The organism is Paenibacillus sp. LC231 (assembly GCF_001860525.1).
In the GTDB taxonomy this organism is placed as follows: Bacteria; Bacillota; Bacilli; order Paenibacillales; family Paenibacillaceae; genus Paenibacillus_AQ.
In genome coordinates this window covers 1-167,772 of record NZ_JFOM01000012.1, presented here as the reverse complement: position 1 = coordinate 167,772, position 167,772 = coordinate 1, and the positions used below count along the sequence as shown (strand labels likewise).

The following is a 167,772-nucleotide window of genomic DNA, read 5'->3' as shown; positions in this document are numbered from 1 at the left end:
GGCTTAAACAAAGCAGCGGTATCCATGAGAGAAGCGTCTGATTGAGCCATATGATTGAGTACGTCCAGTTTAAAGCTTGCCGGATAATTTGTATAGCCGTTAGTAAAGGCAGTCTCACCATGCATCTTATAGAGCTTCAACCAATATTGGAATTGAGACTTGGTAACGCCCATTTGATTTGCGTATTCTGTCTGAGATAGAAGATCAGAGTCATACCCTTGAATTAATGCCAATTTGCTATCCTTCGTAAATTTAGTCATAAAAAAACTGCACCTCCAACTGTTAGATGTGTCTAACAATTGGGGTGCAGTTCAAAGGAGACTGGCTTGTTTTCAAATTCTATTCGATTTTACCCATTACTCTACCATTAACCTCTTTATGTCTTCTAACATCGAAAGATCTCCAGACTTTTTAAGTAAATCCAAAATAATTTCCATTCGATCATACAAAATACTCACGTAATCTCGATTATAATGGCACCTTCCATAGGTGCATCAGGAAAGTTAAACTCTTTACAAAATTAATACCCAATACAGTTGGTGACAGTCCAATAATTTAGGATAAGAGCAGTTGTTGCTCGTATCATAATAAAATTATCAAAAATTCAGTTAGTCAGAATGGCAAATCATCATCAGTAATATTAATTTTAATACCACCTAAACGAGTTTGAATATTATCAAGCACAATTTTTTGCTTGTATGGATCTAATCTTACCAATAATTGATAGAAATTTTTCACATGTTGGACTTCTATATCACACTTATTATTATATGCATAGCTTCCTTTAATGAAACATCTGATAAGCTGAGAGTTATCTTGTATAAACGTTTCAAGTGAACTACTACGGATTAGAGTCCCTAATTTATTGAGTATACTATCAATATCATTTATTGTCTCGTATTTATCGTTATAGTAAGAAATGTGACTAACTAACGCATCAGCAAATTTTTTATACGTATCCTTCTCAGTTCCTGAGAAATTAATCTCACTTATCACTCCTTCAGAAATGGCTTGGGAAATATCGTTAAACGAAGCGTAACGTTCGTATTGTTCTAATTTAGTCATCTTATCTAAAATATGATTAAACTTAAACCTCTCTACCTCTCCTTTAGCTCTAAGGATGTTCTGAAACAATTTCCCAATAAAATAAATCTCAGATTGATGGTTATATATGCCTTCTAATTGAGTCTCATTAGGCCATTGAGTGACTGGCCAATTAAGAAATACACTTTCTCCCCCAGTCTCTTCAAACTCCAATCTTTTACCGAACCCAAAATCTATAATCTTCACACTTTCATTCTTATCTATAAGTATATTTGCAGGACGTATGTCTCTGTGTAATATGTTCTTTTCTTCTAAGTATTCAAACGCATATATAACTTCTTTAAAGATGTCTTCCCAATCTTTCCAAAAACTCGGCTCAAACTCATGAATAGCTATTCCTTCCACATACTCCATTTGTAAATAGCCAGTCTTGGCTTCGGAATACAAATAATAATTAAAAACCCTTACAATATTATTGTGAGATATGTTAAATAGAATTTTTATCTCGTCAACAAAACGTCTATAGGTATCATCTGAGTTGTTCCCATCTTTAGGAGCATATTTTTTAAACGCAAACAGCATATCAGTTGTCTCATCCTTAAAAAGGTGAGCATCTCCAGTTCCACCAGATCCCAATGGAGAAATATACCTGAAATTTTTCATGCTATCAAATTTCACAAGTTCTCCTGACACCAACATAGTAATCCCCCTTGTATCAACTTGAAAAATATGGTCTCACAACTTATTTGAGGTTGTCAATACAGAAATATCTTATGCACTCCACTAGGATTCATTGTCAACTCTCCGCCTGTGACGAACAGAAGAAGACAAGCAGTCTGGTCTGAGGGAAAGCATTTTTAGGACGTTGCTAGAGTAACAACTGCTACGTACAGAGGTACCGCCACGTCCATTATCAGAAATATATCGTATTCGAAGGTAGCGAAGCCGGAAAGCCTAGAGCCAGAGCGGTTTACGGTTTACCCCTTTCGATTCCGAACAAGCAAAAAAGTGGCCTCACAAGGTCGCTTTTATGTATTGAGGCGAGGGGAGTCGAAGCCCTGTCCGAAGATAACGAAAACACAAGCTTCTACGGGTGTACCCGAAATACTAAACACTATATGAACTATGGTGAAAAATCGGTAACACCTTCTTATATGCATACTTCAGAGTATATGTTTTTTCCTTTCCATAAGGCATGGTAGCGATTTTCACACGTGCATAATCAAGCTAGCTCTCTCTTAGTACTTTCTTCACCAAGGCAATACTCCGTTTTTTTCCTTAACTACACAAATATATTAAGGGCATACTTTTACGGGTTGGAAATAGATTTCCCATATCAGAGCCACATAAGCTTCTGTGGATGTAATGAAAGTTTTGATGTCGGCTCAGCAAGCTCCTATGAGTTGCTTCTATTAATTAGCCAATAAAAATTTAAATTACATACCGACAAAAATGATATACTTGTGAAAAAGAAAGGGGTTCTTGAAGAATATGGATATGAGGCAACGTAAAAAGTTTAAGAGTTTAACAAAAAAAAGACCTGATGGAACAAGACTATGTGATGGAAAAATGGCATCTGATGACCCAGAATTAATATTGGCCTTATTAGATGTATCTCAAGATTATTCTGGCTTTGTGCGTGACTTCAATATGCATGATGCTATTAACATAGTACTAGGGTTAGATCTATACAATAAGGATAAACAAGCCAGAATGTATCCAGAGTTTTCCGCATTTACAAAGCTGAATTTTAACAAAGAGATAGGAAGGGTTGTAACAGTCGATTTCTTTGGACATTTCGGTACGGAGTTAGCGTACGAACACCCTGCAATTGTAGTAGGATCTGAAGGTTCTTCTGTGTTAGTAGCCCCTCTTTCAACTCCTGCTTATGGAAAAGCACGTGCTTCTCATGTTGATTTGGATGTAGCTTCAGGTGTTGTTACACTTAACTGTGCGATACTCTTAGAGAAGGTCAGATCAATTAGCAAAAATAGAATTATTGCTAAACATCGAAAATTATCTGGGCATACAAATACACCAACAAATCCAAACTACGGGAAAGAAAAATTACAAGAGATTGATGAGAAATTGGCAAGATTATTAGTGCCACATCACTATACCCGTTATAAAGAAGCAAAGCTGGAATTAGATAATTTGCAAGAACAATACAATAAAGATAAGGAACAATTACAATCAGCTATAGATAAAATAAAAATACAAGAAGAAGAAATCTTATATTTAAAACAACAGTTGAAAGCTGAAATTACCAGTGCATAAGTTTTTATTCGAAGAAGTGGACGTTTCACAATAAACTTGAAAAGAAGACCGAACTGGTTTATAATGAAGTTACAAATTATCTCAGGTCATGGACCAGCGTATTTATACGCAACATTTAAGTCGGCTTTAGGCCAACCGAAACCTTGATGGACTCATAATCCACAAGGTTTTTATCTTTTACAGAGATAACTGAAGCTGTTTTTTAGTTAATCTTCTTTCTGAGTTACTCTAATCAATCAGCTTGCTGAATAGTCTCAACTTGTGCCCGAATGGACAGTTCCTTCTCTGGCTTCACAAATCTGAAGATACACAAGCATAAAGCACCTACGCTTTAATGGCCTGCACTTCAAGATGGATGCAAGAAATCCGAAAATTTTACAGTGGATATGGTTAACCATTAATTCGCTCGTCAACAAACGGCTGCGATCATTGAAGCTCACTGCACCACGATTCCCAAATCATAAATCTAAGCCTTTACTCAAGTGTCCCTTTTTTCATTTGACGATGTCTGTATTTAGCTAGAAAGATACGCCAGCAAAGCTTCATAAGATTTGGAACAGAGTGTGCGTTTTCTTTGAGATAGGACAATGCAGAACGGTTTCCTCGTTTCGTATTGCATTCGCTGCATGAAGCGATCAGGTTTTGCGGAAGATCCGAGCCGCCTTTGCTTGAGGGGATAATATGGTCCACTGTCGTGGCGTGTCGTCCGCACCACAAACAAGTGTGATGATCTCGTTTCAGTGCAGCTTTTCGATAGTCCCGAAATAAGAACGGATTATAAAGCAATTGGATCGTCTGCTCATCAATCCAAACAGCTCGCGATCGCTCAACTTCCCGCCAAGCCCGATGGGGTAAACATGGTGTTAGTTGTTGACCATCCATATTGAGTACCGTGATCAATGGTTCCTCTCCATCATGACTATGATTCATCGATTTCACTCCATCTGTACGACATGTTCTACCCTATAGTATTAATATAAAACAAAAACACCATCCTCATGCGGATGGTGTTCATTATGATGGAACCGAGGGGAGTCGAACCCCTGTCCGAAGATAAGCCTCTACGGGTGTAGTCAGAGTTTTGGTGTCACCTGAGTATCACCCGTTTGACAACGAATTAACCACAATGATATATTGGCGTAATACCCATTTATATATGGGTCCTATCTTTAAGGAGTGCATAGCATGATGTTACCCGTTCACGAACGCTTCATTAAGCAGGCAAAAAAGAAAATCAGTCGAGATAATCGACTTACTGGCCTCCTTGCAGGTGGCTCCATGATCCACGGAGCCATGGACGAGTATAGCGATCTAGATTTAGTCATCGTGTACGATAACGCGTATCGCAATGAAATTATGGAGCAACGCATTCAGCTCGCAGAAGAGCTCGGGCAATTACTGTCGGCATTCACAGGTGAGCATGTCGGCGAACCACGTCTGGTTATTTGCCTATACGGCCCACCGTTGCTTCACGTGGATCTAAAGTTCATTTCGAAATCAGAGCTTAGGATACGAACAGAGAATCCGATTGTGCTTTGGGAGAGAGACGAGGAGATCAGAACGATCCTTGCCGAGACATCCCCTGCCTATCCATCGCCCTCTATGCAATGGATGGAGGATCGGTTCTGGGTTTGGGTGCATTACGGTGCGGCGAAATTAGGAAGAGGCGAGTTGTTCGAGCTCATCCAACATATTACGTTTATTCGCAATGCAGTATTAGGACCGTTGATACTCATGCGTAACGGCCATCTTCCAGCGGGAGTCCGACGGCTAGAGCAATTTGCTGAAATAGAGATGGCTGAGCTTCGGGACACGATTCCACTCCACAGCTACGAAAGTTGTTACCGTGCGTTAAAGGCCACTATCAAGCTATATCAACGTTTACGCCAGGCTTCTGATGGTTGGATACGCAAAGAAGAAGCCGAACGCAATTCAATTGCTTATCTTGAAACCGTATATTCCACTATCCATAAATAAAAACATCTACAAGTCAGTGAAATTTATTATTCACACTTATCAGCTATTCTACAGCAAAAACCACAACCTATGCGGTTGTGGTTTTTATGTATGGAGGCGAGGGGAGTCGAACCCCTGTCCGAAGATAACGACAACACAAGCTTCTACGGGTGTAGTGACAGATTTGATGTCACCCTAGGAACTCCCTGTCACCGGATTCCCTTCAGGTCAGCCTGATTGTCTTCTTCAGCTAGCCCCAGGCGGAGACTAGACAGCGTATCCCACTAAAGTTGAGCCCTCATCCCGGTACATGGGCGATACAGAGCGAGAGCACGCTCACAGGTTATTAAGCTGCGAAAGCGTAGTTGTTTTGTTGTTTGCCGTTTAATTGGCTTTAGCGTTGATGAAGTGGACGCGTCCCCACTACCCGCTACTCATGCCCGAACTATCCCCGTCGAATCCAAAAACGCCCCCTTAAGTTGGAGAAATGCCGGTGCTTGGCACCTTGGCGTTCCTGCCAAAAAGGGCTATCGGATTAAATCAAAGAATATTCAGCCATAGCAGTCGATTGATGCCGCACACTCTTTCCCTCCAAGAAAGAAGAATGCGCCAACTGTATGCTGATTGTCAAAGATCTTATTGATCTCTCTTACATCACTTAGTATATCACATTTTACATCAAAATGATATATACAATGCAGGTAACACAGCTAAAAGCTGCCAGCCTGGCTAGTTGCTCCATCATTTCTAGGCAAATATCTCATACGGAGATCAAACTTAGCTTTCATCACCTACATGAGAATTACCCAATACCATTACCTTGCAATCTTCTGCTTCTCGCGCAGCGCACGCTGGATATCGCGTTGTGCATCTTTCTTAGCGGCATCGGCACGCTTGTCGTACTGACGCTTACCTTTACCGAGGCCCAGCAATAACTTGGCATAGCCGTTGCGAACGTAAATCTTCAGCGGTACAATCGCGTAACCGTCCTGCTTGGACAGGCCCAGCAGCTTGCGGATCTGCTCCTTATGCAGCAGCAGCTTCCGTGTCCGCGTAGGATCCGTTGGGTTGTTGCGGTTTCCCTGCTCGAACGGACTGATATGCATGTTATGGATATGAATCTCGCCATTCCGAATGGTAGCGAATGCATCTCCGATATTGACGCGGCCGTTCCGTATGGATTTGATCTCCGTTCCGGTCAGCACCATTCCGGCTTCATACGTATCCTCGATGAAGTAATCATGGGAAGCTTTTTTGTTCTGGGCCAGAACCTTCCCGTCACTTTTCTTACCCATGGTCTCACCCCTTGTCATCAACAATGATAATGGAAAAAGGACTTCCGGCAGACCGCCAATGCAATCTCACCAGAAGTCCATTGTATCAAACGTCAGCCTCCAAAAGCAAGGTGGGGCAAGCGCCTCCGGCGATAGATCAGGAGGAGAATGTTACTTTTTCTTCTTGCGGACAAAAGCGGCCGTGCCGTTTCCGCCCTTGCTCTTCCGTTTGCGGCCACCGCCGCCGCCGGAGTTGCCACCAGCATTGCCGCCTGGTGTTGGACCTTCGCCGATGAAAATGCCGCTGCCCGCCGTCTTCTTGCGTCGACCCTTGCCGCCGGCACCACCGGAGCGCGCGTTGCGGTCAAATCCCAGGGCGCCGCCGCTGGCGGAGCTGTATCCGCCTTTGCCGGAGCCAAAGGCGAAATTCGACGCCTGCTGCTCGCCAGCTCCAGCAGCTGCTTCACCGCCACCGCGCGCACCACGCCCGCTCGGCGGGGCATCGCCGCGGCCACCCTGGCCGCCGGCGCTGTCCTTGCGGCGCCCGCCTGGCGCGCCGCCTTCAGTCGCGCCGCGCTTACCGCCGCGGCCCTTACCCCCGCGGGCTGCGCCATCGCGGGCACCGAACCCGCGGCCGCCATTGCCGCCGCGGTCGCCTTCGCCGCGCCCTTGACGGCGCGGCTTCATATCCACCATCTCAAAATCGATGGTGTGATCGTCCATGTTCACCTTCGCCACGCGAACCTTCACATCATCACCGATGCGGTATACCTTCGAGGTCCGCTCCCCGATCAGTGCCATATGGCCCTCATCGAAATGATAATAGTCGTCGGTCATCGCACTGAGACGAATCAAGCCTTCCACCGTGTTCTCCAGCTCAATGAACATACCGAAGCTGGTCACGCTGCTGATAATGCCTTCGAACTCTTCGCCGACCTTATCCAGCATGAACTCGGCTTTCTTGAGCGCTTCCGTATCGCGCTCCGCATCCACGGCCACACGCTCGCGCTCCGAGGATTGCTGAGCGATGTCAGCCATCCGGCCCGCCAGCACCTCATGACGCTTCTCATCCAGCGCACCGCCGTTCTCCAGCACTTCCCGGATGACCCGGTGAATGACCAGATCGGGGTAACGCCGAATCGGAGACGTAAAGTGAGAATAATATTCCGCAGCAAGGCCGAAGTGACCCGTGCTCTCCGCGTCATATTTCGCCTGCTTCATCGAACGGAGCATCATCGTGCTGAGCACCGTTTGCTCCTTCGTGCCTTGAATGGCTTCCAGCAGGTTTTGCAGCGCACGCGGATGGATCGAGTTGCCCCGTCCCTTCACCTGATGCCCGAAATTGGCCGCGAACGCCATAAAGTTCTGCAGCTTCTCCTGATCCGGGTCCTCATGGATCCGGTAGATGAACGGTACTTTCAGCCAGTGGAAATGCTCAGCCACGGTTTCGTTGGCCGCCAGCATGAATTCCTCAATGATCTGCTCCGCGATGGAGCGTTCTCTTTTGACGATATCCACGGGTTTGCCGTTCTCATCCACGATGACTTTGGATTCCACAAAATCAAAATCCACCGCCCCCCGGCGCATCCGGCGGTTCCGCAGCTTCAGGGCCAGCTCGCGCATCAAGCGGAAATCCTCCACGAGGTCACTGTAACGCTCGATCAGCTCCGGATCCTCGTCCACCAGGATTTTACGTACATTGTTATACGTCATCCGTTCTTTTGTACGAATAACACTCGTGAAAATATCGTGCTTCACAACTTTCATCTGCTCGTTGAATTCCATCTCACAGGACATCGTCAGACGATCCACCTGCGGATTCAAACTACATATGCCGTTGGACAGACGGTGCGGGAGCATCGGAATAACCCGATCCACCAAATACACACTGCAGCCGCGATTGTAAGCTTCCTTATCCAGCTCGGAGCGGTCACGGACGTAATAACTGACATCGGCAATGTGAACGCCCAGACGGTAGTTCCCGTTCGGTAAACGTTCCACATTCACCGCATCATCCAGATCCTTGGCATCTTCGCCGTCAATCGTCACAATGTTTAAGCCACGCAGATCCCGGCGTCCCTGCTGTACAATCTCTTCTTCCGTAATGGCATCCGGCGCTGCATCCGCCTCAGCCAGTACTTCCTCCGGAAAGCCTTCCGGCAACTGATGCTTGCGGATAATGGACAGGATATCGACGCCCGGATCGTCCTTGTGACCCAGAATCTCCACCACTTCGCCCTCGGCCGCCGCTCTTCCTTCCGGATAGCTGACCAGCTTCACCACGACCTTCACGCCATCAACGGCTCCGTTAATCGCATGCTTCGGAATAAAAATATCCCGGTTGATCCGCTTGTCATCCGGCAGCACGAAGCCATAGGCTTCATGGTTCTGGAATACACCCACGACCTGGGTGACGGCGCGCGTCACGATACGGACCACTTCGCCTTCCATTTTGCCGCCGTCGCTGCTTTGGGAACTGATCCGGATAAGCACGATATCTCCATTCATCGCACTCTTCAAGTCATTGGCATGAATGTACACATCCGGGTGCTCGCGATCATCGGGAATCAGAAAGGCAAAACCCTTCGCATGAGCCTGCAGTCGTCCGCGCAGCAAATTCATCCGTTCCGGCACGCCATATCGCTGGGTGCTGGTCAGAATGATTTTTCCGGATTGCTCAAGCTCATTCAGCAGCTTCAAGAATTCCCTGAATTCATGGGCATCCTTAATGGCAAAATGCTGCTCCAATTCCTGGTACGTCATCGGCTTGTATGCAGTTTCCCGCATAAAATTCAGTAATATTTCTTCAGTTATCATCATTATCACCTCGGGGAACCTGCAATTTCATCGTTCCGCTATCCATTCTTTACCTTCATATACTCATACCCTAGTATACACGAATTTAATCCTCGGTATCCTTCCGAACACCGTCTTAACCTATGTATTCCGAAATTCAGGCAATAAAAAACCCCCGCTCTTCCAAGAGTGAAAAAGCGAGGGTAACGTAAATTGTTATTTCAACATAGCAACAACGATGGCCAAAATCATAAATCCTGCTGCAAGACCTACCGTTGTACGCTGCAGTACGAGATCCATACCGCGAGCCTTTGTTTTACCAAAAAGATGTTCCGCACCGCCGGAGATGGCACCGGCAAGACCTGCGCTTTTCCCTTTTTGGAGAAGAACGACAGTAATCAACCCGATGGAGAAAATAACAAGCAACACTTCAAAAAATACAACCATGACTTCCACCTCCTACGTATGTAAACATCTAAATTTATTATCTGAAGAGACATTCTAGATTCTACATGAAAAACAGCATTTTTATTGTACCACAGCTTTATCGAGCTGACAAGGAGTACGGATGAATCACCCCAACCAGAATCATGTCATTGATTCACCTTTTTCTTCTGTATTCCCTTTGAAGTAGCTGCAGCTCACCCAAAAATAAATGGCCTGCCCCTCCAGCGTTGGCAGACCACCTGTTTCATAGCAGCCAAGGCTGCTTTATTTCACTCGAAAGGATCCTGTGCTGATCGCCACAAGCTCGCCCTTCTCGTTCGTAATTCTGCATTCCGTCGTTACCGAACGATGCGTCTGATGCACGATGCTTGCCGTTACGGTAAGGACACCTGCTCTGGCCGGCATGACAAAATGCACGTTCAGATTGCTCGTCACCGTTGATTCGCCGGGGCGCTCCAGCATGACGGCAATGCCCATGGCGTTATCCATCAATGAGGAGAGTACGCCGCCATGCACGATACCCATCATATTCATATGATGTGGTTGGGCATCCAGCGTTACAACAACCGCCTCCGAGCTGGAAGACGCAAGCTTGCAGCCGAGATATCCCCAGAAGGTGGGCTCCGCCGCTTGGGTCATGGCCTCAATGTACGCCTCCCGGTCGAATTCCGGCTGCCCGGTCTTCGTATCCGGATTGGCATTGGTATGATTCATCAGGCCGCCTCCTTTTTTGTTATGACGTCGTTAGTACTGTATCCATTCCAGCGGGATAACATGAATCACTTAACGTGCCTACTCCGCTATCTGCGCTTCAGCCTGTTCTGCCTTCCTCTTCTTCCTCCAGCAGCTTGCGGCGCAGCACCTTGCCTACCATCGTCTTCGGCAGCGAATCGCGGAACACGTACTCGCGCGGCACCTTATAGGCGGCCAGCTGACTGCGGCAAAACTTCTCAAGGCCCGAAGGGTCCGGAGACGCGCCATCCTTCAGCACGATATAAGCTCTAACGGTTTCGCCGCGATAATCGTCCTTCGTTCCGACAACAACGGCTTCCTTGACGGAAGGATGCTCATACAGCACTTCCTCGATCTCCCGAGGGTAAATATTGAAACCGCTTGCAATGATCATATCCTTCTTGCGGTCGATGATCGTAAAATACCCCTCTTCGTCCATCGTTGCCATATCCCCTGTGAACAACCAGCCGTTTCGCAGCGTGTCGAACGTCTCCTCCGGCCGGTTCCAGTACCCCATCATCACCTGCGGTCCTTTTACAATTAGCTCACCAGGCTCCCCGACGGGCATTTCTTCGCCCGTATCGGGATCGACTACCTTAGCATCCGTATCCGGAACAGGTACGCCGATGGTGCCGATTTTGCGCCTTCCCCAGATTGGATTCACATGAGTAACCGGGGAAGCTTCAGTCAGGCCATAGCCTTCGATCAGCCGGCCTTTGGTCAGCTCCTCGAACTCATCCTGCACCTCAACCGGAAGCCCGGCAGAGCCGCTGACGCAAGCATTAATCGAAGAGAGGTCATATTCCCTGATCTTGGGATGATTAATCAGTGCGATATACATGGTCGGCGCGCCCGGGAAGAGCGTCGGCTTCATTTTTTTGATCAGGTTCAGGATCATCGTCACTTCGAATTTCGGTACCAATATCAGCATGCCGGCACGGTAGATGGCCTGGTTCAGCAGCACGGTCAGTCCGAACACGTGAAAACAGGGCAAAACCGCCAAATAGCGCTCCTTCCCATCCTCCACCTGAAAGCACCAGTTCGCCGACTGCAAGGTGTTGGCGATCAGATTCATATGCGTCAGCATGACGCCTTTGGGAACGCCCGTCGTGCCGCCTGTGTACTGGAGCAGGGCCAGATCCCTCTCCGCCTTCACGGGTTCGCAGATCGGGTCATTCGGTGAGCTCGCAAGCAGCTTTTTGAAGGCATGGACGCGGCTCCCGTAATTGACGACCGGAAGAGGGCCCTCCTTCTTGGCTTTGATCGGGTAGAGGAGATTCTTGGGGAATGGCAGATAATCCGCCACGGACGTGACGATCATATGCTCCAGTTCCGTCTCCTCGATGACTTTTTCAACGCGGGACACAAACATATCCATGGTAATGATGATCTTGGCACCGGAATCCTTCATCTGATGCGCAATTTCCCGCTCCATATAGAGCGGGTTGGTCATGACGGCAACGGCTCCGGCCAGCAGCGCGCCATAATACGAGATCACCACCTGCGGGCAGTTGGGCAGCATGATCGCTACCCGGTCGCCCTTCTTAATTCCTTTGCTGCGGAGCGCGTTCGCCATACGATAGGACGACTCCAGCAGACTTCTATAGTTGATCGTCTTGCCCATGAAATACATGGCCGGCCGATTCGGAAACTTCTGTGCCGACGTCACGAGAAATGATGCCAAATTCTGTTTCGGATAATCAAAAGCGGGGGCTACTTCGGGCGGATAAAACGGCAGCCAAGGCTTTGTATCCATACAAAACCAACCCTTTCCTAAGGAATGCTCCTTCTTTCCTACTCCAAGAAAAATCTCTCTCTTTTGCGGTTACTTACGCATCGTATTGGCGTTGACGCGTGTTACACCGTGTACCGCTCGTTCTTGACCACGCGGGCTGCGATGCTGCGCTTGAGGGCCACCGTATCGACCGGCGTGCTGCGCGTCAGTTTTTTGAGCACCGACAGCTGCATCCGCAGCATATCCCCGGTTTCGACTGAGGCCAGCGTCTCTTTCGCGAGTGCTTCAATGCGCTGGAACGCCTCGTATGCAAACACCTGCGTCATCTCGATCATGCTGGCTGCTTTTTCCTCGGAGGTGCGTTCAATTTGCTTGCGGGTACGCAGCAGCGCACTCTCGAGAGCATAAATATCAATCATCATATCCGCCAGATTGGACAAGGCCTCCTGCTCTTTCTCCAGCTTCGTGCCGAACTTCTGTACCGCCATACCGCCTGCAAGGAGGAAAATCTTCTTGCTCATCTCCAGGAAGTGCGCTTCCTGCTCCAGTGTGCCCTCAAAGGTTTGGCCAGGTACCAGCTGCAGCAGCTCACCTTGGAGACCTTGTGCTTTTTGCAGGAGCGCGATCTCACCCTTCATGGCCTTCTTCACGAGCGTGCCCGGAATCAGGAGCCGGTTGATCTCGTTCGTGCCTTCAAAGATACGGTTGATGCGGGAGTCCCGATAGATGCGTTCCACCTTGTACTCTTGGATATACCCATAGCCCCCGTGAATCTGTACCGCCTCGTCTGCCACGTTATCGAGTCCTTCCGAACAGAACACCTTGTTGATCGAGCATTCGATGGCATAGTCGGAAATGGCCGCAGCCGAGTGGATTCCGGCATCCTCGCTGTTGTAATCGATGTCCTGCATCGCTTCGTCCAGCAATCCTGCCGTACGGTACACCATGCTCTCCATCACGAAGGTGGTGATGTTCATCTCGGCCAGCTTCTTGCGCATGAGCGGGAACTGCGAGATAGGCGTATCGAACTGTTTACGGGTGTTAGCATATTTCGCGCTCAGCTCGATCGATTCCTTCGCCGCACCGACCGTACCGGCTGCCAATTTATATCTGCCGATGTTCAGGATGTTGAAGGCGATCCGGTGGCCTTTGCCGATCTCGCCGAGCAGGTTCTCCTTCGGCACCTTGACGTCTTCGAAAAAGAGCGGACGCGTCGACGAGCCCTTGATGCCCATCTTCTTCTCCTCCGGCCCGAGCGTGAAGCCCTCCATCTCCTTCTCGACAATGAACGCGGTGAAATGCTCCCCGTCAATCTTGGCGTAGACGATAAAGATATCCGCAAATCCGGCGTTAGTTATATATAGCTTCGATCCGTTCAAAATATAATAGTCACCGTCATCCGACAAGCGTGCCGTCGTTTTGGCGCCCAGCGCATCCGAGCCGGATGTCGGCTCCGTTAAGCAATAGGCCGCAATTTTCGCGCCGGTCGACAGATCCGGCAGGTACTTCTGTTTCTGCTCGGTCGTGCCGAAGAACACGATCGGCAGCGTTCCAATCCCGACATGAGCCCCGAAGGAGAGCGCGAAGGACGATCCCTTCGCCAAGTTTTCGTTAATAATCGTAGAGCTGACCTTATCCAGTCCGATCCCGCCGAACAACTCCGGCACATCGGCTCCGAGCAGACCCAGCTCGCCTGCTTTGCGAAGCAGGTCTACCGTCATCTCGTAATTCAGCTTCTCCAGCTCTTCATCATGCGGTACGACTTCCCCGTCGATAAAATCACGCACCGTCTCGCCGATCATGCGATGCTCTTCCGTGAAATCCTCCGGTGTCAGGATGCGCTGTTTATCGGGATTATCGATGACAAAGCTGCCGCCTTTGATTTTCGGTTCTTTGGTTTGGTTATCGCTCATGATTGGTTTCCCCTTTCGGAATGTGGAATAAGGTGGAGTGCAATGAAATGCCTAGGTGTTGCTAGGTTGCGAACTTGCTGGTTGATCATAGATGATGCATGCGTGACTGTGGCGCAAAAATGTCCGCTCCGCGTGCGGATTGTACTTCCGATCGCTGTTGAGTTTGGATTTCCGGGAATGAATCTATCCATAGTAGAAATCCAAACTCAAAGGCGACCGCTGCCGCTTCTCCAGTACACTTCCGCTCTCTCCGCTGGGCTAGAGCACTCTAGTGAATCCCCTAAGTTCAAACTCCTACGACCGGCTATTATTGCACTCCCCTGTGGGTGGAGTGAGTGGTGCGGTGTCCGGTCCATGTGCGGAGCGGACACGGCACTTAGACTACATTTCAGAGTGAATAGGCTGGTCATGCATCAGTAGAAGATCAGTAGAATTGATATCGAAAACCTAGATCTGGTTCATTGAATACATTCAGAAGCATTGTTGAACTAAAATTCCCTAGCAGCTTGCAGGGAGCTACTAGTCCCTTGAGGACTGATAGTGCGAATCGAACCACGCTGAGCAGTTGCAAGGACTAATGCGGGAATCCCTCCCCAAGCCCCTTTGTGGTATAGAAGGAATTTCCTTCTTGCCACAACCTACTCCTTACGCCCCAGCCGCGTGCACCTCGAACACCCCCGCGGCGCCCATACCGCCGCCGATGCACATGCTCACGACGCCGTAGCCGCCGCCGCGGCGGGCCAGCTCGGAGACGAGGCTGACGGTCAGTTTGGCGCCGGTGCAGCCGAGCGGATGGCCGAGCGCAATAGCGCCGCCATTGACGTTGACTTTACTCTCGTCGATACCCAGCGCGCGGATGATGTGGAGGCATTGCGAAGCGAACGCTTCGTTAATCTCGAACACATCCACCTGATCCAGCTCGATGCCCGCCATGCGGAGCGCCTTCGGGATCGCTTCAACGGGGCCGACGCCCATAATTTCCGGCTCTACGCCTGCCAGAGCAAACGACTTGAAGGTAGCCAGCGGGGTAAGGCCCAGCTGCTCCGCTTTCTCGCGGCTCATGACGGCTACCGCCGCCGCGCCGTCACTCGTCTGCGACGCGTTGCCCGCGGTAACCGAGCCGCCGAGGGCAAAGGCCGGCTTCAACTTGGCCAGCACATCTGTTGTCGTGTCCGGCCGGACCCCTTCATCCGTATCGAAAGCAAAGGTTTTGCTGCGCACCTTGCCCTGCTCATCGGCCGCAGCCAGCGTTACGTTCACCGGAACGATCTCGTCCCGGAACTTCCCTTCCGCGATGGCCGCCGCGGCCTTGCGGTGACTGCTGGCCGCGAAGGCATCCTGCGCCTCGCGGGTAATGCCAAAGCGGCGGGCCACCTCTTCCGCGGTATGGCCCATGCCGATGTACACCTCCGACATCTCTTCCACGATCGTCGGATGCGGCGCCGGCTTGAAGCCGGTCATCGGCACATGGCTCATGCTCTCAACGCCGCCGGCGACGATGACCTCGGCATGACCAAGCATGATGCGTTCTGCCGCAAAAGCGATTGCCTGAAGCCCCGAGGAGCAAAAGCGATTAACGGTCAGCGCGGGTACCGTTACGGGATATCCCGCATATAGCGAGATAATCCGCGCGACATTCAGGCCTTGCTCGCCTTCCGGCATCGCGCAGCCGAGGATGATATCCTCAACGTCCTCTTTTTTCAGGCCCGGTGCACGCTCAATGACGGCTTCCAGTACGGCTTTGCCGAGATCCTCCACGCGCGTCTGAGCAAAACTGCCCTTCTTCGCCTTCCCCACCGGAGTGCGGGCAAGGGATACTATGACTGCTTCTCTCATGCCATTCACCTCATCAACTTGAAATGGTTGGATCCAATACCGTTTATAATTGCGCGGGCCGCTAATCGGCCGTGAAATGAATTCGTAACGGGTGGAACTGATTAAAGAGCTGCCATCATCAAGCTTCGCCAGCATGGACAACCTGCCACCATGTACTGTATGCAGCGTCTATTTGGCGAATCGAACATTGCGATTGATAGCGAACTTCTTGGCTCTAAAGCACTCATCGCCCTAATTCCGCAGCGGCTTGCCTTTCGCCAGCATATGCTGCATGCGCTGCTGGGTTTTGACCTCGCCGAGCAGGCTGAGGAACGCTTCCCGCTCCAGGTCGAGCAGATGCTGCTCGCTCACCACGGTTCCCGCGGGAACATCGCCACCCGTCAGGATGTGCGCCAGCTTCTTCGCGATCAACAGATCGTGATCGCTGATATAACCGCTGCGCTTCATGTCGATGGCGCCCATCTGGAGCACGGCCCGGCCGTCGCGGCCTACCACGCGGGCTTTGCCCGGCTGCGGCGGAACATAGCCTGCCCGGTCCATCGCAAGTACCGCCTGCTTCGCTTCATAGATCCGGTAATCCTGATTCATGACCACCGTATCCCCGCTGCGCCCATAACCCATGCGGATTGCTTCATGTCCGCTGGTCGATGCCTTCGCCATCGCCACCATCTCGAAGATTTTGTTAATCTCCGGCTGGAGGTCGCTCTCCTTGTCGGGATGACGGTTGCTGGTCATGAGCGCCAGCTCCTTACAACCGCCGCCTGCCGGAATGAGACCGACCCCCGTTTCTACGAGACCGAAATAGGTCTCCGCCGAGAAAATGATCCGGTCAGCCGGCAGGCACGCTTCCACGCCTCCGCCCAGCGTCATCCGGTGAGGCGCAGCCACAACCGGCTTCTCCAGTCCCTTCAGCTTCATCATGCTGCCCTGGAACAGACGGATGATGTCATCCACCTCATCCCAGTCGCCGCTCTGCGCTTCCATCAGCATGAGCATCAGGTTGGCGCCGACGCAGAAGTTGCGGCCTTCGTTCGCCAGCACTAGCCCGCGGTAATTGGCCCTGACCTCTTCCACGCTCTGCTGAATCATGACCAGAATATCGGCGCCGATCGCATTGTTCGGGGAAGTGAATTCAAGGCACGCAACGCCATCCCCAATATCGATCAGATTCGCCCCCGTATTCGAGCGGATGATCCGGTTTTGCGATTTGAGCGCTTGCAGCGAGATCAGCTCAGGCTGAACCTCTACGCCCTTATACTCGCCTTTGAAATAGTGGAACACCTCGCCGTCCTTCTGCTGATAGAAGGACTTGTTCCCGGCGGCAATCCAATCCTTCACCCAAGCCGGGACGATCATGCCCTCCGCTTCCATGCGCTGCACGGATTCCGGCAGTCCGATCAGATCCCAGGTCTCGAATGGACCGAGCTCCCAGTTGAAGCCCCATTTCATCGCGTTGTCGATGTCCTGAATGGAATCGGCGATCTCTCCCAGCTTGTCGGCCGCATAGACAAGCACTTGCTTCAATACATTCCAAGCCAGTTCAGAGTAACGGTCCTGCGTACCGAGGAATGCCTTGATCTTCCGCTTGGCTCCCTTCACCGCTTTGGCGGCTTCGATAGAAGCGGAGCTCACTTTGGCGCTCGGATTGTACTCCATCGTGGACAGGTTGAGCGATAGGATTTTGCTGCCTTGATCGCTCTTTACTTTTTTATAGAATCCCTGGCCACCCTTCTCACCGATCCAGCCGCGGGTGACGAGTTCATTCATGACATCGGGAACCGTAAACACGTCCTTCTCGTTCCCGTCCGGCACGGAGTCGTACACATTTCTGGCAACATGGACAAAGGTATCTATGCCGACCAAATCCAGCGTGCGAAAGGTGGCGCTCTTCGGACGTCCCAGAACAGGACCGGTGGCCGCATCCACTTCCTCCACGGTATGGCTGTTCTTCACCATCTCTTGCAATGTGACCAGGAGACCGTAGGTGCCGATCCGGTTCGAGATAAAGTTCGGCGTATCCTTCGCAAGCACAACCCCTTTACCAAGGCGCTTCGTGCAGAAATCAACCATAAACTTCGTAATATCCGGATCGGTATCAAAGCCCGGTATAATCTCCAGCAGCTTCATATGACGCGGCGGATTAAAGAAATGGGTTCCCAGGAAGTGGCTGCGGAATTCCTCGCTGCAGTCCTCGACCATCGCATTCACGGAAATGCCGGAGGTATTCGTGCTGACGATCGATCCTTCCTTACGCACGCCCTCAATCTGTTTGAAAATGCTTTTCTTGATCTCCAGGCGCTCCGTGACCACCTCAATGATCCAGTCCACGTCCTTCAGCTGGCTCAGATGATCCTCGGTATTGCCCGGGGTGATCCGGCCCACAAAATCGGCGCTATACAGCGGAGCTGTGCTTGATTTAGGCAGAGCCGCAATGGCTTTGGCCGCAAGCCGGTTTCGTACCTTCGGATGATCCAGCGACAATCCGGCTTTCTCCTCTTCGGCGGTTAAGGATTTCGGAACGATGTCGAGCAGCAGGCAGGGAATGCCGGCATTGGCGAGATGGGCCGCGATCCCCGACCCCATGACGCCAGAGCCGATCACGGCGGCTTTGGTTATGTTTCGACTTGCGACACCGGAACCGCTGACGGATTCCTTGGTAATGGTATTACTCATTGCACAACGACCTCCTGTTCATGGATTTCGGATAGACCGAATACGGATAACTCCAGGATTTCCGCGATATCTCGCGTTTTTACGCTTTCTTCCACTTCCTTCAGCTTCGTTCCGTCCTCCAGCATCGTCAAACAGAACGGACAGGCGGAGCTGATCATCGTTGGAGATACGGCCAGCGCCTGCTCGGTACGCGCCAGATTCACGCGTTTGCCCGCGTCCTCCTCCATCCACATCTGCCCGCCGCCGGCCCCACAGCACATCCCGTTCTCGCGATTTCGCTCCATCTCCAGGAGCTCAACGCCAGGAATGGCGCGCAGCACACTGCGCGGCTGATCATACACGTCGTTATACCGTCCCAGGTAGCAGGAGTCATGATAGGTGATTTTCTCCTGAACCTGATACTTGGGCTTAAGAAGCCCTTCCTTCACCAGCTGGTCCAGCAGCTCGGTATGATGAATCACCTCGGCTTCAAGCCCAAATTCCGGATACTCGTTCTTCAAAATATTGAAGGTATGCGGACAAGCCGTCACGATTCGTTTCACATCGTACTTCTTGAATGTCTCGATGTTCTCCGTGCACAGCTGCTGGAACAGAAATTCATTGCCCATCCGGCGCGGCGTATCGCCCGAATTCTTCTCCTCGTTGCCGAGAATGGCGAAGTTGACGCCCGCTTCATTCATAAGCCGGACAAAGGCCTTGGTGATCTTGCGGCTGCGATTGTCGTAAGAGCCCATGGAGCCGACAAAGAACAGCACGTCGAAATCCGGATTTTCCTTCACGGTTGGAATTTTCAGATCCAGCTTCCCTTCCGGGTCGATCTCCTTCACCCACTTGCTCCGGTCCGCGCGGCTGATTCCCCAAGGGTTGCCTTGTCGTTCGATGTTTTGCATCGCCCGCTGGCCTTCCTGCGGCACGCTGCCCTCCATCAGAACGAGATGCCGCCGGAGATCCACGATTTTGTCGACATGCTCATTTGCGACCGGACATTGATCCTCGCAGTTGCGGCAGGTCGTGCACGCCCAAATCTCTTCCTCGGTCATGACGCCGCCGATCAATTGAATGTCCTTCGGGTCGACGCCCTCGACCTGATGCCAGGAGCGCTTCTGCACCTCCATCGTCGGGCCGATATCGGTAATGCCCTCGCCCTTCCAGCCGACAAGAGCCAGATCCGTTGCGCCCATGGAGTGAACGCCCGGCGACCCAAACACGGAGGCAGGCATCCACGCCGATTTGGAGGTGAGCGCGGCACCTTTTTCCGTGAGATGATCCCTTAACTTCACAATCATGTGCATCGGCGACAGCAGCTTGCCTGTATTCGAGGCCGGGCATACGTTGGTGCATCTTCCACATTCAACGCAGGCATAGAAATCGAGCATCTGCTTCTGCGTGAAATCTTCAATCTTGCCTACCCCGAATGCCTCGGCCTCTTCATCCTCCAAATCCAGCTTGCTGAGCTTGCCCGGGGGATCGGTACGGCGGACCAGAATGTTGATGGGCGCCGTAATGAGGTGAAAATGCTTCGATTGCGGCACATAGATAAGGAACGATAGCAGAATCAACAGATGCAGCCACCAGAACGCGTAATAGCAAACTGTAACCGCCACCGGCGGCATCCAGGCAAACACGGCCGCAATGCTGGAGGAGATCGGTGCCATGGCCGACCACGCCAATCCTTCCATGAGCCGTTCAAAAGCCATCGTCAGCAGCACCGAAGCCATCAGCGTGGTGATGAAAAACACGACAATGCTTGGCTTCCAGCCCCGCTTGAGCCGTTTCAGCTTCTCGCCATAGCGGCGATAGGCCGCGTAACCGATAGCGAGCAGGATCAGCGCAACTGTAATCTCCTGCATGAGGATAAAGCCGGCGTGCCCCGGAATCGGCAGGCTGTGGCCGGACAATCCCTTCCAGATGATGTCGAGCGCACCGAACTGCAAAATGATAAATCCGTAAAACACGATAAAGTGCATGATGCCGCTCTTGCGATCCTTAAACAGCTTGCTCTGTCCGAATACCTGGATGGCGAATTGGCTCAGGCGTTCCTTCAGATCCTTCCTCAGGTTCGCTGGCTTGCCCAAACGGATATACAGGTACCGGCGATACACCACGATGGCGAACATATATACCGCCCAACCGGTGATCAAGACAAAGAGCAGCGCGTTGATTAATGTCAGAATCATCTCTCTCAGCCCCTTGCGTTAAAAATCCTTCTTTCTTCTCATAGTCTGGTGCAGCGTCCCATTTTGCGAAGCTCCTGTCACTCCTTCCGAAACCTCTTGTCATGTGTTCATGTCGGGACATATATGAAGCGCTTTCATTAGAGGAACAAAAATAGACCTCCACATCGTGCCGTGCCGACCACTCTAAACCGAACTTCATCGTTTCTGGCTGCATCTCTTCATCCGTACATCGCTCTCATCTGTACTTGCCTGCGGATACCCAGTGACTTGTTACTTCCGGTTGAACTGCCGTCTATTGCTCTGATATGAACGCCTTATTCTGCTGCTCTGATCCATCTGCTTCATCCATTTCACGCTTCTTCGTAACCCATCGTTGACAACGACATGAACGTATTTTATGATGGATACAAGAAATGAATGAGTATTCATTCATAATTTTAACTGTATTCTAACACCGGGGTGAGCATATGACAAGTAAAAAAAATGAAAAATACCACCTTATTCTCCAGGGCGCCCTGAAAGTATTCGCCGAGAACGGCTACCACCGGTCCCAGGTTTCCAAGATCGCCAAAGCTGCCGGCGTGGCTGACGGCACCATCTATTTGTACTTTAAGAGGAAGGAGGATATCCTGATCCGCCTGTTCCAGGAGAAGCTTGGCGAACTGGTCGGCAAATTCCACGAAAACGTGGAAGGAACCACGGATGCCGTGGAAGCGCTGCGGACGGTGTGCAGCATCCATTTCTCGGAGCTGGAGAGCAATCCTGAGCTTGCTTATGTCACGCAGATTGAGCTGCGGCAGAGCGATCTGGAGCTGCGCAAGGAAATCGGCAGCGCATTGAAGCCATATATTGTGCTGATCGAGAATATTCTGGAACAGGGCATCAAAGAACGGAAATTCCGTTCCGATCTGAACGTCAAGCTGGTGCGCAACCTGATTTTTGGCGCGATGGACGAAGCGGTGACCTCTTGGCTGATCTCCGGCCGCAAGTATTCTCTGTCCGATCAGGCGGATGAGACGCTTAGCTTTTTCCTGAACGGTGTTTCCGGCGGACAATAAGTCCCGCTGATATTCATATTGAAGGGAGCGTTTAACCGATGAAGATTGTGGTATTGCTTAAACAGACCTTTGACACGGAGGAAAAAATTACGATTGAGAACGGATCGATTGCCGAGGATGGGGTGAAATTTGTCATCAATCCGTATGACGAATATGCGGTGGAAGAAGCCGTGAAGCTTCGGGATGACCACGGCGGCAGCGTGACACTCTTGTCCGTCGGGCCGGATCGTACGGCAGAGGCCCTGCGCACTGCCCTCGCGATGGGTGCTGATGATGCCGTGCTGATCTCCGACGAGCGGATTCCGGACGATGAATATGCGGTATCCAAGGTGCTGCACGCGTATTTGTCCAAGGAAAGACCGGATCTGATCCTTGGCGGCAACTTCTCCGTAGACCGCGGTTCGGGTCAGGTGGCCATTCGCCTGGCGAGCCTCCTCGGCATTTCGCATGCCGGCTCCATTACCAAGCTTACGCTGGACGGTACCACGGCTGAAGTGCACCGGGATGCCGAAGGTGATCTTGAAGTATTGGAGGTTCAGCTCCCGGCGATCTTTACGGCACAGCAAGGTTTGAACGAACCACGCTATCCATCGCTGCCTGGCATCATGAAGGCTAAGAAAAAGCCATTTCAGACGTTGACCCTGGATGATCTCGGATTATCGGAAGTCGATATCCAGCCGGCAACGAAGCAAAGCGAGCTGTCCTTGCCGCCGGAGCGAAGCGCCGGACGCATTCTGAAGGGCGAGCCCGCCGAAGTGGCGCATGAGCTGGTATCCTTGCTCCGCACCCAGTCGAAAGTGATTTGATGAACGGGTATTCGAATGTACGAATGTACGAATATCCCCCTTTGACTCGTACTAGTGAATGCGGTTACACGGACCCGGCATAGAGCCGCGCCATCATTCCCTATGTATTCTGATTGTATGGTTTACGGGATGTCCGTCATGCACGCTTTTCGCTTGATACGTTCCGCGAAATCCGAGCAGCAACGCTTCTGAGGAAATCCCCTGAATTCGCTTAAGTTGCTCAGGTTGGTTAAATCGTCAAATCTCTTCTCTTCAATCCCAAATGGATCCTAGGAGGTTATGATATGAGCAAAACGATATTAGTGTATGCCGAGAACCGGGATGGGAAGCTGCGTCAGGTTGCTCTCGAAACGCTTGGCGCGGCTCGCTTGATTGCAGGTGACGGTGATAGCATCCGCATTCTGGTTGCGGGCTCCAACATTACGGAGGCTGTATCGGCCCTGAACGCCTATGGTGCCGATACGATCTATACGGTTGAGCATGATGATCTGGAAAATTATAATCCTGAAGCTTATATGGCCGCCATTGAAGCGGTTATCGGTCAGGCCAAGCCGGATGCCGTACTTTTCGGACATACAGCTATCGGCCGCGATTTAGCACCGCTCGTCGCCGCTTCCCTGAATGCAGGACAAATTTCCGACGTAACCGCGATCGAGACGGAAAGTGGAGAAGTGGTGTTCACTCGTCCGCTCTATGCGGGTAAAGCCTTTGAGAAGCGCGTCTTCCAGAACGGACCGTGGGTGGTCACGGTGCGTCCGAACAATATTCCTGCTGCGGAAGCCATCGAGGGCGCGAGCGCCAGCATTGAGGACATCGCTTACCCTGCCCCTTCCCTCCGCTCCGTGGTAAAGGACGTCGTCCGCAAAACCACGGGAAAAATCGACCTCTCGGAAGCCAAAATCGTCATCTCCGGCGGGCGCGGCGTGAAGAGCGCGGAAGGCTTCCAGCCGCTGGAGGAGCTTGCGGACCTGCTCGGCGGTGCCGTCGGCGCATCGCGCGGCGCCTGTGATGCCGGCTACTGCGATTACGCGCTCCAGATCGGGCAGACCGGCAAAGTCGTTACGCCCGAGATCTATATTGCCTGCGGTATTAGCGGCGCCATCCAGCATCTGGCCGGCATGAGCCAATCGCGGGTCATTATCGCCATCAACAAAGACCCTGAGGCACCGATCTTCAAGGTAGCCGATTACGGCATCGTCGGCGATCTGTTCGACATCGTTCCGCTGCTGACGCAGGAATTCCGCAAAGTCCTGGTATCCTAGCATAATTCAAGCTCATTAGATGATATAATATGATAAGGCTGCACCCCAACGTCCATTGGACCCTGGGTTGCAGCCTTTTTACAGTTCTAAACCCGTACGTATCCTTTCGGCTTTCTGACTACTGCCATAATTCCTGCGATGCGCTATCAAGCCGGTTATGTATGCTGCCATTCAGCCATTCAATGACTCCACCACGTCATCATCTGATGATAGGAAGGACCCGACTTTCGTTCATTTAAGAACCAAACCGCTTCAGCAGCTTCTGCTGATGGGACATAAACGCCTCTTCCAGCGAAATGCCATAAAGATCCGCCAACAGTGAAATGTTTCCAAGTACGTCGCCGATCTCCTCCACCAAATCCTGCTTGAGCTGTTCCCTGGATTGAACCTCCTCGTCGGGGCGGTCCCTGCCGATCTCATAAGCGCGAACGGCACGCGCCGTTTCCCCTGTCTCCTCCATCAAAAACCCAACGCGAATAAAGGGGCCGTACTCGGTCCAGCCTCGCTCTCCATAAAATTGTTTAATCCATTGCTGCGCTTCATTCATATCCATACTTCTACTACCTCCGGGATTCCCTGGGATGACTAAACCTTTACTTTTTACACAATTCAAGAACAAACTCATGATAATGCTAACATGTATGCCATAAGATAAGAGGTGCCATCTGATGATCATTAACAATATCGTTCATCGACGCCATGACACAAATCACTATATATAGTATAATTACACGAATGAAATATCAACATCTTGTCAAGGAGTGTGCGAATTGAAATCCATATGTGTATTTGCAGGATCGAACATGGGGGAACATCCAGACTATAAAGCGAAAGCTGCCGAGCTCGGCAGACACATTGCCCACAACCAATACAAGCTCGTATACGGCGGCTCCAAAATCGGATTGATGGGTGAAGTGGCTAACGCCGTTTTGCAGCATGGCGGTGAAGTTATCGGGGTGATGCCGAGAGGACTGTTTAAAGGCGAGATTGTACATACCGAGCTGACCCAGCTCATTGAAGTAGCGGATATGCATGAGCGCAAAGCGACGATGGCGAAGCTGTCCGACGGGTTTATCGCCATACCGGGCGGTTTTGGAACCTTTGAGGAATTGTTCGAGGTATTGTGCTGGTCGCAAATCGGAATTCATCAGAAACCGATCGGGCTGCTGAATGTCCGGGAGTATTATGAACCGTTCATGAAGCTGATTCAGTACAGTATCACGGAAGGTTTCTCCAATGCCTCCCACCTAAACCTGATCAACCTCTCCGATGACCCGCTCAAGCTGCTCGAGCTCATGGATAGCTACACCCCTCCGACGCTGGACTTAAAGTGGAAGGACTTGGATTAAGGAGCGTTTGCGGAGAATAGCGATCTTTCCCCCACATTCAGGGAGGAAGTCTTGTACTCCATGTTGGTTGATACGTATTTAGGATCCTCTACAACAGATCGACCGTATCCGTAACGAAAGGCACCGACTCCCGGTGCCTTTTTGTTCTTGCGTTATTTTGATGGTGTGAGTATTACACAAAACCGCCGTTCACGCGGATCGTTTGGCCTGTGATCCATTTCGATTCTTCACCGGCCAGAAAGAGAACGGCCCCTGCAACATCATCCGGTTCTCCCAGACGTCCGAAAGCATTCATGTTTGCGATACCCGCGATCTGCTCCTCCGACTTGCCAACTGTAAAGAGCTCCGTATTAATCGGTCCGGGCGCCACTGCGTTAATTGTAATTCCTTTGGGTCCGAATTCTTTGGCCAACTGACGCGTAAACTGCTCTACAGCGCCCTTCGTGCCTGCATATACGCTGTACGCCGGGAACATCTGCCCAACCACCGACGTCGAGAAATTGATGATGCGGCCGCCCGAATTCATATGGTGAAAAGCCTGCTGGATCGCGAAATAAGTCCCCTTTACATTAATCGCAAACTGCTGATCGAAATCTTCCTCCGTCATGGCAGCAACCGGCTTAGTTGTCATGATGCCGGCATTGTTCACGAGAATATCGATGCCGCCATAAACCTCGATCGTTTCACCAAACAGTCGTTCAATCGCTGCTACCTGACGAATATCAGCTTGAATGGCCCGGGCTTCGCCGCCGCTTTGCTTAATGGCGCTCACCACTTCCTCGGCTTTAGCCGGGCTGCTTGCATAGTTTACCACTACTTTAGCCCCGTTCTCCGCAAGTCTCTCCGCAATTTCACGCCCGATGCCTCTTGATGCTCCCGTTACGATAGCTACCTTGCCCGATAAACTCTTTGTCATGATACAACCTCCCGCATATGAATTAGGTGCACGAATATCTCATCAGATGGATCCTCTGATCTGTACATCATTTTTTGTAATTTGATTATATGTCTGCACATTACAAATTACAAGTGACAGTTTTGTATTTTTGTCATTTGTAATTATATATATACAAAAAAGACGCTATCTCATGCACATTGCCAAGAATAGCATCTTTTTAACGTAATGGGTGATCTCGCTGCACCAGCTCCCGAAGTGCTGTTCGGAAATGCATAACGGCCGCCTCTACCCCTGCTTAGTTCCCTCTAACTATGATTCTCGCCCGTTTACTGTTTCGCGATTCCGGATAACAATATGGCCCACACCGAGTCAAAATCGGCTTCAATCTCCTGCGAGGTCCACTGAGAAGCATGCACCGGATGATGAAACAGGGACGTTGCCATGAAAAAGGCTTTTGCCACCGACTCCGACTGGCCCGGCTTAAATTCACCAGTAAGCATCCCTCGATCGATGATCTGGGCAACCTGTCCGATTAACAGCTTTACATGCGTATCAATTACCTTGACGGCTTCCAGCGTCACGGTCGTATACATGGCAAACATCTCGGGATCCTCGAGGACATAAGCCCGTTTGGCCCGGATGAGGGTATCCGTCCATAACCGCAAGCGATCGGTGGCGCTGCCCTCCGTTCCGTCTGCAATCTTCTGTAACGGATCCGCAATCCGCTGCAGCCACCGTTCCGTTACGGCTTCTCTCAGAGCGGCCTTGCTGGGAAAATGCCGATACAGGGATCCATGGCTGACTTGAAGCGCCTTGGCAACATCGACAACCGAGGTTTTGTCAGGACCATAGCGCCGAAGCGTCTGCTCGGCCGCGTCCAATATGGCTTCTTTCGTTAGTGGTTGGTCATGTGACATAGGTTCAATGAGCACCGAAACGGGACTTACATTGTCCGCCCGACAGCCCATCTTCACGCCCCCTCTCTGTTGAACACATTATAACAAACCATCATTCAATATCAATATTGAAGTTTTGTTATTTGTTATACCAGGAGTCCCCGTTTTATTCGCTTGATCATACCCCCTCATGGATTGTTATAATAGCTTCATTAAGCCGGATATAACCGAAATAACATGAGAAAGCGAGTGCTGTCCATGGCTAAGCTGGACTATCTGTTATCCATACTATGGCTGCTTCGATCCCATAAAAAAATGACGGCCGAGCAATTGGCGGAGAGGCTTGAGCTAAGTGTCCGAACGGTCTACCGATACATCGACACGCTGGATATGAGCGGGGTCCCTATCATATCCGAATCCGGACATGGCGGGGGATTCAGGCTGCCCGATTCTTTTTTAAGCGTGCCGCTGTTCTTCGAACTAACCGAGCTTAAAGCCATGGAACACAGTGCGCTACTTGCCCGGCAAGCGGACTATCCGTTTACGGATGCTCTTGAAAAGGCACTAACCAAGATTGAGCACCGGCTTCAGGAATCTCAATTGGAAGACTTGAGGCGTCATGTTGGCAGCATTCACATCCCACTGCCATCACAGAGTGCCTTGCTTCACCTCAGATTGCGAGAGTTAGAGCAAGCCATTGCCAGACGCGAAACCCTGGTCCTTCAATATGCGAAGTCCTTCAGCGGCTCCGTGGAGGAGCGCCATATTGATCCCTATGGGCTGATCTACCGGCTCGGCAAATGGTATTTGATTGCCTATTGCCATCAACGGGAGGCCCTCCGCGTATTCCGGGTAGACCGGATGAACAGCCTGTCGGTAACAGGCCGCACATTTGAAATGCCGGAACATTTCTCGGTACATGATTATATGAGCCGTATTCATGAGTATCAGGATCACAATACGAAGTCGAAGGCGAAGGAACCGACGTTGGTAACCGTTCGCCTTCAAGGTCGCCCCGAGGTTCTGGACACGTTATGCAACCAGTGGTTCCTACAGCCTTATCTTGTCGCAAGAAGCAATGACGATGAGGCCGAATTCCGTATGCATCCGGATTGGATGCTGCAATACATGCCTTATCTGCTGCTTTCTTTTGGCAAAGGAGTCAAAGTACTTGAGCCGCAGCAGCTGCGAACTGTTCTCTCCGAGACGGCCCGAGACCTGGCCGCATATTACGAGGACTGATCCTTCAACAACTTCACTGACTCCTATGCTGTCAGTGAAGCTGGTTTATGATAGGCGTAAATCATGTCCAAAAAGGAGAGATTCATGTATGCCGCTTCCTAAACTCGATCTGGCCAAAAGCGATAAAACCTATTATACAGCCGGGAACACCCCCGAGCTCGTGCAGTTTGATCCCTTTCCCTATCTGTCGTTCGAAGGCCAAGGCGCGCCCGAAAGCTCCCTTTTCGAGAATGCAACCGAGGCGCTGTATACCGTTGCCTATGGCGTTAAGGGATATTGCAAGGCGGAGATTCAAGATTTCACCGTTCCTAAACTTGAAGGGCAATGGTGGGTTAACTCGGATCGGTATGGTTTGGAGGTTCCGAAAGAGGAATGGCATTGGAAGCTGCTCATTCGGATGCCGGCGTTTGTCACCCCGGAGATCGTCGATTCCGCACGGGACAAAGCCTTCTCCAAGAAAAATCATCTGGAGCCCATTCAGCAAGTGGTATTGGAAACGATCCATGAGGGACTATGCGTCCAAATCATGCATATCGGCCCCTACAGCACAGAGCCTGATACGCTGGCGAAAATGTATGCTTACATGAAACAGCATCATTACGTACAGGACGGGCATCATCATGAGGTTTATTTGTCCGATCCACGAAAAGCCGCCTCCTCCTCCATGAAAACCATTCTCCGCGCTCCTGTAAGACAGGAGCATTCATTGGAACAGTGAATACGGCGCACCCTGTTCCCTGACGACAAACACCATACCCAGCTAAAAATAAAGGAGCCGGCATATTGCCGGCTCCCCACATCTTACCTTCATTCTTCTAGAACTTACGAATGCTTAGCAGCGAATTGCCGTTCTTCATAAACTCATAAGGCACTTTAACTTCCGCCACCCGAAAACCGTCTGCCTCTAGCTCATGAATCAGGCGCTCCAAATGAGCGTAGCGCTCCCCCGACAAATCGGTTAACGGAAAGATGCGTACCTCTTCCGAGGCAACACGCAGCAGCTCCCGAATCGTCTGGACATGAAAGTCATAATCCAATCGGTCACTGTACATAAACAGAAAATGGGCGGACAGCACCAGATGAAACTGATTGTTATCAAAAGGCAGCTCCGGCAGTACCGCAGCAACGTAGCGATCCGGAAACTCCCTCATATCCTGAACGCAATCACGGAGCGCTTGCTGGCGATGCTGACGAAGCCCCACCACATCTCCATAATAGTCCCAGACATAATTTCTCTTCGCCTGCTCCATCGTTTCCATCGCATGCCCGATATCCTGCAGTCCCTTGGCCTCCAGGTCATCCGGCTCGTGGTCATAGGCAATATCACTGGCCGTTATATCGAGACCACGCTTCGCACCGTGAGCGGTGAACGAACACGCACCGGAAGGGCAATCCAATACGCTTTTGCCGGCTAGGTCCGACATTTCCAAATCAAACATATGCGTGTACTCTTCAAACGTGCGGCCAATGAATACAACCCGGTCCAGTTCCTGCTTGGTCTTGCCTTGACTCTGCTCAGCTCTACTCATCTCTACTCACCTCAGCTATTTATTGCGGGAGCGGGTCCAATGGCTACTTCCCCACCTCCGCAAGGATATATTACCATAAGATGGAATGAGGGGATAAGGATTTTACGATCTCTACCTGTTCTTCTTTAGAAAGTCTACAACATCATTCAAGTCAGCTGTTTTCAAGGCAATTTTTTTGTGGTTCACCACTACAAAAAACGGAAATCTTCTAAGTCCTAAAGTTTCGGCCTAATCCGGGCTTGCTCATCCAGCTCATTCGCGGCATGGGCATCTTCATAGAAATAATGAATTCGTAATTCATCTTCCCCCTCCGCGAGCAGGTCCTCAGGCACAGCTATCTTGCTCAAACCAGAACAACCAATCACTATCACCAAGACGAACCAGGCTAGAACTCTCCTAAACTTCATAAACCCGTCACCCCCCTAATACAACCGTTCTATTTATACTATAATATAGATAACTAACTTTCTTCGGAGGGGATTTCCTTATGCTGCCTTATCCTGCTGCTACGACTAGAGAAGAGAAAATGAACATCATTCATCAAATCAAAGACCGACTGCTTCAGTTGCACGGCGATAACATTTTGGCCATTGGCTTGTACGGTTCGATTGCACAAGGGATTGATGGTCCTTACTCGGACATTGAACTTCAAGTTGTTACACAGGACGGAGTCTCCCTGCTCGGATATGAATTCATATACCCCCCTTTCAAAATCGAAATCGGAATGGAACAAAAGCAGGACATATTCAAGGATGCAGCGTCGGTGGACGACTCATGGGCGATTACAGCGGGCGCTTATGTCCATCTACAGGAAATCTACGATCCGGCGAACCTGCTTGCTGAAATTCGGAAGCTGCCCCTCCAGGTTTCAGACGAAGCCATCAAAGAAACGATGCGGGAATTCATGATCTGGGAACCCTACGAAACGATGGGCAAAATACGAAACAACGTCCAATCCGGTAACTTAGGCTACCTCCCGCTTGGAGCCAAGGACCTGACCTGGCAGACGGCCAAGCTGATTGGACTTGCCAACCAAACGTTTTACAATACAAGAGCCAAGACATTGGAGGAATCACTGTCCCTGAAATCCAGGCCTTCGGGATACGATGAGCTGGCACAATTGGTGATGCGGGGTCAGCTTCTCCAGATCGATCATGTGTATGAGCTTTGCGAACAGCTCTGGACCGGTCTGAACGCATGGTATGAAAAAATGAATATTGAATATAAATCAAAAGAGCTTCCATTCTAATGGAGGCTCTTGCTTTGTGTTATGCATGGAATGCTGATCATTCTCAATCTTATATTGACACATGTCATATTCTGGAACTACGCTGTGTAAGAGCCGATTTCTTACATACGATGAAAGATCGCTTTACGAAACGCCTGAATGATCATAAAAAGGAAGTGAGTAGTTACCATGCAAATTCAATTGAGTAGACCGCCGGATTACAGACCTCCTTATTGGCTGCCGCTTACAACCATCCTCACCGTCATACTCGTTATCTCTCTCATGCTGTGGTTCGAGAAGCCGCCAGAAGCCAGAAAGATCGATGCGCCCGCAACCGAGTTCTCTGCCGAACGCGCGATGGCGCATGTCGAGCGCATCGCACAAGAGCCCCATCCGATGGGTTCGCATGCCAATGCGGAAGTCAGAGCTTACTTGGTGGAACAGATGGAGCAACTTGGCTTGAACCCGGACGTCCAAGAATTTAATGGCCGACTGACAACCAAGTACATCGACGCCGACATTCAGCTTACGAACATTCTGGGTGTCATTAAGGGCACCGGATCGGGCAAACCGCTCCTGCTTATGTCCCATTATGACTCGGTCTCTACCGGACCCGGAGCCAATGATGCTTCGGTAAGCGTAGCTTCGTTGCTGGAGACGGCAAGAGCGATCCAAGCCGGACCTCCGCCGCAGAATGACATATGGATTCTGCTGACAGATGGGGAAGAGAGGGGTCTGCTGGGGGCGGAAGTGTTCTTCCGTGACCCGCAGCACCTTGAGGTTGGCATGATTGCGAATTTTGAAGCCCGGGGATCGAAGGGTTCCTCCTTCATGTTTCAGACCAGCGACAGCAATAGTCGGATCATTGAAGAATACGCACAAGCCGTATCCAATCCTGTCAGCAACTCGCTCTTGGTGGACCTCTACAAACAACTGCCGAACGATACCGATTTGACGGTGGCGCTTGAGCATGGTCTCCCGGGACTAAACTTTGCCTATGGCGATGGGTGGGTCGCTTATCATACCCCGATGGACAACACGGAGAACGTCTCCCTTGAAACCATGCAGCATCAAGGCGAGAATGCGCTGGCCGTGGCAAAGCATTTTGGCAACCTTGATTTGACTGACCTGGCTTCAACAGACGACCGTATTTATTTCAATTTATTTGGCCTGCTGGTTCATTACCCTGCAAAATGGGCGATCCCGATCACCGTGGTGTTCGCGGCGATATGGATGGCTTTCGCGGTACTGTTTGCCCGTATCTCCAGACTCTCCCTCAAGGGAAGTTTGCTAGGCCTGCTAACCCCGATTGCAGCCATCGTGCTCTCGGCAGCGCTAAGCTTTGGCCTGTGGTCGCTGGTTGATACGTTGTGGGCCGGCAAAATGACGCAACCCACAGGGGCAACCTATGATTCGCTTCTGTACAGTGTCAGCTTCATCCTGGTAACCTTCATCGTTCATGTTGCGCTCACCCGCTGGATCGTGCGGAAAGTGAATGAATTGGAGATGCTGCTGGGAGGCTCATTCCTGTTCCTGCTGCTGCTTGTCGGCTCAACCGGGTTCCTGCCGGGCGCAAGCTATTTATTTGCGATTCCGCTGCTGGTCCATTACGCGGCCCTGACATGGGCGGCATTCACCCGGGACCCGATCGAATCCCTAAACCATCCGGCTGTCGTACTGGGAACGTCCCTGATCCCTGTTCTGATGTTCACTTCGGTCTTTCATATTGTGTTCCTTATGCTGCCGCCAGGAATACACCTATTCAGCGTGGTGCTGATCGGGCTCATTCTAGCCCTAATGTCCCCTGCTGTGCGAATGCTCGCATATGCCTGGAAATGGGTACTGCCGGCTGCCTTCATCGCCATCATCGTTCTGCTCGCCATCGGCTGGATCCAGGCCGAACCGGGACCGGATCGGCCGGTTTACGAGAGCTGGTAAGCATTGCAGGTACCCTACCTGCTGCTTCAATGCTTGAGGGTGTGAGACCCGATAAACGCACCATGATCTCCATGCCAAACAAGCAAACGCGCGAATTGCGTTTGCTTGTTTTTTGACATTGGATCGATTTCACCGCCGTTACTTCACGATATTTTGCCAATGCGGAGGTAGTTCATACGTCTTCAGATGTTTGTATTCCACCAGCTTGACCATACCGCCGGGAATCGTCGGAGCCACTTCAAACACAAGCCGATCCTTTCCAACCGAAATATGGGGACCAACCGTTGGATTGGCCTCAAGCGTGATGATGAAATGAAAACCGCGGAATCCATTAACCCTCTTCACTTCGGTCACATCCACAAAGTATGGATAAACAAGCGGCTGCTCCTTCAACGTGTGGATATAATGCCCGCGAACCGCCTCATCGATATGAGGAAGCAAAAATAGCATCAGCATATCCTGATATTGCAGCTGCGCACTATCCTTCTTCGGTGAAGAATAGGCCTCCTCGGCATAGGACGGCAGCGTTAAACCCATAACCATAACGACGGCAAGAATTAGGCTGATGAAGCGTTTGTTCATATTCTCCCTCGCCTCCTGCTGCAGCTCTTTATCTTTAGGCTACCCCAACCGATACAATTGATGTAACACCCATGAAACGAACGTGATCCGCGATATAGATTAATCAGGGGACGTGCGATATGATAGGTGGAAGGAACGATATCGTATCAGCTATGCCTTCCTTATCACATTCATCGTGCTTGTCCCATGGATACGGGGAGGATAACCATCAACATGAAAAAAAGGATTATGATCATGTCAGCAGCTATCATCGCATTTCTAGTTCTCATTATTGGCGGAGCAAGCTTCTACTTCTATAACGTCGCTATTGCCCGCGCCGACAAGGGCTTTCTAAACGGCAACCCGGACCTGGAAGCCAATTCGAATATCGACAATCCCTTTGCGGACAGCAAGGATTGGTGGACCCAGCAGAGCTTCGAGGAATGGAACCTTACTTCAGACGACGGTCTAAAACTGCATGCTTACTATTTACCTGCCGAGGTATCGACGGATAAAACCGTCATCATTGCTCATGGCTACTCCGGACATTCGGAGCAGATGAGCGGATTCGCCCAAATGTACCATAAGGACCTGGGTTACAACGTGCTTCTGCCCGACGCGCGAGGTCATGGGCGAAGCGAAGGCGATTACATCGGCTTCGGCTGGCCGGAGCGCAAGGATTATCTGAAATGGATCGATCAAGTCATCGAGCATACGGGTGAAAGCACGCAAGTTGTCCTTCATGGCGTGTCCATGGGCGGTGCAACGGTCATGATGACCAGCGGCGAAGAGCTTCCTCCCCAAGTAAAAGCCATTGTTGAGGACTGCGGATATACCTCGGTCACGGATGAGCTGAAATATCAGCTGAAGCGCATGTATAAGCTGCCGTCCTTCCCGCTGGTTCAATCCACGAGCCTGTTGACCAAGATCCGCGCCGGATACTCCTTCGGCGAAGCATCCGCACTCGAACAGGTGAAGAAATCCAAAACACCAACGCTGTTCATTCACGGCGGCGGCGATTTGTTCGTACCTACCGAGATGGTGTATGAGCTGTACGAGAATGGTCCGGAGCAAAAGAAGCTGTTCATCGTCCCCGAAGCAGGTCACGGCATGGCGCGCCAGTTCGATCCCGAGGGGTATGACCGCGAAGTGACGGAGTTTATTGGTGCGTATGTGCAATAAGAGGAAAAGAGCAGTCCATGTGGACTGCTCTTTTTTAGCGGAATTGTGTTAGGTGATAGTGTACAAGCAGTGCCGGAAATATCATTTACTTGGTAATTGTTGCTCTATTACTAGAGATCTTGCTGCTCCAACGATGCAGCTCAAATACCCGGCGGATTAATGCGTGGAATGGTGTTCGATGCATCCTGGCTTGAGACCAGACTTTTATCCTCGAATCGTGTGGACAGAACGACAAGCGTCGATGAATGGCCAAACGTGTTGCACGTTTCAAGGAAGGTTTCCAAGCTTTCACTCGTCGCGGTGACGACCTTCAATAAATAATTGTACTCCCCACTCGTCCTGTAGAAATCGACGATCTCCGGAGCCGACTCTGCGTATGCCTCGAACTCCCCGCAGTTATTCGATTTAAACAGTACAAACGCAGTGGTATACTTGCCGAGTTTCGATGGGGCAAGCACTGCACGATACCCCGTTATAACTCCCTGCTCCTCCAGTTTCCGAAGCCGTTCTGTCACGGCCGGCTGGGACATCACGATTAATCGGCTCATCTCGGAGATCGTAATTCGAGCATTTTCGTGAAGGATCGATAAGATTTTATTGTCTATGTGATCCATAATCCATGCACCTCATTTTTTAAAGTTAATGGCGTAAGCAACGTAATTATTAAGTTTTTTGACCCCAAATTCCTTTATAACTCCATTTCGATTGTAAAATAATTCAAATATAATTTCATTATAAACCGACAAGGGAGATGGAGAATATGACTACGAAATTACATGAGAGCACAATGATAAATGGGTTAAACTTTTTCACGACCATTGATGGAGTTAGAATTGCTTATCGAATGGATGGTCCAACCGGTAAACCGGTACTGATGCTGGCGAACTCAATTGCAACCTCAATGCACATGTGGGACGGCCAAATAGCTGATCTTTCGGAGCATTTCCTCGTGCTTCGCTACGACTATCGGGGACATGGCGAATCGGATACACCTGAGGTTCCCTATTCGTTCGACCGACTGGGACGGGATGTCATTGAGCTGCTTGACTCGCTTCACATTGACCGCGTGCATTTCCTTGGGCTATCGTTAGGCGGCGCGGTCGCACAATGGCTTGCGATCCACGCTCCGGAGCGGATCGACCGGCTCGTCCTAAGCAATACGTCCTCCTATCTGGGACCGGCTGAGCAATGGCAAGGTTTAATCACGTCTGTGCTGCAACCTGAGAACCTTCCAGAGTTCGCCGATACATTCATTAAGAACTGGTTTCCTTCACATATGGTGGAGTCAGAAAGCGCGATCGTTGCTTCTTTTCGGGAGATGGTGCTGACGACTCGCCCACATGGAATCGCAGGAAGCTGGGCTGCTATCCGTGATATGGATATGCGCCGGACGGCTTCCCTGATCAGCAGCCCAACACTCGTCATTAGCGGGCAGTATGATACCGTGACGCTTCCGAGCCACGGTGAATTGATCGCTAAAACGGTGCCGAATTCCACGTTCGTCTTGTTCCCATCCGTACACTTAACGAATGTGGAATATCAATCCGAGTTCCTGAGTACTGTGCTGGAGTTTTTGCAGTCGGAATAATAAAGTGAATTACGAGGTGGGTATACGTTGATATCATAAAGAACCAAGTATGGGATCGTATACTTGGTTCTTCTATCATTACTGGGGCGATTCACCATTCGTTTCGTTTCACACGCATACGATGGCTGTTGAGTTCTTTTTTCCCGACAGTCTGAGCAGTCCATGTGGACTGCTCTTTTTTTGCGAGGTGAGGGGTAACCTATAGCACCGTCCCCTTTCCTTCAGCTCTCGGGTTATATGTTCCCGCAATACTTTACCGGCATATCGATAGGCCTGAATGGCTTCCTAGCACTGAATGCCCGGTCTTTTCCCCTCAGCCAGCATACCGTTAATTCTCTCGATTAATTCCGGCAGCTCGTTCATCGTCCGAAGCGTAAAGTCCGCCCCGTTACGAATAAACGTCTCTTCGGTTTTCGAGATCGCGGCCTCCCGGTCCGATTCTGACAGGGCATGGAACTCTTCTGCACTCAGGCCCATTTCCGAGCTGCCGATGATAACGCCAACCGACCATACGCCTGCGTTCACGCCTTCTTTCACGTCCGAGACGGTATCCCCTACCTTAACGACTTTCCAGGATGCCGATAACCGGAGAGACTCCATATTCCGATAAATCATGTAAGGATAAGGTCTTCCTTGGGAATTCGTGTCATCCGGCGTGAAATAGACATCCGGGCTGTAGCCCTTTTGCCGGGCATTGGCGACCACGACTTCCATCATGCTGCTTGTATAGCCCGTCGTGGAACCGATCTTCAAGCCTTGACTCTTCAAAACTTCAACCGTTTCGATGACACCCGGGATCGGGTCCGTGTACTCGGATAAGGATGCCATCAAGGCCGGCTCGAATTCCGCATACAACCGCTCTACGTCCTGCTCATCGAAAGCTCTTCCGTACTTCGCTTCCCACAACGCCGACACTCTTGGCATGGACAGCATGGCACGAATATGATCGATCTTCAGCATCCCCATCGGCGCTCTCGCCTCATCCATCGTCACTTCAATGCCCGCATTCTTAAAAATATCGACAAACACGTTCACCGGTGCAAAGCATCCAAAATCCACAGCCGTTCCGGCCCAGTCCAATATAACGCCTTCGATTCGGCTCATTGTGCCGTCACCCCCATATATTCTTCAATAATATGACATAACTGTTCGATATCCCGCTCATAAATTTCTCCGATATTCCCAATGCGGAAGGTATCCACGTCGGTCAGCTTGCCCGGGTAGATCACATAGCCTCTTTCTTTAATGTAAGCGTAAAAATGCTCGAAGCTAAACCCTTCACTCGGGCATAAGAACGTGGTGATGATCGGGGATTGCTTGTCATCGGTAATGTAAGCCTGGATACCGATTTGCGCCAATCTCTCCCGCAGCAGGCGATTGTTATTCCGGTAACGACTGAATCTCGCCGATACACCGCCTTCTTCGTTCAGCTCATCCAACGCTTTGGAGAAGGCGGCCACAACATGGGTCGGCGAAGTATAACGCCATTTGCCGTCCTTGTCCATGCCCTTCCATTGGTCGTACAGGTCGAGCGACAGGCTGCGCGCAATCCCTTCGCAGGCTGCAAGCTTCTCCAGCTTGGCGATCACGAAGCCAAACCCCGGAACGCCCTGGATGCATTTATTCGCACTGCTGATCAGGTAGTCGACGCCAAGTCCCTGAACATCGATTTCCATGCCGCCAAAACTGCTCATCGCATCGATGATGAGGGTTTTGCCGTATTCTCTGGACAACAACGAAACCATCTCCAGCGGATTCAGAATCCCGGTTGTCGTCTCGCAATGTACCATCGCGATATGCGTAATACTCACGTCCTTGTGCAGTATGGCTCGAAGTTCATCCTCGCTTGGATGTTCGTCATAATTCACTCTGTACTCCACATAATTCAGTCCGATATACTCCGCCATTTTCACGATCCGCTCACCATATGCGCCGTTTGTTACGATCAGCACTTTATCATCTTTTGAGATGGTTGACGTCATGACAGCTTCGACGGCAAAGGTGCCGCTTCCCTGCATCAACACGGCGGTGTACCGCTCTTGATCCGCCCCGGCGAGTGCCAGGAGCTGCGATCTGATTTTTTGCGTAATCGATTTATATTCATCATCCCATGTACAGCGGTCAAAGAGCATCTCCTCTTTCACCGTCTTGGTTGTCGTCAAAGGTCCTGGAGTCAAAAGCTTGTAGGTATTCATTCACATCGCTCCTATGCTGGCTTTATTCTTTGGATCCGTTGAAAAATTGCTGATGCTCTTCCAGCAGCTCTACGGTCAGCGGCTTCTCAAAGGTCATCGAGTATGCAGGTTTGTTGACTTCATCCACGGTCTCGCCTTCGTACAGGGCCACCGGATAGTTCACGATCAGGTCTTTTCTGGCATCCTTCACGATGGTCTCGGCCATTTTCAGCGCTAAATCCGTCGTGGCATTCTCCTTGTCCACCACCGCAACCGACTCCGTCAGCGAGAAGTTTCCTTCGACCGGATCTACATAATCAATCGGGGCACCGTCAGCTTTGGCCGCTACCGCCTGATGGCGGAGTCCAAAGCCGGCTGCTACTTCTCCAGCCTGTACCTTCTTGATCGGACCAGAACCGGAGCTCTCCAAATGCGGCCCCACGTTGGCAATCAGGTCATGAAGCACCTTACGTCCCGCATCTTCGCCGTATTGCGTGATGATCGCCTGGACGAGCAGCCAGCCGGTGGAGGAATCCATAATGTTCGGAATCGATACGAGTCCGCTGAATTCCGGCTTGGTCAGATCCGTGATGGAGGTTGGCATCGGCAAACCTTTGTCTTTCAGCACCTGCGTATTCACGAAGATGGCGCCGGTATTCGCCAGAATCGGCGTGTAATATTTCGGATAAGTTCCGACAGCGCCTGCGTCAAAAGCCAAATCCTTAAACATGGAGTGCTTGGTCTGTGAGCTTTCGATAAAGTACGAGCTCATCGTGACGAGATCGGCCTCAATTTTGTTCCCCTCAGCCATCAGTTTCCCGCCAAGTTCGGATGTACCCATGGATTGCATGAGATACTGCCCTTCGTAACCGGCATTCTTCAACGATGTTTCCATTGCGGCGACGGCCTCTTCATCCCCGTTGGTGTAGATGACCACCTTCTTTGCTTCCCCTGCGCTTCCGCTTCCGCAGGCAGCCAGAGCAAACACCATACTGATTGCGATCAATGACAGCAGCATTCCCTTAAGCGTCTTCATCATGATTAACTCCACTCCTTGAATTTGTATTGGTATTAAAAAACAGGTTCAGTGCTTGATGTCCGCTGCGATACCGTATCGTACCTCCGATCGCTGTTGTCTTCAGATTTCTCTGATTGGAATGAATCCACTGTAGAAACCCTCAGACAAAGGCGAACGCATACGCTTCTCCAATACGATTCGTCCTCTTTCGCTCGGTGTTCAAGTATGTTTTTTGCCAGCTGCATATCCGGCATCGCAGCGGGCATGAACGTAATGCCGGCTTTAGCGCTGCGCCGTTCTCCTCTGCAATGCGTCGCACACCAGCTTGATGATCAGATTCGTGAAGAAGATCAGCATCGACAGCACGAAAATCTCATTAAACTTGGCGAAATGCTGCAGCTCTTTGATCTTGCTGGCTACGAGCGACGTCTGGGCAGATACAAGAAAAATAATGCCGCTGATCGTCACCATAGCGTTGATGAAATAGTAGCTGAACATCTCTATGACGGTTGAAGCCGAGTTTGGCAGGATCACCCGATAAACGGTCTTGAACCAGCTGTCCCCCAGCAGTTCTCCCGTGGTTTCCCATGATGGATTCATCTTGGACAGGGAGTTCTTGGCCATCAGATACGGCGTCGTAAAGAAATGAACGATATTGCACAGAACGATAATGATGAAGGTTCCCTTCAGGCTGCTTCCATTAAAGAAGAGCAGGTAGGATATCCCCAGCACCATGCCAGGCACCGTATTCGTGATCATCGATACCATATCCACCGTGGATCGGGCTTTTAACGACGTACGCACATTCAGCAGCGCTGATCCGTATGCCATCAAGGTGCCAAACAGCGCTGTCAGCAAGGCGACCCAGAGCGAATTGCGGTATACCCCCGTCAAATCGCTCGATTGAAAGACATCCCGTACATGCTTAAGCGTAAACGTCAGGTCATAGGGGTAGCTGCTCAGCCATGGCGCAATGAACATCACGGCAAAAACCGATAGCATGCCAAGCACGATGACCGATGACATTATGCCAAAGGCGATATCCCGAATGCGCTGCCGCGGCAGCTCGATATCCGACAGCTTGTCATAGTGGAAATTCCATTTTTCCAGGTAGTTCAGCAGCCAGATGCCGAACACGGCGGGGATCAGCATCATCACCGCAATGACAGCGCCTTGGTTGAAGTCCGGAATGGAGCCCAGCATCACCTGATACAGCTGCGTTGCTACGACCGGATAGGTACCGCCAACCGAAGCCGGAATGCCAAAATCCGTAAAGCTTAAGATAAAGGAAAGCACAAAGGCTCCGCCAAGCGCTCCGGCGAGGGGGCGCAAAATCGTATTCAGGAAACTTCTCATCGTACCGTCACCCATTAACTTGGAGACGATGATGAACTTTTTATCAATATACTTAAACGCGTTATGGATCAGTAGGAATACTGGAGGCAGCGTGTAAATGACGTAGCCTATGAGCAGTCCGTTCCATCCGTAGATTTCAAACAAATTGCGCCCGGCAAGCCGAGTGATCAATCCCTGATTACCGAACGAATACATAATGGCGAACCCATATGTAATGGTCGGGAGCAGCATGGGGATGATGATGACGGTTTTCAGCAGGCCTTTAACAGGCCGGTATATTTTGGTGCAATGAATGGAATACGCGAGTATAAACCCCAGGACGGTTGTGATCACCGCCGTGATGCCCGAAATCTTCACACTGTTGCCAATCGCTGTGATGAATTCCCGATTCGACCCTATGGATACATAATGCCCGAGGGTAAACCCCTGATCGGATTCGAAGGAACGGATGAGCAGGATGAGCAGCGGCAAGAACAAAAACACGGCGAACAATAACAGGATGACGGTAAAGATAATCCGCATTTCCGGTTTCACGTTATGCATACTGCTCACCGAACAGGTTGTAGATGTTCTGCCTTTTGATGTGCAGCTGCTTGATAATAAACTGCTTCACAAAGTCATTGTTCGGATGATGGACAATCTCCTGGGGTGTGCCGAATTGGGCAATCTGTCCCTGATGGATAATCAGGATTTTGTCCGAAAGCGTTAGCGCCTCCTCCGGGTCATGCGTCACAATGATCGTGGTCAGTTTGAATTCTCTGGCAATCGATTGAATCCGCTGCTTGATCGACTCCTTGATCACGCCGTCCAACGCGCTGAGCGGCTCATCGAGCAGCAGGATCTTCGGTTTTGTGACCAGCGTTCTGGCCAGGGCCACTCTCTGCTTCTGCCCCCCCGACAATTCGCCGATCCGCTTGTTCAAGTGAGGCTGAAGCTCTAGAAAGTCGATATATTCCTGTACCTCCTGCTGACTCACGCTCCCCTTCTTGTTGCGCAGGCCGTATACGATATTGTCGTAGGCATTCAGATTGGGGAATAAGGCATAGTCCTGAAAAACGATATTAAACCCCCGCTTCTTCATCGGCACGTTGCTCAGATCTTGATCTTGGAACACGATTTTTCCCTGATCCATCCGGGTGAGTCCCAAAATAATATTCAGTAATGTGGTCTTTCCGCTGCCGCTCGGACCGAGCAGCGACACGATCTCGCCCGACCCGATTTCTACGTTGATGTCATCCAAAACCACTTTATCGTCGAATTGTTTGCTAATATGCTCTAGCTTCAGCAAACGGCTCACCTCCCTTAAACACATCCTCAGTATAGAAACCATATGTAAACAAGAATCATGAGAACTGTTAAATGTAAGTAAATTATGCATATATCATTCATAAATTAAGACCAACTATTGACCATATTCATCCACATTAGTTGCCTAACTTACGAATAATATAGGTAATTCTATTGAACATAGCCGGGCGAATCGGTAAACTAGACATGAATGCAGGCACCAACTACTAATGCGGATTGAATGGGTGAGCGAATGTTTCCACTGGAGAGGCAAAAGAAAATACTTGAGCTGCTTACGATTCGAAAAGTGCTGAAGATCACGGAGCTAACGGAAGAACTGAACGTCTCGGTGGATACGCTGCGCCGGGATTTGAACACCTTGACCAAGCAGGGGCGGATCGAGAAAATATATGGCGGGGTTAAGCTCGTGGAGTCCCGGTTCGGCGAATCGTCCATGGACGAGCGCATGGTCAGCCAGTTGGAAGAGAAGGACCGGATTGCCCGCAAATGCGGCGAATTCGTCCATGACGGCGATTGCATCTATATCGACAGCGGCTCGACTACGTATCAGATGGCCAAATACGTGAAGCATAAGAAGAAGCTGACGGTGGTTACGAATTCGCTGCCGGTTGCGATTGAGCTGATGGACAGCGATGTAGAACTGATTATGATCGGCGGCAAAATCCGGCGGGAGGAACAATCCGTCGTCGCCTATGAATACATCTTCAACTTTCATGAGCTGAATGTGCTGAAGGCGTTCATCTGCTGCAGCGGCATCACCATCGAAAAAGGCATTTCCGACTACAATCTGGAAGAAGCCATTACGCGCAAAAAAATGATCGAGCTGTCCAAAGAGGTGGTTGTCATGGCGGACAGCACCAAGTTCGGCAAAGACGTCACCATTTCCATCGCTTCGCTCGACAAGATTGATACGATCGTGACCGATGCGAACGTCCATGCAGGCTTCATTCCAAAATTCAAAAAAACCAATACAACGCTAGTCATTGCGGATGAATAGAATAAAATAGAATAGAGCACGCCAAAAAACGGACATTACCGATCGCCGAACGTCAGCGAGTATTGGAATGTCCGTTTTTTTATTCACTGGCGAAGACCGATGCCAGCTTATATGTGTCGAGCCTTTTCCAGTATCCTGCATCCATACGGATTATCTTCTTTCTCCATGCATCTTTATTATGTGCATGACGGCCCCCCTTTTTGTAAGCGGTTGTACATTGGAAGGGAAGTCCATATAATGATTAATGAATGGAAAACAGGATATTTTTGTTATTTTCTGCGACACCATGCAGGTAGAGGAGGAAACTGATTATGAACGTTGGATCAGCACGCGCTGCGGCAACGGACTGGGTCTTGCAGCATGCCAGCAGGGAGCCTGGATACATGGGTGCCTATTTTAGCGGCTCCACAGTCGGAAAGCCGGATGAGGCGGAGATGGACCCGTCCTCGGATATTGACATCGTTATCGTTACCCAGGATGCGGAACCCCCTCTTAAGCTGGGAAAGTTTATCTACCAGGACGCCTTGATCGAAGCCACCTATCTGTCCTGGCGGGACCTCACCTCGCCCGAGCAGGTATTAACGTCCTATCATCTTGCCGGCAGCTTCCGTGTAGACACCCTGATGTCCGATCCGACCGGGCAGCTGCGCAAGCTGCAGACGGAGGTTTCACGTCGTTTTGCCGACCGGATATGGGTTACCCGCCGCTGTGAGAACGTGCGCGAACGAATCATAACCGGACTCCGATCCATAGATCCTTCTGGCCCCTGGCATCGCCAGGTTACCTCCTGGCTGTTCCCTACCGGCGTAACTACCCATATGCTCCTGGTCGCTGCTCTTCGAAACCCCACGGTCAGGCTCCGCTATGCAGCGGTTCGCGATGTGCTCAAGGAGTATAACCAAGAGGAGATATATGAGGAGCTGTTACGACTTTTGGGCTGTAAAGACATGAGTGCCGAACAAGCCATGATTCATCTCAATGGATTGACCCGAACCTTCGATGCCGCGTCTGCGATTGCGAAGACCCCTTTCTTCTTCAGCAGTGACATTACGCCGGATGCAAGAGCCATTGCCATTGACGGCAGCCGCGAGCTGATCCTAAACGGAAGCCATAGGGAAGCCGTCTTCTGGATGGTGGCTACCTTCGCTCGCTGCCACAACATATTGGAGGTCGACGGGACTCCTGAATTTCAGGAGCAGTATACCCCTGCTTTTGATGCGATCCTTGCGGATCTCGGCATAACCTCCACCGATGACCTGCTGCATCGGGCAGACGATGTTCTCCATTTCCTGCCGAAACTGTGGAGCGTCACGGAAAGCATCTTGGATGCCAATCCGAATGTGACAGGCGGGCGGGAATCGACCTCATAACTCTTCTAAATTTCATATACAAAAAACCACGCCAGGATTGATCCGTGCGTGGTTTTTGTTTGGTCCATCGTGCGTATGACATCCTGTGCGTACGTGTACGAGGACGGGGGAATGCTTCGATGGCTGTCAGCCAACATGCTTGGATGACCGTCCTACATGCTTGACGCACGCATGGCCGTCGAACGACCTATCCGTGGCCTTCCTCCTGCAGAGGCAGATAAAATCGGTGCTCCTCTCGGTCTTTGACAAAGCCAACCGACTGATAGAGTGACAACGCCGTTTCATTGGCTGCCTTCACTTCAAGTTTTACCGAGGCGGATCCCTGAGCCTGAAGATAGGACATGGCACGGTAGAGCAGATGTTTGGCGATTCCCCGTTGTCTCCACGGCTCTCTCACAAACACATCTTCAATCACGCCGACGTCCCCCTCTTCCAGCCATGCCATGGTACTGCCTATAATCATGTCCCCTTCCAGGACATTCATCGCAATCCAGCCGGGATGCTCTTTATATTCCCGTAAGCGTTCAAGCCCCAGCGGCGCTTCCGGCCAAACCTCAGCCTCGAGCTTTAGATACATCTCTTCCTCTTCCGCAGACACCATCTTCCACAATCGATAGCGATAGCGATTATCTAACGGCAAGGCAAGTAAAGGCTCCTCAAGGGACCGCTTCATGGAATACAGCTTCTCCAGCGGCTGAAATCCGATTTCCTCTGTAAAAAAAGTGTTGTTGCCGGTCTCATGGGCATAGTTGCCCACGCACAAATACGTCCCGTATGTCTCCGGCAGCGTCCTCTTTAACACAAGGGCATGTTCATAGAGCATCTTATACATTTCACCTAGAATTTCATAATCCCGCTCCCGCTGAGGTACAGCCTTGAGATTCACATAAATATGATGCTTGCAGTTAGGCGCACATCCCGGCGGGATCACGTTAAAAATGCCCACCTGTCCCTTGGCCACCATCTTCCCGTCTTCAATAGCACAGAACACATTGCCCCAATTCTCCTGGTCACCTACCCACCAAAACAACGAATCCGCTGCGGATACCGCCTGATACAGCTCCCCCAGCAGAGGCATATCGCCCTGCCTAAAATTCCGAATGATTCTTTCACCCAAATGAATGTCACCAGCCTTTGCGTTCATTGTAAGACGACCCTGAATGATAAAAATAGATAAAAAACAACTATAAACGAACAAATCGCTTAACCATGCACCATTTTCCTTATTATGGGTTTACAATGTTTAAATTACGTAATATAATAATTACGTAATAACATAATGATGATAAAGCGAGGTTGATGATTCCCCATGACACGTGATCTGGTTTATGAGATGGATGTCTTAAAGAATCAAATGACGGAGCTGCAGCAGCTTGTCTATCAAGCCCTTATGGAACGCAAACCTGGTTCCGCATCAAACCAAAGCCAACACCGCCAAGAAATCGCCACAACACCTGCGATATATGAAGCAGCCTCCGAGGACGGCTCCGTCTTCTACTCCGGACAAGTGCATCTGAATGGACAAAACATCCGCTGGGAGCCGCAGGAACGGCGAATGGATCAATTGCTGGACATGAACACCGAGAAGGCCGCCAAAATCCTCGCAGCACTGGGCAACAAGCAGCGCCTGGATATTTTAAAGGCCGTCATGGCAGAGCCCCTATCCGGCGCGGAGCTGGTGGAACGTTTGAATATGGGAACGACGGGTCAGCTGTATCACCATCTCAAGGCGCTGCTCGGCGCGGATCTCCTTGTACAGGAGCAAGGCGGAAGGTACGCTCTTCCTAAGCATCGGAGCCTGCCGTTCCTACTGCTGCTCTCTACTGCAGGCGATCTGCTCGATACAAGCGATTACCTGGAGATGACCGAAACCCGCAACAATGCAGGGATGTATTTTGGGACTTCGCACGGCTTCGATATTCATCAGCTGCTCTGGGCCGTCGTGGAAAATTCGATATTGGAGCACACGAGCGGGTATGGTGATCAGATTGGCATTTACCTGCATGAAGATGGCAGCGTGACGGTTACCGATAACGGGAGAGGCATTCCCGTGCAGGCCCTTCCGAATTCCAACATCCCTGTCGTACAATCGGTACTAACCGATGTCCACCGGTTGAACACCAGCGCACACTTTCTGGCCCCCGGCGCGGAGAAGGGCATCAGCATCGCAGTAGTCAATGCCCTCTCCAAGCATCTGACCGTTGAAATTCGCCGTGACGGTAGCATATACAGGCAGGAGTACAGGCACGGCATTCCGCAGACCGGGCTTCTGATTGTCGGCATGACTCAAGAGACGGGCACCAGCGTGACATTCAAGCCTGAGCCCGAATTATTCAGCTCTGCCTTTGATTTTAACCGCATCATCGAGCGTAAGAGCGCAATTGCCGCGGATTATCCTGGAATCAACCTGACGATCCGCGATACCGCCGAATAAAGGGAGCTGGAGAAAAGGCAATTCGGAGCCTATGCACCATGCTTTTTACAGCAGCGATACGCTGAGATGCCGCATCGAGGGTACTTCTCCCTATGCAAACCATCGCTGAGACAACGGTCCTGGAACGAATACCGGTCCGGGTGTAGAGACGCAGTGTGTGGTCCGGGGCATGCTTGAATGGCTGTCGACCGAGCGCATGTCTGGTGCTATACTGAGCTTGAACGAACGCTAATCGAGGTGAGATAGAATGCTGGAACGTTCTATGGAGAATGTAATGGAATCTGAACAGGAAAGGGGATGGTGCGTTTAATTTAAAAGATGAAACGAGGACGATAAACTTGAACATACAGAGTACGGTAATGAGCGAAGGATTTGCATTGAATGTTTCCATTCGCGGAAACGGCAGGCCCATTTTGGTGGTGGGAAGCAGTATTTACTACCCCCGCTTGTTTTCGGAACAACCCTACACTTCATTTCAACTGATTTTCCTGGACCATCGAGGATTTGTTAAGCCCCCTCGTACACTGGAGCCGGAAGAATACACGCTGGATAAGGTTCTGGATGATATCGAAGCGGCAAGACAAACGCTGGAACTGGAGGATTTTATAATATTGGGGCATTCGGGGCACGCATTCATGGCACTGGAGTATGCCAAAAAATACCCGGAACACGTCCGGAAGGTAGTCCTGCTGAACACCGCCCCGACTAACAGCCCGGAGCGGCAGCAGCAGAGCTTTGCTTTTTTCAATGAGACGGCGTGTCCTGAGCGGAAACGGCAGTTTGAAGCGGATATCGCCCTGCTGGAGGGTGATATCCAGAGGGAGCCTGAACGGCGGTTTGCTCATATGTGCATCCGAATGGGAGCGCACAGCTTCTATGACTATGCCTATGATGCGGCTTGGATGTGGGAAGGCGTCTTCACCAACATGCCCGTCATCGATCATTTATGGGGAGAGGCCTTCGCGCGGCTCAATCTGATCGATTCGCTGAAAGAGGTTGCCAAGCCCGTCCTCATTGGTCTTGGACGGTACGACTATTTGGTTAGTCCCGTATCGCTTTGGGATGCGATAAACGGCTCGCAAGCCAACGTGAAGAAGGTCATTTTTGAAAAAAGCGGCCATAATCCGATGTTTGAAGAGCCCGATCTGTTTAACGCCCTATTGACGGATTGGATTCATGAAACAGACAACTAACCCGTGAAGATACAACGTATGCGTTACTGTAATGAAGAGGAGCCCTCAGCACTGGGGGCTCCTCTTGCGTCTTGCTGGAGGCTCCTCTTACGTCTTGCTGGAGGACCTTGCGGACACTGGATCCGTTATTTGCTGATTTTGAGCTATTTTGAGTCCAAGAGACGGACACAAGATCCATTACTGACTGATGTTCATCTTCTTTGATTCCATATGGACAGAGGATCCGTTATTTTGCTAAAATCAGTCTAATTTTGAGTCTAAGCGGACACAGGATCCGCTAATACAACAATTATCACGGATACATCCCGGATTATCTCAAGATAGCGGATCTCATGTCCTCAAACCACTACGAAATGGCCAAAAACACAGAAATAGCGGAACTGCTGTCCTTTAAAAACAAAACACAATCCAGACCCATCAAAAAACTAGATTCTTCAGTCTTTGAGACGTCGACCCTGATGCCATACTTCATCTCTCGTTACTTTGATACCTTAATTCCCTAATTCTCGATTCTCGCTCTCATTGCCCCTTGATACTTTGATTCTCGATTCTCGCTCTCGTTGCCTTGATACTTTGATTCCTCAATCATCAGCTCTCGATACATTAATTACTTAATTCCTCGATCCTCGGTTACCGATACATTAATTACTTAATTACTCAATCGGTTACCGATCCCATGATCCTCAGTTCTCGAGTTCTCAAGTCCTTAAACTCCTTGATCCTCAGTTCTCGAGTTCTCGAGTACTTGACTCCTTGATCCTCAATTCTCAATGCTCGATTCTCCATACCTTAATTACTTAATCCTACACTCTCGTTACCTTGATACCTTAATTCCTCGACTTCAACCCTCCACCCTTGATCTCCAGATCCCTAGATCCCTTGATGCAGCTCCTATTTTATCTCGCAGGGTATCGTACGATTTGCATCATAACGACAGTAGCTCCTCGCGCCCTCCCAACTCCATCTGACTCGCCTTTTGGTGTTTGAGAAACGAAGAGCCCTATCATTAGTGGGACAACTCCCCCAGCCTGCGCGTCTCCTCCTCAATCCGGCTTGGATCGATCCGCTCGAACAAAAGCTCCACCTCATGAATCGGCCTGCCCGCCGGAACGTGGCACCACTCCCACGAAGGCTTCTCCAGCGAGAGAAAACTACGTATCCTATCACAAGAGAAAGGAATAAACGGCTGCAGCAGATTCGCCAAATTGGCTATGATCTGAACACAAATGAACAGCGTTGTCCCGCACGCTTCATGGTCCTCCTTGACCTGAATCCAAGGCTTCTGTTCATCAAAATATTTGTTCGCCAGGCGGACTGTGCTAAAAATGAGTTCCAACGCTTCCTTCAATCGCCCACCCTCTATAAGCGCCCCAGCCTCGCGGTATAGTGCCTCAACTCTGCTCTGCCACTCTTCGGATATACAGCCCTCGGGCACTTTCCCCTCAAACGATTTGTTCACAAACACCAAAGTACGGTTGACGAAATTCCCAAATGCGCCAAGCAGCTCGCCATTGTGACTGTGAATGAACTCCCTCCAGGAGAAATCGGTATCCCGCTTCTCAGGGCCATTTGCAATGAGGAAGTAACGAATGGAATCCGGCTGATAGCGGCTCAACACATCCGGCACCCATATCGCCCAATTCCGACTGGTCGAGAACTTCTTCCCTTCCAGCGTCATGTACTCGCAAGATATGATTCGGTCCGGCAAATGCAGGTCACCGGCACCCTTCAGCAGCGCTGGCCAGATCAGCGTATGAAACGGAATATTATCCTTCCCATGAACATAGTAAGCCGTAATCTCATCCCTCCCCTTGAGCCAAAAGGATTCCCAATCGCCGCCCGTCTCTGCGGCCCACTGCTTGCTGGCGGATAAGTAGCCGCTTACCGCTTCGATCCAGACATAGATTTTCTTATCCTCAAATCCCGGAATAGGCACATCTACGCCCCAGGTCAGATCCCTTGTAGCCGCCCGATCCTGAAGACCTTCCTCCAGATATCTGCGGGTCAGTTGCACCGCATTGTCCCGCCAGCCTTGAGCGTTATTCAGACCATCGGTCAGCTCATCCTGAAAATGCGACAGCGATACGTAAAAATGCTCGGTAGGACGCTCCACCGGAGGGTTCCCGCAAATTTTGCAGGCCCTGTTCGTCAGATCGGACGGATCAAGTATCGTGGAGCAGGCATCGCACTGATCGCCACGGGCCCTACTGCCGCATACGGGGCAGTCTCCTTCCACATAGCGGTCCGGCAGAAATCGTCGATCGGTTTCGCAATACGTTTGCAGCACGATTTTACGGTACAGATGTCCGTTGTCCAGCAGCTTCAGAAACAACTCCTGCACCACCGCGTGATGAAACGCTTGATCGGTTCGCGTATATAAGTCGTAAGAGAAACCCAGCCGTTCGAAGCAATCCACAAACTCCCTATGATACCGATCCGCAATATCCCCGGGAGCTACGCCCTCCTGAATGGCTTGAACCGCCACAGGCGTTCCATGACAATCGCTACCGGATACGTACAGGACTTGATCGCCTTTCGCGCGGAAATAACGTGCCAATACGTCGCCGGGCAAGAGGCTTGCAAGCCTCCCCAAATGTAAGGACCCGTTAGCGTAAGGCCAGGCACCACCGATAAAAATGTTCGTCATGTCAATCTTCCTCCTTTTTTTAGACAACAAAAAAAGCCCTCATCCCAAAAGGGACGAGAGCTTGCCGCTCACGTGGTACCACCCAATTTCATTCATGCCTTGCGGCATTCACCTCTTCGGGTACGACGCATATATCGCGTGTATACCCTAGCACGTTAACGGGTGCGGGATCCGGCACAGCCTACAACCCTTACAGGGTTTCGGTGCACAGCTCAGAGACCATATTCCCCTGGTTCTTTCCTTACCCCTTTTCACCGGCCGGGGCTCTCTGTTCAAAGACGTCGCCAAGGTACTCTTTCTCTTCATTGCTTTTGTCTAACGTTATTCAAGTTACTGGAAATCATACCCGAACATCACGGATGAAGTCAAGGGGACGAATAAGCAGCTTTTTGAGCTCTTTCTCGGCCATCTCGTATCGCCCCCAGTTTCTTCCCCAGCATTCTCCTCTGTTTCGTGTTCGGATTATCCCAGTCAAGAGGTACGAATCCCGTTACATCGAAGAAACCTGAGGAATAAAAAAGATGACCCCGCAGGTGGAGTCATCTTTTTGTTGTGACAGCTGATTCCTGCGGAATCTTCTGCAGTCACTTCGATAAAAAGATAATGGCGGCCGTTATGCACCGCCAAGCAGCAACATCATTACGCTTTAGGCGCCAGTTCCGCCGCCTGACGGATGGCTTCCATCAAGCTTTTCTCGTCGGCGATGCCTTGACCGGCAATGTCGAACGCCGTACCGTGATCGACACTGGTGCGGATAATCGGAAGGCCAACGGTAATGTTGACGCCTGCGTCCAAGCCGAGCACTTTGACGGGACCATGTCCCTGATCGTGATACATGGCCACTACAATGTCAAAGTCACCGCGAACCGTCCGGAAGAACAGCGTATCGGCCGGCAGCGGGCCTACGACCTGGATCCCTTCCGCCTGCGCCTTCTCGACGCCCGGTATGACTTTCTCTTCCTCTTCGCCATATCCGAACAGTCCGTTCTCGCCTGCATGAGGATTAATTCCGCAAACGGCAATCCGCGGAGCGGCGATGCCGGACTTCTGCAGCGTCTCATGAGCAAGCTTGATGACATGGTATACGCGCTCAGGATTAATCGACCGGACGGCATCGAGGATGCCGACATGGGTCGTCACGTGAATAACCTTCAGATTCGGCGCCGACAGCATCATGGAGTAGTCTGTGGTTCCGGTCAAATCCGCCAGAATCTCCGTATGGCCCGGATATTTGTGCCCCCCTTTATGCAGGGCTTCCTTATTCAGCGGAGCGGTGCATATGGCCTGGATTTTATGGTCCTTCGCCAATTCGATGGCTGTCTCCAAAAATTTGAACGCGGCGTGTCCGGCTTCCGGGGCAACACGTCCAATCGGCAAGTCCGCCGGCAGCAGATCCAGATCAAGCACATGAACCGTGCCAAAACGGTAGTCAACCTGCTCGAGCTCATCGGCAGTAATCGCTTCGATAGTCAAGTCACTGCCCACGAAGACCTTTGCCCGCTCCAGTATCTTCACGTCCCCGATCACAACCGGGTGACTGATATGATACATCTCCTCATTCATGAGGCTTTTGAGTATAATTTCAGGACCTACGCCTGCGGCGTCTCCCATGGTAATCCCGATAACCGGTTTATGCTGGCTCATGTTCTCACCTTTTTCTTATTTGTTATATAGTGCAGGGAATCCGCCAGGGATTGATCATTTCCGAAGCCCCCGGCTTTGGTGACGGTCCAGTAGCCTTTTCCCATGCCCTGAAGCCTTCCGAACGGCAGGCCAGGCTCTACTTCCGAATACAACTGCATTTCTCCCATGCCAAGTTCCATACAGATAGCCTTAGCCGTATCCCCGCCGGTTAATACCAACCCTTGGATCTCAGCGTATGCCTGTAAAATGGCCTTTGTCATTATTCCGAGTCCCAGCGAGATCGCTTCGCTTACCTCGGTTGGAGATAATCCCCGCTCATCCCCTGCTTCTTTTGCAAGTCTGCGGTTTTCTTCCGAAGCGTCGACGTACAGGACCAAGCAGCGCTTGTCCATATCCTGAGCGATTTGCTGCAGGACGTCTTCTGTGTCGTAAGTTTCACGAATCAGCGCGGCCGGATCAATCTCCAGCATCAACGAGTCGGGCATGTCCTCGACGGCACAAAGCTGCCGCCGGGTCGTTTGGGACAAGCTTCCTGATACGATCAGCGCTTTATCCGCCTGGGCCCAATCTTGGCTCCCCTCCTCCAAGGAGGTCAGGGACAGGGCCTCCGGCAAGTATTCGATTAATCCAGCGGAACCGGCCCACAGGATCTTCTTATCAAGTTGTGAGAATAATCCCGCTATCGCCTGTAAATCCTCTTCCGTCTCACTATCGCATACAAACCAGGTTTGACCTTCCGAGAGCTTGGATTGGAGCCATGGCAGAAATTGCGCGGCGGACTGCCGCGTTTGACTTGTTGAAATCAGCACCGCCTCAGGCTCTCCCTCCTTCTGCAGCAGTTTGGGGATATAGCTTTCCATGACGGGCGTTTTGGGATCCTTGGCAAACTCCGTCTCGGTAATCAGTACACCTTGAACATAGTGATGTCCCTGTACCGTCGTACGGTTCATTTTGGGAAAAGCCGGGGCGATCAGCACCAAGTCTGGCCGGAATACCTTCTGCACCGCCCGCAATTCCTCTGCAACATTCCCGCGCAGGGTCGAATCCAGCTTCTTGTAGATGTGGCGGCAGCCCTGCTCTTCAAGGAATTGAGCGGCTTCATACGCCGCTTCATAGGCGTCCACACTGCGTTTCGCCCTGCTATCCGTATCCACGATCAACACTTCGGCACGGGTGTCCTGACGGTAATGGCGATGATCGAAAACGACGGTGGAAACCAGCCCCTTCTTCGCCAATTGTACACCCGAGTCATTCGCACCGGTCAGATCGTCCGCGATGATTCCAATTTGTTTTATCACATTTCATCACACCTTCTATGATTCGGCATCTGCTGTATTTGTATCAAATGAGTGCCCTTTCTTCTCTAGACGCTTCACTAAAAACCCGACATATAGAGGAAGCAGGATGGCGGTCGTTACCACGGACGCTGCAACCTGCACCGTCGCGATATCGGTAAATGCTGCAAAGGAAGCATTTGCCGCCCCGATTGCAGCAGGCGTAGCCACGGCATTACCGGCTGTTGAGCCTTCCGCCGCCCCCACGATCGGATTCCATTTCAACGCTTTAAACACAAAGTATCCTGCGGTACCTGTAACAAAAACCGTCAGCAGTCCAAGAATGATACCCGACAAGCCGCCATCCACAATCGCTCCGAAGTCAATGCCCATCCCGAGCGCAAATGCAAAGAACGGAATCAGCATGGAGCTGCCTTTGTCCAAAAACTTGCGCATCTCTTCATCCAGATTACCCAGCACCATCCCTACAATAATCGGAAGAAGAACCGAGATGAAGGATACGAAGGAGAACATGCCGTCCACGAATCCCATGGCGCCGAAGATCGATAAGGCCACCATCGTGAGGAAGGGTCCGTCATTCAGGGCAAGAAGCGAATATGCGGCACGGTCTTCCTTGCTGCCGTATTGGCCTACCAAAGCTACGAACAATCCCCCGTTACTGTTGGTCATCGCCGCAATGACGGCGATCGGCGCCAAACCCAGCCACAATCCGTTCTCTCCGGCAAACAGGTAAGCGATCAGTCCGAATGCTGCGCCAACAACCCACTTCGTGACAAGCAGCGTGGCTCCTTTTCCTACGGATACGCCAAAGGACTTGACGTTAATCTGTGCCCCCGTACAGAGGAGGAACAGCGCAATTAATGTACTTGAACCGTTTACAAATAAAGACTCCGTGAAATTCCCAATTCGGAGTAAATCCGGAGCAAAGGTGTTGATGACTGCTGCAATAAGCAACGGCACCACCATCATACCTCCAGGAATCCGATCCAACGTCGCTTTAATCTTCATTATTGTAACACCCCTCTAATAATTGTTTCAATATTAAACAGTGATTTCACATTGAAATCGCTTGCAGGATTTATTGTAAGTGCATTCAATTAAATTTGCAACATATTAAAGAATAATTGTTGCAAATTTAAACAATCAATGTTTGCGCTTTCGCATACATGCTGAAATATATTCCTCTTTATCCTAATATCTGCCGAAACGGAGGGATCTATTGATCGCAAAACAAAAAAAGCTGAAACTATTGTTTCAGCTTTCTCCACAGGGTCGAACGGTTGATGCCCAGCCGCTCCGCAACCTTTGTCTGATTAAATTGTTCTTCCTCCATAATCGCGTCGATGACCCTCTTCTCGATCTCATCCAGCGTGCCATGAAGAAACTCGGGGCTCATCGCCGCTGACGGATGACCTTCCTTCTTGGCAAGAAGCCGGGAAATGAGCGTTTTGCCGATCACGTAGCCCTTCTCCTCCGTCACTGCATCCTGGAGCAGGATTTTCAGCTCCGACACGTTGCCAGGCCAATCGTACTGGGTCAGCAGCTGAATCGCTTCATCCTTGATCTTGATCGGTGAAGTCCCCAGCGTGCCATGGTAGGACGCAATATAATAAGTCACCAATGGTTTGATGTCGTCCCTGCGATCGCGCAGAGCCGGCACGGCAATCCTTGCCGCCTCCTCATCCAGCAGGAGGGGATGATAATTCGAATCGTCCTTTTCCAGCGAGAGGATAATCGTGAACGCCCGGTTTTTCATCACGTTAATCCACTGCTTCAAATCCGCCATTTCTTCGGGAGCAATCGCATCCAATCCATGGATGTATAGCGTGCGGATGTCTTCATCCCAAGCTTCGTTTTTGTCTTTTTCCGACAAAGCCACAGCCTGCTTACCGGTAAGCCGGACATACAAGCCCTGGCCTTCGTTCTTTCGGTAATGAATATACCGGGAGAGCAGCTGCTTGCCTGTACCGGCTTCGCCGATGAGAATCAGGGCACGGCTGTCCAGATGGTTCTCGATCCGCTGCAGGCAGCCGCTCATCGCCTCGCTTTGCGATATCAACATCGGCAATTGGATCACGGCCTCAACATGATAGCCTGCGGCCTCCCCATTTTGCTTCATCTCGGAAAAAGTGTACAGGTAGTACCGCTTTCCCTGTATTACTTTCAGCGTCCTTTTCTGTTTAAGCTTCCGGGTTCCGTCATCCTGAATCAGGACAGAGGCTCCCGCCTCCCGGTTTAGCCGTAGATCGGCTTGCAAGGCCCCCACCGGGAGCGGACAGGAACCGTAATCCGGCCACTGTTCATATACAACCTGCCCCTCAGCATCCAATACGGCAAGGTTCGCAGCCGTTTCCTCCAGCAGTGCTTGCAGAAAGGATATTTCCCACTGCGTCCGTTCATGCAACCGAAACGCGGATCTGGCCTTTTGAAACGCATCGAAGATGGCCTCGCGCCCGGATTGGATCAGAATCCCTTCCAAATGGTGCTTGGCAGCTGCTTCTATCGTTACCACATCGCCCATGATTAATTCGAAGCCCTTCGCCTTCAGATCCTCCAGCAGCCGATCTACCTCTTCGGCCTTCTCTACCGTGAACACGTCAACCTCGATATCCAGCACATCGGTAATGGCTTTGGCCCCAAGCGTAATATTGGAGAAGCCCACAATGGCTTTTTTGCCTGGAAAATGATTGGCTAAGGTGAGCACGCGCAGCATGTCATAGCCTGAAACATGGACATCGATAACAGGAATGCGCACCTCGGGTTCGATCAACTTGGCCGTACCGCCCCGGCTAATGATCACGTCATATCCTTGGCGTTCGCCTTCCTTTGCCAGAGGAACCGCTTCTAGCAAATTGCCGACCTCGACTTGCACATCCAGCTCCGGCTCTTCCTTCCGGCATTCTTCTATTAAGTGGCTCATTGCGGGATACGGAGCAATAAATAACGTTTTAATGGTCATGATTGTCACCTGTATTTTCTTTGGTAAACCTTATTCTTGTTATTATTCTACCGTTTCTATATGAAATAACCAACTCTATATATGAAAAGACACCCCCGCCAAGGCGACCATCAACCAAAAAGGCTGACGGCGCCGAACAGGGTGCCTTATCTTATCTAACCTATGAAAATGTTACCTCACCCTAACGCCTCTATCAAAACAGATACAGCGCTTTTCGGCGCAAGGCGGAAGTTAAGGTGTTCCGTTCCTCCCAAGAGCAGTGCAGTACTCTCCTCTTGCTCGCTGTCGTTAAACAACACAACGGCAATCGATCCATCCATGTTCTTGAATGCTACCGAACGGATGCACTCATTGCTGGTAGAAGCAATGCGAACCGCTTTCGGACGGATCACCTTACTAAAATGCGCCAGCGCATAGTAGTCCAGCGTATAGGTAAGCTCCTTCGTCTGCTGATTTACCGTGACTATGCCGCGGCAGGTGCTTTTTCCAAAGCCCGGAACGGTAGGGCCGTTCTTCTCGTCCAGCGCCATATTCCACAGCACGTAGGATTTACTGTGATTGCGGAGTATCTCGATTCCGGTTCGCATGACATTGGAGAAGGCCTGTTCAAACGGCGGGATCCACTCCCCGCCCGATCCTTCCGTGAAATGAACCTCTTTCCCCGGAAATGCCTCGAACACTTCCGATTGGGCCGACGGCTTGCCGCCGTACCAGTGCCAAGCGACGCCATCCACAGCGTCACCCGCTTGCTCAAAAACGGTCAACGGGTAGTCCGGCTTGTCCCAGTTGTGGTCATAACAAAGGATTTTTGTATCGATACCGTTCTCCACGAATTGCGGCTTCAGATGATTCTTGATGAAATCGCTTTGCGCCTCGGGCAGCATGAGCATGCCGGGATAATGACCAGGCGAATACAACGCCTCATTTTGCGGCGTGATTGCATAGATTGGCAGCCCGTTGGCTTCATACCCTTTGATGTAACGCACAAAATAATTAGCATACACCGAATAGTATTCAGGTTTCAGCTCTCCGCCGATCATTGACCCGCTCGTTTTCATCCAGCCAGGCGGACTCCAAGGAGAACCCATCAGCTTCACGTCCGGATTCAATCGCAGCGCTTCCTGCAGGAGAGGAATAACGTCTTCCTCGTCATGCGCAATGGAGAAATGCTCCAGCTCTACATCCGCCTGACCCTCAGGCATATCGTTATAGCTGTAGAAGTCACGCGCGTAATCGGATGCGCCCATCGGCTGGCGGAGTACGGATAACCCGATCCCTTCGCTCGGATCGAACAGCTTTGTCATGAGCTCCGAGCGCTGCTTTGTCTCCAGCACCTGATGGATCAGATAAGCAGCGGAGTCCGTGAAGGACGCGCCGAAGCCGTCCATCTCCTGAAACGTCTGCTCCTCATCGATGACAACCGTATGCTGCTGTGCACCCGTAGTTACGGGTATCAGCTGCGCCTTGTCTTTCTTCACGAATAATTCTTCTTCCCCGTTTGACTGGTAGATGGTGATGTTCAGCATGTTGTTTCCCTCCAGGTTTCTTATGTCTTCCTATCCATGGCCTATCAAAGATAACTTGGAAAGAGCCCCTCTCCTGTCGAAAAGGGGCCCTCCCACCATTACAGCAAAGTTATTTCAGCCCCAGCTTCTCTTTGTTCGCCTTCATCTTCTCGTTGCGGACTTCGACGATTTTATCCCAGTTGTTATCGTCCAGGAACTTTTTATATTCGTTCAAGAGACTATCGAAGGCTGCGTCGTCCTTGGAACGAATCATGCTGACGAGCGTGGAGTTCCATTTCGTATTGATGGCCGTCAGGGAGCGTGCTTCCGGTGTCCCCTGATCCGGGTTGATGTTCTCCAAAATAAAGTGCGGCGTCAGCTTGCCTTTGCCCCATTCCTGCATTTGCTTGATCGCATCCGGGAAGGCATCCCCGCTCAGCGCTTTATGGCGGTCATGCCCGAAGAACATAAATTCGCCCATGCGGTAATCCTTTTTAAAGGTATCCGGATTGTTCATCTGAAGATCCTTTACGGCAGGGAGGAACTCCACCGTTCCATCTGCATTCACCTGGTAGGTCTCACCTTCGATGCCGTAATTCATCAGCATTTGTCCTTCTTCGCTTAACAGGTACGTGAAGAGCTGAATGGACTTGGCAGGATCTGCATTATTTTTCGTAATGAAGCTGATCATCCAGCCCGTGATACCGGATTGATTCAGCGTCGGCTTACGTCCTGCCGTGCTTTGCGGTCCGTCAATTGCGATGTATTCTTTGCCTTTGTTGTTGCTGTAGAAGCTCTGCAGGTTTCCGCCCTGCTGCGGCGTGCCGTCCAGCATGATCGTTGCGTATTTGCCCGCCTTTACCTTCTCTTCAAAAGCCGTTCCGTCATCGGCAAAGCTGTCATCGCTGATCGCGCCGTCCCGATATACGGTATTGAACGCCTTCACCCAAGTCAGATAATCTTCATCCAGATTACGGTTATAAAAACCGCCATTCTCCTCCAGCGGTACGCCGATGAAATCCTGCAGCACGTCGCCAAGCGAGCCCGTTCCTTCGCCGATGGAGTTGAATCCAAGTGGAATCAGAGCAGGGAATTGCTTCTTGATATCAGCAAGAACGGTCCGGAATTCCTCCGGCGTTCCCATAGCAGGCTTACCTAACGCTTCGTAAACATCCTTGCGGATGATAAATGCCGTTTTGGCTGGAATGTTACCGCTGTCATAATCCTCCTGGGTATTGGAGTAGTTCGGATATCCGTATGTCTTGCCATCCTTCAATTGGAACCAGTTGAGGGTATCCTGCGCCGCTACTTTATTGAAGTAAGGGTCGTATTTCTCGGCCAGATCGTTCAGCGGCAGCGCCCATGTCGCCGCCTTCTGCACAACCGGAGAATTGGAGTCAAACGTCGTAATCAGATCCGGCATGTCCCCGCCGGCAAAAAACGTATTCAGCTTGGTGTCGTCACCCGTGATAAATTTAATATTGATGTTCAGGTCTTCCTTAATCTTTTTAGTTACAACGTCCTTGCCAAAATCCGTATTCCACCAATCCGCATTCACGTACCACGTAAGCTCGGTTGTCTCTTCTTTTTTATCCAGCTGCCAAGCCGGCGTCTCGGCATTCGGTGTATAACGATCCTCGATCGAAACCCAATTTTCCTTCTTGGAGCCGGAATTCCCGCCCGACCCGCCGCAGCCGCTCACAACCAGCACAACCGCCATCAGTGCCGTAATCAGCGTAAGTCCTTTCTTGCCAAAAGCTTTGTTCATCAACATCCTGTAACCCTCCCTTTGAATAAAAGCGCTTACTTTTCAGACCCTGACTTGCTTCTGTTCCGCCCCTTTAAAGAGCAGTTACTCTACTCTTTAACAGCTCCGAGCATCATGCCGGAGATAAAATATTTCTGTAATATTGGATACATCACAACAATCGGCAGCGTCGTCACGACAATTGTTGCTAGTTGGACCCCTTTGGTGGTCGTCTGAATCGCAACCGAACCGATATTTTGCATCGATTGGGTCTGAGACTGCACAATAATCTCATACAGCATCATCTGTAACGGATACAGCGACTGATCGGTGATATACAATTTGGTGGTCATAAAATCATTCCACTGCCCCACCCCGTTAAACAGGGCAATCGTCGCCATAGCCGGCATGGAAAGCGGAATGAAGATGCTCAGGAAAATTCTCCAGTCGCCCCCGCCGTCGATCTTCGCCGACTCTTCCAGCGAATCCGGTACGTTGCGGAAGAAATTCATCAGAATGATGACGTCATAAAAGCTTAACAGGGCCGGGATAATATAAACCCAGAAGCTGTTTAACATCCCCAAGTCCTTAATCAACAGGTACGTCGGAATCATGCCGCCCGAGAAAAACATGGTGACGACACCCATCGCGACGTAGAACTTGCGGCCGCGTACGTATTTTTTGCTCAAGCCGTAACCCACCATGGCACAGAAGAACACGTGCGTGATAACCCCGATCACGGTTTTGGCTACCGAGATGAAGAAGGCGTTCCATATATTCGCATCCCGGAACACAGCCTGATAATTCTCAAGCGAGAATTCGGTTGGCCAGAAGATGAACCCGCCCTCGGCAAGGGATCTGCCCGAGCTGAAGGATGAGACGACGACGTTCCATAACGGAACCACGATGATGATGGTAAACGTAACCAGTAAAATGATGTTGATCGTATCAAAGATCCGGCTGTCGAGATCCCCTTTTGCTGCTTTGAAATTCACCGTTATACCCCCTTCTGCATGACCTATAGAACAGATTGATTATCGTTTAATTTACTGGTCACCTTATTCGCCGTAACGAGCAGAATGACGGAGATGATGGATACGCCCAAACCAACGGCTGTGGCATAGGAGAAATCGCCCTGCGTCATACCCATCCGGTACACGTACGAGTTAATGACTTCGGCCTTTTCCCGGTTCTGCGAATTCATGAGCACCAGGGTTTGATCCAGATTTGATCCCAATAAACCGCTTACAGTAAGAATCAGATTCAAGCTGATAATCATCTTCATGTTCGGCAGGGTGATGTTCCAGATCTGTCTCAAACGGCTGGCCCCGTCGATTCTTGCGGCCTCGTAGTAGGTAGGATCGATCTTCGCCATGATCGCCAGATACAGAATCGTTCCCCAGCCGGCCTCTTTCCAAATATCCGACAGCGTTGCAATCCACCAATACTTGCTTGGATCAAGCAAAATGTTTTGCGGCTGCGAGATCAGCCCCAAAGCAAGCAATATTTCGTTGAACAGGCCGGATGTCGAGAACCAAGTAATGAGCATGCCGCCCAATACGATCCAAGACAAGAAGTGGGGCAGGTAGGAGACGGTTTGGACGAATTTTTTGAAGCGCCCCATGCCAACCTCGTAAATCATGATGGCCAGAATGATCGGAATGACAAAGCCGATCGCCAATTTCAAGAAGCTGATGCCCAGCGTGTTGACAACGGAATCCCAAAAATACTTGTCCGACAAAATAATCTTGAAATTGTCCAGGCCAACCCACGGCGCGGAATCCAGCGTATCGATAACGGTGTAATTTTTAAACGCAATCGTCAAACCGTAAATCGGTATGTAGCAGAAGATGAACATGAAGATAACGCCGGGAATGATCATCGATTGAAGCTCCCATTGCCGCTTGTAATCCATAAAGAATTCCTTGATCCTCTGCCCCATCGCCTTTTTCCCGGTAGGTTGAACCGGGCCAGTGCCGGTTGACTGAACTGCAGCTGTTTTGCTCACCTGCTTAGCCTCCTTTGATACAAAACCGTCATAAAAACGTTTTTATTTTGGGCGAAAAAATGCCCTGATTTTATTGAATCATTTTAAAAAAATGACTTGGTAAGTCTCGTCTCTTGGCTTAACCCAATTCATTCCGATTCATCTTCACATGACTGGAGCCGCGAACGACCAGCTCTCCCGGAAGCTTCTGAATCTTGCCCTTCTCTTTCTTCTGAATCATGCGCACCAGATGGTCCACGACCAGAATCCCCTGTCTGGCAATCTGATTGCGTACGGTTGATAAAGGCGGCGTAAAATACTGCGCGATATCGATATCGTCAAAACCTACGACGCTGACGTCCTGCGGAACCTCGTATCCATGGGACTTCAACGCCCGAATACAACCGATGGCACTCACATCATTACCGGCAAGAAACGCGTCCGGCACTTTGCCAGGGTGTAGGTGAAGGAACGATTTGACGGCGTTATAGGAACCTTCTTCCTCAAAATAGCCTTGCAGTATGTAGTCTCCGTCGATCGGGAACTGGCACTCCCTAAGCGCGGCCAGATATCCTTCCTTCCGTTGCACGCTGTCAAACATCGTATCCACGCCGGATATGTAGGCGATTTTCTTATGTCCCAGGCTGATCAGGTACTTGGTTGCTTCATAACCGGCTACGTAAGAGTCGAATATGATGCTGCCCATCGTCTCACTCTGAACCTCGCGATCCAGGAAAACGGCCTTAATCTTGTCCTTCTCCATAGCAGCGATGTCTCTATCGTCGATCTTCAGCTCTTCAAAGATAATGACGCCATCCACCCGGCCGCCCATAATATTGCTCATGATTATCTGCTTATCCTTCGTCACGAATACGTTCAATCCATAACCCAGACGGTCACATTCCCGTGACATCGACTCCACCAATGTGTAGAAGTAAGGCCCTGACACGCTTGTCGTAAAGAAGCCCAGCATCTTGGTCTTCCCCGACTTCAACAGCTTTCCGTTCAGGTTAGGCACATAATTGAGTCGCTCCGCCACCTTCAGCACATGGGATTTGGTCTCCGGGTTCAATACATCCACATCGTTCAATGCATTCGAAACCGTAGAAATGGAGACGCCAGCTTCTCTTGCCACATCCTTGATTGTTACTTTACCCATATAACCATTCCAATCTTCCTTTGCGATAAAAACGTTTTTATGTACATAAGTTACCACATACATGAGGTGAACACAATGCTTTTTTGGAAGGGGTTACAAATATTTTTTCAATTATGCTCAATGACCCTTGAGGGATAGATATGAAAAAGCAGGCACTCTTCAAATCGGTACCCTTCATCGGTACCACTCTTCAAAGTGTGCCTGCAGAAATTGAACCTCTCGTTCGTAATGGGCCACATGCCCCTCATCGATCATGTTCTGGTAAGCCTTGTTGCCTTGTGCCGCACCGGTTGTAAGTGTATCACATAATGCCTTGATGCGTCTTATAGTCCATTCTTTCAAGTTGGGAGGCGGTGATATGCCATAGGACTTAAAGAACAGCGATATTCTGTGCGCTCGATCCGCAGCATGTATTTCCGATTGATAAGGTATCGATGTCCCTGTAGTGTAATCTATTGCAAAGCTTGCCAGCGGGACTGATGTGTACAGCATATAAACGATGTCCCAGATTCTTGGACCTGGCGCAGCCAAATCAAAATCAATCAGTGCAACCGGCACTTCGTTCTGAAAAACGATATTGTATGGCGCGGCATCATTGTGACAGATCACTTCATCGTCCCATTCCCCCGAAACCTGAGAGTTATGTCCAATCTCCGGTTGGATTGAAGTTGCAGCAAAGCCCTGTACGGCCTCATGATAACGCCGTAACAACGCTGCACTCTGGATAAGGGTATGGTCCGACCATATATAGGGTTTAAAATCAGGATATTGGTTTCCCGGCACTTCGCCAGGAATGTAAGACAAGATCTCACGACCGCTGTGATCAATGCCTATGAACTTGGGGGCGCCTTCAAACCCCTGCTTATCCAAGTGTCGAAGCAAGTCATGCACGAAAGAACTCCATTCAGTCGTACGATGAACGGTATTACCGATACGTACGACTTCGTTAACATTGCCACCAGGAAGTATTTCTTCCTTGTCACACATCCGTAGCTCCCCTTCCCGCTGCTCCATGTGCCATTCCCAGCACCTCGGCCAGTCCTTCCAGATCAAGTCCGTCGGCGGCAAAAGCGGTGCGAACGAGCTTCGGCGGAACGAACTCGTCATATTTGCCGAGATACGGCGCTTCGTCCGGATCCAGGAGCGCGCTTGCGTCTTCGCAATCCATCAGTTCCTGCTTGATTTCCTCCATCAGCGTCTTATTATCGACCTTACCCGCGACCACCATATAATATGGCTCCATCGGCACGATAGAGCGAAGCGCCAGCCGCTCCGACAGATTATGCTTCAGCAGTCGTTCCAGCGTGCGGAACTGCTTGCTGCCCGCCCAAGGCAGGATGAACAGGGAGTCGCCGCCCGCCGGTAGGACCACCTGCTTCAGCAGTCCGCTTTCCCGGGCGAGACGACGGGCCCGTTCCAGACGATTCACCGCGCCCGGCGCCAGATACGGATAAATGGCGCTGTCCGCCAGCACCTCCCGCATCTTCTGCACCACGCGAGTATGCACATCGCCGCCTGCGCCAAGCCACAAGGTATCGACCTTGCCCTTGGCCGACTTCACATACAGGGCCTTATGCTTCGTATCGACTTCCTCCACCTTCCACAGCTTGCCCGCGAGCGAGAAGCAGTAGCCCGGCGGCGGCACGGTCGTAATCGATCCGATTTCTTCGGACCCGTTATAGACGACATGCTCTTCATCGTCCTTAAAGACCGCGTAGAAGCGGTAGTTGTTCACGATTTTCTCCCCGCCAAGGCCGATGATCAGGCTGCCTTCCTCCGTTCGCTGGATGTGATCCGTCTGGAGCAAATACTGCAAGAACTCTTTGTATTCCTCCGGCTCGATGCCGCGGAATGCGGGTAGTGTCAGCACCGCTCTCGCCAGATCCGGCGGCTCTGCCTCGCCCATGCTCTTGAGCGTGCTCATCGTCTGATGATAGAGCACGCCCACCGGCTTCTTCCGCAGGGCCAGCGGTTCGACCCACTTCTCGCGAATATACAGCTCGATGACCGCAATGGCCCGGAGCAGCATCCATGGCATGCGCGCAGGCAGCATGGCCTCCTCGTCCTCGTCCTCCGGACAGAGGAACATCATCTCGGAGGCCTGATCCCCGCGCCGGCCGGAGCGGCCGAGCCGCTGAACGAAGCTGGAGCAGCTGTACGGCGCGCCAAGCTGGATCACCCGCTCCAGCTCGCCGAGATCGATGCCAAGCTCCAGCGTCAGGGTGGCTGCCGCAACCGCTGGCCCCGGCCCTTCGCGGAGCGCGGCCTCGGCTTCCTCGCGCAGCATCGCGGAGATGCTTCCATGGTGCACATGGAAGACGTCCCGCTGCTCGCGCTTGGCGGCAATCCGGCGCAGCTCGAGCGTGGTCAGCTCGGCATCCGAGCGGCTGTTCGTGAAGACCAGCGCTTTTTTCAGATGCGTGTTGTCGTATACGAAATCGTAATAGGCTTTACGAGCAAGCTCCAGCTGCTCCGCCTGCTTCTCATCCCGCGCATCCGGGAAGGAGAAATGCTCGACCGACAGCCGGAGCTTCCGCCCCCCTTGCGGCGAGACGACTTCGACCGCGTTCTTCGTTCCTGCGCCCAGCCAGCCCGCTGCGGTCTCGTAATCGCTAAGCGTAGCCGACAGCCCGATACGGCGAGGCGAACAGGAAGCCATCCGCTCGATCCGGGTCAGCTGGCTCAGCACCTGAATGCCCCGATCCGCTCCCATAAAGGCATGCACCTCGTCAATGATGACATACCGCAAATCCTGAAACAGCGCCGGGATGGCGTTCGGCCGGTTCATGAGCAGCCCTTCAAGCGATTCCGGCGTAATCTGCAGCACGCCCGACGGCTTCTGCATCAGCTTCGTTTTCTCGGCTTGGGACACATCGCCATGCCAATGCCATACCGGCACCTGACCCTCTTTCAACAGATCGGAGATGCGTTCGAATTGGTCGTTTATCAGTGCCTTAAGCGGGCCGATATAGAGGATCCCTACTGAGCTGGAAGGCACGTTGTACAGCTCCGTCAGCGCCGGGAAGAACGCGGCTTCGGTCTTGCCCGATGCCGTACCGGAAGCGATCAGCAAATGATTGGGCGTATCGAACAGGACGCGGCAGGCTTCCACCTGCGCCTCACGGAGTGTATCCCATCTTTTTTTATAGATAAACTCCCGAATGAACGGGGCCAGTCTGGAAAAAGGGTTTGCACTCATAATTCAAACTCCGCCAGGAGATCGTCCAGATCGTCCGAATCGGCATCATTCGGCCCTTTGCCCTGCGGCTGCGCTGCGGCACGCTCGCCTAGCAGCTCTTCAAACGTGGCCTCCGGATGCTGATGCAGCGTATGCAGCAGATCCATGAAATCCCGCACCACCTCGCGGGTGGTGAGCAGTTCCTCTGCTCCCAGCCTATTCACGGCCGTCTGCATGAATGCGATGAGCTGATCATCCGTTAACTGCGCTTCATATTTGAAGTGCAGGGCGTGGATATCCCTCAGCTTTTGCAGAAGGATCAGAATCTCCTCATACGACAGCATGTCCAGCTTCAGGATGGGCGAAGTGTACGTTCTCAGCGAGCTGCTGCCGTAGCGTCCGTCGATTAGGCGGGAACGCAGCGCGTCATAACTGAACAGCCCCCGGCGCTCATCCTCGACAAACTGCGGCGTTCCGCCCATATAGATGCCCAGATGCTCCGCTTTGCCCTGCATCGTGTCGTTGAACATGGTCAGCAGCTTCTCGTAGTTGCTTTGGCGGGATACGCTGTTGGTGATTTTGTAGAGGTTGACCCCTTCGTCAATGAACAATAGCAATCCCTTATACCCGATGGCAGCCGTAAACTCCGACCACAGCTTCATGTAATCGTACCAATTGTCGTCATCGATAATGACCCCGACGCCAAGGTCCTTGCGGGCCTCCGTCTTCGTCGGCACTTCCCCGCGGAGCCAGCGCAGCGCCGCTCCCTTGCGGTCATCGTCGCCAAGCTTATAGCCGTTCCAGTAAACAGCGAGAACCTTCGCAAAATCAAACCCGTGCACCAGATTCTGCATGCCGTTTGTCACCGCATAGATCTGCAGCTCCACCCGATCATTCAGGGCAGGATCATCTGGCCGCATGCCCGTCTCCTGCATGATGTCCTGCTGGATCGCGGCGATCCATTTCTGCAAAATGGCCTCCAGCGCTCCCCCGTCCGGACGCGTCCTTGTGGACAGATGGGTCATCAGCTCGCGGTATGTGGCAAGACCTTGCCCTTTCGTGCCCACCAGCCGCCGCTCCGGCGACAAATCCGCATCCGCCACCACGAAATCGCGGTCCATCGCGTAGTTGCGGATGATCTGCAGCAGGAAGCTTTTGCCGCTTCCGTAGCGGCCCGTAATCAGGCGGAAGGCGGCGCCGCCCTCGGCGATATTATCCATATCGCGCAGGATCGACTCCACCTCCGGCTTCCGGCCGACGGCGATGAACTCAAGCCCTACCCGCGGCACGACCCCTGCCGTTAAAGAGTTTACGAGGGCCGTTGTGAGCCGTTTCGGTATTTTTAATTCCGTCATAGTTCCACCTCTTTCAAGCATCTTACAAACATCTCTCAAAACATAAAGAGCCAGTCTATTTCAACGCGTCCGGTTACACGGACTTTAATGTTTCCAGCATATCTATATAATCATCCGCAATGGCCTCTCCATCGATCAAAAGATCACCGATGGTGTCCATCGCGGCATCATTGATCTCATCAAGCAATAACGCCGGCATGGAACCTGCCTTCTCCGCAATTTGCTGCAGCTCCGAGCGGTTCGGTCCCGCCTTGAGGGCGTGGAGAACTTCCAGGTGGGTGGGATTGAGACGCTCTGCAAGCTCCTGCCATTCCTCATCCTCCACCTCCCATTGCCACAACTGCTCTCCTACTGTAGGCATCCCTATAAGGACTTCTACATCTACGACGTGCGGGTCTATAATGTGGATGCCCCCAGCTTCAGATGAATGCTCTGATGAAGACAGCGGCTTGAGCTCTAGAGAGCCCATGGACTGCATCAAGCGATCCTCAGCACTCCCTGACGGCTCCATAGACCTACTGTTCGCCGCTTCTGATTCCGATTCTTCCGTGTTCATGGAACGAACGATGACATTTGCTTCATCAAGCTGATCACGCACCTCTAAGGAATCAAGCTCATAAGGATCTGCATCAAAATCCATCACCGCCTGGAACACATCCGGTTTCTTCGCCGCCGATTTTCGGGAAGATCGACCCTTGGAACGTGCATCCATGTTAGTGCTTGCTCCCATATCTTCGGAGTGACCTGAAGAAGCACCAACAGATGGAGCAGACTCCGGTACCGGCTGGCTGTTGATTACTTCAGCCTGCTGCCCGGCTTCCTCCGTAAGCAGCATGTCGCGGACCTGGTCCGACTCCTGCTGCAATCGGCGCAGCTTCCCGGTGTCGATCTGAACCTCAGGTATCGCCTGTCTGCGCTGCGCCTCGAGCTGCTCCTGAATCTCTTTTTTCAGATAACGGGTGATGACCTCTTCCACTTCGGGCTCAACCTCATCCGAGCCGCGCAGCCGTCCCTTGAAACCTCTCAATTCCCGCAGCTTATTCTCAGTCAAGCGAACCAACCCCGTTATATAAGAGCGCAGAGGAGCGTACTCGCTTAAAAAAACCACCGTCAGCACGACGTTTCGCCCGTATAACCCGTGATCATACACCGCGCTGCGGAATAAATGCCGTTTCACCTGCCGGGGCCGTGGCTGAAAGCGATCGATGAAGCGCTGCCCCTTCATTTTGGCTAAGTAACTGTCCACGAGCGCAATCACCTTCGGGGCATACCGTTCCAAGTCCTTGCGGCCATTCTCCTGGTAAAAACGGCTCTTCTCCACGTCATATTCCAGCAAATCGAGCAGCAGCTCCCACGTCAGCTCCACGGGCTGGAGGGAGAACCGACGCTTCCATTCCTTCTCCTTCAGCTCACTGGATAGAACGCGCGGAAAGCGCTGGTACGTTTCGCGGATCGGCATATCCAGGCCATGCACGATCATAAAATCGTATAACCACTCCCGCAGGTACGTATCCAGCTTGGCATAACGCTTACGGTAGGCATGCCACGCCTGCTCCATCAATTCATAGCCCTGCAGGGGATCGCTCCAGCCCACGCCATGGATCAGCTCGTAAAAATAGACAAACAAATAGGATAAGTCCGTATCCGGGTACCGCCCGGACCTGACTTCCTCCCGCCAGTAAAAATACCACTTAAACTGGTCGCTGGCCATCTGGTCGTAGGTCGGCCAATAGCTTTTGAAAGCCACAAAAGGGGCCTCTCCCTCCACATGCCATGCGAGCTCCCTTGCTTTCTGCACGAATTGCTGCTCCTTGGTCACGTAGCGGAAGTCCTCGCCCCAATTCATATCCAGCGGCTGCTGCGGCTTCACAATCAAGGATTTCTTCGTTGGTGCCACAAGATTCATGGGTTCCTGCTCCTGATGCAGCATATCTGAGTGCTTGTCCGGCAGCGAAACGTCCTGCTCATCACCGGCCAGCTCGAATTCGGCAAAACGAATCCCTTGGTCGCTCACGTGCGTAGTTTGTCTTATATGTTTTATGTGATTGTCGTTGTTAGGCTTATCGTTTGTCATCGAACATGAACCTCCGTCACAACTTCAATTATACCATTTAACCGATAGGGACTACCCGGTTTTCACATGTTTCTCATCTGTATTATAATGGACGGAATGATAGTCTAGCGAATGACTTTATGCTGAAAGGACCTTCGAATGAATAAATGGCTGAAAGCATTGTTATTTCTAGTGGGCGCGGCTATTCTGACAAGGCTGATCCCCTTCTCTTCCTGGTTCCGTATCCTGGATACGATGGTCCATGAGTTGGGGCATGCCGTCATGACGCTACTGATGTCGGGGCGGGTGCTCAGCATCGAGCTGAATCCCGATCACAGCGGCGTGACCTATTCCATGCTGGCTTCCGGCGGCTGGAGTCCGATTGTGGTCTCGCTAGCAGGTTATATGTCGGCGTCCCTGTTCGCCATTCTGATGTTCTACGGCTATGCCAAGAAAAAGCAGGCCACCGGCCTGATCACCATTACCGTGCTTGCTCTCATTATGATCATTTTCTTCGTTCGCGCCGGCTATGGATTATGGTGGCTCATTATTTTTATGATCGTGAATCTGATCTTCTATTTCCTCGGCGAGAAGATACGCAATTTCTACTACCTGCTGCTCGCCTTTCTCGTGCTAGAAGAGTCCGTGGTCGGTCCGCTAACCCTCCTGACCATGGCGCTGACCCAGCCCAAACAAGCAGGCGACGCCTCCAACCTGGCCAACATGACCGTGCTCCCGGCCTTTGTCTGGGCACTGTTGTTCCTGCTGTTCTCCCTGTGGTGCGCGAGGATGGCGCTCCAGCTGTTCTGGAAGAAGCGGTGAAACAGTTAATTGCAAGACAGGCAAAAGAAGCCAGCGTTATCCAATCTTTGGGATGACGCTGGCTTTTTTATAAGGACCCGTTCGCGGCTTAGAATGTCCTCGGGCATGGTCGTAACTGATGACATTAATAGTTCGAAGAAGGCACTTGCATCCTATAACATCGCGTTTTCACTGTAGGGGGTGCCCCTTTAATCTACAAGAACGCTTGTGCGCGTGTTCCAATAAAGGTAAAATATAACTACAATTGAATCTTGGGTGGGCATGGTTTCCCTTCGAAAGGAGGTGAAGCCATGGAAGTGAAAGATGCATTAACGATCATGTTCCTTTTTGGAACGTTCATTCTTGCTCTTTTAACATACATTAATAATAACAACAAGAGAAAGTAAAAACCCACCCAAAGGTTGAGGCCAGAGGTGGGTTTTGTTCCTATCGACTTAGAAAGGAATAAACCATCCAAGCCAATTGTACTGACCAAGTGTTCGCTGCACTTGGTCTTTATTACATATATAATAACATAATGAAAAAAATGTATCAAAGTGTAGAATAAAAATTGAAACAAGAATAATTAAGTTGAAGGTAAACGAAAATGGCAGCAGCTTTATCACATAACAACGTATCCACGCTGGGGCATTGACCATGGTCTGCCCGACCATGATCACCGGCACCGCACCAGCAAATCGATCGGATAGCGGCCTGCATTCCGACCATACAGACTGATGCCGCCTTCCTCGGCCCGCAGCTCCAGTCGGAAGCTGCGTTTGCGGTCAAGCTCTGCCGCGAGTCTTCCCGGTACCTGCGCCTGGCACAGGTATCCGTACGAACCGGCCTCTTCCAGAAGGTTATGGACCGGCTGATAATGCCACGACAGCACGCCTCGGCTATCGGCAGGGTCATCCGCGAGCACAACTTCGCCGATTTGGACATCGTCCACCCACACGGAGATACGGGATTCATGCAGCTCTTCATCCGTCATATAATACGTGCTCGGGTTATACTCCACGTCTGCCGATGCCCCGTGCATAAAATCGATTCCGTGCGTGCGATGACGCGCACCCTCGATATTTCGTGCCAATAAACGTTTCGCGCCAGCCTCGAAGAATATCTCGATATCGCGGATCAGCGGCTGTTCGTCATGATCCGGCAGCTGCACGTCATAAACGAATCGTCCCTCTCCACCGCCGTTCACTTTGGAGCCTAGAAGCGCCTCCCACATGTAAGCGAAGCTCTGCTCACGGAAAGTGTTAACCGGGATGCTTACGGTTCTGCCTTCCACTCCATCTACAGAGTTCCGGTTCCCATGCTCCTTGCCGCCACGCACGTCAAACGTTGTAAAGTTACGCGTCACTACACCGCTTCCTTCATTCAAGAGACGAACACCGAGGATGGCAACCGCATCCGTCTCCGGCATGCGAAGCTTCAGTTCAGTTATTGGTGCTACACCATAGCCGTCCCATGCTACTTCCAGAGTACCTTGATCAGCCACAAACTTCGTTCCGAGCTGATCATAGGATAATTCCCAGGCAAGGGTAAGCTTCTGCCCATGATATTGATCCGAATAACTGGAACGCAGCAGTGGTATGGTCTTCTCTGCCCCTTGGTCCAGCGTCTGACAAGGCGGTGCGTCAATAACGATGAAGTCCGGCGTGTGCAGATCGGCGATCGTCATGCCCGGCACAAAATCTTCGTACCCAAATTTTTTGTCCGTCCCATCCAGACGGTAGTAGCCGTTGAATTCGTTTGTTACGTCGCGGAACTCCGTAAATACGAAGCCGCACAGCTTATCATGGCGTCGGAATTCGTTCAGCATGTAACGGTAATGCCATGCGAGATCGCTATCCCCGGCTCCTCCGTCAATTCCCCACACGTTCCCGCATTCACTGTTCATGAGCGGAGCGTCGCCTTGCTGATTGCCGCCGATATAGTTGTGTTCGGACCCTGGATAGGTCTTCTGGACAATCTCCTCAATATGATTCCGCAGCGGTTCATAACCGTTGATGTAAAAATGCCAAGTATTGATATCCGTCTCCACATGATCGTAGGCGCATGGAGAATTGTCTTCCACAATCCGAGTCGGGTCCAGCTTCTTGGCCCATCTGTATTTCTCCCTTACCCACTCCTGGGTCTCCGGAAGATAATACCGATGCTGTCCTTCGCCGCCCGTCAGGCCGGCAGACTCGCTATCCGTACGGAGTCCCCAAGTCTCGTTAAACATGACCCATGAAAAGATTGACGGATGATTCCGGTCCCGCTCAATCACTTCCAGCGCCTCGCGCTCATAGGCGGAACGCGCCGCTTCATCCGGATTGCCCCAGAAGCACGGCATATCCTCCATCACCAGAATTCCGAGTTTATCCGCCCAATACAGCTTGCGGGGCTCCTCCGGCTTGATATGAATCCGCACGAAGTTCAGTCCCAGCCGTTTCATCAGATAGATCTCGTCCCGCATCTCCGTATCCGTCGGATAAGTAAAGAATCCCGTCTGATGGTAGGATTGGTCCAGCGTCCCGTTTAAATAAACCGGCTTCCCGTTCAACGTGATCCAGCGGTAATCCCGTCCGTCAAACTTCGCCGTTCCGATCTCCCGTATGCCAAAATAAGTATGGACGACATCTTCGCCGGAAGAACTCGTGAGACGCAGCTCCCCTTCATATAAGTGAGGGGTTTCGGGACTCCACAGCCGCGGGTCGTTGACTTGGAACACCGTTGTCCGTTCATTCGCGCCTTCTTGCAGTTCCCACTCCACCTGATGCGTAACCGAGCCCTCCGCAAACGAGAGTTGGAGTGTCACTGCCCCTGCTTCTTGAGCCTGGATCTTGGATTTCAATTCAATCTGACCGTCAATGGAGGTCGTAAAGATGGCTTGCTCCATGTAGGTTTGCGGCCGGGCCTCCAGCCAAACCGGCTGCCAAATGCCCCGGATCTCGCCATACCCCTGCTTCCCGCGGGCTTGGGAATTGTGGTCGAAGTCCTCTGCACGCACCACGATCGTATTATCTTTTGCCGAATCCCACACCGTTGTCACGTCAAATTCAAAGGCTCCGTACCCGCCTTGATGCGAGCCGACAAACTTGCCATTGACCCATACATCGCACAGATAATCCACGGCCCCAAACCGCAGAAAGACTCGGGACTGCTTCTTAGCCGGCTCCCATTTCACGGACCGACGATACCAACCTACCCCCTTCTCGTTACGCTCAATACCGGACAAGGGACTGACCCAAGAGAACGGCACCGTAATCTCTGAGGTAAACAGGCTGGCGTCTCCGCCCTGCAAGACAGCAGCGGAATCACCGGTGCCAGTATCCACTTGTTTCCGTACATCATCTGATCCTTCCGTATCGAGCCGAAACGACCACTGGCCGTTCAAATTCAGCCAGTCTTTTCGTTCAAAGTCCGGTCTGGGGTACTCCGCGCGCGGAATTTCTGTATGAATGGAGGGTGCTACAGAAGTCTTCATGAAGCGAACACAACCTTTCCTTTTCTGAATTCGCCCCTATTCTAGCACCTATATACAACAAATGCAATGTACATTATACTTTTACAATATATCGAATTTATTGTACACTTGGAGTCACTATAACTCTTCAGTAAAGGAAGGGGATTATGAACGAATCGAAGCTGGAAACCAACCGTTATCCGGCATCCCGGATCGTGGAAGTGGCCAAAGCCCTCTCCAGTGATGTCCGTGTCCGCATCCTTGAAGCGCTCGGCGATAAACCGATGAGTGTCGGTCAGTTGGCGGAGTCGCTTGGGATTGCGCAGCCTACGGTGTCCATTAATGTCCAGATGCTGGAGCAAGCGGATCTGATCGTCTCTTCGCAAGGAGCGAATCGGGAAAAAATCTGCGCCGTCACCTGCCGCTCCATTTTTCTCGAGCTGCCCTCGAGGCCAGGTGAGGGGCTGCAGCGCACGGAAGAAATCCACATGCCGATCGGCATGTTCTCCCACTGTTCCATCGAGCCAACCTGCGGTATGGCAGCTCGGGACGGATCTCTAATCGGGTCCCCTGACGATCCGCGCGCCTTTTACATGCCGGAACGAACGGAGGCTGCGCTGCTCTGGTTCTCGGGATCAGGATATATCGAATATTATTTTGCGAACCCTATGCCGCCCGGAGCGGCTCTTGATGAGCTGCGCATCCGCGCGGAGCTTAGCTCCGAGGCGCCTTCCTTTCAGCAGGATTGGCCATCCGACATCACCGTTAGCATCAACGACCTTCCTGTAGGCACTTGGACAAGTCCCGGTGATTTTGGTGACCGCAAAGGCAAACTCACCCCGGATAAATGGAGAAGCGGCAGCGAGTACGGCATGCTAACGGAATGGCGCGTAACCAAACAAGGCAGCCAAGTCAATGGCCACGAGTCCAGCGCCACGACCATCGATTCGCTGGAGCTTGCGTTTAACCGGCCCATCCGCGTCCGCTTTGAAGTGAAGAGAGACGCCGAGCACCCGAACGGCCTGAATCTGTATGGTTCGGGTTTCGGAGATCATCCGCAGGATATCATCCTGTCTTTTGTGCGGTACACGGAAGCCTAACAGCCCACCGCAGCCAGAAGATGAAAAAGAAGCAAATCTAATAATCAACCGAATGAAGACAAAAAAGGCTATCCCATGCCACCTCTCTTGGCGATTATGGAATAGCCTTTTGAATATTTAATCATCACGACGTTATTTCTTCTTCAGCTTATTGGTTTTTCCCATCAGATATAACAGATACGGCGCACCCAGAAGCGCGGTAACGATACCCGAAGGCAATTCCTTCGGGATCATGACCACCCTTCCGATCCAGTCTGCCCCAGCCAGCAAAATTCCGCCGAGCAGCGCCGCGATGACCATCGATTGCCGATGGCGAGCCCCAACCAGCATTCTGGCGGCATGCGGCGCAAGTAGTCCGATAAAGCCGACCGATCCGACATTGGCTGCGGCGATCGAAGCCAACAGCACCGCAATGATGGCGACATACACCCGGGTATTCCGCACATGGAGACCGAGACCGGTTGAGCTTTCTTCGCTGAACGTCAGCAGATCCACCTTCCGCCCGAGCCACGCAGCCAGAGGAAGCAGGATCAGAATAGCGGGAACAATCCGCTGCACCTCCGTCCAGCCCCGGTTATATGTGCTTCCCGCCATCCAGGATAATGCGGGGGCTACGTCGACCTTTGCATGAATGATCATCAGATTGATGATGGCGGAACCAAGCGCGGCAACGGCAATGCCGACCAGCGTAAGAATCGTCGGATGAAGTCCTCTTTTCCAGGACACCGCATATACCAAAGCGGCTGCAGCCATCCCCCCAAGAACCGCGCCGACCGGGACCCAGCCTGCCGACAATTGCGGAAAACCGATCATCAAGAGCAGTGCGCCAGCACCGGCTCCGCTGGTCACTCCGATCACCTGGGGATCCCCCAGCGGATTGCGGACCGCATTCTGCAGAAGACTGCCGCTGACGGCCAGCGCCATGCCGGACAATCCGGCAGTTAACAGCCTCGGCAGGCGGAACTCCAGCAGAATCTGGCGATACATCGACTCGCCGCCTCCCGTAAACACGGCCAGCACTTCCGTGAAGGGAATGCGCAGACTGCCGCTCATCAGGCTGAATACCCATACCAGCACCAGCAGCACGCTAAACAGTGTTACCAAGGCCGGATAAGGTATCCGGCGCAGGCTCGTGCCCGCCATGATCGATCCGCCGGAAGACCCGCGCCCTCCGATCAACGAGCGGGATACCCGCATTGCAAGCCAGATGAGGCACGGGGCTCCGATCATGGCCGTAATGGCCCCGACCGGAAGCTCACCGTAGGCGTTTATGAACATCCTGGCCACCGTATCGGCCCCGACAAGGAGTGCCGAGCCCCATAAGGCAGCCAGCGGAATTAACCCCGCATGCCGGACCACGCCGGACAGGCGGACCAGATGGGGAGCGACAAGCCCGATAAAGCCGATCGGGCCAACCACGCTCACGGTCACGCAGGCCAGCACAATCGCTGCTCCCATCGCAAGCAAGCGGGTGGTGCCGACTTTTTGGCCAAGGGAACGTGCCGACTCCTCATTGAGGGTGAGAATGTCCCACTGGCGTACCGCCAAACACAGCACGATCAGCCCGCCAATGATCCACGGCCATGAAAAAGCTACGCCATCCCAGTCATTCTGAATAAGCGAGCCGGAGCCCCACAGAAAAATCCCCTGCGTCGTTTGCTGGTTCAGCAGCACCAGCGCACTCGTAACGGAGGATAAAACCAGGGTTACGATCATGCCGGACAATGCAATCCGCAAGGGAGATCCGTGCGTCCTGCCAGCCAGCGCATAGACGGCTACAGCCGCCAGCGTTCCGCCTGCCACTGCCAGTGGAAGGGCATATTGGTGCAGCAATCCCGGCCAGAAGATCATCCCGGCCACGACAGCCAAATAAGCGCCCGCATTCACGCCAAGCGTCGTCTCCGAAGCCAGCGGATTGCGTGTTACGGTCTGCATAAGCACGCCGGACACCGCCAAGGCCGCGCCCGCCAGCAGGCCCATGACCGTTCGCGGAAGGCGCACGCTGCGGATGAGATGGTGATCTGCAATATCCTGCGGAGACACCAGCGCCTGCACAACCGTTTTGACCGATATATCCGCAAGGCCTTGCGTTAAGCTGATAAACGTAAGAAATAGCAGTGCCGCAAGGCCTCCAGCCAGCATCCATAACGGCTTCCAGCCCCTACCTGAGGCAACAGGCGGGGCCGGATGGATGCTCACCGGCGCGGAGCCTTGAGCTGGTTTCTCGCCGAAACTCATTGCGTGAGCAGGTCAGCTGTCTTTTGAGCCATGGTCTGGGCAGACAACGGGCCGCCGTAAGGCCACATGTCACCGCCAAGTGCATACACGCGGTCTTCTTTAACAAAGTTCAGACCTTTCCACACCGGATTGTCCTTCAATTGGTTCTCGATGATGTTATCGCTCTCCTGGATAATATGCAGGAAATTCGCATCCTGAAGGGCAGGCAATGCCTCTACGTCTGTGGTGGTAAAGCCATAAACCTCAAATTGATCAGTTTTGTGGGCATTAGTCAGCCCGATGTGCTCCAGAATTTTGACGGCCAAGGAATTATCCGTTGAAATCCGGAACGTCACCGCATTCTGGTTACTGTATCCCATGGCGAGCGCAAACGGTTTTTCCGTCATGCCGGCTGCTTCAAGTTTGGATTTGGCATTGGCATAGGTTTGATCCAGATCGCTCAGCACTTTTGCGGCTTCGTCTTTCTTGCCAAGCACGTCGGCAATCGTATTGAAGGTATTAACCATCTCTTCATATTGATCCCCTTGTCCCTCAGTCGGATAAGGATCAAACACCAAGGTAGGCGCGATGCTGTTGTACGTATCATAGCCGGCTTCAAGATTCGATTTCAAACCGATGATCAGGTCCGGCTTCAAGGAAGCGATCAGCTCCAGATTCGGCTCTTGACGGGTGCCGACATCGGTAACGTCCGCCCCAATCTCTACGGGGATGTTCACCCATTGGTTCATCCCTTCAATGTCTGCAATGCCCACAGGCTGAACACCAAGTGCAAGGACATCCTCTGCGTAAAGCCATTCCAGCGCGACAATACGCTTCGGAACGCCCGTAATTTTCGTCTCGCCCAGAGCGTGCTTGATGGTTCGGGTTTCCGGCGTGCTTTCAGTGTTATCCCCGCCCTGTGCGGCCCCTTGATCCGAATTCTTCGCTGCCGTGGAGCTGCCTCCTTCATTGGATGCCGCACCCCCGCCGCAACCGGCTAAAGCCAAAGCAAATATCAATACGATAAACACGAGACCCTTCATACTGCGCATCGAATTTCTCCCCCTCATACCCTCTATGTATTGTAGATATTGTTTATTAATAATAATTATTGAGAACAATTATCATTATCAACACTCAGCACAATGATAATTATTCTCATTAAGATTGTCAATAGAATTTATGAAGATTGTCTAAACGATCCATGAATCTGTCCTTCTTCCATGAGTATAGGATTCGTTCTTTACAGAACATTAGATGTATAACATAATCTTACTGATTATTCCTACAAACTTAACCTCTACCACTATTCTTGTGCCTTGTATCCATTAAACAAAACAATCGAAAAGAGAGGGATCTCCATGCGTGACACCCCCCCCACTCCGGCTGCAGAAAGCGACTTTCCTGTTAAGGCCGGCAAACCTGCACGTCAAGCCCTTATCGTTGCAGGCTATCATCAGCTTGCCGACCTCACCCAAGCATCCGAGAAAGAACTGCTGGCGCTTCACGGGGTAGGACCCAAAGCGGTCAGGATACTACGCGAAGCTCTCGCCGAGAAGGGACTAGCCTTCAAAGAATAAATAAACAAGATAGGTCTCCTGAAGCCCTAAGGACCAGGGATCTATCGTGTTTATTTTTTTCCCATATTTTCAAATTCCATATTTACATTTCTATAAAAATAGATATAATGAAACACATGGATACCTTACAAACCATCAAAGCACTATCAAACGAGTCCCGGTTTAAAATTCTGGAGTGGCTGAAGCATCCGGAGGAACATTTTGACCCGCAGGATCACATGCCTTCCAAATGTGATTTTCATGGCGGTATCTGCGTGGGCTCCATTTCAGAAAAAACAGGACTCGCTCAGTCGGTCGTTTCTGGTTATCTGGTAAAATTGCAAAAGGCCGGTTTACTGGAATCCCATCGAGCGGGCCAGTGGACATATTACAGACGCAATGAGGAGGGCATTAAGCGTTTTATCGAACAACTCAAGGAAGAGCTTTAGGCTTAAAAAGCAAATTCAGATTAAAGATTAAGCTTAAAAGCTCTTTCTTTTTATCATATATATCTATTTTTATGAAAATACAGAAAAGCATATTAAACATATTGGAGGATTCCATACATGAGCAATCAAAATCAAAGTGTCCGATCTACAGCATCCCTATTCGAGCCATATACCATCGGCAACCTTACTCTTCCATCCCGCGTGGTGATGGCCCCTATGACGCGCGGGTTCTCTCCAAACGGCGTTCCAGGCCCGGATGTGGCCGCTTACTACCGTCGGCGTGCGGAGAATGGCGTCGGATTGATCATTACCGAGGGAACACTGATTAATCACCCGGCTGCAACCGATAACCCCAATGTACCTAACTTCCATGGTGAAGCCGCATTGAACGGCTGGGCCGAGGTGGTCCGTCAGGTCCACGAAGCCGGCGGTAAGATCATGCCGCAAATTTGGCACATCGGCATGACTAGACCAATAGGTGCCGAGCCTAACCCGGAAGCACTTCCCATCGGACCATCCGGACTTGACCTTGACGGCAACGTCGTCACGAAACCTATGACCAAGGATGAAATCGAGCAGGTTATTCAAGCTTATGCCGATGCAGCCGCGAATGCCAAACGCCTTGGCTTTGACGGCGTAGAAATCCATGGTGCCCACGGATACCTGATCGACCAATTCCTCTGGGAGAGAACGAACCAGCGTACCGATGAATACGGAGGTGACATGCTGAAGCGTGCCCGCTTTGCGGTCGAAGTGGTCAAAGCCGTACGTGAGGCGGTGGGTCCAGATTTCCCAGTTGCCATCCGCCTATCCCAATGGAAGACGACCCAATATGAGGCCAAGCTGGCGGATACGCCTGAAAAGCTGGGTCAGTTGTTAACCGCGCTGTCTGACGCCGGGGTCGATATATTCCACTGCTCGACCCGTCGCTTCTGGGAGCCTGAATTCGAAGGTTCTGACCTGAACTTTGCTGGATGGGCCAAGAAACTGACAGGAAAAACAGTCATCACCGTCGGTTCCGTCGGTCTCGATGAAGTATTCACCAGCCTCTTCACCCAAGGTAAGGGTGCCGGTCAGAGGGACCTTGAAGAGCTGCTTAGCCGCCTTGAAGAACATGAATTTGACCTGGTTGCTGTCGGCCGTGCCCTGTTGGCTGATCCGCAATGGGCCGCTAAGGTTCGAGACGGACGTTTCGACGAGCTGGCACCATTCAAGCCGGATTCCTTGCAAACCCTGGTTTAATGCGATTTCAGCTCCCCAGCCCCCTTGGGACCTGAGAGCCGCATTAGATCTTTAAATAAATCAAAAACCGGAAGAAAGACTTCAGTCTCCTTCCGGTTTTTTTGCTGTATATGAACTTGCTTGCTCTTATCGCTCACCTGGACAGCCGGCCGCCAATGGCACACCCGCTTCCAGCTCCATTCAACGGATTGTTTCCCGAAGAATTGACGCGGCGAAGCATACTTCCTGAAATACCTGATGGCTGAAATGTGACACAGCTGCCACTCTCGGGTCGACTTCATCCAGATTGTTCCCTGCTATTCGTCCTGCAAGGCGGCTTGACGCTTGTAATGATCCTCGATTACCATGCAAGCCATCGCTTCGATCACCGGTACGACACGGGGGCAGATGCATGGATCGTGCCTGCCGATGGTCTCAATCTCCCGTTCGTTGCCCTCCACATCGACTGTCCGTTGGGGAATCGAAATGGAGGAAGTCGGCTTGACGACGACTCGGAACACGATATCCGCCCCGGTGCTGATACCACCGATGATTCCGCCGGCATGGTTCGTCCGGAACCCTCCCGCGTTCATCTGATCGTTGTGTTCGCTTCCCCGCATAGAGGCTGCTTGAAAGCCTGCCCCGAATTCAATGCCCTTAATCGCGCCGACGGACAACATAGCCTTCGCTAACTCAGCGTCAAGCTTGTCGAATACGGGTTCCCCCAGTCCCGCGGCAATGCCGCTAATTCGGCATTCGACAATCCCCCCGCAGCTGTCCCCCACTTCGGCCAGTCGTTCTATCCTCTCAATCATGCGAACGGCTGCTTCCGGATCACACGCACGAACGGCATTCCGTTCGATAGCATCGGCGTCAAATTGCTCGCATCGGATACCTCCGATCTCGGTCGTATACGCCAGGATGGAGACACCCCGACGTTCCAGAAGCTTCCGCGCCACGGCTCCAGCAGCCACTCGCGCAGCCGTCTCCCTTCCCGAAGCTCTTCCGCTTCCTCGATAGTCGCGAATCTTGTATTTTTTTTCATATGTGAAATCCGCATGCCCGGGCCGGTAGGTCGATTTGATTGTATCGTAAGCCGACGGGCGCATGTCAGTGTTGTTAAGCATGATGCACAGTGGCGTCCCCGTCGTTCGTCCCTCGAAAAGTCCAGATAATATGCGGATCTTATCGTATTCCTTGCGGGGAGTCGTAACGGAGGATTGCCCCGGCCTTCTGCGATCCATCTGAATCTGAATGTAGCCCTCGTCCAGCTCAACGCCCGGTGTGACACCTTCTAAAATGACGCCGACTGCGTCTCCGTGCGATTCCCCAAACGTAGTCATTTTCAATCGTTCTCCAAACGTACTTCCTGCCATGTCCCTACCTCCCGAATACTTTCGATTCCTTTTCATTTAGTTTAAGGTTATAGTTGAAATAAATGAAATCGTAATATCGCACAGATGCCATAGAGAGGATTGATGACAAATGATCGCCAACACCGAATGGTATCGGGTGTTTCTGCATGCCGCCGAGACGTCCAATTTGACGAAAGCTGCACAAAACCTCCATATGACACAGCCTTCTGTGAGTTATGCCATCAAACAGTTGGAAGAAGCACTCGGCGTGGGCCTGTTCGACCGGTTATCCAAGGGCGTCCGCCTGACGCAAGAAGGTCAAGCCTTGTATCAGCATGTAAGGCAAGCATTCGACGAACTTGATTCAGCCGAGCGGCGATTGAAGAAGCTGAAGCAGTTCGGCGAAGGCAGGCTGAGGATTGGCGCGAACGGGGCCATCGTTAAGGACTTTCTCCTCTCCTTGCTCGACCGATTCCATGCTCGTTATCCCGACATCCGCATTCAGCTGTCACAGGAACGAACCAGCAGCATCGTGGAGCGCTTAAAGAAAGGCTCGTTGGATCTTGGCTTTGTTCACCTTCCCGTATCGGACGAGGAAATCCATATCATCGACTCCCGTACCTCGCCTTATTGCGCCGTAGTCGGAACGGCCTTCGCAGATTGGGCACGCAGGCCTCTACGGACGGAAGAATTGACGGAGCTCCCCCTCTTGTTGCTATCCCCTGGCAGCTCGACGCGCTCCTTCATCGAAGGGTGGTTCCGATCACAGGGAGTGGAAGCGGAAGCCGACTTCGAGTTGAACAGCCTGGACATGTTAGCGGAATTTGCCGAGCGCGGTTATGGAACAGCATTCTTACCACGAGCCTTTGTCGCGTCCCGCATCTCGGACGGTTCCTTGCTGGAGCTTCGAACCGAAACGCCATTACCCGATCGATATATCGGCGTCGCCGTTCGGAAGCAGGTGTCGCCCTCGCTGGCGGCAGGGGCATTTTTGGAGATGCTGCAGCAGAAATGATGATCTTCGCCCTACATTACCCAACTGAACAAGGCAGCCGGATGAACGGCTGCCTTTGCTTCGTTTTTGATCGACTATCGGTTCAGCAGATATACTTTAGAACCTCATTAATTCCTGTCCAGACTGGCACCTGTTGAATACATAAGCAGCTTTTAGCTTTGAAAAACTACCCGTAAGCCCTCACTTCAATAACCTCGGCATAGTCCGAGCCGTTCGTGCTCTCGACCACCAACCGGAGCGCCGTGCTCTGAATAGGCTCCTCTAAACGGTGGACTCTTTTGCGGCGGCGGTTAAACGCCTCCGAGGCAAGCGTAACCCAATTCCCTTCCGAATCCAGCGCCTCTACTCTGTAGGTACAGGCCAGCTCAGGGATGATATCGAACGGCGTACGATGATGGTGCAGATTGATCAGATCTTCATTAACGTCATCGTTGAAAATAAGATGAATCTCACGAATCGCTCGGGCCTCTTCCCATTCCAGCTTTAACCACGGCGTCTCCCCGTCTGCGATTCGCTCCGATACCCACATATGCGGACCGCCGAACGGACGTTTATAACCGTCAATGACATGCTCGGGGTGATAAGCGTTCGAACCGATCGCCGTTCGCAGGCAGAACAGCTTGCGAACCAGCCCCTTCATGCTCCACTCGACAATGGGCTGATTGTCGTCATGGTCCTCGAGCTCCTTGGAGACGCGGGCCGCCGTCCCCCGTTCGAAGGCAAGCAGCCCACTCATCGGCTTGGATGACAGATGCAGCGTCACATCCGGATTTTTGCGCACGATGATATATGCGTTTTGCGGCTCCGCCGGCTGCCAATCCAGTTGGACGGGGACCCACTGTCCCTGCCCCGGCATGATGCGGACAGAGGTGCGAAATTTCAACACGTCCGGAACGTAATTCTCCGGACGTCCCGTGCTCCAAACCTCCACCGTCATATCGGTCTCCCGCTTCGCATCGATCAGCCATTCCAGTTCCCCGCTCAGCCCCGGATCGGCCGGCATCAGCACAGCGATGTCCCGCTCCAGCGGATATGGCGCCTCCGCCTCCTCGATCGCGATCCTGGACAGGTGGGACGATGCGCTGACCTTGGCGCTTCGGGCCAGATCCAGCGGATCGTGGTTTGCAACCCCGAGCACGGAGGCATCCTGCTTCAGCAGCGTCTGCTGAAGCTCCCCGCTCCGTCTGCGGGACAGCTCGCGCGGCGTGAGGCCGTGCTGGACGCACAGCGCCGCAGCCGTGCCGGCCGCTTCGCCCAGGACGGCGCAGGTCGCCATGACCCGCGTGGTGCCGAAGGCCACGTGGGTGGCGCTGATGTTGCGCCCGGCGAACAACAGGTTGGCCACGTTCGCCGAGTACAGGCTGCGGAACGGGATATGGTAATTCCCGTCCGCATGCATATGCTTTGAGCCGCTCTCTTCGGCGTACATGCCCTGCGGCGGATGCAGATCGATCGACCAGCCTCCAAAGGCGACCCGGTCCCCGAACGGCTCTTGGGCCATAATATCGTTTTGCGTGAGCACATAGTCGCCGACAAACCGGCGGTATTCCCGCTTGCCCGGCTGGGCGCCGACCCACTCCAGCGTCATATTGGCGGCATCGAATTTGCCGGTATTTTTGATATAGTCCCATATGCCATATATGACTGACCACAGCTCATCGCGGATCCGCTCATTGTCATGCACGGTGTCCAGCTCGCCGCCCCATTCGATCCACCAGTAATGGCAGCCCGAGTCGCCGCTGCGGATGACCCGCTTGATCGGGATCGGCGTCTGCGTAATATCCTTGGCAAAGACGGGCGGCACGAATTTCACCGGGTGTCCGGCATCCTTCGTGTAGAACAGCAGCGTGCTGCCGAGTGTCACATCGTCCGCCGTCTCCGGCGCCCACTCTTCCCCGTATTCATCGCGCGCTTCCCGCCCGAGCCGGTATTTCGCTCCTGCCAGGAATCCGACCAGCCCGTCCCCCGTGCAATCCAGGAACACGGGACTCTCAAACCGGATGCGCCGCTCCGAGCCCATCATCCAACCGGTAACCGATCGGATCTGCCGCGCGTCAGAATCTCCGTCCGCTTCTACCTCATGCACGTCCGTATTTAAGAACAGGGTGATGTTCGGCTCGGCCCGCACGGTCCCCAGCACGATCAAATCCCATAGATACGGGTTGCCGTCCGGATTCCGGTACTGGTTCTCCACGAACATCTCGCCCATAATGCCGGTTTCCCGGGCATAGCGGTTGATCCCGTGGGCCGTCGCGCCGCATACCCATACGCGCACCTCGCTGCTGGAGTTGCCGCCCAGAACCGGGCGGTTCTGCACGAGCGCTACCTTTTGTCCGAGCCTCGCGGCCGCCACCGCCGCGCATACCCCTGCCAAACCGCCGCCAATCACCGTTATGTCGCTTACTTCCGTTTCGTTTCTCATGCTCTTTCTCCTTTCATTTTCGTCCAGCTCATCTGTGGACATGGATTATGGGCTATCCTTTAACGGCCGAGCTTGCCACGCCCTGAATGATATATTTCTGACCGATCAGGAACACGAGAATCATCGGAATAATGCCTGCGGTCGCCGCCGCCATCATGCCGTTATAATCCACGGTATTTTCCAGAATGAAATTTTGCAGCCCCAGCGGAACGGTATACAGATCCTGATCGATCAAAAACACCAAGGCATTCTCGTAGTCGTTCCAGTGCCAAGAGAAATCGATAATGGCCAGCGTGGCTAGCGAAGGCTTCGCCATTGGCAGAATGATCCGCGAAAAAATGCGGAAATGGCCCGCTCCGTCGATAAAGGCAGCCTCCGAAATTTCATACGGTACGGAGAGAAAAAACTGCCGCATCATGAACACCCCGAAAATCGTGAATACGCCCGGCAGTATAAGAGCCCAATGTGTATTGTAAATACCGACCCAGTCAAACATGATGAACTTCGGCACAAACAGAACCTGGGGAGGGACCATCATCATCGACAGATAGATCATGAACATGGCATTCCGCCCCTTGAACTCGATCCGGGCAAAACCGTAAGCGGCTAAAGCGGACAGCAATACAGCACCGACAGTGCTGACCAAGGCAACTTTAAGCGAGTTGAGATAATAGTGGCCGAAGCTGTTCACGCCGGTCCACACTTTCACATGATGTTCCCATATGAATTGGGCAGGAATCCACTTAATCGGGTATTGGAACACTTCCGCCGGCATCTTGAACGAGGTACTAATCATCCAGAGGAAGGGAACGATCATAACCACGCTGAAGAACAGCATAATAAGCGTGATGATTATTTTAGTATATAAGGCTTTGGTCATTTTCCTTCCTCCTTAATAGTGAACCCAGCGCTTCTGACCGATCCATTGAATGACAGTGAAGATCATAATGATGAAGAACAGCGCCCAGGAGATCGCGGATGCATAACCCATTTCGTAGTAGCGGAAAGCGTTCTGATAAATGAACAGGGACAACACGGTGGTGCTGTTGCCTGGGCCTCCCTGCGTAATGGCTTGAATGATCCCGAACTGCTTGATGGTCATAATGAGTCCGGTAATAAGCAGCAGGAAGGTCGTGGGGCTGACGAGCGGCCACAGGATGCTGCGAACCGTTTGCCAGGCGCGGGCCCCGTCGATTTTGGCAGCCTCCAGCAGTTCCGTTGAGACCTCTTGCAGCGCGGCCAGGTAGATGATCATGTTATAGCCGAGCATAAACCAGATCCAGATGATGTCGATGGCATACATGGAGGAATCCATGGTGGACAGCCATCCCGGGGGATTGGTTATGCCGAACGACTTGAGGATTCCGTTGATCGGGCCGTTATTCGGATGGAACAGCAGCATCCATACGAAGGCGACGGCGACGCCACTGGTGATGTAAGGCATGAAATATAAGGCGCGGAGCAGCTTTTTTAAATACACCGAGCGGTTCAGAACCACGGCGACGATGAAAGCCAGTCCGATCGATACAGGCACGGATAACAGAAAGAACAGCGTATTTTTGATCGAAATATAGAAAACCTCGTCGCCCAGCATTTTTTGAATATTGGCCAGACCCACGAACTTCGTGTCCGAGCTCATAAATTTGTAGTCCGTAAACATGAGATAGAACGAATACAAGGCTGGCACAATAAAAAACAGCATCACGCCGACCATGTTCGGACCGATAAACAGATAGCCGAGATACTGTTGCCGTTTCATCCAGGATGTTTTCACATAGCCCCACTCCTCTTGGTCTTTTTCATCTCAAGCATAGCAGTCGGGACCAAGCGGGGATAAGGAACAAAACCTTCGACTTTATGCTACAGAAGTATGCAATTGCAGGGTTGTGAATTTCAGCGTCTCCGTAGATTTGTTCTATGGCCGACGAGAAAAAAGGCGGCAATCAACTCCCCATCCCGGATCATGCCGAGATAGGCAGTGTCGAAGCCGATCAAAAAGGGGACTCGCCGCCGAAGCGATAGTCCCCTTCTATTGGTGCCGACAGCCCCTTATTTGCCATCTTTTAAAAACGTATTATGCCGGTTCACCATGGCCTCCAGCGTTTGATCGAGCGATTGGGCGTCAAGGAAATACTTCTCATACTCCTGGGCGCGCATATCCATCACCTCTTGCGGCAAGCTTCTTACGTACGTAGGCGTTTTGTCTTCGAACATGACGTGCATCAGGGAATCCAGGTCATACGTGTCTTTCTTATCACCGAGCAGGTTCTTTAACGCCTCATCCTGATCGGCGTCCTTCGAAGCCGGCAATCTTCCGCCCGCAGCCATAGGAGCCATGCCTCCGTCCGCATACCACTTCAGGAATTCCCAAGCTTCCGCTTGTTTTTTGGATTTGGCATTAATGGAGATGTAATCCCCAAGGCCGCCCCTTGTTACATAGCTGTCCGCACTATCCGTTAGTCTCGGCACCTGGGCGAACGCGATGGTGAAGTCGCGGGGAAAATCGGTAAAGTTATTCGAGCTTCGCAGCAGCCAAGCTCCGATATTCAGCATGGGCACTTCCCCGCTAAGGAACACTTGCTCCACCGGCATTTTGGAAGTCAGCTGCTCTCCGAGCGGCGGCGTGGTCTTGTCTTCCTTCATCATGACATTCAGGGTTTCCAGCCATTTTTTGACCAGCGGGTGGTCCAGATTCGAAGTTCCATCCGCCTTCGTGTATCCCTCTTGCGATAACACCGAATCAATCGGATCGACGAACGGCTCCATATTTTGAATAAACCCGTAGTTATTGCCGACTTTGAGCTTCTTGGCATATTCGCGCAGCTCATCCCACGTCCAGTCCTTCGGAACGGGCAGGCCCGCTGCATCAAGGGCATCCTTGTTCAGCGCGACGAAGAAGGCGCTTTTCGTGGTCGGCATTCCGTAATACTTCCCGTTGATTTTCCAGCCTTCGGCGTCAGGACCCATCTTCTCGTCGATATTGTAATCATCGAATTGGCTTAGATCCAGGGCTAAGTTGGATTCCACCCGTTTGGACGTTTGGGAAAGCGTGTAGTTCACGAACAGGTCGACATCCTGACCGGTAATCATCGCCGTATCAAGCTTCAGGTTCCCGTCATCGTCATTGACGTAGCGGACATACTCGACTTGAATATCAGGATGCTCGGCGTTCCACGCATCAATGACCTCTTGCGGTCCCGCCTCTGGCGGCACACCGCCCCACATGGTTAGTTTGACCGGCTCGCCGGATGAAGGCGCTTTCGAATTATCCGTTCCTTGTCCCTCAGTTACTGATGAGGCTGCTTTGCCGCCGCAGCCCGCAAGAAGACCTAGAAGCAATATGCCGATGAGAAGCATCGTCCATCCTTTTTTATTTCTCACATTAGAGACCTCCCCGAGAATTATATTGGTGTGATGCCCTCTCATCGTAGCAGGAAACGGGAGCCGCTTTTAAGCTACATATCCATTCAGATGATGGAACAAAACGATGGAATTCCTGATTCGGCGAATCCTATGTCCTGCATCGAATCGTTCTATTTGAGGTCTTTGCTGTGTTGTCTGTATTTACTCGGGGTGAAGCCGGTCAACCGTTTGAAGATTTTAATAAAATAATTGTCGTTCACGAACCCCACCCGGAGGCCGATCTCGTGAACAGGGAGGTTGGTTTGAAGCAAATACGCGATGGCTTTATCCACCCGGACCTGGTGCAAATAATGAATCAAGGTGCGTCCGGTCTTTTTCTTGAAGAGCGCACTGACGTAATTCTCGCCCATCATCACGTAGCCCGACATCGATTTAACCGTAATGTCCTGCTCGTAGTGCTCATGGATGTACTGCAATATTTTCTGTACCTCCGGGTGCGACGTGATTTCCCCCGGGGAGGCATGATGCGCCGGCTGCGACGGCATCGTCTCCGTGGACGCGACCTGCGAAACAGGTTGGCTCGGGCTCGGATGCGGGTTATTCTTCATCAGCTCAGCATTCATTTTGTGCAGCGTTTCCCGCAGCGTATTCACGCTCATCGACAGCTTCAGGATATAGTTGGATGCCCCGTATTCCATCGCTTGCCGGACATACTCGAATTCACTCATGCAGGTCAGCATCACGAACTTCGAGGCATACCCTTCTTCCCGTGTTCTGCGGAGGAGCTCCACGCCGTCCATCTCCGGCATTACGATATCGGTCAGCACAAGATCGGGCGGATTGCTCCGGATCATCTCCAGCGCCTCGGCGCCGTTTCCTGCCTCTCCTGCCACCTTGAACCCAAGCTCCTCCCACGCGATGATCTCCCGCACGGACTCTCGCACAAACACCTCATCCTCCACCAGCAGCACCTTCCACATAGGTCTCCCCTCCTCGAAGCTTTTTAAATCCGGTTCAAAGCCTACACAGGCCCGAGACGAATCATCTTCCCGTTATGATGAAATCAAGTGATCGTTCTGATAAGGCGTAGAGATTAACAGCGGGATCGAAAATCGAATCCGCGTTCCCCGCTCCGAAGAAATAATCTCCATGCTGCCCTCTTCTTTAAACAGCAGCCGCAGCAGCTCTTGTACATTGCTGAGACCGATGCCCGGACGTTTACGCATCCCGCCCACCTGTCGGGACTGCTCCATGCCGACGCCATTGTCCTTGATTTCCACCGCCAATCGGTTCGGCCCTTCCCGGGTAACCGTAATTTCAATGAGCCCTTCCTGCTCCGGCAGAGGCGCGATTCCGTGTATGATGGCATTCTCCACGAGCGGCTGCAGACTGAGCTTGGGCACAAGCGCATAGAGGATGTCCTCATCACACGCAAAGGTCACGTCAAAACGGTGATTGTAACGCACCTGCTGAATATGGACGTAGGCCTGCACTAGCTCGATTTCATCCTTCAGATGCACCAGATCCTTCTCCGTATTCAGGCTTGCCTCCAGCAGCTTGCCGAGAGACAGGGTGATATTGGTGATATCCTCATTCCCGTGGCGAATGGCACTCCACTTGACCGTATTTAGCGTGTTGAGCAGAAAATGCGGATTCATCTGAGCCAGCAGCATATGAAAATGCACCGCTTCCTTCTGCCTTTCCTCGGCCTTCAATCGCTGAATCAGCACATCCATGTCGTTGAGCATGGAATTGAACGTCTGCGTCAGCTCCAGAATCTCGCCTCGAAACTTGTGCTCCGGCAGCCGGATTTTCAGATTGTTTCGGACAACCGCCTTCATCTTATTCTGCAAATGGGATAGGGGCCGGGTAATCGTGGCGGCAATAATGAAGGTCATGATGAGAAACGCCCCGGTCAGCAGGAAAAAGGTCATAAAATATTGGCGCTTCAGCTCCTCGATCTCGTTAAAGAGCACCGTCAGTGGAATCCGGTTCACGATATACCAATCCAGAGATTCCACGTAAATGTAATTCACCAGGGTATTGGAGGCTTTGTCGATAAAATACTTCTGCCTGGGCTCGGCCGCAATCCTGGCTTTTACCTCGCCGGTCAGACTGCTGTTCAAGATCGATTGGGATACGTTCTCGCCAGCGCTCGTAATCAAGAAATATTCCTGCCGCAGCGTCGACTGCTTCAATACCGATTGAAACCAGAAGGAGTAATCGATGCTGATCCGGGCCATGCCGTACGGCTTGTTGCGGGGAGTTTCCATGTATGCGTACAGTGACAGCAGGTAAGGACTCGTCGAGATATCCCGCAGCACGTAGTTCGAATCGCTCGAAACCCAATGATACGACACGCCCTCCATCTGTTCCCGATCAAAGCCAGGGTTGTCCCGCAGCTTTCTGTAATCGAGGGCCTCCCTGGGAGAATATGAGGTGTAAGCGTTACCATGAAAATCGAGAATCGTGAAGTAGACCGACGGATTGTACAGGAAAAAGCTGTTGTTCAAATTTTTGAACTTTTCCTCCATCAGGTTTTTGTTCTCGAGTCCCTGCCGCTGCCCGGGATGGGTCAGCACGGAGGCCACCGTTGAATCCTGCTCCAGAAATATCAGCGTTTTGAAGGCTACGCTCAACTGATCCTCCAGCGTTCGGTACATTTGCTCCAGCTGGCTGTGGCTCTGCTGGCTGATTTTCTCCTGGACCAAGGTCTCGATCCGCTGATAGTTGTACAAATTCAAAATGCCGAAAGGCAGCAGGATGACCAAAACGAACGCGGCAAACAGACGGTATTTCAGCTTGTGTGGAAACAGGGATCGTATTCGGTTCAGCACCCTCCCGCACTCTCCTTTTCGCTCGCTTGTTCTTCAATTATATCAGCACCGGTTCGCTTGAGAATGGCAATGCCTGAAATTGCATGGATATGTGCGGTCGTTGGTGGGGGAAGGCGCAGTGGATGTGTAGATTTGTTCTATTTTTATCAGACAAAAAAAGACCAAACTCTCCGTAAGAGAGCTTGGTCCTCATCTACTGCATCAACCCATTTCGTGCTCAAGCGCGTTAACGATCACGCCCGCTAACATCGAGGTCAGCATCGTCGACACATTGCTTAACACGAAAACCGCGGTTCCCTGATCCAGCAGCTTCAGATAGGAAGCCGTATAACCATTAATCCCGCCATGATGGAAGGCCATGGGCCGGTTGGCTCCGGTTCTCGCCCTATTCCAGCCGTAGCGGTACGGCTGCTGTCCATCCCAAGCGAATAGCTTGGCCAACGTATCGCCCGACAACAGCCTTCCCTCATCCAGCGCGGAGTTCAGCAAATGCAGATCTGGAGCAGTAGAGACGATACCCCCGGCCGAATAAGCATTGGACATGTCGATGTACGAAGCATTGCGCAGCTCTCCCTCGGCCGTCATCTCGTAACCGCTCGCCCGGTTGCGCAGGGTCAAGTTTGATTCCAAAACGGAATCCTTCATGCCCGCAGGGCCAAAAATCTCCTGTTCCAGAAATTCCGCGTACGTTAATCCGGTAACGGTTTCGATGATTTTGCCCAACAGAATGTAACCGGAGTTCGAATAACTGAAGTTCGCCGGCCGCCCGGACTCCATGGGAAGAGAGCGAATCCATGCCACAAGTTCGTCGACGGAACGTCTTTGAAGAGATTGGATGGTGAAATCCGGCTGCATCGTGATATTCCCGATACCGGAGGTATGGTTCAGCAAGTGGGTAAGCGTTATGCCTCCTGCTCGTTTGAAGTCAGGGATATATTCAACCAGGTGATCATCAAGATGGATCTGCCCCGCTTCAACCAGCTTCAGAATGCCCAGGGCCGTAATGGATTTGGTGACAGAACCGATGCGGAACCTGGTATCTATAGCATTCGGAATATACCACCGGTTTGCCAGACCGAAGGCTTCCTGATAGAGGATTTCGCCTTGGTGCGAAACCAGGACGGCTCCATGAAATGACTCTTGATTTTGGTTTAGATAAGAATGAATAATTGATTTTAACATGCTCTTCAGGCACTCCTTTATTTATGCAAAATAGAGTTGTGTTAAGTACCTGAAGTAAGATCTAAGGGCAAAACGAACAACCTCCTAGCAACTTATGTTGATCTTGCAAGGGAGATTCCCCCTGCTTATAACAGTATAACAAGGTTCGGGGGCTGATACTACTTGCTTAAAAGCCTGTGCGTCACCCAACCACTCCCGATCAGGCGTGCAGCAAATCGCTCTCCCCTACCCACACCCCAAAGTCCAGCTCATGCGACCTAATATGAGTTGGGCTTTCTTTGCGCTCCTGCGAGATGCCCACAAGAGGCTGCACACCTCCCCTGCTCAGGTGCGTATATCGGTGGAGGAGCAACGCGTTCGCCTTTAAAATCGGGAAGCTTCCTCAGCCTACTCCATCCAGCTTCCCGATTTTAACAGTGACCGGAGCCGATTTACGCACCATCCCACAGCACGATAACAGAGTGTGCAGCCACGTTCTTTCCCCCCTCCCACGCTCAAAAGCCCGGCTCATGTGACTTTCACAGAGCTGGGCTTTCTTCTTTGCGCTCCTATGAAATGCTCGCAAGAGGCTGCACACCTACTCCCCTGCCCAGGTGCGTATATCGGTGGAGGAGCAACGCGTTCGCCTTTAAAATCGGGAAGCTTCTTCTGCTTATTTCATTCCAGCTTCCCGATTTTAACAGCGACCGGAGCCGATTTACGCACCATCCCACAGCACGATAACAGAGTGTGCAGCCCTTCGCTCTTTCCCCCTCCCACGCTCAAAAGCCCGGCTCAGTGACTTTCACAGAGCTGGGCTTTCTTCTTTGCGCTCCTATGAAATGCCCACAAGAGGCTGCACACCTCCCCTGCCCATGTGCGTATATCGGTGGAGGAGCAACGCGTTCGCCTTTAAAATCGGGAAGCTTCTTCTGCTTATTTCATTCCAGCTTCCCGATTTTAACAGCGACCGGAGCCGATTTACGCACCATCCCACAGCACGATAACAGAGTGTGCAGCCCTTCGCTCTTTCCCCCTCCCACGCTCAAAAGCCCGGCTCATACGACTTTCACAGAGCTAGGCTTTCTTCTTTGCGCTCCTATGAGATGCCCACAAGAGGCTGCACACCTCCCCTGCCCAGGTGCGTATATCGGTGGAGGAGCAACGCGTTCGCCTTTAAAATCGGGAAGCTTCCTCAGCTTATTCCATTCCAGCTTCCCGATTTTAACAGCGACCGGAGACGATATACGTACCGCCCCTCGACATGATAACAAAGTGTGCAGCCCCACAACCCTGCATCCCCTCAAATTAATGCAAAAAAGCCCAGCTCCCTCAAAAGCAGGAGCCGGGCTTTCTCTTATTTCAATTATTTGCGCTTCAAGTTGTAGAACGACTTCAAGCCGTTGTATTGAGCAAGCTCGCCCAATTGGTCTTCGATGCGAAGCAATTGGTTGTATTTCGCCACACGGTCCGTACGGGAAGGAGCACCCGTTTTGATCTGACCTGCGTTAGTAGCCACCGCGATATCAGCGATGGTGCTGTCCTCGGACTCACCGGAACGGTGGGAGATAACAGCCGTATATCCTGCGCGTTTTGCCATTTCGATCGCATCGAACGTTTCAGTCAATGTACCGATTTGGTTTACTTTGATCAGGATGGAGTTACCGATGCCTTCGTTGATACCTTTTTCCAGACGCTCGGTGTTGGTAACGAACAGGTCGTCACCCACGAGTTGAATTTTGTTACCCAATTTCTCGGTGAGCAATTTCCAACCTTCCCAATCGTCCTCGGAGCATCCGTCTTCGATGGTTACGATTGGGTATTTGTCTACCCAAGAAGCGAGCAAGTCCACGAATTCTGCCGGCGTGAAGGATTTGCCTTCGCCTTCCAGAACATACTTGCCATCTTTGAAGAACTCGGTGGAAGCAACGTCCATACCCAGTAATACATCTTCACCTGGCTTGTAGCCGGCTTTTTCGATCGCTTCGATGATGGAAGACAGTGCATCTTCGTTAGACGTGAAGTTAGGAGCGAAGCCGCCCTCGTCACCAACCGCTGTGTTCAGGCCTTTGCCCTTCAGAACGGATTTCAGGTTGTGGAAGATTTCCGCGCCCATGCGAAGCGCTTCTTTGAAGCTAGGTGCGCCAACAGGCAATACCATGAATTCTTGAACGTCAACGTTGTTGTCCGCGTGAGCGCCACCGTTAACGATGTTCATCATAGGTACTGGAAGTTGTTTTGCGTTGAATCCGCCAAGGTAAACATACAGTGGAAGATCCAATGCATCAGCAGCAGCGCGAGCTACAGCCATGGATACGGCCAGAATTGCGTTCGCACCCAATTTGCCTTTGTTCGGCGTACCGTCCAAAGCGATCATCAGTTTGTCGATGCCAAGCTGGTCCAGAGCGTCCATGCCAATCACTTCAGGCGCGATGATTTCGTTCACGTTCTCAACGGCTTTCAGAACGCCTTTGCCCAGGTAACGGGATTTGTCGTCGTCGCGGAGCTCAACGGCTTCGTGAACGCCAGTGGAAGCACCGGATGGAACGATCGCGCGACCGATTGCACCGGATTCCAGGTATACTTCAACCTCTACGGTTGGATTGCCACGGGAGTCAAGGACTTCGCGTGCATATACATCAGAAATAATAGTCATGTGTATAGTCTCCTTTTAATGTTATGTTTATGTTCCATTATGAACCACTTATTTACGTGCTGCAATCATGGAAGTTCCCGTCATTTCATCCGGCTTAGGCAGACCCATCAGGTCGAGAATCGTTGGCGCGATGTCGGCAAGAATACCGCCTTCACGCAGCGTTACATTCTCATCCGTTACGATGAACGGAACCGGGTTTGTAGTATGTGCGGTGAATGGACGTCCATTCTCGTCAAATACCATGTCCGCGTTCCCGTGGTCAGCGGTAATCAGAACTACCCCGCCTTTTGCCAAAACAGCCTCAACAACCTTGCCAACACACTCATCCGTAGTCTCAACGGCTTTAATCGTCGGCTCCAGCATACCGGAATGACCTACCATGTCCGGGTTGGCGAAGTTCAAGATGATCGCATCATGCTTATCCGCTTCGATTTCTCTCACGCAAGCATCCGCCACTTCATAAGCGCTCATCTCCGGTTTCAGATCGTAGGTCGCCACTTTCGGCGAGTTGATCAGTACGCGCGTTTCACCAGGAAGCTCAACATCGCGTCCACCGCTGAAGAAGAATGTCACGTGCGGGTACTTTTCGGTTTCCGCAATCCGAAGCTGTTTCTTGTTGTGCTGAACCAGCACTTCGCCGAGCGTGTTATCGAGATTCTTCGGTTTGTAGGCAACAAAGCCTTCCACCGTCTCGCTGAACAGCGTCAAGCATACAAAATGCAGGTTTTGCGGGAACTTCGGTCCTCGTTCAAAACCACGGAAATCATTATTCGTAAACACCTGGGACAGCTGAATCGCACGGTCAGGGCGGTAGTTCAGGAAGATAACGGAATCTCCGCTCTCCACCAGACTAACCGGCTCGCCTTCACCATTCACAATCACGGTCGGTTCTACGAATTCATCGTAAACCGATTTCTCGTAAGATTCGATGATGGCTTTCAGCGGATCCGTATATTTCGGTCCTTCGCCATACACCATGGCACGGTAAGCCTTCTCGACACGATCCCAACGCTTGTCGCGGTCCATCGCATAATAACGACCGGAAAGCGTAGCGATTTGGCCAACGCCTACTTCTTCGATCTTCGCAATCAGATCCTTAACGAACTGCTTGCCGCTGTCCGGTGCCACGTCGCGTCCATCCATGAAGCCATGGATGTATACGTCATGAAAATCTTCCTTCTTGCAAAGATCCAGCATGGCAAACATATGCTCAATATGACTGTGAACGCCGCCGTCGGATACCAGCCCGTACAGATGCAGCTTCTTGTTGTTGTTCTTAGCAGCGCGAACGGCTTCCACCAGCGTTTCGTTCTCGAAGAATTCTCCTTCACGAATCGACTTCGTGATGCGGGTCAAGTCCTGATACACGATCCGGCCTGCGCCGATGTTCAAGTGACCCACTTCGGAGTTCCCCATTTGACCTTCCGGCAAGCCTACGGCTTCACCGCAAGCAGTCAATGTGGTGTTCGGGTATTGCTTCAAATACCGGTCGTAGTTAGGCTTGTTCGCTTGAGCGACCGCATTGCCCACCTCGGTGTTGCGAAGCCCGAAACCGTCCATGATAATCAGAGCTACGGGTTTTGGAGCAGACATTTACTTCGCCCCCTCAACGAGTGCGATGTAGGAAGCCGGTTGTAGACTTGCACCACCAACGAGCGCGCCGTCGATGTCGCTTTGTCCCATATACTCCGCTACATTTTCAGGCTTCACGCTGCCGCCGTATTGAATGCGAACTTGCTCTGCAACGGTTTCGCCGTAAAGGCCTTTAACGAGTTCACGAATATAAGCGATAACTTCGTTCGCATCCTCTGCCGTAGAGGATTTGCCCGTTCCGATCGCCCAGATTGGCTCGTATGCAATAACGACATGAACCGCTTGATCAGCAGGAACACCTGCGAACGCTGCTTCCGTTTGTACTTTGCACACGTCTTTGGTTTGGCCGGCTTCGCGTTCTTCCAGCTTCTCGCCGACGCATACGATCGGAAGAAGACCATGACGGAATGCCGCATGTACCTTCTTGTTCACGATCTCATCGGTTTCAGCAAAATACTGACGGCGCTCGGAGTGTCCAATAATGACATAGTCCACACCCAGATCCTTCAGCATCAAACCGCTAATTTCGCCCGTAAAAGCGCCATTGTCTTCAAAATGAAGATTTTGTGCACCGATTTTGATGTTCGTGCCCTTGACCGCTTCAACCAATGCAGGAAGGTTGGTAAATGGCGCGCAAATCACGCTTTCCACGCCTTCTACTTCCGCTTTGCCTTTCACATCTTCAATAAATGAAGCTGCTTCCGGAACGGTTTTGAACATTTTCCAGTTACCAGCTATGATAGGTGTTCTCACACGATTCACTCCTTTATTCCCCCGAGGAATCGGGGTCCAAACTTCATCCACTCGCTATCCAATATAGTGCCTATTTCTATTTGTCTTTCAGTGCCACAACACCAGGAAGTGCTTTGCCTTCCATGAACTCAAGAGATGCACCGCCGCCTGTCGAGATGTGGTTCATCTTGTCGGCAAGACCGAATTTCTCTGCAGCTGCAGCCGAGTCGCCGCCGCCGATAATCGTGTAAGCTTCCGTATCCGCACAAGCTTGTGCCACTTCACGAGTACCGTTGCTGAACGGAGCGATTTCGAATACGCCCATAGGACCGTTCCACACGACAAGCTTGGAGTTCTTGATCACTTCTGCATACTTGGCGCGAGTCTTAGGTCCGATGTCAACGCCTTCCCAATCGGCAGGAATGCCGTCGATATCAACGACCTTGGTATTCGCGTCTGCGCTGAACTCGTCCGTAACGACGATATCTTCCGGCAGGTAGAAGTTTTTGCCCAGCTCTTTAGCTTTCTCGATGAAACCGAGTGCAACATCAAGCTTCTCTTTATCAAGCAGAGATTGGCCGATTTCATGGCCTTGAGCTTTGAAGAACGTGTAAGCAAGTCCACCGCCGATGATGACATTGTCAGCAAGCGTAAGCAGGTTGTCGATCACGTCGATTTTGTCCTTAACCTTCGATCCACCGATGATGGCGGTAAAAGGACGGTCCGGATTCGAAAGGGCTTTGCCAAGAACGGACAGCTCTTTCTCCATCAACAATCCCGATACAGCCGGAAGATGATGAGCGATACCTTCTGTCGAAGCGTGCGCACGGTGAGCAGCACCAAACGCGTCATTCACGAACAGATCGGCCAGTTCGGCGAATTGCTTCGCAAGTTCCGGATCGTTCTTCTCTTCACCAGCGTAAAAACGAACATTTTCAAGCACGAGCACATCGCCGTTTTGCAGCTTCTCGACTTGAGCTTTAACGGCTTCTCCTACTGCTTCATCCGCTTTGGCTACCGGTTTGCCGAGCAGCTCGGACAGACGCTGACTTGCAGGAGTCAGGCGCAAAGATTCAACGACCTCTCCTTTTGGACGACCCATGTGGCTGGCCAGGATGACTTTCGCTCCTTGCTCTATCAGATATTTAATGGTCGGCAAAGTCTCGCGAATACGAGTGTCGTCTGTAATTTTACCATCTTCGAGCGGTACATTGAAATCGACGCGGACAAACACCCGTTTGCCGCTTACTTCTACATCACGTACACTTTTCTTGTTCATCTCCACGTTCCTCCTAAGAAAACTATTCTCCTCACCGACAGCATGCAGTTGCTCTCGTTTCTCTCTATCGCTAACCAGCGCCCGGATCTTGTCTATTCTTCCCAGTGCTCTGGCATGAAAACAAGGAAAAACCATGAACCAAAGAGGAGACCCGTGAAACGGAACTCCTCTTCGATTGTATGGCTAGATCAATTACAGACCTTTGCTTGCGATGTAAGCAGCGAGGTCAACGACACGGTTGGAGTAGCCCCACTCGTTGTCATACCAAGAAACAACTTTCACCATGTTGTCGCCAACTACCATAGTGGAGAGCGAATCGATAGTGGAAGAAGCTGGGTCGCCATTGTAGTCGCTGGATACAAGCGGCTCTTCGGAGTAGTTCAAGATGCCTTTCAGCGGGCCTTCAGCAGCTGCTTTCAGAGCTCCGTTAACATCTTCAAGGGTTACATTTTGGGACAGCTCAACTACGAGGTCCGTTACGGAAACGTTCTTCGTAGGTACACGCATTGCCATACCGTTCAATTTGCCTTTCAATTGTGGCAGAACAAGGCTAACCGCTTTAGCAGCACCAGTTGTGGATGGAATGATGTTTTCAGCAGCTGCACGAGCACGACGCAGGTCTTTGTGCGGAAGATCAAGCACTTGCTGGTCATTCGTGTAGGAGTGAACCGTAGTCATCATACCCTTAACGATACCGAATTTCTCGTCAAGAACTTTAGCGAAAGGAGCCAAGCAGTTTGTTGTACAAGAAGCGTTGGAGATTACAGTATGGTTAGCTGCATCGTATTTGTCTTCGTTAACGCCCATAACGATGGTGATATCTTCGTCAGTTGCTGGAGCGGAGATGATAACTTTCTTAGCGCCGCCTTTCAAGTGAGCGGAAGCTTTGTCTTTCGCTGTGAAAATACCAGTGGATTCTACAACGATTTCAACGCCGTGCTCAGCCCAAGGCAATGCTTCAGGGTTACGCTCAGCGAATACTTTCACTTCACGGCCGTTTACAACGAGTGCGCCTTCTTTAGCTTCAACCGTTGCATTAAGTCTTCCGTGAGTTGTGTCATATTTCAAAAGGTGTGCCAGCGTGCTTACGTCCGTCAAATCGTTGATTGCCACGATTTCAACTTCGCTGTTGTTCAGCGCAGCGCGGAACACGTTACGTCCAATACGTCCAAAACCGTTAATACCTACTTTAACCATGAGTAGTTCCCTCCATATTTGTAAAATTTATATATTCAAGATTGGCCGTTAAGCCAATCAAGACAACAATAAGGAAAAATCAGTGTGCACGCCCGTGGGTTCAAATCCCGGCGTCAATCTCCTTCTCGACTTCCAGTGCCGCGGCTTCATCGGTAACGAGAATATCCTCATGTCCGAATTTCAACACCGCGTGAATCGCCTTACCCTTGCCTTGACCCCCAGCAATGCCGATGATCGTCTCTGTCCGCATAATATCCTCAAGCCGCAGCCCGAGAGTAAGCATTTTGTGGACAACTTCACCATCTTCACTGAAGTAGTAGCCGAAGGATTCCGCAATCGCGCCATCTGCCTGCAAGTTCTGAATAGAGTTTTCATCCAGCTTGCGTCTTCTTGCCATCTCCATGGCATCTCCGATGCCGTGAATAATGACTCGGCAGCGCCTGATCACATCCACGATCTCCTGGATATGCTGATCCTGCACCAGAGACTGATAGGCATCCTCGCTTAGCAGATCCGGTACGTGAAGCAATCGGTACTCAGCTCCAACGCGCTTTGCCATCTTGGAAGCAATGGTGTTCGCTTGAATCTCCACGCTCTCCCCAAGACCGCCCCGCGCTGGCACAAACCAAGTGCTTGTCAGCGGTTCGCCGCCTGGCAAAGAGGACATCTGTTCGGCCACTTCGGCGAGCGTGGAGCCGCCGGTTACGGCAATCGTATCTCCATCTTGGACAAAACTTAGCAGCGTTCTTGCTCCGGCCCGGCCAAGCTCACGTTTGACTTCCGGAGATGACTCGCTGTCACCGGGAATAATGACCACTTTACGAAGCCCGTAAGCCTGACGAATCTTCTCTTCCAGTTCAACCAGTCCGAATAACTCATTCATGACCGGCTCCAGCTCCTCCAGCAAGCATATCCCTGAGCTGCTGATGCGCATGCCAAGCGTTTCAATCTCGATCAGCCCTTGCGCTTTCAGAAGATCAGTCTCTGCTCTGAGAACACGCTCGGTCATCGAGAGTGATGAAGCCAATGTTCTTCGGCCAACAATTCCGGACAACTTGATCTGATGAAGGATGGTATACCTTCGTTTAAGAGTGTCCATCAGATCCGGCAGAAGCTGCTCTTGTATTTCTAATAGGTTACGCATGCATTCCACTCCTGCAAACTTCGTCTCGGCTCTTCTCTAGCTGGTCGTAAAATGTCCCAGTTGAACTTTTTAAGTCCCACCTTTATTCTAACCAATAATTATGCCGGTTGCAAGTGTCCGAAAGTATATTTCTCTGCCCCGGGCATTCTTATACATTATGGCCAAGTACTGGCTCGTCTATATAATAGGAACAAAGTTTTGTCTGCTATTGTATTTTTTAAATAGATGCGGTATAATCAACTTCGTTGCTAATTTTTTTTGCGCCCGTGGTCCAATGGATATGACGTAGGCCTCCGGAGCCTGAGATCGAGGTTCGATTCCTCGCGGGCGCGCCATTATAACTTTTATTCTCTATACTGATTACCCTAAAGCGCCCATGACGGCTCTTTTTTTTACCCAATAGTTTGACTATCTTTGACTTTTTGATTTAAATTGTTTATCATGTGGGTAATACGGTAACAGTATTTATATGAGGTACTTAAGAGGAGGTTTTCCACGTGAGTTTTATACCTATGGTCGTTGAACAAAGCAACCGCGGTGAGCGGGCGTACGACATCTATTCCAGATTGCTGAAAGACCGCATTATCTTCCTCGGCTCCGACGTAAATGACGTGGTCGCCAATTCCATCATTGCCCAAATGCTGTTCTTGTCGGCTGAGGATCCTGAGAAGGATATTCATCTTTACATCAACAGCCCTGGCGGTTCCATTACCGCAGGTATGGCGATATTCGATACGATGCAGTTCATTAAGCCGGACGTTTCGACGATCTGTGTCGGCATGGCTGCTTCCATGGGCGCATTCCTGCTCAACGCAGGCGCTAAAGGCAAACGTTACGGTCTGCCTAACAGCGAGATTATGATTCACCAGCCGCTCGGCGGCGCACAAGGTCAAGCCACGGATATTGAGATCCGTGCTCGCCGCATCCTCAAAATGCGCGACAAGCTGAACCGCATCCTGTCCGATCGCACTGGCCAACCGCTGGAGCGCATTGAGAAGGATACCGATCGCGACTACTTCATGACGGCTGACGAAGCCAAAGAATACGGTCTGATTGATCAAGTATTAGAGAATACACCACCGCAAGGCTTATAAAAGAAATGAAGTAAAGGGCAGGCGCCGTTATCCGGTGCCTGCCCTTTCTTATCCTCTGGATCATTGAAAACTTCGAGTACTGAATAGTGAGAGTATCCCCTCCGGTCGCTGTTGAAATCGGGAAACTTGAATGAATGGATAGGGAGGTTTCCCGATTTCAAAGGCGAACGCGTTGCTCCTCCAAGGATACTCTCACTTTGGTACGACCTTACCTATAAAAACTTAAAGACTAGCTCAAGACCATCCCCCTCCTAAAAGGCCTGCCTCTAACTTGTGGGGAGGGGAATAGAGGAAAGCCCGGGCAGGGTTCCTTTGCACGGGCAACCGGATTGCGTAAGGCCTAATAATGCACGGAGGCGAACCTCTAGGTAAACGAAAAACCCCCTGATCGCAGGTAAGGAGAATACACGCTCCACACTCAAATGATCAAGGGATTTTCGTAACTCGTTCCAGTACAGTGTTACATTAGGACAACATCATGTTTCTAACAAGCTATAGTATGAAAATAAATGATTGCGGTTTACACAAACCGCTACCGTATGCTCTTACTTCCACTCTTTCAGCTTCAACTCAAACTCCGGAAATCCATAGGCATACGCGGTGTACTCATAAAGCTGGAAGTACAGCACCGCAGCATTATCCTTCACATAAAAATCAGCATCGGCAGGCACGCCTTCAAATCCGCCGAGGTAGCCTCCTTCTTTTTTCAGCTTGTTCAGCACAAGGTTGTTCAGCTTCTGTTTGTTCTTGCCCTGCATGTTGATGAAATCGCCCAGCTTCATTTGCTTGCCATCCTTCAAGGAGAACGTGAAGCTTTTACGGAAGGTCATGCCATGGGCGCCACCCGTGTAGGAATAATCGTATGCTGTAATGCTCAGGATATCATTCTGGTTATAATGGACCACGAAATCCCCACTGAACTCGTAAGGGAAACTGGATTCCGATGGCGGGAATTCCTCAGCATTCCCTTCGGCACCGGTGATTACACCGGACGCATTTTCCTTCAGTACTTTATTGATCTCGGCTTGCGCCTCCGCATTTGCGAGTCCACTGATTACAGGATAGTTCACAACGGCATCCACGCCCTGAATCTTTTTCTTCAGCGTAGCCGATTTGATCGTAATGTCGTTCTGTTTCTTCTGCGTCATGCTGAGTGTTTTCACGGAAGGGTTCCATTGTCCCTGAACACCCATGTATTCGCTGACCGTTTTGAATGGCACATACAGACGACCATTAATGATCTGTCCCCCAGGCTCGCCGGCATACGAACCGTTCACCAGAATACCGATTTCAGTTGAATCATATACGATGGCACTCAGTTTGTTATAACCGTTGCCCAGTGTATACGTACGTTTTTTTGCATCATATTTAAGAGGCATTCCCAGGCCGTCCCGCAGAGCGGTTGCCGGCACATAAGTTACCCCGTGCAGCACGAGACCTTTCTGTGACAGGGTCTTGCCATTCCATTTCAGTACGACTTCATTCTTCGGCGATTTTTGGCTGGCGGAAACGGGTGCCTTAGCGGCGCTTGCATCGATGACCTGTCCGCTTAAACCCAGACCGCCAAGCAGGACGCTAGTTGCAATTAATGATGCACATACACGTAATTTAGGATTCATATCAGAATTCCACCTTTGTTAAATTAAGTTTCCGTTAGTTGTTAATCTATTACCCTTAATCATTATAAGGAAAGCTTTCAATGTATTGGTAACAAAGTCAATGACAATTTTGATTCCAGGCCTCGGGACCTATACGTTCGTTTAATCCTTCTGCATGAATGCTTTTACGCTTAGAAATACACCGAACAAGAGAGCGCATGTACCCGCAAGCAGCAGCAATTCACTGCCTTGAACAACGTAAGCTAGAAGAATCAAACCGATGCCAACGAGTGCACTATGAATACTCAATAAGAGCAGATGCAGCGCGCTTTTCCTGAAGATGTTCAGAAACAACACCGCTGCTGCGACGGCAACGATTCCTGCAATAACCAACATACCCATCACATCGCTCAAGCCGCTTTCTCCTTTTCCTGATTAAACGTATAGAAACCTGGTTTAAGTTATTGGCGTCCTCCTTTATATATAACAACGAAACGGGCCACGAAGTTGTGGTTTGATTCGTATAAATCGGCTATTTCTTCCTATTCCGGGACAAAGGGCCTATTCTTTACAAACAAAAAAGAGCCTGCCCCCAATGGGACAGACTCTTTTTATTACAAAAATATGAAAATGCAAGCCCTATAATTAACGACCGCTCTTCAGTTCGGTCCATAAACGATCATAGATCGAGAGCGAGTCACCGACATTATCAAGCCATTCGGTACGGCCCAGCTCTTCATCTGTCAGGTTGATCATCGTATTGGCGCGGTATTCCTCGCTATGGAATTCCATCGCTTTGGTGTTCGGATTGCTGTATCCGATAAATTCATAGTTTTTGGCGCTGACCTCAGGCTCCATCATGAAATTGATGAATTTCTCGGCCAGCTCTTTATTCTTGGCACCCTTAGGAATCGCGTAGTTGTCAGAGAAGATGGTAGCCCCTTCTTCTGGCACGACATACGCCACATCCGGATTCTCCGCAGCAATAAAGGCGGCATCTCCGGACCATACCGTAGCAATCCAGCCTTCTTCTTGGATCATCTTCTGCTTGATGTTATCCGTATCAAACGCTAGCACATTCGGCAGCAGGGTCTTCAGCTCATCCGCAGCTGCGGTGATTTCCGCTTCATCTGTGCTGCTGTTGGACTTCCCTTGCTTCTTCAGCGCCATGCCGATCATTTCACGGTTGTCGTCCAGAAGCAGGACTTTACCCTTGTATTCCGGGTTCCAGAGATCTTCCCAGCTGTTGATCTCATCCTTCACATACTTCTTGTTATATGCAATTCCCGTTACACCGGACGTGTAGACAATCGAATATTTATTGCCCGGGTCATAAGAAGGATCTTTGAAAGTATCCGTAAGATTGACGAAGTTCGGGATATTATTCATGTCAAGCGGCTCAAGCAGCTCCGATTCAATCATCGTTTTGACCATATAATCGGACGGCTGAATGAGGTCATACCCACTGCCGCCAGCCTTGATTTTAGCCAGCAGGTCTTCATTGTTTGCGTAATTGTCGTAGGTTACCTTTACGTCGAACTTCTCTTCGAAGTCCTTCAGCACCTCGGGATCAAAGTTATCCGCCCAACTATAAATGTGAAGCGTCTCTTTATCCGAGCCGCAACCGGCCAAGAGTCCTACAGACAATACCGCAACCATGCCTGCCGTCAGCAGGCGGGTCCATCTTGATTTTTTCAATTCAATATCTCCTCTCTTTCCACTTCCATGTTTTATTTCGAAAAAAGCAGTACCTATGCTTAGATCGGTAATGTTTTATGTTTCTTTTCCCCGTTGCCGCGGTTAAGAATATATTGCGCTAACAGAATCAGCGTGATGCTGACCAGAATGAGCAGTGTACACAGCGCGTTAATCTCTGGCGAGATGCCGCGCTTCACTTGAGCGTAAATATAGATCGGCAGCGTCGTTGAGCTGGGGCCGGCAACAAAAAAGCTGACCATAAAGTCATCCAATGACAGCGTAAAAGCAATCAAGGCGCCGGAGATAATGCCCGGTGCAATCTGCGGCAATGTAACATGCCGGAACGTCTGCCAAGGCGTAGCGCCCAAATCCTGGGCCGCCTCATCCAGCTGTTTGCCCATGCCCGACAGTCTGGCGGTCACTACGACATACACATACGACAGGCTGAACGTAATATGGGCGATGATCACCGTCGTCTTGCCAAGCGGCATATTCAGTTGACTGAACAATACCAGCAGCGACAGCCCCATAATAATATCCGGGATAATGACCGGCAGATACAGCAGCCCGTTCATGCCGCTGCGACCTCGGCGTCCCAGATTCCGAAGCGAGAGCGCCGCCGCAGTTCCGAGCAGGGTAGAAACGATCGTCGATATGACCGCCACCGTTAAACTGTTCATCAGCGCTTCCATCACGTGCCGGTTCTCGAATAGCGACACATACCAATCCAATGTAAATCCTTCCCAGTTGCCGCTAAGCCGCGTGTTATTAAAGGAATAGATGATGATCATGATGATCGGTACATAGATGAAAGCCATCATAAGGAAAGAGTGAATCCCAAGCAGCGGGTGATTCTTCTTCTTCACTTATCTCCCCTCCCCTACGCGTTGATGGCGGGCTTGCATCGCCCGGTTAAAGAGCAGGATCAGCACCAGGGACGTAATCACGAAGATCACCGATAACGCCGCTCCAAAGGGCCAGTTGCGCGCACCCAGGAACTGCTGCTGAATGATATTACTGATCATGGAGGACTTCGCGCCTCCCAAAATATCCGTAACTACAAACATTCCGGATGTCGAGACATAGACCAGAACCGCTCCCGTCATGATGCCGGATTTGCTCTGCGGCAAGGTAATGTGCCGGAATGCTTTCCACCTGGAAGCGCCCAGATCGCTGGCCGCATCCAGCAGACGCTTATCCATCTGTTCCAGAGCCACGTAGATCGGCAGCACCATGAATGGAATGAAGTTATACACCATTCCGAGCAGCACGGCGCCGTACGTATACAGCATCTGAATCGGCTCGTCGATCCATCCCATCCACAGCAGCAGGCTGTTCACCACGCCTTGGGTCCGAAGCAGCAGGACCCAGGCATAGGTGCGGATCAAAAAGTTGATCCAGAACGGGACCGTGATCAGAATTAATCCCCAGGTTTGGATACGCGGGGAAGCGTTGGCTATATAATAGGCCAAAGGATAGCTGACTAACAAGCAGATTACCGTAGTCAGCAGCGACAGTACCAAGGTATCCCAGTAGATCCCTAAATATAATGGATCAAAGAAGGTCTTGTATCCTTCCAAACTGAAGGAAAACACGATATTCCCCAGCGAATCCCGCGAGAGAAAGGAGATGCCGACCACGATTAGCATCGGAACGATCAGAAACAGGGATAACCACAGCAGGACCGGAGTCAACAGGAACCTTGATTTCCTCATGATCCGATGATCACCTCATCTTTGGCGTTCCAGTTCACCCCAACCCGCTCGCCAACCTCCCATGGCTGATCATCCGAGATATCGAGGGCAATCATGACCTTCATCGGTTCATCATCCAATTGGACCAGCAGTTTATGAACACTGCCGAGGTACTGCACATCCTCAATCACGCCGTTCTTCTTGGCACCCGATTCCCGCTGGGGAATGAGTTTCTCCGGCCGTACGGCAAAGAGACCCTCTGGCGAAGAAAAAACGTTATTCTCCCCTACAAACGTAGCGGCAAACAGCGTTTGCGGCCTTGCATAGATCTCGCGCGGCGTACCGATTTGCTCTACCCGTCCATGGTTCATGATGACGATCCGGTCGGAGAGCATCATGGCTTCCTCTTGGTCGTGCGTTACATATACAAACGTTATCCCGAGCGTCCGCTGCAAATGCTTGAGCTCGGACTGCAAATTCTTCCGCAGCTGCAGATCCAGTGCGCCAAGCGGTTCATCCAGCAGCAGCACCTTCGGTTTGTTGGCAATGGCGCGGGCGATGGCCACGCGCTGCTGCTGTCCGCCGGACAGCTGGTGCGGGAAGCGTTCCCGCAGGGCAGTCAGCTGCGTCATGGCAACGGCTTCGTCCACCCGCTCCTTGATGAGTTGACGCGGCATTTTTTTCATTTTCAGCCCAAAGGCGATATTATCTTCTACGGTCATATGCGGAAACAGAGCATAGTGTTGGAATACCAGATTCAAATCCCGCTTGTTCGCAGGCATTTCCGTCACATTCTGACCCGCCAGCCAGACCTGTCCTTTGGTTGGCTGTTCGAATCCTGCTATCATTCGGAGAATCGTCGTTTTGCCGCAGCCGCTGGGGCCCAGCAAAGTCAGGAATTCCCCTTCTTTAATGGAGAGCGACAGCGGATGCACGACCGCTTGTCCCTGAAAATGCTTCTCGATCTGGACAAGTTCAATCACATGCATCAACCCCTTCTTCAAAATGTGACCTATTCCATGTGTACATTCCTGCTAACCAGTATGCACAAAAACGTTCCCCACTAAGAAGAAACGGTCCTACTGCCTGTTGTGCTCAGGTTGGCAGAATCCGTTTCTTAAAGGTGGAGGATGCTAGAAGTCTCGACTAAGAAAAAAAAGCCATATCCATGGGTATGGCTGTAACGTTCAGATCAAAGTTCAGTTTTTCGCATATTCACTATACCTCGTTTTCCCCCTATACACAACACTTTTCTGTGTATTTCGACAGGGGAAGGGACGGATGTGGTCCCTGATTATGGTATTTCATTTTTCGAATAAGGATACACAAAAAACCGTCCACTCGGTAAGATCCGGATGAACGGTTTTCTGCATGCTGAGTCGAAAACAAACAACTACTTCAGCTCATATTGCACGTACAGCTGCGTCGAGATCTTGATTTCGCCCGGCTTCACGGATGTGTTTGCGCCCGCGTCCGCTGCCGTGGATTGTGCTTCCATCGCCATTTTTTCGAGACCAAAGATGGTATCTACACCAACGGAACCTTCCACAATGTTCAGCACGATGCCCAACTGGCGCTTGGAGGCTTTTGCCATCGCCTGAGCTTTCAGGTCTGCATTCGCCATCGCCTTATCAATCACTTGGGCCTCGAACGCATCGCGGTTCTCCACTGAGAAACGTGCGTTTCCAATGGAATTGGCGCCGGCATCGGACGCTGCATCAAGCAAATCGCCGACTTTGTTCAAGTCGCGAAGCGTGACTTCCAGGGAATGATACGCCGAATAGTTTTTCACTTTACGTCCATTATCATCAGAGTACGTATAGTTAGGCTGTACGTAGAACTGCTCGGTTTTGATATCCTTGTCGTCGATCTTCCACGTTTCTTTCAACAGCTTCGTAATCTTATCCATTTTCAGCGCATTGCTCTTCTGTGCGGATTTTGCGGTTTCCGCATATGATTCCGCCCCGATGGAAAGATAAACGATATCTGGCTTCACCGAGATCTCGCCTTTACCGAGTACGGTAAGAAGATTTTGCTGTGCTGCCTCCGCCGCGTGCACCTCGGTTTCTCCGCTCAACCCAACCAAAGCCGTGCTGCCAGTCAACAGCGCGCCTGCAATCATGATAGAACCTACTTGTTTGACCCATCTTTTCATCTTTGTCAGCCTCCTTCGATATTGGCATCGCTGCCATGCTTGCCTTACCCTTCTAACGTGAGGGCATTGGTAAATGTTGCATCCGAATCGGAGCGTTTTGATATTTTTTCTTGCAATAAATTTTTGTACGCCCAATTCATTGGTATTTCTAGGCATGATTGGCTATTTAGCCAAATAAGATACCGAATGAAGAAGACGGCAACTGTTTAATAAGGAAGCCTTAATGGGTAACTAACTTACATCGGTGTTTAAAAAGAGGAGGTCACTATGAAATCATTCCGGATGTTATACGCGTTCATGTCACTGCTGATACTCATGGCAGCGGGCATGCCATACGGGGCGGCAAGCGCCGCGGCAGAGCCAGCCTCCGGTAAAACCTATCAGATCGGAACGGACATTACGTTTGCCCCGTTTGAATTCCAGGATGCAAGCGGCAAATTTGTCGGTATCGACATGGATCTGCTGGATGCGATCGCAAAAGATCAAAATTTCAAATATGAGATCAAGCCGCTCGGCTTCAATGCGGCGGTTCAGGCGCTGGAAGCCAATCAGGTCGATGGAGTCATTGCCGGCATGAGCATCACGGAAGAGCGGAAGCAGAAATTCGATTTTTCCGATCCTTATTTTGAATCAGGTGTGGTCATGGCCATTCGCCAGGATCAGGAGTCTATTAAAGGGTACGAGGATTTAAAAGGAAAAAAAGTCGCTGTCAAAACCGGTACGGAGGGCTACAGCTTTGCCGAATCCATATCCTCCAAATACGGATTCACCATCGTGCCTTTTGACGATTCGGCCCAGATGTATGACGATGTCAGGACCGGCAATTCCGTTGCCTGTTTTGACGACTTCCCCGTGCTGGCATACGGAGTCGAGCAGAACAATGGACTGAAGATCGTTACGGATATGGAGCCAGGTGCCTCCTACGGATTTGCCGTCGGCAAGGGACGGAACCAGGAGCTTCTGGAGAAATTCAATGCCGGCTTGATCAACCTGAAGGCAAGCGGAGAGTACGATCGCATTAAGGCAAAATACATTGGCGAAAATGCCGTGGGCGCGGCGAATCAAAGCCGCTGGGAGCTAATCGTGGAGTCGCTGCCTTCGCTGCTGAAGGGCCTTGGCAATACGCTGCTGTTGACCATCGTATCGCTGTTCTTTGCGTTTTTCCTAGGGTTGATATTCGGTTTTATGAAGGTCGGACGCAATAAATGGCTCCGAGGCATCGCAACGGTATTCGTGGATATTTTCCGCGGCATACCGCTGCTGGTCCTTGCCTTCTTCATCTACTTCGGTATTCCGCAAGCGCTCGGGTTCACGATGTCGCCGATCGTGGCAGCTGTCCTGACACTTAGCCTGAATGCCGGTGCCTATGTCACGGAAATTATCCGGGGCGGTATCCAATCCATTGACCCGGGACAGCTGGAGGCTGCCCGCTCGCTCGGTCTGCCATACCGTAAAGCCATGATGAAAATCATCATCCCCCAGGCAATCAAAGTCATGATTCCGACCTTTATTAACCAACTGGTGATCACGCTCAAGGATACGTCGATCCTGTCGGTAATCGGCCTTGTCGAGCTGACCCAATCCGGGAAAATCATCATCGCAAGAACATTCGCTTCGTTTGATATCTGGCTCGTGGTCGCCATCATGTATCTGGTCGTGATTACTATTCTGACTAAAATTTCGGGCCGTCTGGAAGGGAAGGTGCGTCATGGATAAAATCCGCGTAGAAGGACTGAAGAAGAATTTTGGAACGAACGAGGTGCTGAAGGGCATTGACATGCAGGTTCAGGAAGGCGAGGTTGTCTGTGTCATCGGGCCCTCGGGCTCCGGCAAAAGCACCTTCCTGCGCTGCATCAACCGACTGGAGGACATTACGGCAGGCAGGGTGTTCGTACATGACAAGGATATCAATGACCCTAAAACGGACATCAACAAGGCGCGTGAGAACATCGGCATGGTGTTCCAGCACTTTAATCTGTTCCCCCACTTCAATGTGCTGAAGAACATCACATTTGCCCCGGTCGAGCTGGGCAAGCAGAGCGCGTCCGAGGCGCGTGCCACAGGGCTGAAGCTGCTGGAGCAAGTAGGCCTCTCCGATAAGGCAGAGGCCTTCCCCAGCCAGCTGTCGGGCGGGCAGAAACAGCGTGTCGCGATCGCCCGGGCCTTGGCAATGAATCCGGACATCATGCTGTTTGACGAGCCGACATCGGCGCTGGACCCCGAGATGGTCGGCGAAGTGCTCGGCGTGATGAAGGATCTCGCGCGCGAAGGCATGACGATGATGATCGTCACGCATGAGATGGGCTTTGCCCGCGAGGTTGCGGACCGGGTGATCTTCATGGATGGCGGGTATATCGTAGAGGAAGGCCCGCCGGAGGAAGTGTTCGGCAGACCGAAGCATGAGCGTACGATCAGCTTTTTGGAGAAGGTGCTGTAATGGTGCAGCTAACCTACCTGTAGCAACCGTTGCCGTATGGCTGCACGTACCTTGCGGGTTGCTCCCTGTGCGCACTGCTCCCTGTGCGCACGATGAGTGGCCGAGGTGCACTCAACGCTGATCATCTTGCAGCAGCCATTATTACACCGCGCGGGGAAGAGGCACGCGGTAAACACGGTGCGTGGCCTCGGAATGTGCTCAGCTGTCGAGCATATTCATGTGCATTGAACCCTGCTTTAGTGGAGCTAACGGACCGAGAGTACCTTATTTGATGGGAAATGGGGCTTTTCCGAAGACAATCGGACTAAGGATTCGTTATTCCCGCCAAAAGACTGCATTTAGCTATACAAATCCTAAAATAACGGATCTGGTGTCCGTTATTTTAGTTTATGGTGCTTAATTCGGCAAATAAGGTCCTTGGTGTCCGTTACATTCGCAAGATTACCGAGGAAATGCTTATGTCTTATGTCCAACCTTCACCGCACGATCACTACTTCGTATCCAGTGATCGCTTATACGGCACCTTCACGGTAAATGCCGAGCCTTTCCCAAGCTCGGATTGGACCGTAATATTCCCTTGATGAATATCGACGATCCGCTTCACGATCGATAATCCAAGCCCGCTGCCCCCCGCAGCGCGGTTACGCGATTTGTCCGCTTTGTAGAAGCGTTCGAATATATGCAGCTGGTCCGACTCCGACATCCCGACCCCCGTATCCGTCATCGTAACCTCGGCTCCGTCTTCCCTTGCTTTTAGCACGATGGTGATCATACCGCCTTCCGGCGTGAATTTGATGCTGTTGTGCAGCAAGTTGGTCCACACTTGACTCAGCAGATCCTCTGTGGCCTCAATCTCTACCTTTGCGAGATCCAGATCCACCTGAATCCGTTTCGCCAGCCACTGCGGCTCATGCGCCAAGACGACCGCACGCAGCTGCCCGTCGAGCCGGTAACGGGCCCTTTCGAATGCCGGCTGCTCTCCTTCCAGGGATGACAGCTTTAACAGATTGTCACTCAGCTGCGACAAGCGGCGGCTCTCTCCTTCGATAATCTCCAGGTAACGGGCTCTCTTCTCCTCCGTGAGGCGGGGATTTCGGAGCGCCCTTGCAAACCCCCGAATCGAAGTAAGCGGGGATTGAATTTCATGGGACACATTGGAGATGAAATCCTGACGCATGGTCTCCATCCGCCCCAATTCGCCGGCCATGTCGTTAATGCTGCTGGCGATCATCTTGAACTCCCCGCGCCATTCATTTTCGTTCATCTTTACCTTGAAGTCTCCCTGCGATATCCGGCGCATGGCATCCGTAATGGAATTCAGCATGGCCATTTGCCGATGCTTGAAGAACATGCCCACGACAAGCATGCATAGGAAGAAGATGATGACGCCAACAAACAAGTTGATCAGCTGGACGACATAATCCCAACGCGGCGTTCCCGTCCAGGTGTAAATAAACCGCGTCACATAGGTCGCCGCCGTCCATGACGCACCTAATACCGCAAAGACCAAGATGGTCTGAAGCGTTTCCCGAACGATCTTCCACAATATTTTGCGCGTTTTCTTCATTAACCTTCACCTGCCTCCAGGCGGTAACCCAGACCGCGCACCGTTCGAATCCTGAACCGGTATTTCTCCTCCGGGAACCGCTCCCGCAGCCGATTCACGTGGACATCCAGCGTCCGTTCGTTCCCTTCAAAGTCATATCCCCATATATCTTCGATCAGCCTGTCGCGCGGCAACGTGCTCCCCGGATAACTGGCCAGCTTGAAGAGCAGCTCAAACTCCTTCAGCGGCAGGGTAAAAGCCTCATCACCCGCCTTGACCTCATAGGTTCTGCGGTTCATCTGCAGCTTGCCGATGGTCACCGTCTGCGATGCGGCTACCTGATACCGCTTCAGCAGCGCTTTGACGCGCACAACAAGCTCCGCTGGTTCGAAGGGCTTCACCAGATAATCGTCGGTACCCAGCTCAAAACCCTTCACGATCTGCCTCGTTTCCCCTTTTGCCGTCAGCATCAGCACCGGAATACCGGTGTTCCTCCGGATCTCCCGGCACAGCTCCCATCCGTCCATATTCGGCATCATGATATCCATCACGACCAGATCGACGGATGTCTGTTCCATGACGGACAAGGCCTCGACGCCATCCGAGGCTTCGAATACCCCTTCCATCCCCGCTTCCTCCAGAAACACCTTTATGAGTTCGCGGATATTCGGGTCGTCGTCCACTACCAATATTTTTGCCATGGTGGCCATCCCTTCTTCCCCAGCATTTCAAGGCGCCCTTAGGCCTCAATCGTTTCATTCATCTGCAGCTGCTGCACGGCAAACTCTCTGTACATGTCATGCTGCTCAATCAATTCATCATGCGTTCCCCGTCCGGTTACCGTTCCTTTTTCAATGAAAATAATCTGATTCGCTCCTACAACCGTGGATAACCGGTGCGCAATAATAATCGTCGTCCGGCCAGCCATCAGGTTCTTGAGGGCCTTCTGCACTTCAATCTCGGAACGGCTGTCCAGACTGGAGGTGGCTTCGTCCAGCATCAGAATCTTCGGATCCCGCAGCAAGGCTCTGGCTATGGCAATCCGCTGCCGCTGACCGCCGGAGAGCTTCACGCCCCGTTCGCCCACATCCGTATCAAAACCATGCGGCAGCTCGTCGATAAATCCATCTGCATAGGCCATTTCTGCCGCTCTTCGGATCTCCCCATCGCTCACTTCCCGGTCCATCCCATAACATAAATTGTCACGAATGGTTCCCGCGATCATTGGACTATCCTGTGAGACATAACCAATCAACCCGCGCCATGAGCGTAAAGAGAACGTATCAATCGCTGTCTTGCCCAATCGGATCTGTCCTTTTTGCGGAAGATAAAACCGCTCGAGCATGGAGAACAGCGTCGTTTTGCCTCCGCCACTCGGTCCAACCACTGCCGTGACCGTGCCCGGCTCCATCTGAAAGCTGATATCATGCAGTACCAGCTCATCCGGTTTGTAACCAAACGACAGATTCTCGATGGACACCCGCTGATTCGCGTTCACCACATTGCTACCTTCCGAAATGGATTCTTCCTCTGCATCCAGTGTTTCCAATATTCGCTCGGTTGCTCCTTTGGCCTTCTGAAACTGGGTAAAAAACGTCGTTAACTGCGTCATCGGCATCACGATTTGAATCAGATACAGGATAAACGCAACCAGCTCGCCGGCGGTCAATGCCCCTGTGGATACCTGAAGTCCGCCATACCCGATGACCACCACCAGCAGCATCATCAGCACGAAGGACATCAGCGGCGCGATCCAGGCGGATACCACGCCTTCCTTAATCCCGAAATTCAGCAGATTGGTGATCCCTTTATGCCCATTCTCATACTCTCTGTCCTCAGCGTTTGATGCTTTCACCAAACGAATCTCCGACAGCACCTGACTGATATTCGCCGTAAACGTAGCCGTCTCATCCTGCATGCCAAGCGAGATTTTATACATTTTCTTGCCAAGCGGCACAAGAATCAGCGCTGCAATCGGAATGACGATAAACATCGTCAGTGTCATCTTCCAGTTTAGATAGAGGAGCACCCCAATGGAACCGACGATAGAAATAATCCCGCTAAAAAATCCGGCCACATGGTCCGATATGAGACTTTTGATCACTCCTGTATCATTCGTCATCCGGCTGACCGATTCCCCTGAACGATTATGATCGAAGTAGCGGATCGGCAGCACCAGGAGCTTTTTCCACAACCGTTCCCTAAGGGCGGCCACCATCTTCTGTCCCGTATAACTCAGCAAAAAGATCGAAACCCCTGAGGCTATCGTCTGCACCACAAATGCGATCCCAAGTCCGATGATGTGGGAGCGGTTCATATCCGTTAAGGAGAAGCCATCCACCAGGCTCTTTGTAAACATCGGAATGACTAGCCCGACCAGGGTTGATACCACATTCAGCAAGATGGCTCCAATCAGCAGCAGCATCGGCGGTTTCGTTTCTTTTAACAGCCGGAAGAAGGCCTGCGAACCCGCTTTGCTGCTGCCGGCCTGCCTTTCCTGAGCTATTTCCTGTATCGAAGTATGGTCCGTTTCTCTCATCCTTTTCTCTTCCCTTCCATCCTTGTTTATTGTCTGTAAGGAAAGAATAGTTCAACAAGTTAAACTGAAGTTAAACGAAGGCTTATTTTTAGAGAAACAACCTAAAATGACCCCACCAAATGGAGCCTAAGCTACGATCTTATTCCAACTACTTTGCGGGGACCCCAAAAAAACATAAATATTCCAATATAGTAAAAAGCCATCTAAGCATGCCCCGGACCACGCAGCAGCAGTGCGCACGATGTACAAAAAGAGCGGATTTCTCCGCCCCTTCTCGAATCTATCCATATGTATGCACGAAAACCAAGCGAGAATCCAGCAACAGAAGGCCTTGATAGCAAAAAAAGCCTTGCAGTAACAAGACTTTTCTTAAACTTCAATCACGGTGACCCTTATTGGTTCTCGAGTTCCTCTTTGCTCACCAAGTTCACGAGTGAAGTAACCGCTTGCTCCGCGTCGGCTCCCTCAGCACTAATGTAAACTTCCGTACCAGAGCTGATCGCAAGGCTCATAATTCCCATGATACTTTTGGCATTAACTTTTTTATCATCTTTTTCAACGAAGATTTCAGATGAGTATTTATTCGCTTCCTGAACGAACAGCGCGGCCGGTCTGGCGTGAAGACCCGTCTTTAACCGAACGACTACCGGGTGCTTTGTCATGAAAATTACCCCCTATCTAATAAATCTGCTGCATTGAAAGCGCGATTGACATTTTATAATATTATACCATTTTACCATACAGGACACTAGAAGAAAAAATTCTTACCCATTCCGAATCTTTTCGGCCAATTCGTCGATTTTGCGCAGGCGGTGATTAACGCCGGATTTGCTGACGGTTCCTTTAAGAAGCTCGCCGACTTCCTTCAGATTCATATCCGGATGAGCCAGTCGAATTTCAGCCACTTCCCGCAGTTTATCGGGCAAATTCTCAAGACCCATTTCCTTTTGGAGCAGCTTAATGTTCTCAATCTGACGGACGGCAGCGCCGATCGTTTTGTTCAGGTTGGCGGTCTCGCAGTTCACGATCCGGTTCACCGAATTCCGCATATCCCGCATAATCCGGACATCCTCGAACTTGAATAATGCCTGGTGGGCACCTATCAGATTAAGGAACTCGATGATTTTCTCGCCTTCCTTAATGTAGAAGATAAAGCCTTTCTTCCGCTCGATGCAGCGTGCGTTCAGATGAAACTCATTCGCCAGATCCACCAGGGACTGGCAGTGCTCTTCATACATTGAGGCAATTTCCAGATGGTATGAAGACCCCTCCGGATTGTTCACGGATCCGCCAGCCATAAAGGCACCGCGCAAATAAGCGCGTTTACAGCAATTTTTGCGAACGATTTGTTCATCAATCCGCGATTGAAACAGAAAGCCCTCGGAAACGATGCGCAGTTCTTTAAGTATCTCCTGAACCTGGGCGGGAATACGAACGATATATACGTTATTCTTCTTCAAACGCATTTTTTTACGCACCAAAAGTTCGGTATGTGCCTGGAAATGCCTCTTAATTAAGGAATAAATACGTCTTGCAATCGCGGCATTTTCCGTTGAAATATCCAGGATTACCTTTTTGTTCGAAAGCTGAACAGAACCGTTCATCCGAATGAGCGCGGACAGCTCGGCTTTTTCACAGCAGTTCTGGCTTTCGATCATTGTCAGTTCTTTCTTCGTCTGTGCCGCAAAGGACAAGGTACTCACCCCTTTCGTGTAATCCAATCCTGTACCAGCTGAAAAATATGATTGCTCAGCTTGTCAGCGTCATGTCTTAAGTATGTTCTAAATAGCACAAGCTTATCTGCAATGAGTTTGTACCCTCTGCTGGTCACCTCATCACGATCCAGGAACACGGGCTTTGCACCCTTCTGAGCATACTTATCCTGAACCTGCGGCGGGATTTCGCCATCATTTACAATAACATAATCGAACAGATGAAGACCAATATGATCGTAAACGGCCTGCAAATGATCGCTCACCGTATAATTATCGGTTTCTCCAGGCTGCGTCATCACATTGCACACGAACATTTTTATCGCCTCAGAGGATACGATGGCTTCAGCAAGCTTGGGAACAAGTAAATTGGGCAAAATACTGGTATATAGGCTTCCCGGACCGATCAGAATTGCATCGGCCTGCTGAATCGCCTCCAGCGCTTCCGGCAGCGGCTCAACATGCTCCGGCTCCAGAAAGATCCGCTTAATGCGGCGCCCAGCCTCCGGGATTTTGGATTCACCGGTCACGATAGAACCGTCTTCCATCTCTGCATGCAAAATAACGGCTTCACCCGCCGCGGGCAGAACCTGTCCACGAACAACAAAAACCCGGCTCATCTCCTTGACTGCCGTGACAAAATCACCGTGCAAATCCGTCATGGCAGCCAAGATTAAATTGCCGAGGCTGTGCCCGGCCAGTCCCGAGCCATTCTTAAAGCGGTATTTCAATATATCGGATAACAGCGGCTCCACATCGGCGAGCGCTGTAAGTACATTTCGAATATCTCCCGGGGGCGGCATCTGCAATTCGCTACGCAGTATGCCGGAGCTTCCCCCATCATCAGCGACGGTAACGATAGCCGTAATATCAAGCGGCTTCTCCTTGAGTCCCCGGAGCATAACGGACAGCCCGGTTCCTCCACCCATCACGACGATGCGGGGACGCTTTCTAGCTTGCACAGCCACATTTATCACTTCCCTTAATTAATGCCGATCCCGATCGGAATCACGGTGACTCACCGATACCGTCTCCGTTTCGCTAACGCCCAGCATTTTGCCAAGGTATTCCGCTATCGCAACGGAGCGATGCTTCCCGCCGGTACAGCCAATGCCGATAATAACCTGGCTTTTGCCTTCCTTCCGATACTGCGGGATCAAGAAATGCAGCATATCGAGCAGTTTGGTTAGAAACGCCTGCGTCTCCGGCCATTTCATCACGTATTCATATACATCACTATTCTGGCCGGTATTTGGGCGCAGCTGCTCCACATAGTGCGGGTTGGGCAGAAAGCGCACATCAAATACCAGATCAGCGTCAATCGGAATCCCGTATTTAAACCCAAAGGATGTGATATTTACCGATAACGTGCTGCTCTCCAGATGTGTGAAACGTGAGATAATCTTCTCCTTCAATCGCACAGGCTTCATATTGCTCGTATCGATCACCTGGGTAGCCGAATTCTTCAGCTCATCCAGCATTTTGCGCTCCAACCTTATTCCGTCAAGCGGCATGCCTTCCGGAGCGAGCGGATGGCGACGGCGGCTTTCCTTATAACGTTGTACAAGCACGGAATCCGTTGCATCCAGGAATAGAATCTCGCAGTGGATGGTAAAGTGGTCCTTGATGTAACTCAGAGACTCCGATAGAGCCGTAAAAAATTCGCGGCCACGCAGGTCGATGACCAATGCAACCTTGCCGATCTTACCCTTGGATTGATCGATCAGCTCCGCGAATTTGGGAATGAGCACCGGAGGCAGGTTATCGACGCAAAAGAATCCAAGATCCTCCAGACTTTGTACGGCCAAGGTCTTACCTGCTCCCGACATCCCGGTGATGATGATCAGGGTGGCCATGGATGATGTGTTGCTGCCTCGGTTGGCTGCTTCCAGCATCAGCTTTCCCTCCCTTATAAGTTTAGATCAGACGATGTATGGTGAATAATGATTACGAACGCAAATGCAGTCCGGCAGCGCCTACAACGCCGGCATCATTGCCGAGCTCAGCCGGAACGATGCGCACACCTCGCTGAAGCGGCTCTGGTGTCAGCTTCGCAAATACAGCGCGGACTTCATCAAACAGAATGTCGCCGGCTTTGGATACGCCGCCGCCGATAATAAAGGCTTCCGGATTCAGCACGGCCGCAACGGCAGCCATAGATTTGCCCAGGTAATAAGCTGCGCGATTCACGATCCGAATGGCAACTTCATCGCCAGCCTTTGCAGCATCAAACACTTCCTTCGCCGCAATGCTCTCTACATGGGCAAGGGAAGTACGGTCCCCACGCTCTACGGCATCCTTCGCCATACGGATAATGCCGGTTGCCGACGAAACTGTCTCCAGACAGCCCATTTCACCGCATCCGCATTGAATCGCTTCCAAGTCCGGCACAACCGAGATATGTCCAAGCTCGCCAGCCATGCCGCCGAAGCCTTGATAAATCTTGCCGTTAATAATAATGCCTCCGCCAACACCGGTACCCAGCGTGTAGCATACGCAGTTCTCAACGCCGCGCCCTGAGCCGCTCCAGGCTTCACCCAATGCAGCTACATTGGCGTCGTTGTCTATTTTGACGGGCTTGCCGAGACGCTCTTCAAGCAGTGCGCGAATCGGTACATCTTTAAATCCTACATTCGGTGCCAGAATAATGATGCCTTCACGAATATTCGTAAAGCCGGCGAATCCAGCTCCCACACCAGCAAGTTGATCCCAGCTGAATGGCGATTCTTCCACAATGTGACGCACATATTTCTCAATGTTGTCAATAACCGTGTCAACGCCTTTGGCTGTTTCCGTCGGCCCCTCATACTTATGCAGAAGATGCCCCTCTTCATTGCAAATTCCAACTTTAATTGCTGTTCCGCCCAGATCGACACCGACGTAGATGTTCTCAGACATGTTTCAAGCCACCTTTTTCCTTCTATATTATAGATTGCTCCTACTGTACCCACTATAATTGAAGGCACTTCTGCGGTCAAGAGAACACCACGTGACAGGAAACCGTAAGCAGTCCTTTATTTCCGATTATGTAAGCGCATACAAAGGCCTGCGAAACCTCCCTAGTTTGTTCATCATCTAACTCCCCTCTCCTACGGCAGATCCGACATGACAATTGTCACTCTGAAGTGGTGACATCCTTTACTAACGGGGATTCCCTCGCTTTCGTATGATGAATTCAGATCATTTCGATTACGGAGGAGCGATTCCATGACAAACCCAATCCAAGAACCTATTGCAGAGCTGCGGCAGGTAACTAAAATGTTCGGAAGCAAAAAAGCCGTCAACCAAGTGTCGTTTACGATAGAGAAAGGGTCGATCACAGCCATTCTCGGCCCCAACGGAGCAGGGAAATCAACCGCCATCTCCATGATGCTCGGCCTTAAAGACGCCAGCCAGGGTGAAGTTCTCCTGTTCGGGCGCAGTCCGAAGGACTTGAAGGTCCGTGAGAAGATTGGAGCCATGCTTCAAGAGGTCAGTGTTATGGACGGATTGCGGACGCGCGAAATTATCAATCTCATCCGAGGCTATTATCCGAATCCGTTAACACTGAATGAAATCGCTAGCTTGAGCGGACTTACCGCGGAAGAACTGAACAAATGGGCTGTCAAAATGTCCGGCGGCCAGAAACGCAAGCTCAGCTTTGCGCTGGCGATTGCGGGCAACCCCGAGCTGCTGTTCTTCGATGAACCAACGGTCGGCCTGGATACGTCGGCCCGCCGGTTATTTTGGCAGACGGTACGCAAGCTTGCCGATCAGGGCAAAACGATTCTGTTCACCACGCATTATCTGCAAGAAGCGGACGATATGGCCGACCGCATTCTGCTGTTCCATCAAGGTCAGGTTGCCGCCGATGGCACGCCGGAAGCGATCAAAGCCAAGCTGACACGAAGGTCGGTTTCCTTTATCGTGGATGCGGACCACCAGCAGGTCAAGGAGCTGCTTCATGAGGTACCCGGCGTAACCGATGTGTATGAACACAACGGCCGGCTGAACGCCGTTACCGATGATACGGACACGGCGCTGGCGGCTCTGTTCCGGGCCGGGCTGGCTGTACGCGACATTCGCATCGATCAAGGAAGCCTGGACGAAGCATTCGACCAATTAACGATGGATCAAGGGGAGGCTGTATAAGATGACAACCTGGAAACTGATCACCTTGCAGTGCAAAATGGAATTACTCCGGATGGTACGCAATCCGTATTATATTTTCTGGTCTTTGGCCATGCCAATTCTGTTCTATTTCATCTTTACGCGGGTCGTGAATACGGGGGCCGACGATACCGGACAATGGCAGGCCCACTATCTCATGTCGATGGCGTCCTTCAGTGTCATGGGCACCGCCATCATGTCGCTCGGCATTCGCCTCGTACAAGAGAGAGTCCAGGGCTGGGCTGTATATATGCGGGTAACGCCGCTTCCTGGCAGCGTGTATTTCTTTGGCAAAATGTTTGTGCAGACGGTTATGCATCTGCTCTGCATCCTCGTCATTTTTGTAGCCGGCTACCTGATTAACGGAGTCTCTCTCACTTACGGACAATGGCTGCTCAGCGGACTGTGGATCCTGATCGCATCCGTCCCGTTTCTTGCCATCGGTACCTTGATTGGATCCATGAAACGGGTCGACACGGCAAGTGGCGTCAGCAACGGCATCTACTTAGGGCTGGCCGTTACGGGCGGGATGTGGTTCCCGATCGAAGCGATGCCTTCCATCATGCAAGCCATCGGCAAGTGGATGCCCTCCTATCATTTTGGCGGAGGTGCCTGGTCAATCGTTCGCGGAGAAGCGCCGGGATTGGATAATTTCATGGTTTTAGCAGGATATTTGGCAGTATTTATGTTACTATCCACCTATATTCGGAAAAAACAACAAGCCGATTAAGGGGATAGGATGGATGGCTTCATGAAAAAATTGAAAGACGCGAAATCCGCAGGGTTTGAGGTTTTTCCAACGCAATTGGGGTTTTTCCCCTATCTGTGGCTCATTTATATATCTCTGCCCGTAATCAACATGATGAGCGAAGAAGGTTGGAAGATGGGGATTGGATATACGCTGATTGCCTTGTTTCTCCTCACGTACCGCCAGCTTTACTTCGCTGCTGGCACGCCTCGTTTTTTCTGGTGGCTCGGCATTCAGATGTCCATCATTTTCATTCTCTGCATGTGGTACCACCCCACCTATATGTATATGGGGTTTTTCACTGCCAATTTCATCGGCTGGTATACCGACCGGCGCAAATTCACGATATCCCTTGTGCTGTTTGCCATCATAGAGGTTGTTCCCTTAATCAAAAACGCAAGCATGCTGGGATGGAAGGATCTGGTCTTTATGATTCCTTTCTTTCTCATCATGCTGTTCTCACCCTTCGGCATCCGCTCTCTAAACCGGCGACAGCAGCTGGAGAAGGAGCTCGCTCAGGCTAACGAGCAGATCCGCAATCTGATTAAAGGCGAAGAGCGGATGCGTATCGCCAGAGATCTTCACGATACCTTAGGTCATACCCTGTCTCTCATCACCTTGAAGAGCCAGCTTGTGGAGAAGCTGGCGGTAAAGGATCCCGAGAAAGCCCAAATGGAGGCCCGGGAGATTCAGAACACCTCGCGGGCCGCGCTCCGCCAAGTGCGCGAGCTGGTATCCGACATGCGGACCGCCACCTTGCCCGAGGAACTGGTCGAGGCCCAGATCATTCTGGAGAGCGCCGATATCCAGTTCAGCTGTGCCGGCAATCCGAAGCTGGAGGGAATTTCCGACCTGGCCCACAATATTCTGAGCCTCTGCTTGCGGGAAGCCGTAACCAATGTGGTGAAGCACAGTCAGGCGAGCCAGTGCCGGATTGCCATCGAGTCGATGGGCAATGAGTGGCGGCTAGAGGTGGCCGATGATGGCGTTGGTCTTCATAGCAAGGAAGAAGATCCATCAGCTTCATCCAACAGTAATGGCCTGAAAGGCATGGCTGAGCGGCTGTCCCTTATCGGGGGCACCGTTGAGGCCAGCTCCGAGCAACAAGGCACGATATTAGTAATTCGTGTTCCGATCATCATCAAGAACCGGAAGGAGGACACTTCCCATGAGCATCAAAGTGCTGATCGCCGAGGACCAGAGAATGCTGCGCGGCGCTCTGGCTTCCTTGCTTGATTTTGAAGACGATATTGATGTGATTGGTCAAGCCGGCGACGGCGATGAAGCGCTGTCCCTGATTGCCTTGCATCAACCTGATGTATGCCTGCTCGATATCGAAATGCCTGCGCGCAGCGGTCTCGAAGTGGCGGAGGAAGTAAAGCTGCGCGGTTATCCCAGCCGGGTCATCATCCTGACCACTTTCGCTAGGCCTGGTTATTTCGAGCGGGCCGTGCAGGCGGGCGTTCAGGGATACCTGCTTAAGGATGAGCCCAGTGAACGGCTGGCAGAAGCCATCCGCCGAGTCATGGATGGACGGCGGGAGGTCTCCCCTGAGCTCGTATTCGGTACGCTGTCAGGTGCGGGTGCCAATCCGCTGACCGAACGCGAACGGGAAGTGCTGCGATTGGCTGCCGACGGCAACAGTTCTAATGAAATTGCGTCGAAGCTCCACTTATCCTACGGGACTGTCCGCAACTATATGTCCGAGATCTTAAGCAAACTGAGTGCCAAGAACCGGATCGAGGCCATCTCGATGGCAGAGGAGAAGGGCTGGATATAGGCCCCTCACGGCTTGCTCACACACCTCCCCCGTCTCTTCAAGACGGGGGCTTTTTGTACTTCACATCGAAAACAGGCCTACGTTGGCCTGTTTTTTTATTTTTTTGGTTGACACTTCTTTCCACTTGGCATTATAGTATGTTACAAGACTAACATACCGACAGGGTGATATCATGAATTCCAGGTTTGACGAAGGACAGCCGATTTTTCAGCAAATCGCAGATATGATTGAGGATGACATATTGAACGGGACATACCAAGCGGATGATCAGATTATCTCGATGTCGCAGTTCGCGAGTACTTTTCAGGTCAATCCCGCTACAGCTGTAAAAGGCATTGCCCTGCTTGTCAATGAAGGGATCTTGTACAAGAAAAGGGGGCTCGGCATGTTTGTTGCAGCAGATGCCAAACAGATCATATTGACCAAGCGGCAGGACCGGTTTTACAACGAACTCGTATTGAAGCTGCTTGATGAAGCGGAAAAGCTTGAATTGACCACCGACGACGTTATAGAAATGATCAAACAGAGAGATAGGAGATGAGCACGATGAACGCAATACTTACCTGTTCCAACCTGAGCAAGAGTTACGGGCGTACGGAAGCGGTCCGAAATCTGGAGCTCCAGCTGGAAGAGAATACGATCTATGGCCTGCTGGGACGCAATGGCGCCGGAAAGACCACGCTGCTTAATATGATGACCGGGGGATCTTTTCCCGACTATGGCAGCATCCAGGTCTCGGGTGTCAAGCTTAAGCATGGGGAAACCCCGAAAGGGATCTGTTACGTAAGAGAGAAGAATTTGTTCTTCGGCGGTGCCAAGGTGATTGAAGTGCTGCGCTTGGCATCGGCCTTTCACGAGAACTGGGACTGGGATTATGCCCAGAGCCTGCTGAAGACATTCAAGCTGAACCCGGACAAAAAAATCCGCCAGCTGTCACGGGGAATGGAGTCTTTGATCGGAAACATTATCGGTCTGGCCAGCCGGGCCCCGATTACCGTATTTGATGAACCGGTGCTGGGATTGGATGTGCTCATGCGAGAGAGATTTTATCGCGTTCTGGTTGAGGATTATGCCAATCATCCACGGACCATCCTGCTCTCGACCCATCTTATTGATGAGATCGCAACCGTTGTTGAGAAAGTTTACATCATGGATTCCGGCGCTATGTTATTGCATGACGATGTTGACCATATCCGTGCCAATTCTCATCTGTTGACCGGGAACCAGGAGCAAGTCGAACTGTTTACGAAGGATCGCCACGTGATCTATAAAGAATCTTATGGTAAAGGTTCCTTAACCGCGATATATGGAGCTATCCATGAGGCAGACCGTGCACAAGCCAACAAACTTGGTATCGTTATTGACGGTTTACCGCTGCAAAAGTTTTTCTCCTATTTGATCGAAGGAGGCCAATCCATTGAATAAAACCACTGCGCTCATGAGGGCTTCATTTCTTCAGCTTCGACCTTATCTCCTGGTGATGCTGGGCACTGTTGCGATAAGTATGATTACAAATGTAATCGTAAGCCTGTCTCTTGGAGACAGTACGGAGAATACGCAGGTGTCTGCGGCCAATCTCCTCATCGTGTTCCTTATATTTGTAGGCAGCGTGCTCCCGGCAGGCTTGTTCCGGCGGGTAATGAATTTAGGAGCTACACGAAAAGAATATTATATTGGCATGCTTCTGGTTTACTCCATATGGTCCGCCATCTTTGCTGTCCTCAATATCGTCTGGTTTCAGGTGGAGATCAGCTTTATACGACAATATGAGAATACCTTCAACATCCTTGAAATCTTTGGGTGGACTCAATTTGGAATCGTTGGCATGTTCTTCTATCAATTCGGCGCTTACCTGCTTCTTATTTCATTACTGAATCTGTTGTTTTCCGGTCTGCGTCAAGTCATGGGCTGGGTGATCTGGGTGGTATTTATTGCGGCAATCCCGATCTTTACTTCCATTCCTTCACTCCGGCATACGCTGGCTGATGGCTTGCTGGCCCTTCTCTTCAACGATTCGCTGCTACAAGGGCTTGGGCTCACGCTGATTATCTCCCTCGTTCTGCTTGCAGGAGGCTGGTGGTTCACGGCCAGACGCACCATCGTTTAAACCTGTTTCTCCTAACAACGTGTTATTGTATCACTCTAGCACGAAAGGAATGATGAATCTTGAAAAAGGATGCTATCCCCTCTGAGGTGTTCCAGTCCTTTCTGTTATGGATCATTGCCATCGGTGCAGGGGTATTCGAGATGACTCTGGCTGTCATCGATTCGATATCCAGCCAAACGGATGCTGGAATTGTCGGTATTCTCACTCAAGTCGCAGCACGAACCATGATGTTCGCAGTCCTTGTCTACATCATGGTCAGAATGCTTCGGGGTAAGAATTGGGCGCGTATCACACTCGCTTTGTTTTTAGGCGGGTTTGGCATTCTCTCCCTTATCATTGACCCCATCCAATGGCTCATAAATGGCGGCTCCCTTTGGGACGCATTTGCTAATGCAGATAATATTTCCATCCTGTTTGCTTCCAGCCGTATCCTTCATATAATCGCCGTTGTTGCAGCCTTGATGTTTATGTTCCGACCCGCGGCGAATCGGTACTTCAAAGCTGAATCGTAAGTCTCAGCACCCGCTTGATCTTGGAATCAACAAAGCAACAGCCCCTGACCTATTCAAGGCCCGGGGCTGTTTCATATAGATCAGATCACTTCAACCATTCTTCCTCGATGAACTGCATCATTTCAAAAGCGCCACCAGCGGCATTGGAAGCCACTACAAGGGTATGACCGGTGGCCGGATAATAAGCAGACCGAAAATTCACCCCCGGATCATAGCCCATGACGTGATATTTAAACACATTCTCATTTTTCTTGGTAATCCACACGCCAAGTCCATAATGCAGATCACTGCCAGGGACTTGTATATGTGAAGCCAGCAGCTTCTCGGTCAGGGGTGCGGTGAGCATCGTGTTGTTCATCAGCGATCTCCATAACTTGATCATGTCCGGTGCCGTCACATAGGCCCCGCCATCGGCATAACCTTGAATCGGAATGGCATACTGGTTCGTTCTCCACGTGCCGTCCTCCTCATCAATATACCCGTAAGCCGTATTCGCGGGCAGACGATCTAGCGGAAAATATCCCGAATGCTGCATGCCGCACGGCTCCAATACAAACTGCTGGACATAGTCGCGAAACGGCATTCCGGCGTGCTGTTCAACGATCAGGCCAAGCACCACAAATCCTGCGTTGTTGTAATGAAATCTTTCACCGGGCTGAAATTTCATACGCTCATCCTGGAACAGAGGAAGGAAATCCCTTCCGTTACGGAGTGTATACATGGCAATTGTCTTCCACAGATCCTCAAAGTCGTCCATAACCTCTTCATCAAAGTAATCCGGGATACCCGAGCTGTGACTCAACAAATGAAAAACGGTAATCTCCGGGCTAAAATTAGGCAGCGGAATATCCAGACAATCGCTTAGCTTGCTGTCCAGCGACAGCTTGCCCTGTTCGATAAGCTGACAAACCGCAATCGCGGTGAACAGCTTACAGCCTGAGGCAATGCCAAACCGGGTGTCTGCTTGATTCGGGATCTGATCGGCCCGGTTTGAATAACCGAAGGCACCGTTCCATACGATGTTGTCATTTTCGTCGGTTACGAGCACAGCACCCGAAAAACGAATGCTGGCAGCAAATTCTTCTATTATATGTATCATCGCGAACCCCATCCTTTTTCTAGTTAGGGGTATTTTACCATGCATCCTGAATGAGAGTCTCGGTACAAGATCAATATAATGAAATAAACCCCCTCATCACTTGATGAACGCTTCAATCACAGTCTTCGAGTGGGGGATTTATACAAATGATTCGCTTCGATCCTAATATCTCCACATCATCAGCAGGATCACCGGGACTGCAAAAATAAGCAACCCGGCACCAATCATCGAAGCGACCTGCAGCATGAATGTGTGCTTGGTTGGACCGGACGTCTGCAGCATTCCGCATTGAGCGCATCTGTTAGAGGCAGGGTATACCTCGCCGCCGCAGCTGACACAATTCCCATTATTCCTCATGAATAACGCTCCTTTACTTGGAAAGACAACATCGACATCTAAACATCGCTACTATTTGTGAATATTATCACATAAATGCGATGACAAGTAAAGGCATAAATGATTCATATTCCACCTCAACCCTTCGCTCCGCCATAGTCAAGTTACTCCGTGTCAACCTAAAAACAGGAAGCACGCGGCTCCCTGTTTTACATTTTCAAGCTTATTCTTTTCTACCCATGAATACCGCTACGATAAGCCCCAGCAGCAAGGTGCCTACACTGGTAGCCATCATCCCCGTTCCGGATGGAATACCCGGAAATACGATAACAATAGATCCTAATATCAATCCAATAATCACGGCATATGTCATATATGGGAAACGGTCAAGCAGGTACCGAATCAACCGGCTGCTAACTACAAAGCCAACCACCACTCCCGCACCAATAACAGCTATAATTCCTATATTTAATGAGGAAAGAGCTGAAATGGCAGTAGAATATACGCCTAGAAGGAGAAGTACAAATGACCCGCTAATGCCAGGCAGCAGCATCGCCATGCTGGCTAACCAGCCGGATAAGAACAGTCCGATCCCGTTGGACCAGGTCAGGACCGTTATCGGATCGGATGTGGCATCCGTTCTGAGAAAGGCCGTCGAAGCCAATAAACCGGCTGCTGCAATCAACACAACCACATGCACGGCATTGAATTTGGTTCTTGCCTCCGCTTTACGTAGAATAAGAGGCAACACCCCTAAAATCAATCCGGTAAAGAAAAACTGGGTGGGCTCATAATAGCTTGCCAGCAGGTATTCAATCAAGCGACTCAGCAGCAATAGAGCTGCTCCAATTCCAACGCCAAGCGGAATCAAAAAGCCCAGCTGCTTCTTCCATTCCCTGCTGAAAAATCCGCTGATAGCCGCCAACAAACGATCATAGATACCGAGCACGACAGCAATGGTGCCGCCGCTTATACCTGGTATCAGGTCACTGACTCCCATCAGCACACCCCGATAAAGGTTCTTCCATTCTATCAAAATCATAATCCTCCTGCCTTACAAAGTGAATCTTATCGTGATAGCCCTGCGAAGGAGGTTTTACTTGTTCTTGGCATGCAAAACCAAGTTTCCTACTCCACCAATCGCAAACAACAGTGAAACGACTCCAAATCCCCACTGCCAAGAGCTTCGATCCGTAATGAAAACAACCACCAAGAACGCTATCGCAGCCAAAAAATTAAGCAGCGCAACGATCAAAAATTCCTTTTTCTTCATTATTCATCCTCTACATTCCTACAGAATCAAATCGTCCAGTCTATAACCCACTGTGGTGATCATATCATATTTTTGCCGATGAAGGATGACCGTTATATAAACTTACGGTACAAAAGTAACCGTCTGCTCCGTCCACGCTGCTCCATCAAATGCCTTGGCCACTCCCTGCTGATCAATCTTCGCCTTCAGTACATATTTCCACTTCACTGAAGCCGACCATGCCTGTTCGAATAGAAATGGACGCAGTCGAATCTCATGCTCGCTTGCCCAGGACGCCATAACCTTTTCCCCATCGATTGACATATCGAAGCCCTCTTTGAACCAAGGATGCTCCTGATCCTTGGGAACACCGGGTGCATTCATGTTTACATAGAGCGAGATATCATCGCACAGCTGCAGCAGGCCAAACTGCCTGTTAACCACATCTTCATCGGGAAATGAAAACTGTTCACGCAGTCTTTTTTGCCGTTCCGTCTCCGAACGGTAGAATTCTACCAGCGGGGCTTCCGCCGCATTTTTCATAAACGACGCAAAATGAAGGCTGCAGAGATACCCTGCATAAGGACTCATCGCTTCGATCTCATCAACACCCTTGGTATACATTAGCATTTTCGGCCGGACCGGATAATCGATAAAAGTATACGGAGTCCGGCTCTCGTCATTCCAAATCGGCGTGTCATCCATCCGAAACCAAGCGCGGTCATGCTCGGTAATAGCCAGCAGTACTTCTTCCAATACAGACTCATCCATAAACAGCTCTCGCCGGAAGCCCCGGGCAACATCGCCCGAGAATCGGCCATGGTCGTCCTGGGTGGTCATCACAAAAGCATCCTCTGTCTCGCGAATGATCATCAGATCGTCTCCCCTCTATTCATTCTCTACCCCAGATATGCCCTTCGCTTCATCACGGCAATGATGTCTCTGGACTGGCCTTGATGCACGCTCGTATCAAAGCACGAGATCAATTCCCAGCCGTCAATACCGTAGCTGTTCAATAAATCCTCGAATTCCTCCTCATTCACCTTGCCTCCGAGAAATCCTCCGGTTTTGTATTTCAGCGTTTTGTATTCCCATTGATCCATACGCGGCATCCTCCATCATCTCATTTGAATTTAGATCACAAACTTGAACATTTTCTGTAGATAAAATCAGTTCGTATCGCCAACATAGCAAACCACGGGGCGCGCAGCCTTATCCTGAAGCGGCTTAACCAGGGAGCGAGGGTATACCCGAATGTCATCCAATGCGGACAGATCGATCCATTCCACACCCACCTGGTATTCATCCGGGTTATGGCCAAGAAAGGTATCCCCTGCATCCGCCAAGTTGCACTCAAAATAAAACTCCACTTGGTGCACATCGGAATCCCATTCCGCAAACTCGTGGTTGGACCCTATGTATTCACGGACATGCAGCAGATCGCGAACTTCCACCTTACGCCCGATTTCCTCCTGACACTCTCTGAGCACCGCCTGCACCAAGGTTTCCCCTTTCTCTTGTCCGCCGCCAGGGAACAGATAGAAATCCCCCAAATGATCTACGTTTTTCGTTAGAAGAATTTGATGATTCCGCATAATGACGGCCTTGGCCGAGTTTCGTATCGGTTTCATGAGCTGTCTCCTTTGTATCGGTTTCTAGTTCTGTATTCTATTGTAGCAAATATAAATCCTCCATGAGTCAGCCTGCAATTCGTACAAATACATGAATGTAATAAGCCGGTGTCCTATGAGCATGCTCAAAGAATACCGGCTGTGTTATAAACACATCACGAATAAATGCCTAACTCCCGAAGCCATCTAGCGCCTATATGAGCCACTCGCCCGCTTCTTGCGAACAACGGCCGCCACCCACACAACGATCAGAAGGATGAACCCTACCACAATCCAATCCTTAATGATCTCCCACGGAACACGGGCCCCGCCAGACTCACCATCATAACGAGCCATGACATAGCCTTCCAGCGTCTCAACCGCGATCACGGATTCCGGAGTAATTCCTTGGATGGCATAGTATTTTGTTCCCTTTGGGTAAATATTAGAGAAGTTGCCGCCGTAGGTCCCTTCCCGATCCGTATGGTAGGTGACCGGTAATTTCATATACCATTCCGTACGATGGAAATTTACCATGGTCCACCTCGGATATCAGAGTCATGTACCTTCATACGTAACGGGAGGCTATTTTATCTGCTTGCTCCTGCCATCGACGATCAACTCGATGCCTGGCTCGTTTATTCCGCCTGAAACACCGTATGAAGCATCGATTTGCTCTGTCGAACCCTCAAAGGTTTCTTCGACCTGCACCACCCCTCGAGGCCGAACCGTAACTGCCTTAGGCTCGAAATTAACCATCTTCCCTCCAATATTAACGCTTAGCGGTCGTACCATAACCTGCTGCTCAGTGCCATAACTGTAAATATGAATCTGGCAGTGTGCCCGAATAGCATCATTCTCTGAGCGATAATCACACTTGCTGTCTTTTCTGGAGTAGGACACGGTGGATATTCCGCTCAAATTATAATTCACCACATACATAACAAACTCTGATATAAATGGAAAAATAACGATCCATGCAACACAGCCGATCATCACCCGGCTCATGATCTTCGGATAACGGGGGCGATATCTGCGGACCACCCACAGGATACCGACCATCAACAAAACTAGACCGGTAATTACAGGAAGATGAAAGCCATAATTGCCTTGCTTAGTCCATGGCGAGATCCCTGCCCAGCGAAACAGATCATCCCCGAACGAATAGCCCAGATGCTGATTGGAAATAAACAGCAACCCCACAATGATTGCGGAAATGGAGAGGATTTTACCCTTCAGTTATATCTCCTCCTCGGCGAACCCATTTTCCACATTATAACAAATAAGAGACCCTGTGGTAACCTTAATTAAACCGTCTTGGTTAATGGTTTATTCTCTACAATATCCAGCCTCGTTCCGCTCTTGGCTTCATGCAGCAGCTTCCGGTCACGATGGATGAGACATAACAGCACATGGATACACACAACGCCATCCAGAAGCAATACCCCTAGTGCATACATGGCAGCCAGGACTTGTGAACCCAAGACATTAACGGTAATAAGCAGGGCATGAAGTCCACCCCATACCACATATAACAGACCGTTACGGGTAATCACTTCCTTCAACTTCAGGTGTTCCTCTGCACCTCGAATCTGGACCCGGACAATCCACTTGCCCAGCGTCTGTCCCTGCATCATATAAGGCAGCACGATATGATATAAAATGACGACAATAAAATACGCACCCCTCACGTTCAGTACGGTCAACACGCCGATGATCGGCAGCACGACCCCTGCATCAATGCCAAAAGCGATCGCCCGGCGCGTATAACTGACCCGTTTCTGCGACAGATCCACCGTCTCGTCCAGTCGATCAAGGCGTGGCAGGTGATTTTTCATCCAATCCGCGAGCACGAATCCCATCATCCCACCCATGGTATTCAACAGCAGATCATCCACATCAAACAACCGGTAGGGGTGATCATAGATGCCGTAAATGCCGGTCACCTGGGTCACCTCGAAGAACAGCGATAGTCCGAATGAGGCCACCAAGCACGTAAGCCAGGATGCCCGAGCGTAATAACGCAGGAACATACCGAACGGAACCACGAGAAATACGTTAAACACGACCTGCAAGAAGGCTCTTTCCTTCAACAAATGCAGGTAAGTCGAGGGCACGCCCCATACCACCTTGGTCTCCTTCAATATATCCTGTATAAAATTCAGCGGAATCCACTGCATGACCGAGGCTACATTCATCGGGGGATTGTGCCGCGAGGCAGGCAAAGGAAGGAGCACCAGATACACCGCGTTCATCATGTAGAGCAGAAATAGATACAGCAGAAATCCCCGGAATTTATTAAAATAACCATATTTGCGATACTGCACAATCAGAAAGGGAACTGCGCACAGCAAAGCCGCTATGGGAAAGGTTAAAAATGCATAAGATATAGGAAACAGATAGGCTTCCAGCATGCTCTTCGTTCACTCCCTCTGTGATGTTCTACTTATAAGTTACAGGATCAAGTTTAAATGACGGGGATTCCTATGTTTAAAATGCGTTTAAAAAAACGCACACCCGCGTCATAATCGGCCCTGCTGTTAACCCGGGGGTTTCCGGTTATACCCCAAAACCGAATAACCCACACCAACAGTGTGGGCAGGATCACCATATGCAAGACGCATTTGATAACATGGTTATCCCGATTAGGCTCATATCATAATAACGAGGAGGCATAGGGAATGGTTCTTCAATTTTGCAAATAATTCATAATCTCAAGCAAATCGGTAATCTCCCCATCCTTGGCGAAGTCCGGATCATAGTAGGGATCCCGCTTCCAGATGCCCTTCATGCCAATACGCCGGCTTGCGGTTACGTCGTTGTCCGGATGGTCGCCGACATAGATCGATTCTTCAGCCTTTGATTTAAGACGGCTTAATGTATTGGCAAAAATCCTTGGATCGGGCTTGCGTAAGCCCTCCCACTCCGAAATCGCAATAATATCAAAATAAGGCTCGATGCCGAGTCCCTTGATATTGTTATATTGAAATTCGCCGTAACCATTGGAGATCAGTCCGAGTTTTATTCCCTTACCTTTCAAGCTGTCCAACGCTGCATACAGATTGGGGAAACCGACGCAATGTTGATGAAACTCGGATATGTAATCGGTCAGGAGGGTATCCCATGGCAGAGGAAGAGCAAACTCCTCGATTAACTGACGATACACTTGGTCCTTCCATACATATCCTCTGCGATCCAGCTCAACAAACCGTCTCACATACACCTCTCTGTCCACTGCCGCATCATGGAGCAATAAACGATCATACTGGTCTTGTACGAAGCGAATCAGTGATGTATCGCGGTCAAGCAGGGTCCCGTCCAGATCAAAAACAACGGTAGTAATCATAGCGTCCGTCCTTTCTCTGAGAATACAGGTAATAGCTTAAGCGATAACCCTGCAAGCTTAGGAGAGTTACCGCACCATCATCCTGTTATTTAATCCTCCGCTTTCCGGTATACCCGTTCCGGCCTGCCTACCGTGCCATAGGAAATATCCGCCACGAGGACGCCCTTCTCCACGAAGTACTCCAGATATCTTCTTGCTGTCGTTCGGCTGAAGCCTCCACGCTTGCCCAATTCCTCCGCGGTCCACACGTCCCCGGACTCCTCGATGTAGGACAGGATTTTCTCGCTCGTCAGTTTATCGATGCCTTTTGGAAAATACACTTCCCTGTCCATCCGTTCACCGGCACGCCATAACAGCTGGTCGATGCCCTGTTGATCGATCTGCTTGTTCGCGCCGCCGAGCTGCTTCATCTGCTCGTAATATTTCCGATAGGCTTTCAGCTTCTCCTGGAAACGGTCGAAGACCACCGGCTTGATCATAAAATCGTACACACCGCCGCGAATCGCCTCCCGCACCGTATCGAATTCCTTGGCTGCCGTTATAATAATAACATCGGTATTCGGATATCCCCGTTGAATGTGCTGCAGCAGATCCAATCCCGACATATCGGGAAAATACAAATCCAGCAGCACCAGATCAGGTGCCAGAATATCCAGCTGCTCATGCGCCTGGGCCCGATCCGTTGCAATGCCTATCACCTCGAAGCCCTCCACCTTCTCAACAAACCGTTGATTAATGCTGGCAATACGCACATCATCCTCAATGATTGCTACCCGAATCATGAACATCTCCCCTTGTTTTTGGTATCTTGACCGTGAACACGGCCCCGCCTTCTGGTACGTTGCGGAAAGCAATGGTACCCTGCAGTTGCTGTATGGTCCCGTTGACGATTGATAGGCCAAAACCTCGATTGCGCTCCCCCTTGGTGGAGTAACCCAGCTCAAACAGTCGATCCGTTCCAGCCTCGGCAATACCGGTCCCGCTGTCGGATACTTCGATCATTAATTCATTGGCCTGATCGTGTAACTCTATCCTTACCCATCTATTGTCCGATTTGGATCCCATTGCTGCCTCCATGGCGTTGTCGATCAAATTACCGATAATAGTGACGAGCTGGTTTCGGCTAATATGACCGGGAATGTCTTTAAAGGAACTGCTCCGGTCGATCTCAACTTTCACCTTCAACTCGCTTCCGCGATTAAACTTTCCAATAAGAATGCCGCCGATGATGGGATCGGGAATCTCCTGCAGCAGGAATTGAATCAGGTTCTGGTGCACATCGGTCTCATGCGTAATCAGATCCATCGCCTCCTGGTACGATTCCAGCTGAATCAGGCCGTATATCGTATACAGCTTGTTGGAATATTCGTGCGTCTGCGCGCGCAGCGCTTCCGTATATCTCTTCACCTGCGTGAGCTCTTCGGTCAAGTGAAGCAGCTCGGACTTGTTTCGAAAGCTGGAGACCGCCCCTACAATCCGATGCTCATGATCATAGATAGGCAGCCGGTTCACCACAACCGCATGATCGTTAATGACCATCTCTTGGTCTTTCTCTGCTACCCCGGTTTGCATCACCTCCAGCAGCCTGGTGCCCGGGATAACGTCCTGAATATACTGCCCGGCGATCACCCTGCGCTCCTCCGGATCGATCAGCATCATGGCTGTATGGTTGGCCAAGGTTACGATGCCCTCCCGATTGACAGCGATAATGCCTTCATGAATCGTTTCCAGAATCGCCCGTTTCTCTTGATATAATAAGCCGATTTCCTTGGGCTCCAGTCCGTGAATGGATCGCTTGACGCTGGACGATATCCATATAGCGCCGCAACATCCCAGGATTAATGCAAGTCCTGCAAAGAACAGGACACGATTGCGATACGATTGTGCCGATATCTCGATATCTTTCATTAAAATGCCGACCGATACGATACCGATGATTTCATTCTTATCATTGTAGATCGGCGTCTTCCCCCGAAGCGAGGGTCCCATGGAGCCAATCGCCTTCGATATGATGCTCATGCCCTGCAGTACCGGGCCGTTGTCGCCACCGACCATCTCTTTGCCAATCCGATCGGCGAGCGGATGCGCATAACGGATCCCTTCTCGGTTACCGATGACGATATACTCCGCGTCCGTCTCCAGCCGAATTTCCTCGACCACAGGCTGAATGATGGCAGACGGGTTCTCTTCCTCGAACGCGTCCTGAATGACGTCCATCTCCGCCACGGCCTTCGCCAGCTTTAATGCCGAAGCGCCAATGCTCTTCTCCAGCGTTGTGACGAGCAGCCGCTCAAAACTGAAGGTCAAGGCGACAATAACAGAAAACAAAAGGGTGCCTATAAGCAGAATCAATCTCGTCTGTAAACGCATTCATATTCCTCCATAAGGATTATCGCCATAAACGCGGCTCTGATTTCCCTATTGTATTCTAGATCACACCTGTAACAATAGTCTCTGACAAAAATCGGCCGTGAATTTTATGAACAAAATTAGCGAAATGAAGCTTTTTCAACTTATGTCGCAATTCTATTCAAGCTAGATTCACGATGGTAGTATAGAGGAATCATAAAGTAAGCGCTTACAGTAATTACGAGCATTGGTTATCCATAAAGGAGGAACTCATTCATGCTAAAACGAACCGGCTTCACAATCATAGCTTCTGCACTTGTCCTGGCGATGAGCTTGACAGCCTGCAGTACTTCCGGAAGCAGCACCGGCGATTATCCGAAAAAACCATTTATCGTGACCGCGCCTTCAGGCGCCGGCGGTGGATGGGACAAAACGGCCCGTTCCCTCACCAAAGTATTAACGGAAACGAAGCTCATCGAACAGACCATGACGGTTGAGAATAAACCCGGCGGCGGCGGGACCGTATTTCTCGCGGAATACGTGGCAAAAGACAACGAAGATCCCTACAAGCTGTTCGTGAGTTCTCCGCCCATTCTCATTAACAATCTGAAAAAAGAAGGGAACAGTCCATTTGGCTACAAAGACGTGACACCTCTCGCCCAAATGACCAAAGACTTTGGAGCGATTGCCGTACCGGCAAACTCCAAATTTACCGATCTGCAATCGCTGATCGACGCGATCAAAGCCGATCCCACTTCAGTCACGCTAGCTGGTGGCTCCGCTCCGGGCTCGATGGACCACTTGATCAGCGTTCTGCCTGCATTCAAATCCGGCGTGGATCCAAGAACCGTTAAGTACTTATCTTATGATGGCGGCGGCGAAGCCATCGCGGCCCTCCTCGGCAACAATGCCGATGCGATCGGCACGGATATCTCTTCGCTCGGCAGTTACTTGAAAGCCGGCAAGATCAAAATCCTGGCCGTTACTTCAAGTGAACGCCTGGGCGGAGACTTCGCGGATGTACCGACCCTGAAGGAGCTCGGTCTGGATGCCGAATTTACGATCTGGCGCGGCGTATTCGGTCCGAAGGGACTGACGGAAGAACAGCTGGCCTTCTGGGATAAAACGCTGAAGGACCTCTCCGAGAACGAAGCATGGCAGAAAGAGCTGGTTGCCAACGACTGGGCAAGCGAATACCGAAACGCTGCTGACTTCAAGGCATTCCTTGAAGAACAGGAGCGAGACGTGCAGGAGCTGCTCACAGCGTTGGGTATGCAGAAGTAAGCCTTGGAGTTGAGGGAGCGGTGCGCTCCCCTCCCCTCTCCCGTTTCATCCTTGAGGAGGTGTCCACCTTGAACAGAACGTTTGACCGCTACGCCAGCATCGTATTTCTGCTCCTTGGCATCGGCTTTATGTGGCAGAGCGCCAAGATCAGCTCATCCGCGTACGGAAGCACCGTTGGCCCTAACATATTCCCGTTCGGCCTCGGGCTGGCGCTTGTGCTGCTGAGCATTCGTTTGTTTTATGAAGCCCTGAAAGCCAAGCCGGCGGAGAACCGTACAGAGAAACTGGACTACAAACGGTTCTTCATGATTTTTGCGGCAGCCTTTCTTTATGCCTATTTCCTGGAATTCATCGGATATATCATCGGTACCTTCCTGTTCCTCCTGTTTGCGTTTCAGACGCTGGAACGAGGCAAGTGGCTGAAATCCATTCTAATCTCCGCGCTGTTCTCCGGCGGCGTGTACGTCATCTTTGTTGTTTTGCTGGAAGGCTCCATGCCGGGCTTCCCGTCTTGGCTATCATGAGCATGGGAGGAATCTACAATGAATGTTCTGGATTATCTGGCGGACGGCTTTATGACCGCCTTGCAGTGGCATAACCTGCTCTTTGCCTTTTTAGGCGTGCTGATCGGCACTTCGGTCGGGGTGCTTCCCGGCATCGGTCCGATGAGCGGCGTCGCGCTTTTGATCCCCGTCACCGCCTCCATGACTAGCGGCTTGCCGGCGGAAGCGGCAGCAACCAGTTCAATCATTCTGCTGGCAGGCGTTTATTATGGAGCCATGTATGGCGGATCTACTACTTCGATTCTGCTGAACACGCCCGGGGAGTCCTCTTCTGTTGTTACGACGCTGGACGGCTACCAGATGGCGAAGCAAGGCAGGGCAGGCCCCGCCTTGTCCATCGCTGCGATCGGCTCGTTCGCAGCCGGGCTCTTCGCGCTTGTGGCGTTGATCGCGCTGGCGGAGCCTTTATCCAATGTAGCGATTAAATTCGGCCCAGCTGATTATTTCTCGCTCATGCTGCTGGGACTCTGTGCAGTAAGCGGGCTTGCAGGCAAATCGATCACCAAGGCGCTCATCATGACCGTATTCGGTCTGTTGCTCGCGACCATCGGCATGGATACCGTATCCGGCGTCGCCCGATTCACCTTCGATATTCCCATCCTGTATTCCGGACTGGAATTTCTAACGATTGCCGTCGGTTTGTTTGCCCTTGGCGAAGTGTTTAAATCCATCCTGGAGAGGGACTACGCAGCGGGTCCAACTTCCAAGATCGGCCGCATCCTGCCGACACGCCAAGACATGAAGGATAGCGCGGGACCGATTGCCCGCGGCTCGATCCTCGGCTTCTTTATCGGCATCCTGCCGGGTGCCGGCGCAACGCTTGCTTCCTTCTTCAGTTATATCGTTGAGAAAAAGGTTAGCAAGCATCCCGAATCCTTCGGCAAAGGCAATATCGCTGGCGTTGCTGCACCCGAGTCGGCCAACAATGCGGCATCCGGAGGCGCTATGATCCCTCTGCTGACACTGGGAATTCCGGGTTCCGGAACAACTGCCATCCTGATGGGGGCACTCATCATGTACAACATCCAGCCAGGCCCGCTGCTGTTCGAAGAGCACCCTCAAGTTGCATGGGGACTGATCGCCAGCATGCTCATCGGTAACCTGCTGCTGCTTGTACTGAATATGCCGCTGGTTAAAGTATTTGCCAAGGTCATCCAGACCCCGGCCAAATACCTCATACCCATCATCATTGCCATCTCCATCTTCGGCGTTTACGCCGTTCAAGCACAGATCTTTGACCTGGTCCTGCTGCTCATCTGCGGCATTGCCGGCTTCCTGCTGGCCCGCAATGATTTTCCGCTTGCACCGCTCGTGCTCGGACTCGTGCTGGGTCCTATGATCGAGAACAATATGCGCCGGGCGCTGACCACATCCAACGGCGACTTTATGATCTTCCTGCAGAAGCCGATGTCGCTGGCATTCCTCATCATCGCCTTGCTCTGGATTATCGTTCCGATTCTACTCAAGCGAAGAGGCAAGGAAGTTATCGTGAACGAAGAAGGCTAACCCATCATACGTATATAAGCCAAGGAGGCAGTCATGAATACCAGCAAACTAGGCGGCAAAAGTGTCATCGCAAGAATCGAAATGCATACGGAAGAAGCAAGCTTTGGCCAAGTAACGGCCGCCATCTTCGAGGCGGGAGGCGATATCGTGGCCATTGACGTCATTCAGACGAGTAAGCATACGACGATTCGCGACGTCACCATTACGGTGATCGACACCATCGACATCGACATTATTGCCGAGCGCATTCGCAGTATGTCCGGCGTTCAGCTGCTGCATCTATCTGACCGCACCTTCCTGCTTCATCTTGGAGGAAAGATTGAAACCAAGCTGAAAGCGCCGATCCAGAACCGCGACGACCTCTCCCGCGTGTATACGCCGGATGTTGCTCGCGTATGCATGGCGATCCACGAAGAACCGCGTAAAGCCTTTACGCTCACCGTCAAGCGCAACACCGTAGCCGTCATCTCCGACGGCAGCGCCGTCCTGGGACTTGGCAATATTGGCCCCTATGCGGCCATGCCGGTGATGGAGGGCAAGTCGATGCTCTTCAAGCAGCTGGCGGATGTGGACTCCTTCCCAATCTGTCTGGATACACAGGATACCGAAGGGATCATTACGGCGATCAAAGCGATCGCTCCCGCGTTTGGCGGTATCAATCTGGAGGATATCTCCTCGCCGCGATGCTTTGAGATTGAGCAGCGTCTGCGCGAGGAATTGGACATCCCGGTGTTCCATGACGACCAGCATGGAACCGCCGTCGTCCTGTATGCAGCCTTGATCAATGCGCTGAAGGTCGTCGGTAAATCCGTAGAGAATCTGAAGGTTGTTGTCTGCGGCATTGGCGCCGCCGGCGTTGCCTGCAGCAAAATACTTATATCGGCGGGCGTGAAGAACATCATCGGCGTCGATCGCCTCGGCGCGCTGACCTCCGATCAGACGTATGACCATCCAATGTGGCAATGGTACGCCAGCAACACCAACCCCGAACGGCGTTCCGGTTCACTTCAAGACGTCATCCAGGGCGCCGACGTATTCATCGGCTTGTCTGCCGGTGGAATCCTGAAGAGAAAGGATGTTCAAGCGATGGCAGAGCGTCCGATCGTCTTCGCGATGGCCAATCCGATCCCGGAGATTCTGCCGGAGGAGGCAGAGGATATCGCGGGCGTCATTGCAACAGGCCGCTCGGATTACCCGAACCAGATTAACAACGTGTTATGTTTTCCCGGTATTTTTCGCGGCGCCCTGGACTGCCGAGCCTCTGCCATCAACGAGGAGATGAAACTCGCCGCGGCCGAAGCGATCGCATCGGCGGTCACGGACAAGGAACGGAGCCGGCATTACATCATCCCGAGCGTATTCAACCAGCAAGTCGTCAGCGGTATCCGGGACCTTGTCATCCAGGCAGCCATCCGAACCGGGGTCGCGCGCCGTATTCCAAGGGAATACCGCTAACGGTTACGATTCCATGAAACGGGGAGGATTCATCAAGCACCAGCTGCAGCTGAAAGAGGATTGATCCCTAAGATCAGAGCAACCCAGCTTGACCATAATGATATGAGTATTTAAAGAAAAAGAGCAAAAGAGTACGGTTTCCTCTAGGCCCCGTACTCTTTTGCTTCCTACCTACACTGAAAACGCAGCACGTATAATCTTAGCCGCTCCGGCCCATCCCTTCAATGCCCAATCGATTTACTTTCGCTCTGCCCGATACTCCATAATCCAGCAGTCCCGCAGTTCACCTTCATGCTGTTCATGCTTCTCCAGCAGTCTGACCTTCCGGAAGCCGCACTTTTCGTAACAAGCAATCGCCCGTTCATTCCATGCCTGCGGGTCCATTACGATCCGATCAGCCTGCCTCTGAAACACGAGATACTCCACCATGGAAGTCATGAGCTTCGTACCGATGCCTCGATTCCAATAATCCGGCTCCCCGATGAATTGATCCGTGGCGAAGGTTCTGCAGTCTGCATCACTCTCGTTATATCCATACTCGCCTAACGTCTCTTCATCCAGAAGATAAAACTGAATATATCCGATCGGTTTCCCCTCATATTTAATGATGCAGCGAGTCTCATCATCATCCACGTAAAAATGCTCCCGCACCCGCTCCACGTCGTGAGGATTGTCCCGTCCCTCATAATACTGCAGCACATCCGGATTGGACAGCCAAGAAGCTAAGGATATTTCATCCTTCTCCTCCAGCTCGCGAACCGTAATCGGTCCAGCCTCGTACACCAGCATCGCGATCCCCCCATCTTCCCTTATTAGATCCCCAATTCTCATTCTTCAGATTACATCCGCAAGCATCGTAATAGAGGTTCCGCTCATGCCCACCTCCTGGAATCCGAACCGCTCATATAATTTCATAGCGGCCGTATTCTCCGGAGCGACGCTTAACGATACCTTTTGAATTCCCTGCTCCTTCATTCCTCTGAACAATTCCTTCATCAGGGCCGTTCCGAGCCCTTGCCCGCGGGATTCCGGCAGCAGCGCCATGCCCAGTTCCGGAATGTCATCGCTCACGTAACCGAATCCCTTGTTCCCTTCATCAAAATAACGGATCGTAATCGAGCCTGTCGGCTTTCCTGTGGCATTCACGGCAATATAGCCTAAATCGCCCTCTCTCCCCCAGTTCTCCACATATTTTTTCATAAACGGTTCCTCGAGGATATCCCTGCTAAAAGGCTCCTCTCCCTCGGGCACATACAGAGACTCATACAGCATTTCCCGTAGAAAGGATTCATCCTCCCGTCCAGCGACTCGAATATGATATGAATTCATGTGCATCTCCCTTTCCTCCTAGATACGATCCGTCAATACAGTCCATAACGCCAATCTCTCCGGATCGTAATCGTTCCGGCCGTAGTGGTCGAGAAAAATATCCTTGTAGTCATCGTTCCCCAGATTATATCGCAGCGTCCATATTCCCCAATAGAGGTCGTAGTGAAGGTCCCCGATCCCGCCATAACCCAGATCGATAAAACCTTCAAGCTGGAAATCCCTCATTATCAGATTCGGCAGACAATAATCGCCGTGGAGCAGCACATCATGATGTGCTGCTCCCTGCAGCTTCTCAAGGCTTAATAGAGCCTGTTCTCTTCCACCCGGAAACCCTTCGATATCTTCCGTTTTGTTCATGAAACTTTCCTGATATTCCTGGAGAAGTTCAGCCGTTCGATTCGGAAAGGGACAATCCGCAGCCGATACAGAATGGAGATAACGCAAACTCTCCCCGAACACGGCAGCCAGCCTCTTCGGATCATCAAGGTGTCCCCCGGACACCCCATCTTCACCCTGCAGAGCGACGGTCAGCAGGTAATCGTTCTCGCCATGCTGTTCATAAGCCAGCACCTTGGGAGCCAGGCCCTTTCCGTGCAGATATTCCGACATCATCCCTTCTCTCTTAAGTTCACTCCGTTTCGCTATCTTCAAAAACATCGGTTGGTTCGCTCCCTCGATGTACAGGGTTTTGGCCTGTTCCGATGAGCTGCTGTCATAGACGGCAGCGGTCTGGATATATGGCTGCAAGCTGGCAGGCAACGTCTTGATGTCGAATGGAATACGTACTTTTTTCATCGTTCCTCCACACCGACCCCAAATCGGTCGGCCTCAGTTCAATAGAATAAAGACGTCCCCATCGGAACGCCTTCGGATCTGTACTGTATAAATTGGCGCTTTGCCGGCCTAATCCTTCCCTTCCAGCCGGTAATTTTCCGTTTAAACTATTTTTGCTCCCCTGTTTATCAGAACGGAACTCCCTCGAAGTACACCACCTCGGCCAGACGAATGTGCAGCGCTTTATGATCCCCGACCGTCAATTGAAGATGGTCCACCGCAACGCCGGATAAGATCCCATCAACTTTCCCTGCGGTAGTCATAATGACCACCTTGGCTCCTTTATGCCGGAGCAGATGTTCAATAAATGCCGGTTCAACCAGCGCTGCGTAGTGGGCTGGCTGCGGTATTGCCGGGGTACGCGGCGCGTAATTCGGCGGTATAGGTTGGGGCGGGGGATAGGCATAGTAACCCGGTGCATAACCCGCAGGCGGGGCTGGATAACCAAAATGGTTATGGTTGTTCATGAAAGACCTCCCATGCCAATATTATTCCTACACCCTTATGTATGTCCGAGATGGGGCCGCTATGTTAACAATCCTCATATTTATGTGTAAAAGCAAGAAAACCGCCCAACCTCCCTTCCATTTACACCTTCTGTGCAATCAACTTACTCATCGCATGCCGGTGCGGGATACCCGATGAGTTACAATCAAAAATCACCTCCGGGCAGCTGTGAATCAACCAATCGTGATAATGCATCATAAGCTCCCCGGATTTCCAGTCGTAAGCGTACGGTTCATCCTCGGGAGGAGGCGCAATGAAGGGCTTTTGTACGAACACATTAAGGCAATGAAGCCCCTCTGCCGACGTGAATTTTTTATAATTAGCAAAGATCTCTTCACGATACTCGGGTCTGATATAATGCAGAACGCCGCTGGAATACAGCACGTCAAACTCCGAATCCAAACGGTAATCCGAAATATCCGCCTTAAATACGTTCACGTGAACCCCAATATGATCGGCTAATTTCTTCGTTTTCTCAATCCCCGCATCCGAAATGTCGAATGCTGTGACATCATAGCCGTTACGCGCAAAAAACACGGCATCCTTCCCTTCCCCGCACCCGATATCCAGCAGCTTCACCCTTCTTGTGGGAGGAATCATTTCAAGCACCTGATAACAGGCCGCATTCGGCTCCGTGCCCCAATAGTACTCCGGTGTTTTGTACTCCTCTTCATATATGCTGATTGGCTTGCCCGTCGCAGAATAACCAAACAACTTATCGATGCTGACATCAAGCAGCTGTGACAGCTCCGGAAGCAGCGCCGTATCAGGCATGGTCTGTCCCGTTTCCCACTTGGACACCGCCTGGAACGTAACGCCCAGCTTATGGGCCAACCCCTCCTGGGTGAGCCTCCGTTCTTTGCGGTATCGATGAATATTTTTGGCTAACATGTCTCTCATATGTATCACGCTCCTATATAACCACATTGTAGGGGCGCTGCGTAAGGCATACAATAACCTGGTTATTGAATCCCGAGAGAATTCAACCGCCAGTTGAAATCATCCAAATCCAGGAAATCGATGGCCAGGCATGTTACAATAAACCTGTTTTTATAATCACTATAGATGATAATGAGGGAGAAAACTCGTGAACATTAGAAAGCTGAATACTCATGAAAAACCCCCAATGGACCTGCTGCTGCTTGCAGATCCATCGATAAGGCTCGTTGAGGACTATGTAAAGCGCGGTCATTGTTATGTCGCTGAGGAGGACACGCATCCCATCGGGGTCTACGTCCTGCTCCCTACAAGGCCTGATACGATCGAACTCGTTAACGTTGCCATAAGCGAGAATCTGCACGGCCAGGGATATGGCAAACAGCTTGTGAATCATGCCATCGGGCAGGCCCGAGAGCTTGGATATGCAACCATTGAAGTCGGAACAGGGAGTACGGGCGTGGCGCAGCTGGCGCTGTATCAGAAATGCGGGTTTCGGATGACAGGCATCGACCGGGACTTTTTTGTCCGTCATTATGATGAAGAAATCTACGAAAATGGCATGCGGCTGCGCGATATGGTGCGGTTGTCGCTAGATTTGTAAGTTTTGTGGCTGGGCAGTTGCACCATTCCTCCATCCGATGAATAGGCTATCGCATATTGATTATGGAGGAGAATCTACTTGAGCATGAGTCAAAATCCGAGGCATCTCGCTTGGCATGAAACGTTGGAGATTCATGAATTAACCGCCTTTCAGGCAAATAACCTGATGGGGTTCAAGATGTCATTACATGATATCAAGGACCCGGAGCTCCATGGGCTGTATACAGAAGCGATAAATGGAGTAGAACAAAACCTGAGGGAGCTCCTGCCTTATTTTTCACAAGCGCCCACAGGAACCCGCAGTCTTTCCGGTGCCGATTTGACGGCGTATTACGCAGGCCATCTGCTGGGTTTCGCCAAAACCTCTGTCCGCAGCTACGCCATTGCCATTACCGAAGCCGCAACGCCAAGCGTAAGAGAAACCCTGCAGAAACAATTGAACAAAGCCATTGAACTGCACGGCAAGGTCTTCTATTTCATGTATGCGCGCGGTCTGTATCCTTCCTACAATTTGAAGCAGCTGCTGGAGAATGACGTGAAGAATGCCAACAAGGCATTAAGCCTGTAACATCAGCAAAAAAAGCCCCGGGCTACACAAGACAGGTTAGGTACGAGATGTTAGTCTCGCCAAAACCGTCAGCTGTATAGCTCAGAGGCTTTTTCTATTTCACATATCATCCCCTAAAAGTCAGGGATTATTTATTCAGTGTTTCGCTCCAGTCATGCACCATATGGCCTTCGAGATATTTCTCGCAGTCCATAGCGGCCATACAGCCTGTGCCTGCAGCCGTAATCGCTTGGCGGTAACGTGTGTCCTGGACATCGCCGCAAGCAAACACGCCCGGGATGTTCGTCTCCGTCGTTCCCGGTTTAACCAGGATATAGCCTGTCGGGTCGGTTGTAATCTGATTGCCAAGGAAGCCCGTATTCGGCGTATGGCCGATCGCCACGAATACACCTTCCGCTTCAATCAGTTCTTCTTCTCCCGTTTCATTGTTGCGGACCTTCAACCCTTTAACTCCGGTTTCGCTGGTAACCACCTCAACCGGCGTACGGTCCAGAGCCCACTGGATCTTCTCATTCTCACGCGCGCGATCCTGCATGATCTTGGATGCACGCAGCTCGGTGCGGCGGTTCACTACCGTTACGCTGGAAGCAAAACGCGTCAGGAAGCTGGCTTCCTCCATCGCGGAATCGCCCCCGCCGATAACAATGATCTTTTTCCCGCGGAAGAAGAACCCGTCGCAAGTGGCGCATGTGCTTACGCCGCGACCAACGTTCTCCTGCTCTCCCGGAATTCCGAGATACTTCGCGGAAGCTCCCGTCGAGATAATCACGGACTCAGCCAGAAGCTCGCCCATGCCCTCGACATTCACCTTGAACGGACGCTCGGAGAAATCAACGGACTCGACCCAGGCGCTCTTGAACTCCGCACCGAAGCGCTCCGCTTGTTGACGCATATTATCCATCAGCTCGGGGCCCATGATTCCTTGCGGAAATCCGGGGAAATTCTCAACCTCGGTCGTTGTCGTAAGCTGACCGCCCGGCTGCATTCCTTCGATAACGAGCGGCTTCAAGTTCGCGCGTGCCAAGTAGATGGCTGCCGTCAATCCGGCAGGTCCTGTTCCGATTACGATTGATTTGTACATAGATACGGCCTCCTTTAAGGTGTCGATTTCTGTTACGTGCTACATCCTATTCAGGACTTATGGAATCTTCATGTACCAAGGTCTCCTAAGTATCCGAATATGGGTTCTTACTTAAATGTTTTCCGTAAATGGCCGGAAATTATCATCCGGCTGTGCTTTCGTTTCACATACGCTATCCATTTGACGTGCGTAACGGCTCACCGTTGATGGCGAAATGCCGTAACGGACAGCTACTTGTTCATAGGTCAGGGTTCTTCCACGCTTCTTGGCCGTCAAATATTCCAATGCCGCAGCCCAGCCCTCCACATTCCGAATGTTCGGAATATCAGGGTACAGCCGGCTCAGGAACTCGGACCAGAGATTCTCCATCTCTTTTTTCCAAAAAGCGTCTACCCGCATGTCCATGGTCTGCTCTGCCTTCTCCAGCACCGCCTTCCAGGAAGGCAGCCAATCCGGCAGCACCTCGCGGGTCTTGCTGCTGGATATATCGCGATCGTCGCGGCGTTCCTTCAGCCGATTGCTTGCGGCCTCCATCTGCTGGAGCACCAGGCGGGCGGCATCCTTCAGCTCCGCATCCTCTCCCGGTTCCTGCAGGAACGATTGCAGCGCATGCTGCACCTCTTCATCGGCAATCAATTCCAGCGTCCGGATCACCTGCAGCTTGGTATGGGGGTCGCCATGTCGGAGCGCCCAGAAGAACGAAGAACGAATCAGCGGATTTTGCTTCGCTTCCTCCGTCAATTTGTCGCCGTCATGCTCCCAGCGTTTGAACTGCTCTTCGAACGGAAGATGATAGTGATAACTCACCTTCATCTGTTTCGTACCGGTCTCTTTACGCTTCTGCAGCTGTGCCAGATAGAAATCCGGAATCACCGAATCCCCATCCAGCTTCAATGCTTGCCGCCAATATTTCTCGGCCCTGTCATAATAACCGCTATTGCATGCCGCAACGGCCGTGTAATGATACAGGCTAGGATCTCCGCTAAACTCCTCATCCTTCAACAACCGGCGAAAATGACCGTAGGCAATTTCGTGCTGCCCCAGTATTCCCATCGTTGTCGCCAGCTTAAACACATGCTCCTGATGGAAAGGAACCGTCACCGTTAGCATGTCCATCAACCGGTCACGCTGCTCCTGATTTCCTTCATGCTGAAAGAAGATAGCCAGATTGCATAGACCGTGCAGATTGCCCGGCTCCTGATCCAACACCTCGCCAATGGTGCGCTTCGCGGTATCAAAGCGTCCCATATAATAATAGGCTAGAGCCAGATTGTTGCGCGCAGCCAGAAAATCCGGATTATCCTTGACGATTTCCTCCAACAGCTTGACCGCTTGTGCGAATTTCCCTTCCTCCAGCAGTGCCCGCGCATGCTCATGCTCGACCACGCCTTCACGACTCTTGATCCGGTTCAGCTTGGCTGGACGATTCAGCTCGTAATGAAGCAGCTCCATCATCTCCTCAGCCTCATCCAAAAACTGACCGCTCGGGTCTTCCTCCAGATAGGTAACAAGCGCTTCTTCCGCTTTCTCGAATTGCTCCATATTGGCGTAATTGTTCGCCATATAGAAGTAGCACTCCGTCATCAACGGGTCAACCTGCTCCAGAATGTGAGCCAGCACATCGTTGGAAGCTTTATAATCTCCCGTCTCTGATAATATACCCGCCATATTGCAATGATTCACCGGATTATCCGGTTCATATTCAACAGCTTTGCGGAAATATTTCAGAGCCTTGTCATATTGGAAACGATCAAGCGAACGAACCGCGCGATCGAAGAAGAAATTGGCATTCATCTCGATAGATATAACATTGTGGGGGTCACTGGACCCATATGGATGACCATTCACGAAAAGCAAGGCACCTCCTTTAACTTGCTCCTCTATCCACAACAGTATAACACAAGTTTCAACGTCATTTGCAGAAAAAAGACACCAGTTTACACACCGGCGTCTTTGAACAAAGTGGCGATCGATCCGCCCTCGATAATAATATGGGTTGCCTGGGCTAACATTGGCGCTACGGACAGCACCTTAAGCCGCATCTTGCAGTGATGATCCGGGAGCACAATAGAGTCTGTGACCACGATTTCCTCGATATGTGCATGGTCGAGACGGTCAAGTGCTTCACCGGAGAAAAGGCCATGGGTCGCGCACACAATGGCATCATTGGCTCCCCGTTCCTTTAAGCTTTCCACCACTTGCACGATGGTGGTTCCCGTATCAATCAAGTCTTCGATAATAATCGGCGTGCGACCCGCCACGTCCCCAATGACATGGGTAATCACCGCTTCGTTATGGGCAGGACGCTGCTTGACCATCATGGCAAACGGCGACCCCAGGCGGCTCGAAAGCTTCTCGGCCGTCTTCGCCCGTCCGGCATCGGGAGAAACGATAACCGGATTCTCGATGTTCTTGGACTTCAGATACTCCGTAATCAAATCCAGCGCAGTCAGATGATCCACCGGTATATTGAAGAAGCCCTGAATGGCTGGCGCATGCAGATCGATGGTTATCACGCGGTTGGCACCGGCTGTGGTCAGCACGTCGGCTACCATTTTGGCCGATATCGGTTCACGCGGCGCTGACTTTCGTTCCTGTCTGGCATAACCGTAATAAGGCACAATGATATTGATCGTTCTGGCGGAAGCGCGCTTCGCGGCATCAATCATCACCAATAGCTCCACGAACATTTCATTGATAGGGTGAGAAAAGGACTGCAGCAGGAAAACATCGCAATTGCGGATGCTCTCTTCAAAGTGCACATAAACTTCGCCACTCTGAAAGCGGGAAATCTTGATCTTTCCCAGTTCAACTCCCAACTGCTGACTGATATTTGCGGCAAGCGTCGGATTTGAAGTGCCGGCGAACAATCGTAATGAACGATACATGAGGACCTCCTGACGAGAGTGGTTGATAATGTCGGCTGATGCAGGGATCTCGTTGAAAGCGCTATCGTCAAATCAGGCCGTTCCCGCCTCCGTCAACCTCTTCGAAGAAGGGTCTCTAGGAGTAGAAAACAGCCGTCTGCAATAAACCTGTTTGCAATTAGTGCTTTTCTTTATTATACATGGTTTCCCTCAACATTCAAAAGCACCATCTCCCGCTTCCGGTTACGGAAGGTCGCAACCTCCCGAACGCCAAGCTCCGATAGCAGTGCCCGGGCCTGATCCAGATGCTCGCCCAGCTTCATCGGCTGGTGGGCATCCGACCCTAAAGTCAACGGAATGCCAAGCTTCATCGCTTCCTCCAGCATGCGGCGGCTTGGAAACATTTCCTCACAGGCCTTCGATAAGCCGGAGGCGTTCAGCTCCATGGCTTTTCCGCTTTGAGCCACGGCTGCAAGCGCTCCTTGTTCCAGAGCGATCACTTCCGGCTTCTGCTCGAGGCCCGGCCCATAACCGAACCGCTTGATCACGTCCAGATGGCCCATGATATCGTAGAAGCCGGTCGCGGCGGCTTTCTGGACCGCATCATAATATCGTCTATAAACCTCAAGCGGATCCTTGCCCTCCCAGCCTTGGGTCTGACGGTAATCCGTAATATCCCATTCACCAAGAAAATGAACGGAGCCAATGACATAATCCCATGGATAGTCATTCACAATTCGCTCAATCTGTTCTTCATAACCCTCGATATAATCGCCTTCGAGTCCGATCCGAATGTCAATCTGCCCTTGGTAGCGTTCCTTCAACTGCAGGCACTCTTCCACATAACGCGGCAGTTCGTCCATTGGCATGGCCATCTCCGGATAGTACGTTTCCGGATCCACGTGTATCAAAGGCATATGATCCGACAAGCCCAATTGATCCATCCCGAGTTCAATAGCGCGCCGTACATACTCCTCCAGCTGCCCCTCGGCATGCCCGCACCGGGCATGGTGGGTATGGTAATCAATATGCATCGGTAAGCCTCCTAATCGCGGCGCGGCCGTTCATGGCGGCGGCTTAGCTCATCCATGATCTCATCCAGCGGGAGCTTCCGCTCCTGGAGAAGTACCAGCAGATGGTAGATCAGATCGCTGATTTCAAGCTTAAGCTCGGCATTGTCTTTATTTTTGGCGGCGATGATCGTTTCCGAAGCTTCTTCGCCCACCTTCTTAAGGATTTTGTCTACCCCTTTATCAAAGAGATATGTCGTATAAGCCCCTTCAGGCCGCTCCACTTCACGCTGGGCAATGACCTCTTCCAGCTCGGCAAGAACCGCAAATCGCCCGCTCTCTGCAGCTGCACGGTTGTTCACAGGCCCGCTCTTCTGCCCCTGAACCGTAATCTCATTGTAGAAGCAGGTCGTTTGTCCGGTATGACAAGCTGGTCCCTTCGGATTCACCTGCAGCAAGAGGGTGTCTCCATCGCAATCGTACGTCATGGCAACCACGGTCTGGACGTTCCCGGAAGTTGCTCCCTTATGCCACAGCTCCTCGCGCGAACGGCTCCAGAACCAAGTTTCCCCGCTTTCCAGCGTCAAGCGAAGAGACTCCCGATTCATATAAGCCATCATCAGCACCTGCTTGCTCTGTGCATCCTGTACAATCGCCGGCACCAAGCCCGAGGCATCCCAACGGATATGCTCGCTGACCTGCTCCAGGGATAAATCCTTCAACATATCTTCGCTCACCGTATATCCACTCCTTTTTGACTAAGCTGCAACTTCAGATGAGGAATCGAGATCTCTTTATAATGGAAAATCGTTGCGGCAAGACCCGCATCCGCCTTGCCCTTGGTAAACACGTCATAGAAGTGATCCTCTTTGCCTGCGCCGCCGGACGCGATAACCGGGATCTGCACCGTCGAAGATACGGCAGAGGTTAGCGACAGATCGAACCCATCCTTCGTTCCGTCCGCATCCATGCTGGTCAACAAAATTTCGCCCGCACCCAGGCTTTCCGCCTGCTTTACCCAATCCAGCGCTTTGATGCCGGAGGGCGTACGTCCGCCGTGCGTGTACACTTCCCATTCTCCCCACGCTTCGTTGTACTTGGCATCGATGGCTACAACGATGCATTGGGAGCCGAATTTGCGCGCTCCGGCCGAGATAAGCTCCGGCTGCTTGACCGCTGCCGTATTGATCCCGATCTTATCCGCGCCCGCCCGCAGAATCCGCTTCATATCCTCGACGGACGAGATGCCTCCACCCACGGTAAAAGGGATGGCAATTTCCCCTGCCGTTCTCCGCACGACTTCCTCCATGGTCGCCCGGCCTTCGACCGATGCCGAAATATCCAGAAAGACTAGCTCGTCTGCGCCTTCCCGGTCATAGAGCGCCGCCAGTTCCACGGGATCGCCCGCATCGCGGAGATTCACAAAATTTACGCCCTTCACCACCCGGCCGTCCTTCACGTCCAGGCAAGGTATGATCCGTTTTGCCAGCATGCCTTTCCCCTCTTCCCCTATGAACTCTGTCGATCAATCGCTTATTTGAACGGAACCTAGGTCCAGCCTCACTTGATTCGAGTAATGGCCTCGTTCAGATCAATATTGCCTGTATAGAGTGCCTTGCCTACGATTGCTCCGCCTACACCGTCACCGCTGTGCGCGCTGAGCGCCAGCAAATCGTCCAGCTTCGTCACGCCGCCCGAAGCGATGACCGAGCGGCCGCTGGCTTTGGCAAGCGAGACAATCCCCTCCACGTTAGGCCCCTGCATCATCCCGTCACGGGAAATATCGGTAAAGATGAAGGTTTCCGCTCCTTTGGCTGCCAGCTCCTTAGCCAACACTTCGGCTTGAACCTCGGACGTTTCCAGCCAGCCTCTAGTTGCCACGTATCCGTTGCGCGCATCGATCCCGATGGCCACCTTATCCCCGTACTTGCCCAGCACCTCTTCCGTAAAGACACGGTCTTCAATCGCCGCCGTACCGATGATCACCCGGCTGACGCCAAGCGACAGCAGCCTCTCCACATCTGCCAGCGTGCGCAGGCCTCCGCCTACCTGAACCGGAACCTGAACGCTGGCTGCGATCTTCCCGATGATATCGTCATTTACCGGATGGCCTGCCTTGGCTCCGTCCAAATCCACGAGATGAATAAACGTGCCGCCCTGCTCTTCCCACGATTTGGCTACCTCCAGCGGATTATCATTGTATACCGTTTCTTGATTATAATCGCCTTGCACGAGTCTGACGCATTTGCCGCCACGTATATCGATTGCCGGATATATGATAAAAGAGGACATCCCCATTCCCACTTTCCTTCTGGTCTATTTGATCGCCTTGCATTACGTTAATGTCAAAGCCAAGAAATTGCGAAGCAGGCTCATCCCAAGCTCCCCGCTCTTCTCGGGATGGAACTGCATGCCGTACACCGAACCGCGCCCCACGATGGCTGTCACTGGTTGACCGTAATCGGTAACCGCCAGCAAATCAGCCTGAACCTCAGGAAGAACATGATACGAATGGACAAAATACACATGACCTTCCTCAAGTCCCGCAAACAGCGGATGCTCCCGCTTCTCGAACTGCAATGAATTCCAGCCCATATGCGGCACCTTGTAGTCACCACCCGTAAACCGGACAACCGATCCGGGCAAAATATCCAGCCCTTCAAACTGGCCATGCTCCTCACTCCGGCTGAACAGGAGCTGCATGCCGAGGCAAATTCCCAGCAGCGGCTTCCCTGATTCCGCAGCATCCTTCATGACCGAGTCCAGCGAGGTTTCGCGCAGCTGCTCCATGGCATCGCCGAACGCGCCGACGCCCGGCAGAATGATGCCATCCGCAGCCAGAATCTCCTCCCGCTTCCCCGTGACGAGCGGCTCATACCCAAGCCGCTCCACTGCTTTGCTCACGCTGTGCAGATTGCCCATGCCATAATCCACGATTGCAATCGCCATCGATTAGAGCACTCCCTTCGTGGATGGCACGCCGGTCACGCGCGGATCCACGGTAGTCGCCTCATCCAATGCACGGCCGAGCGCCTTAAATACCGCTTCAATCATATGGTGGGTATTGTGTCCGTAATGAACGATGACATGCAGCGTGATACGGGCTTCCAGCGCCAACTTCCACAGAAATTCATGAACAAGCTCGGTATGGAAAGAGCCTACCTGCTGCGAAGGATATTCCGCTCGGTACTCAAAATGCGGGCGGTTGCTTATATCTACAATGACTTGAGCAAGCGCCTCATCCATCGGTACAAACACGCTGGCATATCGCTTAATACCCTTTTTATCGCCCAGCGCCTCGCGGAACGTCTGCCCCAGGCAAATCCCGATATCCTCCACCGTGTGATGGTCATCGATCTCAATATCTCCCTTCGCTTTCACGCGAAGATCAAATTGGCCATGCTTCGTAAACAAATCAAGCATATGATTCAGAAACGGTACATCGGTCTCCAGTTCCGAGATCCCGGTTCCATCGACATTGAAATCCAAGGCAATATCGGTTTCATTGGTTTTGCGGCTCACGCCGGCTGATCTTGCTGCTGCATCCAAACTGCTCACGTTGACTGCCTCCTCTATACGTATCTAATATAACGAATCATTGATGCTCCTCTTTATTGATTAACGCTCCTGCTCCAGCCGAAGCTCGATCGCCCGGGCATGGCCTTCAAGCCCTTCTCGCCGGGCCAGCTCCATAATCTGCTCTCCGTCGCGCAGCAGCGCTTCCTTGCTATAGTAGATCAAGCTCGATTTCTTAATGAAATCGTCCAGATCCACCGGCGACGCAAACCGTGCCGTCCCATTCGTCGGGATGATATGATTCGGCCCTGCAAAATAATCACCTACCGGCTCCGAGCTATATGGCCCGAGGAAGATTGCGCCTGCGTTCTCGATCTGGCCCACGATGGCCATCGGCTCCGCCGTCACGATCTCCAGGTGCTCCGGCGCCAAACGGTTAATAACTTCTATCCCTTCTCTAAGGGATTCCGTGATGATCACCGCGCCATAAGTGTCCACGGAGGCCCGGGCAATGTCGCGCCGCGGCAGCAGCTCAAGCTGCCGCTCTACTTCGGCGGCAACGGCCTCACCCAGCTTGCGTGAAGGCGTTACGAGAATGGCCGAGGCCATCTCGTCATGCTCTGCTTGGGAGAGTAAATCCGCCGCAATATACGAAGCATCCCCGCTGTCATCGGCCAATACCGCAATCTCGCTAGGACCGGCCAGGCTGTCAATATTGACCGCACCATATACTTCTCGCTTGGCCAGCGCAACGTAAATATTGCCGGGACCGCAAATTTTATCAACCGGGGAAATGGTCTCCGTACCGTAGGCCAACGCCGCAATCGCCTGAGCTCCTCCAACGCGGTAGATCTCCGTAACGCCGGCCTCGGCCGCTGCTACCAGGATATAGGGATTAATCCCATCCTTCCCGCCGGTTGCCGGGGGAGTAACCATGACAATCTCGGGCACGCCTGCCACTTGCGCCGGGATTACGTTCATCAGCACGGACGAAGGATAGGCTGCCTTTCCTCCGGGCACATATACACCCACGCGTTTCAACGGGCGAATGATCTGCCCCAAGATGCTGCCGTCGGCTTGAAGATCCATCCAGGAATTCCGCTTCTGCTTCACATGAAAAGCGCGTATGTTTTCCGCGGCAGCCTGAATTGCCTTCACGAACGAGGGCTCCACATGATCATAAGCCGCTTTGAGCTCTTCTTCTGTAACTCGAAGCTGATCTGCGGTCAGACGGACACGGTCCAATTGCTCGGTATGCCGCAGCAAGGCAGCATCTCCTTCAGACCGAATATCCCGCACAATCGCCTTCACGACTTCATTCTGCTCTGGTGTGCCGTAATCATTTTCCCGTTTCAGCTGAAAGTCCCGTGCTGATACAACCTTCACCTTAATCTCCCCCAATCCCGCTGCTTGCATCACATTCTGTTTTCGATACACGCATATCGTTTCTGACTCAATCGATAATCAATCTGTCCGATCACCATACTCATCCTGTTTGTAGCTGTGTTTCTTAGCGCTGTATATTCGCTCCCTCAGACATAATGACCGTTTGCAGGCGATCGCATAATGCCTGAATTTCATCATTCTTCATCCGATAGCTGACGCGATTGGCAATCAGGCGACTTGTGATCTCAAAGATGCTGGTCATTTCTATCAGTCCGTTCTCCTTGAGCGTTTGGCCTGTTTCCACCATATCCACGATCCGGTCCGCCAACCCGATAAGGGGTGCAAGCTCAATCGAACCGTTCAGCTTAACCACCTCAACCTGCTGGCCTTGTTCACGGAAATACTGCGAAGCGACATTCGGATATTTGGTGGCAACCCGCTGCCGAATGCCCGGCTTCCAGTCCGGCAAGCCGATAACCGACATCCGGCACCTTGCGATGCCGAGATCGAGCAGCTCATAGACGTCCTTGTTCTCTTCCATCAGCACATCCTTGCCAACGATTCCGATATCCGCGACACCGTATTCCACATAAGTCGGCACATCCACCGGCTTTGCCAGAATAAATTCCATTCCTGCCTCCGGCAAGGGAATGACCAGCTTGCGCGTCTCATCCACATCGAGGGGAATCGGAAGTCCGGCTGAACGGAACAGCGCGGATGCTTTTTTATATATACGCCCTTTGGGCATCGCTACTTTCAACGTTTCCGCCACGTTCAAATCCTCCTGACCTTGACCTATATAAAATAGGGTGATATATCAACGTTCTATCGAAGGGTAATGATCTCCTGGTAGCCTCTGTTAAGCAGACTGCCGGATACGACGGGCACGCCTTCATCGCGAATATTCGCCGAATCCGGAATGATCGAAGTGATGACGGTATGGCCCTGCGCCCGCAGTTCTGACGCTTTCGCCAAACCTTCTTTGCGACAAGAAGCCGTGTAACGGATCAGAATGGGCAGCTCCTCCGCAATCTCTTCGCCCTGCACCCCATCCAGAATACGATTAGTTTTGAGTGCAAAGCCTGTTGCCGGGACTGCACGGCCAAACTGCTGCAGCAGCTTGTCATAACGACCGCCGCTTGCGACCGGTGAGCCAAGTTCAGCGGCATATCCCTCGAATGTCATTCCGGTGTAATAGGAGAAGTCCCCGAGCATCGTCAGATCAAACAGAACATGCCTGGAGACATCGTATGCCTCCAGCACCTCCCATACTCTGCACAGATGCTCAATAGAAGCTCTTGCGAGATTGTTGCTGCTAATCTCAAGTGCCTGCCCGGCAATCTCCCGGCCCCCGCGCAGCTTCAGGATTCCCTCCAGCTGGTCCTGCTGTGTCTCCGTAAGGAGCAGACTAGCAATGGTGTTACGGTATCCGACATAGTCGCGGTTCAGCAGGTCCTGCTTCAGGCTCTCTTGATCCTCCGTCCGCTCAGGCAGCAATTCCTGGAGCAGGCCATTAAGGTAACCCATATGCCCCATCGCGATTTTGAATTTCTCCACGCCTGCCGCCTTCAGGGATTCGATAGCCAGTGCAATCACTTCGGCATCGGCCTCCGGTGTATCGTCGCCTACAAGCTCTACACCCGTCTGGAAGAATTCAGCCTCCCGGCCCGCCTCCTCTTCGATTGCGCGAAATACATTCGCATGATAAGACAAACGCACCGGTAACGGCTCATCCTTCAGCAGCGACGACATGACCCTTGCTATGGGAGCGGTCAGATCGGACCGCAGCACCATTGTCGTTCCGCGCTTATTCAATAATTTAAACAGTTTTTGGTCCGACGTAGAGCTAGCCACGCCTACCGTATCGTAATATTCCATCGTTGGTGTCATAATCTGCCGGTATCCCCAGCGGTCCATACATGCCAGCACTTCACGTTCAATCCGGCGCAGCTTCGTGACCGCATGAGGGAGATAATCACGAACACCTGCCGGTTTCTCGAAGCCTTTCGGTTTAGACATGACGCTCCACCTCAAATTCAGAAAAGTCTTTAATATGGTAAAGTGGTACCTTGATAATAAATTAAAGGATATTGGCTATATTACCATGAACTCTGCCCGATCGTCAATGCATCATGGACGCTTCCTGCTATGTATCGTTCTCTGTTGTTCTTCACCTTAGCCGCCAAAGAATTCGCTTAACTTCTGGGTATAATTGTAAAGCTGGAGTGGCTTGCTTGTCTATGGGTTAAACCTCTCCCATGTCTTTTGCGGCATAAATACAAATACATTAGCTGGTATCGTATGATTAGGCCCCCCGTAATCTCTGAATGACCCAATCATACAAAAAAGCCGCCCGATTGCCGGACGGCTTTGCTTCATCATGTTTGGTAAGAATAAAGAATATACCTGCTATGATTATAGATCAACTGATTTCTTGCTGTCGCCTGCAACGGTGTCTTTTCTCTGCGATGGCGATTTTGGCGCTTTGGATGATGGCTTCAATGATCGTGGAACGCTGCCAAGCAGCACCCAGGAGCCTGGAATCCACCGGAACACCGTTTGTACGACCAGCGCACTAACAATCAGCGCAGTTACCATGCCGCCATAAATCCAGATGAGATAATCATCGGTTACCGGATTCAGCTTGAGATCGTACTCCCGATACAGGAACAGCCAGAGAGGATGCACCAGATAGATCGCGAAGGACAACTCGCCAATCCGCGTCAGCAGCTTCACGATGAGTCTCCAACCGCTGTTATACAGCCAGCTGGCCAGCTGCATCAGCACAATGGCGGAGAAAACCGTGTGCAGATTCCATAACAGCTCGTACAACAGGGAGTCGTATTTGGCACCGTGCAATCTCTGATTGTACCAAATCTGCACGTGCGACAGCGCCATCGCGAGCCAGCCCGCCCATAACACGACTGTACCTGCTCTTTGACCTGACGTCTGCTTTTTCCAAGATGACGTAAGCCAGCCCTTGAATTTGTCGTAATTCATCGCCAGATAAGCACCCAGCATATAGTAGGCTAAATACGAGATCGCCAAGCTTCCTTTAAACGTGTAGTGCAGCTCGTATTTATTCCATATGATAAAGCCCCATTGAAGCAGGAACCCGATGGGAACCGCCCACCGTACGAGAAACCGGGACGATTTGAACAGCTTGAGGAATATCGGAAACAGGATATAGAACTGCAAGCTAATAAACACAAAGTATAAGTGCGTATAGTTCTGCCCCCGAATCAAGCGTTCAAAGAAAATCGGCATCTGTGCCCATAGATCAAATGAGCTGTTGAGCAACCCGTTCTGATACATCCGCACAAAGAAATAGATGATCGAGAACAACACATAAGGCAGCAGAATGTACAAGAGCCGCCGTTTGTAGAAGTTTTTGATCAGATCCTTGGTCAGCGGTCGGTCCGCATAGTTATAGAACAGCACAAAGCTGCTTAGGAATATAAACGAGGGTGTACCGTATTTAAAGAAAATATTCAAAAAATTAATAATATAATAGAATCGCGAATCAATCGCATCGACCGTTGCAAATGAAGTCGCATGAACGTGAAGCACGCCCAGGATGGCCAGCGCACGATAAATATCGAGCTGCGGGAGCCTTTCCTTTTTGTTCAGCGTTGCACTCATGTCAGGCGTCGCCTCCTTGTTTTCAAGTATTTTCATAGAGTCATTGTATAAGGATAGGCGGGCAAAAAAGTCCCTCAAGGCTATCATACCCAGGGGACTATTGAATCGCTTTGTGTCATGTTATCCTCTACTCATTCTACAATAATTCAGGTAGCTTGAGAACCTAACTTGTCACATTACCTCAAATTGACTCACTTTCCGTTGATGTCCTCTTCAGCTCTTGCAATGGATTGCCGCCTACAAAAACACCCGGTGCCACATCTTTATGTACGACAGACCCTGCTGCAACAACCGCGCCATCTCCGATCGTTACACCAGGCAAAATCGTGGTGTTCGCGCCGATGAGCACGTTCTCCCCGATCCGCACTTCACCCAGACGATATTCCTTTATTAAATACTCATGGGCAAGAATCGTTGTATTGTAGCCGATCACCGAATTCTCGCCGATGGATATTTTCTCCGGAAAAAACACATCCACCATGACCATCAATCCAAACGCGGTATGCCTCCCCACCTTCATCCCGAGCATATGACGGTATATCCAGTTCTTCAAGGGCAGGATAGGACAATAGCGGGCCAACTGGATAAAGATGAAGTTCTTGACGCCCTTGAACGGGCTTACAGTGCGGTAGATTTGCCATAACGCGTTGGGCCCTTCTACAGGATAACGGGTAATCTTTCTGGCCATGCTGCCAAAACTCCTATTCCTCTTGAAGTCCTACGATCTCATACAGGTCTTTCATATCCTTTAAAACATAATCCGGACCATACTCCATCAGCTTCTGCTCACCCTTCAGGGACCAAGCTACAGCTGCGGCCTTCACGCCCGCCGCCTTGGCAGATTGAATATCGACCGGGCTGTCCCCGATCATCAACGTCGTAGCCGGATTGGCGCCCAGCCGCTCGATCGCCGTCAGAACAGGCTCAGGATGCGGTTTCGGATGCTCGACGTCGTTCACCGTCACAATCGCCGACATGAAACGCTCCAGATCGTACTTCTCCAAAGTCATCATCGTGGAAGGACGAATCTTCGTGGTTACGATCCCCAGTGAAAGCCCGTGACGATGAAGACGCTCCACGACTTCATTTACATGGGGGAACGGTCGAACCATCTCATCATGATGAAGCGTGTTGAAGGAGCGGTATGCTTTGATAAGCGGACTAACGTCCTCAACGCCCCCCGAGAAAGCCTGAAGCTGCTGCTCCAGCGTGGTTCCCATATGTGGAATGATCTGCTCCCTGGTTAGCGCTCCTGGGGTCTGAGCCTCGAAGACATGCAGAAACGACGAGATAATCAATTCATTCGTATCAATAATGGTTCCGTCCAAATCAAACAGTACGGTTTCGATCATGCTGCAACTACTCCTTTTTGTCCTCCGTATCTGGGTTTATTGCCGGAGTATCTTCTACTGGGGACGATTTAACTTCCGGCTCCTGGACTTGGGTTAGAGAGCTTTTGTCAGCCGTCTCTGCTGGCTCTGCTGCCGGTTTGTCCTGCTTAACAGGTGCCTGCGCAGACGACTTCGCGGCTTTATTGGTCTGAAGGTCCGCTTCAGGTGTAGGACCTGCTCCGGTTTTCGTTGACACGATAGGGTCCAAATAGCGCACATTGGCGCGACCCGTTACACGGCGCACAATGATCAGTACGATGCCTCCAATGACAATCAATACGGACAGCAGCTGGGAGATCCTAATATTGCCGTAAGCCGGGTCCAGATGGCCCAGTTCAAAGCCCATCCAAGTCATCGGTGCCCACAACGTATTGTTAATGAAGTCGGCAAGTCCGGCTGCGCCTTGGAACGCCAAACTGTCCGTGCGCACGGCTTCAATGAAGAATCGACCGATGGAATACCAGATGAAATATCCGATGAAGAGCTCGCCTGCGCGCAGGAATTTCTGCCTGCGAAGAATAAGCAGAATGACAATACCCACCAAGTTCCATAAGGATTCATATAGGAAGGTAGGATGATGGAATACGCCTTGTACATTCATTTGATTGACGATGAAATCAGGCAAATGGAGCTGCCCGCGTAAAAAGGACTCGCTTACAGGACCGCCATAGGCCTCCTGGTTCACGAAGTTCCCCCAGCGACCAATGATCTGGCCGGCCAACAGGGACGGAGCACAGATATCGGCAATCCGCCAGAAGGAGTAGCCTTTTCTGCGAACATAGATCAACGCACAGATAATGGCACCAATCAGGGCACCGAATATGGCAATCCCGCCGTTCCATATTTTGAACACATCCAGGAAGTTGTCTTTATAGTCTTCCCATTTAAAAGCTACATAATAAATACGAGCACCAATGATTGCGGAAGGCACGCCAAGCAAGAGCAAATCCATGAAAAATTCCTGCGGAATACCAAAACGCTTCCCCTCGCGAATGGCCAGTAACAGCCCCGCCAAAGCACCCAAACCCAAAATCAAGCCATACCAATGAACACGCAGCGATCCGATGGAGAACGCCACCGGATCGATGAGCAATGTTTGCATCTTTTATAACCTCCCTAGTCCTAGTCCAAATCGTCCATATCTTCAGCGATCGTAGCTGTCAGTTTGTTCGTAAACTGCAGCGCAGCATTCAGTCCCATTTGTTTCAATCTGTAGTTCATAGCTGCCACTTCAATAATAACCGCAAGGTTACGTCCTGGACGAACCGGAATGGTGACCAGAGGGATGTCCGTCTCAATAATTCGTGTCGTTTCTTCATCTAACCCCAGACGATCATACTGTTTATCCTGCTGCCAGGCTTCCAATCGCACAACAAGGGTAATCCGTTTATTGTTTCGAACGGCTCCTGCACCGAATAACGTCATTACATTAATAATACCGACTCCGCGAATCTCCAGAAGATGGCGAATGAGCTCCGGCGCCGTACCGTGCAGCTGAAAATCCGATGTCTGACGTATCTCCACCGCATCGTCCGCAATTAATCGGTGTCCGCGTTTGACGAGCTCCAGTGCCGTCTCGCTTTTCCCGATACCGCTTGAGCCTGTTATCAGCATCCCTACGCCATAAACATCGCACAATACCCCGTGGATGGTTGTAGTTGGTGCAAGTTTGCGTTCCAGAAAGCTTGTGAATCGGCTTGTCAGAATGGTTGTTGCCATGCTGCTGCGCAGTACAGGCAAACCTCTCTCATTCCCGAGTTCCACAAGTTCCTCCGGCACCTCCAAGGAACGTGTTACGACGATACAGGGTGTTTCTTCCGTGCACAGGCTGCGCATCCGCTCTTTACGCTCTTCCGGCTTCAGCATTCCGAAGAAAGCCAACTCCGTGCGCCCCATAAGCTGAACCCGTTCCCGCGGATGGTATTCAAAATAACCGGCCATTTCCAATCCCGGGCGATTCAGATCGTCCGTTGTAATCTGACGTTTCAAGCCCTCCTCACCTGCGATGACCTCCAGCTGAAACTGCTGGACCAGCTCGGATACCTTCACTTTCTTGGCCATGGTCTTACCCCTCTTCTTCCATTGTATGTTGACATCACAACGGAACCGCCATATGGCACTTCCCGTCTTGGATGATATATTCCATCATTCAGTTATTCCTAAAGAGACTTCTGCACACTTATCTGCGACCTGGCAATTATCATGAAATATGCTCAACATCCCATATGTTCAATACTTATGTATGCCTTGCTTTGTGCTTATCTTATCGAAAAAAGCCAATGAATGCAATTCTAACCGACTACTCCATTGCGACATTAGGCTTATATAGAGGTGTGCTTTAAATAGATTGCTGCCCATGGGAAACCTCAACTGGTATCGGCAAAGGAGATCCAAACCTTTTCCCAGGGCGGGAATCCTAGCGTGATATTGTCTTTTTCTCCTAAAAAAACCGCCCCTTGAGGGGGCGGTTTTCAAGAGATCCCGATTGCTGAAGATTAGTCTTCGAGCAATACGTTCAATTCAGACTCTTTATCAAAGATATGAACTTTGTTCATGTCGAGTGCCAATTTCACATTGTCGCCTTCGCGAGTTGTCGAACGTCCGTCTACACGGCCGATAACCGTATCGGTGCCCAAGCCGCTCAAGTACAAGAGCATTTCGTGACCAAGGTTCTCGGTTACATCGACTTTTGCAGAGAAGATTGTGTTCGGGGAAGCTTCCAGGAAGACTGGCTCTTCATGAATATCTTCCGGACGAACACCCATGATCACTTCTTTGCCAATCATGGATTTATTTTTGAGCAATTGTGCTTTACCACCTGGTACTTGAACGTTCAAGCCCTGGGAAGTGAAGTATACGCCACCGTTTTGCTCGGACAATTTACCGTTGATGAAGTTCATGGTTGGGGAACCGATGAAACCAGCAACGAACAGGTTGTTCGGATTGTTGTACAGTTGCTCTGGGGAATCCGCTTGTTGAATGATGCCGTCCTGCATAACAACGATACGGTCACCCATTGTCATAGCTTCTGTTTGGTCATGCGTTACGTAGATACAAGTGGTTTCAAGACGCTTAACCAGCTTGGTGATTTCGGCACGCATCTGACCGCGGAGTTTCGCATCCAAGTTGGAAAGCGGCTCATCCATCAAGAAGACTTGTGGATCACGGACAATCGCACGACCCAAGGCAACACGCTGACGCTGACCACCGGACAGAGCTTTTGGCTTACGCTCAAGCAAATGCTCGATATCCAGGATTTTTGCTGCTTCACGTACACGCTTATCGATTTCGTCTTTCTTCACTTTACGGAGTTTCAAACCGAATGCCATGTTCTGGTATACGTTCATATGTGGATACAAGGCGTAGGATTGGAATACCATCGCGATGTCACGATCTTTAGGTGCTACATCATTAACAACACGGTCGCCAATGTAAAGTTTACCCTCAGAAATTTCCTCAAGACCTGCGATCATACGCAGTGTCGTGGACTTACCGCAACCGGAAGGACCTACCAAAACCAAAAATTCTTTATCTTTAATATCCAAATTAACGTCAATTACAGTTGCTTTATCCGAACCTGCATACTTTTTGTAAATATGCTCTAAGCGTACACCAGCCATGTGCATTTGCCCCCTCATATGAATGTTATGAAATCGAATACAATTAATTTATAATCTTATATTACCCCATAGGCACCTGACTTGCTATACACAATCTGCACAAAAAACCTATTTCCTTTTCGTCACTTTATACAATAGAAGCGTTATTTTCACTAAAACCGCATCACTGAAGCTGCGAACATCTAGCCCCGTCTCCTGTTTAATCTTATCCAGGCGGTACAGCAGCGTGTTACGGTGGATATACAGGTGCTTGGCCGTCTCACTCACGTTACAATCCAATTCGAAAAAAGACTCGAGCGTTGACAATGTCTCGCTATCCTCGAACAAATCGGTATGGCCGGCAGCGTACTCGCGCAGAAATTGATTGCGCTGGTACTCGGGAATGCTATAAACCAGACGCTCCAGATGAAGCCCGGTCGATAAATGGATATGTTCCTTGACCTGGAATGTACGGCCAATGGTCATGGTCTCTCTTAACATGCTAACGGTCTGTGGCAGAGCGTGCAGCGCATTAACCGCTGGTATCGCAGAGATATGGAAATCCCCCACCCATTCCGTTGAAATCAGCTCGTAGAGCCCCATACAGAATAAGGAGAGCAAATCCTGGTCGCCTTCCAACGAGGTATCCTCTTTATCATCCGTCGTTATACCATCCAGCAATTCTTGGTTCGCTAGGATAATCCATTCCTTATCAAGCAGCGGCACCAGAATGATGTCCCCGCCAAAATAGCTGCGCAGTAATCGATGCAGCGCCTTATAGCTTGGAGTGGGGGCATGCTCGCTCTCATGAATTAGAAGAAAGGGAACCATGTCCTCTGTCAAACTTGTCCGAATCCACATTTCCTCTGGTAATTCAGCAAGCAGTTCACCGGCTTGCAGGCGTTCCTTTAACCAACCACCCAACTGTTGGGCGCGTCGTTCTTCTTCAACTTTACCGGTATTCTTGGGTACTCCCCCTGACATCGTATCCTGCAGGCTCGACAATAGTAGAGTTATAAGCCCAATCTCCGACTCCGTCAGAGCACCCTGATCCGCTACGATTACCCGGCTAGGATCCTGTGGATTCACTGGAATCCAAATCTCACCCAGGTCCTTGCGAGCATAGGCGCCGTTAACCCTTTGTGATTTGTGCGAGGTTCCGTTTCCGTTTTCTACACGGTTATTAGACCCCTGGGCTCTTACCTCATGACCAATCCGATCACCGAATGGCGGTGAGGTCGCCATTGATTTTGTTAACCATGCCGCTTCCTGATCATTCAATGTTTTTAAACCGAGTGAGGTACCCAAGGTCTGCTCCAGTTTCTGAACGATGTGCTCCATCTCCACCATTGATGACTCCACCACTTTATCGTTTTTTCTTATTTTAGCATAAGACCCAGTACAAGCGACAATGCCTTCTCTCTAAGCCTATTTACATTGGACAAAAACAGCTTAAAACAACACAAAAAGAGCCGTCAACGTTGTTGACGGCTCTTCGGATGAGCCATGAAGGACTCGAACCTTCGACACCCTGATTAAAAGTCAGGTGCTCTACCAACTGAGCTAATGGCTCTTATTACTGGTGGAGGATGATGGATTCGAACCACCGAACTCGGACGAGAACAGATTTACAGTCTGCTGCGTTTGGCCACTTCGCTAATCCTCCAGGATATAAAGGTGGCTCGGGACGGAATCGAACCGCCGACACGAGGATTTTCAGTCCTCTGCTCTACCGACTGAGCTACCGAGCCTTACATAAATGACATAAAAATAAAGTTCGGCATCCCACTTTAATCTGTGGAAAACCGACTATTTTTATTCCTTAAAATTAATAATGGCGGAACTGACGGGATTCGAACCCGCGATCTCCTGCGTGACAGGCAGGCATGTTAGGCCTCTACACCACAGTTCCACATTATTAAAGATGGTGCCGGCGAGAGGACTTGAACCCCCAACCTACTGATTACAAGTCAGTTGCTCTACCAATTGAGCTACACCGGCATGGTAAGGTGATAAAAATAGTACATGGTGGAGGCTGAGGGGATCGAACCCCCGACCCTCTGCTTGTAAGGCAGATGCTCTCCCAGCTGAGCTAAGCCTCCAGGTATGTATGGTAGCGGCGGAGGGGATCGAACCCCCGACCTCACGGGTATGAACCGTACGCTCTAGCCAGCTGAGCTACACCGCCATATAAACCTATTTGCGTTCAAGTTATTCAAATGGCGGAGAGAGAGGGATTCGAACCCTCGCACCGCTTACGCAGTCTAACCCCTTAGCAGAGGGTCCCCTTATAGCCACTTGGGTATCTCTCCATCATAACTTGTATGCAGTTACAGAGATTGATTCCCTGAAAACTAGATACGAAACGATCTTTGCAGCACATTAGAATTCGTAGCATTCACCCGATGTGGTATCGGGGTCCCCGGAAAGTATTCGGCGTTGCTCCAAAGCTTCGCTTCACTTTTTGGGGTAATTTGGATAAGCCCTCGACCGATTAGTATTGGTCAGCTCCATGCATTGCTGCACTTCCACCTCCAACCTATCTACCTCGTCGTCTTCAAGGGGTCTTACTAATTGGGAAATCTCATCTTGAGGGGGGC

149 protein-coding genes, 9 tRNA genes, 1 rRNA gene, 1 other RNA gene and 1 other annotated feature are annotated in these 167,772 nt (G+C 51.2%); of the genes, 41 read left to right on the top strand and 119 right to left on the bottom strand.

The features are described 5' to 3' along the window. Both AK95_RS08690 and AK95_RS08685 read right to left on the bottom strand, forming a co-directional pair. On the bottom strand, positions 1-260 hold a 260-nt coding region (locus AK95_RS08690; protein ID WP_162487558.1), incomplete at its 3' end, for a transposase. A 352-nt stretch (positions 261-612) separates the two neighbouring features. Continuing rightward, the gene (locus tag AK95_RS08685; protein ID WP_071219565.1) at positions 613-1,743 is read right to left on the bottom strand and encodes a protein kinase family protein; all 1,131 of its coding nucleotides are present in this window, start codon (positions 1,741-1,743) and stop codon (positions 613-615) included. Positions 1,744-2,535: 792 nt separating this feature from the next. Here AK95_RS08685 and AK95_RS08680 point away from each other — a divergent pair. Continuing rightward, the gene (locus tag AK95_RS08680; RefSeq protein ID WP_071219564.1) at positions 2,536-3,321 is read left to right on the top strand and encodes a type II toxin-antitoxin system PemK/MazF family toxin; all 786 of its coding nucleotides are present in this window, start codon (positions 2,536-2,538) and stop codon (positions 3,319-3,321) included. 474 nt (positions 3,322-3,795) lie between these two features. On the opposite strand, the gene AK95_RS33395 is transcribed toward AK95_RS08680, so the two are convergent. Then, entirely contained in the window at positions 3,796-4,251 is a 456-nt protein-coding gene (locus tag AK95_RS33395) for an HNH endonuclease (protein WP_074961820.1), read from the bottom strand. A gap of 255 nt (positions 4,252-4,506) precedes the next feature. Between AK95_RS33395 and AK95_RS08675 the strand changes: the two genes are divergently transcribed. Next, positions 4,507-5,298 carry a nucleotidyltransferase domain-containing protein gene (locus AK95_RS08675; protein ID WP_071219563.1) on the top strand — a complete coding sequence of 264 codons (792 nt, stop codon included), beginning with the start codon at positions 4,507-4,509 and terminating at the stop codon, positions 5,296-5,298. An 88-nt stretch (positions 5,299-5,386) separates the two neighbouring features. Here AK95_RS08675 and ssrA read toward each other — a convergent pair. From ssrA to AK95_RS08620, 10 genes are all read right to left on the bottom strand, one after another. Further along, positions 5,387-5,751, bottom strand: a transfer-messenger RNA (tmRNA) gene (gene ssrA / locus AK95_RS08670). 341 nt (positions 5,752-6,092) lie between these two features. Further along, positions 6,093-6,572, bottom strand: a complete 480-nt coding sequence (gene smpB, locus AK95_RS08665; RefSeq protein WP_071219562.1) for an SsrA-binding protein SmpB — start codon at positions 6,570-6,572, stop codon at positions 6,093-6,095. A gap of 150 nt (positions 6,573-6,722) precedes the next feature. Then, a complete protein-coding gene (gene rnr / locus AK95_RS08660; RefSeq protein ID WP_071219561.1) occupies positions 6,723-9,368 on the bottom strand; it encodes a ribonuclease R in 2,646 nt (881 codons plus the stop codon). A gap of 195 nt (positions 9,369-9,563) precedes the next feature. After that, on the bottom strand, positions 9,564-9,794 hold the full coding sequence (gene secG / locus AK95_RS08655) for a preprotein translocase subunit SecG (RefSeq protein ID WP_009593367.1): 231 nt from the start codon (positions 9,792-9,794) through the stop codon (positions 9,564-9,566). A gap of 264 nt (positions 9,795-10,058) precedes the next feature. Further along, positions 10,059-10,508, bottom strand: a complete 450-nt coding sequence (locus AK95_RS08650) for a PaaI family thioesterase (protein WP_071219560.1) — start codon at positions 10,506-10,508, stop codon at positions 10,059-10,061. A 97-nt stretch (positions 10,509-10,605) separates the two neighbouring features. Then, a complete protein-coding gene (locus tag AK95_RS08645; protein WP_071219559.1) occupies positions 10,606-12,282 on the bottom strand; it encodes a long-chain-fatty-acid--CoA ligase in 1,677 nt (558 codons plus the stop codon). A 101-nt stretch (positions 12,283-12,383) separates the two neighbouring features. After that, entirely contained in the window at positions 12,384-14,174 is a 1,791-nt protein-coding gene (locus AK95_RS08640; RefSeq protein WP_071219558.1) for an acyl-CoA dehydrogenase family protein, read from the bottom strand. 645 nt (positions 14,175-14,819) lie between these two features. Next, on the bottom strand, positions 14,820-16,010 hold the full coding sequence (locus tag AK95_RS08630) for an acetyl-CoA C-acyltransferase (RefSeq protein WP_071219576.1): 1,191 nt from the start codon (positions 16,008-16,010) through the stop codon (positions 14,820-14,822). 231 nt (positions 16,011-16,241) lie between these two features. Next, complete coding sequence (locus AK95_RS08625) at positions 16,242-18,683, bottom strand: 3-hydroxyacyl-CoA dehydrogenase/enoyl-CoA hydratase family protein (protein ID WP_071219556.1); 2,442 nt, start codon at positions 18,681-18,683, stop codon at positions 16,242-16,244. After that, complete coding sequence (locus AK95_RS08620) at positions 18,680-20,860, bottom strand: (Fe-S)-binding protein (RefSeq protein WP_071219555.1); 2,181 nt, start codon at positions 20,858-20,860, stop codon at positions 18,680-18,682. Before AK95_RS08620 ends, AK95_RS08625 begins: the two co-directional genes overlap by 4 nt. A gap of 467 nt (positions 20,861-21,327) precedes the next feature. On the opposite strand from AK95_RS08620, the gene AK95_RS08615 reads away from it, so the two are divergent. From AK95_RS08615 to AK95_RS08605, 3 genes are all read left to right on the top strand, one after another. Beyond that, on the top strand, positions 21,328-21,918 hold the full coding sequence (locus AK95_RS08615) for a TetR/AcrR family transcriptional regulator (protein WP_071219554.1): 591 nt from the start codon (positions 21,328-21,330) through the stop codon (positions 21,916-21,918). Between the two features lie 38 nt (positions 21,919-21,956). After that, complete coding sequence (locus AK95_RS08610) at positions 21,957-22,724, top strand: electron transfer flavoprotein subunit beta/FixA family protein (protein ID WP_071219553.1); 768 nt, start codon at positions 21,957-21,959, stop codon at positions 22,722-22,724. Positions 22,725-23,008: 284 nt separating this feature from the next. Continuing rightward, a complete protein-coding gene (locus AK95_RS08605) occupies positions 23,009-23,986 on the top strand; it encodes an electron transfer flavoprotein subunit alpha/FixB family protein (protein WP_071219552.1) in 978 nt (325 codons plus the stop codon). 235 nt (positions 23,987-24,221) lie between these two features. Here the strand turns inward: AK95_RS08605 and AK95_RS08600 are convergent, their stop codons facing one another. Further along, on the bottom strand, positions 24,222-24,539 hold the full coding sequence (locus tag AK95_RS08600) for a MazG nucleotide pyrophosphohydrolase domain-containing protein (protein WP_071219551.1): 318 nt from the start codon (positions 24,537-24,539) through the stop codon (positions 24,222-24,224). A gap of 217 nt (positions 24,540-24,756) precedes the next feature. On the opposite strand from AK95_RS08600, the gene AK95_RS08595 reads away from it, so the two are divergent. Next, entirely contained in the window at positions 24,757-25,335 is a 579-nt protein-coding gene (locus AK95_RS08595; protein WP_071219550.1) for an LOG family protein, read from the top strand. A 172-nt stretch (positions 25,336-25,507) separates the two neighbouring features. Here the strand turns inward: AK95_RS08595 and AK95_RS08590 are convergent, their stop codons facing one another. Together AK95_RS08590 and AK95_RS08585 are read right to left on the bottom strand one after the other, a co-directional pair. Further along, the gene (locus tag AK95_RS08590; protein WP_071219549.1) at positions 25,508-26,251 is read right to left on the bottom strand and encodes an SDR family oxidoreductase; all 744 of its coding nucleotides are present in this window, start codon (positions 26,249-26,251) and stop codon (positions 25,508-25,510) included. Between the two features lie 308 nt (positions 26,252-26,559). Then, on the bottom strand, positions 26,560-27,201 hold the full coding sequence (locus AK95_RS08585) for a TetR/AcrR family transcriptional regulator (protein WP_235613058.1): 642 nt from the start codon (positions 27,199-27,201) through the stop codon (positions 26,560-26,562). A 165-nt stretch (positions 27,202-27,366) separates the two neighbouring features. On the opposite strand from AK95_RS08585, the gene AK95_RS08580 reads away from it, so the two are divergent. Continuing rightward, positions 27,367-28,371: a helix-turn-helix transcriptional regulator gene (locus AK95_RS08580; protein WP_083397569.1), complete on the top strand. Its 1,005-nt coding sequence runs from the start codon at positions 27,367-27,369 to the stop codon at positions 28,369-28,371. An 88-nt stretch (positions 28,372-28,459) separates the two neighbouring features. Then, complete coding sequence (locus AK95_RS08575; RefSeq protein ID WP_071219548.1) at positions 28,460-29,089, top strand: GyrI-like domain-containing protein; 630 nt, start codon at positions 28,460-28,462, stop codon at positions 29,087-29,089. Positions 29,090-29,186: 97 nt separating this feature from the next. Here the strand turns inward: AK95_RS08575 and AK95_RS08570 are convergent, their stop codons facing one another. Together AK95_RS08570 and AK95_RS35135 are read right to left on the bottom strand one after the other, a co-directional pair. Next, entirely contained in the window at positions 29,187-29,900 is a 714-nt protein-coding gene (locus AK95_RS08570; RefSeq protein ID WP_071219547.1) for a class I SAM-dependent methyltransferase, read from the bottom strand. A 215-nt stretch (positions 29,901-30,115) separates the two neighbouring features. Continuing rightward, the gene (locus AK95_RS35135) at positions 30,116-30,247 is read right to left on the bottom strand and encodes a hypothetical protein (RefSeq protein ID WP_268801960.1); all 132 of its coding nucleotides are present in this window, start codon (positions 30,245-30,247) and stop codon (positions 30,116-30,118) included. 140 nt (positions 30,248-30,387) lie between these two features. Between AK95_RS35135 and AK95_RS08560 the strand changes: the two genes are divergently transcribed. Both AK95_RS08560 and AK95_RS08555 read left to right on the top strand, forming a co-directional pair. Then, positions 30,388-31,149, top strand: coding sequence for a kanamycin nucleotidyltransferase C-terminal domain-containing protein (locus tag AK95_RS08560; protein ID WP_071219546.1), 762 nt, complete (start codon positions 30,388-30,390; stop codon positions 31,147-31,149). 168 nt (positions 31,150-31,317) lie between these two features. Further along, positions 31,318-33,066: a M28 family peptidase gene (locus AK95_RS08555; protein ID WP_071219545.1), complete on the top strand. Its 1,749-nt coding sequence runs from the start codon at positions 31,318-31,320 to the stop codon at positions 33,064-33,066. A gap of 138 nt (positions 33,067-33,204) precedes the next feature. Here the strand turns inward: AK95_RS08555 and AK95_RS08550 are convergent, their stop codons facing one another. Further along, positions 33,205-33,648, bottom strand: a complete 444-nt coding sequence (locus tag AK95_RS08550) for a DUF3888 domain-containing protein (RefSeq protein ID WP_071219544.1) — start codon at positions 33,646-33,648, stop codon at positions 33,205-33,207. A gap of 213 nt (positions 33,649-33,861) precedes the next feature. Here AK95_RS08550 and AK95_RS08545 point away from each other — a divergent pair, with 213 nt between their 5' ends. Further along, positions 33,862-34,809 carry an alpha/beta hydrolase gene (locus AK95_RS08545; RefSeq protein ID WP_071219543.1) on the top strand — a complete coding sequence of 316 codons (948 nt, stop codon included), beginning with the start codon at positions 33,862-33,864 and terminating at the stop codon, positions 34,807-34,809. Between the two features lie 140 nt (positions 34,810-34,949). Here AK95_RS08545 and AK95_RS08540 read toward each other — a convergent pair whose 3' ends face one another. Further along, positions 34,950-35,423 carry an Lrp/AsnC family transcriptional regulator gene (locus tag AK95_RS08540; RefSeq protein WP_071219542.1) on the bottom strand — a complete coding sequence of 158 codons (474 nt, stop codon included), beginning with the start codon at positions 35,421-35,423 and terminating at the stop codon, positions 34,950-34,952. Positions 35,424-35,569: 146 nt separating this feature from the next. Here AK95_RS08540 and AK95_RS08535 point away from each other — a divergent pair, with 146 nt between their 5' ends. Further along, positions 35,570-36,397, top strand: coding sequence for an alpha/beta fold hydrolase (locus AK95_RS08535; protein ID WP_071219541.1), 828 nt, complete (start codon positions 35,570-35,572; stop codon positions 36,395-36,397). A 285-nt stretch (positions 36,398-36,682) separates the two neighbouring features. Here the strand turns inward: AK95_RS08535 and phnX are convergent, their stop codons facing one another. The 5 genes from phnX to AK95_RS08510 all read right to left on the bottom strand — a co-directional run bounded on the left by phnX (position 36,683) and on the right by AK95_RS08510 (position 42,233). Then, a complete protein-coding gene (gene phnX, locus AK95_RS08530; protein WP_071219540.1) occupies positions 36,683-37,501 on the bottom strand; it encodes a phosphonoacetaldehyde hydrolase in 819 nt (272 codons plus the stop codon). Next, positions 37,498-38,592 carry a 2-aminoethylphosphonate--pyruvate transaminase gene (gene phnW, locus AK95_RS08525; RefSeq protein ID WP_071219539.1) on the bottom strand — a complete coding sequence of 365 codons (1,095 nt, stop codon included), beginning with the start codon at positions 38,590-38,592 and terminating at the stop codon, positions 37,498-37,500. Before phnW ends, phnX begins: the two co-directional genes overlap by 4 nt. Positions 38,593-38,614: 22 nt before the next feature. Beyond that, on the bottom strand, positions 38,615-39,610 hold the full coding sequence (locus AK95_RS08520; protein WP_071219538.1) for an extracellular solute-binding protein: 996 nt from the start codon (positions 39,608-39,610) through the stop codon (positions 38,615-38,617). A gap of 261 nt (positions 39,611-39,871) precedes the next feature. Then, a complete protein-coding gene (locus tag AK95_RS08515) occupies positions 39,872-41,488 on the bottom strand; it encodes an ABC transporter permease subunit (protein ID WP_071219537.1) in 1,617 nt (538 codons plus the stop codon). Continuing rightward, positions 41,481-42,233, bottom strand: coding sequence for an ABC transporter ATP-binding protein (locus tag AK95_RS08510; RefSeq protein ID WP_071219536.1), 753 nt, complete (start codon positions 42,231-42,233; stop codon positions 41,481-41,483). The genes AK95_RS08515 and AK95_RS08510 overlap by 8 nt, the downstream gene beginning before the upstream one ends. 252 nt (positions 42,234-42,485) lie before the next feature. Between AK95_RS08510 and AK95_RS08505 the strand changes: the two genes are divergently transcribed. Next, the gene (locus AK95_RS08505) at positions 42,486-43,250 is read left to right on the top strand and encodes a DeoR/GlpR family DNA-binding transcription regulator (protein WP_071219535.1); all 765 of its coding nucleotides are present in this window, start codon (positions 42,486-42,488) and stop codon (positions 43,248-43,250) included. A 311-nt stretch (positions 43,251-43,561) separates the two neighbouring features. Next, positions 43,562-44,620 (top strand): hypothetical protein, encoded by a 1,059-nt coding sequence (locus AK95_RS08500; RefSeq protein WP_071219534.1) that lies wholly within the window; start codon positions 43,562-43,564, stop codon positions 44,618-44,620. 187 nt (positions 44,621-44,807) lie between these two features. On the opposite strand, the gene AK95_RS08495 is transcribed toward AK95_RS08500, so the two are convergent. After that, on the bottom strand, positions 44,808-45,764 hold the full coding sequence (locus AK95_RS08495) for a GNAT family N-acetyltransferase (RefSeq protein WP_071219533.1): 957 nt from the start codon (positions 45,762-45,764) through the stop codon (positions 44,808-44,810). A gap of 165 nt (positions 45,765-45,929) precedes the next feature. On the opposite strand from AK95_RS08495, the gene AK95_RS08490 reads away from it, so the two are divergent. Together AK95_RS08490 and AK95_RS08485 are read left to right on the top strand one after the other, a co-directional pair. Next, entirely contained in the window at positions 45,930-47,054 is a 1,125-nt protein-coding gene (locus AK95_RS08490) for an ATP-binding protein (RefSeq protein ID WP_071219532.1), read from the top strand. 359 nt (positions 47,055-47,413) lie between these two features. After that, positions 47,414-48,247 (top strand): alpha/beta fold hydrolase, encoded by an 834-nt coding sequence (locus AK95_RS08485; RefSeq protein WP_481855825.1) that lies wholly within the window; start codon positions 47,414-47,416, stop codon positions 48,245-48,247. A 1,006-nt stretch (positions 48,248-49,253) separates the two neighbouring features. Here AK95_RS08485 and metG read toward each other — a convergent pair. The 14 genes from metG to AK95_RS08415 form a co-directional block, all read right to left on the bottom strand. Beyond that, entirely contained in the window at positions 49,254-50,894 is a 1,641-nt protein-coding gene (metG, locus tag AK95_RS08480; RefSeq protein ID WP_071219530.1) for a methionine--tRNA ligase, read from the bottom strand. A gap of 46 nt (positions 50,895-50,940) precedes the next feature. Next, positions 50,941-51,209, bottom strand: a binding site (T-box leader). A 324-nt stretch (positions 51,210-51,533) separates the two neighbouring features. Continuing rightward, positions 51,534-52,538 carry a 4-hydroxythreonine-4-phosphate dehydrogenase PdxA gene (gene pdxA / locus AK95_RS08475; RefSeq protein WP_071219529.1) on the bottom strand — a complete coding sequence of 335 codons (1,005 nt, stop codon included), beginning with the start codon at positions 52,536-52,538 and terminating at the stop codon, positions 51,534-51,536. Beyond that, positions 52,535-53,836 (bottom strand): four-carbon acid sugar kinase family protein, encoded by a 1,302-nt coding sequence (locus tag AK95_RS08470; protein WP_071219528.1) that lies wholly within the window; start codon positions 53,834-53,836, stop codon positions 52,535-52,537. The genes pdxA and AK95_RS08470 overlap by 4 nt, the downstream gene beginning before the upstream one ends. Positions 53,837-53,851: 15 nt before the next feature. Beyond that, on the bottom strand, positions 53,852-54,841 hold the full coding sequence (locus AK95_RS08465; RefSeq protein WP_071219527.1) for a 2-keto-3-deoxygluconate permease: 990 nt from the start codon (positions 54,839-54,841) through the stop codon (positions 53,852-53,854). A 238-nt stretch (positions 54,842-55,079) separates the two neighbouring features. Next, entirely contained in the window at positions 55,080-56,792 is a 1,713-nt protein-coding gene (locus AK95_RS08460) for a sigma-54-dependent transcriptional regulator (protein ID WP_071219526.1), read from the bottom strand. A 176-nt stretch (positions 56,793-56,968) separates the two neighbouring features. After that, a complete protein-coding gene (locus AK95_RS08455) occupies positions 56,969-58,318 on the bottom strand; it encodes a glycoside hydrolase family 30 protein (protein ID WP_071219525.1) in 1,350 nt (449 codons plus the stop codon). A gap of 109 nt (positions 58,319-58,427) precedes the next feature. Next, on the bottom strand, positions 58,428-60,071 hold the full coding sequence (locus tag AK95_RS08450) for a type 2 periplasmic-binding domain-containing protein (RefSeq protein WP_071219524.1): 1,644 nt from the start codon (positions 60,069-60,071) through the stop codon (positions 58,428-58,430). A gap of 83 nt (positions 60,072-60,154) precedes the next feature. Beyond that, positions 60,155-61,039 carry a carbohydrate ABC transporter permease gene (locus AK95_RS08445; RefSeq protein WP_071219523.1) on the bottom strand — a complete coding sequence of 295 codons (885 nt, stop codon included), beginning with the start codon at positions 61,037-61,039 and terminating at the stop codon, positions 60,155-60,157. A 23-nt stretch (positions 61,040-61,062) separates the two neighbouring features. After that, the gene (locus AK95_RS08440; RefSeq protein ID WP_162487557.1) at positions 61,063-62,052 is read right to left on the bottom strand and encodes an ABC transporter permease; all 990 of its coding nucleotides are present in this window, start codon (positions 62,050-62,052) and stop codon (positions 61,063-61,065) included. 118 nt (positions 62,053-62,170) lie between these two features. Continuing rightward, positions 62,171-63,190, bottom strand: coding sequence for a LacI family DNA-binding transcriptional regulator (locus AK95_RS08435; RefSeq protein WP_071219522.1), 1,020 nt, complete (start codon positions 63,188-63,190; stop codon positions 62,171-62,173). 174 nt (positions 63,191-63,364) lie between these two features. Beyond that, positions 63,365-64,177, bottom strand: a complete 813-nt coding sequence (locus AK95_RS08430) for a phosphotransferase (protein ID WP_071219521.1) — start codon at positions 64,175-64,177, stop codon at positions 63,365-63,367. Further along, the gene (locus AK95_RS08425; protein WP_071219520.1) at positions 64,170-66,389 is read right to left on the bottom strand and encodes a DEAD/DEAH box helicase; all 2,220 of its coding nucleotides are present in this window, start codon (positions 66,387-66,389) and stop codon (positions 64,170-64,172) included. The genes AK95_RS08430 and AK95_RS08425 overlap by 8 nt, the downstream gene beginning before the upstream one ends. After that, complete coding sequence (locus AK95_RS08420) at positions 66,386-67,723, bottom strand: ATP-binding protein (protein WP_071219519.1); 1,338 nt, start codon at positions 67,721-67,723, stop codon at positions 66,386-66,388. Before AK95_RS08420 ends, AK95_RS08425 begins: the two co-directional genes overlap by 4 nt. A gap of 73 nt (positions 67,724-67,796) precedes the next feature. Then, complete coding sequence (locus AK95_RS08415) at positions 67,797-69,797, bottom strand: TerB N-terminal domain-containing protein (protein WP_071219518.1); 2,001 nt, start codon at positions 69,795-69,797, stop codon at positions 67,797-67,799. A gap of 138 nt (positions 69,798-69,935) precedes the next feature. Between AK95_RS08415 and AK95_RS08410 the strand changes: the two genes are divergently transcribed. Then, positions 69,936-70,598: a M50 family metallopeptidase gene (locus AK95_RS08410; RefSeq protein ID WP_071219517.1), complete on the top strand. Its 663-nt coding sequence runs from the start codon at positions 69,936-69,938 to the stop codon at positions 70,596-70,598. A gap of 290 nt (positions 70,599-70,888) precedes the next feature. Next, positions 70,889-70,984: a competence inhibitor ComI gene (gene comI / locus AK95_RS34735; RefSeq protein ID WP_019639195.1), complete on the top strand. Its 96-nt coding sequence runs from the start codon at positions 70,889-70,891 to the stop codon at positions 70,982-70,984. A gap of 269 nt (positions 70,985-71,253) precedes the next feature. Here the strand turns inward: comI and AK95_RS08405 are convergent, their stop codons facing one another. Next, positions 71,254-74,055 (bottom strand): glycoside hydrolase family 2 protein, encoded by a 2,802-nt coding sequence (locus AK95_RS08405; protein ID WP_071219516.1) that lies wholly within the window; start codon positions 74,053-74,055, stop codon positions 71,254-71,256. A gap of 146 nt (positions 74,056-74,201) precedes the next feature. On the opposite strand from AK95_RS08405, the gene AK95_RS08400 reads away from it, so the two are divergent. Next, a complete protein-coding gene (locus AK95_RS08400) occupies positions 74,202-75,134 on the top strand; it encodes an ArsR/SmtB family transcription factor (protein WP_071219515.1) in 933 nt (310 codons plus the stop codon). A 132-nt stretch (positions 75,135-75,266) separates the two neighbouring features. On the opposite strand, the gene fhuB is transcribed toward AK95_RS08400, so the two are convergent. Both fhuB and AK95_RS08390 read right to left on the bottom strand, forming a co-directional pair. Continuing rightward, positions 75,267-77,372: a Fe(3+)-hydroxamate ABC transporter permease FhuB gene (gene fhuB, locus AK95_RS08395; RefSeq protein ID WP_071219514.1), complete on the bottom strand. Its 2,106-nt coding sequence runs from the start codon at positions 77,370-77,372 to the stop codon at positions 75,267-75,269. Next, a complete protein-coding gene (locus AK95_RS08390; protein ID WP_071219513.1) occupies positions 77,369-78,403 on the bottom strand; it encodes an ABC transporter substrate-binding protein in 1,035 nt (344 codons plus the stop codon). Before AK95_RS08390 ends, fhuB begins: the two co-directional genes overlap by 4 nt. 309 nt (positions 78,404-78,712) lie before the next feature. Between AK95_RS08390 and AK95_RS08385 the strand changes: the two genes are divergently transcribed. The 3 genes from AK95_RS08385 (at position 78,713) to AK95_RS08375 (ending at position 80,601) form a co-directional block, all read left to right on the top strand. Then, on the top strand, positions 78,713-78,931 hold the full coding sequence (locus AK95_RS08385) for a helix-hairpin-helix domain-containing protein (RefSeq protein ID WP_071219512.1): 219 nt from the start codon (positions 78,713-78,715) through the stop codon (positions 78,929-78,931). A gap of 116 nt (positions 78,932-79,047) precedes the next feature. Continuing rightward, positions 79,048-79,359 (top strand): ArsR/SmtB family transcription factor, encoded by a 312-nt coding sequence (locus AK95_RS08380; RefSeq protein ID WP_009590170.1) that lies wholly within the window; start codon positions 79,048-79,050, stop codon positions 79,357-79,359. A 117-nt stretch (positions 79,360-79,476) separates the two neighbouring features. Continuing rightward, a complete protein-coding gene (locus tag AK95_RS08375) occupies positions 79,477-80,601 on the top strand; it encodes an NADH:flavin oxidoreductase (RefSeq protein WP_071219511.1) in 1,125 nt (374 codons plus the stop codon). On the opposite strand, the gene AK95_RS08370 is transcribed toward AK95_RS08375, so the two are convergent. Both AK95_RS08370 and aroC read right to left on the bottom strand, forming a co-directional pair. After that, complete coding sequence (locus AK95_RS08370; RefSeq protein ID WP_071219510.1) at positions 80,598-80,882, bottom strand: hypothetical protein; 285 nt, start codon at positions 80,880-80,882, stop codon at positions 80,598-80,600. The two genes, AK95_RS08375 and AK95_RS08370, sit on opposite strands and share 4 nt — an antisense overlap. 15 nt (positions 80,883-80,897) lie before the next feature. Then, positions 80,898-81,956: a chorismate synthase gene (gene aroC / locus AK95_RS08365; RefSeq protein ID WP_071219509.1), complete on the bottom strand. Its 1,059-nt coding sequence runs from the start codon at positions 81,954-81,956 to the stop codon at positions 80,898-80,900. A gap of 109 nt (positions 81,957-82,065) precedes the next feature. Between aroC and AK95_RS08360 the strand changes: the two genes are divergently transcribed. After that, positions 82,066-82,950: a LysR family transcriptional regulator gene (locus AK95_RS08360; RefSeq protein WP_083397568.1), complete on the top strand. Its 885-nt coding sequence runs from the start codon at positions 82,066-82,068 to the stop codon at positions 82,948-82,950. A gap of 166 nt (positions 82,951-83,116) precedes the next feature. Here the strand turns inward: AK95_RS08360 and AK95_RS08355 are convergent, their stop codons facing one another. From AK95_RS08355 to AK95_RS08295, 13 genes are all read right to left on the bottom strand, one after another. Then, entirely contained in the window at positions 83,117-85,372 is a 2,256-nt protein-coding gene (locus tag AK95_RS08355; RefSeq protein ID WP_071219508.1) for an FAD-dependent oxidoreductase, read from the bottom strand. A 52-nt stretch (positions 85,373-85,424) separates the two neighbouring features. Next, positions 85,425-86,252: a carbohydrate ABC transporter permease gene (locus AK95_RS08350; RefSeq protein WP_071219507.1), complete on the bottom strand. Its 828-nt coding sequence runs from the start codon at positions 86,250-86,252 to the stop codon at positions 85,425-85,427. 12 nt (positions 86,253-86,264) lie between these two features. Then, positions 86,265-87,146, bottom strand: coding sequence for a carbohydrate ABC transporter permease (locus tag AK95_RS08345; protein ID WP_071219506.1), 882 nt, complete (start codon positions 87,144-87,146; stop codon positions 86,265-86,267). Positions 87,147-87,421: 275 nt separating this feature from the next. Then, positions 87,422-88,753 carry an ABC transporter substrate-binding protein gene (locus tag AK95_RS08340; RefSeq protein WP_071219505.1) on the bottom strand — a complete coding sequence of 444 codons (1,332 nt, stop codon included), beginning with the start codon at positions 88,751-88,753 and terminating at the stop codon, positions 87,422-87,424. Positions 88,754-88,905: 152 nt separating this feature from the next. Continuing rightward, complete coding sequence (locus tag AK95_RS08335; protein WP_071219504.1) at positions 88,906-89,715, bottom strand: response regulator; 810 nt, start codon at positions 89,713-89,715, stop codon at positions 88,906-88,908. Between the two features lie 72 nt (positions 89,716-89,787). Then, entirely contained in the window at positions 89,788-91,572 is a 1,785-nt protein-coding gene (locus tag AK95_RS08330; RefSeq protein WP_071219503.1) for a sensor histidine kinase, read from the bottom strand. A gap of 201 nt (positions 91,573-91,773) precedes the next feature. Continuing rightward, entirely contained in the window at positions 91,774-92,754 is a 981-nt protein-coding gene (locus AK95_RS08325) for a serine hydrolase domain-containing protein (RefSeq protein ID WP_071219502.1), read from the bottom strand. Between the two features lie 1,345 nt (positions 92,755-94,099). Next, complete coding sequence (eno, locus tag AK95_RS08320; protein ID WP_071219501.1) at positions 94,100-95,389, bottom strand: phosphopyruvate hydratase; 1,290 nt, start codon at positions 95,387-95,389, stop codon at positions 94,100-94,102. 48 nt (positions 95,390-95,437) lie between these two features. Continuing rightward, positions 95,438-96,982, bottom strand: coding sequence for a 2,3-bisphosphoglycerate-independent phosphoglycerate mutase (gene gpmI / locus AK95_RS08315; protein ID WP_071219500.1), 1,545 nt, complete (start codon positions 96,980-96,982; stop codon positions 95,438-95,440). Next, positions 96,983-97,735, bottom strand: a complete 753-nt coding sequence (tpiA, locus tag AK95_RS08310) for a triose-phosphate isomerase (RefSeq protein ID WP_071219499.1) — start codon at positions 97,733-97,735, stop codon at positions 96,983-96,985. Between the two features lie 76 nt (positions 97,736-97,811). Next, on the bottom strand, positions 97,812-98,993 hold the full coding sequence (locus AK95_RS08305) for a phosphoglycerate kinase (RefSeq protein WP_071219498.1): 1,182 nt from the start codon (positions 98,991-98,993) through the stop codon (positions 97,812-97,814). Positions 98,994-99,185: 192 nt separating this feature from the next. Next, complete coding sequence (gene gap / locus AK95_RS08300) at positions 99,186-100,190, bottom strand: type I glyceraldehyde-3-phosphate dehydrogenase (RefSeq protein WP_071219497.1); 1,005 nt, start codon at positions 100,188-100,190, stop codon at positions 99,186-99,188. Between the two features lie 100 nt (positions 100,191-100,290). Beyond that, positions 100,291-101,334 carry a sugar-binding transcriptional regulator gene (locus tag AK95_RS08295; protein ID WP_071219496.1) on the bottom strand — a complete coding sequence of 348 codons (1,044 nt, stop codon included), beginning with the start codon at positions 101,332-101,334 and terminating at the stop codon, positions 100,291-100,293. Positions 101,335-101,594: 260 nt separating this feature from the next. Between AK95_RS08295 and AK95_RS08290 the strand changes: the two genes are divergently transcribed. Together AK95_RS08290 and clpP are read left to right on the top strand one after the other, a co-directional pair. Next, positions 101,595-101,669: transfer RNA gene (locus AK95_RS08290), tRNA-Arg, on the top strand. 162 nt (positions 101,670-101,831) lie between these two features. Beyond that, positions 101,832-102,428, top strand: a complete 597-nt coding sequence (gene clpP, locus AK95_RS08285) for an ATP-dependent Clp endopeptidase proteolytic subunit ClpP (protein WP_006207581.1) — start codon at positions 101,832-101,834, stop codon at positions 102,426-102,428. A 545-nt stretch (positions 102,429-102,973) separates the two neighbouring features. On the opposite strand, the gene AK95_RS08280 is transcribed toward clpP, so the two are convergent. The 7 genes from AK95_RS08280 to AK95_RS08250 all read right to left on the bottom strand — a co-directional run bounded on the left by AK95_RS08280 (position 102,974) and on the right by AK95_RS08250 (position 109,573). After that, complete coding sequence (locus AK95_RS08280) at positions 102,974-104,047, bottom strand: PdaC/SigV domain-containing protein (RefSeq protein WP_071219495.1); 1,074 nt, start codon at positions 104,045-104,047, stop codon at positions 102,974-102,976. A gap of 141 nt (positions 104,048-104,188) precedes the next feature. Then, positions 104,189-104,431: a hypothetical protein gene (locus AK95_RS08275; RefSeq protein WP_235613062.1), complete on the bottom strand. Its 243-nt coding sequence runs from the start codon at positions 104,429-104,431 to the stop codon at positions 104,189-104,191. A 240-nt stretch (positions 104,432-104,671) separates the two neighbouring features. Beyond that, positions 104,672-105,724, bottom strand: coding sequence for an ABC transporter substrate-binding protein (locus tag AK95_RS08270; RefSeq protein WP_071219493.1), 1,053 nt, complete (start codon positions 105,722-105,724; stop codon positions 104,672-104,674). Positions 105,725-105,783: 59 nt separating this feature from the next. Continuing rightward, the gene (locus tag AK95_RS08265; protein ID WP_201259369.1) at positions 105,784-106,545 is read right to left on the bottom strand and encodes an ABC transporter permease; all 762 of its coding nucleotides are present in this window, start codon (positions 106,543-106,545) and stop codon (positions 105,784-105,786) included. Between the two features lie 45 nt (positions 106,546-106,590). Continuing rightward, entirely contained in the window at positions 106,591-107,439 is an 849-nt protein-coding gene (locus AK95_RS08260; protein WP_071219491.1) for an ABC transporter permease, read from the bottom strand. After that, entirely contained in the window at positions 107,436-108,407 is a 972-nt protein-coding gene (locus AK95_RS08255; protein ID WP_071219490.1) for an ABC transporter ATP-binding protein, read from the bottom strand. The genes AK95_RS08260 and AK95_RS08255 overlap by 4 nt, the downstream gene beginning before the upstream one ends. Before the next feature lie 404 nt (positions 108,408-108,811). Further along, complete coding sequence (locus AK95_RS08250) at positions 108,812-109,573, bottom strand: SIMPL domain-containing protein (protein WP_071219489.1); 762 nt, start codon at positions 109,571-109,573, stop codon at positions 108,812-108,814. Between the two features lie 327 nt (positions 109,574-109,900). Here AK95_RS08250 and AK95_RS08245 point away from each other — a divergent pair, with 327 nt between their 5' ends. Further along, positions 109,901-111,289 carry an amino acid ABC transporter substrate-binding protein/permease gene (locus tag AK95_RS08245; protein WP_235613061.1) on the top strand — a complete coding sequence of 463 codons (1,389 nt, stop codon included), beginning with the start codon at positions 109,901-109,903 and terminating at the stop codon, positions 111,287-111,289. Then, a complete protein-coding gene (locus AK95_RS08240; protein WP_071219487.1) occupies positions 111,282-112,010 on the top strand; it encodes an amino acid ABC transporter ATP-binding protein in 729 nt (242 codons plus the stop codon). Before AK95_RS08245 ends, AK95_RS08240 begins: the two co-directional genes overlap by 8 nt. Positions 112,011-112,500: 490 nt before the next feature. On the opposite strand, the gene AK95_RS08235 is transcribed toward AK95_RS08240, so the two are convergent. The 8 genes from AK95_RS08235 to AK95_RS08200 all read right to left on the bottom strand — a co-directional run bounded on the left by AK95_RS08235 (position 112,501) and on the right by AK95_RS08200 (position 120,705). Then, positions 112,501-113,577, bottom strand: a complete 1,077-nt coding sequence (locus tag AK95_RS08235) for a HAMP domain-containing sensor histidine kinase (protein WP_071219486.1) — start codon at positions 113,575-113,577, stop codon at positions 112,501-112,503. Next, positions 113,577-114,257 carry a response regulator transcription factor gene (locus AK95_RS08230; RefSeq protein ID WP_071219485.1) on the bottom strand — a complete coding sequence of 227 codons (681 nt, stop codon included), beginning with the start codon at positions 114,255-114,257 and terminating at the stop codon, positions 113,577-113,579. Before AK95_RS08230 ends, AK95_RS08235 begins: the two co-directional genes overlap by 1 nt. 38 nt (positions 114,258-114,295) lie before the next feature. Continuing rightward, on the bottom strand, positions 114,296-116,095 hold the full coding sequence (locus AK95_RS08225; RefSeq protein WP_071219484.1) for an ABC transporter ATP-binding protein: 1,800 nt from the start codon (positions 116,093-116,095) through the stop codon (positions 114,296-114,298). A gap of 392 nt (positions 116,096-116,487) precedes the next feature. Further along, positions 116,488-116,757: an HPr family phosphocarrier protein gene (locus AK95_RS08220; protein ID WP_006207570.1), complete on the bottom strand. Its 270-nt coding sequence runs from the start codon at positions 116,755-116,757 to the stop codon at positions 116,488-116,490. A gap of 102 nt (positions 116,758-116,859) precedes the next feature. Continuing rightward, positions 116,860-117,789, bottom strand: coding sequence for a DNA-binding protein WhiA (whiA, locus tag AK95_RS08215; protein ID WP_071219483.1), 930 nt, complete (start codon positions 117,787-117,789; stop codon positions 116,860-116,862). A gap of 5 nt (positions 117,790-117,794) precedes the next feature. Continuing rightward, positions 117,795-118,736 carry a gluconeogenesis factor YvcK family protein gene (locus AK95_RS08210; RefSeq protein WP_181469905.1) on the bottom strand — a complete coding sequence of 314 codons (942 nt, stop codon included), beginning with the start codon at positions 118,734-118,736 and terminating at the stop codon, positions 117,795-117,797. A gap of 57 nt (positions 118,737-118,793) precedes the next feature. Continuing rightward, positions 118,794-119,702, bottom strand: coding sequence for an RNase adapter RapZ (gene rapZ / locus AK95_RS08205; RefSeq protein WP_071219481.1), 909 nt, complete (start codon positions 119,700-119,702; stop codon positions 118,794-118,796). Positions 119,703-119,754: 52 nt separating this feature from the next. Beyond that, the gene (locus AK95_RS08200; protein WP_071219480.1) at positions 119,755-120,705 is read right to left on the bottom strand and encodes an ROK family glucokinase; all 951 of its coding nucleotides are present in this window, start codon (positions 120,703-120,705) and stop codon (positions 119,755-119,757) included. A gap of 309 nt (positions 120,706-121,014) precedes the next feature. Between AK95_RS08200 and AK95_RS08195 the strand changes: the two genes are divergently transcribed. From AK95_RS08195 to AK95_RS08160, 8 genes are all read left to right on the top strand, one after another. After that, the gene (locus tag AK95_RS08195) at positions 121,015-121,938 is read left to right on the top strand and encodes an ABC transporter ATP-binding protein (protein WP_071219479.1); all 924 of its coding nucleotides are present in this window, start codon (positions 121,015-121,017) and stop codon (positions 121,936-121,938) included. 1 nt (position 121,939) lies between these two features. Continuing rightward, positions 121,940-122,686 carry an ABC transporter permease gene (locus AK95_RS08190; RefSeq protein WP_071219478.1) on the top strand — a complete coding sequence of 249 codons (747 nt, stop codon included), beginning with the start codon at positions 121,940-121,942 and terminating at the stop codon, positions 122,684-122,686. Between the two features lie 21 nt (positions 122,687-122,707). Further along, positions 122,708-123,940, top strand: a complete 1,233-nt coding sequence (locus AK95_RS08185) for a sensor histidine kinase (RefSeq protein WP_071219571.1) — start codon at positions 122,708-122,710, stop codon at positions 123,938-123,940. Beyond that, entirely contained in the window at positions 123,873-124,484 is a 612-nt protein-coding gene (locus AK95_RS08180; protein ID WP_071219477.1) for a response regulator transcription factor, read from the top strand. The genes AK95_RS08185 and AK95_RS08180 overlap by 68 nt, the downstream gene beginning before the upstream one ends. A gap of 172 nt (positions 124,485-124,656) precedes the next feature. After that, positions 124,657-125,025, top strand: a complete 369-nt coding sequence (locus AK95_RS08175; RefSeq protein WP_071219476.1) for a GntR family transcriptional regulator — start codon at positions 124,657-124,659, stop codon at positions 125,023-125,025. 5 nt (positions 125,026-125,030) lie between these two features. Continuing rightward, on the top strand, positions 125,031-125,909 hold the full coding sequence (locus AK95_RS08170) for an ATP-binding cassette domain-containing protein (protein WP_071219475.1): 879 nt from the start codon (positions 125,031-125,033) through the stop codon (positions 125,907-125,909). Further along, on the top strand, positions 125,902-126,591 hold the full coding sequence (locus AK95_RS08165; RefSeq protein ID WP_083397567.1) for a hypothetical protein: 690 nt from the start codon (positions 125,902-125,904) through the stop codon (positions 126,589-126,591). Before AK95_RS08170 ends, AK95_RS08165 begins: the two co-directional genes overlap by 8 nt. A gap of 59 nt (positions 126,592-126,650) precedes the next feature. Further along, a complete protein-coding gene (locus tag AK95_RS08160) occupies positions 126,651-127,103 on the top strand; it encodes a hypothetical protein (RefSeq protein ID WP_071219474.1) in 453 nt (150 codons plus the stop codon). An 85-nt stretch (positions 127,104-127,188) separates the two neighbouring features. Here the strand turns inward: AK95_RS08160 and AK95_RS08155 are convergent, their stop codons facing one another. The 13 genes from AK95_RS08155 to AK95_RS08100 form a co-directional block, all read right to left on the bottom strand. Next, positions 127,189-128,202, bottom strand: coding sequence for a serine hydrolase domain-containing protein (locus tag AK95_RS08155; RefSeq protein WP_071219473.1), 1,014 nt, complete (start codon positions 128,200-128,202; stop codon positions 127,189-127,191). A gap of 162 nt (positions 128,203-128,364) precedes the next feature. Further along, on the bottom strand, positions 128,365-128,559 hold the full coding sequence (locus AK95_RS08150) for a hypothetical protein (RefSeq protein ID WP_071219472.1): 195 nt from the start codon (positions 128,557-128,559) through the stop codon (positions 128,365-128,367). Between the two features lie 202 nt (positions 128,560-128,761). Continuing rightward, a complete protein-coding gene (locus AK95_RS08145; protein WP_071219569.1) occupies positions 128,762-129,571 on the bottom strand; it encodes a DUF368 domain-containing protein in 810 nt (269 codons plus the stop codon). Positions 129,572-129,634: 63 nt separating this feature from the next. Beyond that, positions 129,635-129,811 carry a hypothetical protein gene (locus AK95_RS34470; protein ID WP_164762893.1) on the bottom strand — a complete coding sequence of 59 codons (177 nt, stop codon included), beginning with the start codon at positions 129,809-129,811 and terminating at the stop codon, positions 129,635-129,637. Between the two features lie 102 nt (positions 129,812-129,913). Further along, positions 129,914-130,663, bottom strand: a complete 750-nt coding sequence (locus tag AK95_RS08140) for a DUF3891 family protein (RefSeq protein ID WP_071219471.1) — start codon at positions 130,661-130,663, stop codon at positions 129,914-129,916. Between the two features lie 26 nt (positions 130,664-130,689). Beyond that, positions 130,690-130,893 carry a DUF4177 domain-containing protein gene (locus tag AK95_RS08135; protein WP_006207549.1) on the bottom strand — a complete coding sequence of 68 codons (204 nt, stop codon included), beginning with the start codon at positions 130,891-130,893 and terminating at the stop codon, positions 130,690-130,692. A gap of 66 nt (positions 130,894-130,959) precedes the next feature. Next, a complete protein-coding gene (locus tag AK95_RS08130) occupies positions 130,960-131,421 on the bottom strand; it encodes an NUDIX domain-containing protein (RefSeq protein ID WP_071219470.1) in 462 nt (153 codons plus the stop codon). Between the two features lie 186 nt (positions 131,422-131,607). Further along, positions 131,608-131,937, bottom strand: coding sequence for a hypothetical protein (locus AK95_RS08125; protein WP_074961818.1), 330 nt, complete (start codon positions 131,935-131,937; stop codon positions 131,608-131,610). Positions 131,938-131,985: 48 nt separating this feature from the next. Beyond that, a complete protein-coding gene (locus AK95_RS08120) occupies positions 131,986-132,603 on the bottom strand; it encodes a hypothetical protein (RefSeq protein WP_235613054.1) in 618 nt (205 codons plus the stop codon). 104 nt (positions 132,604-132,707) lie between these two features. Beyond that, positions 132,708-133,814 carry a VanZ family protein gene (locus AK95_RS08115; protein WP_071219468.1) on the bottom strand — a complete coding sequence of 369 codons (1,107 nt, stop codon included), beginning with the start codon at positions 133,812-133,814 and terminating at the stop codon, positions 132,708-132,710. Between the two features lie 275 nt (positions 133,815-134,089). Next, positions 134,090-134,746, bottom strand: a complete 657-nt coding sequence (locus AK95_RS08110) for an HAD family hydrolase (protein WP_071219467.1) — start codon at positions 134,744-134,746, stop codon at positions 134,090-134,092. Between the two features lie 89 nt (positions 134,747-134,835). After that, positions 134,836-135,528 (bottom strand): response regulator, encoded by a 693-nt coding sequence (locus AK95_RS08105; RefSeq protein WP_071219466.1) that lies wholly within the window; start codon positions 135,526-135,528, stop codon positions 134,836-134,838. Next, positions 135,506-137,116, bottom strand: a complete 1,611-nt coding sequence (locus tag AK95_RS08100; RefSeq protein WP_071219465.1) for an ATP-binding protein — start codon at positions 137,114-137,116, stop codon at positions 135,506-135,508. The genes AK95_RS08105 and AK95_RS08100 overlap by 23 nt, the downstream gene beginning before the upstream one ends. A 255-nt stretch (positions 137,117-137,371) precedes the next feature. On the opposite strand from AK95_RS08100, the gene AK95_RS08095 reads away from it, so the two are divergent. The 4 genes from AK95_RS08095 (at position 137,372) to AK95_RS08080 (ending at position 141,903) form a co-directional block, all read left to right on the top strand. Next, positions 137,372-138,379, top strand: coding sequence for a Bug family tripartite tricarboxylate transporter substrate binding protein (locus AK95_RS08095; RefSeq protein ID WP_071219464.1), 1,008 nt, complete (start codon positions 137,372-137,374; stop codon positions 138,377-138,379). Positions 138,380-138,447: 68 nt separating this feature from the next. Further along, complete coding sequence (locus tag AK95_RS08090) at positions 138,448-138,903, top strand: tripartite tricarboxylate transporter TctB family protein (RefSeq protein ID WP_071219463.1); 456 nt, start codon at positions 138,448-138,450, stop codon at positions 138,901-138,903. A gap of 18 nt (positions 138,904-138,921) precedes the next feature. After that, positions 138,922-140,448 carry a tripartite tricarboxylate transporter permease gene (locus tag AK95_RS08085; protein ID WP_071219462.1) on the top strand — a complete coding sequence of 509 codons (1,527 nt, stop codon included), beginning with the start codon at positions 138,922-138,924 and terminating at the stop codon, positions 140,446-140,448. 33 nt (positions 140,449-140,481) lie between these two features. After that, complete coding sequence (locus AK95_RS08080; protein WP_071219461.1) at positions 140,482-141,903, top strand: NAD-dependent malic enzyme; 1,422 nt, start codon at positions 140,482-140,484, stop codon at positions 141,901-141,903. 237 nt (positions 141,904-142,140) lie between these two features. Here the strand turns inward: AK95_RS08080 and AK95_RS08075 are convergent, their stop codons facing one another. From AK95_RS08075 to AK95_RS08055, 5 genes are all read right to left on the bottom strand, one after another. Beyond that, the gene (locus AK95_RS08075) at positions 142,141-142,692 is read right to left on the bottom strand and encodes a GNAT family N-acetyltransferase (RefSeq protein WP_083397566.1); all 552 of its coding nucleotides are present in this window, start codon (positions 142,690-142,692) and stop codon (positions 142,141-142,143) included. A 45-nt stretch (positions 142,693-142,737) separates the two neighbouring features. Continuing rightward, positions 142,738-143,238 (bottom strand): GNAT family N-acetyltransferase, encoded by a 501-nt coding sequence (locus tag AK95_RS08070; protein WP_235613053.1) that lies wholly within the window; start codon positions 143,236-143,238, stop codon positions 142,738-142,740. 12 nt (positions 143,239-143,250) lie between these two features. After that, positions 143,251-144,027 (bottom strand): aminoglycoside 3'-phosphotransferase, encoded by a 777-nt coding sequence (locus tag AK95_RS08065; protein WP_071219460.1) that lies wholly within the window; start codon positions 144,025-144,027, stop codon positions 143,251-143,253. A gap of 167 nt (positions 144,028-144,194) precedes the next feature. Next, the gene (locus AK95_RS08060) at positions 144,195-144,533 is read right to left on the bottom strand and encodes a DUF2642 domain-containing protein (protein ID WP_071219459.1); all 339 of its coding nucleotides are present in this window, start codon (positions 144,531-144,533) and stop codon (positions 144,195-144,197) included. 121 nt (positions 144,534-144,654) lie between these two features. Then, entirely contained in the window at positions 144,655-145,473 is an 819-nt protein-coding gene (locus AK95_RS08055) for a methyltransferase domain-containing protein (protein WP_071219458.1), read from the bottom strand. Positions 145,474-145,660: 187 nt separating this feature from the next. On the opposite strand from AK95_RS08055, the gene AK95_RS08050 reads away from it, so the two are divergent. After that, entirely contained in the window at positions 145,661-146,113 is a 453-nt protein-coding gene (locus tag AK95_RS08050; RefSeq protein WP_071219457.1) for a GNAT family N-acetyltransferase, read from the top strand. 84 nt (positions 146,114-146,197) lie between these two features. Then, positions 146,198-146,680, top strand: coding sequence for a spore coat protein (locus tag AK95_RS08045; protein WP_071219456.1), 483 nt, complete (start codon positions 146,198-146,200; stop codon positions 146,678-146,680). Between the two features lie 127 nt (positions 146,681-146,807). On the opposite strand, the gene trxB is transcribed toward AK95_RS08045, so the two are convergent. The 28 genes from trxB to AK95_RS07905 form a co-directional block, all read right to left on the bottom strand. Further along, on the bottom strand, positions 146,808-147,761 hold the full coding sequence (trxB, locus tag AK95_RS08040) for a thioredoxin-disulfide reductase (protein WP_071219455.1): 954 nt from the start codon (positions 147,759-147,761) through the stop codon (positions 146,808-146,810). 111 nt (positions 147,762-147,872) lie between these two features. Beyond that, entirely contained in the window at positions 147,873-149,609 is a 1,737-nt protein-coding gene (locus tag AK95_RS08035; protein ID WP_397376780.1) for a tetratricopeptide repeat protein, read from the bottom strand. A gap of 89 nt (positions 149,610-149,698) precedes the next feature. Continuing rightward, positions 149,699-150,649, bottom strand: coding sequence for a ribose-phosphate diphosphokinase (locus AK95_RS08030; RefSeq protein ID WP_071219453.1), 951 nt, complete (start codon positions 150,647-150,649; stop codon positions 149,699-149,701). Positions 150,650-150,822: 173 nt separating this feature from the next. Further along, positions 150,823-151,662 (bottom strand): histidinol-phosphatase HisJ, encoded by an 840-nt coding sequence (gene hisJ / locus AK95_RS08025; RefSeq protein WP_071219452.1) that lies wholly within the window; start codon positions 151,660-151,662, stop codon positions 150,823-150,825. An 11-nt stretch (positions 151,663-151,673) separates the two neighbouring features. Beyond that, complete coding sequence (gene hisIE / locus AK95_RS08020) at positions 151,674-152,375, bottom strand: bifunctional phosphoribosyl-AMP cyclohydrolase/phosphoribosyl-ATP diphosphatase HisIE (RefSeq protein ID WP_071219451.1); 702 nt, start codon at positions 152,373-152,375, stop codon at positions 151,674-151,676. Next, on the bottom strand, positions 152,372-153,130 hold the full coding sequence (gene hisF, locus AK95_RS08015) for an imidazole glycerol phosphate synthase subunit HisF (RefSeq protein WP_071219450.1): 759 nt from the start codon (positions 153,128-153,130) through the stop codon (positions 152,372-152,374). Before hisF ends, hisIE begins: the two co-directional genes overlap by 4 nt. Positions 153,131-153,198: 68 nt before the next feature. Further along, complete coding sequence (hisA, locus tag AK95_RS08010) at positions 153,199-153,930, bottom strand: 1-(5-phosphoribosyl)-5-[(5-phosphoribosylamino)methylideneamino]imidazole-4-carboxamide isomerase (RefSeq protein ID WP_194540367.1); 732 nt, start codon at positions 153,928-153,930, stop codon at positions 153,199-153,201. Positions 153,931-153,972: 42 nt separating this feature from the next. After that, positions 153,973-154,587 carry an imidazole glycerol phosphate synthase subunit HisH gene (gene hisH, locus AK95_RS08005; RefSeq protein ID WP_071219448.1) on the bottom strand — a complete coding sequence of 205 codons (615 nt, stop codon included), beginning with the start codon at positions 154,585-154,587 and terminating at the stop codon, positions 153,973-153,975. Between the two features lie 3 nt (positions 154,588-154,590). Further along, on the bottom strand, positions 154,591-155,196 hold the full coding sequence (gene hisB / locus AK95_RS08000; RefSeq protein WP_009595657.1) for an imidazoleglycerol-phosphate dehydratase HisB: 606 nt from the start codon (positions 155,194-155,196) through the stop codon (positions 154,591-154,593). A gap of 60 nt (positions 155,197-155,256) precedes the next feature. Next, on the bottom strand, positions 155,257-156,540 hold the full coding sequence (hisD, locus tag AK95_RS07995) for a histidinol dehydrogenase (protein ID WP_071219447.1): 1,284 nt from the start codon (positions 156,538-156,540) through the stop codon (positions 155,257-155,259). Positions 156,541-156,664: 124 nt separating this feature from the next. Continuing rightward, entirely contained in the window at positions 156,665-157,312 is a 648-nt protein-coding gene (hisG, locus tag AK95_RS07990) for an ATP phosphoribosyltransferase (protein WP_071219446.1), read from the bottom strand. 53 nt (positions 157,313-157,365) lie between these two features. Further along, on the bottom strand, positions 157,366-158,559 hold the full coding sequence (locus tag AK95_RS07985) for an ATP phosphoribosyltransferase regulatory subunit (protein ID WP_071219445.1): 1,194 nt from the start codon (positions 158,557-158,559) through the stop codon (positions 157,366-157,368). A gap of 396 nt (positions 158,560-158,955) precedes the next feature. Beyond that, entirely contained in the window at positions 158,956-160,182 is a 1,227-nt protein-coding gene (locus tag AK95_RS07980; protein ID WP_071219444.1) for an acyltransferase, read from the bottom strand. Positions 160,183-160,363: 181 nt separating this feature from the next. Next, entirely contained in the window at positions 160,364-160,870 is a 507-nt protein-coding gene (locus tag AK95_RS07975; protein WP_071219443.1) for an acyltransferase, read from the bottom strand. A 13-nt stretch (positions 160,871-160,883) separates the two neighbouring features. Continuing rightward, positions 160,884-161,534, bottom strand: coding sequence for a pyrophosphatase PpaX (gene ppaX, locus AK95_RS07970; RefSeq protein WP_071219442.1), 651 nt, complete (start codon positions 161,532-161,534; stop codon positions 160,884-160,886). Positions 161,535-161,541: 7 nt separating this feature from the next. Then, positions 161,542-162,675 carry a prolipoprotein diacylglyceryl transferase gene (lgt, locus tag AK95_RS07965; protein WP_071219441.1) on the bottom strand — a complete coding sequence of 378 codons (1,134 nt, stop codon included), beginning with the start codon at positions 162,673-162,675 and terminating at the stop codon, positions 161,542-161,544. 20 nt (positions 162,676-162,695) lie between these two features. Beyond that, positions 162,696-163,634 (bottom strand): HPr(Ser) kinase/phosphatase, encoded by a 939-nt coding sequence (gene hprK, locus AK95_RS07960; protein WP_071219440.1) that lies wholly within the window; start codon positions 163,632-163,634, stop codon positions 162,696-162,698. A gap of 434 nt (positions 163,635-164,068) precedes the next feature. Beyond that, complete coding sequence (locus AK95_RS07955; protein ID WP_071219439.1) at positions 164,069-165,193, bottom strand: ABC transporter ATP-binding protein; 1,125 nt, start codon at positions 165,191-165,193, stop codon at positions 164,069-164,071. A 108-nt stretch (positions 165,194-165,301) separates the two neighbouring features. Beyond that, the gene (locus tag AK95_RS07950; protein ID WP_071219438.1) at positions 165,302-166,522 is read right to left on the bottom strand and encodes a PucR family transcriptional regulator; all 1,221 of its coding nucleotides are present in this window, start codon (positions 166,520-166,522) and stop codon (positions 165,302-165,304) included. Positions 166,523-166,672: 150 nt separating this feature from the next. Next, positions 166,673-166,745: transfer RNA gene (locus AK95_RS07945), tRNA-Lys, on the bottom strand. Positions 166,746-166,752: 7 nt separating this feature from the next. Further along, a tRNA-Tyr gene (locus AK95_RS07940) sits at positions 166,753-166,838 on the bottom strand. 12 nt (positions 166,839-166,850) lie between these two features. Further along, positions 166,851-166,923 (bottom strand) — tRNA-Phe (locus AK95_RS07935). Between the two features lie 84 nt (positions 166,924-167,007). Further along, positions 167,008-167,084, bottom strand: a tRNA-Asp gene (locus tag AK95_RS07930). A 13-nt stretch (positions 167,085-167,097) separates the two neighbouring features. Continuing rightward, a tRNA-Thr gene (locus tag AK95_RS07925) sits at positions 167,098-167,173 on the bottom strand. 25 nt (positions 167,174-167,198) lie between these two features. Then, positions 167,199-167,274 (bottom strand) — tRNA-Val (locus tag AK95_RS07920). 9 nt (positions 167,275-167,283) lie between these two features. After that, positions 167,284-167,360 (bottom strand) — tRNA-Met (locus AK95_RS07915). 32 nt (positions 167,361-167,392) lie between these two features. After that, positions 167,393-167,484 (bottom strand) — tRNA-Ser (locus AK95_RS07910). A 162-nt stretch (positions 167,485-167,646) separates the two neighbouring features. After that, positions 167,647-167,772, bottom strand: a 23S ribosomal RNA gene (locus AK95_RS07905); the annotation flags it as partial.

What these genes read in the sequence shown, in the direction of transcription:
- AK95_RS08685 (WP_071219565.1), bottom strand. Translation starts at nt 1,743, where the DNA reads ATGTTGGTGTCAGGAGAACTTGTGAAATTTGATAGCATGAAAAATTTC.
- AK95_RS08680 (WP_071219564.1), top strand. Translation starts at nt 2,536, where the DNA reads ATGGATATGAGGCAACGTAAAAAGTTTAAGAGTTTAACAAAAAAAAGA.
- AK95_RS33395 (WP_074961820.1), bottom strand. Translation starts at nt 4,251, where the DNA reads ATGAATCATAGTCATGATGGAGAGGAACCATTGATCACGGTACTCAAT.
- AK95_RS08675 (WP_071219563.1), top strand. Translation starts at nt 4,507, where the DNA reads ATGATGTTACCCGTTCACGAACGCTTCATTAAGCAGGCAAAAAAGAAA.
- smpB (WP_071219562.1), bottom strand. Translation starts at nt 6,572, where the DNA reads ATGGGTAAGAAAAGTGACGGGAAGGTTCTGGCCCAGAACAAAAAAGCT.
- rnr (WP_071219561.1), bottom strand. Translation starts at nt 9,368, where the DNA reads ATGATAACTGAAGAAATATTACTGAATTTTATGCGGGAAACTGCATAC.
- secG (WP_009593367.1), bottom strand. Translation starts at nt 9,794, where the DNA reads ATGGTTGTATTTTTTGAAGTGTTGCTTGTTATTTTCTCCATCGGGTTG.
- AK95_RS08650 (WP_071219560.1), bottom strand. Translation starts at nt 10,508, where the DNA reads ATGAATCATACCAATGCCAATCCGGATACGAAGACCGGGCAGCCGGAA.
- AK95_RS08645 (WP_071219559.1), bottom strand. Translation starts at nt 12,282, where the DNA reads ATGGATACAAAGCCTTGGCTGCCGTTTTATCCGCCCGAAGTAGCCCCC.
- AK95_RS08640 (WP_071219558.1), bottom strand. Translation starts at nt 14,174, where the DNA reads ATGAGCGATAACCAAACCAAAGAACCGAAAATCAAAGGCGGCAGCTTT.
- AK95_RS08630 (WP_071219576.1), bottom strand. Translation starts at nt 16,010, where the DNA reads ATGAGAGAAGCAGTCATAGTATCCCTTGCCCGCACTCCGGTGGGGAAG.
- AK95_RS08625 (WP_071219556.1), bottom strand. Translation starts at nt 18,683, where the DNA reads ATGAGTAATACCATTACCAAGGAATCCGTCAGCGGTTCCGGTGTCGCA.
- AK95_RS08620 (WP_071219555.1), bottom strand. Translation starts at nt 20,860, where the DNA reads ATGATTCTGACATTAATCAACGCGCTGCTCTTTGTCTTGATCACCGGT.
- AK95_RS08615 (WP_071219554.1), top strand. Translation starts at nt 21,328, where the DNA reads ATGACAAGTAAAAAAAATGAAAAATACCACCTTATTCTCCAGGGCGCC.
- AK95_RS08610 (WP_071219553.1), top strand. Translation starts at nt 21,957, where the DNA reads ATGAAGATTGTGGTATTGCTTAAACAGACCTTTGACACGGAGGAAAAA.
- AK95_RS08605 (WP_071219552.1), top strand. Translation starts at nt 23,009, where the DNA reads ATGAGCAAAACGATATTAGTGTATGCCGAGAACCGGGATGGGAAGCTG.
- AK95_RS08600 (WP_071219551.1), bottom strand. Translation starts at nt 24,539, where the DNA reads ATGGATATGAATGAAGCGCAGCAATGGATTAAACAATTTTATGGAGAG.
- AK95_RS08590 (WP_071219549.1), bottom strand. Translation starts at nt 26,251, where the DNA reads ATGACAAAGAGTTTATCGGGCAAGGTAGCTATCGTAACGGGAGCATCA.
- AK95_RS08585 (WP_235613058.1), bottom strand. Translation starts at nt 27,201, where the DNA reads ATGGGCTGTCGGGCGGACAATGTAAGTCCCGTTTCGGTGCTCATTGAA.
- AK95_RS08580 (WP_083397569.1), top strand. Translation starts at nt 27,367, where the DNA reads ATGAGAAAGCGAGTGCTGTCCATGGCTAAGCTGGACTATCTGTTATCC.
- AK95_RS08575 (WP_071219548.1), top strand. Translation starts at nt 28,460, where the DNA reads ATGCCGCTTCCTAAACTCGATCTGGCCAAAAGCGATAAAACCTATTAT.
- AK95_RS08570 (WP_071219547.1), bottom strand. Translation starts at nt 29,900, where the DNA reads ATGAGTAGAGCTGAGCAGAGTCAAGGCAAGACCAAGCAGGAACTGGAC.
- AK95_RS08560 (WP_071219546.1), top strand. Translation starts at nt 30,388, where the DNA reads ATGCTGCCTTATCCTGCTGCTACGACTAGAGAAGAGAAAATGAACATC.
- AK95_RS08555 (WP_071219545.1), top strand. Translation starts at nt 31,318, where the DNA reads ATGCAAATTCAATTGAGTAGACCGCCGGATTACAGACCTCCTTATTGG.
- AK95_RS08550 (WP_071219544.1), bottom strand. Translation starts at nt 33,648, where the DNA reads ATGAACAAACGCTTCATCAGCCTAATTCTTGCCGTCGTTATGGTTATG.
- AK95_RS08545 (WP_071219543.1), top strand. Translation starts at nt 33,862, where the DNA reads ATGAAAAAAAGGATTATGATCATGTCAGCAGCTATCATCGCATTTCTA.
- AK95_RS08540 (WP_071219542.1), bottom strand. Translation starts at nt 35,423, where the DNA reads ATGGATCACATAGACAATAAAATCTTATCGATCCTTCACGAAAATGCT.
- AK95_RS08535 (WP_071219541.1), top strand. Translation starts at nt 35,570, where the DNA reads ATGACTACGAAATTACATGAGAGCACAATGATAAATGGGTTAAACTTT.
- phnX (WP_071219540.1), bottom strand. Translation starts at nt 37,501, where the DNA reads ATGAGCCGAATCGAAGGCGTTATATTGGACTGGGCCGGAACGGCTGTG.
- phnW (WP_071219539.1), bottom strand. Translation starts at nt 38,592, where the DNA reads ATGAATACCTACAAGCTTTTGACTCCAGGACCTTTGACGACAACCAAG.
- AK95_RS08520 (WP_071219538.1), bottom strand. Translation starts at nt 39,610, where the DNA reads ATGATGAAGACGCTTAAGGGAATGCTGCTGTCATTGATCGCAATCAGT.
- AK95_RS08515 (WP_071219537.1), bottom strand. Translation starts at nt 41,488, where the DNA reads ATGCATAACGTGAAACCGGAAATGCGGATTATCTTTACCGTCATCCTG.
- AK95_RS08505 (WP_071219535.1), top strand. Translation starts at nt 42,486, where the DNA reads ATGTTTCCACTGGAGAGGCAAAAGAAAATACTTGAGCTGCTTACGATT.
- AK95_RS08500 (WP_071219534.1), top strand. Translation starts at nt 43,562, where the DNA reads ATGAACGTTGGATCAGCACGCGCTGCGGCAACGGACTGGGTCTTGCAG.
- AK95_RS08495 (WP_071219533.1), bottom strand. Translation starts at nt 45,764, where the DNA reads ATGAACGCAAAGGCTGGTGACATTCATTTGGGTGAAAGAATCATTCGG.
- AK95_RS08490 (WP_071219532.1), top strand. Translation starts at nt 45,930, where the DNA reads ATGACACGTGATCTGGTTTATGAGATGGATGTCTTAAAGAATCAAATG.
- AK95_RS08485 (WP_481855825.1), top strand. Translation starts at nt 47,414, where the DNA reads ATGAGCGAAGGATTTGCATTGAATGTTTCCATTCGCGGAAACGGCAGG.
- metG (WP_071219530.1), bottom strand. Translation starts at nt 50,894, where the DNA reads ATGACGAACATTTTTATCGGTGGTGCCTGGCCTTACGCTAACGGGTCC.
- pdxA (WP_071219529.1), bottom strand. Translation starts at nt 52,538, where the DNA reads ATGAGCCAGCATAAACCGGTTATCGGGATTACCATGGGAGACGCCGCA.
- AK95_RS08465 (WP_071219527.1), bottom strand. Translation starts at nt 54,841, where the DNA reads ATGAAGATTAAAGCGACGTTGGATCGGATTCCTGGAGGTATGATGGTG.
- AK95_RS08460 (WP_071219526.1), bottom strand. Translation starts at nt 56,792, where the DNA reads ATGACCATTAAAACGTTATTTATTGCTCCGTATCCCGCAATGAGCCAC.
- AK95_RS08455 (WP_071219525.1), bottom strand. Translation starts at nt 58,318, where the DNA reads ATGCTGAACATCACCATCTACCAGTCAAACGGGGAAGAAGAATTATTC.
- AK95_RS08450 (WP_071219524.1), bottom strand. Translation starts at nt 60,071, where the DNA reads ATGTTGATGAACAAAGCTTTTGGCAAGAAAGGACTTACGCTGATTACG.
- AK95_RS08435 (WP_071219522.1), bottom strand. Translation starts at nt 63,190, where the DNA reads ATGGGTAAAGTAACAATCAAGGATGTGGCAAGAGAAGCTGGCGTCTCC.
- AK95_RS08430 (WP_071219521.1), bottom strand. Translation starts at nt 64,177, where the DNA reads ATGTGTGACAAGGAAGAAATACTTCCTGGTGGCAATGTTAACGAAGTC.
- AK95_RS08425 (WP_071219520.1), bottom strand. Translation starts at nt 66,389, where the DNA reads ATGAGTGCAAACCCTTTTTCCAGACTGGCCCCGTTCATTCGGGAGTTT.
- AK95_RS08420 (WP_071219519.1), bottom strand. Translation starts at nt 67,723, where the DNA reads ATGACGGAATTAAAAATACCGAAACGGCTCACAACGGCCCTCGTAAAC.
- AK95_RS08415 (WP_071219518.1), bottom strand. Translation starts at nt 69,797, where the DNA reads ATGACAAACGATAAGCCTAACAACGACAATCACATAAAACATATAAGA.
- AK95_RS08410 (WP_071219517.1), top strand. Translation starts at nt 69,936, where the DNA reads ATGAATAAATGGCTGAAAGCATTGTTATTTCTAGTGGGCGCGGCTATT.
- comI (WP_019639195.1), top strand. Translation starts at nt 70,889, where the DNA reads ATGGAAGTGAAAGATGCATTAACGATCATGTTCCTTTTTGGAACGTTC.
- AK95_RS08405 (WP_071219516.1), bottom strand. Translation starts at nt 74,055, where the DNA reads ATGAAGACTTCTGTAGCACCCTCCATTCATACAGAAATTCCGCGCGCG.
- AK95_RS08400 (WP_071219515.1), top strand. Translation starts at nt 74,202, where the DNA reads ATGAACGAATCGAAGCTGGAAACCAACCGTTATCCGGCATCCCGGATC.
- fhuB (WP_071219514.1), bottom strand. Translation starts at nt 77,372, where the DNA reads ATGAGTTTCGGCGAGAAACCAGCTCAAGGCTCCGCGCCGGTGAGCATC.
- AK95_RS08390 (WP_071219513.1), bottom strand. Translation starts at nt 78,403, where the DNA reads ATGCGCAGTATGAAGGGTCTCGTGTTTATCGTATTGATATTTGCTTTG.
- AK95_RS08385 (WP_071219512.1), top strand. Translation starts at nt 78,713, where the DNA reads ATGCGTGACACCCCCCCCACTCCGGCTGCAGAAAGCGACTTTCCTGTT.
- AK95_RS08380 (WP_009590170.1), top strand. Translation starts at nt 79,048, where the DNA reads ATGGATACCTTACAAACCATCAAAGCACTATCAAACGAGTCCCGGTTT.
- AK95_RS08375 (WP_071219511.1), top strand. Translation starts at nt 79,477, where the DNA reads ATGAGCAATCAAAATCAAAGTGTCCGATCTACAGCATCCCTATTCGAG.
- AK95_RS08370 (WP_071219510.1), bottom strand. Translation starts at nt 80,882, where the DNA reads ATGAAGTCGACCCGAGAGTGGCAGCTGTGTCACATTTCAGCCATCAGG.
- aroC (WP_071219509.1), bottom strand. Translation starts at nt 81,956, where the DNA reads ATGGCAGGAAGTACGTTTGGAGAACGATTGAAAATGACTACGTTTGGG.
- AK95_RS08360 (WP_083397568.1), top strand. Translation starts at nt 82,066, where the DNA reads ATGATCGCCAACACCGAATGGTATCGGGTGTTTCTGCATGCCGCCGAG.
- AK95_RS08355 (WP_071219508.1), bottom strand. Translation starts at nt 85,372, where the DNA reads ATGAGAAACGAAACGGAAGTAAGCGACATAACGGTGATTGGCGGCGGT.
- AK95_RS08350 (WP_071219507.1), bottom strand. Translation starts at nt 86,252, where the DNA reads ATGACCAAAGCCTTATATACTAAAATAATCATCACGCTTATTATGCTG.
- AK95_RS08335 (WP_071219504.1), bottom strand. Translation starts at nt 89,715, where the DNA reads ATGTGGAAGGTGCTGCTGGTGGAGGATGAGGTGTTTGTGCGAGAGTCC.
- AK95_RS08325 (WP_071219502.1), bottom strand. Translation starts at nt 92,754, where the DNA reads ATGTTAAAATCAATTATTCATTCTTATCTAAACCAAAATCAAGAGTCA.
- eno (WP_071219501.1), bottom strand. Translation starts at nt 95,389, where the DNA reads ATGACTATTATTTCTGATGTATATGCACGCGAAGTCCTTGACTCCCGT.
- gpmI (WP_071219500.1), bottom strand. Translation starts at nt 96,982, where the DNA reads ATGTCTGCTCCAAAACCCGTAGCTCTGATTATCATGGACGGTTTCGGG.
- AK95_RS08305 (WP_071219498.1), bottom strand. Translation starts at nt 98,993, where the DNA reads ATGAACAAGAAAAGTGTACGTGATGTAGAAGTAAGCGGCAAACGGGTG.
- gap (WP_071219497.1), bottom strand. Translation starts at nt 100,190, where the DNA reads ATGGTTAAAGTAGGTATTAACGGTTTTGGACGTATTGGACGTAACGTG.
- AK95_RS08295 (WP_071219496.1), bottom strand. Translation starts at nt 101,334, where the DNA reads ATGCGTAACCTATTAGAAATACAAGAGCAGCTTCTGCCGGATCTGATG.
- AK95_RS08280 (WP_071219495.1), bottom strand. Translation starts at nt 104,047, where the DNA reads ATGAATCCTAAATTACGTGTATGTGCATCATTAATTGCAACTAGCGTC.
- AK95_RS08265 (WP_201259369.1), bottom strand. Translation starts at nt 106,545, where the DNA reads ATGATGGCTTTCATCTATGTACCGATCATCATGATCATCATCTATTCC.
- AK95_RS08260 (WP_071219491.1), bottom strand. Translation starts at nt 107,439, where the DNA reads ATGAGGAAATCAAGGTTCCTGTTGACTCCGGTCCTGCTGTGGTTATCC.
- AK95_RS08255 (WP_071219490.1), bottom strand. Translation starts at nt 108,407, where the DNA reads ATGCATGTGATTGAACTTGTCCAGATCGAGAAGCATTTTCAGGGACAA.
- AK95_RS08250 (WP_071219489.1), bottom strand. Translation starts at nt 109,573, where the DNA reads ATGAAAAGATGGGTCAAACAAGTAGGTTCTATCATGATTGCAGGCGCG.
- AK95_RS08245 (WP_235613061.1), top strand. Translation starts at nt 109,901, where the DNA reads ATGCCATACGGGGCGGCAAGCGCCGCGGCAGAGCCAGCCTCCGGTAAA.
- AK95_RS08240 (WP_071219487.1), top strand. Translation starts at nt 111,282, where the DNA reads ATGGATAAAATCCGCGTAGAAGGACTGAAGAAGAATTTTGGAACGAAC.
- AK95_RS08235 (WP_071219486.1), bottom strand. Translation starts at nt 113,577, where the DNA reads ATGAAGAAAACGCGCAAAATATTGTGGAAGATCGTTCGGGAAACGCTT.
- AK95_RS08230 (WP_071219485.1), bottom strand. Translation starts at nt 114,257, where the DNA reads ATGGCAAAAATATTGGTAGTGGACGACGACCCGAATATCCGCGAACTC.
- AK95_RS08225 (WP_071219484.1), bottom strand. Translation starts at nt 116,095, where the DNA reads ATGAGAGAAACGGACCATACTTCGATACAGGAAATAGCTCAGGAAAGG.
- AK95_RS08220 (WP_006207570.1), bottom strand. Translation starts at nt 116,757, where the DNA reads ATGACAAAGCACCCGGTAGTCGTTCGGTTAAAGACGGGTCTTCACGCC.
- AK95_RS08210 (WP_181469905.1), bottom strand. Translation starts at nt 118,736, where the DNA reads ATGGGTGGAGGAACCGGGCTGTCCGTTATGCTCCGGGGACTCAAGGAG.
- rapZ (WP_071219481.1), bottom strand. Translation starts at nt 119,702, where the DNA reads ATGCTGGAAGCAGCCAACCGAGGCAGCAACACATCATCCATGGCCACC.
- AK95_RS08200 (WP_071219480.1), bottom strand. Translation starts at nt 120,705, where the DNA reads ATGTCTGAGAACATCTACGTCGGTGTCGATCTGGGCGGAACAGCAATT.
- AK95_RS08195 (WP_071219479.1), top strand. Translation starts at nt 121,015, where the DNA reads ATGACAAACCCAATCCAAGAACCTATTGCAGAGCTGCGGCAGGTAACT.
- AK95_RS08190 (WP_071219478.1), top strand. Translation starts at nt 121,940, where the DNA reads ATGACAACCTGGAAACTGATCACCTTGCAGTGCAAAATGGAATTACTC.
- AK95_RS08185 (WP_071219571.1), top strand. Translation starts at nt 122,708, where the DNA reads ATGAAAAAATTGAAAGACGCGAAATCCGCAGGGTTTGAGGTTTTTCCA.
- AK95_RS08180 (WP_071219477.1), top strand. Translation starts at nt 123,873, where the DNA reads ATGAGCATCAAAGTGCTGATCGCCGAGGACCAGAGAATGCTGCGCGGC.
- AK95_RS08175 (WP_071219476.1), top strand. Translation starts at nt 124,657, where the DNA reads ATGAATTCCAGGTTTGACGAAGGACAGCCGATTTTTCAGCAAATCGCA.
- AK95_RS08170 (WP_071219475.1), top strand. Translation starts at nt 125,031, where the DNA reads ATGAACGCAATACTTACCTGTTCCAACCTGAGCAAGAGTTACGGGCGT.
- AK95_RS08155 (WP_071219473.1), bottom strand. Translation starts at nt 128,202, where the DNA reads ATGATACATATAATAGAAGAATTTGCTGCCAGCATTCGTTTTTCGGGT.
- AK95_RS08150 (WP_071219472.1), bottom strand. Translation starts at nt 128,559, where the DNA reads ATGAGGAATAATGGGAATTGTGTCAGCTGCGGCGGCGAGGTATACCCT.
- AK95_RS34470 (WP_164762893.1), bottom strand. Translation starts at nt 129,811, where the DNA reads ATGAAGAAAAAGGAATTTTTGATCGTTGCGCTGCTTAATTTTTTGGCT.
- AK95_RS08140 (WP_071219471.1), bottom strand. Translation starts at nt 130,663, where the DNA reads ATGATCATTCGCGAGACAGAGGATGCTTTTGTGATGACCACCCAGGAC.
- AK95_RS08135 (WP_006207549.1), bottom strand. Translation starts at nt 130,893, where the DNA reads ATGGATCAATGGGAATACAAAACGCTGAAATACAAAACCGGAGGATTT.
- AK95_RS08130 (WP_071219470.1), bottom strand. Translation starts at nt 131,421, where the DNA reads ATGAAACCGATACGAAACTCGGCCAAGGCCGTCATTATGCGGAATCAT.
- AK95_RS08125 (WP_074961818.1), bottom strand. Translation starts at nt 131,937, where the DNA reads ATGGTAAATTTCCATCGTACGGAATGGTATATGAAATTACCGGTCACC.
- AK95_RS08115 (WP_071219468.1), bottom strand. Translation starts at nt 133,814, where the DNA reads ATGCTGGAAGCCTATCTGTTTCCTATATCTTATGCATTTTTAACCTTT.
- AK95_RS08110 (WP_071219467.1), bottom strand. Translation starts at nt 134,746, where the DNA reads ATGATTACTACCGTTGTTTTTGATCTGGACGGGACCCTGCTTGACCGC.
- AK95_RS08105 (WP_071219466.1), bottom strand. Translation starts at nt 135,528, where the DNA reads ATGATTCGGGTAGCAATCATTGAGGATGATGTGCGTATTGCCAGCATT.
- AK95_RS08100 (WP_071219465.1), bottom strand. Translation starts at nt 137,116, where the DNA reads ATGCGTTTACAGACGAGATTGATTCTGCTTATAGGCACCCTTTTGTTT.
- AK95_RS08095 (WP_071219464.1), top strand. Translation starts at nt 137,372, where the DNA reads ATGCTAAAACGAACCGGCTTCACAATCATAGCTTCTGCACTTGTCCTG.
- AK95_RS08085 (WP_071219462.1), top strand. Translation starts at nt 138,922, where the DNA reads ATGAATGTTCTGGATTATCTGGCGGACGGCTTTATGACCGCCTTGCAG.
- AK95_RS08080 (WP_071219461.1), top strand. Translation starts at nt 140,482, where the DNA reads ATGAATACCAGCAAACTAGGCGGCAAAAGTGTCATCGCAAGAATCGAA.
- AK95_RS08075 (WP_083397566.1), bottom strand. Translation starts at nt 142,692, where the DNA reads ATGCTGGTGTACGAGGCTGGACCGATTACGGTTCGCGAGCTGGAGGAG.
- AK95_RS08070 (WP_235613053.1), bottom strand. Translation starts at nt 143,238, where the DNA reads ATGCACATGAATTCATATCATATTCGAGTCGCTGGACGGGAGGATGAA.
- AK95_RS08065 (WP_071219460.1), bottom strand. Translation starts at nt 144,027, where the DNA reads ATGAAAAAAGTACGTATTCCATTCGACATCAAGACGTTGCCTGCCAGC.
- AK95_RS08060 (WP_071219459.1), bottom strand. Translation starts at nt 144,533, where the DNA reads ATGAACAACCATAACCATTTTGGTTATCCAGCCCCGCCTGCGGGTTAT.
- AK95_RS08055 (WP_071219458.1), bottom strand. Translation starts at nt 145,473, where the DNA reads ATGAGAGACATGTTAGCCAAAAATATTCATCGATACCGCAAAGAACGG.
- AK95_RS08045 (WP_071219456.1), top strand. Translation starts at nt 146,198, where the DNA reads ATGAGTCAAAATCCGAGGCATCTCGCTTGGCATGAAACGTTGGAGATT.
- trxB (WP_071219455.1), bottom strand. Translation starts at nt 147,761, where the DNA reads ATGTACAAATCAATCGTAATCGGAACAGGACCTGCCGGATTGACGGCA.
- AK95_RS08030 (WP_071219453.1), bottom strand. Translation starts at nt 150,649, where the DNA reads ATGTATCGTTCATTACGATTGTTCGCCGGCACTTCAAATCCGACGCTT.
- hisJ (WP_071219452.1), bottom strand. Translation starts at nt 151,662, where the DNA reads ATGCATATTGATTACCATACCCACCATGCCCGGTGCGGGCATGCCGAG.
- hisF (WP_071219450.1), bottom strand. Translation starts at nt 153,130, where the DNA reads ATGCTGGCAAAACGGATCATACCTTGCCTGGACGTGAAGGACGGCCGG.
- hisA (WP_194540367.1), bottom strand. Translation starts at nt 153,930, where the DNA reads ATGTCCTCTTTTATCATATATCCGGCAATCGATATACGTGGCGGCAAA.
- hisH (WP_071219448.1), bottom strand. Translation starts at nt 154,587, where the DNA reads ATGGCGATTGCAATCGTGGATTATGGCATGGGCAATCTGCACAGCGTG.
- AK95_RS07985 (WP_071219445.1), bottom strand. Translation starts at nt 158,559, where the DNA reads ATGTCTAAACCGAAAGGCTTCGAGAAACCGGCAGGTGTTCGTGATTAT.
- AK95_RS07980 (WP_071219444.1), bottom strand. Translation starts at nt 160,182, where the DNA reads ATGAGTGCAACGCTGAACAAAAAGGAAAGGCTCCCGCAGCTCGATATT.
- AK95_RS07975 (WP_071219443.1), bottom strand. Translation starts at nt 160,870, where the DNA reads ATGGCCAGAAAGATTACCCGTTATCCTGTAGAAGGGCCCAACGCGTTA.
- ppaX (WP_071219442.1), bottom strand. Translation starts at nt 161,534, where the DNA reads ATGATCGAAACCGTACTGTTTGATTTGGACGGAACCATTATTGATACG.
- lgt (WP_071219441.1), bottom strand. Translation starts at nt 162,675, where the DNA reads ATGCAAACATTGCTCATCGATCCGGTGGCGTTCTCCATCGGATCGCTG.
- hprK (WP_071219440.1), bottom strand. Translation starts at nt 163,634, where the DNA reads ATGGCCAAGAAAGTGAAGGTATCCGAGCTGGTCCAGCAGTTTCAGCTG.
- AK95_RS07955 (WP_071219439.1), bottom strand. Translation starts at nt 165,193, where the DNA reads ATGGCTGGTGTACGCTTAGAGCATATTTACAAAAAGTATGCAGGTTCG.
- AK95_RS07950 (WP_071219438.1), bottom strand. Translation starts at nt 166,522, where the DNA reads ATGGTGGAGATGGAGCACATCGTTCAGAAACTGGAGCAGACCTTGGGT.